Below are 222,463 nucleotides of genomic sequence, written 5' to 3'. Positions count from 1 at the left end.
ATCCACGCCCCCGGCGCAGAACCCGCCGCCCGTCGTGCCGCCCGTCGCCGCCGACGTCACGGCGCCGGTCCTGCGGTCCGCCCGCCTCGACCGCCGCCGGCGATTCCTGCGGGTCGACGTGTCCGAGCCGTCGCGCCTCACCGCGCGCCTCTTCCGCTCCGGTCGCCGCCGCGCGCTCGCCACGGTGACGAAGTCCGTCGCGGCCGGCCGCTCGCCCGTCGCGCTCGGCAAGAGGCTCACGCGGGCGCGCCTCCGGCCCGCCGCGTACCGGCTCGTCGTGCACGCGGCCGACGCCGCCGGGAACAAGTCCGCCGCCAGGACCCTGCGGTTCCGGATCGCCAAGCGGTGAGCGCGCGGCGCGCCGCCGCGATGACGGGGCTTCGGCCGGCCGGGAACTGGCGCATGTCCCGTGCGTCTGCGGCACAGTGCCGGTCGTGTTCCACCCCCGCACGCGGCTCTCGCTCGCCCTCTTCCTCGTTCTCCTCGCCTGCCTTCCCGCCGTCGCGGCCGCGGCGCCGCGCGACGTGCTGTACGTCGGCAACAACTGGGACGGCACCGCGGACGTCGTCGACGCGCGTTCGTTCCAGAAGCTCCTGCGGCTGAACATCGTCCCGGACCTCGAAGAGCGGCTTGCGGAGATCCGCATGGACCCCGAGCGGCAGGGCTACTTCCTCGCGATCCGCCAGCTCGTCGGGGAGGGGCACGACCAGTTCGTCGACGACATGTTCTCGTCGCACGACGGCCGGTTCCTCTACGTGTCGCGCCCGAGCCTCGCGGACGTCGTCGCGTTCGATCTCACGACGCGGAAGATCGTGTGGCGCACGAAGGTCGACGGCCAGCGCGCGGACCACATGGCGATCTCGCCCGACGGGACGCGGCTGCTCGTCTCCGCGTCGACCGCCGGCGTCGTCGACGTCATCGACACCGCCGACGGCAAGATCGTCGCGCGCATCGAGTCGGGCGACCAGCCGCACGAGAGCAACTACTCGGCCGACGGCAAGCTCATCTACCACGCGTCGATCGGCACGGTGTACACGCCGACCGACGATCCCTCGATGGACGCCACGAAGGGCGAGCGGGTCTTCGAGATCGTCGACGCGAAGACGTACGAGGTCCTGAAGGTGCTGAACATGGGGCAGAAGCTGGAGGAGGCCGGCTACCCCGACATGAGCTCGGCGGTGCGGCCGATGGCGCTCGCGCCCGACGAGAAGTTCGTCTACTTCCAGGTCTCGTTCTTCCACGGGTTCGTGGAGTACGACCTCGTCAACGACAAGGTCACGCGGATCGCCAACCTGCCCGTCAGCGAGGAGGCCGCGAAGAAGCGGCGCGACGAGTACCTGCTCGACTCCGCGCACCACGGGCTGTCGATGAGCCAGGACGGCACGAAGCTCTGCGTCGCCGGCACGATGTCCGACTACGCGGCGATCGTCGACCGCTCGGACTTCGCGGTCCACATGGCGGCGAACGGGATCAAGCCGTACTGGTCGACGAACAGCGGCGACGGCAAGTACTGCTTCGTGTCGTTCAGCGGCGACGACCGCGTCTCGGTGATCTCGTACGCGACCGCGAAGGAGGTCGCGAGCATCCCGGTCGGCGACCACCCGCAGCGGATGCGGATGGGCAAGCTCGCCGAGGGGATCGTCCCGGCCGGCGCCGCCCTCGGCACCGCCACCGCCCGCCCGCGCCTCCGCGTGGCCGTCAGCCCGCGCCGCGTCGTCACGGGCCGGATGACGAAGCTGCGCGTCCTCGTGCGCGCGGTTCGCGGCGGCCGCCTGGTTCGCGTCGCCGGCGCGCGCGTGTTCGTCGGCGGCAAGAAGGCCCGCACGAACCGGCGCGGCGTGGCCGTGATCCGCAAGCGCTTCGGCGCGAGGACGTACCGCGTCCGGGCGATGAAGCCCGGCTACCGCGCGGGCGGCGGCTTGCTCAGGGCGCGCGGCTAGTCCGAGATCGCGCGTCTTCGCGGCGTCGCCGCGGCGTCTACGCGGCGCGAGCGCGCAGCGACGCCATCGCCGGGCGCTCCTCGACGCGGGCCTCTGCCTCGACGAGGCCCCCTGCAGGCGCGGGGAGGAGAAGCGTGTCCTCACCGCGATCGGCGCGGCCCTCGCGGGCAAGGCGGTCCGTCACGGCGGCAAGCACTGCGGCGGCCATCGGCACGAGGTCGGCGAGCGGTTGGTGGCGGTTCTGGCGGACGTCGAGGTCGACCTGGGCCATCCGGTCGACGCCGACGCGGTCGCAGACGTCGATGAGCAGTGCGATGTCGACGCCGTAGCCGAGCACGAAGGGGAGCCGCTCGAGCAGCTCCCGCCGGGCGGCGATCTCGCCGGCGAGCGGCTGCAGGAAGCCGGCCAGCTCGGGGCGGAAGCGGTTCAGGAGCGGCCGGGCGAGCAGCTCGGTGACGCGGCCGCCGCCCTCCGGCGCCTTGGTGCCGTCCGGCAGCTCGAGCGGCCGGCGGTAGAAGCCCTTGACGAAGTCGAGCTCGCGGCCCATCGCGAGCGGGCCTACGAGACCGACGGCGAAGTGCTCGGAGAAGTCGCGCGTGTCCGCGTCGAGGTAGCAGACGACGTCGCCGGTCAGGACCGAGAGCGCCCTCCACATCGCGTCGCCCTTGCCGCGCACCGGCCCGAACTGCGGCAGCAGCGCCGACTGGTCGTGGACCTCGGCGCCGCGCGCCCGCGCGATCTCGGCGGTCCCGTCCGTGGAGTCGTCCACCACGACCACCTGGTCGATCGCGCCGGCGTCGACCAGCGGCAGCAGCCGGTCCAGGATCGTCCCGATCGTCTCCGCCTCGTTGCGCGCCGGAAGGCACACCGACATCGTCGCTTCGCGCGCGGCCGCGAGCCGTCCGGCCGAGAAGGCGGCGTGGTGGAACGTGTTGCGGCGATGCCACTCGGCGGCGGGAGGCACGGCGCGCGCAGCGTAGCTGGACTCGGGGGACAGTCCCTTCACGTTGGGGGACAGACCCTTCATCTTCGGGGCGTGGCGGTCGAGCGCCAACGCGTCAGACTGACGGTTGGTCATCGGCGTGCCGTCGATCGCCCGCGCTACAGATTCAGGCGCATACGCCGAACGATGAAGGCAAATGCGCCTGATCTCGCTCGACGCGTTGGGTCCGGATGCGCGCCTCGGCCAGGACGTGCACATCCCGGGCAGCGATGGGCCGCCGCTGCTGCGGCGCGGCGTCGTGCTGTCCCCGAAGTACGTCGAGGCGCTGCGATCGAAGGGCGTGTACTCCGTCTGGATCGAGGACCGGCTCAGCGAGGGGATCATCCCCGAGCGGGCGCTGACCGCCGACACCGAGCGCCAGACGATGCAGGCGGTCGGCTCCGCGCTGAGCGAGGCGACCGAGGCGTTGACGACCGGCCGCGGGCTGTCCAGCCAGACGGTCGACGACCTCAGCCGCGTCGCGCTGCTCATCGCCGACGAGGTCCACAACGCGCCCGACGTCGCGCTGCACCTGCAGGACATGATGGGCGCCGACAAGTACCTGCTCCAGCACATCGTCGACGTCACCGCGCTCGGCACGGTGCTGGCGGCGCGCGTGTTCCGCGAGAACGGCTGGACGGACTACACCGGCCGCGTCCGCCGCGACGACATCGATCCGCGCCTCGCGAAGATCGCGCTCGGCCTGCTGCTGCACGACATCGGCAAGCTCGCCGTGCCCAACGAGATCCTGCAGAAGGCCGGCCCGCTCACGGACGCCGAGTGGGTGGAGATGCGCAAGCACCCGGTGACCGGCGTCGAGATGCTCGGCGACAACGTCTCGTTCCTCATCAAGGTCGTCGTCAAGCAGCACCACGAGCGCTTCGACGGCAGCGGCTACCCCGACGGCATCGCGGGCGAGCGGATCCACGAGTTCGCGCGCGTCGCCGCCGTCGCCGACGTCTACGACGCGGTCACGTCAGAGCGCGTCTACCGCCGCGCGCTGGCGCCCGTCGAGGGCGTGCGGATCATCCGCGAGGGCAGCGGCACCGCGTTCGACCCGGACGTCGTCAAGGTGTTCAACAAGGTCGTCTTCCCGTACCCGGTCGGCATCGAGGTGCCGCTGGCCGACGGCCGCCTCGGCGTCGTCTCCGAGGTGGACCCGGAAGCGCCCGACCGCCCGACCGTCCGGGTCATGAGCCCGACCGGCGTGATCGACGAGATCCGCGGCGCCGAGATCGGCGACCCGATCCCGCTCGCGGCCTAGCGCTCAGCCCTGCCGCAGGGCGGCGATCCCGGTGAACGTGCCGAGGTACGCCGAGCCGTCCGGCCCGATCGCGAGCCCGGCGTAGTTGTTGTTGAAGAGCGGCCCGGTCCCGACCGCCTGCTTGAACGCGGTCTTCCCGGTCTCGGCGTCGATGCCGACGAACGACCACGTGCTGCCCAGCAGCGGGTCGACGTCGCGGCTGTACGCGTAGATGAGCCCGGTCGCGGCCGACAGCTTCGGCACGACGGTGGGAACGCGCTGCTCGTAGGTCTCCCAGCGCTTCGTGCAGCCGGTGCCCTTCGCGTTGACGTCGACGCGCGCGAAGCCGGGCTCGCTCGCCGTCTCGGACTCCGCGCCGAACGGGTCGCGGTAGCCGTAGTTGTTCTCGACCCACAACGAGCGGCCGGTGCCCATCAGCGAGTTCTCCGTCGCGCTGAGCCCCGGCTTGAAGACCGGCACCTCGCAGACGACCCGCTTGCGCTTGCGCTTCGGCTTGATCGCCGTGCGCATGACGACGACCTGCATCGGGTCGGCGTTGTCGGTGATCGCGACGAAGCCGCCGACCATGATCGTCGGCGTCGTCCCGGACCCGGCGTCGGCCTGGCCCGGCTTGACGATCCCCGAGTTGTCGTAGCGCTGCTTCCACTGCACGAACGGCCGCCCGTCCGCCTTCGCCCAGAAGCGGTAGAGGCGCTTCTCGGAGACGACGTAGACGCCGGTGCGGTCGACCGCGAACGAGTTCTGGATCTTCTCGCGCGTGTTGTAGATCCGCGCCTTCCGCGTCGCCGTGTTCAGCACGCCGACGCGCCCGCGGCGGTTCGAGACGAACCAGATGCGGCCCTTGAAGTCCGGCAGCGCCGACGAGATCCGCTCGTCGCTGTCGAGGTAGCCGCTGAGGTCGAAGTCGCCCGTCTGCGTGATCTGCGTGCCGTCCGCGGATACCTCCAGCACGAAGAGGTGGTTCGTCTTCGTCGAGACCCACACGCGGTCGCGATCGTCGAGGAAGAAGTAGCCCCCGCCCGCGAAGTTCTGGTACGTCTTCGTGCCCGGCGGGTCCTGCGCCTGCGGCAGCTGCTTGCTGGCCAGCACCTGCAGCGACACCGGATCGATGACGCGCATCGTCGGCGCGCTCACGTTCGAGGGGCAGACGCTGACGATGCGGCCGTGCGAGTCGAAGGTGAGGCTGCCGCACAGCGACGGCGGATGCGGCCCGAACTGCGTGGAGAGCGCGGGGCCGACCGGGCCCCTGCGCGCGTACACGTCGGTCATCCACGGGTCGTTGTGGATGTTCGAGTTCGGGGTCGGCGCCATGAACTTGTTGACCGGCGCCTTCGGGGCGGGGATCGCCGCCCCGGCGGCCGCGGGGCCGAGGGCGAGGAACGCGATGGCGCAGGCAGAGGCGCGCGAGAGGCGGAGCACGCCGGCGAGCCTACGCCACCGGGCCGATCTTCTGTTCGTCGTTGCGCCGGTCGCGGGTGTCGAGCCGCTCGAGGTACGGCGCGAGGTACGGAGCGGCCACCTTCGAGGGCGGCCACCACAGCGCCTCGGCCGTCGCCGCCGAGTGCGTGCCGCTGCCGCCGGCGATGTGCTCGCGCAGGTACACGGGCCCGGCGGCGCCGAGCAGCTTCGCGTTCAGCACGGGGCGGAACGGCAGCGGACGGACGTCGAGGCCCGCGTCGGCCGCGATGGAGCGCGCCGCGGTCCCGGCCTGCTGCGCGGCCAGCCCGCCCTGCTTGATCGGCACCGTCGTGCAGTCGCCCGCGCCGAACACGCCCTCGACGCCGGGCACGCGGCCGTACGGGTCGACGGGCAGGAAGCCTTCCGGATCGAACGGCAGCCCGTCGACCGCCGGGCCGGCGAGCCGCGGCAGCGCGACGACGCGGTCGGCGCGCACCTCGACGCGGGTCGGGCCGGTCAGCACGGCGCGGTCCGCGACGCCCGCGCAGTGGCAGCTCGTGCGGACCATGACGCCCGCCTCGTCGAGCAGGTGCTCGATCCGGTCGCTCGCCGCCGTGCCGAACACGGCAAGCGGCGCGTCCTCCGGCGTGACGATCGTCAGCTGGACGTGCAGGCCGGCGTGGTGGGCGCGGCCCGCGGTGAGCAGTGCGAGCTCGTAGAGCGGCAGCGTCCACGTCGCGCGCGGCGGCACGACGAAGGCGATCCGGGAGACGAGGCCGGACTCGACCTCGCGCACGAGCCGGCGCATCGCGGCCGCGTCGCGCGGCCCGCCGAAGGTGAGCGCCTCCGCGTAGACGGGGTGCGCCTCGGCGCCCGCCGCGATGAGCAGCGAGTCGTACGAGAGCTGCGCGCCGTGGTCGGTCACCACGATGCGGTGCGCGGGGTCGACCGCCTGCAGGCCGGCGTGGACGAACGCCGCGCCCTGCTCGGCGGCGATGGCCGCGACGTCGTAGCTGCGCGCCTCGGGACGGCCGAACGGCGTCCGGACGCTGAGCGCGCGGAGGGAGAAGACGCTCGACGGGGAGAGCAGCGTGATGGCGAGCCGGTCGCCGGCGTGCTCGCGCAGCGCCAGCAGCGCCTCGAGCCCCGCGATCCCGCCGCCCGCGATCACGACCCGGTGCGTCCTGGTGTGGGGGTGAGGGTTCGCCATGGTTCGACGTTACGCCCGGCGCCATGGGTTGCCATCAGCCCGGGTTGCTGACCTGCGTCGCGGACAAGTACGGATCCGGGTAACGGTTCGCCATGCGCTGGAACCGCAGGGCGAGCTCGAGCCCGGACGTCATCGATCAACGCGGCCGCCGCGGCGGCGTGGGCGGCCTGCCGATCGGCAGGGCCGGCGGCGGGCTCGGCCTCATCGGCGTGCTGGTCTACCTCGCGATCCAGGTGCTGGGAGGCGGCGGTGGCGGCGCGGGCGGCGGCTTCGCGATCGACCAGCCGTTCGGCGGCCCCGCGCCGGCGACGGGCGCGGACCCGATCCCCGCCTCGCAGGACCCCGACCGCGACCTCAAGGACTTCAGCGCGTACGTCTTCACCGATGCGCAGCAGCGCTGGCAGGGCGTCTTCAACGAGGAGGGCAAGCCGTACGAACGCGCGAAGCTCGTCCTCTTCCGCGATGCCGTCAGCACCGGCGGGTGCGGGAACGCGTCGTCGGCGGTGGGGCCGTTCTACTGCCCGGCAGATCAGCGCGTGTACCTCGATCTGTCGTTCTACCGCGAGATGGAGCAGCGGCTCGGTGCGTCGGGCGACTTCGCGTGGGCCTACGTCATCGCGCACGAGATGGGCCACCACGTGCAGCGTCAGCTCGGCACGTCGGCGGCCGTCGACCGCGCGATGCGCGAGGACCCCGGCAGCCGCAACGAGCTGTCGGTCCGCCAGGAGCTGCAGGCGGACTGCTACGCCGGCGTGTGGGCGCACGGCGTCTACGCGGCGGGGCAGCTCGACGACGGCGACATCGACGAGGCGTTCACCGCGGCCGAGGCGGTCGGCGACGACCGGCTGCAGCGCAGCGCCGGGCAGTCCGTCAACGAGGAGTCGTTCACGCACGGGTCGAGCGCGCAGCGGCGCGCCTGGTTCGACCGCGGCCGCCGCGACGGCGACGCGGCCGCGTGCGACACCTTCTCGGCCGGCGACGTCTGAACGCCGGCTACGCCGGGCGTCGAGGGACGTAGAACAAGCGTCCGCATTCGGCCAACTTGGCGGGCGGCCGACGGTCATCTCGTTGCCTGGCAACCGATGATCTGAAGGCGATGCGCCTCGGGACCCGTCCACTGCTGCACGAGGGACAGGCCGTGATCCTCGACCTCGGGATCACGCGGCCGCTGCATGCGACCGTCGTCGCGTTCGCCGGCCCGATGATCGTGCTGCTGCTCGAAGGCGACGACGACGCCGCCTTCCGCTTCTCGCTCGACGCGGCGCCGCTGACGGGCTACGTGATGATCGAGGGCGCCGACCCGCCGCGCGCGCTGCGGGTCATCGCCGACACCCCGGCCGCCAGCGGCGACGAGCTGACGCTGCGCCTCATCGACGACTTCCGCCTCGGCCAGCAGCGCTTCTACGCCCGCGCGCCGCTCGAGGCCCCGGTCGTCCTCGAGCCGCTCGACACGCGCGACTTCTCCTACGTCGACACGTGGTCGATCGACCTCAGCTGCGGCGGCGTGCGCATCGTCCGCCCCGGCCACGACGTCTCGTCGCTCGAGTACCGCGTCACGCTCGACCTCGGCCAGGACGGCCGCGTCATCGTCAGCCGCGCCGAGCTGCACCGCCAGGACGAAGACGAGCTCGTGCTCGTGTTCGACCAGATCGGCCTGGCCGAGCGCTGCGCGATCATGCGCGCGGTCATCCGCTGGCACCGCGCTCGGGCGATCCTGCACGACCGCTGAGCGCCGTCGTGCCGACATGCGAGGCTGCGTGTCAGACGATGGCCGCACCGCCCGACTCCCCGCCCGTGGGGCGATACGACGAGGAGCATCTGCGGAGGTTCGTCGAGGCGCGCAGGCGAGGCGATGACGCCGCGATGCGGCGCTGGTGGCGCGAGCTGGTGGTGGACTTCCACGACCGCATGGACGGCTTCGTCGGGGCGAGCCACCGCGGCCGCCTCGATCGCGACGAGCACGACGAGGCCGTCCAGCACGCGATGATCCGCTTCGCGGCGAACTTGATGACGACGTTCCGGGGGCATTCGATCGGCGAGCTCGTGCGGGCGTCGCAGACGCTCGCGTCCTTCGCGTGCCACGACGTGCAGCGCGCGTCGATCGCACGCCGCCACCGGGTGATGGTGCCGCTCGACGCGGGCGGCCGCGGCGACGACGAGGGCCGGCTCGACGCGCTCGAGGCCGAGGAGGCCGAGCGCCGCTTCCGCGCCGACGAGAGCGAGCGCGACGTCCGCGCGTTCCTCGCCTGGGCCCTGCCGCAGATCACCGGGACGCGCCGCGACGTGCTGGCGATGACGTTCGCCGGGGCGGAGGTCCCCGAGATCTGCGCCGAGCTCGGCATCACCCGCGACAACGCCTTCCAGCGCCGCCATCGCGGCCTCAAGGACCTCCGGAAGCTCAAGGAGCAGTACGAGTCATGAGCACGATCGACCGGGTCCTCAGCGACTTCATCGACGCGTGGAACGCCGGGCGGCGCCCGCGCGTCCACGAGTACCTCGACCGCGTCGGCGACGCCGAGCGCGACGAGCTGGCCGACCAGCTGACCGTGTGGCTCGAGACCGCGCCGCCGCCGCGCTACAGCGAGGCGGCGCGCACGGAGATCCGCTCATCGCCGGTCGTGCAGCGTGCGCTCGCGGCCGTCGGCGAGGACGAGACCGCATGGCCGGCGGCACTGATGCGGTGGCGCGCAGCGGCGGGCCTGGACGTGCGCGACCTGGCCGAGCGGCTGGTCGAGCGGCTCGGGCTGCGCGTCGGCGGCGGAGCCGACCGGACGGCCGCGTACCTCGCGCGCATGGAGGACGGATCGCTCGGCCCCGACCGCGTCTCGCGCCGCGTGCTCGACGCGCTGCGCGGCGTGCTGGGCGCGCCCGCCGATGCGTTCGCGGCGCCGGCCGCCGCGACGCTGTTCCGCGCCGATCGCGACGCCGGCGCGGCCGCGCTACCGGACATCGAGGCGCTGTCGCGCGCCGCGATGACCCCGGCGCCGGAGCGGATGGACGAGCTCGACCGGCTCTTCCTCGGCGGCCCCGACGCCTAGCGCGCCGAGGCGCCGATGGCGGCGATGGCCGGGCCGAGCGGCCCGGCCGGCACGTCGCCGCGCAGCACCGCCGCGAGGAGCGAGCCGTCCAGCGACGGCGAGAGGTAGGGGAGGCCCTCGATCGCGGCGAGGCGATCGCCGACCTCCTGCGGCGCCAGGCGTCGCAGCGCAGCTAGGTGCTCGCCCTCCTCGATCTCCGCGCGCAGCCGGCGGCCGCGTGCCTCGGAGACGAGGTCCGCGCCCTCGAGCCGGATGAGCGCGGCGAAGGCGGAGACCCCGTACGCGGCGGCGAGCAGCACGACCTCGTCGAGGTTGGGCTCCCGCCCGTCGAAGAGCTCCAGCGCGGCCGCTCTCGGGATCAGGAACTCGCCGGCGAACGCGTTGGCCTGGATCTCGAGGGGGTTCGTCGTCCTTCCGGAGATGGTCCGGATCGACTCGACCTCCGACGCGCCGTCGTGCTCGCACCAGACGTGGCCGACCTCGTGCGCGAGCGTGAACCGCTGGCGGGTGCGCGGATGCTCCCCGTTGACCCACAGGATCGCCGACCCCGCGTCGCGGTAGCACGCGCCCGCGAGGTCGTCGGCGAGCCGCGCGACCACGACCGGCAGCCGCAACCGCTCCTCCACGACGGTCAGCAGGCACGGGAGCGGCTCGACCGGATGCAGCCCGAGCTCCCTGCGCGCCTCCCGCGCCCGCTTCGCGCCGCGGTTCGTGTCGATGCTCGCCACGACCCCATCATCGGCGTTCCCGGGAGTCGTCGCCATGAGAGCGACGCGTAACGGCGGGGACGAGCCGCGGACAGGATCGACATGACCGTCCCGACCACCACTGCGGCGGACCATCTGCACCGGCTCGACGACCTCGCGGCCGAGCGTGCCGCAGCGGCGCTGGAGGGGCTCGCGGGCAACTCGGCGTACATGGCCGATCTCGAGGGGGAGATCGCCGCCGAACACGAGGCGTACGTCGGCATGGCCGTCACCGAGATCGCGACGCTGCGCGCGCAGCTCGGCGATCCCCTGCGCGGTTGACCAGCGTCACACACTAGATACCCCAGGGGGGTTTAGCGTGCGCGACCATGACCTCCCGAACGAAGCTCAGGACCTTCCTCCGCCACTACGCCGAGATGGTCGCGGCGATGATCGCCGGCATGGTCGTGCTCGGCGTTCCGCTCGACGCGATGGCGCCCGAGGGCAACACCATGATGCTCGTCAACATGGGCGTCTCGATGACCGTTCCGATGGTCGCGTGGATGCGGTACCGCGGGCACGGGTGGCGGGCGTCGAACGAGATGGCCGCCTCGATGCTCGTGCCGACCGCCGCCGCGATCGCCGTCTACGAGGCGGGGGCCGGTCCGGCCTTCGGCACGATCATGGCCGCCGAGCACGTCGTCATGCTCGTCGCGATGGCCGCCGTGATGCTGCTGCGGCCGTCGGAGTACCTGCACCACCACCGGCACGAGGCCGCCATCGCCTAGAGCACTGCGCGGCGCTCGCGCCCGGATCTCGACGCAGTCGAGGCCGTGCTCACCCGACGTCGAGCGCGTTCGGCTGGCCGGCCTTGTAGCGCTCGGCGTCCGCGGCTTTCACGGCGGCGAGCTCGGGCGGCTCGAAGAGCGTGTACATGCGCGGCGGCTCGGCGGTCGAGCCCGAGGCGTGCAGAAGCGCGGCGGTCGCGGCGCGGCCGGACTCGTTCGCGCCCTCCATCGTCGCCAGGTCGACGTCGGTCTGCACGTAGTCGCCGGCGAGGAAGAGGTTCGGGATCTTCGTGTGGGCCTTCGGCCGCTTGTCCCACGTCCCGACCGTGTTGACGAGCAGCGGCGTGTCGTTGCGGTTCTCGCCGCGCCGGCGGTCGAACTTGATGCCGGGGTCGAGGAACCACGAGTGCACGATGTCGTCCGGCAGCTGGTCGGCGGCGGTGTGGTGCTGCTTGATCTGCGCCCACACCTCCTTCGACACCTCCTCGGCGGTGCACTGCTTCGCCGGCTTGCCGAAGAGGATCCCCGGTGTGTCCCAGTCGGAGATGTCGACCGACAGGCAGTCGACGACCGACCCGTCGCCGTAGCTGCGCGCGAAGTCCTTCTCGGTCCAGAACTGCGCCTGCGTCAGCGCGGTCAGCGCCCACGGGCTGTCGAGGAACGTCAGGTGGCCGTGCGTGATGCCGGGCCGGCGGCGCAGGTAGAACTGGATGCCGGCCATCCAGTCGACGAAGAGCTCGTCGATCAGCTCCAGGGACGGGTCGAGCCGGCGCACGCGCGGGCCGATCACCTTCTGCGCCCGCTCGACCGGCATCGCGAGCACGTACCAGTCGGCCTCGACCAGGCCGCGCCGCCGCCCGTGCCGCACCAGCGCGGCCGAGATCCGCCCGCGCCGCGTGTCGAGCCCCTCCACGACGCGGCCCGTCCTGAACGACACGCCGAGCTTACGAAGGTGCACGATCCAGGGGTCTATCCAGGCCTCGTTCGTCGGCAGGTCGAGCACGCGATCGGGCGCGCCGTCGTTGCCGCGGCCCATGATGTTCCACACGAACGCCTCGCCCATGTGGCCGATCGTGCGCGTGCTGGCGACCGTCTCCTTCGCCGCGACGACGTTGCGGGTCAGGCCCGCGGCGATCTCCTTCTTGTACTGGTCGGACTTGCCCTCGGCCTTGATGAAGTCCCACCAGCTGACGTGCTCCCACTGCCCGAAGCGCCGCTCGTTCGAGCTCGTCAGGAACACCATCAGGCGCTCGACGAAGTAGGCGAGCTCGTGCGGCGGCACGCCGCGCTGCCCGATGATCTCGAAGAGGTTGCGGCGCAGCCCGTCGACGGTCAGCGCCTGCTGCGCGTCGGCGCCGATCCCGAACGGCCCGCCGTCCGGCCGGTCGCCCGAGCGCAGCCACTTGCCGCCGCTCGCCGCGACGAGGTTGTCCCACACGCCGTTCGCGTTCCCCGCGAACGGGATGCGCCGCATCGTGTCCGGGACGTGGTGGTAGAAGCCGGGGAAGAACCGGAAGCCGTGCTCGCCGGGGAGGTCGCGCCGCCCGCCCGCGGCGGTTCCGGCGACGGGGATCGATCGTGCCTTGCCGCCCAGTGCGTTGCGCTCGTACACGGTGACGCGGAAGCCGCGCTCGGCGAGCTCATGCGCCGCCGCGAGGCCCGCCATGCCGCCGCCCAGGACCGCGACCGTCTGCCCCCGCCGCTTGCGGGCGGCCCACGCCGTCGGCGCGCTGCCGATCGCCACGGCAACGCCCGCTGCCGCGCCCTGCTTCACCAACGTCCGCCGAGTGACCCTGGCCCCTTCGCCCACGCCGCTCTCCCCGGGTCCGATAAGCCGAGAAGCGGAGTGTTGCACTTCACCGACGTTTCACGCGGCAGGCTCGTTGCGCGGACAGCATCCGGCGCCATGGCAACGACCATCTCCCGCCGCGACCTCCTCGCGCGCAGTGCGCAGGGCGGCCTCGGGCTCGCGCTCACCGGCTCCCTCGGCCTGCTGTTCAACGGCAACGCCGCCGCCGCCTCCAAGGGCGTGGGCTACGGCCCGCTCATCCCCGACCCGAAGGGCATCCTCGCGCTGCCCGAGGGCTTCAGCTACAAGCTGATCGCCAAGAGCGGGGCGACGACGCTCGAGTCCGGCCAGCCGACGCCGGCCGACCCGGACGGGATGGCGGCGTTCCCGCGCCGCGGCGGCAAGGGCTCGGTCCTCGTGGTCAACCACGAGATCTCGGGCAGCGACACCCCGCGCGTCCCCGCACTGCCGGGCTTCACGTTCAACCCCGCCGCGGGCGGCGGCACGACGACCATCGAGGTCGACGGCGCCGGCAACCGCGTCACCGAGTACGTGTCGCTCGCGGGCACGCTGAACAACTGCGCGGGCGGCCGCTCGCCGTGGGGCACGTGGCTGACCTGCGAGGAGTCGGAGAGCACGATCTCCGGCGTCCGGCACGGCTGGGTCTTCGAGGTCGACCCGCACGACCGCGAGGCGAACCTCGACCCGAAGCCGATCAGGGCGCTCGGGCGCTTCGCGCACGAGTCGGTCGCCGTCGACCCGGAGACGGGGATCATCTACGAGACCGAGGACGCGGGCAGCCCGAACGGCCTCTTCTACCGCTGGACGCCGCCGGCCGGCGTCACGCTCGGCAAGGGCGTGCTGCGGACGCTCGCCGACGACGCCGGGACGCTCGATGCGCTGCGCGCCACGCGGCAGTCCGACGGCTCGTTCGTCGCCGACCTCTCGCCGGCGCGCGAGATCGGGCTCACGTACGACGTCGCGTGGGTGCCGGTGCCCGACCGCTTCGCCGCCACGACGTCGACCCGCAAGCAGGCCTACGCGCAGCCGGTCACGCGGTCGCGCAAGCTCGAGGGCATGTGGTGGGGCGACGGCGGCGCGTACTTCGTCTGCTCGTTCGCGCGCACCTCGGACGGCAGCCTCGACCAGCACGACGGGCAGGTGTGGTTCTTCGATCCCGAGGCCCAGACGATCGAGCTGAAGATCCACTTCGAGTACACGCCCGCCGACCAGGACACCGACCCGGACGGGCCGGACAACATCACGGTCTCGCCCTACGGCGGCGTGATCGTCGCCGAGGACGGCGACGGCGCGAGCCACCTCGTCGGCTCGACGACGAGCGGGGAGACGTTCTTCCTCGCCCGCAACCAGCTGGCGGGCGACTCGGAGTTCACCGGGCCGACGTTCTCGGCCGACAAGAAGACGCTGTTCGCGTGCATCCAGTCGCCGGGGCACGTCTTCGCCATCACCGGCCCCTGGGTCAAGCAGACGTAGGCCGCTCGTCCTCCTCGGACACGCCCCGCAGGAACGGGATCGACAACAGGCACGCCGCCGCGCAGACGAACCACATTGCGGCGTAGCCGTCGGTCCCGGCCCAGAGCCCGCCGCCGAGCGAGATGGCCACGCCGCCGAGCAGCGGGCCGAGCATGACGCCGAGGCCGCGGCTGACGCTGTAGAAGCCGGTCAGCAGCCCGTGCCGGCCGGACGGCATGAGGGGAACGAGCAGGGCGTAGGGGACGTTGCCATGCCCGCGGTCGCTTACCCGACCGGCCGTTCCCGCGGTCCCGTCCTGGCGCGCAGCCGTGCTGTCTACCGGGGCGCGGCGGCGACGTCGCCGACCGGGACGCGCAGGGCGACGACCGTTCCGTCGTCCTCCGACGCGACCGACAGCGCCGCGCCGATCGCGCGGGCGCGGCCCTGCATCGACCGCAGGCCGTTCGAGCCGGGCCGCGCGATGTCGCCGAGGCCGGAGCCGTCGTCGCGGACCTCGACGATCGCGTCGCCGCCGTCCGTGCTTAGCACGGCCTCGATGTGGCTCGCCTCCGCGTGGCGGACCGCGTTCGTCAGCGCCTCGGCGGCGATGCGGAAGACGTGGGTGGCGACGAGGGGACTGAGCGGCGGCAACGCGCCGCGGACCTCGATCGACGCGGTCGTGACGGGCCGCAGCTGGCTCGCGCGCTCGCGCAGCAGCTCGTCGACGGGGCGGCCGTCGAGCGGCTCGTGCAGCTCCGAGACGCTGTTCTGCATCTCGCTGGCGGCGGCGCTCAGCTCCGACAGCGCCTGGTCGACGAGGCCGGTCGCCCGGCCCTCGGGCAGCGGCGGCAGCGCGGTGAGCACGAGGTGCGCCGCGTGGATGCGCTGCTTGGCCGAGTCGTGCAGCTCCCACGCGATGCGCCGCCGCTCGGCCTCGACGGCGAGCCGCTCGCCGCGGGCGCGCTCGTCGGCGAGCTGGCGCAGGACCCGGCTCGCGTACGCCAGCGACAGCGTGATCACGAACGGCACCATGAGGTGCGTCGCGATCGTCTCCAGCCGGATCGTGCTGCGCAGCGTCGCCTCGGGCAGCCGCTCGGTGAGCAGCGCCACGACGAGGTAGGCGGCGGTGAACGCCGCCGCCCAGAAGAACGCCGCGCGGAAGCGAAGCGTCGTGGCCGGGAGGATCAGCGTGGTCAGCGCGAAGACGTAGAACGGGCTGCGCCAGTCGTCGGTGAGCCGGATGAGCACGAGCGCGCCGAGCGCGTCGATCGCCCACGCCGTCTTGGACCGCGCGACCGCCGGGCTGCGGGTGAAGGCACCGAGGGTGACCGCCGTCCAGCCGACGGTGACGAACCCGAGCGTCGCGTCGAAGTCGGTGACGCGGTGGGCGGCCAGCAGCAGGATCGCCGCCGCCGCCGCGAGCACGCGCGTCGCGGCGAGCAGCGTGATCCAGCGCGCGGGGCCGGCCACCGCGGCCGTCACGGTGCGGCGGCGGCGGCGGTGGGGACGTCGAGGCGCAGCGCTTCGAGGATGCGGTCGATCGACGCGCCCACCTCTTCGGCCGACCAGCGCAGCGCCTCGGCGATCTCACCGGGGGCGACGCCGTCGAGGCGCATCGTCAGCACCGGCATGTCCCGCGTGTCCAGCCGGTTCATCGCCTCGTCGACCAGGCCGCGCGAGATCGGCGGCATGACCTGCTCGCCGCGCGCGACCGCGCGCACCGCGTCGTAGATCTCGGGAGCGGGCGCGCCCTTGTGCAGCACGCCGTCGGCGCCGGCGACCACCGCGGGGACGAGCAGCGCGCTGCTCGCGTACGCGCTGTAGATGAGCACCGCGGGCGCGGGCACGATCCGCTTGATCCGCCGCGCCAGCGAGAGCCCGTCCTCGCCGGGCAGGTGGTAGTCGACGAGGACGACCTGCGGCTTGGCGCGCGACAGGACGGGCCACAGCTCCTCCGCGGAGGACACGGCGTCGAGCGGCACGAGACCCGGCTCCGCGCGGAGCACGCCCATCAGGCCCGCCCGCAGGGCGGGATGGTCGTCGACGAGCACGAGCTGGATCACGGCGGCCTCCGGGGGGAACGAGGTGGTCCATCTCAGAGGTAGCGGCTCCGGCTTAAGGCACGCTCAGCGGCGACGTCGCGCGTGCCGCTCGACCGCGTCGCCGATCAGCCAGAACATCGGCGGCCAGAGGCCCACGAAGAGCGCCCGCCGTTCCGCGTTGCCGCGCTCGTCCTGGTCGACGGTCTTCGCGCGGATCCACAAGCCCAGGCAGAGCCCGATCGTGCCGAGCGACGTGGAGTGCAGGTGCCAGCCGCGGAGGCCGACGCGCGAGAGCAGATGCGCGAGCACGGTGGGCTCCTACCCGGGCGCCGGGCCGGGTAGGCCTCCCGCCATGCCGCGCTCTCCGTCACCCGCGCATCTCCTCGCGGGCGCCGCCCGCTGGCCGTTCGGTCTGTTCGTGACGAGCTTCGCGTACGTCTGGCGGACCACGCCGATCCACCGGCGCGAGCTCGAGGGCAGCTGGGAGGAGGACCGGCCGCCGGAGCTGCCTCCCGGCGCCGACCAGCGCGAGGTGCAGCCCGTGCCCGAGGGCAGCGGCGCCTACCTGCGCCGGCGCTACCGCATCGCCGTCCGCGATCCGCAGGCGGACGCCGTGGCGGTGATGGCCGAGATCAAGGAGAACCCGAACGTCGTGGTGCCCAAGGCGCTCGCGCACTTCGCGAAGACGAAGGGCCCGGACGGGCGCATGGAGGCCGGCGACGAGCACACCGTCCGGATGCCGGGGCCGTGGGACGGGCCGGTCCGCGTCGTCGAGGTGACGCGCGCGTCGTTCCGCTTCATCACGCTCGAGGGCCACATCGAGGCGGGGCAGATCGAGTGGCGCGCTCGCGACGAGGACGGGCGGCTCGTCTTCGAGATCGAGTCGTGGTCGCGCCCCGGCGATCTCGCATCCGACGTCATGCACCATCGCCTGCGGATGGCCAAGGAGGTCCAGCTGCACATGTGGACGTCGGTTCTGGAGAAGGTCGTGAAGAAGTTCGGCGGGCGGCGCGACGGGCCGCTCGACATCGAGACGCGCGTCGTCGCGGCGGAGGCGGTCCGATGAGCAAGGTGGTGGTGGTGACCGGTGCGTCGGCCGGTGTCGGCCGCGCGACGGCGATCGCGTTCGCAGGGCGCGGCGATGCGGTCGCGCTGCTCGCCCGCGGACGCGCCGGCCTCGAGGCGGCGGCGCGCGACGTGGAGGCGGCGGGCGGGCGCGCGCTCGTCGTGCCGGTCGACGTCTCGGACGCCGAGGCGGTCGAGGCGGCCGCGGACCGCGTCGAACGCGAGCTCGGCCCGATCGACGTCTGGGTCAACAACGCGATGACGGCGATCCTCGCGCCGGTGTCGGAGACGACGCCGGAGGAGTACCGCCGCGTCGTCGAGGTCACCTACCTCGGGAGCGTGTGGGGCGCGATGGCGGCGCTCAAGCGGATGCGGGCCCGCGACCGCGGCCACGTCGTGCAGGTCGGTTCCGCCCTCGCACGCCGCGGGATCCCCCTGCAGGCGTCGTACTGCGGCGCGAAGCACGGCATCCAGGGGTTCGCCGAGTCGCTGCGGTCCGAGCTGCTGCACGACGGCTCGGCCGTGAAGTTCTCGATGGTCCAGCTGCCGGGGCTCAACACGACGCAGTTCGGCTGGGTCCGCGTGCGCGGCCTGCGCAATCATCCGCAGCCGGTGCCGCCGGTCTACCAGCCGGAGGTCGCCGCCAACGCGATCGTGTGGATCTCCGACCACCCGCGGCGCGAGCTGTGGGTGGGCCGGGCGACCATCAAGACGATCCTCGGCAACTGGTTCGCGCCGGGGTACGAGGACCGCTACCTCGCGCGCAACGCCTACGACGGGCAGCAGATGCCCGGCAAGCCGCTCGACCCGAACCGCCGCGACTACCTGTTCGACGTGCTCGACGACGACGCCGACCGCGGCTCGCACGGCCTCTTCGACGATCAGGCGACGACGTTCGCGCCCGAGGTGTGGGCGGCGATGCACAAGTGGCGCCTGCTCGGCGCGGCGGCGGCCGGCGGTGGCGCGCTGGCGCTTCGTGCGCTGCTGCGGCGCTGACTGCGCGGTCAGACCGCGGGCTCGAGCGCCGCTTCCCGGTCGTCCGACGTGCCCGAGGGCGGGAGGCCGCGCAGCAGCCACGTCCCGTCCGGGCGGCGGGCGATCTCGCCCTTCTCGCACAGGCGGCTCAGCGACGTCGACGCCGTGGGGCGGCGGACGCAGGTGAGCTGGGCGAGCAGCTCCTGCGTCAGGCGCAGCGGCAGGTGGACGCCCTCCGGCGTGACGCGGCCCCAGCGGTCCGCGAGATGCCACAGGCACGCGGTGAGGCGGTCCTCGGCGCGACGCATGTGGACGATGGCGAGCGTCAGGGCCAGCGATCGCGCGCGCTCGCTCGTGCGGCGGAGCAGGACGTCGAAGATCGAGGGGAAGCGTCCGGCGACCGCGGCGAACGAACCGTCGAGCACGGCGACGCTCGTCCGCTCGAGAGCGACGAACCCGCGCTCGTGCTCGATCGAGCTGGCCGGCTCGTCCCACGGCCGCAGCAGGTCGCCGGGGCCGAGCAGCTCCGGGCACGGGCGCCCGCGCAGCACGACGGTGCGCAGGAGCAGCCCGTCCAGCACGATCAGCCCGACGAAGCCTTCGCGGCATGCGGCCGGCGGCTCCCATGGGCCGGGGTCGACGTGCAGGCGGGGGGCGACGACCCGCCGGCGCAGCACCGACGCGTGCGGCTCGTCCACCCCGGCCAGCAGGTCCGAGTCCGCTTCGAACACACGCACGGCGTCCGCACGGCCCATGGGCACCTCCTACCCCGTGCGCGCCGAACCTTGCGGAGATCCGCGGTGCGCTTGTGGGTAGGGCTGCCGCCATGCCACGTCGCGCCGTCGTCTTGCACGAGCTCACCGAAGGCCTCGGGCGCATCGGCGCCCTGGATCCCGCCGCGAAGGCCGTCGCCAAGCAGGTCCGGAACCTCTTCGGGCCGGGTCCCGCGCGTGACGCGCTCGCCGGCGCGCCGCTCGGCCACAGCCTCCATCCGCTGCTCACCGACGTCGTCATCGGGACGTGGACCAGCGCGCTCCTCCTCGATCTCCTCGGCGGGGACCGCGACGGCGAGGCGACGCAGCGCCTGATCGGCACTGGGCTGGCCGCCTACCTGCCGACCGCGGCGAGCGGCGCGCTCGACTGGGCCGACACCGAGCCGGTCTCCGACGGCACGCGGCGGATCGGCGTCATCCACGCGCTGAGCAACCTCGTCGCCGCCGGGTTGCAGACCGCGTCGCTCGCCGCGCGCCGGCGCGGCGACCGCGGGCGGGGCGTCGCGCTGTCGCTGGCCAGCGCCGGCGCGCTCGGGGCCGGCGGCTACCTCGGCGCGCACCTCTCGTTCGCGCGCGGCGTGGGCGTCGACAACACGATCTTCGACCGCGGCCCCCTCGACTGGACGCCCGTCGAGGGCGCCGGCATCGTCGGCGAGAACGCGCCGGCGACCGGCGACGCGGCGGGCACGCCGGTGCTGCTCGTCCGCAGCGGCGGCCGGGTGCGTGCGATCCACGACCGCTGCTCGCACCGCGGGTGCTCGCTGGCGAAGGGCAAGCTCGACGGCGAGGTCATCGAGTGCGGCTGCCACGGCAGCCGGTTCCGCCTCGAGGACGGCGGGATCGAGCGCGGGCCGGCGAGCAGCCCGCAGCCCGCCTTCGACGTGCGCGAGCAGGGGGGCCGCATCGAGGTGCGCCGCCGGCAGGACTTCGTGAACTGACGCTGGCGGGTAGGGCCGGACGATGCGCATCGGCTACTTCCTCTCGTGCGAGGAGTTCGCTCCCGCCGAGCTCCTGCGGCAGGCCCGGCTCGCGGAACGGGCGGGCTTCGACGGCCTGTGGATCTCCGACCACTACCACCCGTGGACCGAGTCGCAGGGCGAGAGCGCGTTCGTGTGGTCGGTCATCGGCGCGCTCGCGCAGGCGACGGAGCGGATGACGGTGACGACGGCCGTGACGTGCCCGACCGTGCGGATCCATCCCGCGGTCATCGCGCAGGCGGCGGCGACGTCGCAGGTGATGCTCGAGGGGCGCTTCCGGTTCGGCGTCGGAACGGGCGAGGCGCTGAACGAGCACATCTTCGGCGACGCGTGGCCGTCGGCGAACGTGCGGCTCGAGATGCTGGAGGAGGCGATCGACGTCATCCGCAAGCTGTGGAGCGGCAAGCAGATCGAGCACACGGGGCCCCACTACCGCGTCGAGAACGCGCGGCTCTACACGCTGCCCGGCGAGCCGCCGCCGATCCTCGTCTCCGGCTTCGGGCCGAAGGCGATCGACCTCGCCGCGCGCGTCGGCGACGGCTTCGTCACCACGACGCCGGAGGCGGAGCACATCAAGCGCTTCCGCGACGGGGGCGGCGGCGACAAGACGGTCGAGGCGGGCACGAAGGTCTGCTTCGGCCCCGACCGCGACGAGGCCGTGAAGACCGTGCGGCGGATCTGGCCGACCGAGGGGATCCCGGGGGAGCTGGCGCAGGTGCTGCCGAACCCCGCCCACTTCGAGCAGGCCGCGGAGCTCGTGACCGACGAGATCATCGCGGAGTCGCTGCCGTGCGGCCCCGATCTCGAGGAGCACGTCGCGGCGATCCAGGAGTTCGCCGACGCGGGCGTCGACCACCTCTTCATCTCGCAGATCGGCAGCGGTCATGAGGCGTTCTTCGAGGCCTACGAGAAGGACGTCCTGCCTCGCTTCCACTGACGTAAGGAACGGGCGCGGGCGGACGCCAACGGGTCACCAGCAGAGATCTCGACTCGGAGGCCCACATGTCCACTCACGCCGCTGCACCCACCGCCGGATCCCGCGCCACGACGCGCGCGGGCATCCTCGACCGCGATGCGGGCGAGCAGGCGTACCTGCTCCTGCGCATCGCGTTCACCGTCGCGCCGATCGCGTTCGGGCTCGACAAGTTCTTCGACGTCCTCGTCGACTGGCCGCAGTACCTCGCGCCGTGGGCGAACGACATCATCCCCGGCGACGGGCACGACGCGATGCACATCGTCGGCGTCATCGAGATCCTCGCCGGACTCATCGTGGCGGTGCGCCCGCGCTTCGGCGCGCCGCTCGTCGCCGCGTGGCTCGGCGGGATCATCTTCAACCTGCTGACGCTGTCCGGCTACTACGACGTCGCGCTGCGCGACTTCGGGCTCATGCTCGCCGCCCTGACCCTCACCCGCCTCGCATGGGCGTACGATCGCCGGTCGTGATCGCGCCGCTCGCATCCCGTGAGTCGCTGCCCGAGCGCCTGCAGGGCGATGGCCCGGACCGCGAGCGGGCGGAGCGGGAGCTGCACGCGCTGCTGCTGCGCGCCGCGCGGTTCGAGATCGCGCGGCGGCCCGGCGCGCTCGCGCACGTGCGCGGCGAGACCGCCGACGACCTGGCCGAGCAGGCCGCCGCGGACGCGTTCGTCGCCGTCATGGCCAAGCTCGATGAGTTCGGCGGGCGCAGCCGCTTCACGACCTGGGCGTACAAGTTCGCGCTCTACGAGACGTCGGTGCGGCTGCGGCGGCGCGCGTGGCAGCACCGCGAGGTCGTCATCGACGCGGACGGCTGGCTGGCGATGACCGCCGGCGGCAGCTCGCCGGGAGAGCAGGTCGAGCGCGCCGAGCTGCTGGCGGCGATCAAGCGGCTCGTCGCCACGAAGCTCACGCCGCACCAGCGCGACGTGCTCGTGGCGCTCGCCGTCCGCGGCGTGCCGATCGACGTGCTGGCCGAGCGGCTCGGCAGCACCCGCGGCGCGCTCTACAAGTCGCTCCACGACGCCCGGCGCAAGCTACGCGCCGAGCTGGAACGCGAAGGACACGATCTCGGAGGAGGAGCGGCATGCTGACTGACCGGCTGCTCGGCCCGGCCGAGCCGGAGGTGTCGTGCGAGGAGTGCTTCGCGCGGCTCGACGAGTACGTCGACCGCGAGGTGCTGCACGGCGACGCCGCCGAGCGGATGCCCGCGTTCGCGGCTCATCTACGCGGCTGCCCGGCGTGCGCCGAGGACCACGCCTCCCTGCGCGACCTCGTCGCGCGGGGGGACGACCGGTAGGGAACCGCGTCCGCGGGGCAACTGCTGCCCATGGACGAGCACGACAAGCAGAGCGACGAGCCCCTCGGGCCGGCCACCCCCGACGACGAGACGCCGCTGGGCGACACGCCCGAGGCGCACGACGAGATCAACCCCCACGACCTGCCGAAGGACCACCCCGGCCGCCACGCCGCCGAGCGCGAGGCCGGCGGCGAGGAGGGGACGACGCAGGGCGACAAGACCTGACGCGCCGCCCGCGCTAGCTGCCGGTCGCGGCGCCCGGCTCCGGCCAGGCGCCGTGGTCGCGCACCCAGTCGAGCCGCTCCTCGAACGGCTGGGCGACGTAGTCGCGCATGAGGTCGATCGCCTCCTCGGTGACGATCGTCTTCAGCCACTCCTCCGCCTCGACGCGGACGCCCTCCTGCAGCGGGAGGTTCGCGCCGAGGACGACCGACCGCTTGGCGGCGGCGAGCGCGACGGCGGACCCCTTCGCGAGCCGCTCGGCGATCTCGATCGCGCGCGCCTTGGCGTCGTCGGCGAGCTCGTTGACGATGCCGAGCTCGAGCGCGCCCTCGGGCGAGACGTAGCGGCTGCGCAGGAGGAAGTCGAGCGCACGGCTGCGGCCGATCGCTCTTGCGAGCAGCTGCGACCCGGTGCCGGTCAGGATCCCGAGCGACGCCTCGGGGAAGCCGAGCATGTAGTCGCCGCGCTGCATGACGCGGATGTCGCAGTTGAGCGACAGCTCGAGGCCGCCGCCGCCCGTCGTCCCGGTCATCGCGGCGATGATCGGCTTGTCGAGGAACCGCAGCTGCTGCAGCAGGGTGTGCCAGCCGTAGATGAGGTCGTTCGACCGGCGGATGAGGTCCTCGCGGTCCTCGGCGAGGTCGACCAGCTCCTCGACGCTGTAGTGCGTGATGTACCGGTCGGGGACGGCGCCGGTGAGGATCACGACGCGCACGTCCGGCTCGCGCCAGCGCGGCAGCATCTCCGCGAGGCCCGCCGCGGACTCGCCGATGAAGTAGTTGTACGGCGGGTTGTTGTGGGCGGCGATGAGGATGCCGTCGCCGCGCTCTTCGACTTCCCAGACGCTCATGGCGGTCGATCCTCCGGGGCGCTGTGGCCGATGCCAACCGCCTGGCGCGCGGCGCCCGGAGGTTCCTCCAAGACGGACTAGGCTCGCGCCCATGGCTGCGACGACGAGCGCCCGCCCGCATGCGACGCCGCTCGGGCTCGGTGAGCTCGACCTGGCGCTGAGCCCGCGCGGGGAGGAGGTGCGCGACCGCGTCGCCGCCTTCCTCGACGAGCGGGTGATGCCGGTCGAGCGGGAGCTGTCCGCATCGATGGACGCCCTCGACGGCCCCGAGCCGTTCTCGCCGCTGATGGCCGAACTGCGCGCCGCCGCACGCGCCGATGGGCTGTGGAACCTCTTCCTCGCCGACGACGAGCGCGGCGCCGGGCTGTCGATCGTCGACTACGGGCACGTCTGCGAGCTGCTCGGCCGCTCGTCGTGGGCGCCGATGGTCTTCAACTGCAACTTCCCGGACACCGGGAACATGGAGATCCTGCTCGAGCACGCGAGCGCGGAGCAGCGCGCGTGGTGGACGGAGCCGCTCGTCGCCGGCGACATCCGCACGTGCTTCGCGATGACCGAGCCCGACGTGGCCAGCAGCGACCCCACCGCGCTGGCGACGACCGCCGAGCTGCGCGACGGCTCGTGGGTCATCAACGGCCGCAAGTGGTTCATCAGCTACGCGATCGGCTCGGCGGTCTGCCTGACCGTCGCGAAGACCGACCCGGACGCCGAGCCGCACCGGCGCTTCAGCCTCATCGGCGTCCCGATCGGCACGCCGGGACTCGAGATCGTCCGCCGCGTCCCGATCTTCGGCCACGCCGCGGGGCCGGGGCACTGCGAGCTCGTCTTCGAGGACTGCCGGGTGCCGGAGGATCACCTGGTGGCGGAGCGGGGGATGGGGTTCGCGCTCGCGCAGGCGCGGCTCGGGCCCGGTCGCATCCATCACTGCATGCGTGCGCTGGGGATGGCGGAGCGGGCGATCGAGCTGGCGGCCGAGCGCGCGTTGATCCGGCCGCTGAAGGACGGCGTGCTCGCCGACGCGCAGCTCGTGCGCGACTTCCTCGCCGAGTCGCGGATCGAGCTGGACGCGGCGCGGCTGCTCGTGCTGCGCGCGGCACGGACGATGGACCTCCACGGCAAGGACCGCGCGTATCGCGACATCTCGATCGCGAAGGTCTTCACCGCCCAGCGCGCGCAGGCGATCATCGACCGCGCGATGCAGGTGCACGGCGCGCTCGGCGTCTCGGACGACACGGTCCTGCCCGAGCTGTTCGTCAACGTTCGCGGGCTGCTGCGCATCGGCGACGGGCCGGACGAGGTCCACAAGCTCACCGTCGCGAAGCAGGAGCTGCGCCGCTGGGATCCGACCGTCCGCTGATGGGCGCGGTCGACCCGGCCGCCGCCGGCGCGGTGCTGGCCGAGGCGGGGGAGCGGGTGCGCCCGGAGGACGTCCTCGTCGAGCCGCTGCCCGGCGGCGCGTTGCGCGAGACCTTCGTCCTGCGCTGCGGCGAGCGCCGCTGGGTCCTCAAGCGCGACCCCCTCGACGACCTCGAGCCGTGGTCGTCCCGCGAGCGGGAGTTCCGCGCCGGCCGCGCGGCGTTCGAGGCCGGCGTCCCGGTCGCCCACCCCGTCGCCTTCGAGCCCGCGGGAGGACGTTGCGAGACCGCCGCGCTCATCACCGACTGGGTCGAAGGGACCTCCAGCCCCCGGCGAGTCCTCGCCCGCGCGGGCGAAGACGACGCGGGCGTCCTCCTCCGCGACATCGGCCGCGCGGTCGGGAGGCTCGCGAAAGTCGACGTGGACGCCGCCTTCGGCGACGCGCACAGCGACGTCTCCGCCGAGCCCGGCGACGCCTTCGCCGCCATCATCCGCGGCTTCTCCGCCGAGCTCGACGAGCTCGCGCCGGCGCGGCCGGTTCTCGCGCTGGCGTTGCGGTGGCTCGAGCTCCACCCGCCGCCTCCTCGGCCGGCGGTCCTCGCGCACGGCGATCTTCGCGTCGGCAATGTGATGGTCGGTGACGACGGCCGCCTCGTCGCGCTCATCGACTGGGAGTTCGCGCGGGTGGGAGACCCGGCGACCGACCTCGGCTTCTTCTGCCTGCGGCCGTGGCGCTACGGCAACGACGACCGTCGGGCGGGTGGGTTGGGCGGCGTGGCGCCGCTGCTGGAGGGCTACGCCGAGACGGCGCCGGAGCCGCTCGACGAGGCGCGGCTTCACGCCGGCGAGGTCGCCGCCCAGCTGTGGTGGGGGCTCTACTGCCTGCGCCACTCGCGGGCGTACCTCGACGGGCGCCACCGCTCCCTCGAGCGGCTCGTGCTCGGCCGCCGGATCGCCGAGGTCGAGTGGGACCTGCTGGAGCTGATCGGATGACGGGCGACCACCCGGACGCGCACGAGCTGGCCTCCGCGCTCGAGGCCGAGCTGCGCGCGCTCGCCGCCGAGGCGCCGCGGGAGCTGCGCATGAGGCTGCTCGTCGCCGCTCACGCCGCCGGTCTCCTGGCGCGCGAAGAGGCGTCGGAAGGCGCGTCCGACGGGGTCGGCGTGACGACTTCGGAGGACGCGGCTCTCGCCGCCGCGATCCGCGCCGGCGACCAAGACGACGACATCTCCGCCGTCGCGGCGCGCCTTCGCGACGAGGTCGCTGCGCGGCTCGCGATCGATTCGCCCGGCTACGGCCGCTAGCGCACGCCGAGCACGGCGAGCTGCGCGGCGACCAGCTCGTCCTCGAGCGCGGGCAGCTCGGCGCCGCGCCCCGCCGCGATCCGCGCGCTGCAGACCTCGTGGACGAGACCGGTGGCTGCCTCGAAGGCGAGAGGGGACGGCTCGGGCCAGTCGTCCTCGCGGTTCAGCGAGTGCCACCGCTCGACCGTGCGCGCGAACGCCTCCCGGCACGTCCGGTGCCGGGAGACGGCGGCCGGCCCGGCGGCGAGCATCTCGAGGCAGAACGTCCGGGCGTAGGGCTCCTCGAACGCGAGGAAGTCGAGGTGAGCGCCGGTGCCCGCGCGCAGCTGCTCGACGGCATCGTCTCCGCGGGCGCCGGCCGCGGCCGAGGCGCGCACGACGTGCTCGAGGTTCGCGGTGCTCCCGACGTCGTAGGCCGCCACGAAGCACGCCTCCTTGTCGGCGAACAGCTCGTAGAACGTCTTCTTCGACACGCCCGCGCGATCGGTGATCCGGGCGACGGTGGCGGCCGCGTAGCCGTGCTCGGCGAGCCAGCATCACGCCGTGGATCAGCCGCTGGCGCTGCGACGCCTCGACGAGCTCCCGCGGAAGCCCGGTGTAGCCGCTCGGCAGCGCCGGGATCTCCGCCGCGAAGACGGAGGTCCGATCAGTCGTGCGCGCCACGGGCCGTGCAGGGGTGGATGACCGAGCGCCGCGTGAACGTGCGGCCGCCGACGTGCGCCCTGATGCGGACGACGACGGCGCGCTTCGACTGCCCGCGGAACGAGACCGTCAGCCGGCGACCGCGCACCTTCGCCGCGCGCCGCTTCCCGTCGACGCGCAGCCGGACGTGGCGCGCGCCGCGCGGCAGCGTGTAGGTGACCGCCCGGCGGCTCGCGCACGCCGTGCCCTTCGCGGCCGACGGCGTCGCATCCAGCTCGAACGCCCCGATGTCGCACCCCGCACCCTGCGGACGAGCCGTCCCGCGCTGGTCGGCCTTCGGGCAGCCCTCGCTGGCGCCCCCGTCGATCGCCGGGCTGCCGGGCAGCAGCGCCAGCGTCCGCGTCGGGCCGCCGTTGCCGGCCAGCGAGCCGAGCCGCGGGTCGGTCTTCGGCCGGTCGCCCGCCGCGCCGAGGAAGCAGCTGCCATCCGTGTCGAGGTTGTGGCCGCGCGAGACGAACTCCACCTGGTTCGTCCGGCAGTTCGCGGCACCGGCGTCGCTCGTGTTCCCGGCGATGATCGTGTTGAGCAGCAGCTCCTTGCCGACCGGCAGCTCCTCCGACAGCGGCGCGTAGCCCTGCCCGGCGCCGATCCCGCCGCCGCCCTTCACCGCGTGGTTGCGGGAGATCGTGGAGTTGATGATCGTGAGGTCGGCCCCGCCGCGGTGGTCGATGCCGCCGCCGTACCCGGAGATCTCGTCGACCGCCGGGATGACGACACCGACGGGCTTGCGCTGGATCCCATCCGAGGCCTGCGTCAGCAACGTGTTGCCGGTGATCGTCGTGTTGACGATCGTGCCGCCGTGGTCGATGCGCAGGCCGCCGCCCTCGTAGGCGCGGTTGTTCGCGATCAGGCTGTCGCGGATCACCGGCATCGTGCCGGGGATGCTGAACATCCCGCCGCCGCCGTCGGCAGTGTTGCCGACGAGCTCGACGCGGTCGAGCGTGATGGCGCCCTTGTTGAGGATCCCGCCGCCGAGATCGATCTCCTGGCTGTTCCCGGCCGTCGAGTCGCCGCCGGTGATCGTCAAGTCCGAGACCCCGGTCGCGGCGGTGCCGTCCGTCTCGAAGAAGCGGTCGATCCCGCCGCCGTCGAGGATCGTGACCCCGACGCCGGCGCCCCGCACCGTGATGTTCGCGTTGAGGTCGATGTCGCCGTTCCCCGCGTCCATGTCCGCTGCGCTGCCGGCCTGAGGGACGGGCGGGATGGTGAGGCGGTAGCGGCCCGCGGGCACGGTGATCCTGCTGTTCCCGCCCGCCGCGTTCGCCTCCTGAACCGCGGCCCGCAGCGTGCAGGCGCCGCTCGCGGCTTCGCTCGCGCATGTGCCGTCGCCGATGGCGGCGTCGACGCCGTCAGCCGGCGAGCTGACGGTGAAGTCCGCGCCCTGCGCGGCGGCCGGAGCGAGCAGCACGGCACCGACGACGACCAGCACGACCTTGCGATGACCCATGGACGCTCCCGTGAACGCTCCAGTTTCCGGTGGGAACCGTACCGTTCATCTGCGCATGGTGCGCTGCCACGTGTCGAGGTACGCCTCGGCCGACCCGAACAGCGCGTCGAGCGCCGCCCGGCCGCGCGGCTGGCGCGCCGTCAGAGCGAGCAGGTCCGGCAGCAGCCCGTAGTGCGCCATGCCGTCCTCGTTGAGATCGAAGGTGCGCTCGCCCGTGCGCTGGCGGCCGAAGCGGATCCGGCCGTCGAACGAGCGGAACGGGTACGCGAGCGGGTGCTGCGGGTCGGCGGCGGGCAGCGACGCGAAGCCGCCGGTGTCGGTCGACAGCCCGGGGTGGGTGAACCCGGTCGCGGCGTAGCCGAGCACCTTGTCCGGCAGCGCCGTCGCTGCGTCGAGCGTCGCCGAGGCGAACCCGCCGACCGCGCGCAGCTGGCGCAGCTCGGGCTCCACCCAGGCGCCGCCCGTTCCCGTGTGGCTCGAGACGAGCGGGTACCCACGCTGCTGCGCGAGGTCGAGCACGCGGTCGCGCGCGAGCTCGCTCAGGTGGTCGACCTCGATGAGCATGTGCTGGTCCATCAGCCGGCCGACCGCGTACTCGCCGAGCTCGGTCAGCCCGCGCTGGTTGCACTGCTTGCCCGCCACGCCGCCGCTGCCCGCCGGCTCCTCGCCCTGACCGGGGTGCGGGCAGGCGCCGGTGGTGAACGGCTGGCCCGTGTGCGACGTCTGCATCGCCGCGATGAACGTGCCCTTGTCGCCGCCCTCGAGCGCCGCGCCCGCGAGCGCGTTGTCGACCCAGTGCGCGACGAAGAGGCTCCGGATGCCGAGCCCCTTGAGGTGCGCGATGCCGCGGTCGATCTTCGCCCGGTCGCACTGCGCGACGCCGGCCTTCAGGTCGCAGCCGAACGGGTTCGAGGACTCGAAGCCGAGGACGGCCGCGAGCTTGCCCGCCCGGATGACGCGCCGCGCGGCCGCGGGCGTCGTGACGATCCGGAACCAGCCGCGCCCCGGCCCGCCGGCCTGCGCGTCGACGTAGTCCTGCAGGCCGCGCAGGCGCTCCACCTGCAGCTCGGCCGTCTCGGTCTCGTCGCACGAGTGCGACTTGCGCGGCTCGATGTCGCACAGCGGCGTGTCCTCGACGACCATCGCGCCGACGAGCCGCAACCCGCCGAGCCAGGCGCGCTGCAGCCAGCGGTAGTAGGCCTGGTGGTGCGTGTAGGTGTCGGTCGTCGGCCAGCCCTTGAACGTCGGCCAGCCGTGCGTGTCGTGGGTGCCGACGGGATTGCCGGTGCGTAGGAGGTTGCCGGTGATGTCGTCCGCGCCGTTCTCGCCGTGGACGTCCTCGTCGTTGCCGAGCGCCTCGGTGATCCCGAAGCGGTCGTAGGTCGAGCCTGAGATGACGAGCCCGCCCGCGCGCAGCTCGGCGGCCAGGTGCACGTGCGGGTCCGCGATGCCGACCACGTCGCCCGTCTGCGGGCCGGTGAACGCGTCGCCGGTGGCGTTCAGCTCCGCCTCCGGGTAGGCGCGGCAGCCGGTCGATCGCTTGACGCGCAGCAGCGTGCGGTCGCGGGTGGTGGAGAGGGGGCCGAGCTTCAGCCAGCGCTTCGTGGCGACGGAGCGGATGCCCATGCCCTTGCGCCCGAAGCTCCGCAGCGCCCATTCGACCGAGGCATCCGGGTCGCTCGCGCGCGTGACCGCGCCCGCGGGCGTGACGGCGAGCAGCTTCGCGTCGCGGCCGTGGAGCATCACGCGCCCGAGGCCCGTCGGCTTGACGAACAGCTTCAGCGATCCGACGGCGATGCAGCGGTTCGCCGCCTTCGCGGGGGTGAGCGGGCGGGCGTCGGCGGAGGCCGGGGCGGCGGTCGCGACGATCGCGATCAGGGCGGCGAGGAGCGGGCGGAAGCGCATGGCGCGCGGACGGTACCGAGACCCGCGGCCAGCTGGAACACGGACCGGTCTTCATGCTCGCGCGGGGTGGGCAGGCCTCCCGGCATGGCCACAGAGCAGCAGCAGCAGGACGTGATCGCGATCCTCGAGCAGGACCACCGCGAGGTCGAGGAGATGTTCCGCGAGCTCGAGTCCCTGCGCGGGGCGTCGACCGAGGCGGATCAGAAGCGGCGCAAGGAGCTGACCGAGCAGGTGACGATCGAGCTCGTCCGCCACTCGGTCGCCGAGGAGGTGCTCGTCTACCCGCGCGTCGAGGCGAAGGTCAGCAAGGAGGAGGCGAAGCACGCCCGCGAGGAGCACGCCGAGGCGGAGGAGACGCTCGCGCGCCTGGAGAAGCTCGATGCCGACGATCCCGCCTTCGACGACCAGCTCGCCGAGCTGATGAAGGAGATCCGGCACCACATCGAGGACGAGGAAGGGCAGATGTTCGTCCACATGCGGCAGGTGATCGAGGAGGACGAGCTGCGCCGCCTCGGCACGGCGGTCGAGGGGTTCAAGAAGGTCGCCCCGACCCGCCCGCATCCGAACGTCCCGAACGAGACGCTGCCGCGCCTCGCCGCCGGCCCGGCCGCGTCGCTGTTCGACCGGCTGCGCGACCTCGCGAGCGGCCGCGGGACCGACAGCTGAGCTACGCCACCGCGACCGGCTCGGCCACGAGCCGGTCGTAGGTGTCGAGCGCGTCCAGCACGCAGTCGGGCAGCTGCTGGACGCGTCCGCCGCGGACGAACGCGAGCAGGTCGGCGTCGTCCGACGGCGGCTTCGTGAACCGCCGCGTCCGGGCGACGAGGAGCACGGGGCACGAGGCGCACCGCGGGTTCGACCTGCAGCACTTCGCCTTCACGCGCCGGTGCCCCCGGTAGGGTCGGTCTCCAAGAGCGACGCGAGGAGCGGACCTGCATGCTGTCGGAGCGTTTCGTCGAGGCCCTGAACGCCCAGATCGGGCGCGAGTTCGCGGCCGCCCACCAGTACGTCGCGATCGGCGCTTACTACGCGGCCGAGACGTTCCCGCAGGCGTCGGCGTTCTTCTACGGGCAGGCCGAGGAAGAGCGCGAGCACGCGATGAAGATGGTCAACTACCTCCTCGACCGCGACGCCAAGGTCGACTTCGGCGCCGTCGAGGGGCCGCGCAACCAGTTCGGCGACCACGTCGAGCCGATCTCGCTGGCGCTCGAGCAGGAGAAGCGCGTCACGGTCCAGATCAACGAGCTCTTCTCGATCGCCCGCGAGACCCGCGACTTCCAGAGCGAGCAGTTCCTCCAGTGGTTCCTGGAGGAGCAGGTCGAGGAGGAGGCGAGCATGAACGACCTGCTCACCGTCGCGGAACGGACGCGGCAGATCCCGATGCTGCTCGAGGACTACCTCGCTCGGGACACGCCGGGAGACCGTCCGGCCGACTGAGAGAGCGATCGCGGGCACGGGCCTCAGTTCAGTCGCGCCCGCAGGGTCAGCGTTTCGTCGCGCGCCGCCGCGCTCAGCCGCTCGTCGAGCGGCAGCGCGAGACGCAGCTCGGATGCGGTCAGCGCGCTGGCGAGGTCGCCCGTGCGCACCGCGGCATCGAGCAGCTCGCGCAGCAGCGTGAACGCGGTCTGGTGGCCGCAGCGCCACGGGAGCGACCTGTCGTCGGCCGTCCGCACCCGCGCCTTCGCGACGTCGACGACCAGCGGCCCCGGAGTTGCGCGATGGGCCGGGAGCAGGTCGAGCCCATCGCCGACGAGGTGCACGGGGAGGCCGGCGCGCTGCGCGGCCTCGCACAGGACGACGCCGATGGCGGCGGGGTGCCCGCGCCGTCGCCTCAGCACGCTGTCGACGAGGAGATCGTCGACGGTGGCCGACAGCTTCGATCGCTCGAAGGTGCCGGCGAGCTGCGCGACGGCTTGCAGCTGATCCGCCGACCGGTCGGCGGCGTGAGGAGCGAGCTGGTCTCGTAGCTCGTCGAGGGCCGCCTCCGCCGTCGGCTCGTCGACCGGCCGCAGCTCGGCGGCGAGCGCCAGTGCGAGCGAGCACGGCTGGGGGCAGCCGACCGAGACCTGCAGCGAGAAGGGGAGGAGCGTCACGCTTAGGGCACCCTAACAACTCCGTCCCGGCAAGTCGGGATTGATGGTACTGTCCGGCGCCGCCCAACGAGTTAGGGCACCCTAATACGACCTCGGGAGACCGCATGACCCAGCTGCTCAGAGCGGCCAGCTTCGCCCTGCTCGCCCTCGCCTGCACCGCCTTCGCGGCGTGCGGGAGCGACGACTCGACCACCTCCGCGACCGCGAGCTCCGGCGCTTCGTCCGGCGCGTTCCCGGTGACCGTGGAGCACAAGTTCGGCGCCACCGAGGTGCCGGCCGAGCCGAAGCGCGTCGTCACCGTCGGCTACACGGACCAGGACGCGGTGCTTGCGCTCGGCGTCGTGCCGGTCGGCGTCGGCGACTTCCTCGGCGGCTACGACTGGCGTAAGCGGCCGTGGGCGCAGGATGCGCTCGACGGCGCGCAGCCGAAGGTCGTCGGCGGGCAGCAGATCGACTTCGAGGCGGTCGCCGCGCAGCGGCCGGACCTGATCTTCGCCATCAACGCCGGTCTGAAGAAGGGCGACTACGAGCGGCTCTCGCGGATCGCCCCGACCGTCGCGCAGTCCGGCGACTACATCGACTTCGGGATGCCGTGGGACGAGCAGACGCTGCTCGCCGGCCGTGCGCTCGGTCGCGAGGAGCGGGCGCGCGAGGTCGTCCGCGACGTCGAGGAGAAGTTCCGCCGCGCCCGCGAGGAGCACCCCGAGCTGGCCGGCAAGTCGGCGGTGCTCGCCTACGGCGGCCCGGACGGCTACGGCGCGTACGCGACGCAGGACACGCGCAGCCGCTTCCTAACGGACCTCGGGCTGGAGGTCTCCGACGAGTTCGACCGGCTCGCGAAGGGCAGCTTCTACGTGCAGCTCAGCCAGGAGCGCCTCGACTTGATCGACCGGGACGTCGTGCTGATGTACGGGCCGGAGAAGACGATCAAGCGCAACCCGGTCGCGGGCCGCCTCAGCGCCGTCCGCGAGGACCGTGTCGTCTACCTCGACCTGACCGACCAGTTCGCGGGGGCGCTCGGGTTCTCGAGCGCGCTGAGCCTGCCGTGGCTGCTCGACCAGGCGGTGCCGCAGCTCGCAGCGGCCGCCGACGGCGACCGCGCGACGCGCGTCAGCCAGCCGCAGTGATCGCGCCGCGGCGCAGCCGGGTGCACGAGACGCTCGACCGGGTCGGCGCCGAGGCGCCGGCCGGGGCGCTCTCGGTCGCCGTCGAGGCGCTGCCGTGCCGCGGCGACGGCTGGCACCGCCTCGACCGGCTCGCCGCGGATCCGGATCGGGTGGAGGAGCTCGCACGCGGCGTCGCCGCGCGGTGGCGCACCGAGCGGCTCGACATCGGCGGTGCCGCCCTGCTGAGCGAGCTCGCGTTCGTGGTCCTGTTGAGGGTGGCGACGGCGGCGGTCGCCGGCGGCTGCGCTCCGCGTCTGCGCGGCGACCTCGTCGCGGTGCGCGTCGGTGACGAGGGCTGGATCGACCGCGTCGCCTTCGGCGCGACCATCAGCGCCACGCCCGGCCGCGACGATCTGCTGGCCTCCGTGCTGCACGAGTTCGAGTCGCTGCACGCGCCGCTCGTGGACCACGTGCACGCGCGCTGCCGGCGGCCGCGGCGCGCGCTGTGGCGCCACGCGGGCGACGCCGTGGCCGAGGCGTTCCTCTACGCGGGCGAGGTGCTTGGCGACCGGCGGGCCGCGTGGGACTGGGGGGAGCGGGCGGTCGCGCTCGCGCCCGAGCGCCTCCGCGCACGCACGGGCTACCGCGTGTTCACGGGGCAGGGGATCGAGCAGGCCGGGCGCGTGCGCGGCCAGTGCTGCCTGCACTACCGCACCGGCGGGGCGACCTACTGCTTCGGCTGCCCGCTCAAGGGCGACGACCACCGCGACGCGATGCTCGCCGAGCTGGCGGCGCTGCGGGAGGTCGCGTGACCGCCACGCTGCGCGCCGGCGGCCTGCTCGCGCTCGCCGTCGCGATCGTCGCCGCGTGCGGCGCGTCGCTTGCGATCGGCTCGCGCTCGATCCCGCTGCGCGAGGTCCTCGACGCGCTGTTCGCGCCCGACGGCTCGGAGGCGCACGTGATCGTCAGCGACCTGCGCGTGCCGCGGACGGTCATGGCAGTGGTCGTCGGGCTCGCGCTCGGTACGTCGGGTGCGCTGCTGCAGGGCCTGACGCGCAACCCGCTCGCCGATCCGGGCCTGCTCGGCGTCAACGCGGGCGCTTCGCTGGCCGTGGTGCTGGCGATCTTCGCCTTCGGCATCACCAGCGCGGGCGCGTACGTGTGGTGGGCGCTCTTCGGCGGCCTCGGCGCTGCGGCGCTCGTCTACGCGCTCGGCTCGGGCGGCCGCGAGGGCGCGACCCCGATCCGCCTCGCCCTCGCCGGAGCGGTCGTCGCGTCGCTGCTGTTCGCCCTGACCTCGGCGGTCCTGCTGGTCGACGCGCGCACGCTCGACCAGTTCCGCTTCTGGGTCGCCGGATCGCTCGACGGCCGCGACCTCTCCGTGCTCGCCGGGGCGGTGCCCCTGCTGGTCGCCGGCGGCGCGGCCGCGCTGGTGGGCGCGCGGTGGCTGAACGCGCTGGCGCTCGGCGACGACCTCGCGCGGGCGCTCGGGCAGCGCGTGGGCGTCGTGCGGGCGGTCGTGGCGTTCGGCGGCGTCGCGCTGGCCGCCGCTTCGGTGGCGGTCGCCGGGCCCATCGCGTTCGTCGGGCTCGTCGCTCCGCATCTCGCCCGCGGCGTCACCGGAGCCGACCACCGCTGGCTGATCCCGTACGCCGCGGCCGTAGGTGCGCTGCTGCTGCTCGTCGCCGACACCATCGGCCGCGTCGTCGCGCGGCCGGGGGAGGTCGAGGTCGGCGTGCTCTGCGCCGTGATCGGCGCGCCGGTCTTCATCGCGCTCGTCCGCCGCCGGAGGCTCGCGCTGTGAGCGCCGCCCGGATCACCCTCCGCGGGCCCGGTCTCGCGGTCCGCGTGGCGCCGCGCGCGCTCGTCGTCGGCGCCGTCCTGCTCGTCGCCGTGCTCGCCACGCTCGTCGCCGGCGTCGCGGCCGGCGAGTTCACGATCCCGGTCGGCGAGATGGTCGCGACGCTGCTAGGCGGCGGCGACCGCGCGACGCAGTTCGTCGTCCTCGACCTCCGCCTCCCGCGTGCGCTCGCCGGGATCCTGGTCGGCCTCGCGCTCGGGATGTCCGGCGCCATCTTCCAGGACCTCTCGCGCAACGCGCTGGTCGCGCCCGACGTCATCGGCATCACGGCCGGCGCCGGGTTCGCCGGCGTGGCGATGCTCGTCTTCGGCGGCGCCTCGTCGGGCCTCGTCCCGTTCGCCGCGCTCGCGGGCGGCCTGGCCACGGCGGCGCTCGTCTACGCGCTCGCGTGGCGCGGCGGCCTGCAGGGGTTCCGGCTCGTCCTCGTCGGCGTCGGCGTGACGGCGGTGCTGAACGCCGGCACGAGCTACCTGCTGACGAAGGGCGAGATCTTCGAGGTCCAGCGGGCGACGGTGTGGCTCGTCGGGTCGGTCCACGGACGCGGGTGGGAGCACGTCGTCCCGCTCGCGGTCGCGCTGACCGTGCTGGCGCCCGCCGCGCTCCTGCTCAGCCGGTCGCTCGAGGCGCTGCAGCTGGGCGACGAGCTGGCGACGACGCTCGGTGTCCGGGTCGAGCGCTCGCGCGCGATGCTCGTGCTCGTCGCAGTCGGCCTCGCCGCGTTCGCGGTGGCGGCCGCCGGGCCGGTCGCCTTCGTCGCGTTCATCGCGCCCCATCTCGCGCGCCGTCTCGTGCCGGGCATCGGCCCGGCGGCGCTGCTGCCGCTGGCGGGGCTCGCCGGCGCGCTCATGGTGGTGGGCGCCGACACCGCCACGCGGCTGGTGCTTGCTCCGACCGAGCTGCCGGTCGGGATCGTCACGACCGTCCTCGCCGCACCGTTCTTCCTGCTTCTCCTGCACCGCGCCAACCGACTCGGAGCCACCGGATGACCGCTCTCCTCGAGGCCGAGCGCCTCCACCTCGCCTACGACGACCGCACCGTCGTGCACGACCTCGACCTGCACGTGCCCGCGGGCCGGGTGACGGCGATCGTCGGCGCGAACGCGTGCGGCAAGTCGACGCTGCTGCGTGCGCTCGGCCGGCTGCTGAAGCCGCGCGGCGGCACGGTGCTGCTCGACGGGCAGGAGCTCGCTCGCCTGCCCACCAAGCAGGTCGCGCGGCGGCTCGGCCTGCTGCCGCAGTCGCCGACGGCACCGGATGGGCTGACCGTCGAGGACCTCGTCGCGCGCGGCCGGCATCCGCACCAGCGGCTGCTCAAGCGCTGGACGACGGAGGACCAGCGGCTCGTGGACGAGGCGCTCGCCGCGACGGGGACCGCCGAGCTGCGCGACCGCCCGATCGACGAGCTCTCCGGCGGCCAGCGCCAGCGGGCGTGGATCGCCATGGCGCTCGCCCAGGACACCGAGCTGCTCCTCCTCGACGAGCCGACGACGTACCTCGACCTCGCGCACCAGCTCGAGGTGCTCGACCTGCTCGCCGAGCTCAACGAGACGCGCGGCCGCACGATCGTGATGGTGCTCCACGACCTGAGCCAGGCGTGCCGCTACGCGGACCACCTCGTCGCCCTGCGCGACGGCCGCATCCACGCCGCGGGCCCGCCGGCCGAGGTGGTCGACGCGGCGCTCGTCGAAGCGGTCTTCGGCGTCCGCTGCCACGTCTGCCCGTGCCCGGTGAGCGGCACGCCGCTGTGCCTGCCGCTCGCGCGGCGCGCGCGCGTGCCCGCAGGGAGTTGACGAGGCTTGGTGCGCCCTTTGCCAACGCTTTCCGGAGCGACGGCCACACTGGTCGCCATGAAGAAGACGCTCACCACCGTCACCGCACTTGCCGCCTTCGCCGTTCCCGCCGCGGTCGCGCCGGCCGCTCAGGCCCGGGAGTTCGAGGGCACCGTCGTCGCCGTCAACCGCGACGCCCGCACGTTCAGCCTTCGCGACGAGGGGGTCACCGTGCGCATCAAGGTCACGAGCGCGACCCGGTACAAGAGGCTCTCCGGCTTCTCGGCGATCAAGGTCGGCCGCAAGGACCTCGAGGCGATCGCGACGCGCAAGAACGGGCGCTGGGTCGCCTCGCTCGTCGAGCGGTCGGGCCGCAGCGGCGGCGACGACGACCGGGGCGGCGACGACGACTGACCCGGCTCAGCGGCGGCAGCGCCGGTAGGTCCGCGCCGAGCGGAGCTTCCGGCCGTCGCCCGTCGTCACCGCGATCACGACGCGCATCCGGGTGCCGCGCATCCGCAGTCGGATCGGGTCGTCGGCCTTAGTGCCCCGTCGCAGCAGCACACGGCGTCCGTTCACGCGCACTTCGGTGCGGGTGAACGTGACGCCCGCCGGCTTGTGCGGCCGGAACGTGATGCGGTGGCCGCGGCGCCGGCAGCGCGTCGCCGACGGCGTGCGGAACGGGGCGAACGCGGTGGCCCCGGTGGGCGTGCCCGTCGTCCCCGGCGTGCCAGTGGTCCCGGTGGTGCCGGGCGTCCCGGTCGTCGTTGGCGCGGCGGCGTCGTTCGCTCCGATCGTCACCGTCGACGTGTCCGGTGCGGCGATCGCCGCGTCGCCGGCGGCCTCGCTGAGGGCGACGGTGAAGCTCTCGGCGCCCTCGGTCGCGGCGTCGTCGGTGACCGGGATCTCGACGGTCCTCGTCGTCTCGCCGGGCGCGAAGGAGACGACGCTGTCGACGCCGGCGAAGTCCTGCCCCGCCGCTGCCGTGCCGTCGGCGGTCCGCACGCGGACGCTCGCGGGCCCGCCGGGCGCGGCCGTCGACCGGGTGATCGTGAGCGCCGCCGTCGCGCCCTCGGCGGCATCGAGCGCCGCGGCGCTCCAGCTCACGCCGAGCTTGGCGCGCGTCGTGATCGCGAGCTGGTACGGCAGCGTCGTGTAGCCGCCCTCGCCGTTGGCGTCGTCGTGCATCCACAGCTTCCAGTCGCCCTGCGGGTCGGTGCCGTCGAAGACCGAGAGGGACGACCCGTACGGCGCCGCCGGCGCGGGAGCGGGCAGCGAGTCGCCGGGCTCGTGGTCGGTCGGCCGGAAGGTCTGCACGATGCTGCCGCATGTCGGGCCGCTCGTCCCGATCGAGCCCGCCGCCGCCTCGTCGTCGTAGAACCACTGGTAGCCCGTCACCTCGAGGGCGGTGCACGCGTCGGACATGAGCATGACCGTCTGCCCCTGCGGGCCCTGGAGCATGAGATCGAGGTCGCCAACCCGCGCGTGCGAGATCCCGCGCACGTTCACGTTGACGTCGCTGATGACCTGCCCGGCGACGCCGGCCTGCGAGACGACGTGCGGATAGGGCGACGCGGGGCCGCTCGTGCCCGCGGCCGGCAGCGCCACGAGGTGCGGGCCCGTCGTGAGGACGAGGCTCCATCCGCCGGTCATCGCGCCGGTCGCCCCGGCGGCGTCGTCGCGGATGAAGAGCCCCCAGTCGGTGAGCGGGTTGCGCCCGTCGAAGGTCGACAGGGTCGTGGGCGGGTCGTTCGGCACCGGCGAGCCGAAGACGTCGCCCGTCCCGGCGTTGCTCGGCTGGTAGCGCGTCTCGTTGCACGTGCCCGCGTCGGACATCGGCGCGGCGTCCTCGTCGTCGAACGTCCACGTGTAGTCGGCGACGTCGGTGATGCCGCAGACGTCGGACATGACGAGCACGTAGTTGCCGCCGATCAGGCCGGGGTGCCGCGCGACGACGACGTCGAGGTCGTCGGGGTTCGTGTGCGTCACGCCGTTGAGGCGCACGTCCACGTCGGTGATCGGTCCCCAGATGTTCGCCGGCGCGACGAGCATGGGGAACGGGAACACGTTGCCCATCGTGTCGTCCGCGTTCGACGGGATCGTCACCGCCTCCCCATCGGTGAACGTCGTCGGACCGGCGCCCTCGGCGGTGGCCGGCGCCAGCGCCGTGAGGACGAGCACGAGGACCGCGAGCCACCGAGACATGGAGCGACACTACGCCCGTCCCGGGGCGGTATGCAAAGCACGCGCCCGCGGGCGCGCCGTCCTGTCCTACGAGCGGCGGCGCCGGATGAGCACGAGCAGCAGGACGACCCCGGCGGCGATCGCCGCCGCCTGCTTCGGGTTCCGCTTCGCCTTCTCCGGCGTCTGGCGGATGGTCGCCTGCGCCTCCTCGACCCGTTCGCGCGCGTGCTCCTTCGTCTCGTCGACCTTGTCGCGCACCTGCGCCTTGACGTCGGCCTTCGCGGCCAGCGCTTCGACCGTGTCTCCGAGCTGCTCGCGCGTCTGCTCGATCTCCTCGCGCAACCGTTCCTTCTCGTCGGGAACGTGCGCGCCGCCTTCGGTCTTGGGGATGTCAGCGCTCATCCGTGCTTCGCCCGCGCCTTCACCGTCTCGACGGCCTGCTTCGTCGTCTGGATCGTCTCCTCGGGCGCGGCAGGACCGACCTGCTCGACCTTCTTCTTCCCGCTGAGCGCGAGGACGCCGGCGATCAGGAAGAGCGCCGCCGTCACGACGAGGGCCGCGATCCACGCGTCCATGACGAACTCCGCGAGCACCAGCACGATCGTCACGATCAGCGCCGCCCCGCCGTAGAACGCCATCACCCCGGCGCCGCCGAACAGGCCCGCGCCGACACCGGCGCGCTTGCCCTTCTCGGTCATCTCCAGCCGCGCGAGCTCGAGCTCCTTCCGCACGAGCGTGCTCGTCTGCTGCGAGAGCTCCTGCACCAGCTCGCTCACGGGCCGATTGCCGTTGGTCGGTGTGTCAGCCATGAGGACCGTGTTCCCGGTGCTGTGCGGGGGAAACGGGGAATGGCGCAGCAGGTCGGTTGCCGAACAGGCGGGCGCCCGGGTAGTGCGGCGCCATGGCGAGCGGGCAGCAGAGCCTCTTCGGGGACCCGGAGCCGGACGAGCCGGCCGGAGCGTCGGCGCCGGAGGGGCTTCGGTACGTGCCCGACTTCATCACCCTCGACGAGGAGGGCCAGCTGATCGACGCGCTCGAGCGGATCGAGTACCGCACGGTCGAGATGCGCGGCCAGGTCGCCAAGCGGACCGTCCGGCACTTCGGGCTCGACTACGGCTACCAGTCCGGCGATCTCGTCGAGACGAACCCGCTGCCGGAGCCGCTGGCCTGGCTGCGCGACCGCTCCGCCGCGCTCATCGACCGCGATCCGGGCGAACTCCGGCAGATCCTCGTCTCGAGGTATCCCGCGGGCGCGGGCATCGGCTGGCACCGGGACGCACCGATGTTCGGGACACGGATCGCCGGTGTGTCGGTCCGTTCGCCCTGCCGGATGCGCTTCCAGCGGACGCTCAAGGGCCGGCCGCGCGAGACCTACGCGCTCGAGCTCGCGCCGCGCTCGGCGTACGTGCTCGACGGCCCCGCCCGCTGGTCGTGGCAGCACTCGATCCCGGCGACGAAGGACCTGCGGTACTCGATCACCTTCCGGACGCTCCGACGCGACGGCGCCTAGCCGCCGGGACGATCGCCCAGCCAGTACCGGGGGCCCGGGCCGCGCTGCGCGGCGCGGTCGCCGGGATTGGCGAGCTTGCAGCGCTCGAGCGACAGGCAGCCGCACCCGATGCACTCGGTCAGGCCGGCCCGGAGGCGCTCGAGCTCGGCGATGCGGTCGTCGATCCGCGCGCTCCAGCCGCGGGAGAGGCGGGACCAGTCGCGCTTGGTGGGGGCGCGGTCGGCGGGGAGCTTGGCGAGCTCGCCGGCGATCTCGTCGAGCGTCAGGCCGACGCGCTGGGCGAAGACGATGAACGCGATCCGCCGCAGGACCGAACGCGGGTAGCGGCGGTGGCCCGAGCCGGCGCGCTCGGATGCGATGAGCCCGCGGTCCTCGTAGAAGCGCAGCGCGGACGACGCGACGCCGCTGCGCCGGGAGACGTCGGTGATCGTGAGGAGCTCGGCCACGTCGCTTGACTTCAAGCTTAGTTGAACTTCTAGGTTGCGCCTCATGAGCGTGACGAGCGAGAAGGCCGCAAGCGTGCGGATCACCGAGGAGGTCACCTCGTGGCCGGGCGTGACGGCGGGCCATGGCGAGCGGGGCGAGTGGGCGTTCCGGCTCGGCAGGCGCGAGCTCGGCCACCTGCACGGCGACCGCGTCTTCCACGCCGGGTTCCCGAAGCCGGTGTGGCACGAGCTGCACGAGCAGGGCCGCATCGACTTCCACCCGGTGTTCCCGGGGCGCCCGGGCTTCGGGGCGCGGCGGATCGAGTCAGACGACGACGTGCGCGACGTCATCGCGATGCTGCGCATGAACTACGACCGCGCGGTCGAGCGCCACGGGCTGCCGATCGCGGCGCCCGGCCTGCACGCGCTCCCCGCGACGACGCTGCCCTTCGCGCCCGGCCTGGAGGTCCGCTCGTTCCTCCTGGAGCGCGAGCAGGGCAACGTGCTGATCTACGGCGCGCCGTCCACCACCGCGGACGAGGTCGCCGCGCTCGGCGGCGCGACGCGCCAGTACCTCGGCCACTGGCACGAGGTCTCGCTCGGCGGCGGCGAGCCGGTGCCTGACGTGCCGCTCTTCGTCCACGCGGCCGACCTCCAGCCGACCGAGCGCCATCGCCATGTCCGCGGCGCCTTCAGCCGCCGGCACGTGCTCGACGACGACCTCGAGGTCATCCCGATCCCCGGCCACACGCCCGGCTCGGCCGCCTACCTGTGGACGACCAACGGCACCCGCGTGCTCTTCACCGCCGACACGCTCTACCTCGGCGACGGCGGCGAGTGGGTCGTCGCCGTGCTGGACTCGAGCGATCGCGAGGCGTACCTCGAGAGCCTCGATCTCCTCCGCGGCCTCGAGTTCGACGTGCTCGCGCCCTGGGCCGCGCCGCGCGGCGCCGAGCCGTTCGAGGCGGTCGGCCGCGACGAGGCTCAGCGGCGGATCGGCGCGATCATGACGCGCGTGTGGGAGGGCGCGACGCGCTGAGCTCGGCGGCGTCCGGCTCCTGCTTGCCGCCGATCGCGTCCTTGAACTCGCGCAGCCCGTTGCCGAGCGACCGGCCCGCTCCCGGCAGCCGCTTGGGCCCGAGGACCACGAGCGCGATCACCAGCACGATCATCATCTCCGGCAGGCCGATTCCCATGGGCATGGTCGTTCTCCTCGTTCGCTGAGTCGGTCGGGAAGCAGTTCCGCAGCGCAGCCTCGATCGGATCACTGATCCGCGCGGTTGTGGGCGACTTCCGTCGTCGCGGGACGTTCCATCATCGATGGTGGAGTCATGACCGGAACGAGGATCCGTCGCGCGATCGTCGCCACCGCGGTGGCATCGCTCGCAGCGGTGGCGCCCGCGCAGGCCGGCACGCTGTCGGTGCCGCGGAACGCGGCGCTGACGCTGACCGGCAGCGGGCCGGGGGATGCGACCGGCACGTCGGTCGCGCCCGCGGGTGACGTGAACGGCGATGGGCGTAACGACGTGATCGTCGGCGCCCCGCTGGCGGATCCCGCCGGGCGGGTCGATGGGGGTTCCGCGTACGTCGTGCTCGGCGGTGGCGCCCGTGGCCGTCTGGACCTCGGCGGGCTCGGGGCGCGGGGGTTCCGGACCGACGGCGCGGTGCCGCTGCCGTCCGGGATGCGGCACGTCGGCAACGGGCCGCTGACGAGCGGAGCGGGCGCGGTCGTGTCCGGGCTCGGCGACGTCAACGGCGACGGGCTCGGCGACGTCGCCGTGTCCGGGCGGGAGGCCGGTCCGCTGTCGGGATCGTCACGAACGGTCGTCTTCGTCGTGTTCGGCAAGCGCGACACGCAGCCGGTCGACCTGGCGTCGCTCGGCGATCGCGGGTTCGTGATCCGGCCGGGCGCCGACGGCACGGAGGTCGTGGCCGGCTACGCCGCGGGCCGGTTCAACGGCGACGGCCTGGCCGACATCGCCGTGCGGACGTTCGTCGACGGCGACGAGGACGCCGGGCGCGTCGACGTCGTCCCCGGAACCCGCACGCCGGGCCCTGTCCAAGTGGGGGAGGGCACCATCACGTTCATGGGCGGCTTCGCCGGGATGCAGCTCGGCGCGGGGATCGCGCCCGCGGGCGACGTCAACGGCGACGGCATCGGCGACCTGCTGCTCGGCGCCCCCGGCGCGTCGCGGCACGGCGAGAACCGGGGCGCGGTGTTCACGGTGTTCGGACGCGCACAGCCGCCTGGCGCGGTCCTCCGCACGGGCCGGCGCTTCGGCGGGTTCGAGACCGACGGCGTGCGGGCGGGCGCCGCGTTCGGGTTCTCCGTCGCCCGCTTCGGCCGCGGCTTCGTCGCCGGCGCGCCGGGCTCGCCGCTGACCGGAGCGGGCGAGTCGTGGATCGTCCCGCGACGCAACGGCAAGCCGACCCGGCTCCCCGGCACCAGGACCGGCGGCCCCGCGGGCGTCGCGGTCGCCGCGCCGGGGGACGTGACGGGTGACGGACGCGCCGACGTGCTCGTCGTCTCGCGCGGACGCCGCGACCGCGCCGCGCCGGTGACGCTGTTCTCGGGCCGGACCCTGACGCAGATCCACTACACCGGCCTGCGCAACGCCACCGAGGCGCGCGTCTCGGCGAGCGGCGCCGGCAACGTCCTCGGCGACGCTCGGCCCGAGCTCGTCTTCGGCTCGCCCGGCGCGAACGCCGTCTACGTCGTCACCGGTCGATAGGGCTACCGTGCGGAGCGCGCATGGCTCGCGTGCTCATCACCGGCTCGGCCGATGGCCTCGGGCGTCTCGCCGCGCGGACGCTCCAGGACGCCGGGCACGACGTCGTCGTCCACACGCGCGACGAGGAACGGCTCGCGGCCGTCGGCGATCTGCGGGACCGCGGCGCCGAGGCCGTGGTCGGCGATCTCGCCGACCTGGACCAGACGCGCGACGTCGCCGAGCAGGCGAACGCGCTCGGGCGGATGGACGCCGTCATCCACAACGCCGGCGTCATGCGCGGGCCCGCGGTCCTCCCGGTGAACGTCGTCGCGCCGTACGTGCTCACCGCGCTCATCGCGCGCCCCGCGCGGCTCATCTACCTCAGCAGCAGCATGCACCGCGGCGGACGGCCGGAGCTGGAGGGCATGGACTGGAGCGGCAGCCGCGCGACGGGCAGCTACTCGGACAGCAAGCTCTTCGTCACGGCGATCGGCGCCGCCATCGCGCGGCGGTGGCCGGACACGTGCAGCAACGCCGTCGATCCCGGCTGGGTGCCTACCCGGATGGGCGGCCGCGGCGCGCCCGACGACCTGCGGCTCGGGCACCTGACGCAGGAGTGGCTCGCCACCAGCGACGACGCCGGCGCCCGGACCAGCGGCGGCTACTGGCACCACCAGCAGCTGCACGATCCGCACCCGGCGGTGAACGACGTCCGCTTCCAGGACGCGCTGATCGAGGCGCTCGCCACGTTCACCGGGGTGGAGCTGCCGGCGGGTGCGGCCTACCGTGATGGAGCATGACCGAGATCGCGAACCTCGAGGCATCGCCCTCGACGACGACCGCACGCGCCTACGGCGCGCCGGCCGCGTCCGCGCCGCTTGAGCCGCTGCAGATCGAGCGCCGGGCGCTCGGGCCGAAGGACGTCCGCATCGACATCAAGTTCTGCGGCATCTGCCATTCGGACATCCACTTCACCCGCGGGGAGTGGGGGGAGGTGCCGTATCCCGCGATCCCCGGCCACGAGATCGCCGGCGTCGTCGCCGAGGTCGGCTCCGGCGTGACGCGGTACGCGTCCGGCGACCGGGTCGGCGTCGGCTGCATGGTCAACTCGTGCCGCGAGTGCGAGAACTGCGGGCGCGGCGACGAGCAGTACTGCCTGCGCGGCAACACGCAGACGTACGGGTCGATCGACCGCGACGGCACCATGACGTACGGCGGCTACACCGACCACGTCGTCGTCGACGAGGACTTCGTGCTGCGGATCCCGGACGGCCTGGAGCTCGACGTCGCCGCGCCGCTGCTGTGCGCCGGCATCACGACCTACTCGCCGCTGCGCCACTGGAACGCCGGCCCCGGCAAGCAGGTCGCCGTGGTCGGGCTCGGCGGCCTCGGCCACATGGCGGTCAAGATCGCCAAGGCGATGGGCGCCGAGGTCACCGTGCTGTCGCAGACGCTGAGCAAGCGCGACGACGGACTGCGGATGGGCGCCGGCGCCTACTACGCGACGAGCGACAAGGCGACGTTCAAGGAGCTGCGCGGCCGCTTCGATCTGATCATCAACACGGTCAGCGCGAAGCTCGACATCGGGCGGTTCCTCGGCCTCGTGAAGACCGACGGCGCGCTCATCAACGTGGGCGCGCCGCCCGAGCCGCTCCCCGTCCCCGTGTTCGGGCTGCTCATGCAGCGCCGCACGTTCGCGGGCTCGATGATCGGCTCGATCCGCGAGACGCAGGAGATGCTCGACTTCTGCGCCGAGCACGGCATCGCCCCCGAGATCGAGACGATCCCCGCCGATCAGATCAACGACGCGTGGGAGCGGGTCCTCAAGTCGGACGTCCGCTACCGCTTCGTGATCGACAGCTCGACGCTGCAGGGTTAGAAGGGTCCGCGCAGGGCCGGCGACCGAACGGCCGCCGGCCCTGCGCCATCCCGCTACCGCAGGAGGTAGCCGGCGATCCGGCCCATCACCGCCTTGCGCTCCTCCGCGGTGGCGATCGCCTCGAACCCGTAGCCGAGCAGAAGCGACTTCGGCGTCGTGATCGTCGCTCCGACCGGGAAGCCACCGGCGTCGGTGACCTGCCAGTTGTTGGCGTTCGCGCCGCTGCCCTCGGGCGGACCGGTGATCTGCCACCCACCGGTGTCACCGTTCTCGAACGAGGTCGAGCCGCCCGGCCACTCGATATCATCGAGGAACACGCCGAGGTTCTGCGTGCCCCAGTCGCTGATGTAGGCGATCGAGATCTCGACCGTCTTGCCGGCCCACTGCTGGAGGTCGATCGACCACTGCTGCCAGCCGTTCGAGGCGCCGGACGCGGCGTTCCAGGCTCCGGTGGTGCCGGTCGCCTTGCACGTCGTGCCGGTGTCCTGCGTCTGGTAGTGGTCGAGCTGCGGATGCAGCGTCCGCCAGCCTCCGCTGCTCGACGCGGGGCAGCTCTCGCCCGTGTCCTGGGTCGTGTGCCCGTTGGCGTCCGGCAGCGTCGTCCAGTCGCTGCTGCCCGCGGTCCGGGCCTCGACCGTCAGGAAGTCCCAGTGGGGCTCCGTGTCGTACGAGGTCCAGAACTTCAGGCTGCCGCCCTCGGCGGGCACCGCGATCTCCCGCGTGAGCCGCTTGTACGTCACATCCCCGATCTGCGAGAAGACGTACTTGTCGCCCGTGTGCGGGTCGAACGGCCCGCCCGGCTTCGCCCAGCGCGCCGAGGCGTTGCTGGTGAACTGCGGGTACTCGTCGGGCGGCAGGATGCCGCTCGTCGTCACGAACGACGACGTGCCGGGCGTCGGCGGGCCCGGCTGCGGGTCCGCGAGGCTCCACTGCGACAGCCCGGTGAACGGCTCGGCGATCGGGTTGAGCGCGAACGGCGTCGTCCCGGTCTGGCCGTCACCCGCGATCTGGACCATGCCGCCGAACCAGTACTGCAGCACGTCGTTGATCAAGTCGCCGCCGCGCGTCGACCCGCGCAGGACCATGCACCGCCGCTCGTCCCACGACGGGTCCCGGTTGGCCGGGTTGCACATGCCCTCGTTCTTCGGGTCGAAGTACTGCGTGCCCACGGCGGCGCCGGTGAACTGCATGCCGGCCCGCTTGCCCGTGTAGGCGACGCGGCCGCCCTCGTCCATGAAGGCCCGCATCTCGAGCATCTCGTCGAGCGCGAGGCGATCGGCGTTGCCGCCCGCCCAGCCGGCCTTGCGGGTGACGATGTCGTCGCCGGTGTACCAGATGACGCCCTTGTAGTGGCTGAGCACGCCGAGCGCGTCCGGCGCCGTCCGGCCCCGGGCGTCGACGTCGTAGAGGTCGGCCGCGATGCCGTTGGCGGCCAGCGCGTCGAGGTAGGCCTGCGCGTAGTGCGGGCCCTCCGTCTGCACCGGCGACGCACCGGTGTAGTCCTCCGCTGCGACCACGAGCATCTGCCTGTCCGAGTCGGACACCATCTCGTAGGTGAACGAGTCGCTCTTGCGACCGCCGCCCTCGAACCAGACCTCGACGCTGTCACCGGGCTTCGTGCCGGTCACCATGCCGCGCATGACGTGGTAGTAGACGGCCGCCGGCTTGTACTTCTCGCCGCCCTCCCATTCCGTGGTCGGCGCGGTCTGCGTCTCGCCGTCGTTGATCTTGTACTTGACCGACACGGCGCCCAGCGAGCGCTTGGCCAGCACCTGCACCGGCTGCGGGTTGCCGTAGGAGTGCTTGAACGTGAAGTTCGCCCCCGGCAGGCCCTCCTTGTACGGGTCCTCGCTCTTGAGGTAGAACGGCTTGGTGTCGAGCCCGACGGACGACTTCGGGTCGTCCGGGTCGACGGCGGACCGCGCGACGGAGTCGGCGAACGGCAGGTTGCGCTCGAACTCCTCCTGGACGAGCTCGGGGTCGTCGGGGAAGACGAAGCCGCACGACGGGCAGCCGGGGCTGAGCTCCGGCGTCCACGCGAGCGTCCCCTCGCGCTTGTGCAGGTAGTCGTTCGCCTCGCCGTTCGTCACGTAGAGGACGTCGGAGCTGAGACCCGGGTGGAAGCCGGGGATCGCCGGCGTGTCGAGGTTGCCCGACAGCGCGTAGTAGATCGGGTCGTCCGCGGTGGGCGAGCTCGTCTGCCAGCCCTCCGGGTAGAGGATCCAGCCGCCGTTCGAGTGGTAGTTGATGTTGAACTTGAACCCGATCCGGTGCGCGAGGTCCACGATCGCCTGCGTCTCGCGCTCGGACGCCGGGCCGGGGCCGCGGTAGGTCTGGCTCGAGAGGATCTTCGAGGAGCCTTCCTCGTCGTACTTGAAGTGCTCCGGGTAGTTGCGGTTGGGATCGACGCCGTCGACGATCGTGATCTTGCCGTCGCCGTCGTTGTCACGCAGGTTCTTGCGCCACAGCCGCTCGACGTCGAACGTGTACTGGTAGCCGTCGGGGTTCATGACCGGGACGAACCACAGCTCCGTCGACTGCAGGAGCTTCTTGATGCTCCGGTCGTTGTCCTTCCAGCCCTCGATGTAGTGGTACATGAGGCGGCGATCGATCTCGGTGGCGATCCACTCGCGTGCGTGCTGGGTGGCGCTGAAGAGCACCGCCGGCCGCTCGCCGTCGGCGATGCCGCGGGCGCCCTGCGTGACCTTGAGCGCGAGGATCTCCCGACCGTTCAGCGTCGTCCCGATGTTCACGAGCTTCGTGACGCCGGGGTACTTGCGCGCCAGCGCGTACATCTGGTCGCGGTAGCCGCCGGGCTCGTCGTAGGACCGCCAGACCTGGTAGCCGCCGGCCGCCTGCGCGGCGGCGAACTGCTTGACGGTCTTGCCGCCCTTGACGCGCGTGAGCTCCGCGCTCGCGCCTGCCGCCCGCACGCGGTCGGCCTGCGAGCGCGTGAGCACCATGTCGACCTTGACCTTCCCGCCGCTCGCGGACGCGCGCGACTCGGCCATGTCGAGGCCCTTGGCGTCGAACTCGGCGATCTGCTCGCCCGACGCGACGACCGTGTACACGTCGAGCCGATCGGCCGCGCGCTGCTGCGCGACGGCCGACGGCGCGAACGCGCACGAGACTGCAACCGCCATCGCGGCCACGAGGCACCTACGATCCATTCAGCACTCCCCCTCCCAAGGAAGATGACCCAGCCGGCGCGGACCTTGTCAGAAGGCCCGGGGCCCCGCAACCTGACTGTCAGGCGGAGACGACGCTCGTGGCGCCTACGCGGTGACCGGCAGCCCGATCTTCGGCGCCACCTCCTCCGCCAGCAGCCGCATCGACTCGTACCACGCCTCCGGCTGGTCTGAGTAGTCCATGCCGAGCACGAGCAGCGTGCCGAAGCCGCCGAGCGCTTCCTGCAGCTCCTCGAGCTTGCGCGTCACCGTCTCGACCGATCCGACGAGCCAGCGGTCGCAGAGGTAGTCGAGCGTGACGTCCGAGTCCGGCGTGGACAGGTCGTCCTTGTGCAGGTCGAGGAAGTTCCAGTCGGTGAACAGCGGCAGGTTGAACTCGCGGAAGTACTGGCCGTAGCAGCCCTCGAGCGCGTAGCGCCGCGCCTGCTCGTCGGTCTCGGCGATGAACACCTCCTTGACCACGCGCCAGTCGCGCCGGTCGGCGGTGCGGCCGGCCTCGGCGGCGCCCGCTTCGACGACGCCCCAGTGCTGGGAGATGATCCGCGGCGTCAGGTTCAGCGACAGCGGGATCCAGCCGCGCCGGCCGGCCACGCGCAGCGACTGCGAGTTCGGCGTGATGCCCGCCAGCGCGACCGGCGGGTGCGGCTTCTGCAGCGGGTCGATGTGGTGCGCGAGGACGCCGTTCTCCGGCGGGTTCGGCCCGACGTGCTCGCAGTTCCAGTACTCGCCCTCGTACTGCCACGGCCCCGGCTCGGTCCAGTACTTCAGGACGATCTCGATGCCCTCCTGGAGCATCTTGCGCGCGTCCTCCTCGCTCGCCTTCGGCAGGAACGAGCGCCGGTCGGTGATCGACGTGCCCTGCGTGAACGCGACGTTCAGCCGGCCGCCCGACGCGTGGTCGAGGTACGCGAGCCGCATCGCCAGGACGCCCGGGTGGTGGAACGGCATGATGTGCGCGCCCGGTCCCAGGCGGATCCGCTCGGTCGAGCGCAGCGCCTGCGCCAGCAGCAGATCCGGCGCCGGGATCGGCTCCCACGGCACGGTGAAGTGCTCACCGAGCCACGCCTCCGTGTAGCCCATCGCATCCGCCTGCTCGAGCACGTCCACGTTCCAGCGGTTGGAACGCTCGAGCGGCTGCCCGGGTGGGTGGCAGGGCATGAGGAACAGACCGACGTCCATCGCGTCTCCTTCGGTGGCCGACGGCCGGAAGCACACCGCACGCGCACGCGGACCGGGCGCGTGGTGCGCCGCGGGGTTGGGGGAATTCACGAGAGCCGGGAAGGATCGCCGCTCGGAGGCGTCTGCATGTCCGATGGCGACGATCGTGCCGGCGGAGGACGTGCTCGAAGGTGCTCGGGCGTTCTGGCTGCGCGCGCCCGGCCACGGCGAGATCCGGCCGGTGACGCCGGCCGTCGCCGATGGCGCCGACGTGGTGGTGCGCACGCTGTGCACGGGGATCAGCCGCGGCACCGAGACGCTGGTGTTCCGGGGTGGCGTGCCGCCGAGCCAGCACGCGGCCATGCGGGCGCCCTTCCAGGAGGGCGAGTTCCCGGGGCCGGTCAAGTACGGCTACCTGAACGTCGGCGCCGTCGAACACGGGCCTCCTGAGCTGCGGGGCCGCACCGTCTTCTGTCTGTACCCGCATCAGACCGCCTACGTCGTGCCCGCGGCCGCGGTGACCGTCGTGCCCGACGGCGTGCCGCCACGACGCGCCGTGCTCGCCGGCACCGTCGAGACCGCGGTCAACGCGCTGTGGGACGCGGCGCCGCTGATCGGCGACCGCGTCGCCGTCGTCGGGGCCGGGATGGTGGGCTGCTGCGTGGCGCGCCTGCTCGCGCGCATCCCGGGTGTCGAGGTGACGCTCGTCGACGTCGACGACGAGCGCGCCGGTACGGCGGCCGCGCTCGGCGCCCGCTTCGCCGCGCCGCAGGACGCCGAGGGAGCCTGCGATCTGGTCGTGCATGCGAGCGCGACCTCCGCCGGGCTGCAGCGCTCGCTCGAGCTGCTCGCGCCCGAGGGAACGGTGCTCGACCTCAGCTGGTACGGCGACGCGGAGGTGCGGCTCGCCCTGGGCGGTGCGTTCCACGTGCGCCGCCTGGCGGTGCGGGCCAGCCAGGTCGGCACGGTCTCGCCCGCGCGCAGCGCGCGGCGCACGCACGCGGACCGGCTCGCGCTCGCGCTCGAGCTCCTGCGCGATCCCGCCTTCGACGCGCTGCTCACCGGCGAGTCGCGCTTCGACGAGCTGCCGGAGGTCATGGCGAACCTGGCCGACGGGAGCCTCCCGGCGCTCTGCCACACCATCGTCTACGACGGGAGCACCGCATGTTCAGCGTGACGGTCCGCGATCGCATGCTGATCGCCCACAGCCTGCGCGGCGAGGTGTTCGGACCTGCGCAGAGGCTGCATGGAGCGACGTACGTGGTCGACGCCACCTTCCGCCGGGCGACCCTCGACGCCGACGGGATCGTGATCGACATCGGCCGCGCTGCGGCCGCGCTGCGATCCGTGCTGGCCGCGTTCGAGTACCGCAACCTCGACGACGACCCCGAGCTCGCGGGCGTGAACACCACGACGGAGGTCCTGGCCCAAGTCGTCGCCAACCGCCTGCTCGCGGGTGCGCTCGGCGATGACGCGCGCGACCTCGATGGCCTGACGATCACCCTGCGCGAATCGGACGTCGCGTGGGCGGCCTACGAGCGGACGCTGTGAGCGACGTCCACGTGCTGGTGCCCGAGGGCATCGACGATCCCGCGCACCCGAGCGGCGGCAACACCTACGACCGCCGGATCTGCCTCGAATTGCAAGAGCTCGGCTGGGCCGTGCGGGAGCACCCCGTCCCGGGCGCGTGGCCGCGGCCGGCCGATGCGGACCGTGCGGCGTTCGCACGGACCATCGGATCGATCCCGGACGGCGCCCTTGTCGTGCTCGACGGGCTGATCGCGTCGGCCGCTCCCGCAGCGCTGGTGCCGCACGCGCGCCGTCTGCGGCAGGTCGTGCTCGTCCACATGCCGCTCGGGCACCGGCCGCCGAACGGCGACGCCGAGGCGGTGCGGGCGCGAGAGCGCGCGACCCTGCGGGCCGCCGCCACCGTCATCACGACCAGCGCCTGGACGCGACGCCGGCTGAACGAGCTGTACGAGCTGCCGATCTCGCGCATGCACATCGCCGAACCCGGCGTGGACGTCGGAAGGCTCGCTCCCGGAACCGATGCCGGCGACGCGCTGCTGTGCGTCGCCGCCGTGACGCCGGACAAGGGCCACGACGTCCTGCTCGACGCCCTCGCGACAGTGACCGACCTGCCGTGGCGGTGCGCATGCGTCGGCAGCCTGGGCCGGGACCCCGCGTTCGCAGATGCGGTCCGCCGACGGGCGCAGGAGCACGGGTTGGGCGACCGGGTGCACTTCGCCGGGCCGCGCGCCGGCGCCGAGCTCGATCGCGCCTATGCCGGTGCAGACCTTCTCGTGCTCGCCTCGTACGCGGAGACGTACGGCATGGTCGTCGCGGAGGCACTGGCCCGCGGTGTGCCAGTGCTCGCCGCCGAGGTCGGCGGCGTGCTCGAGGCACTCGGAGACGCCAACGGCTGCCGTCCCGGCCTGCTGGTCCCGCCGGGCGATCCCGCGGCGGTCGGCGCCGCGCTGCGGGCCTGGCTCGGCGACCCCGAGCTGCGGGAACGCTTGCGTCGCGCGGCGCGGCAGCGCCGCGCGACGTTGCGCCCGTGGTCGGCCACCGCGTCGGTCGTCGCGGACGTCCTCGCGGGAGCGGCGCGATGAGCGCGCTCCCCGTGCAAGTCAGCCCGGAGTGGCTCGACCTGCGCGAACGTGCCGACGCGGCGGCGCGCTCGATCGAGCTCGTCGATCGGCTCGTCCCGCATCTCCGTCCGGCGGATCGCCTCGTGGTCCATGACCTCGGCGGCGGGACCGGCGCGATGGGCCGCTGGCTCGCCCCGCTGCTCCCCGGTCCGCAGCACTGGGTGGTGCATGACCGTGACGCCGGCCTGCTGGAGCTCGCGGTCGTCGCGGCCGCCGGCGTCACCGTCGAGCGGAGGCGGTCGGACGTCACCCGGCTCGCACTGGAAGAGCTCAAGGGCGCGGACCTCATCGTCGCCTCGGCGCTGCTCGACATCCTGACCGCCGCCGAGCTGCTCCGGATGCTTGCAGTGTGCAGCGCGGCGAGGTGTCCCTTGCTGTTCGCGCTCACCGTCGTCGGCCGTGTGGTCCTGGTGCCCGCAGACCCGGTGGACTCCCGGATCGCCGCGGCGTTCAACGCTCACCAGCGGCGTGCGACGGTGAGGGGCCGGCTCCTCGGCCCGGACGCCGCGGCGATCGCCCTCGAGGCGCTCCATGGGATGGGCCGGGAAGTCGTCGTCCGCGCGACGCCCTGGCGGCTCGATGCCGCCGACGCCGATCTGATCGCCGAGTGGCTCGACGGGTGGATCGCCGCCGCCTGCGAGCAGGAGCCCGAGCTCGCCGCACAGGTCGGCGCGTACCGGCACCGGCGGCTGGAACAGGCAGCCGCCGGCGAGCTCGAGGTCGTCGTCGAACACGCCGACCTGCTGGTGCTGCCGTGACGACGTTCGTCCCCGCCGCGAACCGTCGCATCCTCGGGGCCCGGGCGCGCCTTCTCCTGCCCGCCGCGACCCTCGCCGTGGTGGTCTGGCAGGTCGGGACCGGAGCGCTGCTCGACGGTCTGCGCGCCGTCGACGGCGGAGCGCTGGCCGCCGCTTGCGGAGTCGCCGTCATCACCACCACGTGCTGCGCATGGCGCTGGCGGACCGTCGCCGGCGGCCTCGGCGTCGACCTGCCGCTCGGCACGGCAGTGGCCGCGTACTACCGCTCGATCTTCCTGAACGTCGCGCTGCCCGGCGGGGTGGTGGGGGACGTGCACCGTGGAGTGAGCCACGGCCGCGCGACCAGCGACATCGGGCGCGGCCTGCGCGCCGTCGCATGGGAGCGCACGGCCGGGCAGCTCGTGCAGCTCGCCCTGACCGCTGTCGCGCTGCTCATCCTCCCGTCGCCCGTCCGGGCCGCCGTGCCATTCGCCCTGCTGGCGCTCGGCGCGGTGGCGGCCGCAGCGCTGCTGGCGCTGCACGGGCGGGCCGTCGCGGGGCGGTCCCGCTGGGTGCGCATACGACGAGCGGTCGCGCGCGACCTGCACGAGGGGCTCTTCGTACGCCGCGCCTGGCCGGTCATCGTGCTCGCGTCCGCGCTCGTGGTCGCGGGGCACACGCTCACGTTCCTCATCGCCGCGCGGACGGCCGGGGTGACCGCGCCGTGGTCCGAGCTGCTGCCGCTCGCCCTGCTGGCGCTGACCGCGGCCGCGCTGCCCAACGTCGGCGGCTGGGGCCCGCGCGAGGGCATGACCGCCTGGGCGTTCGCCGCGGCCGGCCTCGGCGCCGCGCAGGGCGTCGCGACCGCCGTCGTGTACGGCGTCATGGTGTTCGCGGGCAGCCTCCCCGGCGCTGTGGTGCTCCTGAAAGCCGGGCCGAGGGTGCACCGCCGGGGTCAGACCCCGGTGGAGCGCGGAGGCCGGCGAGATGGCTGAGCGCCCGTACACCGTGCTCAGCTGCAGCGTGTCGCTCGACGGCTACCTCGGCGACCAGACGCCGCGCCTCGCGCTGTCCAACGACGCCGACTTCGACCGCGTCGACGCGGTGCGCGCGTCGTGCGACGCGATCATGGTCGGCGCGGCCACGGTGCGCATCGACAACCCGCGGCTGCTCATCCGCTCCGAGGTGCGCCGCGACGAACGCGCCGCCCGCGGGCTCGCGCCGTCGCCGATGAAGATCACCGTGACCGAGCGCGCGGATCTCGACGCGCACTCGAACTTCTTCACCACCGGCGACGTCGAGAAGCTCGTCTACACGTCGCGGGCGCGGGTGGCCGATGCGCGTGAGCGGCTCGGGCCGGTCGCGACGGTCGTCGACGGCGGCCGGCGCGTGCTGATGCGGCGCCTGAGCGAGGACCTCGCCGAGCGAGGGGTCGACCGGCTCATGGTCGAGGGCGGCGGCGTCGTGCACACCCAGTTCCTGGCCGACGACCTCGTCGACGAGCTGCACCTCGTCATCGCGCCGTTCTTCATCGGCGACTCGAACGCGCCGCGCTTCGTGCGCGACGGGCGGTTCCCGTGGAACCCGCGGCGGCGGGCGAAGCTCGTCGACACACGCCAGCTGGGAGACGTCGTGCTGCTGCGCTACGCGCTGTCGGCACGGTTCGACGGCGCATGACCGTGGCCTCCCGCGTGACGCTCGTGCGGGCCGTGCTCGCCGTGTGCGTCGCTGCGCTGGTCGTGAGCTCGTTCGCCCGCGATCCGCCGGTCGCGATCCTCGTGACGCTGGCCGCGGTCGCGCTCGCCCTGGACCTGGTCGACGGAGCGATCGCGCGACGGACGGGAACGGTGACCGCGTTCGGCGCGCGCTTCGACGGCGAGGTGGACGCGTTCCTGATCCTGGCGCTGAGCGTCTACGTCGCGCCCGCGCTCGGCGCGTGGGTGCTCCTGATCGGCGCGGCGCGCTACGTGTTCCTGGCGGGCGAGTGGCTGCTGCCGTGGATGCGGGCGCCGCTGCCGCCGAAGCGCTGGCGCAAGGTGGTCGCCGCGATGCAGGGGATCCTCCTGACCGTCGCGGCCGCCGACGTCATGGACCGGACCGCGATGCAGGCGCTGCTGCTCGCCGCGCTCATCCTGCTCGCGGTCTCGATGGGGGAGTGCGCCCTGTGGCTGTGGCGCCGCCGCGCCGAGGCCGATCCACGACGGGCGCCCATCTCCGTGGTGCTGACGGTCCTCGCTCTGCTCATCGCGTGGGCCGCGGTGGCGGCGCCGCACGAACCCCGGAACTTCGACCTCGCGGCCTTCCTGCGGCTGCCGCTCGAGCTGCTCGTGGTGGTCGCGCTCGGCGCCGTGCTCCCGGTCCGCTGGCGCCGTGCTCTCGCCGTCCTCGCGGGAGTGGTCGTGGGGCTGCTCATGGTCGTGAAGGTCCTCGACATCGGGTTCTTCACGGCCTTCGACCGGCCGTTCGATCCGGTCTCCGACTCGACCTACGTCGGCATCGGGATCGAGACGCTGGGCGACGCGATCGGCCACTCGAGCGCGATCCTCGCGGCCGCCGCCATCACGGTGCTGCTGCTCGCCGTGCTCTCGCTGCCGGTGCTCGCGCTGCTGCGGCTGACGCGCGTCGCGACGGGCCACCGCGAGCAGGTGCTGCGGGCCGTTGCCGTGCTCGGCATCGTCTGGGCGGTCCTGCGGATCGCCGGCGCGCCGGCCGCCTCCACCAGCGCTGCCGCGCTCGTCGTCAAGGAGGTCGAGCTCGTCCGCAGCGGCCTGCGCGCGCACGAGATCCTCGCCCGCGAGATCCCGCGCGACCGCTTCCGCGCCACGCCCGCGGACCGGCTGCTGACCGGTCTGCGCGGCAAGGACGTCCTGCTCGTGTTCGTGGAGAGCTACGGGAGGGTCGCGGTCCAGGACTCGGACGTCGCGCCCCGGGTCCGCGCCGTGCTCGACCGGGGCACCGCCGAGCTGGCCGCAGGCGGGTTCTCGGCGCGCAGCGGGTTCCTCACGTCGTCGACCTTCGGTGGACTCAGCTGGCTGGCGCACGCCACGCTCCAGTCGGGGATCCGCATCGGCACGCAGCGGGGGTACGACCAGCTCGTCAAGAGCGACCGCCTCACGCTGACCGGGGCGTTCAAGCGGGCGGGATGGCGCGCCGTCGGCGTCATGCCAGCGAACAAGCGCGATTGGCCCGAGGGCACGGACTTCTACCACTACGACCGCATCTACGACCGGCGCAACCTCGGGTACCGCGGGCCCGGCTTCGGCGTGCCGTCGATGCCCGACCAGTACACGCTGCTGGCCCTGCAGCGGCTCGAGCTCGCCCGCGCCGCGCGAGCGCCCGTGTTCGCCGAGGTCGACCTGCTCTCGAGCCACGCGCCGTGGACGCGGATCCCCCGGCTGATCCCTTGGGAGGACGTCGGCGACGGATCGATCTTCGAGCGGATCCCGGCCGAGGAGTCGAGCAGCGCGACCCTCTTCGGCGACGGCGGCCGGGCCCGGACCGCGTACGGGCACTCGATCGAGTACTCGCTGCGCACGCTCATCTCGTTCGTGCGGCGCTACGGCGACGACGACCTCGTGGTGGTGGCGCTCGGCGACCACCAGCCGGCGACCACCGTGACCGGACAGGGCGCGAGCCACGACGTCCCGATCTCGGTGATCGCGCACGACCCCGAGGTGCTGAGGCGCATCGAGGGCTGGGGCTGGCAGGACGGCCTTCGCCCGAGCCCCGACGCGCCGGTCCGGCCGATGAGCACGTTCCGCGACCGCTTCCTCGGCGCGTTCAGCCCTCGGGCTGCGGAGCCGCGGTGAGGCAGGACGACCGCGCGCCGTTCGACCGGGCGCTGCGCCGCGCCCGCGAGGCGGCGTACGTGCCCGGCGAGTTCGTGGGGCAGGAGAGCTTCATGACCGCCGGCGAGATCCGCGCGCTGGCGATGCGGGCGGGCGTCGACGCCGAGGCCGCCGTCCTGGATCTCTGCTGCGGGGTCGCCGGGCCGGGGCGCCTGATCACGCGCGACGCCGGGTGCGCGTACCTCGGCGTCGACGCGAGCGCGAGCGCGATCGAAACCGCACGCCGGCGCGCCGGCGACTTGCCGTGCCGCTTCGAGGCGGCGTCGGTCCCGCCGCTGCCCGGCGGCTCGTTCGACGTCGTGCTCCTGCTCGAGACGATGCTCGCGTTCCGGGACAAGGCCGCGCTCGTCCGCGCGATCGCCGCGGTGCTCCGTCCCGGCGGGCGCTTCGCCTTCACGCTCGAGGAGGGAGCGCCGCTCACGCCGGCCGAGCAGGAGGCGATGCCCGACAGCGACACCGTCTGGCTCACCCCGCTCGACGAGATGACTGCCTGCCTCGAGCAAGCGGGCCTCGTCGTGACGGCCCGGGACGACCTCACGTCCGCACATCGCACGATGGCCGAAGCGCTGGGGAACGCGTTCGCCGCGGACGCCGACGCGATCGCCGCGGAGATCGGCGAGCGCGCGCACGCGGAGCTCGTCGCCGCGCACCGGCTCTGGACGGCATGGCTCGGCGAACGGCGAGTGCGCAAGCTCGCGATCGTCGCCGAGCGGGTTGGAGAAGTCCACGCGTCGTCCGGGCCGGGCCTTTGACGCTCGGGGCGTCGCTGGCTGTACTCGGCGACCGTGCGTCAGCTCGATGCCACGACGCTCGCGGTGATGTCGAACCGGATGGACAGCATCACCCGCGAGATGACCAACACCGTCATCCGCGCGGCGCGGTCGACGACGATGGCGGCACGCGACTTCAGCTGCTGCATCGTCAGCTCGGACCACGAGCTCCTGTCGTGTCCGGAGGGCATGCCCGTCCACGTGTTCGGCATGGGCCCGAGCGCCGCCGCGATGGCCGACGTCCATCCGGACTTCGCCGAGGGCGATGCGTTCCTGCACAACGACCCGTACATGGGCAACTCCCACGCGGCGGACCACCAGATCCTCGTGCCGGTCTTCGTGGAGGGACGGCACCTGTTCACCGCCTGCGTGAAGGCGCACCAGGTGGACGTCGGCAACGCGCTGCCGACGACGTACATGCCGCTGGCGCGCGACGTGTACGAGGAGGGTGCGCTGATCTTCCCCTGCGTCCGCGTGCAGCGCGACTACGAGGACGTCGACGACATCATCCGCATGTGCGAGCGGCGAATCCGCTCCTACGAGGTCTGGTACGGCGACTACCTCGCGCAGCTCGGCGCAGCGCGGCTGGCCGAGCGGCGGCTGACGGAGCTCTGCGCGAAGTTCGGCGTCGAGACCGTCGAGCGCTTCGTGTCTGAGTGGCTCGATTACTCGGAGCGCGTGGCGGCGGACGCGATCGCGGGTCTCGAGGCCGGCCGGGTGACGGCCCATACGACGCTCGACCCGTTCCCCGGTGTCGAGGACGGGCTGCCGCTGAAGGTCACCATCGACGTCAAGCCCGAGGCCGGCGAGATCGTGGTCGACCTGCGCGACAACCCCGACTGCGTGCCGAACGGGCTCAACCTGACCGAGACGACCGCGCGCAACGGCGGGATCTCGGGCGTGCTCTGCGTGCTGAACAGCAAGCGCGACGCCGACCTCGTCACGGTCCCCAACAACGCCGGCAGCTTCCGCCGGATCCACGTGCTGCTGCGCGAGAACTGCGTCGTCGGGATCCCGCGGCATCCGGTGTCGTGCTCGGTCGCGACGAACACCGTCGCCGACCGCGTCAACGGCATGGTGATGCTCGCGTTCACCAAGCTCGCCGAGAACATCGGGCTGGCCGAGCCGTGCTACGGCTCGCCGCCGTACATGGCGGTGGTCTCCGGCCACGATCCGCGCCGCGACCACTTCTACATCATGCAGATCGTCACGGGCACGGCCGGCGGGCCGGCGAGCGCGGAGTCCGACGGCTGGCTCATGCTGCTCGTCGCGGGCGCCGCGGGTGTCGCGTACATGGACTCGGCGGAGATCTCCGAGCAGAAGTACCCGCTGGTCATCTGGGAGAAGACGGTCCGCACCGACTCCGAGGGCGCCGGCGCGACCCGGGGAGCGCCGGGCAACGTGGCGATCTACGGGCCACGGCTCACCGAGATGGAGGCGCACTACTTCCTCGACGGCGTCGTGAACCGCCCGCAGGGCGCGCACGGCGGCGGGAGCCCATCGGTGCCGGAGGTCTGGCGGGTCGAGGACGACGGCCGCTGGACCCAGCTCGAGGAGACGATCAGCGGCGCCAAGCTCCAGCCGTCGCAGGCCCTCGTGTCGCTCTCCGCCGGGGGCGGCGGATACGGCGACCCGCTGGACCGCGATCCCGCGCTCGTCCTCGAGGACGTGCTCGAGGGCTGGATCTCCGCCGAGCGCGCGCTCGACCCGTACGGCGTCGTGCTCTCCGGCGCCCCCGGGCGCTGGGAGACGCTGGCCGTCGACGCCGAGGCGACGGCGGCGGAGCGCGCCCGGCGGCGCGCCGAGCCGGACCGGGCGGAGGGTCACCGGCGGTCGCAGGAACAGCTGCGGTGGTGGACCGGCGCGCAGCTCGGCGCCCCGGTCCGGGCCTGACCATGAGCTACACGATCGCCGTCGACACGGGCGGGACGTTCACCGACCTCGTGCTCTCCGACGGCGAGCGCCTGGTCGGGCTCTACAAGGCGCCGACGACGCCGGACGACCTGTTCGGCGGCGTGTCGGAGGCGCTGGAGACGGCGGCGGCGGATCTCGGCCTCACGGTGCCCCGGCTGCTCGGCGCGACGTCGGTCTTCATCTACGCGACGACGCACGCGACCAACGCGGTCGTGCAGTCGAAGGTCGCGCGTACCGCGTTCATCACCACGCGCGGCCACGCGGACGTCCTCCTCTACAAGGAGGGCGGCAAGGACCAGATGCACAACTGGGCGATCCCGTTCCCGAAGCCCTACATCCCGCGCCGGCTCACGTTCGAGCTGACCGAGCGGATCCTGGCGGACGGGACGGTGGCGGTGCCGCTCGACGAGGACGAGGTCCGGCGGGTCGCCCGGCGCCTCGCGGAGCTGGAGGTCGAAGCGGTCGGCGTCTGCCTGCTGTGGGCAGCCGTCGAGCCCGAGCACGAGCGGCGGGTCGGGGCGCTGCTCGGCGAGCTGCTGCCGGACGCCGAGATCTCGCTCAGCCACGACGTCAACCGCATCGTCCGCGAGTACCGGCGCGCGTCGGCGACCGTCATCGACGCCTCGCTCAAGCCGCTCATGCGCCGCCACCTGCAGGACATGCACGCGCGCCTGCGCGACCTGAACTTCCAGGGCGAGCCGCTGATGGTGACCCACGTCTCCGGGGGCGTCCGCCACCTCGACCAGATGGTGGAACGGCCGCTCCAGACGATCGACTCCGGGCCGGCGCTCGCGCCGATCGCCGGGCTCTTCTACGGCGAGGCCGAGCCGGCGGCGGACCAGGACGACATCCTCGTCGTCGACACCGGCGGCACGACGTTCGACGCGAGCCTGATCCGCGGCGGCCGCGTCGCCCACACCCGCGAGAAGTGGATCGGCAAGCGGTGGTACGGGATGATGACCGGCCTGCCCGCCGTCGACACGCGCTCGGTCGGCGCGGGCGGCGGCTCGATCGCCTTCGTGGACAGCGGCGGACTGCTGCACGTCGGCCCGGAGAGCGCCGGCGCCGACCCGGGGCCCGTGGCCTACGGCAAGGGCGGCACCCGGCCGACCGTGACCGACGCGGCGCTCGTGCTCGGCTACCTGGACCCGGACAACTTCCTCGGCGGCCGGATGCCGCTCGACGCCGGCGCGGCGCGCGCCGCGGTGGAGGATCGGATCGCCGGGCCCCTGGGCGTCACCCCGGAGCAGGCGGCGGACTCCATCCTCGTCCTCGCCGCCGAGGAGATGCGCGGGCTGCTGACCGACATGACCGTGGCGCAGGGTCGCGACGCGCGCGACTGCCTGATGGTCGCCGGCGGCGGCGCCGCGGGGCTGAACATCGTGCAGATCGCGCGCGAGCTGGGGATCCGCCACGTGCTGATCCCGAAGCTCGCGGCCGGGCTCAGCGCCGTGGGCGGGCAGTACTCGGACATCACGGCGAACTTCTCGCGCGGCCATCACACGGTCTCGTCGGACTTCGACTTCCACGGGGTCAACGGGGCGCTGGGCGAGATCGACGCGGAGATCGACGCGTTCTTCGCCGAGGTCCAGCACCCCGGGGAGCGGTCGCGCCGCTTCCGCTGCGAGGCGCGCTACGACCAGCAGATGTGGGAGATCGACGTCGACATGGGTGAGAGGTCCGCGTTCGGCGACGCGGGCGACGTCGCGTGGCTCCAGGACCTCTTCGATGCCGAGCACCTCAACCTGTTCGCCGTCAACCAGCCGCGGTCGCCGATCGAGGTCATCACCTGGGTGGGGGAGGCCCGGGTGGCCCGGCGCAAGCCGGTGCTCTCCGCGGGCGGCAACGGGTCCGCCGCCGCAGCGCCCCTGACCCAGAGCCGCCTCCGGCCGGCGTTCTTCGACGGCGCCTTCGCCGACACGCCGGTCTTCGGGGAGGACGCGCTCCTGACGGAAGGGACGATCGAAGGCCCCGCGATCCTCGAGGAGCCGACGACGACGATCGTCGTGCCGCCGGGATCGTCCGTGATGGTGCGCGACTCGCACTTCCTGGTCGACGTCGGCTGACCGGAGTCCGACGTAAGGAAGCGTCGCCCGGTGACGCCAATGAGGGGTGACCCAGACCCTCACCCATCTCTGCCCGCCCACCGAGCGCGGGGCCGGCGTCATCGACGTCGAGGCCGCCCAAGGTGCTGCTGCGTCGCTGCTCGCCGCTCTCGGTGTCGACCTCGAGGACGAGAGCCTGCGCGAGACGCCGCGCCGGATGGCCCGCATGTACGCGGAGCTGCTGACGCCGGCCGCGTTCACGCCGACGACGTTCCCGAACGACGGCGGCTACGACGAGCTCGTCGTGGCCACCGGCATCCCGTTCCACTCGCTGTGCGAGCACCACATGCTCCCGTTCGTCGGCGTCGCGCACGTCGGCTACCTGCCGGGCGAGCGCATCATCGGGCTGTCGAAGCTCGCGCGCGTGGTGGAGCGCTTCGCGCGGTCGCTGCAGGTGCAGGAGCGCCTCACCACGCAGGTCGCTCGGTGGCTGGAGGAGCACTTGGAGCCGAAGGGGGTCGGCGTGGTGCTCCAAGCCGAGCACATGTGCATGTCGCTGCGCGGCGTCCAGAAGCCGGGCGCGCGGACCATCACGTCGGCGCTGCACGGGCTCGTGCGCGACGACCCTCGAACCCGACAGGAGTTCCTGTCCCTCACCGGGAGCGGTCATGTCTGAGACGTTCGTCATCGCCGGCGCGGGCCTCGCGGGCGCGAAGGCGGCGGAGACCTTGCGCGACGAGGGCTTCGACGGCCGCGTCGTCCTCATCGGCGCCGAGCCGGAGCTGCCGTACGAGCGCCCGCCGCTGTCCAAGTCGTTCCTCATGGGCGCCAGCGCTCGCGAGGACGCGCAGGTCCATCCCGCCGGCTTCTACGAGGAGCGCCGCATCGAGCTCATCACCGGCGTGCGGGCGACCGCGCTCGACACCGCGGCGCACGAGCTGACGCTCTCCGACGGGCGGAGCGTCACCTACGACCGCGCGCTCATCGCGACCGGCTCGGTCCCGCGACGGCCGCCGATCCCCGGCATCGACCGTGCGGGCGTGCACCTCCTCCGCACGGTGTCCGATGCGGAGACCCTGCGATCGCGTCTCGCTCCCGGCAGCCGCGTCGCGGTGGTCGGCGCCGGCTGGATCGGCTGCGAGGTCGCCGCCGCGGCCCGCGAGCGCGGCGCCGACGTCGTGCTCATCGAGGCGGCCGCCACGCCGCTCGAAGCGGTGCTCGGCCCCGAGCTCGGCGGCTTCTTCGCCCGCGTGCACCGCGCGCACGGCGTCGAGGTGATCACCGAGGCCCGCGTCGAGGAGCTGGCGGGCGGCGACCGGGTCGAGCACGTCCGTCTCGCCGACGGCAGGACGATCCCGTGCGAGACCGTCGTCGTCGGCGTGGGCGTCGCGCCCGACACGGCGCTTGCGGACAGCGGCGGCCTCGACGTGGACAACGGCATCCTGGTCGACGAGCGGCTGCGCACGAGCGCGCCGGACGTCTTCGCCGCCGGCGACGTGGCCCACGCGTTCCATCCGCGCTACGGCCGCCACGTCCGCGTCGAGCACTGGGCGAACGCGCTCAACCAGGGCCCCGCCGCGGCGCGATCGATGCTCGACGGCGGCGAGCCCTACGACCGCCTGCCGTACTTCTTCTCCGACCAGTACGACATCGGGATGGAGTACGCGGGCCTGCACGAGCGGTCCGACCGGCTCGTCCTGCGCGGCACCCTCCACGGCGACACGCTGCGTGCCTTCTGGGTCGGCCCCCACGGCCGTGTCACCGCCGGCATGCACGTCAACGACTGGGACGCGATCGAGCCGATCAAGCAGCTGATCGCAAGCGACGCGGTCGCCGACGTGGCCGAGCTCGCCGACCAGCCGCATGGCCTAGCGTCTTGACGCCGGGCGCCCGCACTGGCCAGCATCACCGGCATGGAGGCCGGTCGCGTGATCGCGGACAACCCCGAACGGCACCGCTTCGAGCTCCGTGACGGCGGCGAGGCCCTCGGCTTCGTGGAGTACCGGCGCCGGCCGGGGCTGATCGCGCTCGTCCACACCGAGATGGACCCCGCGCACGAGGGCGAAGGCCTCGCCGGCGACCTCGTGCGGGCCGTGCTCGATGGAGCCCGCGGCGAGGAGCTCGCGGTGCTGCCGTTCTGCCCGTTCGTCAACGGCTGGATCGCCCGCCACCGCGAGTACGTCGATCTCGTGCCGGAGAGGTACCGCGATCAGTTCGACCTGGAGTGAGCCGCAGCCTCCGGGCGCCGGACGAGGACGGGCGTCGCGGCGAGGATCCCCATGCCGACCGCCATGCCGAAGACGAGCAGGGTCACGCGTGGGCTGAGGAGCTCGAGCGCAACGCCCAAGGCGAGGACCGGGAGCGAGATCCCCGCGTACCCGGCGACGAAGAACGTCGTCAGGGCGCCCGCTCGCTCCTCGGGCTGCGACGTCTCGATGACGACGCTGAGGCTGCCGCGGAAGATCGCGCCGCCGCCCGCGCCCGCGATGACGCCACCGACGAGGAAGAGCACGAGGCTCGGCGGCGACGTCCAAGCCGACACGACCAGCACCGCGAGCCCGATGATCGCCGGCGCGACGCCGGCCGCGATGAGGCGCTGGGCGGGCACGCCGATGGTCGTGACCTGGACGGCGATGCCCGACGCGAACGTCAGGAAGATCGCCAGGCCGCACAGGGCGGGCGAGGGATGCTCGAGCGGACCGGCCAGGAACATCCCGGCGAGCCCGGCGAAGAGCCCGAAGACGGCGAAGCACAGGAACGTGCCGGCCAGAGCGGCGATGAACCGCTCGCGCGCGTGCGCTGGAACGACGAGCCGCTGCGGCCGGTACCGAGGACGAGGCCGGATCCCGGGATGGCCCTCCGGCGCGACGAGCAGCAGCAACGCCGCGACCGCGAGCGCCGCGAGGAACACGTCGAACGGCAGGGTGAGCGGATGCGGGGCGTACCGCGCCAGCAGTCCCGCGATCAAGGGACCGAAGGCCAGTCCGCCGATGTTCGCGACGGTCCCGACCACGGCCGCACGACGGGTCGGGCCGCCGCCGAGGTCCGTGACGTAGGCCGTCGCCGTGGCGACGGCGGCGCCGATCGCGACGCCCGTGACGACGCGGGCGACCAGCAGCCCCGCCAGCGACTGCCAGGCGACGAGGAGCGCCGCCGCGACGATGGCCAGTCCCACGGCCGGCAGGAGGACCGCCCGGCGTCCGTAGGCGTCGGAGAGGTGACCTGCGAGCAGCAGGCTCGCGACCAGGCCGACCGCGTAGACCGCGTAGACGACGGTGACCGTCAGCGCCGAGAGGTCGTCCTGCTGCGCGAACAGCCCGTAGAGGCTGCTCGGCGCGGTGGAGAACGCCGTGATGACGAAGAAGACGCAGGCGACCGTCCAGAACCCGGCCTCGCGGGAGAGGCGGGGCATCGATGGTGCCCACGCGATGCGCGCCGGCGTGGCGTGGTCGGTCATGGACGAGCTACCCGAAGGTGAACGCGTAGGTCTCCGCGCCGCGTTCTCCGAACGCGATCTCGATCGTCCGCTCCTGGACGCGCTCATGCTGGCGCACGAGCTGGTAGAGCCGGCCGTCCTCCAGCAGGCCGTTGCCGTCGGCGTCGACGTCGACGCCATGGGACGCTCCCGGCGGGCCGCCGTCGATCCGCACGCGGAAGGGAACCGGGCTGCCGCTGCCGGAGCGGGCGACGAGATGGACGTCGCGGGCGTGGAAGCGGAACGCGATCACGCCGTCCTGCTCGGCGACGGCCGCCTCGCGCCCGATCGTCCAGCCGCCCTGCAGGGCCCACTCGTTGAGCCGCAGCCGCTGGGGGAGCTCGTAGGCACGGCCCTCGTCGAACGCCGCACCGTGCGGCGAGGCGAACCCGGACCCGCGCTCGTAGCCGAGGTAGGTCTCCGGCGTGCGCAAGTGCTCCCAGTCGGCGGGCGCCTCGACGCCGGACGCAGCGACCGCGACGAGCTCGCGGTCGACCCCGAGCAGCTCCTGGATGCGCTGCTCGCACTCCTCGTAGCGGCCCTCGCCGAAGTGCTCGTCGCGGATGACCCCGTTGCGGTCGACGAAGTACAGCGCGGGCCAGAAGTGGTTCGCGAACGCCCCCCAGACGCCGTAGTCGTCGTCGATCGCGACGGGGTAGTCGATCGCCCGCGCCTGCACCGCACGACGCACGAGGTCGTGGTCGTGCTCGAACGAGAACTCCGGGGTGTGGACGCCCAGGACGACGAGGCCGTCGTCGCGGTAGTCCCGTGCCCACGCGCGGACGTACGGCTCCTGGCGCAGCCAGTTGATGCACGTCAGCGTCCAGAAGTTCACGAGCACGACGCGCCCGCGGAGCGCGGGCGGCGTGAGCGGCTCCGAGCCGAGCCACTCGGTCGCCCCGCTGAGGGACGGCATGTGGACGGGGGTAACCGCGTCACCGAGCGACGACACCGTGCACGTCCTTCATGTGGGCATCGGCGGCCGCGGCGGAGCGCTCGGGGGTGCTGCCCTCGAGGCGCGCGGCGAGGTAGGGCGCGTACCAGTGCCACCAGTCGTGCGGCGGAGCCGCCCGCTCGTAGTGGTCGTGGTGCTCCGCGGTCTCCCGCAGGAGCGCGGCAAGTTGCTCGATGTCCTGCATCGGTCCTCCTACAGACGCACGACGGCGTGTGGCTCTTGAAGACGCCATCAGGCTGCTCGCCTCGTCGGTCCGTCGCGCCCGGGGGGACCCTGGCCCGTCCCCCGGTCAACCCGGCATGCCGGGATCCACCGTTCGCGGAGCGCGCTCGCGGCAAGCTCCGACTCCGAACTGGCCGGGACCTGAGTCGATCAGGCCGGCAGCAGCTCGGGGCCGGCGACCGGCAGGACGTTCGCGAGATCGTGCCGCGAGCGCACGTCGAGCTTGGCGAACACCTTGTGCAAGTGCCACTCGACGGTCCGGGGACTCAAGAACAGCCGCGCTCCGATCTCCGGGTTCGAGAGCCCCGAACGCGCGAGCTTCGCGATCTGCAGCTCCTGCGGGGTGAGCTCGTCGCGGGTGTCGTCCCCGCGCTTCCGTGCCGTCTCTCCCGTCGCGCACAGCTCGCGGCGTGCCCGTGCGGCGAATCCCTCGATCCCCATCGCGTTCAACTGCCGCTCGGCGCACCGCAGCTCCTCACGGGCGTCGACACGCCGCCCCTCGCGGCGAAGCCACTCGCCGTAGAGCAGGTGCGCGCGGGCGAGGTCCACGTGACTGCCGGCGGCCGACAACCGGGTCACCGCCTGCCCGTACAGCCGCTCCGCATCGACTCCGTGGGTCACCAGCGCTCGAGATCGTGCCTCGAGGCCGAGCGCCCAGTCCGTCCCGCAGACGCCGGCGCGCGCCGAGAGCCGTTCAAGCGCAGCGGCGGCGTCCTCCCTCGATCCGATGCGCACGGCTGCCTCGACCAGCTCCGGCAGCACCCAGCCGGGGCTCATCACCGGCTCCGGATCGACCAGCGCACCCTGCGCCTCGGCGAAGGCGTCCTCGTGCCGGCTCAGGCCGTTGTAGAGCAGCGCGCCGGCGAAGTGCGCGAGCGCTGCGCCCATGCCTCCCGGCCGCTGGCCCGGGCGTCGCCTTGCGGCTTCGATGAGGGGCCGGGCGTCCGTCGCGCGGCCCCGGTAGGCCGCCAGCAGCATCTTCGCGTGCGCGTGCGGCTCGCCGTTCGCCGTGCCCGCGACGAGATCGGCTTCACCCGTCAACGCCGCCGCCTCGGCGAGCCGGCCCTGGCGGAGATGGATCCCGGCGAGCTGCGTGAGCGCGAGGGGAAGCGCTGCGACCGCGCCCGTGGCGCGAGCCAGTCGCACGTTCCGCGTCGCCAGCGAGAGGTGAGCGCGATCGTCCCAGATCGCTGCAGCGGCGTACGAGGCCAGCCAGCCCCATTCGTAGACGGCGGCGGGCGGCACGTCGTCACGGTCGAACGCGGCCAGCGCGCGCCGCAACGCCGGGAGCGCCGCCGGTCCCTCGAGGACGTGCCGGCTGAGCGCCTCGAGCAGCAGATCCACCGGCCCGGCATCCTCCGGTGCGCCCAGCCTGAGCGCAGCCACGGCGATCTCCGCCGGTTGCGCGCCGGCGTGCTCGCCCTGCGCGACGATGGCCGCCAGAGCATCGAGGTGAGCCTCACGGGCTCGGCCGGCGTCCAGCGGCTCGAGCCGGCGCGCCGCGGTGAGAAGCGACGCGGCGGCCGCCGCGCCGGCGGCACCCGTCGCGAGACGCGCGCGGAGAAGATGGGTCCGCGCTCGACCGATGGGATCCATCGGCGACGCCTCCGCGGTGGCGAGCACGCGCGACGCGGCGTCGGGATCGCCGGCGAGCCTCGTCGCTTCGGCCGCCGCCAGGGCTCGCCGTCCGCGAGCCTCGGGCCCCGGCGTGAGCGTCGCCGACTGACGGAGGAACGCCGCGCGCGCGGCGATGCCGCCGGAGGCACCCGCACCGGCGGACGATCGCTCGAGATCTGCGGCGATGCGCTCGTCCGGTGCCGCGACCTCCCGGGCACGATGCCACGCGTGGAGCGCGGGGTCGCTGTCCGCGCCGGTGGCGGCCGCGAGCGCGCCGTGAGCGAGGCGCCGCTCCTCCGACAGGGCCGAGCGGTACACGGCGCCGCGAACGAGCGGGTGGCGGAACCTCACCTGTGCCCCGATGGACATGAAGCCGGTTGCGCACGCGTCATCCGCCGCGGTGGCCGGCATGCCGAGCAGGCCCGCTGCGGTCCAGAGGAGCAAGGGATCGCCGGTGGGCTCGGCTGCCGCCAGCACCAGCATCATGCGCGCGTCCTCGGAGAGCTCGTCGATCGGCTCGACCAGGCGGTCCTCGTCCCGGGCCGCCGACGTGGCGGCGAGATCGCCGAATCCGCCGGCGAACTGGGCCGTCGCCGCGCGCGCCACCGCGAGCAGCGCGGCGGGACTCCCGCTCGCTTCGGCGATGATCCGCTCCCGAACCCGTGGGTCCACCGGGCGGCGCAGTGCCCGGGCGAGCAGCTCGTGGGCGTCGCAGTCGCACAGACCGCGGAGGGCGAGCTCGGGCAGCCCGGCGAGAGCGCTGTGCGCCGTCCGCGTGGCGAAGACGAGCGCGACCGCCTGATCCCCGAGCCGTCGCGCGGCGAAGGCGAGGACGGCGCCCGATGCGTCGTCGACCCAGTGCGCGTCGTCGATGAGGCAGATCAGCGGGCGTTCGGCGGAGGCCTCGACCAGGAGGCCCAGGACCGCGGCGCCGAGCAGCAGCCGGTCGGTCGAGGCCGACGGCGTCACCCCGAACGCCGCGTCCAGCGCGGCGCGGTGCGGCGCCGGCAGGGCGCCGGCGTGGGTCGTCAGCGGGCGGCAGAGCTGATCGAGGACGGCGTAGGGAAGGTCCATCTCGACGCGCGCCGCGGCGACGTGCACGACGTGGCACTCCGGGGCCCGGTCCCGCAGGCAGTCGAGCAGCGCGGTCTTGCCCATGCCGGCCTCGCCTCGCAGCACGAGCGCGCTGCTGCGGCCCTCGTGAACGGCCGCGCGGACCGCCTCGAGTGCGGCGAGCTCGGGCTCGCGCCCGACGAGGTCCGTCGCGAAGCCGCCGACCGGAGGAACCATGACCCGATGGTGCAGCCGGCCCGGCACGCCGTCCAAGACAAGGCGACGGCAGCGGTATAAGCGGCTGCGATCGCTCGCAGACGGCCGGCCGTCAGGTCACGACCGGAACCGGCGTGCCGGTACGCGGAGCGGCCCGTCCGAGAGCGTGAGGGTCCCCTCTTGAAGTTGATGCACGAGCGGCTCGCCGAGCATCGCGTCAGTCAGGGGGCCGCGGCCCCCGTCACGAACCAGAGCGCGGCACCGGTCGCGCACCTCGGTCGCGATCCGCACGAAGTTGTGCACGAGGCGCCCGGCCTCCCCGGCCCGGTAGGCGACGACGATCTGCGAGGGCGGGACGTCGACGATGGGCAGGAAGACGATCCCCGTGGGTCGCACGAAGCTCGTCGGCGTCGCACCGCACGTCACGGACGCACCCTGCCCGGCCGCCACGAGCTGCAGCTCGGCCTCGTACGTCTGGGCCTGGCCCGAGATGCGGGCGGGGCGGCCGTCGCGGAAGTCGTCGAGGCCCCAGAACCGCTCCCACGTCTTGTCGGTTCCGTTGATGGCGATGATCGGCTCCTCGAGGATCTCCTCGACGAGCACCTCGGCGCGGTCCGCCAGCGGATGCCGAGCCGCGATGGCGAAGAACCGCGGCCGCTCGATGAGGACCTCGTACCAAAGCCCGCGCGTCTCGATCGGCGGTCGGATGAAGGCGACATCGGCCTCACCGCTGCCGAGTCCGCCGGAGGGGTCCATGAAGCTCGTCTCGCGCAGGTGCACGTCCACCTTCGGATAGGTCTCGTGGAAGGCCCTCAGGATCAGCGGCGTGAGCCACTGCGCGGCGCCGGCGATGAACCCGAGCCTGAGCTGACCGGTCTCTCCGCGCGCCCGTCTGCCCGCGCGTTCGACCGCCTCGTCGAAGGCCATGACCGCCGCTCGGGCATCATCGACGAACGCGGCGCCGGCCGACGTGACCGACGCCCCGCGCGGATGGCGATCGAAGAGGTCGAAGCCGAGCTCCCGTTCGACCTTGAGGATCTGCTGCGACAAGGCGGGCTGCGCGACGCGCAGACGCTCCGCGGCGCGAGAGAAGTTCCCTCGGTCGGCGACTTCCACCACGTACCGCATCTGGCGGATGTCGAGTCCCACGACGAAAGGCTACCGGTCACGGCTGCGCTCCGGGGACCGCGCGGTGCACGTCGTCAGCGGGCACGGACCGTCAGTCAGCTGCCTCCGTTGCGCCACGGCAGACGGCGCAGCTCCTCGGCGAGGGCGACGGTCCCGGCGGGTCCGAAGTGGCGCGCCCAGCGATCGACCGCAGCGTCGTCGTCGATGAAGAACTTCCAGTCGCCGACCACCGTGTGCCGCACGAAGAGGAACGGGACCGGCGATTGGAACGGCCGGAAGCCCGGGTTGTAGAGGGCGGTCCCCTCGTTGCCGTCGTAGAACGGGCCGAAGATGACGCCGTCCTCCTCGTAGGAGGCGGCGGCGAGCTGGTCGAGGACGTCGGCGAAGAGCGCTCCGGCACGGTCGGCGGGGAGATCGGTGAAGACGACGACGATCGTCTTGTAGATCGCGTCCTCGGCGTCGATGGGTGCCTTCTCGAGGAAGAGCCGCTTGTAGCGGGCCATGAGGTCGACCACGCCCGCGACGGGCAGGTCGGCGACGTGCTCGGGCGCGAACCAGAGCGTCCGCCGCTCAAGCGAGCCGGGGACGAAGGGGCACACCGTTCCGTCGCGGCCCAGGTCACGGTGCGGGCAGGCGATGAACTCGCTGATCCATCGCGAGACGGAGCGCACCGCCTGCCGGTCGTCTGCGCTGAGGTGGCCCGTCGGCTCGGTGCCGTCGAGGTCCTCCGGGAGGAGGAGCTGCGTCGTCTGGGATGTCATGGATCCTCGTGTCCTGTGGTCGATGCTCGTCGTCACGGCAGCGGACCCTGGACGAAGCCCCACAGCTGCGTGGTGGGCAGTTGCTTCTCCGGGCCGAGGAACTTCAGCCGCCGGACCTGGATCCGCAGCGTCCGCCGTTCGTTGACGATCTGGTCACGCCGGAGGTCCATCGCGAAGGGGCGCTCGAAGTCCCTCGTCGAGGCGTTGACGATCGGGAAGTACTCGGGGGTCGGAGCGTTCGGGAAGTCCAGGATCCACACCGAGCGCTCGGAGTCGCACGTCTGCAGCGTCAGCCCCTGGTTCTGGTGGGCGGTCCTGTCCAGGCCGACGCACATGTGGCTCGGTACTCCGAAGGGCGCGAACTCCTGCTGCACGGCCGGCAGCGGGCCGTAGTGGGCGGCCACCTCGGCCGAGACGAGGCCGTCGGCGTGGGCCTGCGCCGCCGAGCTGACGTGGGGGATGATGTCCTGCGACGGATCGCTGTTGCTCGGCGTCTTCAGGATCACGGGCTGCCCGATCTCCGCCGTTCCGTCCATGACCGTCTCGACGGGCCCCGTGGCCCCGTGCACGCCGAGGTGACGGCTGAAGATCGAGCCGCAGTTGAGGCCGCACTGCGGCGTGGCCGCGCCTGCGGGAGCAGCATCGAGCCCGACGGCGCACATGAGCGCCGCCGCAGTCAGCAAGGGCCTCTTGATCGACATGGGTGCTCCTCTCTCCTCGGTCGGCGGGTGCCTGGTCGTCACGGTCGCCCACCGGAAGGGGAAGTCGCGCCCGTCGCCTCACTGGTCACTCCCCGGCATGCAGCCCGGTCCGTGTCTTGGGGTGCTGGTCGGACCGTGGTGAGAAGTCCCGGCGGCGATCGGCGACCATGCCTGTCATGGACATGGGCACGTTCGGCATCTGGACCAGCTACGAGCCGTTCGGCGCGCAGCGTGCCGGCGAAGCAGCCAAGCTCGCCGAGCAGCTCGGGTACGGCGCGTTCTGGGTGGGCGGCTCGCCTCGCGTTCCCGACGTCCGCCCGCTCTTGGAGGCCACGTCGACGCTCGTCGCGGCGACCGGCATCCTCAACGTCTGGAGCAACGACCCGAGCGAGACGGCCGAGGCGGACGCCGCCCTGCGCGCGGACTTCCCCCGGCGGTTCATGCTCGGCATCGGCATCGGCCATCCCGAGGCGACCAGCGACTACCGCCGGCCGCTGGCGACGATGCGCGCGTTCCTCGACGGCCTCGACGCCTCGCCGTCCACGCCTCCGGCCGAGGAGCGCTGCCTGGCCGCCCTGGGCCCGAAGATGCTCGACCTCGCCGGCGAGCGCACGGCGGGCACCCATCCGTACTTCGTGTCGGTCGAGCACACGCGGTTCGCCCGTGAGCGGCTCGGCCCCGGCAAGCTCGTGGCGCCGGAGGTGGCGTGCGTCGTCGAGACCGACCCGGTCCGCGCCAAGGCCGTCGCGCGCGACTACGCGCAGGTGTACCTCGGCCTGCGGAACTACACGAAGAACCTGCTCGACTTCGGCTTCACCGAACGCGACCTCGAGGACGGCGGCTCGGACCGCCTCATCGACGCCGTCATCCCTCAGGGCAGCGCCGAGCAGATCGCCGAGGCCATCCGCGCGCACCTCGACGCGGGCGCCGATCACGTCTGCGTCAACCCGCAGGGGGAGGGGGGCATCCCGCGCGAGTCGTGGACGGCGCTGGCCGGGGCCCTGATCGACTAGCCCCGGATGTGCAGCTCCCCGAGGGCGTAGGCTCGCCGGCATGGCCTTCGAGGGCCACGCAGACTGGGAGATGTGGTTCTGGGCCGTCTTCGCGGCGTCGCGCAACCCCATGGCGATCGTCGACGGAGAGCGGCGGATCATGTCGGCCAACGAGTCGATGCAGAAGCTGCTCGGTCATGCAGAGGAGCAGCTGGCCGGCCGGCCGTTCGACGAGCTCTGGCGCGCGACCGGCACGATGTCGCCGGACGAGCGCTGGCGGTCGATGCTCGCCCGCGGTGGCGGGCACACGTCGGTCATGGTCGGCGACGGCAGGCGGCCGGTCGCGGCGGCGGAGCACGTCGCGCACGTCGGCGGCCGGCTCGCGGTCCTCATCGTCCTGACACCCGAGGACGGCGCCGAGGGCGAGCCGGCCGAGGAGGCCGCGACTGCGGGTCCGCTCACGCCGCGCGAGCTCGAGATCGTCGGCCTTCTCGCGATGGGAGCGACGAGCAAGGAGATCGCCGCGGACCTCCACGTCACGCACGAGACGGTCCGTACGCACGTGCGCAACGCGATGGCGAAGACCGGGACGCGAACGCGTGCGCACCTGGTCGCGGCATCCCTCTGCCGTGGCTTCCTACCCGCGATCTCCTCCACTTGAGGGATGGTTCGCACGCTGTGCCTTTGGCACAGTGCCGCGCGATGTGACTCGCTTCCGTCAGATCGAGCGCGCGCTCGAGATCCGTCACGCGGTGACGAACGCCCTTTCCGACTGGGACGCCCTCGGGTTCGACGCGCTCCTCGGCTCGCTTGGCGAGGCCCTCGGCGCGCAGTCCGTCACGGCGTGGGCGGCAAGGCAGTCGCGTCTGTCCCCGGTCGCGACGTGGCTGGCCGCGGACGCCGAGCCCTCGCCCCTCGCGCGCGTTGCGAGCGACGTCGTCGTGCGCGCGCGGAGCACCGGCGTGCCGGTGTCGGGCCCGGCGGCGCGACCTGACGGCGCACCCGGCCCGCGTGGTGTTCGTCAGCAGGTCGCGTTCCCCGTGTTGACCGTGACGGGTGTCCTGGCCGTCATCGACGTGCAGTCGCGGATCGGATTCGAGGTGAGCGAGACGCTCGCCCACCTGCTCGGAGGGGTCGGTCGCGAGCTCGGCGCGTTCTTCTCGTGCCGCGCTGCCTCTCTCGACCTGTCAGCGCGTGAGCGAGAGGTGCTCGAGCTGATCGCCGAAGGCCTGTCGGCGTCCGAGATCGCGATGCAGCTCGTCGTGAGTCCTGCGACGGTACGCCGCCACATCGAGAACGCGTACGGGAAGCTCGGCGTCAACGACCGGGTCTCGGCTGTCGTCAAGGCGATGCGAGCCGGGCTCATCGAGTGAGCTGCCCGGGGTTCGGACCAGTGAGACTACCTCGAGTACGAGGGCCGTCCGAGCGCTCAGCGAAGACCGTCGCGGGCGGCTTCCTCGACAGGCACGCGCGCGACTGAGCGCTCATCGAGCGGGCTGCGCGGCTCCGCATCGCCGGCGTCGGTGATGAGCCGCGCGCCACGTCCGCGCGTGGTGAAGCTGATGGTCCAGCGGATGAGGACGATCAGGCGGTTCTGGAAGCCGACGAGGTAGAAGAGGTGGACGAGGAGCCAGGTGAGCCAGGCCGGCAGGCCGTTGAGGCGGATCCAGTGGAGGTCGGCGACGGCGGCGGCGCGCCCGATCGTGGCGAGGTTGCCCTTGTCGCGGTAGTGGAACGGCTTCACCTCGTGGCCGCGGAGCCTCGCGCTGATGGCGCGCGCCGCGTAGCGGCCCTGCTGGATGGCCACCGGCGCGACGCCGGGCAGCGTCGTCGCCCGCCCGTCGGCTCCTCGAACACGCACCATGTCGCCGATCGCGAAGACCTCCGGATGGCCGGGAAGGGTCAGGTCCCGCTCGACGAGCACCCGCCCCGCCCGGTCGAGCTCGGCGCCGGTGAGCTGGCCGAGCCGGCGGGCGAGGATCGAGGCCGTGACGCCGGCCGCCCAGACGACCGTGCGCGACTCGACCGGCTGCTCGCCGTCGAGCGTCACGCCGCGGGCGTGGACGTCGGTGACGGCGGTGCTCGTCAGCACGGTCACGCCCAGCCGCTCGAGCGCACGCCGGGCCTTCTTCGACAGCGACGGCGGGAACGTCCCGAGCACGCGGTCTGACGCCTCGACGAGGAGGATGCGCGCCATGCGCGGATCCATCGCCCGGAAGTCGCGGCGCAGGGTGTCCCTCGCGAGCTCGGCGATCTGCCCGGCCATCTCGACGCCGGTCGGACCGGCGCCGACGACGACGAAGGTCAGCCACGCGTCGCGCGCCGCGGCATCCGGCTCGGCCTCCGCCGCTTCGAAGGCGCGGAGCAGCCTGCTGCGGACGGCGAGCGCGCTCTCCAGCGACTTGACCTCGGAGGCGTTCGCGCTCCACTCGTCGTGACCGAAGTACGAGTACTGCGATCCGCCACCGATGATGAGCGTGTCGTAGCCGAGCGTCTTCGGCGCGGGGACCTCTCCCACCGCGCGCAGGCCGATCTCGCGGTGCTCGAGGTCGAAGGCGGCGACCTCCGCGAGGACGACGCGGACGTTGGGACTGCGCTTGAAGATCCCGCGCAGCGGCTGCGCGATCTCGCCGGGCGCCAGCGCGCCGGTCGCGACCTGGTACGTCAGCGGCTGGAACAGGTGGTAGTTGCGCCGGTCGACGAGCGTGACCTCGACCGGCGCGTGGCGCAACTCGCGCGCCGCGTGCAGGCCGCCGAAGCCGCCGCCGACGACGACCACGCGGTGCGGACGCACATCGTGGCTCACGGTGCGGGCCGTCCGATCACGGGCATGGTGATGAGGGCCTGGATCTCGTCGATCCTCTCACCGGGCGACGGTGTGGGTGTCATGCCGGCAGCGTCCCGCCGCATCCGCGCGATCGCGCCCGCGTCCTCGCGGGCGCGGGCACGGGTCCACGCGCCGGCCGGGGATCCGCCAGGGGCCGCACGGGCGCGACCGGCGCTGGGGTCGGGAGACAGTGGCCATCCGCCTTGCGATCACGTCGAACGGAGATGCCATGGTGACCGCGCTCGACCGCGCCGATCACGTCACGGGCCCCGGGGAGGCCCGCGTCGTGCTGCAGTACGGCGACTTCCGGTGTCCGCGCTCCCGCGCGGCGTACCGCGCGCTGCGCTCGCGCGGCGACGACGTGCAGTTCGCGTTCCGGCACTTCCCGATGGTCGCACGCCGTCCGCACACGCTGGCGGCATCGCGGGCGCCCGAGGCCGCCGCGGTGCAGGAGCGCTTCTGGGAGATGGCCGATCGCTGGTCTCGCGCGGCCACGACGCGCGCCGCATCCACCTCGAGCGCTTCGGGGGCTGACGCCAGTGAACGGGCCGGGGTCGGCGCGGGCGCGACGGCGCGGACCTCGAGGGATGCTCGAGGGCATGTCCACCGCCGTTCCACCCACCCGCGCCGGATGCTGAGCCATGAGCGCGTCCGAGCTCCTGTCCCGCCTTGACGACGAGATGCCGGCCCCGCCGCTCGTCGAGCCCACCGTCTTCCTCGAGGACGACGTCCTGCCGAACGCCCTCGCGCGCGTGGAGCCCTTCGCGTTCGCACTCGCCTGCGCGCAGGCGATGTGGGGTCCTCAAGGGCCGCGCAACTGACCTCCGCTCGGAGCTTCAGGCGGCAGGCGGTGTGCCGGCCGGCTGCTGAGCGCGTCTCCGCAGCTCGGCGGCGTAGACCGCCTGCTCGTCGAGGTCGTACCCGGGCTGGACGTCTCGATGGTCCTCGCCACACGGACGTTCCTCGGGAAGCGCCCCCAGCTCGTGATCCGGCCGGGTGCTCTCGTTGTTCATCGACATCGGTGCTCCTTCGCCTGGCGGGTTGCCGGGGTCACCATGCCTCGATCATCCCACCGCACGGTGGGCCTGCTCAGTGAAGCTCGACTTCGACGGCGAAGTCGCCGACGTCCAGCGCGAGGACGTTGCGGTGCGGCTCGTTCCAACGGGCCGAGACGAACTCCGCCTCGCCGAGGTAGAAGCCGGCCCGGCGGCCGTCCACCCCGACCTGGAAGAAGAGCGTGTCGGGCTCGGGCGGCTCCTCGGCGTGGTCGTCGGGAACGGGCGTCCCCTCGCGCAGCTGCCCCGAGAAGAACGCGAGCATCGGGGGAGAGACCTGGTCGTGACGGCCGCCGATGACCACCGTCACGTCACGGCCGGCGAGCGCGCGCAACGCGCGCAGCGCGTCTGCATAGCCCAACATGGAATCTTCGGCAACGAGCATTGGGCCGCGAGTATGGGTGCGTAACCCCCCGAAGCGGGTCCGCCGATCGGCTGAGTTGCGGGATGGTCGGAGACTGGGCTGGTTGGCGCTAGCGCAGCGACCGGAAGGCGGTGCGCAGCTCGGACACGAGGAGATGCGGCTCCTCCCAGGCGGCGAAGTGCCCGCCCCGGTCGACCGCGTTGTAGTGCAGGAGATCGGGATACGCCCGCTCCGTCCACGTCCTCGGCGCCTCGTACTGCTCGCCCGGGAAGACAGTCACGGCGACCGGGATCGTGACGCCCTTGGCGTTGAAGAACCCGCCCTTGTACTCCCAGTACAGACGGGACGCCGACACGCCGGTGCCGGTCACCCAGTACAGCGTGATGTTGTCGAGGATCTCGTCGCGCGTGAGCTCGCCGTTCGCGCTGCTCGTCCGGTCGAGCGCGGAGGCGACAGCGGCCGCGGGCTGCCCGTTCGCGTCGTTGTGGTCGAGCAGCCACGCGGCGAGCCCAACGGGGGAGTCGGCGATGCCGTAGAGCGTCTGCGGGCGCGCCGCCATGTAGCGCGCGTACTCGACCTGCTTGAAGGTCCGCTCGAGCTGCTCGTAGGCGCGTCGCTCCTCGGCGGACAGCCCGGCGGGGGCGGGCTCGCCGGCGAGCAGCAAGGCGTCGACGTCGGCCGGGACGGTGGCCGGCATGTTGGTGTGGATCGCCAGCAGCCCGGCGGGCCGCTGCAGGCCCATCTGGTCGACGACGAACGCGCCCCAGTCACCGCCCTGCGCGACGTAGCGGTCGTAGCCGAGCCGGCTCATCAGCTCGGCCCAGGCACCGGCCATGCGCTCGGGCCCCCAGCCGGGAGTGGCCGGCTTGCCGGAGAACCCGTAGCCCGGCATCGACGGGATCACGACGTGGAAGGCGTCCGACGCGGGCGCCCCGAACGCGGTCGGATCGGTGAGCGGGGCGATGATCTTCAGCTGCTCGACGACCGAGCCGGGCCAGCCGTGGTTGACGATGAGCGGCAGCGCGTCCTCGTGCCGAGACCGGACGTGGATGAAGTGGATGTCGAGCCCGTCGATCTCCGTGATGAACTGCGGCAGCTCGTTCAGCTTCGCCTCGCAGCGGCGCCAGTCGTAGTCCGTCGCCCAATGGCGGGCGAGCGCCTGGAGCGGCGCCAGCTGCACGCCCTGCGAGGTGTCGTCGACCGTCTCGCGCTCGGGCCAGTTCGTGGCCGCGATGCGACGCCGGAGATCGTCGAGGACGTCGTCGGGGACGTCGACGCGGAACGGGCGGAGCGCGGTGCTGCCCGGTGACCGTCCGGTTGCGGTGGCCATGATCGGTCCTTCCGTTCGGGTTCGATCCTGCTGCTCGGACTCCGCGCGGAGCTTGCTTGCGTGCGGGCTCGATCGCGCCCGGGTGGTCACGGGCGGGGAACCCGGGTTGCTCTACTCCGCGACGGTCTCGCCGGAGCCGCCCAGCTCTTCGGGGAAGTCCTTGAGCTTCGGGAGGCCGTCCTTCATCGGGAGGACGGTCGATGCGTAGTTGACGTGCACCCCGGGCGTGAACGGGAACTCGGGGATCGTCGCCGCGAAGACATCGACCAGACCCCACTGCGGGTGGCGCGCGAGCAGATGGCCGCCGCAGGCCTTGCACCACTGGCGATAGGTCTGCTCGTTCTCGTGGTACTCGCCGATCTGGTCCTCTCCGCGGGTCACCTTGACCGCATCGGCGTGCCAGAGCGTGAACGCGTTGACCGGGGCGGCCGACCAGCTCCTGCAGGTGGTGCAGTGGCAGTAGCCGGCGCCCACCGGCTCTCCGGTGACGGCGATCGCGACCGCACCGCAGAGGCACTGCCCCGTGAAGGTCGCTTCGGCTTGGCTCATGTGCTTCCCCTTCCTGTGAGTCGGAGGTAGGTGGCGCCCGCCTCGCCGCGCGTCTTGACGTCGAGCTTGCGCAGGATGGCCGAGACGTGATGGGCCACGGTTCTCTGCGACAGGAACAGGCGCTCCGCGATGTCGCCGTTGCGCCTGCCCTCGGCGACGAGCACGAGGATCTCCATCTCGCGCGGCGTCAGGTTGGCCGGGTTGGCGCGCGTGCGCGCCCGCGGTCCGCGCGGCAGCCCGCGCGCACCTCGGCTGCGCAGGCGGCGCGCCACCATCGCGGCGGCCGGCGCGGCTCCGAGCCGCTGCAGCTCGTCGAGCGCGTGGCGCAGCGCATCGTCGTCGTCGCCGTCGGCCAGGGCGAGGGCGGCGTCGTACGGGGCGCCGACCTCCGTCCACGCCGCCGCCGCGGATCGCCAGTCGCCGGCGAGCAGCGTCGCCCACGGCTCTCCCGCGCCGGCGGGCGCGGGCTCGACGATGCCGGCCCGTCGCCGCCAGACGGCGAGCTCTCCCAGGTCGCGCGCCGGGTAGCGCCGCGCCAGCGCGAACGGGCCCTCGGTCTCGTGGATGCAGTCCTCGAAGCGCGCTTCGAGCCAGGCGGCCTCCGCGCGTGCCGCGCCGACTCGGCCAACCCTGCCCACCTCGCCCGACGGCGCGGCCAACCGCAGGGCATCGTCGAGCGCCTCCCAGACCGCCGGGTCGCCGCGCCGCGCGCGCACACGTCCGAGCGCCGCGAAGGCCAACGCCGTGGCGATCCCGGCCCCGCGACCGGCGAGCACCGCACCCGCCGAGTCAGCCGCGGCGGACCACTCGCCGCGGGCGAGCTCGACCACGCTTCGCACGGCGATCAGGTACGGCCGGAACGCGACGAGGTCGTGCTCGGAGCAGTAGGCGATCCCAGCGTCGACGTACCGAGCGGCGAGCGCATAGTCGGGTACGTAGACCGCGCCGGTCGCGAGGTAGCAGTAGGCGTAACCCGCGGCGTACTCGAGACCTTCGCGCCGCGCCGCGTGCAACGTACGCTCGAGCTCCTCGCGCGCGCCGGGGCGCTGCCGCTGGCATTCGGCACCCGCCATCTGCACGCGCGCCTCGGTGGCGCGCGCATGGTCGTTCAGCGCCTCGGCGACCTCCAAGCCGCGCCTGCTCCATTCGATCGCGGTGTCGAAGTCCTCGGCTCCGTGCGCCACGATCGACAGCCGCAGGTAGGCGTCGATCAGCTCCGGCCCCGGGGTCGCTTGCAGTGCCGCGACTGCGCGGTGCGCGATGGCCTCCGCATCATGCGTAGCTCCCAGGACCCAATGCGGCCAGACGAGCGCAGTCAGCGCCCGTCCCTCCTCACGGCGGTCCCCGAGCGCCGACCGGCACTCGAGCGCCTCACGGCCGCTGACGATGGCCGCGCGGAACTCGCCGATCAGCGTGAGCTCGGCGGTCTTGCGGTCGAGCAGCTCCGCTCGCACTTCGAGGGGGGCGGCGTCCGCGAAGCGCAGCGCGCGCTCGTACTGCGCAGCCGCCTCGCGATGGGCACCGACCGCCGCGGCGGCCCGTGCTGCCGCGGGCGCGAAACGGAGAACCGCGTCCGCATGGTGCGCCTCCTCGGCGTGATGGGCCAGGCGCGCCGCCTCGGTGTGGCGCCCGGGCCGATCCGCCAAGACCGCAAGCGCCTTGCTGTGGAGCGCGACGCGCACGTCCGGCGAGAGCGACCGCTCGAGCGCCAGACGCGACAGCTCGTGACGGAACGCCACTCCGCGGTCACTGCCGACGAGCATGCCGGCTGCGAGGCACTCCTCGAGCTCACCGTCGGCATGCGGCCGCAGCGCGGACAACGTCGCGACCTCGACCGGTGGCACCAGGACCGCCGTGGCATCGAGCAGGCTCCTGGCCCCGGCGCCGAGGCGCGCGGTTCTGGCCAGAACGGCGTCGCGCACGGTGGCCGGGATCTGCTCCTGCGCGGCCGCCAGCACCTCGGTGACGAAGAACGGGTTCCCGTCGGTCGCTTCGTAGAGCGAGTCGGCGTCAACCCTGTGTGGTGCGGCGAGCGTCGCGACCGCCTGCCGTGACAGCGGCGCGAGCGGCATGCGCACGACGTCCGGCGCGGTTGCGAGCTCGCCCAGCAGGACCCGCAGCGGTCCGAGACGATCGAGCGCGTCGTCCCGGTAGCTCGCGACGACGAGCACCGGCTTGCCGCCGATCCGGCGCGCGAGCAGCCCGAGGACGTCGAGCGTCGCCCCGTCGGCCCAGTGCAGGTCCTCGATCACGAGGAGCGTCGGCGCGGGTTGAGCCAGGTCGCGCAGGAGCGCGGCGGCGATCGGGTGCGGCTTCGCGCCTGCCGTGACGAGCGCTGCGGTCTCGTCGCCCGCCGCCTCGGCTACGTCCAGCAACGGGGCGAGCGGCTGTGGGGTGGCCATCGGGTCGCATCCGCCCAAGAGGACGCGCGTCCCACGACCGCAGCCGGCGCGTAGCGCGCGGAGCAGCGCCGTCTTGCCGATGCCGGCCTCGCCCGCCAGGAAGACGAAGCGGCCGTGGGAGATCTCCTTCGCCTCGTCGAGGAACGCGCCGAGAGCCGAGAGCTCATGGGAGCGCTCGAGCAGTCCGCCGGTTGCCGCACGGGGGACGGGGGTTCGTGAGGACATCGCGACTCTTCGCCGGAGCCATCCTCCACCCGCCGCGGCGAAAGGTCCAGCGTTCAGGCCCGTGCGTCCACGGGCGCCAGGCGGTCGGGCCCGGGGCGATCCTCGGCCCATGGCAGACACGACCGGCATTCACGCGACCGCGGGCGTTCCGACCTACCTGGGCAGAGGCGATTCCGCCGCGAGGTTCGCGGACTACTCCCCGGTTTGGGTCAACACGATGGCCGAGGACATCACCCTCGAGGGATCGATGCTCGACGGCGCAGTGCAGGGCGCCGATGCCGTCCGCGCAGTCATCGTCGCGGTGCGCCGGCTCTACGACCGCCAGGACTTCACCTTCGTCGGACCGTGGGGCGAGAACGGGTTCATCGAGGACTACACCGCCGAGGTCGGCGGCAAGCCGCTCGGCTGCCTGCACCTGATCACCTTCAACGCCGACGGGGAGGCGCAGCGCATCGCGGCCCACTACCGGCCGCTCAGCTCGCTGACCTTCTTCTCGCGCCTGCTCCGCGAACAGCTCGGACGGGCCCCGTACGCCGAGCACTTCCTGGCGGGGGAGGCATGAGCCGCGATGACCGCGACGACACCTTCCACCCGCGCGTACTCGACGGCCCCCAACGCCGTCGTCAGCGCCGCCAACGGGATCGAGTACGCCTACCGCGAGGTCGGCGCGGGCTCACCGACGCTCGTGCTGCTCAACCACTTCCGCGGGAACCTCGACAACTGGGATCCCACGCTGGTCGACGGCTTGGCGCGCAACCGGCGAGTCGTGGCGTTCGACAACACCGGCGTCGGCGGATCGACGGGCACGACCCCGAGCACGGTCGCGCAGATGGCGCGCGACGCGCTCGCGTTCCTCGACGCCCTCGAGCTCGGCCCCGTCGACCTCCTCGGCTTCTCGCTCGGGGGCTTCGTCGCCCAGGAGATCGCGCTGGTGAGGCCGGCAGCCGTCCGTCGGCTGATCCTCGCGTCGTCGGCTCCGCGTGGGGCCGCCGGGATGCACGGCTGGGCGCCCGAGGTGATCGGGGCAGTGGGCGGGCTGCAGCGCAGCCCGGACGGGTACCTCGGTGTGTTCTTCACGCGTTCGGCGGCGAGCCGGCAAGCCGGGCAGGAGTCCCTCGGACGGCAGTTCGCCCGCAGCGACGACCGGGACGAGCAGACGAGCTGGCAGACCCGCCAGGCGCAGTACGACGCGGTGTGCGAGTGGGGCATCCCGGACCACGGCGAGCTCCAGCGGGTCAGCGCGATCGGCATCCCCGTCCTCGTGGCCAACGGCGACGGCGACCCGATGATCCTGCCGCACTTCTCCCACCTGCTGGCCGGCCTGATCCCGCAGGCGGGACTGAAGCTCTACCCGGACTCGGCGCACGGGTTCCTGTTCCAGCACCACGCCGAGTTCGTACGCGACGTCGACGCGTTCCTCACGGTCGAACCACGGGCCGACCAGTGGTGGGACCAGGCGCGTCCCGGGCGCGGCGGGGACGCGCAAGGGGAACGCTGAGCTCGTCATGACGCCCCGACTTGAGAAGGAGATCGCCATGAGCTCGTTCACGCGTGAGAGGGCAGACGGCGCGACCGGACTTCGCGACGGCAGCGCCCGGGTCGGCGACGTGACGCTGCACTACGTCGAGGCCGGCACCGGGCCGCTGGTCGTCCTGCTGCACGGCTTCCCGGAGTTCTGGTTCAGCTGGCGGCTGCAGATCGAGCGGCTCGCGGCGGCCGGCTTCCGCGTCGTCGCGCCGGACCTGCGCGGCTACAACACGTCGTCGCGGCCGGACGGCGTCGCCGCCTACAGCGCCGACAAGCTCGCCGCCGACGTCCGCCGCCTGATCGAAGAGCGCGGCGCCCGATCGGCCCTCGTGGTCGGGCATGACTGGGGCGGAACGGTCGCTTGGACGCTGGCGATGAATCACCCCGGAGTCGTCGACCGGCTGGTCATCCTCAACGCCGCTCATCCGCGGAAGCTCAACGAAGGACTGCGCCACCCGAACCAGCTGCGGAAGCTCTGGTACTTCTTCTTCTTCCAGCTCCCCAAGCTGCCCGAGCGGATCGTGCGCGCCCGCAACTGGCGGTTCTTCCGGCGCTATCAGCGCGACGCGCGCCCGCCGTACACGCCGGAGGAGACCGAGCGCTACGTCGAGTCGTGGTCGCAGCCGCAAGCAGCGGCGGCGATCATCAACTACTACCGCGCCGCGGTCCGGGACTCCAAGCAGGCACAAGCGCAGCTTCGCCCGATCGCCGCGCCCACCCTGGTGATCTGGGGGGAGCGCGACCGCTACCTCGGGCGCAAGCTGGCCGAGCCCCATGCCGAGGACGTGCCCGGACTCGACCGGGTCGAGCGCCTGCCCGACGCGTCGCACTGGGTCCACCACGACGAGGCCGACCGCGTCAATCAGCTGCTCATCGACTTCTTCGCACCCGCGCACGCGGCGTCGACCGCCTGAGAGGAGCACGACATGTCTGCAACGGAGGCCACCGCACAGAGCGCGACCGCGGTCCGCGCGTTCGAGATCGGCTTCGACGAGTCGGCGCTCACCGACTTGCGCCGGCGCATCGCCGCCACGAGGTGGCCCGAGCGCGAGACCGTCGACGACGACTCCCAGGGCATGCCGCTCGCGACGATGCAGGAGCTCGCGCGCTACTGGGCGACGGACTACGACTGGCGCAGCTGCGAGGCGCGTCTGAACGAGCTGCCGAACTTCGTGACCGAGATCGACGGGCTGGACATCCACTTCATCCACGTCCGCTCGCGGCATGAAGATGCGCTTCCCCTGATCGTCACGCACGGCTGGCCCGGCTCGATCGTCGAGCAGCTGAAGATCATCGGGCCGCTCACCGATCCGACCGCGCACGGCGGCAGCGAGGCCGACGCGTTCCACGTCGTGATCCCGTCGCTCCCCGGCCACGGGTTCTCCGCGAAGCCGACGACCACCGGCTGGGATCCGGCGCGCATCGCCCGTGCCTGGGCGGAGCTGATGGGCCGCCTCGGCTACACCGAGTTCGTCGCGCAGGGCGGCGACTGGGGCGCGGCGGTAACGCAGCAGATGGGCATCCAGGCGCCGGCGGGGCTGCTCGGGATCCACTCCAACATGCCGGGCACCGCGCCGGCGGAGCTCGTCAAGGGCTTCGAGACGGGAGAGCCCGCGCCGTCCGGTCTCTCGGGCGACGAGCTGCGCGCGTACGAGCAGCTGAGGTCGTTCTACGCACAGCACGTTGCGTACGCGCTGATCATGTCGACGCGTCCGCAGACGCTGTACGGATTCGCCGACTCACCCGTGGACCTCGCGGCGTTCGCGCTGGATCACGGCGACGGGACGGGACAGCCCGGGCTGGTCAAGCAGGTCCTCGAGGGTCGCCTCGACAGCGCCCTCACGAAGGATGACCTGCTCGACAACATCACGCTCTACTGGCTGACCAACACCGGCGTCTCCGCAGCGCGTCTGTACTGGGAGAACAAGGCGGACTTCTTCGACGCCAAGGACATCTCGATCCCGTTCGCGATCAGCGTCTTCCCGGACGAGCTCTACCAGGCCCCGCGCAGCTGGGCCGAGCGCGCGTACCCGGACAACCTCATCCACTTCAACGAGGTCGACCGAGGCGGCCACTTCGCCGCGTGGGAGCAGCCGCAGCTCTTCACCGAGGAGCTCCGTGCCGCCTTCCGGTCGCTGCGCACATGAGCTCGGCGTCACTGGCCACGCCGGTCAGGCAGATCGCGGCCGGCCTGCTCGACGTCGGGTACGCCGACGTCGGGCCGGCCGGCGGTCCTACAGCCGTCCTGCTGCACGGCTGGCCCTACGACATCCACACCTACGACGACGTCGCGCCGCTCCTGGCCGCGGCGGGCTACCGGGTGATCGTCCCGTACCTGCGCGGCCATGGCACGACGCGCTTCCTCTCCGATGCGACGTTCCGCAACGGCCAGCAGTCGGTCGTCGCGGTGGACACCGTCGCGTTGATGGACGCGCTCGGGATCGAGAAGGCGATCGTCGCCGGCGCCGACTGGGGAGCGCGGACGGCCGGCATCGTCGCGGCGCTGTGGCCGGAGCGCTGCGCCGGGCTCGTCTCGGTGAGCGGGTACCTGATCGGCAGCCAGGCGGCGGGCGCGGTTCCCTTGCCGCCCGAGGCCGAGCGGCAGTGGTGGTACCAGTACTACTTCGCCACCGAGCGCGGCCGGGCCGGCTACGAACGCCACCGGCGCGAGTTCGCGAGGCTGATCTGGCGCACCGCCTCACCGGAGTGGGACTTCGACGACGCCACCTTCGAGCGCAGCGCCGTCGCGCTCGACAACCCGGATCACGTCGCGGTCGTGATCCACAACTACCGCTGGCGTCTGGGCCTCGGCGAGGGCGAGCCCCAGTACGCCGACCTCGAGCGGCGCCTCGCGGAGGCGCCCGTGATCACCGTGCCGGCGATCACCCTCGAAGGCGACGCGAACGGCGCGCCGCACCCGGATCCGAGCGCGTACGCGAACAAGTTCGCCGGCCCCTACTCGCATCAGACCCTCACCGGCGGCATCGGACACAACCTGCCTCAGGAGGCGCCGGAGGCCTTCGCGCAGGCCGTCCTCGACGTCGACACCCCCTAAGGAGCTCTCATGTCGGACACCACCTCCAACGCCCCGCTCACCGTCGTCCTCGTCCACGGCGCCTTCGCCGACTCCTCGAGCTGGAGCGGCGTCATCGAGTGCCTTCAGGCGAACCGCATGCGCGTGACGGCGGCGCCGAACCCGCTGCGCGGGATCGCGCACGACTCGGCGTACGTCGCCGGCTTCATCCGGCAGGTGCCGGGACCGGTGCTCGCCGTCGGCCACTCCTACGGCGGGGCCGTCATCTCCAACGCCGCGACCGGGCTCGACAACGTCGTCGGCCTCGTCTTCGTCGCCGCGTTCGCCCCCGACGAGGGGGAGCGCCTGGCCGACGTGACGGCCGGCTCGAAGGACAGCGTCCTCGGCTCGGCGCTGGTCCCGCTCGAGTATCCGGCGTCGAACGGCACGGGGACCGCCACGGAGTTCGCGATCGATCCCGCGCAGCTTCACGATGTGTTCGCCGCCGACCTGTCCGAGCAGCAGGCCGCCGTGCTGGCCGCGACCCAGCGGCCTGTCGCGGAGCTGGCGTTCTCCGAGCCGTCCGGCCCGCCCGCCTGGCGGTCGCTGCCGTCGTGGACCGTGCTTGCGACGCCCGACAAGGCGGCGGGTTCCGACGTGGTCCGTTCCATGGCGGAGCGTGCCGGCGCGACGATCACCGAGGCCGACGGCTCGCACGTGATCATGGTCTCGCGGCCCGAGCTCGTCGCCGAAGTGATCCGGACTGCGGCGGTCGCGGTCGGGGAGCGGGTCGGCGCTTCGGTGGCCTGAAGGGAGCCGCTCATGGCCAGCTTCGACTACGACGTCGTGATCGTCGGGTCCGGCTTCGGGGGGAGCGTCGCCGCGCTGCGCGCGGCGGAGAAGGGCTACCGCGTCGGCGTCATGGAGTCCGGCCGACGCTGGGCCGACGAGGACGTCCCGAAGACGCAATGGGACCTGCCGCACTTCCTGTGGATGCCGGCGGCCGAGCTCTACGGGATCCAGCGGATCGAGTACCTCGACGACGTGCTGATCCTCTGCGGTGCGGGCGTGGGCGGCGGCTCGCACGTGTACGCCAACACCATGTACGTCCCGCCCAAGCAGTTCTTCGAGGCGCCCGAGTGGGCCGGGATCAGCGACTGGGCCGACGAGCTCGCGCCGTTCTACGACCAGGCCCGCCGGATGCTCGGCGTGACGCGCTACCCCTACATGCCGACCGACGTCGACCGGGCCGTCCAGCAGGTCGCCGTCGACATCGGTCGCGCCGGAACCTTCAACAAAGCACCGGTCGGCGTCTACTTCGGCACGCCCGGCGAGGAGGCCGAGGACCCGTACTTCGGCGGCGTCGGGCCGCGGCGGACCGGGTGCATCTCGTGCGGCAACTGCAACAACGGATGCGGCTACAACGCCAAGAACAAGCTGACGACCAACTACCTGTACCTGGCGGAGAAGCTCGGCGCGCAGGTCCACGACCTCCAGGAGGTCTACGATCTCGCGCCGCTCGAGGGGGGCGGCTTCGAGATCCACGCCCGCCATCCCGGATGGGTCCAGCGTGCGGCGCACCGCCGCCGTCACACCTACACCGCCGAGCAGGTGATCGTCACCGCGCACGCCTACGGCTCGGCCAAGTTGTTGCATCACATGCAGCACAAGGGGCGGCTGCGCGAGCTGTCCGACCAACTCGGCCAGAGGGCGCGCACCAACTCCGAGCAGCTCCTGTACGTCACCCGCACCCACGAGGAGTGGGCAAGCGACCCTGACAGGATCCGCATCACGCCCGGGTCGGTCACGATCACCTCCGGCGTCTGGCCGGACGAGGTCACGAGCATCGAGCCGACCTACTGGGGGCTGGGCAGCAACGTCTTCGCGTTGCTGGGGACCTACCACCAGCACGGCGAGCAGCAGCACTCCTTCGAGACCTGGGCCAAGGAGATCCTCCGACACCCGATGGAGGAGCTCGGGCCCGCCGACCCGCGCCACTGGTCCGAGCGCTCGTTCGTCGCGCTGTGCTCGCAGACGACCGACACCTCGATCGAGCTGTACTGGCACGACGGTCTGCTGCGCAGCCGTCCCTCCGGGACGCCGCCCTCGGTGCACGTTCCGGCGATCGAGGCGTTCGTCGACCGCCTCGCCGAGAAGCTCGGCGGTCACGAGGCCGCCCTCGCCACCGAGGTCATCAACCGCAACGCGTCCGCGCACTTCGTCGGCGGGATCCCGATCGGCGAGGACAGGGAGACCGGCGCCGTCGACCCGTTCCTGCGGATGTTCGGTCAGCCCGGGCTGCACGTGATGGACGGCAGCGTCATGCCGGCCAACCCCGGTGTGAACCCGTCGCTGTCGATCACGGCCCTGGCCGAGCGCGCCATGGCGTTCTGGCCCAACAAGGGCGACGTTGACACCCGACCCCCGCTGGGGTCCGGCTACGACCGCATCGCCCCGGTCATGCCGCACCGGCCCTTCGTGCCGGCGGGCGCGGCGGGAGAGCTACGGCTCGACGCCACCAAGGACGACGTCATCCCCGCGTACCCCTACTGAGGAGGACCACGATGACGGACCTCGCCATCACCTCGTTCCGCACGGTCGGGCCGGCCGACGCGGTCCCGGACGGCCTCGTCGTTCCGTACTACCTGCAGGACATCAAGCGCCGGATCTCCGTCGCGCGCGTTGGCGGCTCGCTGCATGCCTTCGACGACCTCTGCACATGCGACGAACGAGCGTGCCCGCTCTCGGGCGGCCTCCTGACCGGGACGACGATCATGTGCCAGTGCCACGGCTCACGGTTCGACGTCACGACCGGCGCCGTGCTCTCCGGGCCGGCCACCGAGGCGCTGGAGGTCTACGACGTGCGGGAGGCGGACGGCCGCATCCAGATCCGGGCGTGACGTCGCGTGCCCGGCACCGCACCGACGCCGAAGGCCGTCGCGCTCGTCCTGCTGCCCGCGCTGGTGCTGCTGCTCGCGTTTGCGTTCTCCTACGTCGGCGCGTTCCATGAGCCGACGCCGCACCGCGTGCCGATCGCCGTCGTGGGACCGGCGCAGGCCGTCGCGCAGCTCGACCGTCTGCCGGGCGATCCGCTCGACGCCCGGCAGGTGTCCTCGCGCGCGGCGGCGCTGGAGCAGATCGACGATCGCGAGACGTACGGCGCCTTCGAGGTGTCCGCCAACCGCCTCTACGTCGCGTCGGCCGCCAACCGGGCGACCGCCGTCGCGCTGGAACGGACGTTCAACCGCGTCGCCGCGGCACAGCGCCGTCCGGCGGTGCGGGTCACCGACGTCAAGCCGCTCGCGCCCAGCGACCCGAACGGCACGGCTGCCTTCTACGCCATCATCGCGTGGGTCTTCGGCGGCTACTTCGGCGCGACGCTCATCGGGCTGGTCGGAACGCCACGCAGCCGCAGCAGGCGGCGGGCGGCCGCCCGGATCGGGGCGCTTGCGGGCTTCGGGATCGTCGCCGGGATCCTCAGCGTCGTGCTCCTGCGCGTGTGCTTCGACGTCTTCTCCGGTCACGTCGTCGCGCTGTCGGCTGTCGCGGCGCTGACCATCTTCGCCAGCGGCGCCGCGACGGCGGGCATCCAGGCCGCGGCCGGGCCGGCCGGGACGGCGCTCGTCATCCTCGTCTTCGTGATCCTCGGCAACGCGGCCTCCGGCGGGCCGTTCGCCCGCCCGCTGCTGCCGGGCTTGTGGAGGACGATCGGCGGCGTGCTGCCGCCCGGCGCGGGCGTTGACCTCGCGCGCTCGGCGCTGTTCTTCGACGGGTCCCGGGTGGCAGGCCCGATCCTCGTGCTCGCCGGGTGGGCGGCACTCGGCGCCGCGCTCGTGATCGCGCTGGGCGGCCGTGTCGTGACCATGGTCGAGGCGGAGACCGAGGCCGCGGCGGGAGCCGCCGTATGAGCGCACCGTCGCCGCGCGCGGGCGACCAGTGCGAGACCAGTGGTGACCCGGGCGCGACCCCCGGGGGCCGGAGGCATCGTCATGGCGCATGAGCACCGCTGGAGCACGCCCGGAGGCCGGCCCGCGGGTCGCGGCCGAGCCTCTCCACTACGACGTCTTCGTGAACGAGCCGCCGCCGCAGGACAACGGCGTGCTGCCGAACGGCGAGCCGAAGCGGTTCTCGCCGCAGGCGAGCACGCTCATCTACGGGCGCACCGACGCAGTGCTCACCGACCCGCCGATGACCTCGGCGCAGGCGCAGGCGCTCGGCGACTGGGTCGCGGCCAAGGACCGGAACGTCACCGACATCTTCATCACCCACGGTCACGGCGACCACTGGTTCGCCGCCGGCCCGCTGGCCGAGCGGTTCGGCGCGCGCGTGGTCGCGTCGGCGGGCACGATCGCCCAGATGCACGCCAACGTGGCGATGCGGCCGCTGCTCTGGGACGTGCTCTACGAGGGGATCCCGCCGACGCCGGTGACCGCGGTGACCGTGCCGGGGAACCGCTTCTCGCTCGAGGGGCACGACCTCGTCATCGTCGACGTCGGCCACAGCGACAGCGACGACACCAGCGTGCTGCACGTGCCGGATCTCGAGCTCGTCGTCGCAGGCGACGTCATCTACAACGGCGTGCACATGTACATCGGACAGAGCAGCGGTCCGGATCGCTTCGGTCCGTGGCGGGAGGCGATCACGCGGGTCGAGGCACTCGAGCCGCGCCACATCGTGTGCGGGCACCAGAACAAGGCGCTCGACGACGACGCGCGGCGGACGATCGCACTGACGCGGCAGTACCTCGACGACGCCGAGGCGCGGCTGCGCAGCGAGCAGACGGCCGTCGCCTTCTTCAACGCCATGCTCGAGCGGTACCCGGACCACCTCGGGCAGATGATCCTGTGGGTGGGGGCGAGGGCGATCTACGGGATGCGCGAGCATCCGGAGGAGAACCCCCGTCAGATCGTCCTCACCGCGTGGCTCTGACTCAGGGCACCATCCAGTCCAGTGCGGTGGTCGACTGGAGGTAGACGACCACGCACATGAACGCGACGAGGGCGACGCTCCACTTGAGCACCGAACGCATCAGGTCGCCCTCGCGGCCGGTCATGCCGACCGCCACTGCGGCGATCGCGAGGTGCTGGGCGGAGAGCATCTTGGCGAGCGCACCGCCCGAGCTGTTCGCGGCTGCGAGCAGCGTCGGCGGCAGCCCCGCGTCGTACGCGGCGGCCACCTGGAGGTCGCCGAACAGCGAGTTCGAGGAGGTGATCGAGCCCGTCGCCGCCGTGCCCATCCATCCGATCAGGGGGGAGATCAGCGCGAACACGCCTCCGGCGCCCGCTGCCCACAGCCCGATCGTGATCGTCTCGCCGGAGAGGTTCATCACGTAGGCGAGCGCGAGCACCGACGCGATCGTCACGATCGCGGGTCCCAGCCGGCGCAGCGTGTCCGCGTAGGCGCGCAGCGCCACTCGCGGGTCGATGTGCAGCACGAGCATCGCCAGCAGCCCCGACAGCAGGACGAGCGTTCCCGGCGACGCCAGCCAGTCGAACCGGAACGCGAGCACGCCGAGTGGCTCGCCGGCCGCGTTCTCCACGTGCAGACCCGGCCATTGGAACGACGCCGTCGGCGCGTCGAGGGCGCGGTCGACCGGGCCGAGCTGCGCGAGTCCGAGCACCACGATCAGGATCACGTAGGGCGTGAGCGCCGCCGACATCTCGCGATCGAAGCGCGGGCGTCGCACATCGGGACTCCGCCGCAGCCACAGCCACGTGAGCGTGGCGCCGAGCGACGCGAGCGCTGCGACGACGTCGGTCAGCTCGACCGAGACGTAGTTGGACGTGACGAACTGCGCGAGCGCGAACGTCACGCCGGCGACCGCGGCGATCGGCCAGGCCTCGCGCAGCCCGCGCCGGCCGTCGACGATCGCGACGACGACGAACGGCACGACGACGGCCAGGAACGGCAGCTGGCGCCCGACCATCGCGCCGAGGTCGTCCTCGGGCAGTCCAGTGACGCCGGACAGCGTGACGATCGGCGTTGCGATGGCACCGAACGCCGCCGGCGCGGTGTTGCCGATGAGCGCGGCGGCGGCCGCTTTGAGCGGCTCGAAGCCGAGCGCGATCAGCATCCCGCCGGTGATCGCCACCGGTGCACCGAAGCCGGCGAGCGCCTCGAGGAGCGCACCGAACGAGAACGCCACGATCAGGCCCTGGACGCGCCGGTCGGTCGAGGCGGTGCCGACCGCTCGGCGCAGCGCGTGGAAGTGGCCTGTCATGACGGTCATCCGGTAGATCCAGACGGCGTTGACGACGATCCAGGCGATCGGGAACAGCCCGAACGCCACGCCCTCCGCCGCGCTGTCGAGCGCCTGCCCCAGCGGCATGCCGTAGGGGACGACGGCGATCGCCAGCGCGACCGCGAGCGCGATCAGCACCGCGCGGTGCGCCGGCAGTCGCAGCCCCGCCAGCAACACGAAGAGGGCCACGAGCGGAAGGACGGCGACGAGCGTGCTCAGCCCAAGGGAGCCGCCGACGGGGTCGGTGACCTGCTGGTACATCCGGTCGTCACGCGGCGGGCACCGGCGAGCCCGCCTCGAAGTGCGCCGCGCGCAGCTCGATGCGAGATCCGATGCCGAGCTTGGTGAACACCTTGCGGAGGTGCCATTCGACCGTGCGCGGGCTGATGTAGAGCTGGGCGGCGATCTCGGCGTTCGTTCCGCCCTCGGCGGCGAGTCGGGCGATCTGCGCTTCCTGCGCGGTGAGCATGTCGCGCGTCTCCGGGGTGCGCTTGCGCACGTTCTCGCCGGTGGCCACCCGCTCGCGCCGCGCCCGCTCGGCGAACGCATGCATGCCCATGTCCGAGTACATCGTGTGCGCAAGGCGGAGCTGCTCGCGTGCGTCGGTGCGCCGGCGGACGCGGCGCAGCCACTCGCCGTAGAGCAGATGGGCGCGAGCGAGCGCCGGCCGCACCCGCGTGCGGCGCAGATGGGTGATCGCCTCGCGGTAGAGCGCCTCGGCGGCATCGCCCTCGGTCACCAGCGCGCGCGAGCGGGCCTCGACGCCGCGCACCCACTCGGTGCCGGCCGCGTCGCTGATCTCCGTGAGGCGCTCGAGAGGTCCCGCTGCACGCTCGGGGTGGCCGCTGCGCACGGCGGCCTCGATCAGCTCGGTCGGCACCCATGTCGACACGCCGAGCTCGTGGGGATGCGCGACCGCCTGCTCCGCGGCGGCAAGCGCCTCCTCATAGCGTCCGAGGCCGTTGAACAGCAGGGCGCTCGCCCACTCGGTCGCCACGAGCCAGAGGCCCTCGCCGCGGTGCACCACCTCCTGCCGCTGTGCTTCGATCAGCGCCAGCGTCTGCGCCTCGTCGCCTCGCCACGCAGCGAGGGCGAGCGCACCCTGAGGGGCCAGGTGGCTGCCGGTCGCCTCGGTGACCGCCTCGGTTTCGGCGACCAGCGCGGCCGCCGCCACGAGATCACCCAGGAACAGCTCGACGCTGAACCGCTCGGCGAGCGCGGCCGGCAGGAACGACAATGCGCCGGCGTCCCGCGCGAGACGCACCTGGTGCGCGCTGAGCTCGTCCCAGCTGGCGTCGTCACCGAGCGCGCGGGCCGTGCGGCAGGCCAGCCACAGCCAGCGCAGCGCGTCCTCGTCCGACAGCGCTTCCTCGCGGAACGCCTGGAGCGCGAGCTTCAGCGCCGGCGCTCCGGTTCGGTAGCCCTCGACGGTGAGCAGGGCGATGCCCCCGAGCAGCAGGTCGCAGCCGAGCGGCGGGCCGCGCAACGCCTGATCCCAGTCGGCGGCGAGCACGGCCTCGGCGATCTCCCGCACGCCCGCCCCGCGGGCCAGCTCGTCGGCGAAGAAGGCCGCAGCGAACGCGTCCAGGTAGGTGTCGCGGGCGAGCGCCGGATCCAGCGGCTCGAGGCGCTTGGCCGCCCGGAGCAGCATCCGCGGCGCGTCGGCACCGCGCGTCACCGCGAACGTGACCTCTGCGCGCAGCAGCTCCGCCCGCGCGCGGTCGAGCTCGTCGAGCGGGCCGGCCTCGGACACCGCGACGAGGCGCAACGCCGCGTCCGGTGCACCGGCGCGTTGCTTGCTCTGCGCCGCGGCGAGCGCCCGCTCCGCGCGGCGGGCGGGATCGGGCGTCAGCTCGGCCGCCCGCTCGAGGAAGGCAGCGGCCGCGGCCAACCCGCCCCGTGCCCGCGCCCGGCCGGCCGACCGCTCGAGCTCCGCGGCGACGTCCTCGTCGACGCCGGCCGTCGCGTGCGCGCGGTGCCAGGCGCGGCGGTCCGAGTCGCTGTCGGCGTCGGTCGCATCGGCGAGGGCGTGATGGGCGTGCTGACGCTCCTCTGGTGACGCCGCGCGGTAGACGGCGGACCGCACGAGCGGGTGCCGGAAGCGGACGTGCGCGCCGAACTCGACGAGGTCGCCCGCCGCGTTGCGAGCCGTCGGATCGACCCCGAGCGCGGCCGCCGCGCGCCAGACCGGAACCGGGTCGCCCGCGGGCTCGGCGGAGGCGACGAGCAGCAAGGTGCGCGTCGCGGCCGGCAGCGGCTCGAGCCTGCGGCGGAAGCTCTCCTCGATCCTGCCGCTCAGCGACGACCCGGTCGGAAGGCCGAACCCGCCCGCCACCTCGGCCGGCGTCAGAGCACGCGGCAGCTCGAGCAGCGCGAGGGGGTTGCCGCGGGTCTCGGCGACGATGCGGTCGCGGACTCCTTCGTCGAGCGGGCCCGTCAGCGCGGTCGCGAGCAGTGCGCGCGCGTCGCGCTCGCGCAGGCCGGGGACGACGAGGTCGTCGAGCCCCTCGAAGGCGTGCCGGCCGGTCGGGTCGCGGGCCGCGACGACGACGGCGACGGGCTCGGGCCCCAGGCGGCGGGCGACGAAGGCGAGCGACTGCGATGACGCCTCGTCGAGCCACTGAGCGTCGTCGACGATCCAGAGGAGCGGGCTCTGGTCGGCCGCCTCGGAGAGGAGGCCGAGCACGGCGAGCCCGACGAGGAACCGGTTCGGCGGGTCGCCGTTGCGCAGGCCGAACGCGGTGCTGAGCGCGTCGCGCTGCGGCGGCGGCAGACCGAGGATCCGGTCGGCGAACGGCGCGCAGAGCTGGTGCAGGCCCGCGTACGCGAGCTCCATCTCCGACTCCACGCCGGCCGTCCGGGCGAGCCGGAAGCCACTCGCGCTGCCGACGGCATGGTCGAGCAGCGCCGTCTTCCCGATCCCGGCCTCGCCGCGAAGGACGAGCACCCGGCTGCGCCCGCCGCGAACGTCGTCGAGCAGCCCGTCGAGGACAGCGCACTCCTGACGGCGTCCCCGCAACTTCGGCTGTTGCTCTTCTCGGGGCGTCGCGACCCATGCTCGCCTCTGTACCCATGGCCGTCAACCGCGGGGAAGCCGGCAGGTCCTGAGGCGCCTCAAGCGGCGGTGAAGGCGACTCCCGCTCGGCGCACCACGGCACGGGCGACGTCGGGCACGTTGGTGATGAGGCCGTCGACGCCGATCGCGGCGAGCCGCTCGAGCTCGGCGGGGGCGTCCACCGTCCAGGCCCGGACGACGAGCCCGCGCGCGTGGGCGGCCGCGACGAACGCCGCGTCGATGGTGCTGAACCAGGCGCTGATGCCGAGAGCGAAGGAAGCGACGGCGTCGAGGTCCGGCGCGAGGTCGAGCTCAGGCGCGTGGAGCGCGGCGAGCGCGAGGCCCGGCTCGGATCGGCTCAGCCGCTGCAGTGCCGGGAGATCGAAGGACTGCACGACCGCGAGATCGCTGACGCGATGGCGCTCCAGCGCCCGGGCGACGTCGCGCTCCCAGGTGGAGTCCGGTTGCTTCAGGTCGACCAGGTAGCGCGTCCGGCGCCCGTAGCGCGCGAGGAACGCGTCGAGCGTCAGCGGGCGCGCCGCCGGATCGAGGTCGAGGAGGTCACGTCGGGTCAACTCGCCGATGCGGTGCGCGAGTCCGGTCGTCCGCAGCAGCGTCTCATCGTGGACGACGACGAGCTCGCCGTCGGCCGTCGCGCGGACGTCGATCTCCAGCACGTCGGCGCCCTGCGTGAGCGCGAGGTCATGCGCGGCGAAGGTGTGCTCGGCGACGTACGCCGACGCACCGCGGTGGGCGATCACGTCCACCGGGGTCTCCAGGTGATGCACGCAGACGATGTGACCAGCGCGACCCGCCGCCGGTGTTGTCCGCGCGTGACCGGCTCGTGATCTTGCTGTGATGGACCGCCGCTTCCATTCGTTCCGCGGCGGCCGTACTGTCAGCTCGTGCAGCCGGCCGACCGGGGTTCTGCGACGTGGGACGGAGGCGGCTGGTCGGAGCTGTTCGGAGAGGCGTTCAAGCGGTCCGGGAACCCGATGGCGCTCACAGACGAGCACCGGCGGCACCTGGAGGTCAACGGCGCGTACCTCGCGCTGCTCGGGCGCCCGCGTGACGCGATCATCGGGCAGCCGCTCTGGCGCTTCGTCGCGGGCGGCCCTCGGTTGGACGTCGCCGCGTGGGAAGCGATGCTGGCGGACGGGCGAGCAACCGGCGACGCCGATCTGGTCCGTGCGGACGGCACCGAGGTGGGAGTGCAGTGGGCCGCGGCCGTCGAGACGATCACGGCAAGGCAGCTCGTCCTCGTCGTGGCGATGAGCACCTCGCGCTGGGGCGCTCGCTTCCGGCGCGACGTCGCTGCAGGCATCACCGGGGCGCCTGTCACCGCGCGGGAACGAGACGTCATCGGGCTCGTCGCGCACGGTCTGACGGGCCCGGAGATCGCCGCCCAGCTGCACATCTCGCACGACACCGTACGCACGCACGTGCGCAACGCCATGACGAAGGTGGGCGCGAGGTCGCGCGCGCACCTGGTCGCCAAGTCCCTTGCCGAGGGGATCATCGAGCTCTAGCCGCGCGGCGAGATCACGCAACCGCGGTATCGAAGGAACGGTCGACTCGGGGCACCCTGTCCCGCCGTGCAGCGCGTCCTGCTCATCGACGACCACGCCGGCATCCGCCAGGCTCTCCGCGGTCTGCTGCAAGCGCGCGGCTTCGAGGTCGTCGCCGAGGCGGGATGTGCGGCGACCGCCCTTGCCGCTGCGGCTCGCTTCGAGCCGGACGCCGCGCTGCTCGACGTGAACCTCGGCGCCGACGACGGCTACAGGGTCTGTCGCGCCCTCGCGCTCGCCATGCCGCGGATCGCTGTCGTCCTGACGTCTGCGAAGCCGACACCGCACGCCCCTCGCCTGGCGCGGCTGGTCGGAGCCCGCGGCTTCGTCGACAAGGCTCGTCTGCACAGCGCCGACCTGCACGCGCTGTTCAAGGACCCGATCGGCGGCTGACGACGGCACATATCGAGGGCGGCGCCGAAGACGCGCCGGACCGACAAGACGTGGCTCATGGGATCTCGATGTCCCTGATCTCGACCGCAGTGGTTCGACGAGCGACGAAGGGGGGAAGCAAGGCGAGCGCGGCGGCGGTGTCCACCGCGTCGACGCGGAACCACAGCGCATGTCCCCCGGCCAGGCACGTCGAGGCGGCGGAGCGATGACGGAGCGGGCTTGCGAAGCCGTTCCAGGCAGCGAACGCGGCGGTGCACTCGCGGGGTTCGTGGTGGTGATGCAGCAGGTACTGGGGCATGGGGCAGAGGCTCGCCGAGCGCGCCTCGGGGGACATCGGGGACGGTCCCTGAACCGGAACGAGCGGCGCCCGCCGAAGGGCGGGCGCCGGATGACCCCTTGTGGTACGCCGTTGGGTGCTAGCTCCGAGCGGCCACCACCTCCGGCTCCGGGGCCAGGCGCGGAAGCCATCCGAGACGCTTGGGCAGCCACCAGTTGCGCTCGCCGAGCAGCTTCATGCTCGCCGGCAGGAGCACGCCGCGGATGAGCGTGGCGTCGAGCAGGACGGCGAAGGCGAGGCCGACGCCCATCTGCTTGAACAGCATCCACGACAGCGTCCCGAACACCGAGAACACGCCCACCATCACCAGTGCTGCGCTCGTGACGACGCCCGCGGTGCTCTTGATCCCCGCCGCGACCGCGTCCTCGGTGCGCGCACCGCGGTCCACCAGCTCGCGGACCCGGCTGAGGATGAACACGTGGTAGTCCATCGACAGGCCGAAGAGCACGACGAACATGAACAGCGGGATCCACGACTCGATCGGGCCGGTGTCGGACACGCCCAGGAGCGAGTTGAACCAGCCCTTCTGGAAGACGAGGACCATCACGCCGTAGGACGCGCCGATCGACAGCAGGTTGAGCGCGATCGCCTTCAGCGGGACGACGATCGACCGGAACGTGACGAGCAGCAGCACGAACGCGGCGAGGATCACGAAGCCGAACACCAACGGCAGGTGGGCCATCATCGAGTCCCGGAAGTCGCGGTCCGTCGCGCTGCCACCAGTCGCGTACGCCTGCACGCCGTCGACCTCGCCGAGCGTCGCCGGGATGAGGTCGTCGCGCAGCCGATCGAGCGCCCGCCCGGCCCGGTCCTCGTCCTTGGGCACCTCGATGCCGAGGAGGTCGACCGTCCCGTCGCGGCTGACGTCGTGCTCGACCTTCCCGCCCGGGAACAGCGCCTCGTCGCTCGCGAGCGAGCGCTCGAGCTTCGCGATCGCACCGGTCGTCGCCGCGTCCGTGACGTCGGCGGCCTTGACGACCACCTCGAGCGCGTCCGTCTCGCTCGGGAACGCCGCCTGCAGGTGGTTGAACTTCTGCACGACGGCGAGGTCCTGCGGGAGCGTGTCCGTGCTCGGCGTGCCGGTTTCCATCTGCAGAGCCGGAACGGCGAGCGCCACCAGAAGCGCCGTCGCGGCGACCGCCGACACCAGCGGGCGCTTCAGCACGCGGTCGACGACGCGCGACCACAGGCCGAACGACGCGGCGCGACGCTTGAGGCGGGCGAGCCCCGGGACGCGACCCTTGTCGACCCGGTCGCCGGCCAGCGACAGCAACGCCGGCAGGACGGTGAGCGACCCGAGCATCGCCACGGCGACGACCGCGACGGTGCCCGTGGCGAACGAGCGGAAGGTCGCCGCGCCGCCGAAGTACATCCCGGCCATGGCGATCATGACGGTCACACCGGAGACGAGCACGGCTCGCCCGGACGTGGCCGCGGCCGCTTCGATCGCCGCCGCGTTGCTGCGTCCGGCGGCACGCTCCTCCCGCACCCTGCGCAGGTAGAAGAGCGCGTAGTCGACGCCGACGGCGAGGCCGATCAGCAGGATCACGTGGTTGACCGTGTCCTCGACTGCGGTCAGCTGGCTGAGCGGTCCGACGAGCCCGAACGTCCCGAGCACGGCGGTGATCGCGAGCAGCAGGGGGATCCCCGCCGCCACGAGCGCGCCGAAGGCGACGAGGAGCACGAGCAGCGTGATCGGCAGCGACGTCGTCGCCGCCTTCTGGAGGTCCTGGTTGAAGACCTCCATGAACTCGTCCTCCGAGCTCGCGCTGCCCGACTGCTCGATCCGCAGGCCGGGGTGAGCCTTGGCCGCGGCGTGGACCGCGGCGACGGTCGCGTCGACCTTCTCCTGGACCGCCGGCGTCTCGGTCGGGTCGCCGGGGATCTCGAACGTGATGAGCCGCGCGTGACCGCCCGGCGACACCTGCGACGGGTCGATCTTCCGCACGCCGTCGACGTGGTCGAGCCGTTGCGTTACGTCACGTACGGCCGCGCGGAACGTTGGATCCCCTGTAGTGGCGGAGTCGCTCTGGACGAGCACGAGCTCCTGGACGCGGTCGGGGTACGCGTCCGCCACGATCCGGTCGGCGCGGCCGGAGTCGCCGACGCCGGCCTCTTCCGGGGTCAGCGTGTTGGTGCCGACCGCTCCGCCCACCATGTAGGCGAGCACGACGAAGGCGAGCCATCCGACGATCGCCTTCTTGCGGTTCCGGGCGCTCCAGCGACCGGCCCGCGCTGCGAGGTTGTTGCTTGGCATGTGCATGCTTCGCAGCCTCCGCGCGTCGGCCCCGACGCGCATCGGGGGCGGTCCCTGTACCGGCGCCCCTGAGCGAGGTAGGGTCGGCCGCGAGGTGACCATCGACTTCAGCGCCCGGCCTGTCGTCGGGCGCCAGCGCGAGCTCGTCGAGCTCGACGCGGCCCTCTCGTCGCTCTCCACCGGCACCGGGTCGCGGTGCCTCGCGGTGCTCGGTGACCCCGGCATCGGCAAGACGAGGCTCCTTGCCGAGCTCCGTGCCCGCGCCGACGCGCTCGGCCACGTCTGCCTGACGGGCACGTCGTCGGAGTTCGAGCGCGACCTGCCGTTCGGTGTGTGGGAAGACGCCCTCGATGCGCATCTGGCGGCGCGCGGCGCGGACGGGCTCGACGGGCGCATCGTGCGTGAACTTGCTGGTGTCCTGCCGTCGCTGCGGCCCCACGCCGGCGGCGAGGCGGCGTTGCCGGACGAGCGGTACCGCGTCCACCGGGCGATGCGCGCGCTGCTCGGCGCGCTCGGCGAGGAGCAGCCGCTCGTCGTCGTGCTCGACGACCTCCATTGGAGCGACGCGGCGTCGATCGAGCTCATCGGATCGATCGTCAGCCGCGGCGTCGAGGGCCCGGTGCTGCTCGCGCTCGGCGTCCGCTCGGGCCAGATCCCGGAGGGGCTCACCGCCGCCCTCGTCCATCCGGCCGTGCAACGGATCGACCTCGAGCCGCTCGACGAGGCCGAGTCCGCTGCGGTGGCGGGCGACGGCATCGGCGCGGAGCGCCAGCGCGAGATCTTCGCCGAGAGCGGCGGGAACCCGTTCTACATCGAGCAGCTGGCGTGGACAGCGGGGGCCGATGCTGGGGCCGAGCCGGCGGCGGGCGTGCCGGTCGTGGTGGCGGCTGCCCTCGGGCACGAGCTGGCGGCGCTTGCGCCGGCAACCAGACGGTTCCTCAACGGCGCCGCTGTCGCAGGCGACCCGTTCGACCCCGCGACGGCGGGAGCGATCGCTGAGCTCGCGCTCGACGACGCGCTCACAGCCCTCGACGACCTCGTCGCCGCACGGCTGGTGCACGCGACCGAGGTCCCCCGCCGTTTCGCCTTCCGCCATCCGCTCGTGCGGCGGGCCGTCTACGAGTCAGCGCCTCCGGGGTGGCGGCTCGCGGCACACGCGCGAGCCGCCGCGACGCTCTCCGAGCAGGGCGTCGCCGCGACCGCACGTGCGCACCACATCGAGCAGTCCGCGGTGCCCGGCGACGCCGCGGCGATCGCGTTGCTGCTGTCAGCAGCCGGCGAGGCGGCGGCGCACGCCCCGGCCACCGCTGCGCGGCGCTACGAGGCAGCGCTGCGGCTGCTCCCCCACGACGACGACGAGACCCGCATCCGGACGCTCGTCGGCCTGGCGGCGTCGCTGCGGCATGCGGGTGACCTGAACGGGTCGCGCCGGCGGCTGCTCGAGGCCATCGAGCTGCTGCCGCCCGACGCGCTCGCCATGCGAGTTGCGCTCACCACGGGCTGCGCGGTGACCGAGACGTTCATGGGGCGACACTCGTCCGCGCAGGCCCGGCTGACCAAGGCTCTGGCGGACCTGCCGGACGAGCGCTCGCCCGAGGCGGTGACGGTGCGCCTGAGCATCGCAGGTGAGCAGTTCTTCACGACGCAGATCGAACGCATGTGGGACATGTCCAACGAGGCGCTGACGCTCGCGCGGTCGTTGGGCGACGCGGCGCTCGTAGGGGCGGCAACGGCCGTCGTCGCGCACGCCGGCGCGATGCATGGCGAGCTCGAGGCGGCCGAGCGCGCCCGGCGCGAGGCAGCCGAACGGCTCGACACGCTGAACGACGACGAGCTCGCGCTGCGGCTCGAGGACCTCAACCGGCTGGCCTGGGCCGAGTTCTACATGGGCCACTACGAGCAGTCGAGCACCCGGTTGGACCGGGGGATCGCCGTGGCGCGCACGAGCGGGCACGGGGAGTTCGTCGCGCTCATGCACCAGGCCAAAGGGCTCGACGCGATGATGCTCGGTGACCTCGACGAGGCGGCCGAAGTGCACGACCGTTCGATCGAGCAGGCCCGACTGGCCGCGAACCCGTACATGACCGCGGCGGCGCTCGTGACCTCCGCGCAGATCGCGATGCTGCGCGGTGACCTCGACGGCGCGATCGCCGCGGCGCGCGAGGCGGTCGAGCTGACCGAGGGTTCCGAGCCGGGCGTGATCCCCGCACTGTGCGCGACGGTGCTCGCGCTGCTGCTGTTCGCCCGCGGAACGCCCGAGGGCGTCGACGCGCTCGTCGAGATCGCGGGCGGCTGGGAGCTCCCGCTGCTGCCCGCGTTGTGGCAGGCCCGCTACCAGACGCTCAAGGCGACCGTTGACGTCAGCCGTGGCCGGCTGGACGACGCCGAGGTCGCCGCGGCGCGCGCCGAGGCGGCAGCCGCCCGCTGCGCCTTGCCGATCATCGAGGCCTACGCGCTGCGCGCGCGAGCGACCGTGCTGCTCGGGCAGGGGTCGGTGATCGAGGCGGCGGACGTCGCGCTGCGCTCGGCCGGTCGCGCCGATGCGGCCGCAGCCCGCATCGAGGCGGCGACCTCGCGGCTGCTGGCCGGCCAGGCGCTGGCGCGCGCGGACCGCCGCGCGGACGCGGTGCGCGAGCTGCGCAGCGCCGAGCGTGTGCTCGCTGCCAGCGGCGCCCTGCGGCTGCGCGACACGGCGCGGCGCGAGCTGCGCCGGCTCGGCGCCCGCGCCGAGCCGCCCGGCCCGCGTGCGCCCGGCGACACCGGCGTCTCTTCCCTGTCGAATCGCGAGCGCGAGGTCGCCGACCTCGTCTGCGACCGTCACACGAACCGAGAGATCGCCGCGGCGCTGTTCCTCAGCGAGAAGACCGTGGAGACGCACCTGCGCAACATCTTCTTCAAGCTCGGCGTCTCGAGCCGCGTCGACGTCGCCCGCGCGATCGAGGGCGCCCGGGCAAGCGCGTAGCCAAACCCGATGCCGGAGGAGGGACTCGAACCCCCGGCACGCGGATCATGATCGGCGAAGGATCCTGGAAGCGCCGTGCGCGCGGCGTCTACCGAGCCACGCCGGCGCGGGCGAACCTTGCTTCGGCGCGCACGTCGCGGCCGTATCAGCCCAGGTAGCCCTCGACGGTTCCCTGGTCGCGCATCTCGGCCTTGTCCGGATCGTCGCCGGCGCGCTCGCGTGCCCGACGCTGGCGCCGGAGATCCCAGAGCTGGTCGAGCTCGACCTTGATCGCAGCCAGGCGCTCGGCATCGGCGGCGATCCTCGCTCCGTCGTCGTGATCGGAAGCGGCACGGTGCGCTGCGTGCTGCGCCTCGTCTGCGCGCAGGCGACGCTCCTCGGCCTCGAGCTCCTCGATACGTGCCTGGATCTGCTCGTCGTCCATGGCCGGAGATGTTCCCTCCGTCGTCTGCGCCGGTCAATCACGGTGCGAGACCCCTTGAGCGCGAGACCGTGAATCAGCCCGGTCGGCCCACCGACCGGCTAAGAAGGATCAGGACGCGGCGATGCATCGCTGACTGCGACACAAGGCCGGGCCGCTGGCACGACGCGCCGTGACGACGCGGCAGTCGTTGAATCGCCTCCTGAACGACGAAAGCCCCGCCGCCGCGGGGCTTCTGGAAGTGCCGGAGGAGGGACTCGAACCCCCGACACGCGGATTATGATTCCGCTGCTCTAACCGACTGAGCTACTCCGGCGGGGACGAGGAGGATAGCCGTCGCGTGGCGCGCACGTGTGGTGGCGACCACCCCTGGGAGGGCTGTTCGGGTGCGCCGGCCGGCGGAAGAGTCCGGGGTGTCAGGCAACACCTTCTCCGGAGCTCTCCAACCATGTTCTCCACCACCGCCCCCCGCAGCACCTTCATCCGGATCGTCGCGACGATCGCCGTCCTGCCGGTGCTCCTCTCAGTCGCTCTCGCCGGACCCGCCGCCGCATCGGAGCGGGCGCCACGGCCCGCCGCCCGGGACGGGGCGGCGCACCTGTCCGTCAAGTCGGTGCTCCGCTGTGCGCCCACGAAGGCCGCGGCTCGGCGGCGAGGCGCGCACTGCCGGCCCCCGAAGGGCCGGCCGGCCGTGCAGCCCCGGATCAACATCACGACCTGGACGTGGACGCCGCAGTACCACCAGTGCACCTACGTGCAGCAGGCGAGCTGGGGCCAGTGGTTCGCGTGCAGCTTCTTCCAGCTCCAGAGCGGCGTGGGGAGCGGCGACGGCGCCGTCACGGGCATCACCTGGTTCTACATCGACGCCTACGGCCGCTCGGTGCCTTACTACCAGGTCTTCCCGGGCTACATCGGGCCCGCCGTGAACGCCTGACTTCGCTCGTCAACCGAAGCCCCGCTCAGGCGGGGCTTCGTCGTGTTCCAAGGCGTCAACGAGGTGTGGCGACCTGCGGCTCGCGCCGATCCGTTCGCTAGCCTCCCGGCCTTCGTTGAGCGGCGAGTCGCTGGGGATGTGCGTGACTCGCCGTGGCTCGCTCGTTGCGTCCAGCCGGCGTGCCTGCGTTCGAACCGCTCCCATGCGGGGCAGTTCGCGCGGGTCCGGACGGAGGGGGGTGACGTCGTGCGTCGAATCCGTCTCGACACGAGGAAGGAACGCCATGCCGTTCAACATGACGATCCGCCCTGTCGCCGTGGCCTTGCTCGCCGCCGCGTCGCTTGCCCTGCTCTTCTCGCTGGCCAGGGCCGATGCCGCGCAAGCCGCGTGCTCGGGGGCGAACAGCACGAACCGCGCGGTTGCCGCCGGCGCGATGTTCTGCCTCATCAACCAGGCGCGCGCGCAGCGCGGCCTGCCCGCGCTCGGCTCCGACGCGCGCCTGCACCGGGTCGCCAGCCGCCACGCGAACCAGATGGTCCGGATGCGCTTCTTCGGCCACGACTCGCCCCGCTCGGGCAGCCTGGTCAAGCGCGTCAAGCGCTCGGGCTTCCCGCCGCGCAACCGCCAGTGGTGGTGCGGTGAGAACCTCGGCTTCGGCACGGGCCGCGCCCGCACTGCGCGCAAGGTCTTCGTCGGCTGGATGCACAGCTCGATCCACCGCAAGGCGATCCTCTACGGCAACTTCAAGCGCATGGGGGTCGGCGTCTTCGGCGGCACCCCGATGAGCGGTGCGCGCAGGCGCGCGCTGACGTACGTCGTCACCTTCGGCGGCTGAGCCCCCGCACTCCACCGGGGGCGTAGTCTCCCGGTGACCACATGGCCCTGTTGAGCTCCCTCACGGGCGTCGGCGTCCGCGACGTCGCGATCGACCTCGGCACCGCGAACACGCTCGTCTACGTGCGGGGCCGTGGCATCGTCGTGTCCGAGCCGAGCGTCGTCGCGATCGACAACAAGACCGGCGAGGTGCACGCGGTCGGCTCGGAGGCCAAGCAGATGATCGGCCGCACGCCCGCGTCGATCTCCGCGGTGCGGCCGCTGCGCCACGGGGTCATCACGGACTTCGAGGTCACCGAGGCGATGCTGCGCTACTTCATGCGCCGCGCCGAGCAGCGCCGCCGCGCGCGTCCGCGCCTCGTCATGTGCGTGCCGTCGGGCGTCACCGAGGTCGAGAAGCGCGCCGTCATCGACGCCTCGCTCGCGGCCGGAGCGCGCGAGGTGCAGCTGATCGAGGAGCCGCTCGCGGCCGCGATCGGCGCCGGCCTGCCGATCGCCGAGCCGCGCGGCCACATGGTCGTCGACATCGGCGGCGGCACGACCGAGGTCGCGGTGATCTCGCTCGGCGGGATCGTCGTCTCCGAGTCCGTGCGCGTCGGCGGGTACGAGCTCGACGACGCCGTCACGGCGTGGATGCGCACGCAGCACGGGCTCGCGATCGGCCAGCAGACGGCGGAGGACCTGAAGGTGGAGCTGGGCAGCGCGATGCCGCTCGCCGAGGAGCTCGAGGTCGAGATCCGCGGACGCCACATGGCGTCGGGCCTCCCGCGCTCGGTCCAGGTGTCGAGCACCGAGATCCGCGAGGCGCTCGCCGACAACGTGCAGACGATCGTCGAGGCGGTGAAGGAGACGCTCGAGCGCACCCCGCCCGAGCTGTCGGCCGACATCACCCAGTCCGGCATCCTGCTCGCCGGCGGCGGCGTGCTCCTGCAGGGCTTCGGGGAGCGGCTGGCGGAGGAGACGGGCATGCCGACGACGCTTGCCGACTCGCCGCTCACGTGCGTGGTGCTGGGCTCCGGCATGGCGCTCGAGGAGTTCGGGGCGATGGTCCGCTCGGACCAGCTCGCGCAGCGCAATCGCCTGCGACGCACCGCGGAGCTCCCGCGCTGAACCTGCGCAGCTCTCGATCGTGCGGCCCGTCGCGGCGGCGTTGACACGGCCGGGTAGGCTCGGCGGCCATGCCTGAGTCCATGTGCGCGGTCGGCGACGTCGAGCTCTGCTACGAGACGTTCGGCGACCCCTCGAACCCGCCGCTCCTGCTCGTGATGGGCCTCGCCACGCAGATGATCGCGTGGCACGAGGACTTCTGCGAAGAGCTGGCCGGCCGCGGCTTCTTCGTCATCCGCTACGACAACCGCGACGTCGGGCGGTCGTCCAGCGGGACGGGCCGCCCGCCGACGATCCGGCAGATCCTGACGCGCAAGGTCAAGCCGAGCTACCTCCTCGACGATCTCGCCGCCGACGGGATCGGCCTGCTCGACCACCTCGGGATCGAGCGGGCGCACGTCGTCGGCGTCTCGATGGGCGGGATGATCGCCCAGACGATGGCGGCCCGCCGGCCCGACCGCGTGCTCAGCCTCGTCTCGATCATGTCGACCACCGGCTCGCGCCGGGCCGGGCAGCCGAAGCTGTCGGCGTACCCCGTGCTCCTGCGCCGCGCGCCCGACGACCGCGAGGGCTTCATCGCGCACCTCGCGACGACGTACGAGCTCATCCGCTCGCCCGGCTTCGAGCACGACGTCGAGCACCTGCGGGACCTCGCGGGCCGCACGTACGACCGCGGCCTCAACCCGGCCGGCAGCGGGCGCCAGCTCGCGGCGATCATCGCGTCGGGCGACCGCACCGAGAAGCTCAAGTGGATCACCGCGCCGACGCTGGTCATCCACGGCAAGGCCGACAAGCTCATCTCGCCGTCGGGCGGGCGCGCGACCGCGAAGGCGATCCCGGGGGCGGAGCTGCTCGAGATCGAGGGCATGGGCCATGACCTGCCGCGCGGGGTGTGGCCGCAGGTGATCGACGGGATCGTGCGCACGGCGGCGCGGGCCCGGTCGGCGGCGACCGAGACGATCCAGAACGCAGCCTGATGCGGCGCACGCTCGTTCTCGCGACGCTCGGCGCCGCGCTGCTGCTCGCTCCGGCCGCCGAGGCGCGCCAGTACGAGCTAATGAAGTCCGTGCCGGGCGCGGTCCGCACCGCGGCGCGCAAGGCGAAGATCCCCGTGCGCGTCCCGGCGTCGCTGCCGCTCGACTACGACAAGGGCGTCTACGGGCAGGGCGGGGGTGGCCGCAAGACGTTCTTCGTCGGCATCAACGCCACGAAGGTCTGCGGGGCGAACGCGTGCTTCCTCGCGTCGATCTCGGGCGAGAAGGGCGGCAAGCCGGCCTTCAAGCGGACGGTCTCGCTCGCGCGCGGGATCACGGGCTACTTCAAGCCGCTGTCGTGCGGCGGGTCGTGCGCTCCGCCGCAGATCCAGTGGATCCAGGGCGGCGTCCTCTACGACATCCAGGCCAAGGTCGAGGGCAACGGCCGTCGCGTGCTGATCAAGGCCGCGAACGAGGCCATCCGCTCGACGGCGCTGTAACGGCGAACGGCGCCGCCCCGGTGCGGGGCGGCGCCGTCCGGCCGGATCAGCAGATGACCTGGAGGTGGAACGGGACCGCGGGCGCGCCGTCGGTCTCGTCCACGGTGACGCTCTTCGTGTCGGCCGCGACGGGCTGGACCGCGAAGTCCACGGCGGAGGCGGCGGCGCCGGTCTCGGTCGCGGTGAACGAGCACTTGCTGACGTCCTTGTTGAACGTCACGGTGAACGTGTTCGTCGTGCCCGCGCCGCTGACCGACGCGCCCGTGACGCCACGACCGGTGGCCGCGCCGGCGGCGGTGACGGCGGCGAAGAGGAGGTCGCCGGCGCCGGCGAACTCGGTCGAGTCCTTGCCGTCGAGCTTGTCGCTGTCGGCGGCCTTGCCGTCCTTCGCGACGAAGTCGTCGGCGCTCTTGCCGTCGACCTCGTCGGCGTTCAGGCCGGTGGCCACGCCGGTGGCGTTGGTGGTGAACGGCTTGACGGCGTCGCCACCCTTGCCGCCCATGATCGTGCCGATCACCGGACCGGCGCTCGACGCGAACTCGAAGGCGAGGCCGTTGACGAGGTTGTTGGCGCGCATGCACGGCTTGTTGCCGTTCGGCGTGCCGCCCTCACCGGAGCGGCAGCCGTAGATCGCGCCGCCGCCGCGGGCGGACTTGTTCGACTGGCGGGTGCCGTACGTGTTGTTGCTCGCGATGATCTGGGTCTCGCGGACGAGGTTGCCGGCACTGGGATTGCGCTCACCGGCCTTGACGGTGCGGCCCTCTCCGGCGGCACCGGCGATCGACGTGGCGATGGAGGCGGCAAGAAGCGCGAGGAGGCCGAAGGCCAGGACGACGCTGCGCTTCGTGAGGCGACTCGTATATCTGTCCATGCCCACCTGCGACACACCGCTTCCACGAGGGTTGCGGTCTGCACGTACTCTCCCGGGCGTGTCAGAGCTCGCCACCGCCGCACGGACCGTCGTCGGCCGCTGCCTCGCCGTCAAGCCGGGTGAGGACGTCCTCGTCGTCTGCGATCCGGACCGCCTGCGCATCGGCCAAGCGCTGCAGGACGCCGCGATCGAGGCCGGCGGCGACGCCGTGCTGATCGTGCTGCCGCAGCGGCCGGAGCGCGGGACCGAGCCGCCCCGACTGGTCGCCGAGGCGTTCGCCGCCTGCGACGTCTTCCTCGCGCCCTCGGCTCCCTCGCTGTCGCACACGACCGCGCGCAAGGGGGCGACGGAGCACGGCGCGCGCGGGGCGACGCTGCCGTACGTCGAGGAGGAGATGCTCGCGCGACTGATGAGCGGCGCGTTCGACCTGATGGCCGAGCGCAGCGCTCGCGTCGCCGCGCTGTTGACCGAGGCCGACGAGGCGCGCTTCACGTGCCCGCTCGGGTCCGACATGCGCTTCGACCTGCGCGGGCGGACCGCGATCGCCGACGACGGCGACCTCACCGCGCGCGCCGCCTTCGGCAACCTGCCGTGCGGTGAGGGCTTCATCTCGCCGGCGTCCGGCTCGGGCGTCTTCCACGGCAAGACGATCGGGCACTTCGGCATCTCGGACGAGCCCGTCGAGCTGCGCGTCGAGGACGGCCGGCTCGTGTCCGCGACCGGCGGGCTGGGGCCGCGCTTCACCGACCACCTCGACGCGTTCGGCCCCGACGGCCGCCACCTCGCCGAGCTCGGCGTCGGCACGAACGAGCAGGCGCGCCTCACCGGCAACCTCCTCGAGGACGAGAAGATCGTCGGCACGGTCCACGTGGCCTTCGGCGCGAGCGCCGCGATCGGCGGCACCGTCACCGTCCCGGTCCACGAGGACGTCGTCGTCCTCGACCCGACGCTGACGATCGGCGAGACGACCGTCGTGGACGCCGGCCGCTTCGTCCTCGATTGAGACGAAGGTCACGCGGGCGGTCTCCTGAGCCCGGGATGATGAGGGCGTGACCGCCGTCTCCGCGCCGTCGCTGCCGCCCGGTCCGACGCTGTCGCCGGTTGCGCAGACGATGCTGTTCCTGCGCTCGCCGGCGTCGTTCATCGCGGAGTCGCGGGAGAAGTACGGCGACGTCTTCACGCTGCGGATCGCCGGGGCGCCGCCGTTCGTCGTGCTCGCCGACCCGGCGGCGATCCGCGAGGTCTTCACCGGGCCGACGGACGTGCTGATGGCCGGCGTGGCGAACCAGCCGCTCGGTGCCGTGCTCGGGCCGCGGAGCACGCTGCTGCTCGACGGTCCGGAGCACCTGGCCGCGCGCCGGCGCCTGCTGCCGCCGTTCCACGGGCCGCGCCTGCAGACCTACGAGCTGATCATGGAGCGCGCCGCGCGGCGGGAGATCGAGGGGTGGCCAGTCGGGCGCCCGTTCGCGCTGCTGCCGAGCATGCAGGACATCACGCTCGAGGTGATCATGCGGGCGGTCTTCGGCGTGTCGGCCGGCGAGCGGTACGACGAGCTCGCGCGGCGGATCCGGATCATGCTCGCCCCGGCCAGCCGCGCCCGCCGTCTCATGCAGGTCGTCTCGCGCAGCGACGAGATGCCGAGGCGCTTCGCGGGGCAGATCGCCGACGTCGACGAGCTCATCCACGCCGAGCTCGACGACCGCCGCGCCGCGACCGATCTGGACGAGCGCGACGACGTGCTCTCGATGCTCGTCCAGGCGGGGTCGACCGACGACGAGCTGCGCGACGAGACGATGACGCTGCTCGTCGCCGGGCACGAGACGACGGCGACGGCGCTGTCGTGGGCGTTCGAGCGGATCCTCCGCCACCCCGAGGTCCTCGAGCGCCTGCCCGAGGACCAGGCCTACCTCGACGCGGTCTGCAAGGAGACGCTGCGCGCGCGGCCGGTCGTCAACTCGGTCGGCCGGTGGCTCTCACGGCCGTACACCGTCGCGGGCTACGAGCTGCCGGCGGGCACCATCGTCATGCCGAGCATCGCGCTGTCGCACCGGCGCGAGGAGGCGTTCACCGACGCCGAGGCCTTCCGGCCCGAGCGGTTCCTCGGCGAGGAGACGCCCTCGACGTACGAGTGGCTGCCGTTCGGCGGCGGGCCGCGCCGCTGCCTCGGCGCCGCGTTCGCGCTGTTCGAGATGCGCGTCGTGCTGCGGACGATCCTGCGCGAGGTCACCCTGCGCGCCGACGGCAACGGCGACGAGCCGGTCGTGCGCCAGGGGATCATCAGCGCGCCCGGCCGCGGCGGCCGTGTCGTGCGCGTGCGGTGACAGCTCCTCCGGGTCCGCGGGAGCCACGCGCGCTCCAGACCATGGAGTGGATCGTTCGCCCGACCGCGTTCCTGCGTCGCTGCGCGGCGCGGTACGGCGAGCCGTTCACGCTGCGCACCCACTGGTCGAGCGCGCCGATGGTGCTCGTCTCGCACCCCGACGACGTGCGCCGTGTCTTCACCGCGCCGCCGGCGGTCCTGCGGGGGCCGGGGGAGGGCTCGATCCTCGAGCCGTTCGCAGGCCCGACGTCGATCATGGTCCTCGACGGCGACGAGCACCTCCGCGCGCGACGGCTGCTGCTGCCGCCGTTCCACGGGGAGCGGATGCGCGCGGTCCGCCCGCTCGTCGCGGAGCTCGCCCGGCGCGAGCTCGCGTCGTGGCCGCGCGGGCAGGTCGTCAAGACGCACGAGCGGATGCAGGCGCTGACGCTCGAGGTGATGCTGCACGTGGTCTTCGGCCGCCCCGACGAGCGCCTGCGCTCCGCGATCCGCGACGCGCTCGCGCTGACCCGGTCGGCGCCGCGGCTCGTCGCGATGGCGCTCGGAGGGTCCCGCGCCTTCACCCGCGCGGTCGCGCGCGTCGACGACCTCCTCTACGAACGCATCGACGGAGACGCCGACCCGGACTCCGTCCTCGGCTCGCTACGCGAAGCCCGCCACGAAGACGGCTCGCCGCTCTCGCGCCAAGAGCTCCGCGACCACCTCGTCACGCTCCTCGCGGCCGGCCACGAGACCACCGCGACCGCCCTCGCGTGGGCGTTCGAGAGACTCGGGAGGACCCCGGCCGTCGTCGCGCGCCTGAGCGAGGAGGGGGCGGCCTCCGAAGAGCCTCAGGGCGGCGCCGCCCCCGCGCGATTCGCCGAGGCCGTTGCGCAGGAGGTCCTCCGGGTGCGCCCGGTCCTCAGCGTCGCTCCGCGGACGGTGGTGGAGCCCCTCGAGATCGCCGGAACGGAGTTGCCTCCGGGCGTGCTGGTCGCGCCGTGCATCTACCTGACGCATCGCCGGGCGGACGTGTGGGGCGACCCGCATGCGTTCCGGCCCGAGCGGTTCCTCGAAGGGAAGCCTCCGCCGTACGCGTGGATCCCGTTCGGCGGCGGGACGCGGCGGTGCGCGGGCGCGCCCTTCGCGCTCATGGAGATGGAGGTCGTGCTGACGGAGGCCGCGCGGGCCGGGCGGCTCGACGCGCCCGGCAGCCCCGAGCGGGTGCGGCGGCGCGCGGTGACGTTGAGCCCTGCGCGGGGTGGCAGAGTGCGCGTCTCGTGACGACGCTGCTGACGATCCCGAACGTCTCCGAGGGCCGTGACCCCGCCGCGATCCAGGCGATCGGCGCGGCGTTCGCGTCGACGGGCGCGCGGCTCCTCGACGTCCACGGCGACGCCGACCACCACCGCAGCGTCTTCACGCTCGCGGGCGGCCCGGGAGAGCTGGCGCCCGCGCTGGTCGCCGGCGCGCGCGAGGCGATCGCGCGGATCGACCTCACGACGCCGCGCGGCCAGCACCCGCACGTCGGCGCGGTCGACGTCGCGCCCGTCGTCTTCCTCGACGACGCCCGCCGCGGCGCGGCCTGCGCGGAGGCGCTGCTGGCGGCCGACATGCTCGGCGAGCTCGGCCTGCCCGTCTACCTCTACGGGCTGCTCGCCGACGGCCGGACCCGGGCGGCGCTGCGCCGCGGCGGCATCCCGGCGCTGCGCGAGATCGAGCCCGACTTCGGCCCGAACCGGATCGACGACCGCTCCGGCGCGGTCCTCGTCGCTGCCCGCCCGCCGCTGATCGCGTTCAACCTCTTCATCCGCGGCACGCCCGACGAGGCGAAGCGCGTCGCCGCGCTCGTGCGCGAGACGGGATCCGAGGGCCTGCCCGGCGTCCGCGCCCTCGGCATGGAGGTCGAGGGCCGCGCGCAGGTCTCGACCAACGTCGAGGACCACCACGGCGTCGCCCTCGTCGACCTCCTCGCCGTCGTCCGGCGGCACGCCGTGGTGGAGGAGGCGGAGCTCGTCGGGCTGGCGCCGGAGAAGGCGTTCCGCGGCTGGCCCGACGACGTCCCGGTCCGCAACCAACGCACCGTGGAAGAAGCGCTCGCAACGAAGGGGTCAGGCACCGTGCGTGCACCGCGCACGCACGGTGCCTGACCCCGTTGTTGCGGTTCGGGCCTCATAGACTCCGGAGGAGCCATGGCCCAGTCGAGGAAGCGCCGTCAGACCAAGCACCGCGGGAACGCCGCCGGGAAGGTGGAGACGCGCGGGCGCACCGGCCGCAAGCCCACCGCCGACGAGCGCAAGATCGACGCCAAGGAGGAGGCGCGGCTCCGCCGGCTCGAGCGGATGAACCAGCCGCCGACTTGGCGCGGGGCGCTCAACCGCGCGGCCATCGCCGCCGGCCTCTTCGTCGTCGCCGTCATCGTCCTCGGCCAGAACCCGGCCGCGGCGGTGTCGCTCGGCGCGCTGATGCTGCTGCTCTACGTGCCGCTCAGCTACTACACGGACCTCACGATGTACCGCCGCCGGCAGCGCAAGAAGGCGGCCGCGGGGCGGGCGAGCTGATGGACGTCCGCGGCTTCACCGTCGGCCCGGTCCAGGAGAACTGCTTCATCGCGCGCCGCGACAAGGAGTCCGATCGCGCGATCGTCGTCGACCCGGGCGAGGAGGCGCCGACGCTGCTCGGCGCGATCGAGGAGATGGGCGTCACCGTCGACGCGATCCTCCTCACGCACTGCCACTTCGACCACATCGGCGCCGTCGCGCCGGTCGCGAAGGCCACGGGCGCGCCGGTCTACTGCCCGAAGGTCGAGGTCCCGATGCTGCAGGACGTCATGGCGTTCGTGCCGTGGCCCGGCTTCGGCCCGTACGAGAACCACGACCCCGAGGAGACCGTCGAGGGCGGCGAGCGGCTGCAGCTCGCGGGCTTCGACATCGAGGTGCTCTTCACGCCGGGCCACAGCCCCGGCCACGTGACGTACTCGATCGCCGACGAGCAGGTGCTCTTCTCCGGCGACGTGCTCTTCCAGGGCTCGGTCGGGCGCACCGACCTGCCCGGCGGGGATTGGAACGTCCTCGCGCAGTCGATCGCGATGCTGCTCGACCGCTTCCCCGACGAGACCACGGTCCTGCCGGGGCACATGGGCGTCACGACGCTCGGGCGGGAGCGCGCGACCAACCCGTTCCTCTCCGAGCTCGTCTCTTGAAGGCCCCCAAGGGCACGTTCGACGTCCTGCCCGAGCAGCAGGCGGCGAGGGAACGCGTCGCCGACGCGGCGCAGCGGATCCTCGAGGGCGCCGGCTACCGCCGCATCGAGACGCCGACGTTCGAACCCACGGAGCTGTTCGCCCGCGGCGTCGGCGAGTCGACTGACATCGTCCAGAAGGAGATGTACACGTTCGACGACGGCGGCGGGAGGTCGATCACGCTGCGGCCCGAGGGCACCGCGCCGGTCGCCCGCGCCTACCTCGAGCACGGCATGCACAAGCTGCCGCAGCCGGTGAAGCTCTGGTACCTGTCGAGCTTCTTCCGCAAGGAGCGCCCGCAGGCCGGTCGCTTCCGGCAGTTCTGGCAGATCGGCGCCGAGGCGATCGGCTCCGACGATCCCGCCGTCGACGCGGAGTCGATCGCGCTGCTCGCGACGCTGCTCGACGAGCTCGGCGTCGAGGGCGTGCGGCTGCGCCTCGGCACGCTCGGCAGCGCCGAGTCGCGCGCGAGGTACCGCGAGATCCTCACCGGCTTCCTCCGTGCGCACGCCGGCGACCTCTCGGAGGACGTCCGCGGGCGCATCGACCTCAACCCGCTGCGCGCGTTCGATGCCAAGGACCCGCGCACGCAGGCGGTCATGACCGACGCGCCGCGCCTCATCGACCACCTGTCGCCCGAGGACGAGGACCACTTCCGCGCCGTGCGCGAGATGCTCGACGCCGCGGAGGTCCCGTACGAGGTCGACTCGACGCTGGTGCGCGGGCTCGACTACTACACGCACACGGTCTTCGAGTTCACGTCCGACGCGCTCGGCGCGCAGTCCGGCGTCGGCGGCGGCGGCCGCTACGACGGGCTGATCGAGCAGCTCGGCGGCCCGCGGACGCCCGGCACCGGCTGGGCGGCCGGGGTGGAGCGGATCCTGCTGGCCGCGTCCGACGAGCGCGCGGCCGAGCCGCCCGTCGACCTCTTCGTCGGCTACACCGGCGAAGCCGACCGCAAGCTCGCGTTCGAGCTGAGCATGGATGCGCGGCGAGCGGGCATGAAGGCGCAGATGGAGCTCGCCGGGCGATCGCTGAAGGGCCAGCGCAAGCAGGCCGACCGCGTCGGCGCGCGCTGGCTCGCCGTCCTGCACGAGGGCGCCGCGACGCTGCGCGACATGGAGTCCGGCGAGGAGGCGAACGTCCCGGCGGACCGCGTCGTCGCGCAGGCCATGCGAGGGTTCACGCCGTGAAGCAGCAGCCGCGCAGCAACGTCTACCGGGACACCTGGTCGGGCGACCTGAGGGCCGCCGACGCCGGGTCCACGGTCCGCCTGTCCGGCTGGGTGCACCGGCGCCGCGATCACGGGGGCCTGATCTTCATCGACCTCCGCGACCGGTCGGGCATCGTGCAGCTCGTCTTCCACCCCGACACGTCGGGCGCGTCGTTCGCGACCGCCGAGGCGCTGCGGCCCGAGCACGTGATCAGCGCCGTCGGCGAGGTCGTCCAGCGCGAGTCCGGGAACGTCAACCCGAACATCCCCACGGGCGAGATCGAGGTGCGGGTGACCGAGGCCGAGCGCCTCGCGGTCTCCGAGACGCCGCCGTTCCCGCTCGACGAGGACACCGACGTCGACGAGCTGCTGCGCCTGCAGCACCGGATGCTCGACCTGCGCCGCCACACGATGCAGCGCGCGCTGTCGATCCGCAGCGAGGCGATCAGCCTCATGCGCCAGGGCCTGGAGGCCGCCGACTTCCTCGAGATCGAGACGCCGATCCTCACGAAGTCCACGCCCGAGGGCGCGCGCGACTTCCTCGTGCCGAACCGCCGCGAGCCGGGCACGTGGTACGCGCTGCCGCAGTCGCCGCAGCTCTTCAAGCAGCTGCTGATGATGAGCGGCTACGAGCGCTACTTCCAGATCGCGCGCTGCTTCCGCGACGAGGACCTGCGCGCCGACCGCCAGCCGGAGTTCACGCAGCTCGACGTCGAGATGGCGTTCGTCACCGAGGACGACGTCATGGGCACCATCGAGGACGTCATGGCGCCGGTGCTGGCGCTCGGCGACCTCGGCCTGCCGGCGCCGCCGTGGGAGCACGTCACCTACGCCGACGCGATGGCCAAGTACGGCACCGATCGCCCCGACCGGCGCTTCGGGCTCGAGCTGCACGACGTGTCCGAGCAGGTCCACGGCTCGCAGTTCAAGGTCTTCCAGTCGGTCATCGACTCCGGCGGCGCGGTGCTCGCGATCAACGCCGGCAAGCGGGAGCTGTCGCGCTCGGAGCTCGACGGGCTCAACGACGTCGTCAAGCAGCACGGCGGCAAGGCGGTCGCCTGGGCGTTCGTGGAGGAGAGCGGCTGGCGCTCGCCGATCGCGAAGTTCTTCACCGAGGACCAGATCTCGCACACGACGCACGCGTTGGGCGCGGCCGAGGGCGACCTCCTGCTGTTCGCCGCCGACAAGCGCGACGTCGCGCAGACGGCGCTCGGCGGGCTGCGCCTCGAGCTCGGCCGCCGGTGGGAGCTCGTGCCCGAGGGCGTCCACGACGTCTTCTGGGTCGTCGACTTCCCGATGTTCGAGTGGGACGAGGACGAGCGGCGCTGGTCGGCGGTGCACCACCCGTTCACGGCGCCGAAGGGCGACCTCGCGGGCGACCCGGGGGAGTGGCTCTCGCGCGGCTACGACCTCATCGTCGACGGGCAGGAGCTCGGCGGCGGCTCGATCCGCATCCACTCGCCCGAGGTCCAGTCGCGCGTCTTCGAGGTGCTCGGCATGGACGCCGAGGAGGCGCAGGCGCGCTTCGGGTTCCTGCTCGACGCGCTGCGCTACGGCGCGCCGCCGCACGGCGGCATCGCGTTCGGCATCGACCGCGTCGCCGCGCTGCTGGCGCGGCGCGACTCGATCCGCGACGTCATCGCGTTCCCGAAGACCGCGAGCGGTGCGGATCCGATGACCGGCGCGCCGTCACCGATCGACGGGCGTCAGCTGCGCGAGCTCGGCATCCGCCAGGGCTAGCGCCCCGGGGGCCTAGTTGCCCTTGAGGGCGCGCGCGATCGTCTGATCGATCTCGCGGCGGATCGTCAGGCCGGCGATGACGCGGGCGCGACGCTGCTTGTCGATCACGACGATCGACGGGCTGGTGACGACCGGGACGCCGCGGGTGATCGGGGCGTAGTCGCCGAGGTCGTCGATCGACGCGACGTGGGTCTCGACCTTGCCGCCGTGGCGGTCGGCGCGGAGGAGGGCGGAGCGCACGGCGCGGTCGTCCGAGCCCTTGCTCTCCCAGAAGAGGATGGCCACGACCTTGCCGCCGTCGAGCTCGGCGAGGATCTCGCGGACGGCCGCGCTCTGGCCGGCGACCTCGGGCTTGGCGGCCGCGGTGGCGGGCGTCTGCGCGGTGGTCGCGGGCTGCGCGGTGGCGGTCGCGGGCGTGGTCGCCTTCGCCGTGGCCGGCTTGGCGGCGTCGGCCTTGGCGGCCTTGGCCGGCTTCACCGCCGGGGTGGCGGTCGCGTCGTCGCCGGTGGCCTTCGCGGTGGCCTCGGTCTTCGCCGCGGCGGCGTTGCCGGTCGCGGCGGCTCCCTTGGCCTTGTCGGCGGCGTTCAGGACGCCGTTCCCCTTGTCGGCCTTCGCCGTCTTGGCGGGCTTGGCGACCTGCGTGGTCGCGGTGACCGGAGCCGTGTCCGCCGGGCCGGCGACCGGCTTCGGGCGGAGGGCGACGAGCCAGACCCCCGCGAACGCGAGGACGGCCAGCAGGGCGATGCGCATGGGGAGCGAGACCTGGTCCACGATCGTCTTGGTCGGCCACTGGACGTACGTCTTGAGAACCGGCCACTTCGAACGGACGATGTGTCACCCTTCCGCGCCGAGATAGGGGGTTCGTGCAGTTGTTCATGAGGTTCTTCCGGTTCGCCGGCATCGTCCCGGCGGGCGCCGTGCTGGCGCTCGCCGTCCATGCAGCACCCGCTTCGGCGGCCTTCCAGTGCGAGGCGAGCGCCTTGCGCGGCACCGTGCTCACGGCGCCCGCGATCGAGCCGGTGACCGCGAACAAGGGCGCGTCCGCGTGCAAGACCGCCTCGGGCGGCGGCGCCAACGTGCTGCCCGCCCCGCTGAGCGCGTCGGTCGTCGCGGCGTCGACGACCGCCGGGACGCGCACCGCGGACGCCTCGGGCGGCGTCGTCAGCCTGGGCGTCGGCCTGCCCGATCCGCTGCTGCAGACGCTCGCGCAGATCCGCCAGCAGCTCGTGCAGCAGGCGCTCTCGCAGGTGCCGCCGCTGACCGTGCCGGGCGTCGGGACGGTCGACCTCACCGCCGCCGCGACCACGCTGCTGACGCCGATCAACGGCGAGCTGCTGCGCGTCACCGGACTGAACTCGCTCGCGCACGCCGAGTGCTCGAGCAGCGGCAGCCCCGTGCTGACGGGCTCCTCGCAGGTGGCGGGCGTCCGTGTGCTCGGGGTGGACCTGCCGGTCAACGCCGCCGTGGAGCAGGCGATCAAGGTCGTCGGCGGACAGGGGATCGACCTCAGCCAGCTCGACGTGACGCAGCTGACCGTCGCCGGCGTCGACCTGACGCCGCTGCAGCAGACGATCGTCAAGCCGCTGCTGGCGGCGCTGCCGACGATCCAGATCCCCGACACGCTCGGGACCGTGAAGATCACGCCGGCCGAGCAGGAGAAGACGGCGACCCGGCTGACGCAGCGCGCGCTGCGCGTCCAGCTCGGGCTGGCGTCGCAGAGCATCCTCGACCTGACGATCGGGGAGGCGACCGTCGGCGCCGAGGAGGCCGACTGCGCGACGTCGACCGGTGCGGTGGCGCAGCAGGCGCTGCAGTGCACCTCGCGCCGCCTCGTGCTCATCGACGTGCTGCAGCAGGGCAACCGCGTCCGGCTCTACGGCGCCGCCGACAAGCGCTACGTCGGCCAGCGCGTGCGCCTGTTCTTCCTGGCCACCGGTCGCCGCGTCGCGATGCCGAAGGTCGCGAAGGACGGCACGTTCCGTGCGTACGTGCCGGTGCCCCGTGGGAGCCTGCGGGCCTCGAACCGCGCGCGCTACGAGGCGCGGATCGGCCGGTACAACAAGTCGCTGCCGCTCAAGCTGACGCGGCGCATGGTCGTCACCGGCACGCGCGTGTCGGGCGGACGGGTGCGGATCAGCGGGTTCATCCGCAAGCCGCTTGCCGAGCCGCGCCGCGCGATCGTGCTCAAGCAGCGGCTGTCGTGCACCAAGACGGTGACCGTCGGGAAGATCAAGCCGACCGAGTCCGGCCGCTTCAGCATCACGGTCAAGGCGCCCAAGAAGCTGCAGGCGGGCACGTACCGGCTGAGCACCTGGGTGCGCCGGACGACGCGCGACGGCAAGCAGAAGCTCTACCCGACCTTCACGCTGCCGCGGTACGTGGACCTCGGACGCTCGTAACCTCAGTCGGGCGCCATGCCCGACGAGCGCTTCGCCGATCACCTCGAGTTCCCGCGCCGCCGCGGTGAGCTCGTGGTGGGCGGCGCCGACGGCTCGGCCGGCGGCGCCGCCTGCGGCGACCTCGTCCGGATCTCGCTGCGCGTCGAGGGCGACCGCGTCGCCGACGCCTCGTTCGAAGCGAGCGGCTGCGGCGCGGCGCTCGCGGCCGCCAGCGCCGCGGTCGAGCTCGCCCACGGCCGGCCGATCCTCGACGTCGCGCGCGTCGGCCCGCGGGAGATCGCCGAGGAGCTTGGCGGGCTGAGCCCCGGCAAGCTCCACGCGGCGGACCTCGCGGCCGATGCACTGCATGTGGCGCTCGGGAAGACCACGGCGACTTCTTCCCACATCACTGGGGCGAATCGGGTCCTGGTGGCGATGTCGGGCGGCGTCGACTCGGCGGTCGCCGCGCTCCTCGAGTCTCGCGGCGGCGCGGAGGTCGTGGCGGTCACGCTGGAGCTGTGGCGCGACGCGGAGAACGACGCGGAGGCGAGCTGCTGCTCGGCGAGCGCGGTACGCCAGGCGCGGGCGGTCGCGCACCGGCTCGGGCTGCCGCACTTCACGCTCGATCTGCGTGACGAGTTCCGCGCCGGCGTCGTCGAGCCGTGGCTGGCCGACCACGCGGAGGGCCTCACGCCGAACCCGTGCATCCGCTGCAACGGCCACGTCCGGCTCGACGCGATGCTCGACCTCGCCGACCGGCTCGGGGCGCGGGCGCTGGCGACCGGGCACTACGCGCAGGTGGGGAAGGACGGGCTCCTGCGGCCCGCCGCCGACGCCGCGAAGGACCAGACGTACATGCTCGCCGCGCTCAAGCCGGCGTCGGTCGCGCGGCTTCGCTTCCCGCTCGGCCACCTCACGAAGCCGGAGGTCCGCGCGCTCGCCGAGGAGGCGGGGCTGCCGGTCGCCAGGAAGGCCGACTCGCAGGACCTGTGCTTCCTCGCCGGCACCGGCCGCGCCGCGTTCCTCGCCCGTCACGGCGGCATCGCCGAGGAGCCGGGGGACATCGTCGACCGCGAGGGCCGCGTGCTCGGCCGCCACCGCGGCCACCACGGCTTCACCGTCGGCCAGCGCAAGGGCCTGGAGATCGGCGGCGCCGGCGATCCGCTCTACGTCCTGCGCACGGACCCGCGCGCGAACACCGTCACGGTCGGGCCGCGCGAGGCGCTGCGCACCACGCGCGTGCCGGTCCGCGCCGTCCGGCTGCACCGCGACGAGGACGCCGTCGCGCGGGTGAAGCTGCGGTACCGCTCACATGCCGTGGCCTGCCGCCTGCACGACGGCGCGGTCGAGCTGCTCGAGCCGGTCGACGGCGGGGCGGCGCCCGGTCAGACCGCGGTGTTCATCGGCAGCGACGGCGCCGTGGTCGGCTGCGCGACGATCGTCGCCTGATCGCCGGGCGCCGGGCGCCGGGCGCGCTCCATCACGAGCGCGAACAGGAACAGCGCGGAGCCCGCCATCTCCAGCGTCTCCTCCGGGACGATCGTCCACGCGTGGACGAGCACGTCGCCGTCCCACTGGATCTTCTCGATCACCTGCGCGATGCCCCACGCGGCGGCGCCGAGCCCCCACAGGCGCAGGACCCGGCGATTGCCGAACGCCCGCGCGAGCCGCAGCCACAGGACGCCCGCACCCGCTGCGATCGGGAGGTAGACGACCTGCCAGTCGACGCCGAGCGCCTTCTCGATGTGCTCGTGCACCGCGAGCAGCTCGTCGGCGGCCATCAGCGCGAACACCGCAGCGAGCCCGAGCGCCGCGCGCGCCGGCAGGCGGCCGGGATCGCGGGCATCGGCGAACGCCGCGGCGGCCGTCGCGAGCAGCAGCAGCGCGCTGAACGCGGCCGGCACGGTGTGCTCCGCGTCGAGGTCGAACCGGTAGAGGCCGTGGCCGGCGACGGTCACGCCGGAGAGGAACAGCGCGCCGAGCACTCCGAACGCCGCGATCACGCTGCCGACGGCGATGGCGGCGCCTCGCACGCTGACGCGCGATCGCGGAATGGTCAAGAGCGGCGGCATGATCATGCGCATGATGCCCCTGATCGGACGTCAGTACGCAGGCCGGCAGCGGACTGGACGGCCGGTGGACGCCGCCCCGACCTAGACTCCGCAGCGTGACCTCCGACGAGATCCGTCGTCTCTTCCTGGACTTCTTCATCCAGCGCGACCACAAGCGCCTCGCGTCCGGCTCGCTCGTGCCGGCCGACTTCGACCCGTCGGTCCTGCTCACGACGGCGGGCATGCACCCGCTCAAGCCGTACTTCCTCGGCCTCGAGAAGGCGCCGCACCACCGGCTGACCACCTGCCAGAAGTGCTTCCGCACGCCCGACATCGAGGAGGTCGGGACGACGACCCGGCACCTCACGTTCTTCGAGATGCTCGGCAACTTCTCGGTCGGCGACTACTTCAAGCAGGGCGCGGTCGAGTTCGCGTGGGAGCTGTCGCTGGAGGGCTTCGGGTTCGAGCCCGAGAAGGTCTGGATCACCGTCTTCGAGGGCGACGACGAGCTCGGCCTCGGGCCCGACGAGGAGGCCATCGAGGCGTGGCTGTCGGTCGGCGTCCCGCGCGAGCGCATCGTCCTGTGCCCGCGCTCGGAGAACTTCTGGCAGGCCGGCCCGACCGGCCCGTGCGGCCCGTGCTCGGAGCTCTACTTCGATCGCGGCCTGGACTTCGGCAAGGAGGACGACCTCCCCGGCGGCGACAACGAGCGCTTCCTCGAGTACTGGAACCTCGTGTTCATGCAGTTCAACCAGAACCCCGAGGGCGTTCTGACGCCATTGCCGGCGCAGAACATCGACACGGGACTGGGCCTGAACCGCATGGCGGCGCTGCAGCAGGGCGTCGAGTCGGTGTTCGACACGGACCAGTTCGTGCCGCTCATCCGGCTGGGGGAGGAGCTGTCGGGCGCGAAGTACGGCTCGACGCACGAGGTCGACCGCTCGCTGCGCATCCTCGCCGACCACTGCCGCGGCATGAACTTCCTCGTCGCCGACGGGGTCGTGCCCTCCAACGAGGACCGCGGCTACGTCCTGCGGCGCATCATGCGGCGCGCGATCCAGCACGGGCGGCGGCTCGGCATGGATCCGGGCTTCCTCGTCCGGTACGCGGACGTCGTGCAGGAGACGATGGGCGCCGAGTACGCGGAGCTCGGGCGCGAGCGCGACGCGATCCCGCGCTGGCTGCGCTCCGAGGAGGAGGCGTTCGGCCGCACGCTCGAGCAGGGCACGCGCCAGCTCGACGACCTCATCGCGCGGGCGCGCGAGCGCGGCGACGAGGGCATCGCGGCCGAGGACGCGTTCCGGCTGCACGACACGTTCGGGTTCCCGATCGACCTCACCCTGGAGCTCGTCACCGAGCACGGCCTCGGCGTCGACCAGGAAGGCTTCGAGGTGCTCATGGACCGCCAGCGCGAGAAGTCGCGCGGCGGGATCGCCAGCGCGGGACCGGGCGCCTCGGGGCCCACGCCGCGCGACACGGCCATCACCCTGGCGCGCGACACGGGCGTCGAGACGGAGTTCGTCGGCTACGAGAAGCTCGAGCAGCAGACGACGGTCGGCGGCGTCGCGCAGCTGAACGGCAAGCTCGTCGCGAAGCTCGCCGAGTCGCCGTTCTACGCGACGGGCGGCGGGCAGATCGCGGACGAGGGCGTCATCGAGTGCGAGGACGCGGGCTGCCTCGGCCGGGTCGTCGACGTCATCCGGCTCGGCGAGGACCAAGCCGTCGTGATCGAGCCCGAGCGCGGCGAGCTGACGCCGGGCACCCGCGTCGTCGCGCGCGTGTTCGCCGACCGCCGCCACGCGACGCAGTGCAACCACACCGCGACGCACCTGCTGCACGCGGCGCTGCGCGAGCGGCTCGGCACGCACGTCCGCCAGGCCGGCTCGTACGTCGGGCCGGACAAGCTGCGCTTCGACTTCACGCACGGCTCCGCGCTGTCCGAGGAGGACGTGCGCTGGGTCGAGCAGCGGGTGACCGACCAGATCCTCGCCAACCAGCCGGTGCGCGCGCTGACGATGCCGCTGGAGGAGGCGCGGCGGCTCGGGGCGATGGCGCTGTTCGGCGAGAAGTACGGCGACGTCGTGCGGATGGTGCAGATCGGCGATGGGTCGTTCTCGCGCGAGCTGTGCGGCGGCACGCACGTGCGCTCGACCGCCGAGATCGGCGTGTTCCGGATCACGGCGGAGACGTCGTCGGCGGCCAACGTCCGGCGCATCGAGGCGCTGACCGGGCCCGAGGGCGTCGCGCTGCTGCGCGCCCACGACGAGCAGCTGCGCCAGGCCGCGACGCTCGTGCGCAAGCGCCCCGAGGAGGTCGTCGCGTCGGTCGAGGACCTGCAGCGCAAGCTCAAGGACGCGGCGAAGGCGGCGTCGTCCGGGCCGGCGGTCGACGTCGACGCGCTGCTGTCCACCGCGGTCGCCGTCGATGGCGTGCCGGTGCTCATCGCCGAGGTGCCGTCGCTCGACGCGAAGGCGCTGCCGGATCTGGCGGACAGGCTGAAGGGCAAGCTGGGCGACGGCGTCATCGTGCTCGCGAGCGCGCCGGAAGGCCGCGTCGCGCTCGTCGCCGCGGTGGCTCCGCCGGTCGTCGACCGCGGCGTGCGGGCGGGGGACATCGTCAAGGCGGCCGCGCAGGTCGTCGGCGGTGGCGGCGGCGGGCGCCCGACGATGGCGCAGGCCGGCGGCAAGGACCCGTCGAAGCTCGGCGACGCGCTCGCGAAGGCGCGGTCCGTCGTCGAGGCGGCGCTCGCCGGGTGAGCCGGCGGCGCGTCCTCGCCCTCGACTACGGCAGCGCGCGCTGCGGCGTCGCGGTGAGCGATCCCACCGGGACGCTCGCCTCGCCGCTGCCCGTCGTGGAGCGGCCGGGGACGAAGAAGGGCCTCGGCCGCGTCGTCGGGCTGGTGCGCGAGCTCGGCGCCTCGCGGGTCGTCGTCGGACTGCCGCTCGGGCTGTCGGGCGAGGACACCGACCAGACGCGTGAGACGCGCGCCTGGGCGGCCGAGCTGGAGGCGCGCCTCGGCGGGCGCGTTCCCGTCGAGCTGTACGACGAGCGGTTCACGACGCGGATGGCCGAGCGCTTCGGCGGCGAGGGCGACGAGGACTCGCGTGCCGCGGCGCACCTCCTCGAAGGCTGGCTCGCGCGCGACCGCTCATCGGGGTGACCCCGAGTCGGCTCGCCGCTGACCCCCAGTCGGTTCTCCGCCGCCGCACACTGAAGTTCGCCGCATTGGAGCGTGCCCCGGGTCACGTGAGGGTTCCGCGGCATGAACGGCGTCCTCTGCGGTACGGCCGCGGGCATCGACAAGGTCGTGATCACCGACGTCTCGGGCGGCGACAGCTCGGTCTACGTCGACCTGGAGCGGCCGCTCGGCCCCGGCAAGACCCCGGAGGTCGGCGGTCCCTTGGAGATCGAGGTCGTCTACGCCGGTGGTGACGGCAAGGTCAGCCTCGTGCTGCTCGGGACCGAGGGCGTGGACTCCTGGATGGCCGGCCAGACCGATTCCGGCTGGGGCCTCAACGGGACGCCGGCGCGATCTTCAACGACATCGACATCACGACCACCGATGTCGGCGCCCGGTCCGCCGTACTGCGACGTCGAGAGAAGGTCGCGGCGTCGGCGACGGCCCGGACCCCGGCGTCGACGGCGAAGACGGTCACCTTCGGCTGACGGTGATCGAGGGCGCGGGCCGGCCGGCCGGTCGACCCGCGTCACGCCGGGGCGTACGCTGAAGGCATGGGTGTTCATCGCCGGGACAAGACCGAGCGCATCGCCGCCGGCGCGCCGCCGCGGATCACCGTGTCGCGTGGGGCAGACGGGGCGCTGCAGCTGCGACCCGAGGACATGGAAGAGCGCGACGGCACGCATCCCGAGACGGTCGCCGAGGAGCGCCCGCCGCAGGCCGACGATCCGCGGCCGGCGATGTGGCGAGACGTCGGCGGTCCGTACGCGGGCGGCTGAGGCTCGGAGCGTCCGACCAGGGCGCTCGTTAGCCTGCAGGGCGCGCAAAGGCACAGAGCCGTACCTCGCCGTGCGCCCGTTCCGATGAGCATCTTCGGTCGTCGACAGCAGCAGACCACCTCCTCGCGTACCCCCGAGGAGCGCGAGCGCGCGCGCCTCGAGCGCGAGGCCAGGCGCCGCGGCGAGCCGCCGCCCGCCTTCGAGCCCGCCGACGACAGCACGTTCTTCGGCGAGTCGATCGAGGTGACGCCGCATGCCGAGCGCGAAGAGGCCGCGCCCGTCGACGAGCCCGCGCCCGTCGAGGAGGTCGAAGAGGTTCCGGTCGCGGAGGAGCCTCCGGTCGTCGAGGAGCCGCCGGTCGTTGAAGAGGTCCCGGTCGTCGAAGAGGTCCCGGTCGCGGAGGAGCCGCCGGTTGTCGAAGAGCCGCCGGTCGTCGACGAGCCGCCGGTTGTCGAAGAGTCGCCGGTTGTCGAAGACCCTTCGCCCGCCGCGCCGTCGCCGACGGCCTTCGCCGACAGCGCGACCGTCGAGTGGGACTCGCTCGCGGATCGCCCGAAGGAGGTCCGCGCGGAGACGCCACCGGCGCCGCGCCCCGAGACGACTCGCGCGGAGGCACCGCGCGCGGAGGCCCCTCGCGCGGAGGCGCCACCGGTGTCGCGCGCCGAGACGCCGCCTCCGGCGCCGCGCGTGGAGGCGCCGGTTCCCCCGGAGGCCTCATCGGCCGACGGCGACGACGGGGGCGCCTTCAGCGATTGGGATCTCGATGATGCGGAGCCGACGGTCCGGCGGTTGCAGCCGGCGGGCGTCGCCGCGGGGGTCGGAGCACGCGGGCCGGATGCTCGGTTCGGAGATGAGGAGGAGCGGCCGGTGCCTGTTCGTCGGGTCAACCGCGCGCGGACGCTGCCGCCTCCGCCGCCCGCGCCGGGGGATCGCCGGCCGCGCCGGCACCGCAGCTGGCGGGGCCGGATCGCTGGCCTGGTCGCGCTGGCGTTCATCGCGTTCATCGTCTGGCTCGTCCTCGCGCTCTTCCAGCCGTTCGCGGGGGAGGGGAGCGGCAAGGTCGTCGTGAAGATCCCGCAGGGCAGCGCCTCGTCGGACATCGGCGACCTGCTGGCCGAGCAGGGCGTCGTCGACTCGAGCTTCTTCTTCACGCTGCGCAGCCGTATCGACGGCGGCGACCTCAAGGCGGGCACCTACACGCTGAAGGAGGACATGTCGTACGCCGACGCGCTCGACGCCCTGAAGGCGGGCCCGGCGGCCGCGAAGGTCCTGACCGTCACGATCCCCGAGGGCCGCGCGCGCCGCGAGATCAAGCCGCTCGTCGATCAGGCGGGCCTGTCCGGCAGCTACCTCGCCGCCAGCGAGAAGGCGAAGGGCTTCAGCGCGCGCAAGTACGGCGCGCCGCGCAACGCGCCGAGCCTCGAGGGCTTCCTCTTCCCGGCGACGTACGAGCTGAAGACCGGCGCCAGCGCGCGCGACCTGGTCGGCAAGCAGCTCGACGCGTTCAAGCAGAAGATCGGCGAGGTCCCGATGAAGCGCGCGCGCAAGCGCAACCTCACGACCTACGACGTGCTCATCATCGCCTCGATGGTCGAGCGCGAGGCGCAGGTCGCCAAGGAGCGCCCCCTCATCGCCGCCGTCATCCACAACCGCCTGCGCGAGGGGATGCCGCTCGGCATCGACGCGACGATCCGGTACGCGACGCGCAACTGGACGTCGCCGCTCAAGCAGTCCGAGCTCGACATCGACTCGCCCTACAACACGCGCAAGCGCACGGGCCTGCCGCCCGGCCCGATCGGCAACCCCGGCCTGGACTCGATCAAGGCCGCGGCGAACCCCGCCAACGTCGACTACCTCTTCTACGTCGTCAAGCCCGGCACGTGCGGCGAGCACAGCTTCTCCGCGACCGACGCCGAGTTCCAGCAGGACGTCGACGCCTACAACCGCGAGCGCGAGAAGCGCGGCGGCAAGTCCCCGACGACCTGCTGATGCACACCCGCCGGTACGGCGTGCTGGGGTGGCCCGTCGCCCACAGCCGCTCGCCGGCGATGCACATGGCCGCATACGAAGCGCTCGGCCTGGACGGCTGGCGCTACCAGCGCCTGCCGGTGCCGCCCGAAGCGTTCGCCGAGACGGTGCGAGCGCTCGGCGGCGCCGGCTTCAGCGGCGCCAACGTGACGATCCCGCACAAGGAGGCGGCGCTCGCGCTCGCCGACGAGACGACCGCGGCCGCCGCGGAGATCGGCGCCGCCAACACGCTCACGTTCCGCGAGGACGGCACGATCCACGCCGGCAACACGGACGCGCCGGGCCTGCTGGCCGCGCTGCCGACCACGCCGAGGACGGCGATGGTGCTCGGCGCGGGCGGCTCGGCCCGCGCGGTCGTCTGGGCACTCAGGAGCCTGGGCGCCGACGTGGCGATCACCGCTCGCACGCCGTCCCGCGCGGAGGGCACCGGCGCCCGCGTCGTCGACGCGCCCGAGCCCGCGGACGTGCTCGTCAACTGCACGCCGCTGGGATTGCACGACCCGGACGAGACCCCGGTGGCCGAGCCGGTGCACTGGGAGGTGGTGATGGACATGGTCTACAGGCAACGTGGAACGCGCCTGGTTCGAGACGCCGCCGCCCACGGCGCCACGACCGTCGACGGGCTCGAGATCCTCGTCCGGCAGGGCGCTCTGAGCCTCGAGCACTGGACCGGGCGGCCCGCACCACTCGATGTCATGCGCCGAGCGGCACAAGCTCCCGGCTAAGGATCGCTGGACGCGTGCCGATGAGGGGGCAGAGCCGTCCATGCAGCTGTCTCCCCTCCCCAACTCCTCCGGCCCCGACCCCCAGTGGGACGGCATCACGCCGCCGTCGCGCCGCGGTGGGCCCAGCCGCTCCATCACCGACGTCCTCGTCGAGCTCGGCTTCGTCGATGCCAGCCGGATGGGACTCGCCGTCGACCACGCCCGCATGACGGGCGGCCAGGCCGAGAAGCTGCTCCTCGATCAGGGAGCGATCTCGCAGGACCAGCTCGCCCGCGCCACCGCGGAGCGCCACGGTCTCGACCACCTGGACCTCACCAACTTCCAGGTCGACATGGCGGCCACGAACCTGCTCGGGCCGGCCGCCGCGAAGCGCTACGAGGCCGTCCCGGTCGCCTACGTCGACGAGCGCACGCTGCTCGTGGCGATGGCCGACCCGGCGAACGTCCTCGCCATGGACGACATCGCGATCATGACGGGCCTCGAGGTCCGCGCCGCCGTCGCCAGCCGCGAGGACCTCGCGAGCCTCATCGGCCGCATCACGCGCCTCGACGACGTCGTCCAGAACACGAGCTACGGCGAGGACGACCTCGGCGACGAGCTCAACGGCCCCGCCGAGGTCGTCGACCTGCGCGAGTCGGCCGACGACGCGCCGGTCATCAAGCTCGTCAACCAGGTCGTCGCCCAGGCGGTCGAGCAGGGCGCCTCGGACATCCACTTCGAGCCCGAGGACAAGGAGCTCCGCGTCCGGTTCCGCATCGACGGCGTCCTCATCGAGACGACCTCGATCCCGCGCCGGATGGTCAGCGGCGTCGTCAGCCGCATCAAGATCATGGCCGACCTCGACATCGCCGAGCGCCGCGTGCCGCAGGACGGCCGCGTCAGCCTGACGATCGACGGCCACCAGATCGACCTCCGCGTCGTGACGCTGCCGAGCGTCCACGGCGAGTCGGTCGTCATGCGCATCCTCGACAAGTCGTCGGTCGTCATGGACCTCGACAAGCTCGGGATGGGCGAGGAGGACCACCAGCGCTTCCACAAGGCGTTCAAGCAGTCGTACGGCGCGGTGCTCGTCACCGGCCCGACGGGCTCCGGCAAGTCGACGACGCTGTACGCCGCGCTCGGCGTGATCAACACGCCCGAGAAGAACATCATCACGATCGAGGACCCGGTCGAGTACCAGGTCGGCGGCATCACGCAGGTCCAGGTCAACCCGAAGGCCGGCCTGACGTTCGCCAGCGGCCTGCGCGCGATGATGCGCGCCGACCCGGACGTGATCATGGTCGGCGAGATCCGGGATCGCGAGACCGCGCAGATCGCGGTCGAGGCCGCGCTCACCGGCCACCTCGTGCTCTCCACGCTGCACACGAACGACGCGCCGGGCGCCATCACGCGCCTCATCGAGATGGGCATCGAGCCGTTCCTCGTCTCAAGCGCCATCGACTGCGTCGTCGCCCAGCGCCTCGCCCGCACGCTCTGCGAGAACTGCAAGCGCCCGGCGACGCTGACCGCCGCCGTGCTGCGCGAGAACGGCTTCCCCGCCAGCGAGGACATCGAGGCCTACGAGCCCGCCGGCTGCGCCCGGTGCGGCGGCAGCGGCTACAAGGGCCGGCTCGGCCTCTACGAGGTCATGGCCGTCACCGACGAGATCCGCGCGCTCGCCGTCGAGCGGGCCTCGGCGGACAAGATCGCCGAGGTCGCGGTCCGCAACGGCATGCGCCGCCTGCGCGACGACGGCTTCGAGAAGGTCAAGCAGGGCCGCACGACGATGGCGGAGATCGCCCGCGTCACCGGCACCGCGTAGCCGCCCCGACGCGCCATCTACCGGCGCGCCGGGGTGCGCGGCTTGCTTGCATCCGCGGCATGTCCCGACGCTGCCTCGCTGCGCTGCTGCCGGTCCTCGCGGCGCTCACGACCGCTACCCCCGCGCTCGCCTTCGACGCCCACGGCAGTGCCGAGCAGGTCTACGCCACCGGTCTGACGGCGGGCACGTCCGTCACGCTCGCCGATGCCCGCGGCGCCACGGTGGCGACCCGCAAGGCCAACGAGCTGGGCGCAGTGCTGTTCCGCGGCGTCAAGCCGGGCAAGGGCTACGTCGTGCGCGCGGACGGCGCCTCGTCGGACCCGCTCACCGTCCTGACCACCGACCCGACGCCGGCCGACCGCTCCTACCAGGACCAGACGATCGCGCCCGACGGCTACGGCTACCTGACCACGCGCGACGGGACGAAGCTCGCCTACACCGTCCATCCGCCGTCGGACGTCACGCAGGCCGCGGGCGTCGATCTTCCCTCGCTGCCCGCCGGTGCGCCCGTGCCGACGCTCATCGAGTACTCGGGCTACGCGTACGCCGACCCGTCGGGGCCGGCGAGCGGGATCGCCGCCATCGCGAACATCATGGGCTTCGCGGTCGTCGACGTCTCGATGCGCGGCACCGGTTGCTCGGGCGGCGCGTTCGACTTCTTCGAGCCGCTGCAGAGCCTCGACGGCTACGACGTGATCGAGACCGTCGCGCGTCAGCCCTGGGTCAAGGGCCACCGGGTCGGGATGTTCGGCATCTCCTACGGCGGCATCTCGCAGCTCTTCACCGCCGCGATGCGGCCGCCGAGCCTGGCGGCGATCGCGCCGCTGTCGGTCATCGACCAGACGCAGACGACGCTCTACCCCGGCGGCGTGCTGAACACCGGCTTCGCCGTCGACTGGGCGAAGGAGCGCCAGGCCCAGGCGCAGACGGCGGACAAGAAGGGCGCCCAGCCGTACGCCGCCAAGCAGATCGCCGCCGGCGACACGACGTGCCGCGACAACCAGGCGCTGCATCCCGAGGCCGTCGACCTGCTGGCGAAGATCCGCGCGAACGACCACTACGTCAAGCGCGTGGCCGACCCGCTGAGCCCGCTGACCTTCGTGAAGAAGATCGAGGTGCCGACGTTCATGGCGTGCCAGTGGACCGACGAGCAGACGGGCGGGCACTGCCCGACGCTCGCCGGGGCGTTCACCGGCACCGATCGCAAGTGGTTCACGTTCACGAACGGCACCCACGTCGACTCCCTCGCGCCCGAGACGTACAACCGCATGTACGACTTCCTCTCGCTGTACGTGGCGCAGCAGGCGCCCGCGTTGAACGCCGCGGCGGTCCGGGCGAGCTCGCCGGTCGTCTACCAGGCGGCGATGGGCATCGATGGGCAGATGCTGCCGCCGGACCCGATCCAGCAGGAGCCGACGTACGAGTCCGCGCTCGCAGCGTTCGAGAAGCTGCCGTCCGTCCGCGTGCTCTTCGACAACGGCGCGGGCGGCGAGCCGGGCCATCCCGTGCCGGCGTTCGAGCGCTCGTTCCCGTCCTGGCCGATCCCGGGCACGCGGGCGCAGCGGTGGTACCTCGACGCCGCCGGCGGCCTGCGCGCCAGGCGCCCCGCCAAGCTGCGCGCCGCCGCGTTCCGGTGGGACGCCAAGGCGCGACCGCTGACCGACCTCGCCGGCCCGACGGACGCCGGCGCCGGTGGCGTCTGGACCGCGTCGCCGGACTACAAGTGGACGCAGGACCCGACGGGGACCGCCGCCTCCTTCCTCACCGCTCCGCTCGCCGAGCCGGTCACCGTGGTCGGCTCGGGCTCGCTCACGGCGTGGGTGCGCTCCTCCGCGCGCGACGTCGACCTCCAGGCGACGCTCAGCGAGGTGCGTCCCGACGGCAAGGAGACGTTCGTGCAGGGCGGTTGGCTGCGGGCCAGCGTCCGCAAGCTCGACCGGGCCAAGAGCACGGCGCTCGCGCCCGTCCTGAGCCTGCGCGCGAAGGACGCTCGCCCCATGCCGCGCGGCCGGTTCGCGCGGCTGACGATCCCCTTCTACTACCAGGGCCACGCGTACCGGAAGGGGTCGCGGCTGCGGCTGCGCATCACCGCCCCGAACGGTGACCAGCCGATCTGGTCGTTCGGCGAGGCGGTGCCCCGGGAGACGGCGAGCGTCGCGATCGGAGCGGGCGGCCGCATGCCCTCGCGCCTCGTCCTGCCGGTCGTCCCGGGGATCGAGCCGACGCCGGATCTGCCGCCGTGCCCGGGCCTGCGGGGGGAGCCGTGCCGGGAGTTCCAGCCTTACGCCAACCGGGTGGTGAGCGTCCGGCGACGCTGAGGCTCAGACGTCGGCGCGCGGGGCGACGTCGGCGGTCGCCTGGACGCCGTCGAGCTCGGGCGTGCCGCCGGCCTCCGCGGCCGGCGGCTTGCGATCGAAGCCGGCCGCGCGGTACGCGTCGCCCTCGTCGAGCGTCTCGTGCTCGAGCAGCGCACGCGTGAGCGACTCGAGCCGCTCGCGGTTCTCGCGCAGCTTCTCGATCGCCGCCTGGTAGCACTCGTCGACGATCTTGCGGACCTCGCGGTCGACCAGCTCGCGCGTCGCCTCCGACGGGCCGCCGTTCTGGCCGGGGAAGAACATCGGGTCGTCCATCGGCCCGGGGAGGACGGAGACGAGGCCGATCGCGTCGCTCATGCCCCAGCGGCCGACCATCTGGCGGGCGATCCGCGTGACCTGCTCGAGGTCGGACTCGGCGCCGGTCGTCACGTTGCCGTAGATGATCTCCTCGGCTGCGCGGCCGCCGAGCGCGCCGATGATGCGCCCGCGCAGGTAGCGCTGGTCGTAGCCGTAGCGGTCGTCCTCGGGCGACTGGAACGTCACGCCCAGCGCGCGGCCGCGGGGAACGATCGAGACCTTGCGGACGGGGTCGGCGCCGGGCTCGAGCATCCCGAGCACCGCGTGGCCGGACTCGTGATAGGCGGTGCGCTCGCGCTCGTCGGGCGAGATGGTGATCCGGCGCTCGGCGCCGAGGATGATCCGCTCGAGCGAGTTCGTGATGTCGGACTGGTGGATCTCCTGGTCGCCGCGGCGCGCGGCCGAGAGCGCCGCCTCGTTGACGAGGTTCCGGAGATCCGCGCCGACCATGCCGGGCGTCGACGACGCGATCCCGCCGAGGTCGACGTCGTTGGCGAGCGGCTTGCCGCGCGCGTGGACCTCGAGGATCTTCTTGCGGCCGTCCTTGTCGGGCGGCGCGACGGTCACGCGGCGATCGAAGCGGCCGGGGCGCAGCAGCGCCTGGTCGAGGATCTCGGGGCGGTTCGTGGCGGCGAGGACGATGACGCCCTCCGAGCCGGTGAAGCCGTCCATCTCGGTGAGGATCTGGTTGAGCGTCTGCTCGCGCTCGTCGTGGCCGCCCAGCCCGCCGCCGGGGCCACCGCGCGAGCGGCCGATCGCGTCGAGCTCGTCGATGAAGATGATCGCGGGGGCGGCCTTCTTGGCCTGCTCGAACAGGTCGCGGACGCGGCTGGCGCCGACGCCGACGACCATCTCGATGAACTCCGACGCCGACAGCGAGAAGAACGGCACGTCGGCCTCGCCGGCGACCGCGCGGGCGAGCAGCGTCTTGCCGGTGCCGGGCGGGCCGCTCAGCAGCACGCCCTTGGGGATCGCGGCGCCCAGGCGGCGGTACTTGTCGGGCTGCTTGAGGAAGTCGACGATCTCGACGAGCTCCTCCTCGGCCTCCTCGATGCCCGCGACGTCGTCGAACGTCGTGCGCTGCGTCGACGCCTCGTAGCGCCGCGCGCGCGAGCGCCCGAGGCCGGTCAGCCCGCTGGCCCCGCCGCCGCGGCGCATGAGCAGCACGAACAGGCCGATGAGCAGCAGCGTCGGGCCGAAGAAGAGCAGGATGTCGGCGACGAAGGACCGCCCCTGGTCGATCGGCTCGGCGTTGACCTCGACGCCCTCGTTGAAGAGCGACTTCAGGACCTCGTCGTCGGCCGCGAAGGCGGGGCTCGTCGTCTCGAACTTCTTCTCCGGGTCCTGCCCGTCGGGGTGGTCCGCCGGCTGCGTCGGCTTCTTGAACTCGCCCTGGATGATGTCGCCCTGGGCGTTGACCTTGGCGACGTTGCCGTCCTCGATCTGGTCGCGGAAGAACGAGTACGGCACGGTGATGCGGCCGCTCTTGTCCGGGACCTGCGAGGCGAAGATGAAGTTCAGGATCAGCAGGCCGAGCGACAGCCACAGCAGCCAGCGGGGGAACCGGAAGCGCTGGCGCGGCCCCTCGGAGCCGCCGCCGGCGCCGTCGCTGCCACCGCGGCCTCCTTCGACGCGCCACGGCTGCGGCCCGCCCTGATCGGGCTTGCGCGTCCCGGATGGTGCGCTCCGGGGGCTCGGGAGGTCCGGCATCCGCGATCCAGTGTGACATGCAGGCTCTCGGACATCCGGCCAGACGCCTTCGAACTCGCGTCCACTCGCGCGCGTGGTGGCCGATCAACGGGCAGCCATGCACTTCGACTTCGCCGATCTGCTTCTCGAGGTCCTCGAGAACCGCGCCTCCGATCTGCACATCACGGCCGGCTCCAGGCCGGCGGTGCGCGTCCGCGGCCGTCTGACCCCGCTCGAGAACTACCCGGTCCTCACGCCGACGGATACGCGCGAGGTCATCTACTCGATCCTCAACAACGATCAGCGCCAGCGTCTCGAGACCGACTGGCAGATCGACTTCGCGTACGCGATCCCCAACGTCGCGCGCTTCCGCGTCAACGCCTACTTCCAGCGCTCGGCCATCGGCGCGGCGTTCCGCCTGATCCCGTTCGAGATCAAGGGCGCCGAGGAGCTCGGCCTGCCGCCGATCGTCCACGAGCTCGCGCACAAGACGAAGGGCCTCGTGCTGGTCACGGGCCCGACCGGCTCGGGCAAGTCGACGTCGCTCGCGGCGATGATCGACGAGATCAACCGCACGCGCGAGGATCACATCCTCACCATCGAGGACCCGATCGAGTTCCTGCACCAGCACAAGAAGTGCGTGGTGAACCAGCGCGAGATCGGCTCCGACGCCCACGACTTCGCCGCGGGCATCAAGGCCGCCCTGCGCCAGGACCCGGACGTGATCCTCGTCGGCGAGATGCGCGACCTCGAGACGATCGCGACCGCGCTGACCGCCGCGGAGACCGGCCACCTCGTCTTCGCGACGCTCCACACGCAGAGCGCGCCGCAGACCGTCGACCGCATCATCGACGTGTTCCCGCCGGAGCAGCAGGGCCAGGTGCGCGTGCAGCTGTCCGTCGCGCTGCAGGGCGTCGTCACCCAGCAGCTGCTGCCGACCGCCGACGGCGCCGGCCGCGTCGCCGGGTGCGAGGTCATGATCCCCACGCCGGCGGTCCGCAACCTCATCCGCGAGGGCAAGACGCACCAGATCCCGTCCGCGATGCAGACCGGCGCGTCGGCCGGCATGCAGACGATGGATGCCGCGCTGGCGACGCTCGTGCGGCAGGGCAAGATCACCCAGAAGCTCGCCGAGGCCCGTTCCCAGCAGCCCGACGAGCTCCGCCGCCTGCTGAACAGCGGCGGGCTGATGGCCGCCTGACGATCCGGAGATCCCCATGAGCACGTACGCGTTCAAGGCCATCGACCTCACCGGGCGGGCCGCCAAGGGTGAGGTGGAGGCCGACAGCAAGCAGGCCGTCGCCGACCAGCTGAAGTCGCGCGGGCTCATCGTCGTCGACATCACCGACAAGGCGACGTCGAAGGAGATCCGGCTCCCCGGCTCCAACAAGGTCAAGTCGGCCGACCTCACGATCATGACCCGGCAGCTGGCCACGATGGTCAGCTCCGGCATGACGATCCTCAAGGCGCTCTACGTGCTGGAGAGCCAGACGGAGAGCAAGCCGCTGGCCGAGACGCTCGTCAAGGTGCGCAAGGACGTCGAGGCCGGCCTCCCGCTGTCCGACGCGTTCGAGCGGCACCCCAAGGTGTTCAACCCGCTGTTCGTCGCGATGACGCGCGCGGGCGAGACCGGCGGCGTGCTCGAGAGCTCGCTGCTGCGCACCGCCGAGCAGCTCGAGGCCGACGAGTCGCTGCGCCGCCAGGTCAAGAGCGCCATGGTCTACCCGGGCGTGATCCTGTCGTTCGCGGGGATCGTCCTGACCGCGCTGGTCGTGTTCCTCGTGCCGGTGTTCGAGGGGATCTTCAAGCAGTTCGGCGGCGACCTGCCGCCGATCACCAAGCTCACCGTCGCGGCGTCGCACTTCATGACGCACCGCTGGTACGTCGTCATCGGGCTCATCGTCGGCGTCGTCGTCGCCTTCCGCAAGTGGAAGGCGAGCGAGACCGGCCGCGCTCAGTGGGACACGTTCCGGCTGAAGATCCCGTTCAAGATCGGAGCGATCGTCCAGAAGGTCGCCCTCGCGCGCTGGTCGCGGACGCTCGCCGCCCTGACCACCGCCGGCGTGCCGCTCCTCCAGGCGCTGGACATCACCGGCAAGACCGCCGGCAACCACGTGGTCGAGAAGGCGATGGCCGACGTCATCGACTCGGTCAAGTCCGGCGGCACGATCGCCGCGCCGCTCAAGGAGTCGCCCGTCTTCCCGTCGATGGTCACCCACATGATCGGCGTGGGCGAGGAGACCGGCTCGCTCGACACCATGCTCAACAAGGTGGCCGACTTCTACGAGGACCAGGTCGAGGCGGCCGTCAAGGCGCTCACCTCGATCCTCGAGCCGGTCATGATCGTCGTCGTCGGCGGCATCGTGGGCTTCATCGTCATCGCGATGTACATGCCGCTCTTCAAGGTCTACGACAACATCCGCTAGCCGCCGCGCCCGGCCGGGTGCAACGGCGTCAGAGGTCGGCCTCCGCCAGCTCCTCCTCGTCGAGCGTGGGGAACTGCGGGTCGAGCGCGTCGAGCGTGGCGGCGATGACCTCCGCCACCGCGACGCGCGTGGACTGCTTGTCGTCGGCCGGGATGACGTACCACGGCGCGGACTCGGTGCTGGTCGCGTTCACGGCGTCCTCGTAGGCGCGGTCGTACGCGTCCCAGTACTGGCGCTCGTTGACGTCGGCCGCGGAGAAGTCGGCGTGCTTCTCCCGCCGCTCGAGGCGCTCCTTGACGCGCTCGGCCTGCTCGTCCTTCGAGATGTGCAGGAAGAACTTGAGGATGACCGTGCCCTCGCGGACCAGCAGGTGCTCGAAGTCGTTGATCGACTCGTAGCGCGCGTGGCACTGCTCCTCGTCGATGTCGTCGTGCACGCGCGCGGCGATGACCTCCTCGTAGTAGGAGCGGTCGAACACGTGGACCATCCCGCGCGCGGGCGTCTGCTGGTGGAAGCGCCAGAGGAAGTCGTGCGCGGCCTCCTCTCCGGCGGCCTTCTTGAAGGCGTAGACGCGGCAGCCCGAGGGGTCGAAGGCGCTGATCACATGCGTGATGACCGTGTCCTTGCCGGAGCCGTCGAAGCCCTGCAGGACGATCAGCAGCGCGCGCGACTCCTCTGCGAGGAAGCGGGCCTGCAGCTCCCCGATCTGCTCCCGCAGGCGAGCGAGCTGCTCATCGGGGTCCCGCCCGTCGGCGCCGGCGCGGGTCCCGCTCGTGTCGTGGTCCGCGATCGAGAACGGCTGGCCGGGGGGGACGCGGTGCCGGCCGCAGCGGACGTGAAGGTCGTCGGGCAAGGTGATCGACCGCCGTACCCCCTCGTCCGCGGCGGGCAAACGGCCGCGCGCGGATGCTGTCAGCGCCGACTGGCAGTCGCCCGGCGCCACCACAGCGCCGTCGTGGCGGTGGCGGCGACGATCGCCACTGCGATGAGCGGCTTGGAGAGCGGGGCGATCGTGTCCCCGACCTGCTCCCAGGACGCGCCGAGGACGTAGCCCGCGCCGACGAGCGCGGTGTTCCAGAGGAGCGAGCCGGCGATCGTGCACAGCAGGTAGGTGCGGCGGGGCATCCTGAGCATCCCGGCCGGGAGCGAGACGAGGCTGCGGACGCCGGGGACGCAGCGGCCGAGGGCGACGAAGAGGGGTCCTCGCTTGGCGAAGGCGCGTTCGGCGTCGTCGAGGCGGCGGGGCGACAGGCGGGCGCGGTGGAGGAACTTCTCCGCGAACGGGCGGCCCCCGCGGCGCGAGGCCTCGTAGAGCAGCACGGCGCCGAGGGTGGAGCCGGCCGTGCTGGTGAGGATGACGAGCAGGAGGTTCAGCTCGCCGCGCTCGGCGAAGTAGCCCGCCAGCGGCAGGACCGCCTCCGAGGGGATCGGCGGGAAGACGGTCTCGAGGACCATGAGGGCGACGAGGCCCACGTACCCGAGGTCGCGGATGACCTCGGCGATGTCGATGACGGCGAGCACGTGTCCGACCAAGGTAGGGAAGGGCGTACCGTTCCCCGCCGATGGCGGACGCGCAGACGACTCGGTACGTGCCGGCGGCCGGGCGGGCGGCGTTCACGCGGCTCTACGACCCCGTGATGGCGTTGACCATGCGCGAGGGGGCGTGGCGGCCCGCTCTCCTGAACGCGGTGACGGACGGCCTGCCGGAGGGTGGGAGGGTCGTGGACGTCGGGGCGGGAAGCGGGACGTTCGCGATCGCGCTCGCCGGGGCGCGGCCGGATGCGACGGTCGTCGCGGTGGATGGCGACGAGGAGACGCTGGCGATCGCGCGGGAGAAGCCGGGCGCGGAGCGCGTGCGATTCGTCAAGGGGCTCGCCGATCAGCTGCCGGCGTCGTTCGAGCGCGTCGACGCGGTGGTGCTGTCGCTGCTGCTTCACCACCTCGCTCCGCCGGTGAAGGAGCGGGCGCTGGCGGAGGCGGCGCGGGTCCTGCGGCCGGGCGGGCGGCTGCACGTCGCGGACTGGGGACGGCCCGCGGACCCGGTGATGCGCGGCGCCTTCTTCACGCTGCAGATCCTCGACGGCTTCGCCAACACGCGCGACCACGCGGCCGGGCGGCTGCCGGCGCTCATCGCGGACGCCGGGTTCTCCGGCGTGACGACGACGCGGCGCCTGCGCACGACGTGGGGGACGCTCGAGCTGCTTGCCGCGACCCGCTAGCGCGGGATCCAGCGGAAGAGCACCTCGCGCCGCACGAGCACGACGAGCAGCGCGAGGGCGACCAGCTGGACGAGCACGTTGCCCGCGCGGCCGAGCGCGTCGCCGGTGGCGAGGACCGGCACGCTCGCTACCGCCACGCACAGGAAGACGTGGACGATGAAGACGTAGAACGAGCAGCGGCCGAGGGGCAGGAGCACCGGGCCGGCGATCCGCGCGACCGGCCGCTCGAAGCGACGCAGGACGAGGTAGGCGAAGGCGGCGAACGCGACCATCGAGCCGAGCCGCGCCGCGTCGAGGAACGCCTTCGAGAAGTGGTGCACGTCCCACTCCCGCCACCACTCGGGAGACCGGCCGAACGGGGAGAGCCCCAGCTCGCGGAGACGGACGTAGGCGGCGAGGCCCGCGCAGGCGACGACGAGGCCGACGAGAACGCGGGCGGGGGAGACGACGACGCGGGTTCGGACGGCGACTGCGCCGGCGACCGGATCGCGAAGGGGTCGTCGGAGCCAGCGCTCGATCGCGTCCCGGTGCCAGCCGAGGACGGCGCCGTGGACGAAGAGGAGCTGCCAGACGAGGAGGGGGAAGTGGTCCTCGGACTGCGCCGGGAGGACGTGGAGGGCGGTGCCGCGGCCGACGGTGTAGAGCGCCCAGCTCACCGCGAGGAGCAGCGGCCAGGCGCCGCGATCGAGCGCCCAGAGGACGAGCGGGGTGAGAGCGAGGATCGCGATGAAGAACCCGAGGATCTCGAAGGGCCACGGGCCGACCGCCAGCGTGAGGACGTCGAGCACGCCGGCGCCGGCGTAGAGGTCCGGGCCCCCCGCGGGGCGGACGGTGACGGCGGACGTCCCGAGGCCCGGCACCAGGGTCAGCAGCCACACCACCGCGACGACGACCACCGACGCCCGCCACAGGACGAACGCGCGGTGCAGCAGCGCGCGGGTCGTCCGCCGCGCGCCCCAGTCCGACCACCGCCGCCCGAACACCATCCCGGACACGACGCCGGAGACCAGCACGAGCGTCTCGGCGGCGGAGAGGAACGGCTCGGTCGCCCAGTTGACCGCGGAGGTGACGGGGAGGTGGTTGACGACGAGGACGACCATCGCGAGCCCGCGCAGGAGGTCGAGCGCCACGTCGCGGCCGGTCAGCGTGCGCGGGCGCGGCGCGGCGAGGACGGTCGTCACTTAGGGAACCCTAACAAGACCTACCGCAACGGTCGGTGATCGCGCTTCCCGTCCGGCGGCACCTGGCAATAGAGTCGCGCCCATGGACCTGCATCCGGGCGAGACCGTCATCTTCGAGGGGCACCCGTCGTGGCGGGCGACGCTCGGCTTCTACCTCAAGGGGCTGGTGCTCGCGCTCATCGTCGCCGCGATCATCGCGGCGGTCACGCGCATCGCCGACGACGAGGTGAACTGGGGGCTCGTCGTGGGCGCGTTCCTCGTCGTCGAGGCGCTCGCCGTGCTCGCCGGGTTCGTCAAGCGGATGACGACGACGTACACGATCACGAGCCAGCGTCTGCGGATCCGCCGCGGCCTCATCGCGCGCCACGTCCAGCAGACGCAGATCGAGCGCGTCCAGAACGTCAACACGCGCCAGTCGGTGCTCGACCGGATGCTGCGCGTCGGCACCGTCGACTTCGACACGGCGGGCACCGACGACTCCGACTTCACGTTCCGGGGCGTCAGCGGCCCGAACGACGTGGTGGCCGCCGTCGACCGCGCCCAGCGGACGCACGAGCGGCAGGCCGAGGCCCCCGCGGGCGGGCTCTAGTCCTCGACGGACAGCCCGTGCTCTGCGGCGAGGCGCCGAAGCCGCTCGAGCTCGGTGACGTCCTCGATGACGCTGACGGCGAGCAGCTCGGCGCTCTCGTCGTCCAGCCGCGTTGCGCGCGTGAGCAGCCAGCGCGCCCGGCCCGTCGCCTTGTGCACGCTGCGCGAGAGCAGCGTCGGACGCTCCTCCCCGGCGAACAGCCGCGCGGCCGGCAGCTCCTCGAACGACACCGGCCGGCCCTCGCCGTCGGTGATGTCGAACCGGTCCGACAGCTCCCCCGGCGAAGCGGCGAGCACCTCCTCCACCGACGCGGCGCCGAGCAGCTGCAACGCCGCGTCGTTGGCGTAGAGGATCCGGCCCGAGCGGTCCGCGACGGTGACGGCCTCCGACAGCGCGGCGAAGACCCGCTCCAGCCGCGTGCGCGTTCGCCGCAGCTCCTCCACGAGCTGCGCGCCGGCGAGGCCGCGCGCCGCCCGCTCGCCGAGCGCCGCCAGGAACGCGTGCTCCTCCGCCGGTTCGCTTCGCACCGGGCGCAGGCCGAGGCCGAGCACGCCAAGCAGCGTCTCGCCGTCGCGCAGCGGGACGCTCACCCACCAGCGCAGCCCGAGCGCCTCCATGTGCGGAAGGTCGTCGTCGCCCGCGGCGTAGCGGGCGTTGGTGGAGGGGTCGAGCGGCAGGATCGCGATCTGGCCGCGGCTCAGCTCGGGCACGACGCTGCGGACCGCGGCGGCCACCGGCCGGCGCCCGCGCAGCCACGCGACCGTGGCCGCAGGGACGTCCCCGGCGCCCGCGGCCACGCGCTGCGGCTCGCCGTCCTGGAGGACGTCGACCGTGCAGGCATCCGCGATCCGGGGGACGAGCAGGTCGACGAGCCGCTCGACGCCGTCGCCCGGCCACGCCGAGCCGGTGACCCGTGCGACGTCGGCGAGCACCTCGAGGCGCCAGTCCTCCGCGACCATGGGCGCGCGCACGCCGGGCGCGTCGAAGAGCATCCGGACCTCGGTGCCGGCGCCGCCGGGCCCGTCGCCGATGTCGAACCGCGCGGTGAGCTGGCCGATCGTGGGCAGCCCGAGCCCGATCCCGGGGCTGTCCGAGCGCGGGATCATCCCGCGCCCGTCGTCGCGCACGACGACCTCGACGACGTCCTCGCGCAGCTCGACGACCACGCGCAGGATGCCCGGCTCGCGATCGACGAACGCGTGCAGCACGGCGTTGGTCGCGGCCTCCGAGACCGCGAGCGAGACGTCGATCGCCACCAGCTCCTCCGCGCCGGCCCGCCGGACGAAGTCGGTCACCCCGCGGCGCAGCGCGCCGACGCTCTCCGGCTGCGCCGGCAGCGACTGGTCGAAGCGGTCTTCGATGGCGGTGGTCACGACGCCTGCTCAGCCCCGGCCCTGGATGGTGCCGGTTCCGTGTGCACGATGACGTCAGCCAGCTCCGGCCGGGCGTCGCGCACGTCGCCCTCGATGAGCCCGGCGCGGCGGTGGGCGACGCGCAGCGGCTGCTCGCCGGGCAGCACGACGGTCACGAACGCGATGCGGCCGCGCTCGGAATCGCGGAAGCGCACCTCGACCGGCGGGGCGCCCGTGTAGCGCGCGACGACGTCCTCGATGACCTGCCGCTCCTGCTCGACTTGGTCGCCGGACGGCTTCGTCGTCCAGTCGGTGCGCGCGAGCGGCTCGATGTGGGTGTAGATGCGCCGCAGGTCCGGCACAGCTTCGCGGATCGACCGCTCGAGCCGTTCGACGATCCCGTGCGCCTCGTCGAGCGTCTGGTTCGACGGGAGCTTGGCGTGGAGGCTGAGCTCGTAGCCATCGCCCACGTGCATGACGCGGACGTTGTGGACCTCGCGCACGTCGCTGACGCCGAGCGCCGCGGCCGTCGCGCGCTCGCGCATGTCGCCCTCGGCGTCGAGCGGCTCGACGTGCACGAGCACGTCGGTGTCGGGCAGCGAGCGGCGCACCGTCGCCTCGATCTCGTCCGCCGTGGCGTGGGCCTGGGTGATCCCGGCGTCCGGCGAGACGCCGACGACGAGGTCGACGAACGTGCGCCCCGCGGCATGCCGCGTGCGGACCCGGCGGATCTGCGTCCCGTCGCCGAGCTGCGACAGCGCCTCGTCGAGCGCCGCCCGCGCGTAGGCGGGCGCGCGGTCCATGAGCACGTCGACCGAGTCGCGCGCGAGCCGGACCGCGGCCACGACGACGATCGTCGCCACGATGAGCGCCGCCACCGAGTCGGCCTCGGTGACGCCCGCGCTCACGAGGACGAGGCCGGTGAGGACGGCGAGCGAGCCGGCGAGGTCCGACGCGAAGTGCAGCGCGTTGGCCGCCAGCGCGGGGGAGCTGAAGCGGCGCGACGCGCGCAGGCTCACGAGCGCGCGCGACGCGTCGACGCCGATCACGACCAGCAGGACGACGATCGCCCACCACGTCGCCTCGACCTCGTGGCCGCCGCCGTTGGCGAGGCGGTCGACGGCCTGCCACGCGATGAAGAGCGACACGAGCCCGAGGAACGCGCTCTCGGCCAGCGCCGCGAGGTGCTCGGCCTTGCCGTGGCCGTACTGGTGCTCCTCGTCGGCGGGCCGGATCGCGACGCGCAGGGCGAAGAGCGTCAGCAGCGCGGCGACGAGGTCGGTGCCCGAGTGGGCGGCCTCGGCGAGGAGGCCGAGCGATCCGGTGACGAGGCCGGTGACGAGCTTGACCGCGACGAGGAAGCACGCCGCCAGCACGCTCAGCCGCGCGGTGCGGACGGCGGTCATGGAGCCTCCGGCCGGCGGATCGCCACCAGCGCCACGTCGTCGCGGCCGGTCCGGCCGCCCAGCATCCGCTCGAGCAGGTGGTCCAGGAGCCCCTCGAGCCCCGCTGGCGCGCTGGCGACCGCATCGACGAGCTGCGCGAAGCGGGCGTCGAGCGACCGGTCGCGGCGCTCCACGAGGCCGTCGGTGTAGAGCAGCAGCGTCTCGCCGGGCGCGAGTTCGACCCGATGGGCCGTGCGGCCCGTGGCGTCGAGCGCGAGCGGCGGGCCGGGGCGCAGCGCCAGCAGGCGCGCCGTGCCGTCGGCGGCGCGCACGACCGGCAGCGGGTGGCCGGCGACCGAGATGCGGCCCGCGCCGTCCGCGGGTGCGATGGACAGCATCGCCAGCGTCGCGAACGGCACCTGCTGCAGCGTCAGCGCGAGCCGGTCGAGCTGCATGAGCGCGTCGGCGGGGTCGCTGTGCTCGATGGCGTACGCGCGCAGCGAGGCGCGCAGCTGGCCCATCGTCGCCGCCGCGGCGACGCCGCGCCCGACGACGTCCCCGACCACGACCGCCCAGCACTCCTCGCCGAGCGGGAAGACGTCGTACCAGTCCCCGCCGACCTCGGTTCCCTCCTGGCCGGGGACGTACCGCACCGCCAGCTCGAGGTCCGCGATGCGCGGCAGCGCCGCCGGCAGCAGGCTGCGCTGCAGCGTGACGGCGACGCTCGACGCCTGCTCGTACAGCCGCGCGTGGGCGATCGCGCGCGCGGCGCGGTCGGCGACGAGCTCGAGCAGCTCGACCTCGCTCTCGGTGAACCGGCGCGGCGTCCGCGTGCTGACGTGCATGACGCCGATGACGTGGTCGCCGTCGAACAGCGGCACACCGGCAAGCGAGGCGGCGTGCTCCTGCAGGTGGCGGGAGACCGGCTTGGCCTGCGGGACGTCCTCGACGATGAGCGGCCGGCGCGTGGCCGCGATCCGCCCGGCGATGCCCTCGCCGAACGGGATCCGCGCGCTGGTCGTGATCGCCGGGTCGAGCCCGAGCGTCGCCCGCGTGCGCAGCACGCGCTCCTCCTCGTCGAGCAGCAGCACGACGCCGATGTCCGCGTTCGTGAGCTCGACGACGCGGTGCAGCAGCTCGCGCAGCAGGTCGTCGACGTCGAGGTGGGCGAGACCGAGGTCGGTGACCGCCTGCAGCTCGCGCAGGCGCGCGTTGGCGCGGCGCTCGGCGGCGTGCAGGCGCGCGTTGTCGACCGCGAGGCCGGCGCGGCGGCCGAGCTCCTCGGCCAGCTCGAGCAGCTCGGTCGTGTACTCGCGGCGCGACTCGGCGAAGACGAACGTCAGCGCGCCGATGGTGCGGCCGCGCGCGATGAGCGGGACGACCATGGCGGAGTGCAACTGCAGCTCGCGGACGAGGCGCAGGTGCTCCTCGTCGACGGTCTGCGCCTCGATGAGCTCGGCCGGGATCTCGGGGTACAGCTCCGCGCGCCCGCTGCGCACCACCTGCGGCACGCCGGTCGGCGCGCTGCGATCGGGCGGGTAGCGCTGCTGCAGCTCCTGCGCGAAGCGCACCTTGTCCGGGTCGCCGTGGGCGACGGCGACCTGCTCGATCTCGTTGCGCTCGTCGACGAGGTGCACGGCGCACCAGTCCGCGAGCTCGGGCACCGCGAGCTCGGCGATGCGCCGCAGCGTCGCCGCGGGCTCGAGCGACTCGGCCAGGACGAGGCTGGCGTCGGCGAGCAGCCGCAGGCCGTGCTCGCGCGTGCGGCGGGCGGTGACGTCCGTCGCCAGCCCGACGAGCGTCGGCGGATCGCCGCCCGGCCCCGCGAAGACGTGGACGCGGCTCGAGATCCAGCGCACCTCGCCGGTGGGCAGGATCACGCGGTAGTCGTGCTCGTAGCCGGCGCTCTCGCGCACCGCGCGCCCGACGAGGTCGCGCAGCCCGGGGCGGTCGTCGGGGTGCACGAGCGCGACGAACTCGTCGTAGCTGCCCGGGGACCAGTCGCGGCCGCGGCCGAACAGCGTGCCCATGCTCGGAGACCACCGCACGTCGCCGGTGTCGGCGTTCCACTCGAACGTCCCGGTGCGGGTGCCCTCCAGCGCCACCTGCAGGCGCTGCTCGGAGTGGCGCAGCGCCTCCTCGGCCCGGCGGGCATCGGTGATCTCGATCACGACGGTCAGCACGGCGACGACCTCGTCGCCCGAGCGGACCGGCAGCGCGCTGATCCGGAACTCGCGGTCGTCGAGCTCGGGCACCAGCACCTGGAGGTCGTCGACGGGCTCGCCCGCGAGCACGCCTTCCAGCAGCGCTTCCAGCGCCGGGACGGCGGGCGCGGGGAGGACGTCGCGCAGCGAGCGGCCGAGGTGCGCGGGCGCGTCGAGCCCGTTCATCTCGGCGATGCGCTCGTTGACCGCGACGTAGCGCAGCGTGCGGTCGACGAGCGCCAGGCCGGCGGTCCGCTGGCCGAAGAGCTCCTCGACGAGCGCGAGGGCCATGCCCGGGTCGAGGGTCATGCGGGAGAAGCGGGGCGCGGCCACCGCCGCGGCACTTTACGCGGCGATCCGCTGAGCGACGACTCGGGGCTCTAAGCGACGGCCCGCTCGGCGGCGAGCTCGGACCGCAGCCGCTGCACCGTCGAGGTCAGCGACGCGATGCCCTGCTCGAGGCCCGCGCACCGTGCGCGCTCGCGCGCGAGCGCGTCCTCGAGCTCACGAACACGCGCGGCGAGGACGGCTGCATCGAGCTCGGGCAGGCCCGTCGCGGGAGCTGGAAGGGTCGTCACACCAACTTCCGTACCCATGAGGGGGTGTTGAGCAACCTCGAGCGCTGGCGCGCCAAGACGGAGCTTGTAACGAAGCGCGCGATCTGATTTAACTCGCACTCGGATCGGGTCCCCCTGCCCGGTCCAGTGAGCTGGAGGACCCATGGAACGAAGAGCCGATCGGCGCTTGCCCCAGAGCAAACCGTTGCGTCACGACGCCATGCGCTGCGAGGACTGCGGCACGACGTGGTTCGAGCGGTTCGCCGAGCTCGCGGTCCGTGCCGGACGCCGGTGCCGTCGCTGCGGCGGCGCGCTGCACACCGAGCGCCGGCACCAGATCACGAGCAAGGTCGCCTGAGTCTCAGACGGGACGCAGCCTCGCGGGGGTGAGCCTCGCGAGGCGGCGGACCCGCGCGCCCCGGCGGTCATCAGCGTGCAGGGCGGCCGCGCGGACGGCGAGCATCGCGCGCGCCTCGCCGGTCGGGGTGAACGGGTCGGCGACGACGCGGCCGTCGGCGAGCGAACGGGCCGCGACCGCCACGCCGTCGGCTTCGGCGACGAGCGCGTCGCCATGGAGCGGGTCGGCGCTGTCAAGCGCGGCCAGGCGCGCGAGCGCCGCGGCATCGTCCGTCACGGCGGGGCGGACGAGGAGGGAGGTGAGGTGGGTGGTGGTGCTCATGGGTCAAGGATCGACCCGCCGACCCGTCACGTCCAGCGACCGTTCGTGACGGTCGAGCGTAAGCTCAGCTGAACGATGCTCGACCTGCGCAAGCTCGTCCTGCTGCGCGAGCTGCACGCCCGCGGCACGATCGCCGCCGTCGCCGAGGCGCTCGCGTTCACGCCCAGCGCGGTCTCCCAGCAGCTCTCCCAGCTGCAGCGCGAGGCGGGCGTCCCGCTGACCGAGCGGGTCGGGCGGCGGCTGCGGCTGACCGACGCCGGCGTGCGGCTCGTCGAGCACGCCGACGTGCTGCTCGCGCGGCTGGAGGCGGCGGAGGCCGAGCTGCAGGACGCCTCCGGCGCCGTCCGGGGGCGCCTGCGCGTCGCGGCGCTCCAGACGCCGCTGCTGTCGCTGGTCCCGCCGGCGCTCGACCTCCTCGCCGAGCGCCACCCGGACGTCGAGGTCCACCTCGTTGAGATGGAGCCCGAGCAGTCGCTGCCGGCGCTCGTGCTCGGCGAGTTCGACGTCGTGGTGGGGGAGGAGTACGACGACGCGCCGCGGCCGGTGCACGACGGCGTCGTGCGCGAGCGGCTGTGCAGCGACGGCATCGTCGTCGCGATGCCGGCCGGCCACCCCGCGGCGGCGCCCGGGACGCCGGTGCCGCTCGAGGCGCTGCGCGACGAGGCGTGGCTCACCGCGCACCCGGACACGAACTTCGCGGCGATGATGCTGCGCGCCTGCCGCGTCGGCGGCGGCTTCGAGCCGCGCATCCGCCACCGCGCGAACGACATCGCGATCCTCATCGCGCTCGTCGCGGCGGGGCAGGGCGTGACGCTGCTGCCGGGGCTCGCACGCGCCGAGCGCGACGAGCGGATCGCGGTGCGGGCGCTCGCGGGCCCGGCGCCGCCGTCGCGGACGATCCACGCGTTCACACGCGAGGGCGCGGTGCGGCGGCCGGCGGTGCGGGCGGTCGTCGAGGCGCTGCGCGAGAGCGGCGCCGCCTTGCGGCTCTAGTCGGCGATCTCGATCGCGAGCCGCCGCTCGTCGTCCAGGCGCAGCGTGCGGCGCCCACGCAGCAGCTCGAGCAGCTCCGCGCCGACCAGCTCGCGCCGCCAGCCGTGGAGGGTGCGCACCTGCGGCTCGTCCGCGCCGACGCGGACCGCCTTGACGATCCGCTCGAGGTCGGCGCGGGAGGCGACGAGCTCGTAGGCGAGCCCGGCGTCGAGCGTCCGCGACCGCACGACCGCCTCGCAGAGCGCGATCGCCGGCGCGTCGAGCGGGTCGGGGCCGATCGGCTTGTCGCCGTCGCGCGGGATCGGCTCGCGCTCGCGGCCCCGCTCGACCGCGGCGAGGATGTCGCGCCCGCGGCGGCGCAGCGTCTGCTCGTGCAGGCCGCGGATCTGCTGCAGGCGCCCGAGCTCCTTCGGCCGGCGCCGCGCGATCTCCACGAGCGGCGCGTCCGGCAGCACCGACGAGATCGGGCGGTCCTGCACGCGCGCGGTCTCCTCGCGCCACTCGACGAGCTCACGCGCGACCGCACGGATCGACGGCTCGAGGCCGCCGACGCGGGGAAGGCGGTTGAAGACGACGTCGAGGTCGCGCTCGTCGGTCGCGGCCTCGAGCGCGCGGCACTCCTCGAGCGCCCACTCGAGGCGCCCGAGCCCGACGAGCTCCTCCTCGAGCGCGGTCGCCAGCTGCAGGAGATGCAGCACGTCCTCGCGCGCGTACTGGAGCTGCTCACCGGTGAGCGGCCGCGCGTCCCAGCGCGTGAAGCTCGCGCTCTTGCGCAGCCGCACGCCGAGCAGGCCCTGCAGCAGCGGGTCGTAGCCCATCTGCGCGCCGCGGCCCGTGAACGCGGCGGCGATCTGCGTGTCGAAGATCGACGTGACGCGGGTGCTCCACGTGCGCCGCAGCAGCGCGACGTCCTGGCGCGCGGCGTGGAGGACGACCTGGATGTCGGGCTCGGCCAGGACCTCGGCGATCGGCGTCGGGTCGAGCGCCGGGTCGAGCGCGTCGAGCACCTCGACCCACACGTCGCCGTCCTGGCGCTCGACGACGATCTGCACGACGCACAGGAGCGCGCGATAGCGGCCCTCGCCCATGAACTCGGTGTCGATGCCGAACCGGCCGGTCTCCCGGACGCGATCGGCGAAGGCGCTCAGATCCGCCACGCCAATGGAGCATGACGGACCGCGGTCAGCGACGACGCGTGCCCGGCGGCGGCTGCTCGTCGGGCCAGTAGCCGTGCTCGTCGAAGAACTCGCGCGCGCGGTCCTCCTCGGCACGCTCCTCGTCGCCGGCGACGCCGACGCGGAACAGCCAGTTGAGCATCCACACGGACAGCCCGGCGCTGACGATGAGGATCGACGCCTCGATGCGGTCGGGATCGACGATCGTCAGGACGATGCCGCCGATCACGATGAGCAGCGGGAGCCCGTGGCGGACGAAGCTCATGCGTGCTCCAGGACGGTCGGCTCGGCCGGCAGCCGGTCCGCGTCGAAGCGCGCGAGCAGGTCGTCCATGGCGGGCTCCTCGCCCGGTTCCGCCAGGCCGACGGTCGCCATGAGCTCCCCGCGCACGCGCGCCGGCGTCTCGCCCAGCGCGAGCCGGTCGGCGAGCGTGACGGCGCCGTGGCGCTTGGCCAGCCGGCTGCCGTCGGGGCCGAGCACGAGCGGGACGTGCGCGTACTGGAGGGCCGGGAGCCCGAGCAGCCGCCCGAGCAGGATCTGGCGCGGCGTGCCCTCGGCGAGGTCGGCGCCGCGGACGACCTCCTCGACGCCCTGCGCCGCGTCGTCGACGACGACCGCGAGGTTGTACGCGGGCGCTCCGTCGTTGCGGCGGATGACGACGTCGTCGACCACGCCGCGGACGTACCCCACGACCCGGTCGTGGAAGCCGATGTCGGCGTTGCCCGCGCGCAGGCGCAGCGCCGGCGGGCGGCCCTCGCGCTCGCGCTCGGCGCGCTGCGCGGCGGTCAGCTCGCGGCACGTGCCGGGGTACGCGCCCTCGGGCAGCGGCCCGTGCGGCGCCGACGCGGCCTCGCGGATCTCGCGCCGCGTGCAGAAGCAGGGGTAGAGCAGGCCGCCGGCGTCGAGCCGCGCGATCGCGTCCGCGTAGGCGTCGAGCCGGTCGGACTGGCGCACCACGGGCGGATCCCAGTCGACGCCGATCGCGGCGAGATCGGCGAGCTGCGCCTCCTCGAGGCCGGGGCGGACCCGGCCCGCGTCGAGGTCCTCGACGCGCATCAGGAACTGCGAGCCGGCGGAGCGCGCGAACAGCCACGCCAGCAGCGCCGTGCGGAGGTTGCCGAGGTGCAGCGTGCCGGTGGGGGACGGGGCGTAGCGGCCGATCACCGCGACGCGCCGCCTCGCGGACACGCTCGGCGGGGTCTCACTTCGCCCACTGCCCGCGCCAGGTCGGGTACGCGGGCACCCAGCCCAGCGCTTCCTTGGCCCGGGCGTTCGACGCGCCGCGCTGCCGCGTGCTCATCGCGACCGCGAAGTCGCCGGCGGCGAGCTTGGCGACGAACTTCGGCGCGCGGAGCGGCCGCTTCCCGCCGAGCGCCGCGGCGAGGTCGGGCAGCCACTCGCGCAGCGGCGCCGGCTCGTCGTCGACGACGTTCAGCACGCCGGTGGCCGACGAGGCGACGGCCAGGACGGTCGCGTCGGCTGCGTCCTCGACGTGGATGAACGACGAGACGCCGTGCCCGCCGCCGACGATCGGGTAGCGCCGGCGGGCGACCTCGCCGGCGATCCCGCCGCCGGGCGCGAACGCCGTGCCGGGACCGGTGAACCAGCCGTAGCGCAGCACGAGCGGCTCCAGGCCGGAGTCGAGCGTCGTCCGCTCGCCGGTCACCGTCGCGCGGACCGTGTCCCCGAACGGCTCGGGCGCGTCCGTCCAGATGCGGTCGTCCTCGGAGGCGAGGCCCGGCGCCGGCGCGTACATGAACGAGATCGACTGGGCGACCAGGCGGCGCGCGCCCGCGGCCGACGCGGCGGCGGTGAGGTTCGCGTAGCCGTCCGTGCGGATGCGCTTCAGGCCGCCCATCTGCTGCTCGTAGCGCCGCGGATCCAGCCGCGGCGGGATGTCGGTCAGCTGGTTGACGACGACCTCCGGCCGGGCGCCGGCGACCGCCGCGCGCACGCCCTCGACGTCGAAGGCGTCGCAGACGACGGGCTCGGCGCCCGCCGCGCGCAGCAGCTGCGCCCGCTCCTCGGACCGGGTCATCCCGACCACCTCGTGCCCGGCCGCGATCAGCCGGGGCACCAGCACGCGTCCGATCGCGCCAGTGCCGCCCGCGACGAAGACCCTCATCGCGCAGACGGTACCCTCGCGACCCTCGTGACCGCCGATGCCTCACCCGAACCGCAGCCCTGCGCGCCCTGCCGCGGCACGGGCAAGGTGATCTCGAACCTCGGCGGGTCCCCGTCGACCATCGACTGCCCCTGGTGCGACGGCACCGGCACGTTCATCCCGGGCCATGACGCGCAGGCCGCGCGCCGCGATGCGCCCGAGAACGCCTCCTGACGAACCGGACATCCGTCCAGTCGGGGCATGGACCGGCTGAACCCGTACGGGCTCGGGTCGATGTACGGGACACGCCAGGGACATCCCCAACGACTCCGGGGGGTCTGGCAAGAGCCAATCACGCCATACCCCCGTTGCAAGGAGGGGACATGTTCACCAAGCTGCGCGAGCGCGCCGCTGAGGAGCAGGGCTTCACGCTCATCGAGCTCCTCGTTGTCATCCTGATCGTCGGCATCCTCGCCGCGATCGCGCTGCCCGTCTTCCTGGGCCAGCAGAAGAAGGGCCAGGACGCGTCGGCCAAGTCCGATGCCCGCAACCTCGTCTCGCACGTCGAGTCCTGCGCGACCGACAGCGCCGGCGACTACACCGGCTGCACCACCGCTGCTCTGACGACGGCCGGCACCGGCCTCTCGATGGGCACCGGCACGGGCCAGGTCGAGGTCAGCGCCGTCAACGGCACGACCGGCTACACGATCGTCGCCCACTCGAAGTCGGGCAACAACTTCACGATCACGAAGTCCGGCTCGACGATGAGCCGCACCTGCACCACCGCCGGCCAGGGCGCCTGCCCGACGGGCGGCAACTGGTAGTCCACCCGGACGCCAACCGCATCTGTCCTCGAGAGGGCGGGCCGCACGGCCCGCCCTTTCGACCTTAAAAGCGCTCCATCGGCCGTCCATCTCTGGACGCCTTCGCTCACGACTCGGAAGCGTCCAGCCGAAGCCGCGGATGTGATCAACCATCTCCGCGGTCGGATTGCCGACGACCGTGGCTTCACGATCATCGAGACCCTCGTCGCCTCGGTCCTCCTCCTCGGCGGCGTCATCGGGAGCCTCACCATGCTGTCGGTCGCCAACGACCGGACCGTGGTCAACCAGGGGCGCGAGGCAGGAACGAACCTCGCCCGTGACGTCGTGGAGGCAGCGAACGCGCTGCCCTACGAGAAGCTGACCGACGCGACGATCACCGACGCGCTGAAGGCCACGCCCGGCCTGGGCAGCGCCGGCTCCACCTGGACGGTGCTGCGCCGCGGCCTGCGCTACACGGTGACGAGCACCGCCTGCACGATCGACGACCGCGTCGACGGCTACGGCGCCTCGTGGATCAAGAACGCGGGCGGCTGGTGCGCCGACTCGGCCGGCACCGACAACAACCTGATGACCCAGGACCGCGCGCCCGACGACATGCGCCGCGTCTCGGTCACGGTCACGTGGACCCAGAAGGGCCAGACCCGCACCGTCACGCAGGCCGCGGTCGTCCCGAACCCCGGCAACGCCGGCGGCCCGCAGGTCACGAACCTCACGTACTCGCCGGGCGTCATCGGCCCGAACACCGTCGTCACGTTCACGGCGACGGTGCCGTCGGCAACGGCGGCGATCGTCCGCTTCTTCGTCGACGGCGCCCAGGCGGGCGCGGGCACGAAGTCGGGCACGCAGTGGACGTGGAACTGGGACACGACCGGCCTGCCGGACGCGACCTCCACGATCACCGCCCAGGCCTACGACGCCGAGGGCCGCTCGCGCGGCGCCTTCCCGGCGATCGTGAAGATCGACCGCAATCCGGCCCTCGCGCCGTCCGGCTTCGCGGGCGGGCGGAACCTCAGGTTGATGGCGTCGGGGTCGAACTCCGTGGTGGACATGGAGTGGAACCAGAGCGACGACCCGGACGTCTTCGGCTACCGCGTCTACCGCGGCAACTCCTCGAGCCGCGTGCTCGTCTGCGAGAAGCTGCGCGAGCAGGACGCCGACCCGACGCAGTGCACGGACACGAACCCGCCCGCGAGCTCGCCGGTGGCCTACGCGGTCGTCTCGCTCGACCGCGACCCGGTCAGCGGCGCGACGCGCGAGACCGTCGACCCGGAGTACGTCCCGTTCGCGACCGACAACGACGTGCCCGGCGCGCCGGGCGGCCTGACCGCCACGAAGACGTCCGAGGGCAGCGTCGTGCTCGACTGGAGCGCCGCGAACCCGGGCAGCGGCGAGCCGCTGCGCTTCTACCGGATCTACCGCGACGGCGTGCTGCTCGCGAGCCGCTACAGCCGCACGCAGGGCACCGGCACGACGTGGACGGACCCGGTGCCGTCCGCCGCCACGCACACCTACTACGTGACCGCGGTCGACTCGCTCTTCGGCGAGTCGGCTCCGACCCCCGGGGTGACGAAGTGAAGCTCCTGAGCCGCCTGCGCAGTGACGCCGGCTACACGCTGGCCGAGCTGCTGATCGCGACGACCCTGACGCTCGGCGTGATCGGCGCGACGCTGACGGTCTTCGAGGGCAGCGACAGGACGTCGCGCCGCGCGCAGCAGCAGTCCGAGCAGCAGGACGCCGCCCGTCACGCGATCGACCGCATCGCCCGCGAGCTGCGCAACCAGGCGACGCCGACCGCCTCGCTGCCGGTCGCGGTGCTGAAGGCGACGTCGACGGACATCGCGTTCGTCGCGGTCGGGACGAAGAGGCCCCCCGGCAGCCAGAACAGCCGCAACCTGCACCGCGTCCGCTATTGCCTGAACCCCGAGACCCGGATCCTCTGGTGGCAGGAGCGCACGTGGACTAGCGCGCTGCCGCCCGCCGACGTCCCGGACACGAGCTCGTGCCCGTCGACGTCGGGCTGGACGACGACGTCGCCGCTCGTCGACCGCGTCTCGAACGTGACCGGCGCGATGAGCCGCCCGGTGTGGACCTTCGGCCCCGCCGGCGCCACCTCCCCCGACCAGATCCGCACGGTCACGACGCAGGTCTTCGTCGACGCCGACCCGAATGCGTCGCCGCTCGAGTCCGAGCTGAGCACGACGGTCTTCCTGCGCAACCAGAACCGCGCGCCGGTGGCGAGCATGCAGGCCCGCGCCATCGGCGACGGCCACGTCCTGCTCGTCGGCAGCCAGTCCTCCGATCCGGAGGGGCAGACGTTGAACTACACGTGGAGGGACAACGGGCAGGTCATCGAGACCTGCGACACGCCGGTCTGCGACTACAAGCCGCCGGCCCGCGGGACCCGCTCGTTCTCGCTCGAGGTCTCGGACCCGTCCGACCTCTCGGCCAGCGGCGGCACCGTCGCAGTGGAGGTGCCGTGATGCGCGCCCGGATGCGACTCGCCGACGAGGGCGGCTGGGCGGTCGTCACCGCCCTGCTGCTCATGACGATCATGCTCGGCGTCGGCATGGCGACGCTGGCGTCGGTCGACACCCAGCAGCAGCAGGCCGGAGTCGAGCGCGTGAAGGAGCGCGCGTTCAACCTCACCGAGGCGGTCCTCGACGCCCAGGCCTTCCAGCTCGCGCGGCGCTGGCCGCTGCCGAGCGCCAGTGGCGGCGCGCCCGCCGCGCCGTACCCGGCCAGCTGCACGGGCAGCATCTCCTCGCCGGCGCCGCCCGCGGACGTGCGCTGCCCCGACCCCACCCGCTTCGCGTCGGCGTTCGCCGGCCCGGACCTGGGGGCGGGGGCGTCGTTCACGACCGAGGTGCGCGACAACGGCGCCAGCGCGGTCGACTTCTACGACCCGGTGGTCGTCCCGGCGCAGCCGACCTACGACGCCAACAACGACGGCCGCATGTGGGTCAAGGCGACGTCGGCGGCGAAGGGCCGCACCCGCTCGATCGTCGCGCTCGTGCGCGCCGACGTGCAGGTGGTGCAGTTCCCGCGCAAGACGATCATCGCGGGCAGCCTCTCGACGTCGAACAACGGCAACAAGATCATCGTCGACACCGACGGCCTGCTCGGGAACGTCGCGGCCGAGCCGGCGGGCGTCTCGCTGCGCTGCGCAGCCGGCAACGGCTGCCTCGACGTGCCGAACACCAAGGAGCAGGTCTCCCCGCCGGTCATCGACTACGACTACCCGAACCCGCAGGCGCTCGACGACTCGACGCTCGCGCTGCTGCGCGAGCAGGCCGCCTCGAACGGCACGCTCTACCCGACGTGCCCGCCGTCGCTGACCGGCTCGATCGTCTACATCGACTCGGGCGACTGCTCGTACGGCGCCAACGACGTGGGGAACCCGCCGCCGGGCGATCCGGGCGTCGTGATCATGCGGTCGGGCACGCTGTACCTCGGCGGCAACTACACGTTCAACGGCATCGTCTACCTGCTCAACCAGCAGGGCTCGGGCGGCGACTGCGTGCAGATCCACGGCACGGCGTCCGTCAACGGAGCGGTGTTCGTCGACGGCAGCTGCGGCGTCATCGCCGGGTCGAGCAAGGAGAACGTCGCCTACGACCAGCGGTCCTTCGGGAACCTCAGGATCGCGAGCGACGGGGCGATCGTGCGCAATACCTGGCGCGAGCTGCCGAGTACATAGGCATGCTCGAATCCGTCGCCGCCGCCGGCGGCCTGATCATCGGCTCGTTCCTCAACGTGGTCGCGTACCGCCTGCCCGCCGGGCAGTCGCTCGTGACACCCGCCTCGCGCTGCCCCGGCTGCGAGACGCCGATCCGGCCGTACGACAACGTCCCCGTGCTGTCGTGGCTGCTCCTGCGCGGGCAGTGCCGCAAGTGCGGCGAGCGGATCTCGGCGCGCTACCCGCTCGTGGAAGCGCTGACGGCGGCGCTCTTCGCTGCGGTCGTCCTCGCGCACGGCTGGAGCGCCGAGACCGCGCTCGGCCTCCTGCTCGTGGGGCTGCTCGTCCCGATCGCGCTCATCGACCTCGAGGCGCAGCGCATCCCGAACAAGCTCACGTACCCCGGCGCCGTGGCGGCCGTCGCCCTCGGCTTCGCGCTCGACCCGTCGGGCGAGCCCGAACGCCTGCTCGCCGGCCTCATCGGCGGCGGCGCGCTCTTCACGATCTGCATGATCCACCCGCGCGGCATGGGCATGGGCGACGCGAAGCTCGTCGGCATGCTCGGGCTCTTCCTCGGCACGGCGGTCGTCGCCGCGTTCGCGGTCGCGCTCGTCGCCGGGACCGTCGTCGGCGTGGCGGTCCTCGCCCGCACCGGCATGACCGCGGGGCGCAAGACGCGCATCCCGTTCGGGCCGTTCCTGGCCATCGGCGGCGTGGTCGCCCTGCTGGCCGGCGACCCGATCGTCAGCTGGTACGCCGGCCTCCTCGGCTGAGGCGCGCCGGCGCTCGGAACCGTCCACCGGAGCTGGACGAAATGCCACTCAAGCCGAAGCTGACTGAAGTTCTGGGCGGAGCGGTCGACGTACGGGGCACCGTGTCACGCTCTCCGAAGCAGAAGCGCCCCGTCGTGGGCCTCGACATCGAGCCCGGGTCGGTCGCCGCCGCCCAGGTGCAGGTGAACGGCACCCTGTCGGTCGTGCAGGCGGCGTCGGCGCCCCTCGCGCCGAACGTGGTCCGCGACGGCGAGGTCGCCGACGTCGAGGCGCTCGCGGAGACGCTCAAGACCCTCTTCCGCGATCACAACCTCGATCGCCGCGTGCGGGTCGGTGTCGCCAACCAGCGCATCGTCGTCCGCATGCTCGACCTCCCGCCCGTCGAGGATCCGAAGGAGCTCGACGCGGTTGTGCGCTTCCAGGCGCAGGAGGAGCTGCCGATGCCCCTCGACGAGGCGGTCCTCGACTTCCACGTCCTCGGCATCATCGAGACGCCGGACGGGCCGCGCCAGCGCGCGATCCTCGTCGCGGCGCGCCGCCAGATGATCGAGTCGGTCGTCGCCGCCGTCCGCGCCGCCGGCCTGCGCCCGGAGGGGATCGACCTCTCCGCTTTCGCCATGGTCCGGGCGCTCGACGACGGCCAGCCGGCTCCGACGCTCTTCCTCAACGTCGGCGGCCTGACGAACCTCGCGATCGCCGAGAGCGGCACCGTTCTCTTCACCCGCGTCTCGGGCAGCGGCCTCGAGGGCATGGCCGGGGTGCTCGCCGAGCGCCGCGGGCTGCCGATCGAGGAGGCCCGCTCCGCGATCCTGCGCGTCGGCCTCACCGGGCCGATCGAGCCGGGCGACGAGGAGGAGGCGGGCATGGCCCGCTCCGTCCTCTCCGACGGCGTCCGCCGCATCGCCGGCGAGGCGCGCGCGTCCCTGGACTTCCACCACGCCGCCGCGGGCGGCGGCACGCCCGTCGAGCGTGCCGTGGTCACCGGCCCGGTGGTCGGCATCGCCGGCTTCATCGAGGCCCTCACCGACGAGCTCGGCCTGCCCGTCGTGGCCGGCACGGTCGCCGGTGGCGACGACGCCAGCTTCGGCGCCCGCTACGCGGTCGCGGCCGGCCTGGCCATCGAGGAGGGGCTGTCGTGAAGGCCGTCAACCTGATCCCGAAGGACCTGCGGGGCGCGAGCGCGCCCGGCCGCACCGGCATCGGCGTCTACCTCGTGCTCGGGGCCCTCGCGGCCGCCGTGGTCCTCGTCACCGCGTGGGGCCTGGCCACGCGCTCGGTGACCAACAAGCAGAACGAGGTCACCCGCGTGACCAACGAGGCCGCCCTGGCCGAGCAGCAGGCCGGCGAGCTGGAGCCGTACAAGCGGTTCGCCGAGCTGCGCGCCAAGCGCTCGGAGACGGTCTCGGCCCTCGCCCGCAACCGCTTCAACTGGCCGTACGCGCTCCGCGAGGTCTCGCGGGTGCTGCCGGACGGCACGTGGCTGAACTCGCTCGTCGGCACCGTCGCGCCTGGCGTGACGATCGACGACGCGAACAGCGGCGACACCTCGACGCTGCGCAGCCAGCTGCAGGTGCCGGCGCTCGAGCTGACCGGCTGCTCGATGAGCCAGTCGCAGGTCGCCAAGTACCTCGCCTCGCTGCGCCTGATCGACGGCGTCACCCGCGTCTCGCTCTCCGCCTCGGAGAAGATGGACACGTCGGGCGGCGGCGGCGGTGGCGTCGGCGCGTCGGACTCCGACTGCCGCCAGGGCAACTCCGACATCCCCAAGTTCGGCGTGGTCGTGTTCTTCGAGCGCTCGACCGCCACGGCGAGCACCTCGACGCCGGGCTCCGCGGCCGCCACCACCGCCGCGGCGACGGGCGCGACCGGCACGGCCAACGGCTCGACCAGCAAGCCCCCGGTTCAGCAGGAGGCGGGCAAGTGACCCAGCGTGATCGCACCGTTCTGATCGTCGTGGGCTTCGCCGCCCTGCTCGCCGGCTTCTGGTTCGGCGTGCTCGCGCCGAAGCGCAAGGAGGTCAAGGCTCTCGACCAGCAGGTCGCCGAGCAGACCACCCGCCGCGACCAGGCGCTCGCCGCCGTCGCGACCGGCAAGCAGGCCCGCGAGAACTTCGACGAGGACTACGCCGAGATCGCCAAGCTCGGCAAGGCGGTCCCGGTGACCGACCAGGTCCCGTCGCTCGTCTACCAGGTCCAGAGCGCCGCCGACAAGACCGGCGTCGACTTCCGCGTGCTCAAGCTGCGCGCCGGTGCGGGCGGTGCCCCGTCGGCGGCGGCGGGCGTGGCCGCGACCCAGTCGGCCGCCGCGGTCGCGCCTCCGGGCTCGAGCGTCGGCCCCGCCGGCTTCCCGACCCTGCCGTTCACCTTCAAGTTCGAGGGCGAGTTCTTCCGCATGGAGCGCATGCTCTCCGCGGTCGAGCAGTTCACCTCGACGCTGGGCAAGACCGGCGGCGTCACGGCCGACGGCCGCCTGCTGACGGTCGACGGCTTCAGCATCGGGCCGAGCAAGCTCCGCCACTTCCCGTACATCAGCGCGTCGGTCACCGCGACCGCGTACGTGCTGCCGCCCGGCGAGGGCGCCTTCGCGGGCGCGACGCCGGCGGGCCCGGCAACCGCCGGCGCCACGACCGGCGCCGCTCCGGCGACCGGGACGACGGGCACGGGCACCACCGGCACCGGCACGCCCGGCACCGGCGGCACCACGACCACCCCGCCGGCCACGACGCCGGCTCCCCGTTCCACGACCGCCTCCGTGACTGGAGTGACCCCGTGAGCTTCGCCCGCAACCTCATCGCCGACCTCGTCGCCAAGCGGCTGTGGCCGGTGGCGGCCGCGCTCGTCGTCGCGCTCGTCGCGGTGCCCTTCGCCCTGAAGGGCAGCCCCGAGGAGCCCACCGCGCCCGCGCCGGTCGCAAGCGGCGGCGCCTCGGCCGCGGACACCGCGGCGGTCGTCTCGCTGGCCGACGACGGCCCGCGTGGTGGCAAGAGCACCACGGGCCGCAACCCCTTCGAGCAGAAGGACGTCGCGCCGGAGGCCGACCAGTCGGTCACCGCCGCCGAGGAGACGACGACCGCGGCTGCGGGCGTCGACGACGTCATCGCCGCGGCGAAGGCCGCCGTCGGCAGCGACTCGGGCTCCTCGTCCGTGCCGGCTTCCTCGCTGCCCGGCCTGGGCGACGTCACGCCGGTCGGCGGCTCGACCGGTGGCTCGACGCCGAAGGCCGCGCCCAAGACGAGCTCGAACGAGAGCTACAGCGTCGACATCCGCTTCGGTCAGGACGGCGTCCTGAAGAAGCAGAACGACGTCGCGCGCCTCTCGCCGCTGCCGTCCGCGAGCAACCCGTTCTTCGTCTTCCTCGGCGTCCTCGCCGACGGCAAGACCGCGATGTTCCTCGTCTCCTCGGACGCCGAGGTCACGGGCGACGGCAAGTGCCTGCCCAAGGCCGACGCGTGCGAGCGCGTCGAGATGAAGGCCGGCGACACCGAGTTCTTCGACGTCACGACGCCGGATGGCCAGTCGATCCAGTACCAGCTCGACCTCGTCCGCGTCGCGCGTGAGACGAAGGCCAACGCGGCGGTCGCCGCGGCCGCCCGCGTCCGCGAGTCGGCCGACGGCCGCCGCATCCTGCGCCACGCCGTCGACAGCGGCCAGGTGTCGATCGCGGATCTCGCCTACTCGCCGCAGATGGGGCTCGTCGTCCCGTCGGGCAAGGACCAGGACCTGCCGGGCAGCCTGTTCGCGGGCTACCGCGTGGACCTGCAGTTCGGCGAGCCGGGCGAGCTGGTCAAGCGCTACAACCTCGCGCGCCTGACGCCGCTGCCCTCCGTCGACTCGCCGTCCCTGCTGTTCATGGGCGTGCTGAGCGACGGCGAGACCGCGCTCTTCCTCAACCCGACGCGTGCCGCGGCCAGCGGCGACGCCGTCTGCAACCCGACGCCGGAGCAGTGCGACCGCGTCGAGCTCAAGGCCGGCCAGACCGCGATGTTCGACGTCGCGACGATGGACGGGCAGACGACGCGCTACCAGCTGGACATCGACGCGGTGAGCCCGGTGCGCATGGCGACGAAGTCCGCCGCCTTCGCCTACCGGATGCGCGAGTCGAAGGCCGGCCGCGTCGTCCTGCGGCGCCTCATCGACGAGGTGGGCGAGCTGGTCGCCGACCTGAGCTTCTCGCCGCGCAGCGGCTCGGTCGTCCCGGTGGACGGCCCGCAGGCCCCCAAGCCCGAGGCCGGCACCCCGCCGACGCCGGGCGAGGAGGCGCAGGTCGCCGCCGCCGACGGCTCCGACGAGGAGTGAGCACGCCGCGCCACTAGGCTCTTCGGCCTGATGGCGCTCAGGATGACCACCGCCGGGGAGTCGCATGGCCCCGGTCTGACATGCATCGTCGAGGGTCTCCCGGCCGGGCTCGTGCTCGACCGGGAGTCGATCGACCTCGACATGGCCCGCCGCCAGCTCGGTCACGGGCGCGGCGGGCGCATGAAGATCGAGCGCGACCACGCCGACGTGACGTCCGGCGTCCGCCACGGCCGCACGCTCGGCGGCCCTATCGCCCTCCGCGTTCCCAACCGCGACTACGCGAACTGGGAGGAGCGGATGAACCCGTGGCCCGTCGACGCCGACGTCGACGAGGTCCATCTCCCGCGTCCGGGCCACGCCGATCTCGTCGGCACCTGGAAGTACCGCCTCAGCGACGTCCGCGACATCCTCGAGCGCGCCAGCGCCCGGGAGACCGCGGCGCGCGTCGCCGGCGGGGCGCTGGCGAAGGCGTTCCTGCGCGCGCTCGGCGTCGAGGTCGTCTCGCACGTCGTGCAGATCGGCTCGGTCACGGCGTCGCCGCCCGATCCGCTCGAGCTTGAGCACTTCACCGGCGTCGACGACGACCCGGTTCGCTGCCTCGATCCCGACGCGTCGGCCGCGATGGTCGAGCACATCAACGTCCAGCGGAAGGCGAACGAGTCGATCGGCGGCGTCTTCGAGGTCCGCGCGTACGGCGTGATCCCCGGCCTCGGGTCGCACGTCTCGTGGGAGGAGCGCCTCGACGGCCGCCTCGCCATGGCGCTCGCGTCGATCCAGTCGTGCAAGGGCGTCGGGCTCGGCGACGGCTTCGACCTCGCCGCGACGCCGGGCTCGCAGGCCCACGACGAGATCTTCTTCGACGACGAGCGCGGCTTCCACCGGGTCACGAACCACTCGGGCGGCCTCGAGGGCGGCATGACGACGGGCGAGCCGCTCGTCGCGCGCGCCGTGCTCAAGCCGCTGCCGACGCTGACGCAGCCGCTGCGCTCCGTCGACCTCGAGACGCACGAGCCGGCCAAGGCGCTGAAGGAGCGCACCGACTCCTGCGTCGTGCCCGCCGGCGGCGTCGTCGGCGAGGCGATGATCGCCTTCGTGCTCGCCAAGGCCTACCGCGAGAAGTTCGGCGGCGACCACATCGACGACGTGCGCGAAGCCGTCGACCGGTACGCCGAGCGGATCGGGTGGAACCGCTCACGCGTGGCGTGAGCCCCTCCGGGACCGTGTTGGTCTTCACCGGCTTCATGGGAGCCGGGAAGACGACGGCGGCGAAGACGGCGGCGCGGGTGCTCGACGTCGACCAGGCCGACGCCGACCACGTCTTCGAGGAGCGCCACGGGCCGATCGAGCGGTTCTTCGCCGACCACGGCGAGGCCGCGTTCCGCGAGCGTGAGGAGGCGATCGTCCTCGAGCTGCTCGGCCGCGGCGAAGGCGTCCTGGCGCTCGGCGGCGGGGCGGTCGAGTCTCCGCGGATCCGCGAGGCGCTGCAGGATCACCGCGTCGTGTGGCTCGACGTCGCGCTCGAGACCGCGTGGTCGCGCGCCTCGCGCGGGGCCAGCACGGTCCGGCCGCTCGCCCGCGACCGCGACGCGTTCGCCGCGCGCTTCACCGCGCGCCGGCCGCTCTACGAGTCGGTCGCCGACGCGGTGCTGCCCGGCGGCTTCGCCGTCGAGCGCGCCCTGCCGTGGATCGAGGCCCTGCCGCGCGGCAGCCGGCTCGTGTGGGCGCCGACCGATGGCGGCCAGTACCCGGTCATCGTCGGGCCCGGCGTCCGCGCGCTCGAGGCCGAGCTGCCCGGCCGCCGGTTCCTCATCACCGACGACCGCGTCTCGCCGCTGTGGGCGGCCGAGGTCCCGCACGACCACCGGCTCGTCGTGTGGGCGGGGGAGGAGCACAAGACGCTGGCGGCCGCCGAGCACCTGTGGCGCGAGCTCGCCCGCCTCGGCGCGACGCGCGGCGATCACGTCTGCGCGCTGGGCGGCGGCGTCGTCGGCGACCTCGCGGGGTTCGTGGCCGCGACCTACCAGCGCGGCGTCCCGGTCGTGCAGGTGCCGACGACGGTGGTCGGCCAGGTCGACTCGGCGATCGGCGGCAAGACCGGCGTCGACCTGCCGGAGGCGAAGAACTACGTCGGCGCCTACCACCAGCCGCGTGCCGTGCTGGCCGACACCGAGACGCTCGCGACGCTGCCGCCCGAGGAGCGCGCGGCGGGCTACGCGGAGGTCGTCAAGACGGCGATCATCGCCGGCGGCGCGCTGTGGGACCGCGTCGCGAGCGGCGCGCCGATCGATCCGGAGATCGTCTTCGGCTGCGCGCTCACGAAGACGCGGATCGTCGCCGCGGACGAGCGCGACGGCGGTCTCCGTCAGGTCCTCAACCTGGGGCACACCGTCGGGCACGCGCTGGAGACGGTCACCGGCTACGGCCGCTTCCGCCACGGCGAGGCGGTCGGCCTGGGGCTGCTCGCCGCGTTGCGCCTCTCGGGCCAGAGCGAGCTGCGGGCGCGCGTCCGCGAGCTGCTCGCCGCGGCCGGGCTGCCGACGTCGTTCCCCGACATCGACGCCGCCGCGGTCGTCGCGGCGACGAAGCGCGACAAGAAGCGCGTGGCGGGCGACGGGTCGGTCCCGTTCGTGCTCGTGGAGGCGCCCGGCGAGGTGGTCCACGGGGCGGCCGTGGACGACGACGCCGTGCTGTCCGCCGTGGAAGAGTTGCGCCGGTGAGGAACCGCGTTGAGGTCATGCACGGCGTCAACCTCGATCAGCTGGGGCGCCGCGATCCCGGCCACTACGGCGGCCTGACGTTCGACGAGCTGGAGCGCCGGATCGGCGACCAGGCGCGCGAGCTCGGGCTCGAGGCGCGGTTCTTCCAGACCAATCACGAGGGCGAGTTCGTCGAGCACCTGCACCGCCTCGACGGCCTGACCGACGGCGTCGTGCTCAACCCGGGCGCGTGGACGCACTACGCGTGGGCGATCCACGACGCGCTCGAGCTGACCGGCCTGCCCGCCGTCGAGGTCCACCTGTCCGACGTGATGGCCCGCGAGGAGTGGCGCCACGTGTCGGTCATCCGCGACGTCTGCATCGCGACCGTCACCGGCAAGGGGCCCGACGGCTACGCCGACGCGCTCGCCGCGCTCAAGGAGGCCTTCGCCGCATGACCGATCCGTCGCGGATCGAGCGCATCGTCGCCGCGCTGGAGGAGCGCGAAGTCGACGCGCTGCTGAGCACCGACCTCGTCAACGTGCGCTGGGCGTGCGGCTTCACCGGCACGAACGCGGCGATCGTCGTGGGCCCGGACGTGCGGCGGTTCCTCACCGACTTCCGCTACCTCACGCAGGCGGCCGACCAGGTCGGCGACGCGCTCGAGCGCGAGATCGCCACCGACCTGCTCGAGCAGGCGATCACGCGGCTGCCGGACGGGATCCGGCTCGGCTTCGAGGACGACCACGTGACGGTCAAGGCGCATACGCGGCTGGCGGAGCTCGCCGGCGACCGGCTCGAGCTCGTGCCGTGCGGCGGCGTCATCGAGGAGCTGCGGCTCGTCAAGGACGCGGACGAGATCGCGACGATCCGCCGCGCCGCCGAGCTGGCCGATGCCGCGCTGGAGGAGGTGCTCGCCGAGGGCGTCGTCGGCAAGACCGAGCGCGACGTCGCCGTGGCGATCGAGTTCGCGATGCGCCGGCGCGGCGCGTCGGGTGCCTCGTTCCCGACGATCGTCGCCGCGGCCGACAACGGCGCGCGCCCGCACGCGGTGCCGCGCGACGTCGCGATCCCGGCGGGCGTGCTGCTGACGATCGACTGGGGCGCGATGCTCGACGGCTACGCGTCGGACTGCACCCGGACGTTCGCGACCGGTGAGCTCGACCCGCGCGACCGCGAGGTGTTCGACCTCGTGCTGCGCGCCCAGGAGGAGTCGCTCGCCGCGGTCCGGCCGGGACCGCTCGGCAAGGAGGTCGACGCGGTGGCGCGCGAGATCATCGACGCCGCCGGGCACGCCGAGCACTTCGGCCACGGCCTCGGGCACGGCGTCGGGCTCGACGTCCACGAGGGCCCGACGCTGTCCAAGCGCGGCGACGTCGCGCTCGCCGCCGGGCACGTCGTCACGGTCGAGCCGGGCGTCTACATCCCGGGTCACGCCGGCGTGCGCATCGAGGACCTCGTCGTCGTGACCGAGGACGGCCACGACGTCCTCAGCACGCTGCCGAAGGGCTTGCGGACGCTCACATGAGGTTCGCGGCGCGCTTCGCGGGGCCGCCGGGGACCGCGAACGGCGGCGTGATCGCCGGGACGCTCGCCGGGGAAGGTCCCGCCGAGGTGACCATCCGCCGCCCCGTCCCGATCGAGACGGACCTCGACTTCGATGGCACCGAGCTCCGCGATGGGGACGGAGAGGTGCTGGCCCGGCTCTCCCCGGCCGAGACCCCGCAACTCGAGGAGATCGCCGCGCGGGCGCCGCGCGTCGACTACGAGGACGCGGTGGCGGCGGCGCGGGCGACGCCGCTCGCCGAGGGGCATCCGTTCCCCGGCTGCTTCGGGTGCGGGCCGGATCACCCTCACGGGCTTCACTGCCTCGCCGGGCCGGTCGCTGGCCGCGATGGCCTCTGGGCGGTCGGGTGGGTGCCGGAGGAGACCGCGGCGCCGGTCGTCTGGGCGGCGCTGGACTGCCCCAGCAGCACGCCGGTCGTGCCGGTCGACGGGAACCCACCGCACGTCCTCGGCCGGATCGCCGGGCGGCTGCTCGCGCCGGTCGCGGTCGGCGAGCCGCACGTCGTCGTGGCGTGGGCGCTCGGGGCGGAGGGTCGGCGCAAGCACGCGGCGTCCGCGGTGCTCGGCCCCGACGGCGGCGTCCGGGCGATCGCGCGGGCGACGTGGGTCGCGCTCACGCCCCGCTAGCGGTGAAGACGCCGCTGCGGTGGCGCGCCGCCGGCGTCTTTCGGCGCGGCGGCTTGCCCCCAGCTTGTCCCGGTGCGGCGGGGCGCCCCCGGCCTCTCTCGGCGCGGCGGCGCGCCCCACGGCCTCTCCCGGCGCGGCGGCGCGCCCCACGGCCTCTCCCGGCGCGCCGGATCGTTGGCTTCTCTTTCGTCGTTCGCGGTCGCGGGGGCCGGCGAGGAAGGGGGTTCTGCGGTTCGTGGTCTTTCGGTCCGACTTCGTCGCGCCAGTGGGGTTAGCAACGTGCCACACCGCCCACCCGCACCCGCGCTCGGTCGTTTCGTGTCGCGCCCAGCGCGCTCGGTCGCCCCGGCCGTCCCGGGCCCCGGCGAGTGCTTCCGGGGGATGGTTTCGCGACGGGGCACGAGTCACCGCCGAAGGGAACGTGCACCGCCGGCACCCCCGGCGGTCGCGGTGCACGAAACCTTCGCTATGCGAACGAAACGTGCACCGCACCCGCCCCGGACGCAAGGCGGTGCACGAACCTTTCGCTATGCGATAGGAACGTGCACCGCACCCGTGAAATCGGACGGCGGTGCACGAACCTTTCGCTATGCGGAACGAACGTGCACCGGAATCGCCGGGAACGACGACGGTGCACGAATGTCACGGCGCGAAACCATCCCCGGGAGCACTCGCCCGGGCCCGGGACGGCCGAGGAAACCGCGCGTAAGAGGCGCGACCCGAACGACCCGTGCGCGGACGCGGGGGACGCGGTGTGGCACGTTGCTAACCCCACTGGCGCGACGAAGACGGACCGAACGACCACCTCACTGGAACCCCTCCCTCGCTGCCCCCGCGACCGCGAGCGCCGAAGGTCAAGAGGCAAGCCGGCGCGGCGGGGAAGCACCTACCGCAACAGCGCCGAACGCTCGGCCACCACCGTCGCCCGCGCGGCGACGCGGGCCGGCTTGGTCCACCGGTGCCACGTCTCGACGACCTCGAAGCCGAGCGGCGCAAGCAGGCCCGGGGTGGGGGCAAGGGCGAACGCCCCTGTCGCCCCCTCGAGCGCGTAATGCGCGAGGACCGCGTGAACGAGGCGCCCGGCGTGGCCGGACCCGTGCGCGGTGAGCGGGCCCCAGACGCCGAGGAGGTCCTCGTCGACGGTGACGGCGAGCAGCGCGGCCGCGCGGCCGTCCTCGTCGCGGGCGAGCCAGACGTCGGCGTCGGTGAACGCCGGGACAGCTTCGACGTCGAGATCGAGGGCGTCCGCGACGACCGCCGAGGCCTCGGGCTCGACGGCGCGCTCGACGCCCCGCGACGGCGCGTCGGCGGCGAGCTCCGGCGTCAGCGTCGCGGCGACGAGCGAGACCTCGCCGCCGTGATCGATCCCGCACGCCGCCGCAGCGGCGGCACAGCGGCCGGCGTCGGCCGGGGCGGCCAGCAGCGAGGCGGGCAGGTCGCCGAGCCCCGCCACGACGCGGCGCAGGTCGACGTCGGCGGACACGCCGGAGAGGAAGGCGCCGTTGAGCAGCGGATGCGCGACCCCGGTCGCCACCAGGCACGACCCGCGCCCGAGCTGCCCGACGCCGAGGTCGGTCAGCGGAACGGGTCGGTGGGCGTGGTCGCAGACACGTGCACGCAGGACGCGCGGATCCAGAGCCGTCGGCATGGAGGGACCGTACGGAAGCCGCCCGCCGTTCTGTGTGAGCTACGTCGCGGTCTCCATGCCGTGGACGCGGCCGCGGTAGGCGTTCAGCTCCTTCGAGCTCTCGCCCGCGGCGAGCCGCACGACGCCGGGAGCGACGTCGCAGAGCGCGCACGCCTCGGCGAGCACCGTCGCGCCCGCGGCGACGGCCGCCCACTGGTTCGGCGCCCACACGGGGAAGGTCAGCTCCATCCAGCCGTCGTCGCGGCTCGCGATCTGCGACGGATACGGCTCGGTGTCCTCGCTCGCGTAGGCCGCGAGCGCGTCGAACATGCGGTCGCACCGGGCGTCCGGGCTCGGCGCCGGGTTGCGGATCTCCAGCTCGGCCTCGACGACCCAGAGGTGATGGAAACGCGGCATGGCGGGGATCCTACGCCCGGCGCGTGGCACCCTGTAGGCGTGCCGTCGCGAGCTTTCCTCACCGGTGTGCTGGCCGTCACCGTCCCGGCCGGCGCGGTCGCCCTCGCACTGGCGGTCGGCGACGGCGACGGCACGCCCGCGCGCCTGCCGGTCAACACCGTCCAGGGCGCGCCCGCGACGCTCGGCCCGTCGCTCGTCAACGGCAAGATCCCGACGCGCCCGCTCGCGCCGACCGCGCCCGCGGCGCCCTCCGCCGCCGCGCCCGACTACGCGATGGCCACGAAGACCGGCAACCGGATGGTGGCGGCGCTCATCCGCCGCCTGCGCGGCGAGCTGCGCGCGAAGCGGCTCACCACCGCGGCGGGCGTCAGCACCGCGATCGGCGCCGGCCTCGCGCGCATCGCCGCGCGCGGCTTCGACGAGGTCTACGACGCCGACGTGCGGCGAGCGATCGGCGACGCGCTCGACCGCGACCTCGTCGCGGCCGGGATCGACCCCGCCGCGATCGTCATCGGGTGACCGAGGCCGCCCACTGGCTCAAGACGCTGGGGCGCGCCGGGTGGTCGCTGCCCGACGACTGGCTCGCCGGCGACGGGCTCACCCGGCTCGAGCGCACGTGGTTCCCCCGCCGCCCGCGGATGGACCCCGGCGACCGCGTCGTCCTCTACGCCGCCGGCTGGCGGCGCGTCTTCGCCCTCGCCGAGGTGACCGAGGAGCCGACGGACCGGCACGCGAACAGCTTCAACCCCGCGCGGTGGCCGTGGTCGGTCGCGCTGGAGCCGCTGGTCGTCGTCCCGCGGCTCGAGAACGCGCCGCCCGTCGAGGCGATCGGCGTCGCCGCGCGCTCGATGAGCCAGCAGTCGCACATCCGCCTGCGCCCGGAGCACTGGGCCCGGGCGGTCGAGGCGATCGCGTCAGTCGCCCTCTAGCGCGGGGTGAACGTGCACGGCATCGACCCGACCGCGTTGATGAAGGAGCCGTCGAAGTAGCTCGGCTCGCCGGCCTCGATGTCGGGCAGCCGCGTCAGCAGCTCGGTGAAGATCGCGCGCAGCTGCGTCCGCGCCAGCGAGGCGCCGAGGCAGTAGTGCGGCCCGCCGCCGCCGAACCCGACGTGGTGGTTCGGGTCGCGCGAGACGTCGAACCGGTACGGGTCCTCGAACGCGCTCTCGTCCCGGTTGGCCGACGTGTAGAAGAGGATGACCTTGTCGCCCTCCTTGATGGTCTCGCCGTGCAGCTCGACGTCGCGCGTGGCGGTCCGGCGGAAGTCCATGACCGGGGTCGCCCAGCGGACGAGCTCCTCCACCGCGGCGGGCATCCGCCCCTCGAGGTCCTCGACGAGGTAGGAGCGCTGGTCCGGGTGGACCGTCAGCGCGCGCATGCCCAGGGACGTCGTGTGGCGCGTCGTGTCGTTGCCGGCGACCGACAGCAGGATGAAGAACGCGCCGATCTCCGCGTGGGTGAGCTTCTCGCCGTCGACCTCGGCCTGGACGAGCGCGGTCATGAGGTCGTCGCCGGGATGCTGCTCGCGGAACGACGCGAGCTCGGTCGCGAACTGCGTCAGCTCCCAGATCGCCTCGCCCATGACCAGCAGCGGCTCACGGCCCTTCGTCACCTCAGGATCGAGCACGGTGACGAGCACGTCGGCCGCGTGCACGACGCGCTCGCGGTCGGCCTCCGGCACGCCGATCATGTGGCTGATCGTCATGAGCGGCAGCCGTTTGGCGATGAGCTCGACGAAGTCGCCGCCGCCCGTCCCCGCCGCCTCCTCGACGACGATCCGGGCGTTCGCGCGGATCCCGTCCTCGATCCGCTTGACCTGCCTCGGCGTGAACGCCGACGACACGAGGCCGCGCAGCTTCGTGTGGCGCGGGGCGTCCATCGCGAGGAACGACTGCGTCGCCTCGAGCATCTCGGGCGGCGACTCGCCGAACATGACGCCCTGCCCCGAGCAGAACGTCTTCGGGTCGCGGCTCATGCGCCGCACGTCGTCGTAGCGGACGACGGCCCAGTAGCCGTCGTCCGGGTCGACGCCGAGGTTGAAGATGTCGTCGGGCGTCCGGTGCCAGGTGAGCGGGCGGTTCCGTCGCAGCTCCTCGAAGACGGGCTCGCGAGGCTCGGGGCCCTGCCGCCAGAAGTCGAGGCTCGAGAGATCGGTGAGGAGGTCGCCGTCAGCCATGGCCGGCACTCTACGCCCCGGACTGGCTGCGCAGCCAGTTCACCGCTTGACGCGCTTCACCGTCCAGTTCGTGGCTCCGGTGCAGCCCTCGAGGTACATCCTGCTGCCGCTCATGTTCATCCGCACCTTGTACGCGGATGCGTAGCCCTTCCCGGTGCCCTTCAGCGAGAGCTTGCCGCGGTAGGTGTTCTCCTGGCTGACGGCGCGGCCGTTGACCATCTCGAACGAGCCGTCGTGCTTGACGATCGCCGGCGCGCCGTTCGAGGTGAACACGTTCATCGACAGCTGCGAGCTGCTGTCCGGGCAGTAGCCGAGCACGCTCGCGGTGACCGTGCGGATGGTGCCGCGCTCGACGACCAGGGTGAACTGGCCCGGCCCGCGCCACGTGCCGTCGTAGCGCGCGTCGCCGCCCTTGACGACCGTCAGCGGCTGCGCGATCGCGTCGGTCGCGCCGTTGGCGAGCTTCGCGGTGCCCTCGAGCGTGAGCTTGACGCTGCCGCGCTTCTGCAGCGTGCGCAGTTGCGTGCGGGCGAGCTTGACGCCGACGACGACGTGGCTGTCGGCCTCCAGGTCCTTGACCGAGCCGCTGCCGACCTTCTTCCCGCCGGCCTTCACGACGAAGGTCGCGTCGAACGCCTTCGCGCTGTCGTTGACGACGTACACGTCGACGAGCCCGCGCCGGCCCTCGGCGCCCGCGCGCAGCAGCGCCCGTGTGTCGACGAGGAGCGCGTGGCGTGCGGCGGGTGACGCGGGCGTGCCCGGGTCGGATGCGGGCGGGGTGGAGGGAGCGGCTGGAGTCGACGGCGTCGACGGGGTGGTGGGGGAGCAGGCGACGCAGTCGTCCTCGGTCTCGTCGCCCTTGCCGTCGCGGTCGAAGTCGCCCTCGGTCGTCACGCTGAGCCGCAGCTCCTCGCCGGTGCGCGTCCCCGCGCGGGTCTCGGCGTCGCCGAGCGCCGGCTCGAAGTGCCGGACGCCGTAGCTGTCGTCGTTCACCGCCCGGATGCCGCCGGACTGCAGGTCGACCGCGATCCGCGCGTCGCGGGCCGGGACGGCGAGGTGCGTCTTGAACGTCTGCACGCCGCCGGCGGCCGAGCCCGTGACCGCCTCGGTGGCGCCGAGCGCCGTGGACGTGCCGTCGCCGTCGTGACGCACGAGGCGCAGGCGCGCGGTGGTGCCGGGCGCCAGGTCCGCCGTCCACGACGTGACGATCTCCCCCTCGGGCAGTTGGACGTCGAACCAGCCGTCGGCGCCCCAGGCCAGCGTGCACGCGGCGGTACAGGAGAGGGTCGTGGTCGCGGCGCGCGAGAGGTCGCTGCCGGTCGTCCGGGCGTCCGCGGCCGCCGGAAGCGCCGCGAGCGCGAGGGCCGCGCCGAGCGCGGCCGCGAGCGAGGTCGTCTTCATGGCCGCCACCTTGGCCGGGCGCGCTCGCGGGTACATCGGGGATCCCCCCGGACCTGCGGGCGCGGCTCCGACCCCGGTGGCGGGGCCGGGCCTACTTCGGCGGGTCGACCTCGCGCAGCGTGCCGTCCTCGGGGTCGAAGACGAAGCCGCGGATGTTCCCGCGGTGGGGGAGCTCGGGGCTGCGGCGCAGGCGCTCGAGGCTGTCGCGCAGCGTCGCCTCGATGTCGTCGAAGGCGCCCAGCCGCCAGGTGGGGAGGACCCCGTCGGCGCGCAGCATTCGCGCGTAGTCGTCCTCCGAGGCGCCGTGGAGACCGCAGCCCTCGTGCATGACGACGACGATCTCCTCGGTGCCCAGCAGACGCTGGGACGCGCTCAGCGACCGGATCGCGTCGTCGGTCACGAGACCACCCGCGTTGCGGATGATGTGGGCGTCCCCACGCTCGATCCCGAGCATGGGGAAGAGGTCGATCCGGGTGTCCATGCAGGACAGCACGGCGACCTGGCGGCGGGGGCGCGGGCTGAGGCCCGGGGCTTTCAGCTCGTCGGCGCGGGTGGCGGCCGCTTCGAGCATCTCATCGGCGTTCGGCATCGGCGGCGCGATCATAGGCCGCGGGTCCCTAGGCTGTGCGCCCCGATGAGCTACGTCACCTCCGAGGCCCGGCAGGAGCTGCTGGACACCGTCGCCAAGGCGATCGACGAGATCGCCGTCTCGCTCGCCGCTCTCGGCGATGCCTTCGAGGAGCTCGACGAGCGCGCCGCCGATCAGCTCGAGGCGCAGCTCTTCCGACCGGTGCAGGCCGCCTACGGGCGCGCCAAGCGGACGCACACGGAGTTCGCACAGCGCCATCGCATGCGGATCCGGCGCTTCGATCCGCGCGCGCCACGGGTCGCCACGGCGCGCGAGTCGCTCGAGCGCGCGGCCGACGCGGCCAGCGAGGCCGACACGATCCTCGCGGACCTGCAGGACTCGATGCTCCCGGTCGAGGTGGGCGACGCGGAGCTGCGCGCCGGCCTGGCCGACGTGCGCCGCCAGCTCAGCGAGGCGTCGCTGCGCGCGGCTCAGCTGCTGCGCGTGCTCGGGCGCTGACGACGCGGTCGCGCCCGGCGGTCTTCGCTGCGTGGAGCGCGGCGTCGGCCTCGGCGATCAGCGCGGCGACGTCGCCGATGCCGTGGGCGACGCCGATCGACACGGTCGCCAGGCCGTCGATCCCGTGCGGGTGCTCAATCGCGGCGGCGCGGACGACGCCGCGGATGCGCTCGGCCACCTCGGCGCCCGTGCGCACGGACGCCCGGTCGAGCAGGATCAGCAGCTGCTCGGCGCCGTAGCGGTACGCGCGGTCCTCGGCGCGCAGCGCGCCGCGGACGGCGAGCGCGATCCGGCGCAGGGCGTCGTCGCCGGCCTGATGGCCGAGCGCGTCGTCGTGGTCCTTGAAGTGGTCGACGCCGCACAGCAGGACGGTCGCCCGGACGCCCGGCGGCCGCGCGTCGAGGTCCTCGGCCAGCGCCCGGCGGTTGAGCAGCCCGGTCAGCGGGTCGTGGCGGACGGAGTCCGAGAGCCGTTCGTTGAGCTCCTCCGACCGGTCGCGGTCGGTGATGCAGCGCCGCGCGGCCGCGAGGGAGACGACGAGGAGCAGCAGCGCGAGCGGCACCGCCGCGCCGACGGCGATCTCGATCACGGCGGTCACCCCCCTGATGTCGGCTCCGCGGGGTCGGCCGATGATGGGCTGATCGGCCCTTTGACCGGATGACCCTGCGCTCGACTAGGGTCGCGTCCATGCGCTTCCTCGTGCCGGCCGTCGTCGCCGCGGCCGTCCTGGCCCTCTGCCCGCCCGCGCTCGCCGGCGGCTCGCTCAAGGCCCCCGACTGCGACGGGCAGTACGTCCCGAACCCGCTCGCGAAGCCGACGGACGTCCGGGCCGCGGCGCTCTGCGTCATCAACGCGGCCCGCAAGGCGCAGGGCCTGCCCGCGTTCGCCCGCTCGTCGCAGCTCGAGAAGGCCGCGCAGGGCCACGCGTCCGACGAGGCGCGCAAGGGCTACGCGAACCACAACGGCAGGAACGGGAGCACGATGGCCTCCCGCATCCGCGGCGCCGGGTACCGCTTCTCGGCCTACAACGAGGCGCTCGGCATCGAGGACGAGGCGGCCACGGCGTACGACCTCGTGCGCGGGCTCGTCGCCGGCAAGGGCCACCCGTGCTCGGCGGTCTTCGATCCGCGCTTCCGCGACGTGGGGATCGGCTTCAAGGTCGGCAAGGCCCCCGGCGCGCCGTTCCTCAAGACGACCTACCTCGTCGTCGACTTCGGCCTGAAGGCGGGCCGGAAGCCCGCGTCGTCGAAGACGCGCCCGGCCGCGTCGTGCCCGCACAAGCTGCCCGCGCCACCCTTCACCGGCTCGCCCGTCCAGCCCGGTGGCGCGCCGAGGAGCGGGACGGACACCGTCACGCAGACGCTGCGCTGCGTGGCGCGTGTGACCTGCCGGTTCACCGCGACGCTGCGGCTGATCAGCACGGGCGGCGCGTCGACCCCCGTCGAGGTCACCATCCCCGCGCGCGGGTCGAAGGACGTCGTCTTCCCGTTCACCAAGGAGGCGCTCGACGCGGAGCTCGCGTCGCAGCAGCCGCGGGCCAAGCTCGTGCTCGACCTGGCCGAGCCCGCGGCGTTCAAGGACGAGTTCACCGGTCCGCTCGCGCCCCGGTCGTCGCGATAGCCCGCAGCCTCGTCAACCTGAAGTCCGTCGCCAAGGGCTACGGCGCGCGGTCCGTCCTCGCCGAGGTCACGCTCGGCGTCGCCGACGGCGAGCGGATCGGCGTCGTCGGCCGCAACGGCGACGGCAAGTCGACGCTCCTGCGGCTGCTCGCCGGCGCGGAGGAACCAGACGCCGGCGCGGTCACCCGCACGGGCGGCGTCGTCGTGGCGGCGCTGTCCCAGGGCGACGAGCTCGCGGGCGCGACGGTTCGCGAGGCGCTCGGCGGCGACGTCGCCGACCACGAGTGGGGCGCCGATCCGCGGGTCCGCGCGGTCGCCGCGGGCCTGCTGGCGGGCGTGGCGCTCGACGCCCCGGTCGCGCCGCTGTCGGGCGGGGAGCGGCGCCGCGTGGCGCTCGCCGCGGCGCTGCTCGGCGATCCCGACCTGCTCCTGCTCGACGAGCCCACGAACCACCTCGACGTCGAGGGCGTCGACTGGCTCGCCCGCCACCTCGCGGCGCGGCGCGGAGCGCTCGTCGTCGTCACGCACGACCGCTGGTTCCTCGACGCCGTGTGCACGGCGACGTGGGAGGTCGCCGACGGCTCCGTCCATCAGTACGAGGGCGGCTACGCGGCGTACGTGCTCGCGCGGGCCGAGCGCGAGCGCCAGGCGGCCGCCCGCGAGGAGCGCCGCCGCCAGCTGCTGCGCAAGGAGCTCGCCTGGCTGCGGCGCGGGCCGCCCGCCCGCACGTCGAAGCCGAAGTTCCGCATCGAGGCGGCCAACGCGCTCATCGCCGGGGAGCCGGAGCCGCGCGACCGTGCCGAGCTGCTGCGGTTCGCGACCGCGCGGCTCGGGTCGAAGGTGCTCGAGGCCGAGGACGTCGCGGTCTCCTACGGCGACCGGCCGGTGCTGCGCGGCGTGACGTGGCGGCTCGCGCCCGGCGACCGCGTCGCGCTGGTCGGCGTCAACGGGTCGGGCAAGTCGACCTTGGTGCGCGTGCTGGCCGGCGAGGCCACGCCGTCGTCGGGCGGCGTGGACCGCGGCGCGACGGTGCGGGTCGCCCACCTCTCGCAGGCGGCGACCGAGCTGCCCGGCGGCCTGCGCGTGCTCGAGGCCGTCGAGGAGGTTCGCGGGCGCGTGCGGCTCGGCGACGGGACCGAGCTGACGGCCGGCCAGCTCGCCGAGCGCTTCGGGTTCCGTGGCGAACGCGGCCGGACGCTCGTGCGCGACCTCTCGGGCGGCGAGCGGCGGCGGCTGCAGCTCATGCGGCTGCTCATGGGCGAGCCGAACGTGCTGCTGCTCGACGAGCCGACGAACGACCTCGACATCGACACGCTGACCGCGCTCGAGGACCTGCTCGACGCATGGCCGGGCACGCTGGTCGTCGTCAGCCACGACCGGTACTTCGTCGAACGCGTCTGCGACGACGTCTACGCGCTCGACGCCGGCGGCCGCATCCGGCACCTGCCCGGCGGCATCGACCAGTACCTCGCCGAGCGCCACGCGGCCGAGGAGCCGCCCCCGCCGCCGAAGACCGGCCTCGCCGCCGGATCCCCGCCGCCCGGCGCGGTCCTGCGCGCCGCCCGCAAGGAGCTCCAGCGCGTCGAGCGACGGCTGGAGCGCATCGCCATCCGCGAGGGAGAGCTCCACGAGGAGATGGCCGCCGCCGCGACCGACCACGCCCGCCTCCGCGCCCTCGACGAGGAGCTCCGCGCGCTCCACGCCGAGAGGGACGACCTCGAGGCCGCCTGGCTCGAGGCCAGCGAGACCCTCGAGGGCTGAACCCCCTTCCGCGACCCTCTCGGCGCCAAGAGGGCGCGCGATCTCAGCGGGGCGCCGCGAGGACGGTCGGCTCGGCGCGGCCGCGGAGGGTGATCTCGTCGCCGGTCGTCCAGCGCTCGGCCTCGTCGCCGGTCGCCGCCTCGAGGGTCGCCGCGCTCGCGAGCACGGGGACGTCGCGGTCCTTGGCGAGGTCGGAGAGGCGGGCGGCCTCGTTGACCGGGTCGCCGATGACCGTGTACTCGTAGCGCCGCTCCGTTCCGACGTTGCCGGCGACGGCCTCGCCGGTCGCGACGCCGATCCCCGCGGCGATCTCGGGCACCTCCTCGCGCAGCCGCTCGGCCAGCCGGCGCGCGGCGGTCAGCGCGCACGACGCGGCGCCGTCGACCGGCACGGGCGCGCCGAAGATCGCCAGCGCGGCGTCGCCCTCGAACTTGTTGATCCACCCGCCACACGACTCGACGACGTCGACGACCACGTCGAAGAAGCGGTTGAGCAGGGTCACGACGTCCTCCGGGTCGCGCTCGGCGGCGAGCGTGGTCGACCCGACGATGTCGACGAAGAGCACGCTCACCTCGCGGACCTCGCCGCCCATCTCGATCTCGTCCGACAGCGCCCGCTGCGCCACGTCCTCGCCGACCTGGCGGCCGAAGAGGTCGCGGATGCGCTCGCGGTCGCGCAGGCCGCGCACCATCTCGTTGAAGCCCTCCTGCAGCAGCCCGATCTGCGTCGTGTCCCACACGCTGACCGCCGCGTCGAGGTCGCCGCCGCGGACGCGATCCAGTCCCTGCCGGATCGACGCGATGGGGTGCACGGTCGCGTAGACGGCGAGCACCGACACGCCCGCGCCGAACACCAACGCGATCGCGCACAGGGCGATGATCGTGATGCCGAGCGTCGTCTCGGAGATGTCGACCGACGTCAGCGCGACGACGCCGACGAGCAGCAGCCCGACGACGGGGACGCCGGTCCCCAGCGCCCAGGCGAGCAGCCACCGCGTCGCGACGCCGCGCGTCCGCGGGCGCCGGCCGTCCGCGTCGGCCAGCGCACGCGAGGCCACCGGGCGCAGCGCCAGCTCGCAGAGCAGGTACGCGGCGGCGCTCGTCGTGATCCCGCCGAGCGCGACGGTGCACGCGACGCCGAGCGCCAGCAGCGGATCCCACTGCAGGTTCAGCAGCGTGAAGAGCACGACCGCGCCGCCCCACAGCACGAGCTCCACGGTCATGATCCGCATCGGCGCGCGCAGGGCGAAGCGCCGCTCGCGGTCGGTCGGCGCGCGCTCCCCGACGACCCACGGGCGGATCCCGTGACGGCCGCGCTCGAGCTTGCGCGTGCCCCACACGACGCCGATCAGCAGCGCGAGGACCGTGTAGGCGCCGGCGAGGACGAGGTTCAGGACGAGCGTCGAGGTCTCGTCGTCGAGCGGCGGCTTCGGCAGCACGAGCAGCGCGAACGCGATCACCACGAGCGCGCCGATCGCGTTCGCCACGGCGATGGCGACGAGCGTCAGCCAGCGCACGCGCCGGGCCACGGCGCGGCCGGGCTCGTCGGGGTCGCCGACGAGCCAGCGGTGGTCGATCAGCCCGTCGAGCCGGGAGCGCAGCGCCACGCCCGGCAGCTTGTCATCGCGGGGCGCCGCCGCGCGTCAGCCCGACGTGTCGAGCAGGCTCCAGTCGTCGTTGCGGCCGAACGCGTAGGGAAGGAAGTCGGCGGCGGGGATGCTCCCGACGACGCGCAGCGTCGCGCTCGCGTCGCCCTCGACGTACGTCCCGCGCAGCACCTCGACGACGGGCACCTCATCGAGCGGATCGAGCTCCGTGCCGGTCAGGGTCAGCGTCGCCGGTCCGTCGCGGTGCAGCTGACGGTCGTCCTCGTTCTCCGCGCACGTGACGATCGCGTCCTCCTCGAGCCCGTCGCGGCCCGCGGCCGGCCGCGCCTTCACGTTGAACGCGTTGCGCAGGACCTTCGAGGGCGGGTGCTCGTTGCGCAGCTCGACCGCGAGGTCGACGAGCCGGACGCCGCCGCGCTCGATGAACGCGGTCACGCGGTCGCCGTCGCGCTCGACGCCGGCGTCGGCGATCTTCTTCGGCTCGCCGTAGAGGTCCCGGCCGAACAGCGTCGCGTGGTCGGTGTCCATCCACATCTGCAGCGCGTAGGTCCCCTCGACGTCGCCGAAGCGCGAATGGAGGTAGACGGAGCCGCCGGCGAAGTCGCCCACGCAGTTGCTCGCGTAGTGGCCGACCATGACGGTGACGAGCGGCTGGTCGACCGGCTCGAAGCCGGGCGGCAGCAGGCGCTCGATCGTCGCCGGCTCCGTGAGGAAGTCGACGGTGACCTTCCTCGCGCGGACGAAGCGCGGGTTGCGCAGCGCGGCCTGGATCCGCGCGATCTCCTCGGGGGTCTTGACGTAGCCCATGTTCTCCCTCAGTCGAATCGCTGCCCGCCGTCGACGTTCAGCGTCTGTCCCGTCACCCAGTCCGCGGCGCCGGAGGCGAGGAACAGGACCGCCCGGCCGATGTCCTCGGGCCGGCCCTGGCGCTTGAGCGGCAGGCCCGAGATCCGGGTCGCCTTCGCGGTGCCGGGCGGCGCTCCGGCGGCGGCGTCGCGGCGGGCGAACGTGCCGTCCATCATGTCCGTGTCGGTCGATCCCGGGCAGATGCAGTTGACCCGGATCGCCGGTGCGTACTCCAGCGCCAGCTGCTGGGTGAGGCCGATGAGCGCGAACTTCGTCGCGACGTACGCGCCCATCCGCGGCTGGCCGGCGCGGCCGGCGACGGACGAGATGTTCACGATCGAGCCGCGCCCCGCCGCGACCATCCCCGGCAGGAAGGCCTTCGTGACGAGGTAGACCGCGTTGAGGTTGATGTCGACCGTCCGGTACCAGAGGTCGTCGTCGAGGTCGTGCAGGACGTCCTGGCCCGCGCCGCCGGCGACGCCCGCGTTGTTGACGAGCACGTCGACGGTCCCGAGCGCCGCCTCGATCTCGTCGCGCATCCGCGCGACGGTGGAGCGGTCGGTGAGGTCGCCTTCGACGACGGCGACGCGGCGGCCGAGCGCGGCGAGGTCGGCGTGCGGCCAGGGCTCGCGGTCGTCCCACACGCGAGCGTGGACGGCGACGTCCGCTCCGGCGCGGGCGAGCTCGTTGACGATGCCGCGGCCGATGCCGCGCTGCCGGCCGGCGCCGGTCACGAGCGCGACGCGCCCGGCGAGGCTGGCGTCGTCCATCACGGCGCGAACCCCACCGAACGACGACGCGCCCGGCAAGCGGGCGCGTCGGGGCGGTTGGGGAAGCCCCAACCGGGGGGATGCGAGAGGTGCCTAGGCGGCGCGCAGGAGCGAGCCGGCGGGGTGCAGCTCGGTCACGGACACGTCGGCGCCGGCGGGCGCCTCGCCGGCCATCAGGCCGCGGAGGATGCCGACCATCTCGCTCTGGTTGGCGTGGATGGTGCGGGTCTCCTCACCGGGGAGGGTCAGGGTCAGGTTCCAGGTGCGGTCGGTCATTTGTTCGGGGCTCCGAGGGTTCAAATCGCTTGTTACTTCTATGCACATTCGAAGATACCCCCGAACACATGTTCTTCAGTGACCCTGGTCACTCGGGCGGGCCGAGGTTCACCCGTTGATCACAAGCAGGTCCACCTGCGTGCCGGCCGGGATGGCAGCGCCCGACTCGTTCCAGATGAGCCAGCGGTCGGCGGTGCACCCGGCGACGCCGCCCGAGGCGTTGTAGACGAGCGCGAGGTCCGGCGCCGCGGTCAGCGATGCGGGCGACGTGTCGACGTGCGTCAGCAGGGGCAGCGCGGCGGCGTCGCCGTTGAGGAACGGATGGTCGATGGCGAAGAACGCGTTGCCCGGTCCGCAGAGCACGACGGGCGTGAACCTGACCGCGGCCTTGTTGACTCCGGCGACCGTGAGCTTCCCGTTGTCCAGCTGCAGGGCCTCGCCGTCCCCCGCGCCGCTGTACTTCGCCTCGACGGCGGTGCCGGCCGTGCTGAACGTCTCCCCGCGCACGCCGACGCTCGAGGCGGCGTTGTTCGTCGTCAGGCCGTAGACGCCGAAGCCCGAGGGCGTCTCGCCGTACACGCCCCAGCCCGAGCCGGCCTGGTAGCCGATGACGCCGATGCCCGTGCCGCTCGTGCCGTTGTTGATGCCGCGCACGCCCGCCGAGTAGCCGCCGGGGGTCGTCGGCGTGACGACGCCTCGCACGCCGGTCGCCCCTCCCGTGGCCCCGACGCCGTGGGAGGTCGAGTTCGTCTCACCCACAAGGCCGGGGACCGATCCCGTCGTCGCGGTGTTCGTCGCCGTGAGCGGCGGCTGGCCGGCCGAGGACTCGAGCGTGATCGGCGGCGACAGCGAGAAGACGCCTCCCGCGAGCCCGAGCCCGCTGCCCGCGCTGTACGCCGGCAGCGCCTCGCACGTGAGGTCGCCGGCCGCCGTCACGCCGGTCACGACGCTGCCGGGCGTGCACGAGCTCGCCTTCGCGGTGCCGGTCGCGCCCTGCACGCCGGCGTCGCCCTTCGGACCCGGATCGCCCTTGGCTCCCTGCGCGCCCGCCGCGCCGGCCGGACCCGCCGGGCCGCGCGTCGACGAGGTGACGAGCTTGTACTTCCGCTCGCCCTTCTTGCACTTCTTGGCGAGCCGCAACGTGCCGCTCTTGGACGCGCACGCGGAGACCGTCTTGCCGGCACCGAGCGCATCGGCGGGCAACGCGGGAAGGGAGAGGGCCGCGACGACGCAGGCGGCCGGGAGAAGACGACGGGAGAGCGACATGGAGCGACACTACGCCTTGTGCGTATCGCACAAGGCGCGCGCCGGCGAGCTCATGTGATTCGGGGAGCATCGCCATACCTCGCGCTCGGACCGCTCCGTAGCGTCGCCGTGCAAGTCGAGCGACGGGGAGGTCGTGATGGCGACGATGGTTTCAAGCAGCGACGCAGCGGCGATCGAGGCGCTGCGCACATCGGTCGAGGTGCAGCGCAAGGCGTTCCTGCGCGACCCGTACCCGTCCGCCGCGGACCGGCGCGAACGGGTGCTCGCGGTGGCGGACATGATCCTGGCGAACCGCCTGCGCGTGCGCGACGCCGTGCGCGAGGACTTCGGGTCGCACCCGGCCCTGTTCGCCGACATGGTGGAGACGCTCGGCGTCGCCGGCCGCGCCGCCTACGCGGCCGAGCACCTCGAGGGCTGGATGGCGCCGGAGCCGCGCGAGGCGGACCCCGCGATGTTCGGGACCGGCCGCGCCGAGATGCGCTTCGAGCCCAAGGGCGTCATCGGCAACATCGTCCCCTGGAACTTCCCGTTCGACCTCAGCCTCGGCCCGCTGGTCGACATGCTCGCGGCGGGCAACCGGGTCATCCTCAAGCCGTCGGACTTCACGCCCGCATGCGGCGAGCTGCTGCGCGACATGATCGGCGCGACGTTCGACGCCGACCTCGTCGACGTCGCGGTCGGCGGCCTCGACCTCGCGCGCGAGTTCGCCCGCATTCCGTGGGACCACCTGCTCTACACCGGCAGCCCGCGCGTCGGCCGCGAGGTGGCGAAGGCCGCGGCCGAGCACCTCGTCCCGCTCACGCTCGAGCTCGGCGGCAAGTGCCCGGCGATCCTGCTCGAGGACGGCGTCGAGCCCGAGGGCGTCGGCCACATCGTCGGGATCAAGATGATCAAGAACGGCCAGATGTGCAACACGGTCGACCACGTGCTCGTGCCGCGGGACGAGGTCGACGCGTTCGTCGCGCTGGCCAAGGAGCACGTCGACCGCTCGGTGCCGGACTACTCGCGCACCGACGCGTGCACCGGGATCATCAGCGAGCGCCACCTCGAGCGCCTGGTCGGGCTCGTCGACGAGGCGCGCGAGGCCGGCTGCACGGTCGTCCAGCTCGACAGCGAGGGCGCGATCGATCCGAAGACGCGGCGCATGCCGCTCTCGCTCGTCATCGATCCGCCGGACGACCTCGGGATCGTGCAGGAGGAGGTCTTCGGGCCGATCCTCCCGGTGATCCCGTACGACTCCGTCGACGACGCCATCGCGCGCGTCAACACCGGCGAGCGCCCGCTCGGCCTCTACGTCTTCACGCAGGAGGAGTCCGCGGCCGAGGACGTCCTGCGCCGCACGTCGTCCGGCGGAGCGTGCGTGAACGCGTGCGCCATCCAGGGCGCACTGCCGTCGCTCGGCTTCGGCGGCGTCGGCAACAGCGGGACCGGGCGCCATCACGGCGTCGACGGGTTCCGCGAGTTCTCGAACCCGCGCGGCGTCTTCGTCCGCGGCACGGACGACCAGTGCGCGCTGTTCGTCCCGCCCTACGACGAGCGGCAGCAGGCGCTCGTCGACGGCGCCCTCGGCGCCTGACCCCACAACCAGGAGGAAACCATGGCCCTCGACACCGCACAGGCGACCCGGCAGGGGCGCATGACGCTCGACCGGATGGCGGGGACGATGCCCGTCCACGCGCCCATCTACCCCGAGCCGCCGTTCTACTACAGGAACCTCGAGCTGCTCTCGTGGACGTACGAGACCGACGAGGAGGCGGCGCTCGACCTGCTGCCCGACTGCCTCGAGCTGCGGCTGCCGGCGACGGCGACGCTCGCGGTCCTCGACGCCCCGATGTGCACGCTCGGCTCCTACCAGGAGGCGTTCCTGAGCATCTCGGCGACGTTCCAGGGCGAGCCCGTGGAGTACGTCGTCAACAACCTCCTGACCTCGGACGCGGCGATCGCCGTCGGCCGCGAGATCTGGGGCGTGCCGAAGAAGCTCGGGCACATCGAGCTGCAGAAGACCGACCAGGGGATGCTCGGCATCGTCGAGCGCCCGAAGGGCACGCGCCTGGCGACCGGGCTGTTCCGGCCCGAGCGCGTCATCCCGCGCGAGGACGCCGAGCCGTTCAAGACCCCGCTGCTCACGCTGCGCGTCGTCCCGCACCCGGAAGGCCTGCCGCCGAAGGTCGAGCTGATCGAGCACTTCAGCCCGAAGACGAACAACTACCGCGTGACCGACGAGTGGTACGCGAACCAGTTCACCGGGCCGGGAAGCGTCACGTTCGACACGCACTCCGCGCTCGACCCCTGGTACCTGCTGCCCGTGCGCAAGATGCTCTTCGCCGGCTACTCCGGCGGCCCGTGGAGCTTCGAGCTGCCCTGGGGCCGGATCCTGCACACCTACTGAGTCGCTTCGACCCGTCACCGGCGGCGCCGGCCGCCGGTGACGCGAGGCCCGGCCGCGCCGCGGCTAGCCTTCTCGAACGTGATCTCGACGAACCAGTTCAAGAACGGCAACCACATCGAGGTCGACGGCGTCGTCTTCAAGGTCGTCGAGTTCCAGCACGTCAAGCCCGGCAAGGGCGGGGCGTTCGTGCGGACGAAGCTGCGGCGAACCAGCGATGGCAACGTCATCGACCGGACGTTCCGCGCGGGGGAGAAGTTCCGTGCCGTGCGCACCGAGGCGCGCAAGATGCAGTTCCTCTACACCGACGGCGAGGACGCGCACTTCATGGACACGGAGTCCTACGAGCAGCTCGCGATCCCCGAGGCCTCGCTCGCCGACAAGCTGCGCTGGACGCGGCCGAACGAGGAGGTCGACGTCCTCTTCATCGACGAGAAGCCGGCCGACCTCCAGCTGCCGGCGTCGGTCGAGCTCGAGGTGACGGAGACCGAGCCGGGGCTGCGCGGCGACACCGCGAGCGGCGGCGGCAACAAGCCGGCGACGGTCGAGACCGGCGCGACGGTGCAGGTGCCGCTGTTCGTGAACATCGGCGACCGGATCAAGATCCAGACGGAGACCGGCGCCTACATGTCGCGCGCGTAGCGCCCACGTGGCCCGCAGGTCCGATCAGCGCCGGGCGGCCGCCTTCGCCCTGTACCAGCACGAGCTCACCGGCCGCGCGCTCGACGACGTCCTCGGGCGCGACGCGTCGATGTTCACGCGTGCGCTCGCGCACGCGGCCGACGACTACAGCGAGGACCTCGACGGGCTGATCGAGCGCCACGCGCACGGCTGGACGATCGACCGCATCGCGCCGCTCGAGAAGGCGATCATGCGCGTCGCGCTGACCGAGATGCTCCATCCCGACGCCGTGCCGGCCGACCAGCCGATCCCGGCCGAGGGCGCCATCTCCGAAGCCGTCGACACCGCGAAGTCGTACTGCGGGGCCGACGCGCCGAAGTTCGTCAACGGCGTGCTGAACGCCGTTCTGCAAGAGTCGCGGGCGAACCATGGATGAGCTGGACACCCTCATCGAGCGCCTCGAGCGCGCCGCCGAGCAGCTCCGCTCCGGCGATCTGAGCCAGGACGCGGCCGCCGGTCTCGTCGAGGACTGCGCCGCGATGGCGTCGCAGGCCAGCGCCGAACTCGAGCGCCGCGCGCGCCAGGCCGCGGTCGAGCCGCTGCCGGGCCAGGACTCGCTGCTCTAGGCGGGCGTCGGAACGCGGTCGGGCTCGGGCGCCGCCGCCGGCGTCCGGTCGGGCAGCGTGAACGTGAACACGCTGCCGCCCTCGGGCGTGGCGTCGACCCAGATGCGCCCGCCGTGGCGCTCGACGATGCGCTTGACGAGCGCCAGCCCGATCCCGGTGCCGGGATAGGCGTCGTCGGGGTGCAGCCGGCCGAACATCTTGAAGATCGACTCCTTCTGCTCGCCGACGCCGATCCCGTTGTCGGTCACCGAGATGCGCCAGGAGCCGTCGTGGTCGTGCGCGGCGCCGACGTGCACCCGCGGCTCGACGTCGGGCGCGGTGAACTTCAGCGCGTTCCCCACGAGGTTCTGCAGGACCTGGGCGAGCTGGCCGCGCTCGCCGCGGACGACGGGCAGCTCGTCGCGGGTCACGACCGCGCGGCGCTCGTCGACGACGCCGTGCAGCGACGCCAGGACGTCGTCGAGCACGCCTTCGAGCTCTACGCGGTCGGCGGCGATCGGCCCGCGGCCGACGCGCGAGTAGACGAGCAGGTCGTCGATGAGCTGCTGCATCCGGCCGACGCCGGTCCGCAGGTGCGTCAGGTAGAGCCGGGCCTTGTCGTCGAGGTCGCCCGAGCTGCGGCGTTCGAGCAGCTGGGCGAACCCGTCGACGGTCTGCAGCGGCGCGGACAGGTCGTGCGAGGCCGCGTAGGCGAACTGCTCGAGGTCGGCGTTCGAGCGCGCCAGCTCGGCGTTCGCGACGTGCAGCCGCTCGCTCTGACGCGCGAGACGCAGCAGCAGGAGGGCGATCGCGGCGAGCGCGATCGCGCCGAACGCGAGCAGCACCCACGGCACCCAGCGCGACGACCCGGACACCGAGGAGTAGAGCGAGGACTCCGGCGTCGCGAGCGCGATGCGCCAGCGCGACGCCGCGAGCGGCGCGTCCGAGAAGAACACCCGCTCGCCGTCGACGCCGACCCACCCCTGCTTGGCGCCGATCACCGCCTTGACCAGGTCGTTCGGCGGCGTGGGCTCCGCTCCCTTCGGCGCCGCCGTGCCGAGCAGGTTGCCGCTGCCGTCGGTGATGAAGGCGCGGCGCCGCTCGAGCGACGCGAGCGGCGTGAGGCTGCCGTCGAGGAAGTCGCGGAACGCCTTGGCCGGCGTGCCGCTCAGCAGGATCCGCGTGGAGCCGTCGCGCAGCCGGAACGGGACGGCGTTCGCGACGTAGTCCTGCTCGCCGGTCATCCCGACCGATGACAGCGCGTAGCCCACGTCGGACTCGAGCGCCGCGCGGCGCAGCGCATCGTCGTTCAGCACCTCGTCGGGCGTGCCGGTCGAGCGGCCGAGCACCTCGCCGTCCTCGCCGACGACGGCACGGAACACGTTGCCGCTGTCCTGCGCCGAGCGGTCGAGCTCGCTGCGGGAGACGCGGTCGCCCGTGTAGTCCTCGGCGGCCTGACGCGCCTGGCCGGCGTACGCCACCCGGAAGAGCGAGTCGATGAGCGAGCCGGCGACGCCGACGCGCGAGGTGTGGCGGTCGCGCAGGTCCTCGCGCTGGCCGGACTGCGACTCGGCGAGCAGGATCGCGCCGATGAGCAGGGCCGCGAAGGCCACGACGCTGAAGCCGATGGCGATCCGGGACGCCGTCCTCCGTGACAGGGAGCGTTCCACGTCCGGATCGTATCCTCGCCGCGCGTGTCAGCGGCCACCTACCCCGAGCACCTTCGCGACAGGATCGAGGCGTACCTCGCCCGGATGCGGTTCTCGGACGACGCGGTGACCGCCGGCCTCGAGGAGGCGATGCGCTACTCGCTGCTTGCCGGCGGCAAGCGGATTCGCCCGGTGCTCGCGCTCGCGACCGCGCGCGCGATCGGGCGCGACGCCGACACGGTGCTGCCGCTCGCGGCCGGGATCGAGCTCATCCACACCTACTCGCTCATCCACGACGACCTGCCGGCGATGGACGACGACGACCTCCGCCGCGGCCGCCCGACCAACCACAAGGTCCACGGCGAGGACGTCGCGATCCTCGCGGGAGACGCGCTCTACGCCGAGGCGTTCCGCCACATCCTCGAGCACCAGACCGGCGAGCCCGCGCACCTGCTCGCCGCGGTCGCCGAGCTGGCGGCCGCCACGGGCGTCAACGGCATGGTCGGCGGGCAGTGGATCGACGTCACCGACGAGCCGGCCGCCGACCTCCCGACGCTGCACGCGCTCAAGACCGGCCGGCTGATCGGCGCCTCGGTGGAGTGCGTACTCCTGATGCACGGCATGCCGAGCGCCGCCTACCGCACCTTCGCCGACGAGCTCGGCGTGCTCTTCCAGATCGTCGACGACATCCTCGACGTGACCGGCACCGACGACGCCCTCGGCAAGCCGCAGGGCTCCGACGAACGGCACGGCAAACGGACCTACGTGTCGGAGTTCGGGCTCGACCGGGCGCGTACACTGGCCCGGCAGTCGCATGACCGGGCGCGCACCGCGCTCGCCGAGGCGGCCGCGGCGCACGACGGCGACGCGACCGAGCTCGAGCAGATCACGGACTTCATCCACACCCGGACCTCATGACACGGATCCTCGACCGCATCGACCGTCCTCAGGACCTGCACGGGCTCTCGGACGACGAGCTGGACACGGTCGCCCAGGAGGTCCGCGAGCACATCATCGACACCGTCGGCGAGATCGGCGGGCACTTCGGGGCGAACCTCGGGACGTGCGAGCTGGCCGTCGCGCTGCACTCGCTCCTGGACTCCCCGAAGGACAAGATCCTGTGGGACGTCGGCCATCAGGCCTATCCCCACAAGATCCTCACAGGCCGGCGCGACCAGCTCGGGACGATCCGCCAGTACGAGGGTCTGGCGCCCTTCTGCGCGATCCACGAGTCCGAGCACGACATCATGGGCGCCGGCCACGCCTCGACCTCGATCGGCTACGCCGTCGGGCTCAAGGAGGGCATGCGCCTGCGCGGCGAGATCGACGCCGGCAAGGTCGTCGCCGTCATCGGCGACGGCGCCATGACCGGCGGCGTCGCCTTCGAGGCGATCCACCAGGCGGGCGGGCTGGGCACGCCGATGGTCGTCGTCCTCAACGACAACGGGATGTCGATCGCGCCGAACGTCGGCGCGCTGTCGCGGTACTTCAACCGCGTCCGCCTGAGCCCGAAGCTGTGGCACGCGCGCGAGGGCGTCGAGGCGAAGCTGACCGAGCTGCCCGGCGGCATCGGCGCCGCGTTCGAGCGGCTCGGCCCGCAGCTGAAGGAGTCGATCAAGTCGTTCTGGGCCCCGGGGCTCCTCTGGGAGGAGCTCGACTGGGCCTACATGGGCGTCATCGACGGCCACGACGTGCGCTCGCTGCGCGCGGCGCTGTCTAAGGCGCTGGACGCGCAGCGTCCGGTCGTCGTGCACATCGCGACGGTCAAGGGCAAGGGCTTCGCGCCCGCCGAGGAGGGCGGCCTGGAGGGCATGGAGAAGTGGCATGCCGCCAAGCCGAAGTCGATCGCCAACCGGGCGCCCGCGAAGGCGGTCCCCGCGGGCAAGGACGCCAACCCGGCGCCGGCGCAGTGGACGAAGGTGTTCGGCCAGGCGCTCGTCGCCGAGGCCGAACGCGACGACCGGGTCGTCGGCATCACCGCGGCGATGAACACCGGCACGGGCCTGGACCACCTCCAGAAGGCGCTGCCGGACCGCTACTTCGACGTCGGCATCGCCGAGCAGCAGGCCATCCTCTTCGCCGCGGGCCTCGCCCTGGAGGGCGCCAAGCCGGTCGCGGCGATCTACTCGACGTTCCTGCAGCGCGCGTTCGACCAGATCGTCCACGACGTCTGCCTGCAGAACCTCAACGTCACGTTCGTCATGGACCGCGCCGGCCTCGTCGGCGATGACGGCCCGACCCACCACGGCGTCTTCGACATCTCGTACCTGCGCTGCCTGCCGAACATCGTCCTGATGGCGCCGCGCGACGAGGCGCTGCTGCAGCACATGCTCCGCACCGCGCTCGTCTACGACGACGGCCCGATCGCGCTGCGCTACCCGCGCGGCGAGGCGATCGGCGTCGCGCTCCCGGACGAGCCGTCAGTGCTGCCGATCGGCCGCGGGCAGCTGCTGCGGGAGGGCTCGCACGTCGCGCTGCTCGGCTACGGCACGGGCGTGCAGAAGTCGCTCGAGGCGGCGGACCTGCTCGCCGAGCGCGGGCTCGAGGTGACCGTCGCCGACGCGATGTTCGCCAAGCCGCTCGACACGGGGCTGCTCGCGCAGCTCGCGGGGGAGCACGACATGCTCGTCACGGTCGAGGAGGGCGTGCTCGCCGGCGGGTTCGGATCCGCCGTGCTCGAGCAGCTGCACGACACCGGCAGCGCGCTGCCGCGCGTGCTGCGCGTCGGGCTGCCGGACCGGTACGTCACGCACGGCAAGCCGGCGCTGCTGCATCACGAGGTCGGCTACACGGGCGAGGCGATCGCCGAGCGGATCCTCGCCGCGGTCGGCACGGGCCGCTTTGCGCGCGCCTAGCAAGCTCGACCCCCAGATCCGGGCGGTCCTCGAGGCTGGGGAGGACCTGCCGGCGCCGGCGTCGGTGGAGGAGGCGCGGGCCGACTACGACCGCACCGCGCTGGTGCACGTGGGGGAGCCGGAGGACGTCGCGTCCGTGTGCGACGTGGAGCACGGGCGGCTCTACGTGCCCGAGAACGCGGCCGGCGCGCTGCTGTGGATGCACGGCGGCGGCTGGATGATGGGCACGATCGCGGCGAACGACGCGCTGTGCCGCGCGCTCGCCAACCGGTCGGGCGCCGCGGTGCTGTCCGTCGACTACTCGCTGGCGCCCGAGGTGCGGTTCCCGGGCCAGCTGGCGGAGTGCATGGACGCCCTGGAGTGGCTGGCCCGCGAGTTCGCCGGCGAGCCGCTGGCCGTCGGCGGCGACAGCGCGGGCGGGAACCTGGCTGCGGTCGTCGCGCGGCGGGCGCGCGATGCGGGAGCGCCGCCGCTTGCGTTCCAGCTGCTCGTCTACCCGGTGTGCGACGCCGCCTGCGCGACGGCGTCGATGCAGCAGTACGGCGGCGGGGGCTACCGCCTGACGCGGGACGGGATGAAGGCGATGTGGGAGCTCTACGCGCCCGGTGCGTCGGGCCACTCGCCCGACGCCTCGCCGCTGCGGGCCGCCGACCTGTCCGGGCTGCCGCCGGCGCTGGTGCTGCTGGCCGAGTGCGATCCGCTGACCGATGAGGGATCCGACTACGCCGACCGGCTACGGGCGGCTGGCGTCGAGACACGGCTGAGCGTCTATCCGGGGACGGTCCACGGGTTCTTCCGCTGGCTCGGCTCCGTCGACGTGGCGCGGGACGCCGTGGAGGAGGCGGGTTCCGCCATCCGGGCCGCTTTCTGTGTGCGGCCTCACAGTTGACTGGCCAGTCAACCACCATCATCCGGAGCAGTCCCTCCGTGGGGACGCCCACTTCCCTCAGAGATCACAAAGCAGACCCACAGCAGTATCTCTCCTCCCCGAAGCGGCCCGGCCTCCCAGCCGGGCCGTTTCTCTTCTCGCGGCGGTTCCGAGCCGCGTCGTGCACACTTCCCCCGCTGATGGGGAAGGTGCGCCTCGACACGCTGCTCGCCGAGCGCGGGCTCTTCGCCTCCCGGACCCGTGCCGCGGCGTCCGTGATGGCCGGCGAGGTGCTCGTCGGGCCGGAGCGGCGGCGGGCCGCGAAGCCGGGGGAGCTCGTCGCCGACGACGTGACGGTCGACGTGGCCTCCGGCCCCGCGTACGTCTCGCGCGGCGGGATGAAGCTGGCGAACGCGCTGGACGCGCTGGGCCTCGAGGTCGCGGGACGTCGCGCCCTGGACGTGGGCGCGTCGACCGGCGGGTTCACCGACGTGCTGCTGCAGCGGGGCGCCGCCGAGGTGGCGGCGGTCGACGTGGCGTACGGCGAGCTGGCGTGGTCGCTGCGGGAGGACCCGCGGGTGACCGTGCTGGAGCGCACGAACGCGCGGCGGCTGGCTCCCTCCGACCTCCCGTGGGCGCCCGACCTGCTCGTCGCCGACGTGTCGTTCATCTCCCTGACGAAGGTCCTGCCGGCGGTCGTGGCGTGCCTCGGGCCGTCGTTCGACGCGCTCGTGATGGTCAAGCCGCAGTTCGAGGTCGGGCGCGAGCGGGTCGGCAAGGGCGGCGTCGTGCGGTCGGCCGATGACCGCAGGGACGCCGTCGCGTCGGTGGCGTCGTGCGTCTCGTCGCTCGGCTGCTCGGTGCTGGGGTTCGCTCCCTCCGGGCTGCCGGGGCCGAAGGGGAACGTCGAGACGTTCCTGTGGTTCGGGCCGGCGGGCCGTCCGGGAGCCGTCGATGACGTCGAGGCCGCGCTGGCGGAGGTGGCGGTGTGAGCTCGCGGAACGCGCTGGTGATGACGCACCGCTCGGTCGAGGAGACGAACTGCGCCCTGGACCCGCTGCTGGCGGCCGCGCTGCGCCACGGCTTCGAGCTGCACTTCGACGCCGCCGAGACGCGCAAGCACGACCTGGGGCCGCGCGAGGGGCTCGTGCTCGACTCGGCCGCCGAGGACTTCGAGGTGTGCATCGTGCTCGGCGGCGACGGGACGATCCTCTCGGCGCTGCGCCGCTTCGCGCTGACGAAGGTGCCGGTGTTCGCGGTGAACTTCGGCGAGGTCGGGTTCCTCGCGACGATCGAGCCGGGGGAGATGGAGCAGGAGTTCGACCGCGCCTTCGCCGGCGAGTTCGAGGTGCTGCCGCTGCCCGCGGTCGTGCTGGAGGGACCCGACGGGTCGCATGCGGCGATCAACGACGTCTCGATCCATCGCAAGGTCGGCGAGCGGGTCGCCCAGCTCGGGTACTCGATCCAGGGCGAGGAGGTCGGGTCGGTGCGCTGCGACGGCGTGGTCGTCGCCACCCCCGCCGGGTCCACGGGCTACAACCTCGCCAACGGCGGGCCCGTGCTGGCCTGGGGCGTGGAGGGGTTCGTCGTCTCGTTCATCGCCCCGCACTCGCTGACGGCGCGGGCGCTCGTGGTCGCGCCGAACGACGTCCTGACGCTGCAGAACCGGTCGCGCGACGTCGTCGACGTGACCGTCGACGGCCGCCTGATCGGCGAGCTCGGGCCGGGGCTGTCGGTCGACGCGCGCTTCCGCCACGACGTCGGCTCGCTCGCCCAGGTCCCCGGCTCGACGTTCTACCGCCGGTTGCGCGACAAGTTCGGCCGGCTCTCGTCCTGAGCTGCGCGCGCTCTTGGCGCCCGCGGCCGGCCGTCTTCGCGCCGCAACGCCCCCTCTTCGCGCCGTCTCTGCACCAGAACATGCGTTCGACGCGGTTCCGTCGGGACCGGGTGCCATCGTGCGCCGCGTGCTGACGGAGCTGCGAGTCGAGAACCTCCTCCTGATCGAGCGGGCCGAGCTGTGCCTCGGGCCCGGCCTGAACGTCATCACCGGCGAGACCGGCGCCGGCAAGACGATGCTCGCGCACGCGCTGGACCTCCTTCTCGGCGGCAAACCGCGCGGCGGGATCGTCCGTCCCGGCGCGCGCGAGGCGTACGTCGAGGGCGTCTTCGAGCTGCCCGGCGCACTGCGCGACGCGCTCGGCGACCGGCTGCCCGAGGACGCGGAGGAGCTGGTGCTGGCCCGCCGCGTCTCCGCCGAGGGACGCACCCGAGCGCTGCTCTGCGGCCGCACCGTCCCGGCCGGCGACCTGCGCGACGTCGCGGCGACGCTCGTCGCGTTCTACGGCCAGCACGAGAGCCGCAAGCTCACCGTCGCCTCCGCCCAGCTCGAGCTGCTCGACGCGTTCTGCGGCGACGATCACCTCGAGGCCCGCCGCGCCTTCGCCGGCGTCCACGCGCGCGTCCGCGACCTCGAGGCCTCGCTCGACGAGCTGCGCGAGCGGGCCGGAGCCCGCGACCGCGAGCTCGACCTCCTCGAGTTCGAGCTCGCCGAGATCGAGGACGCCGACCCCTCCGAGACCGAGAAGGACTCCCTCCTCGCCGAACGCGAGCGCCTCCGCCACGTCGAAGCCCTCCGCGGCGCCGCGCTCGCGGCCGCCGCCGCGCTCGACGGCGAGGACGCCGGCGGAGCCTTCGGCCCCTCCGGGGGCTTCGGCGGCGACGACGCCTTCGGCGGAGGCGCCGGCTCCTCGGTCTCTCTTCCCGAGACGCTCGGCGCGGCGCAGCACGGGCTCGACGGGGTCGCCGGCGTGGACGCCGAGCTCGATCCTCTGGCGGACCGCTTCCGGGCACTGCTCGTCGAGGCGGACGACCTCGCCGGCGAGCTGCGGCGCTACGGCGGCGGGCTCGAGGGCGACGGGCCGGGGCGGCTCGAGGTCGTCGAGGAGCGCCTGGGCGCGCTCGATCGGCTGGAGCGCAAGCACGGCGGGTCGATCGCGGCGGTGCTCGCGCACGCCGAGCGCTGCCGGCAGCGCCGGGACGAGCTCGTCAACGCCGAGGTCGCGCTCGAGCAGGCGACGGCGGAGCTGGGCGAGGCCCGCGAGGACCTGCGGCGTCGCGCCGCCGCGTTGCGCAAGACGCGCAAGAAGGCGGCGCCGCGGCTGGCCGAGGGGGTCCGCGCGCGCCTTGCCGACCTCGCGATGGAGGGCGCGGCGTTCGACGTGACGATCGGCGACCGCGAGCCCGGCCCGTCCGGCGCCGACGTCGTCGAGTTCCTCATCGCCCCGAACCCCGGCGTCCCGGCCGCGCCGCTGCGCGAGATCGCCTCGGGCGGCGAGCTGTCGCGCGTGATGCTCGCGATCCTCGGCACGGCGAACGACGGCAGTGACGCGACGCTCGTGTTCGACGAGGTCGACGCGGGCATCGGCGGCCAGACGGCCCGCGCGGTCGGCGAGCAGCTGCGCGCGCTCGGCGAGGGCCGCCAGGTCCTCTGCATCACGCACCTCCCGCAGATCGCGTCCCTCGGCGACCGCCACTTCTCGATCGCGAAGGACACCACCGTCGAGCCCGCCCGGACGACGGTCGCCGAGCTCAAGGGCAAGGCCGTCGTCGGCGAGCTCGTCCGGATGCTCGGCGCCGACGCGACCGACCTCGCCGCCCGCCGCCACGCGCAGGAGCTCCGCAAGGTCGCCTAGGGGCCCGCAAGCGCGGGCTTCGCCACCTTCTCCGGCGCCCGCGCTGACGCGCGCCGCGCTCTCACGCCGAAGTCCGGTGTTTGCGGGTTCGTCCCGCGGCGGCGTCCGGGGGACGGTCTACGGTGGAACGCGTCCGGGACCACCTACACTCGGAGAGCGAACGCCCTCATGACCGACCGCCACACCCGCTACATCTTCGTCACCGGTGGCGTCGTCTCGTCGCTCGGGAAGGGGATCGCCGCCTCTTCCATCGGACGTCTGCTGGTGTCGCGCGGGCTCAGCGTCGGCATCCAGAAGTTCGACCCGTACATCAACGTCGACCCCGGCACGATGTCGCCGTACCAGCACGGCGAGGTCTTCGTGACCGAGGACGGCGCCGAGACCGATCTCGACCTCGGCCACTACGAGCGGTTCACGAGCGCGAACACCACCCGCGCCTCGAACGTGACCGCCGGCGGCGTCTACAACTCGGTCATCCGCCGCGAGCGCCGCGGCGACTACCTCGGCGCCACCGTTCAGGTCGTCCCGCACATCACGGACGAGATCAAGCACCGCATCCGCCTCATGGCGGACTCGAGCGGCGTGGACGTCGTGATCACCGAGATCGGCGGCACGGTGGGCGACATCGAGTCGCTGCCGTTCCTCGAAGCGATCCGGCAGTTCCCGGTCGACGTCGGCCGCCGCCGGTGCATGTACATCCACCTGACGCTCGTGCCGTACATCGGCCACGCGGGTGAGCTGAAGACCAAGCCGACCCAGCACTCGGTGAACGAGCTGCGCCGCATCGGCATCCAGCCGGACATGCTCATGTGCCGTTCGGAGGCCGCGCTCGGCACCGACATCCGCAAGAAGATCGCGCTCTTCGCGTCGCTGCCGCCCGAGGCCGTCGTCTCCGCGTACGACGTCGACAACATCTACAAGGTCCCGCTCGCGTACAAGGAGCAGCGGGTCGACGACCTCATCCTCGAGGAGCTGGGGCTCGAGGCCCCGCCCGCCGAGATGGACGGCTGGCGCGAGCTGATCCATCGCGCCGAGACCGCCGACGAGACCGTCCGCATCGCACTCGTCGGCAAGTACGTCAAGCTCGAGGACGCGTACCTGTCCGTCTCCGAGTCGCTCCGCCACGCGGGCTTCGCTCACGGCGCGAAGATCGAGATCGACTGGATCGACTCCGAGGACCTCGAGCGCACCGACGCCGAGCAGCGCCTCGCCGAGGCCGACGGCATCCTCGTTCCCGGCGGCTTCGGCGGCCGCGGCATCGAGGGCAAGATCGCCGCCGCGAAGGTCGCCCGCGAGAGCGGCACGCCGTACCTCGGCATCTGCCTCGGCATGCAGATCGCCGTCGCGGAGTTCGCCCGTCACGTCGCCGGCATGGAGGGCGCGAACTCGACCGAGTTCGATCCCGAGACGCCGTTCCCCGTCATCGACCTCCTGCCCGAGCAGAAGGAGGTCGCGGACCTCGGCGGCACGATGCGGCTCGGCGCCGACCCGGTGAAGCTGCACGGCGACACCCGCGCCCGCGAGCTGTACGGCGAGGCCGTCATCTACGAGCGCCACCGCCACCGCTACGAGGTCAACAACCTCCTGCGCAAGCGGCTCGAGGCGGCGGGCCTCGTCATCTCGGGCACCTCGCCGGACGAGCGCCTCGTCGAGATCGTCGAGCTGCGCGACCACCCGTTCTTCGTCGCCTCGCAGTACCACCCCGAGTTCAAGTCGCGCCCCGAGCGCCCGTCGCCGCTGTTCCGCGACTTCATCGAGGCGTCCCTGCGCAACGCGCGCGCCCGCCGTGGCGAGGAGCCCGAGGTGACGGACGCCGAGGCCGAGGGCGTCGGCCCGCGCTTCGGCCGCGGGTGATCAGCGGGGGCGACCCCGTTCGCCGGCCTTGGCCGGCGCATGCCGGAGCGGTCCGGTGAGGGCCACGTCGGAGGAGCGAGCCGCCCTCAACGGTCTCTTCGCCGAGCTCTGCGCGATCGCCAGTCCCTCTCGACGGGAGCGCGCCTGCGCGGACCGCGTCATCGCGGAGCTTCGCGGCATGGGCCTCGAGGTCACCGAAGACGACGCCGGCAAGGCGATCGGCGGCGACGCGGGGAACCTGGTCGCCCGCATCCCCGGTCCTCCGGGCACGCCAACCGTGCTGCTGTGCTCGCACCTCGACACGGTCCCGCACGGCGACACGCCGATCGAGCCGGTCCTGGTGGAGGACGTCTGGGAGAACGCGAACGACGCGATCCTCGGCGCCGACAACAAGGCGGCGGTCGCGGTCATGCTCGCCGCGGCCCGCCGTGCGACGCGGGAACCGCCGCCGGTGGGGATCGAGCTGCTCTTCACCGTCGCCGAGGAGGACGCGCTCGCGGGGGCGAAGGAGGTCCGGCGCGACCAGCTCGTCTCGGACTTCGGGTTCGTCTACGACCACGCGACGCCGATCGGCGAGGTCGTGATCGCCACGCCGACCTACTACCGGCTCGAGGCCGAGTTCCACGGCAAGGCCGCGCACGCCGGCATCCGTCCCGAGGACGGCCGCAGCGCGATCCTCGCCGCCGCCAAGGCCATCGCGCGGATGCGCCTCGGCCGCCTCGACGACGAGACCACCGCGAACGTCGCGAACATCGAGGGCGGGCGGGCCGGCACGAACATCGTCCCCGACCGCTGTCGCTTCCTCGGCGAGACGCGATCGCTCGACGCGCGCAAGGTCGAGCAGACCGTGCGGGAGATGGTCGACCACATCCAGGACGCCGCCAACGACCCGCTCTGCGACGTCGACGTGGACGTCGACGTGTCCCGGCTCTTCCAGGGCTACCGCCACCAGCCCGACGCGCCGCAGCTGCTCGCCGCCGAACGAGCGCTGCAGCGCTGCGGCTACACGCCCACGCGGATCACCACGGGCGGAGCCTCCGACGCCAACGCGCTCGAGGTCATCGGCCTGCCGACCACGAACCTCGCCAACGGCACCGTCGACAACCACGAACCGACCGAACGCGTGTCGGTGGCCGCGCTCGAGGGCATGCTCGACGTCACGTTCGCCCTGCTCGAGGAGCTCGCCCGACCATGACGCTCGATCCCACCAACGAGGAGACCCTCCACGACGGCCCGCGCTTCACCGTCAGGCGCGCCGACTTCGGGGACCGCACCCGCGAGTGGGTCGACGCTCCCGACTCGGTCGCCGTGGTCGCCTACGACGAGACGCAGCTCTACCTCGTCAAGCAGCCGCGCGAGGCGATCGGCCGCGACGACGTGCTCGAGCTCCCTGCCGGGCTCATGGACGTCGAGGGGGAGAGCGCGCTCAAGACCGCCAAGCGTGAGCTCGTCGAGGAGATCGGCATGGAGGCCGGCAGCTGGGTCCACGCCACGACGTACTGGTCGAGCGTCGGCTTCACCGACGAGCAGGTCCACATCTTCCTCGCGACGGGCCTGACGAAGGTGGGGGAGCCGGACGCCGACGGCGAGGAGGGGATCACGCTCGTGACCTGGCCGCTCGACGAGCTCGACGCGCTCATCGACGTCAACACCGACGCCAAGACGCTCACCGGGCTGCTGTGGCTGCGCCGCGCGCAGCTGCTCGACGGAGCGGCCTGAACGGCGCGTTGCACGGCGAGGAGGCGGCCGGCGCGCGGCGAAGCGCACCGGCATGGCCACCGCTGCCGATCCCGCGAGCCCACGCCAGGAGATGGGCGGGCTCATCCTCGACTTCCTCGGCTACCTCGAGTTCGAGCGCGGGCTGTCGCGCAACACGCTCGAGGCCTACCGATCCGACCTGCTGCAGTTCGGCGCCTACCTCGACCGGGTGGGCGTCAGCGCGCTGGATGCCGAGCACGCGCACCTGACCGGCTTCCTGGACGAGCTCGCCGCCGGCGGCGACGACCGCCCGGCGGTCGCGCCCGCGACGCTGCAGCGCAAGACGGCCTGCCTGCGCTCCTTCTACCGCCACCTCCGCCGGGAGGGCATGCTCGATCGCGACCCGACCGCGGACCTGCGCGCGCCGCGCAAGAGCCAGCGCCTGCCGCACGTGCTCGGCCGCGGCGAGGTCCAGCAGCTGCTGAGCGCGCCAAGCGGCACGGACCCCGCCGCGCTGCGCGACCGCGCGCTGCTGGAGGTCATGTACGCGTGCGGACTGCGCGCGTCTGAGGCGATCGGCCTCGCCGTCTCGGACGTCGACCTCGACGTCGGCATCCTGCGCGCGCACGGCAAGGGCTCGAAGGAGCGGCTGGTGCCGGTGGGCCGCCAGGCCGTCGAGGCGGTGCGCCACTACCTCGAGCGCGGGCGGCCCCGCCTCGTCGGCCTGCGCGACGAGCCGCACCTCTTCGTCAACCACCGCGGCAGCGGCCTGACCCGCCAGGGGCTCTACAAGATCGTCCAGCGCCACGCGCGCGCGGTCGGCCTCGACGGCAAGATGAGCCCGCACACGCTGCGCCACACCTTCGCGACGCACCTGCTGGCCGGCGGCTGCGACCTGCGGTCGGTGCAGGAGATGCTCGGCCATGCCGACGTCGCCACGACGCAGATCTACACGCACGTCTCGACGCAGAAGCTCAAGGACGTCTACTTCGCCGCGCACCCGCGCGCGGTGGAGCACGACGATCCGGTCGTCGTGGAGGACCGCCGGTGAGCGGCCGCCGCGTGAAGCGGCGCTGATGGCACCATGGGGCGGGTGCGCCGCGGCCCGGTCACCCTGCTCGCCCTCGCGCTCGTGACCGCCGGCTGCGGCCGCGAGCGCCTCACCGCTCCCGATCCCGAAGCGCCCTTCACGGCGGGCGTCAAGACGACCGTGGCGTACCCGAAGGCGGGCCTCGAGTTCGAGGCGCCCGCGGACTGGCACTTCGGCGACGGCAGCGCGCCGCTCGTCGGGCAGACGAGCTCCGGCTCGGCCACGATCGCGATCTGGCGCTACCCGCGCACCGAGCCGCTGCCGCGCGACCGCGCGGCGCTCGCCACCGCCCGGACGAACCTCGTGAACGCCGCGAAGGGCCGTGACGGCTCGTTCAAGACGATCGCGACGCACCTCACGAAGGTCGACGGCCGCCCGGCGGTCCAGGTCGTCGGCGACGAGACCGTGGCGGGGCGCCCGCGGCGCGTGCGCTCGACGCACGTGTACGCGCACGGCGCCGAGCTGGTCATCGACGCGTTCTCGGACCCCGCCGTCTTCGCCCCCGTCGACCGCACCGTCTTCCGGCCGCTGCTGCGGTCCGTCGAGCTCGACCGGCCGCGCGCTTGAGGGCCTTCGTCGTCGTCCTGGATGCCTGCGGCGTGGGCGCGCTGCCCGACGCCGCCGACTACGGCGACGCCGGGACGAACACGCTCGGCCATCTCGCCGAGGCGGTCGGCGGGCTGCACCTGCCGGCCCTCGAGAAGCTCGGCCTCGGGAATCTCATCCCGATCGAGGGCGTCGCGCCCGCGGGCGATCCCGCGCTCCACGGCCGGCTCCACGCGCTCGGACCGGGCAAGGACTCGACGACCGGCCACTGGGAGCTCATGGGCGTCGTCGCCGGCCACGCCCCGCCGACGTACCCGGACGGCTTCCCGGTCGAGGTCGTCGCGCAGCTCGAAGCGCTCGCCGGCACGCCGTTCCTCTGCAACCGGCCCTACAACGGCATCACCGCGATCGAGGACTTCGGCGCCGAGCACCTGCGCACCGGCCGGCCGATCCTCTACACGTCGCAGGACTCCGTGCTGCAGGTCGCCGCGCACGTCGACGTGCTCCCCGAGGCCGGGCTGCACGACCTGTGCGCCCGGATCCGCGAGACGCTGGCGCCGCCGCACGAGGTCGGGCGCGTGATCGCGCGGCCGTTCGCGGGCGAGCCGGGCGCCTTCCGCCGTACGCCCGGGCGGCGCGACTACGCGCTCGAGCCGCCGGCGCGCAGCCACCTCGACGTGCTGCGCGAGCGCGGCGTCCCCGTGCACGGCGTCGGCAAGGTGGCCGACCTCTTCACCGGCCGCGGCTTCGACGAGCGCCACCCCGGCGCCACGAACGCCGAGGCGATCGAGCGGACGAGCGCGCTCATGGACGAGCTCGACCGCGGCCTCGTCTTCGCGAACCTCATCGAGACCGACCAGGTTCACGGCCACCGCAAGGACCGCGCGGGGTTCGTCGCCGCGCTCGAGGTCATCGACGCCGCCACCGCCGGCTGGATCGAGCGGCTGCGCGACGGCGACCTGCTGGTCCTCACGTCCGACCACGGCGTCGACATGGACGCGCCGCACACCGACCACACGCGCGAGCACGCGCTGCTGCTCGCCACGGGGCCGGGCGTCCCCGGCGGCCGCCACGACGGCCCGCTCGCCGACGTCGGAGCGACCGTCGTCCGCCGACTCACGGGCGAGCCGTCAGACGGCCCGCCCGGCACGCCCTTCCTCTGACTACGCTCGAAGGGCGATGCCCGAGCTGCCCGAGGTCGAGACCATCCGCCGGCAGCTCGCGCCGATCGTCGAGGGCCGCACGGTCGAGGAGCTGCGCATCGACGACGCGCGCTGGTGCGCGCCCGTCGACCCGGAGGAGCTGCGCGCCGCGATCGAGGGCTGCCGCGTCGAGCGGCTCGAGCGCCGCGGCAAGTACCTCATCTGGCGCTTCGCCGACGAGGTGTTCCTGCTCGTCCACCTGCGCATGACCGGGACGCTGCTCGTCGACCCCCCGGCGGACACGCTCTACGCGCGCGTCCGGTTCGCGTTCGACGACGGCCGCCAGCTGCTGTTCTGCGACCCGCGGCGGTTCGGGACGGGGGAGCTGGCGCTCGGCGAGGACGGCCTCGAGGCGTTCTTCGCGCCGCGCCTCGGCGTAGAGCCGCTGAGCGACGCGTTCACCGCCGACCACCTGCGGGCGCTCGCGAAGGGCCGCAAGGCGCCGGTCAAGGCGTTCCTGCTCGACCAGACGAAGGTCGCGGGCGTGGGGAACATCTACGCCGACGAGGCGCTCTTCCGCGCGCGGATCCACCCGCTGCGGCCGGCCGGATCGCTGAAGCGCGAGCAGCTCGCCGCGCTGCGCGACGCGGTCGTCGCGTCGCTCGAGGCCGGGCTCGGCGCGGGCGGCGCCACGATCGACGACTTCCGCCACGTCGACGGCGTCTACGGCGGCTTCCAGAACGAGTTCCTCGTCCACCGCCGCCGCGGCGAGGGCTGCCCGGAGTGCGGCGGCGAGATCGTGAAGTTCGTCGCCGCCGGTCGCGGGACCTACGCCTGCGAGACGTGCCAGCCGCCGCCGCGCCGGCGGCGTCGATGACGAAGCTGCTCGTCGCGCTGGCCGCGGTGCTCGCCTCGACGGGCGGCGGCGAGATCACCGTCCCGGACATCGAGCGCCACCTCACCGCGCTGCAGCGCATCGCCGACGCGAGCGGCGGCAACCGCGCCGCGGGCAGCGACGGCGACCGGCGGACCGCCGACTACGTCGCGGGCGAGCTGCGCCGGCTCGGCTGGAACGTGCGCCTGGAGACGCTGCGCGTTCCGTTCCACGCCGTTCACGGCCGCCCGCGCGTGGGATCGCTGCGCGAGGGCGACGACTTCGCGGTCCAGCAGTTCTCGCCCGCGTTCCGCGGCACGTTGCGGCCGCGGCCGTTCGACACGCTCGGCTGCGAGGCGGCGGAGCTCGGCTCGCTGACGCGCGACGACCTCGCGATGGTCAAGCGCGGGACGTGCCGCTTCCGGCAGAAGCTGCTCGCCGCGCAGGAGGCGGGCGCGGGCGGCATCGCGGTCGTCGACGAGGACGCCGAGGAGCCGACGCGGGCGACGCTCATCACGCCGCGCGGCCTGCGGATCCCGGCGATCTCGCTGACCGGTCCGGCCGCGGCACGGCTCGCACGGGCCGGTGCGCCGGTCCGGGTCGACATCGACACGACGTCCGAGGTCCGCACGACGCGGAACGTCATCGCCGACGGCGGCGGCGACGGCCCGGTCGTCATGGCGGGCGCGCACCTCGACTCGGTGGCGGCCGGGCCGGGGATCAACGACGACGGGAGCGGCGTCGCGGGGTTGCTGGCGATCGCCGAGCGAGCGCGGGGGACGAGCCTGCGGCTCGGGTTCTGGGCGGCGGAGGAGATCGGGCTCGACGGCTCGCGGCGGTACGTCGACTCGCTGTCGGCGACCGAGCGCAAGGCGATCCGCGCGTACGTGAACCTCGACATGATCGGCTCTCCGAACGCGGTGATCGAGGTCTACGACACCGGCAACCGGGTCGAGCGGGCGCTGCGCGACGCGCTCCCCGGGGACGTCGAGGAGTCGCGCGTCGGCGCGGTGTCCGACCACTGGCCGTTCGAGGAGGCCGGCATCCCGGTCGGCGGCATCTACACCGGCGGCGACGAGCGAGGTCCGGGCGGTCGCGCTCGCGACCGCTGCTACCACCGGGCCTGCGACACGCGCGCGCACGTCGACGCGCGGCTGACGACCCGCATGGCGCGGGCCGCCGACGAGGCCCTGAGGGCGCTTGCCGGCTAGGCGGCGAGCAGCTCGCGCAGCTTGCCGCTCTGGTCGGCGGCGAGCGTCTCCTGGAAGCCGCCGAGGACCTCGCCGTCGATGACGACCTGGGGGAAGCTCATCATCCCGGTCTTCTGCACGAGCTCGGCCCTTCCGGCCGGGTCACGTGCCATGTTGACCTCGGTGTACTCGATCTTCCGCGCGTTCAGGAGCTGCTTCACCCGTGCGCAGAACGAGCACGGGTCGGTTGTGTACACAACGACATCGGCCACGAGCCCAGGGTAGCGCGGGCCGTGGCGGGTTCAGTCAAGACGGAGGCGATCGTCCTGCGCACGCTGCGCTACGGCGAGGCCGACCGGATCCTGCACCTCTACACGCCCCATCGCGGGCGGATCGGCGCGATCGCGAAGGGCGTCCGGCGCGCCAAGAGCCGCTTCGGCGGGCGGCTCGAGCCGTTCTTCCGGCTCGAGCTGGTCCTGTACGAGGGCCGCAGCGACCTCTTCACCGTCACGGGCGCCGAGACGGTCGCGCCGCACGCGCGGCTGCGGGTCGACATGCGCGCGCTCGACTTCGCCAGCCGCGCGGCCGATGCGGTCGGGCGGCTGTTCGACAGCGACGACCCGAACCCGCCGGTGTTCCACCTGCTCGCCAACGAGCTCGGGCTGCTCGACGCCGACCCGGCGAGGCACGCCACGCTCGCCAACCAGCTCGCGTTCCGGCTCAAGCTCCTGCTCGCCGCCGGTCTCGCCCCGCACCTGGCCGGCTGCGCGGTGTGCGGCGACCGCGAGCACATCAGCGGCTTCTCGGGCGCGGCGGGCGGCGTGGTGTGCGGGTCGTGCGAGGGCTCGGCGTTCCCGCTCTCCGAGGAGGCCCACGCCTTCATGACCGGCGCGCTCGGCCGTCCGCTCGCGGATGCGCCGGGCGCCGACGACCGCGCCCTGCGCCAGGCGGAGCGCGCGATCCTCGACACCGTCGAGCACCACGCGCACCTGCGGCTGCGCCCGGCGCTGACGCGGTAGAACTCCGCTTCGCATGGAGAACACGAAGTGGGTCCTGGACTTCACCGAGGGATCGCGCGAGCTGCGCGACCTGCTCGGCGGCAAGGGCGCGAACGTCGCCGAGATGACACGGATCCTGGGCGCCGACCGCGTGCCCGCCGGGTTCACCATCACCACCGAGGCGTGCGTCGCCTACATGCAGTCGGGACAGGAGATGCCCGACGGCCTGGAGGAGCAGGTCGACGCGGCGCTCGCCCGGCTGGAGGAGCACGCCGGCAAGCGCCTGGGCGACGACGAGGACCCGCTGCTCGTCTCCGTGCGCAGCGGCGCGCGCGAGTCGATGCCGGGCATGCTCGACACGGTCCTCAACCTCGGGCTGAACGACCGCTCCGTCGCCGGGCTCGCCGCGAAGACCGACAACGAGCGCTTCGCGTGGGACTCCTACCGACGCTTCGTCCAGATGTTCGGCAACGTCGTGCGCGGCATCGAGGGCGAGCGCTTCGAGAACGAGATCAAGCGCGTGAAGGGCGAGCGCGGGGTGAAGCTCGACACCGACCTCGACGTCGACGCGCTGCGCGGCCTGACCGAGGCGTTCAAGGGCTTCTACGACTTCCCCGACGACCCGCGCGAGCAGCTGCGCCAGGCGATCAAGGCCGTCTTCGACTCGTGGAACGGCGCGCGCGCCGTCGAGTACCGCCGCATCAACCGCATCCCCGACGAGTGGGGGACGGCGGTCAACGTCCAGCAGATGGTGTTCGGCAACAAGGGCGAGACGAGCGGGTCGGGCGTGGCGTTCAGCCGCGACGAGGTGACCGGCGAGCCCGAACCGTCCGGCGACTTCCTGCAGAACGCGCAGGGCGAGGACGTCGTGTCGGGCGTCCGCACGCCGCGCGACATCCGCGAGCTGAAGGAGTGGATGCCCGAGGCGCACGCGGAGCTGATGGACATCCTCCGCACGCTCGAGCGCCACTACGGCGACATGCAGGACACCGAGTTCACCATCGAGGAGGCGCGTCTGTACATGCTGCAGACGCGCAACGCCAAGCGCCCGGCCCAGGCCGCGGTGCGCTTCGCGTGCGACGCGGTGGACGAGGGGCTGCTGTCGAAGGACCAGGCGCTGCTCACGATCGACACCGAGACGCTCGACGCGCTGCTGCACCCGACGTTCGATCCCGAGGGCGGCCACTCGTGCATCACGTACGGTGTGGCGGCGTCGCCGGGCGCGGCGCGCGGGGAGATCATCTTCACCGCGCACGAGGCGGTCAGCGCCGCGCACGACGGGCGCGAGGTCATCCTCGTGCGGCCGTTCACCGAGGCCGACGACGTCGCCGGGTTCCATGCCGCGAAGGGGATCCTGACCAGCGAGGGCGGCAAGGCGTCGCACGCGGCGCTGGTGGCGCGCGGCATGGGCGTGCCGGCGGTCACGGGCGCCTCGGAGGTCGACATCGACCTGCAGTCGCGGAGGGTGAAGATCAAGGACCTCGAGCTGGGCGAGGGCGACTACATCGGCATCGACGGCTCGACGGGCTGCATCACCGTCGACGACGTTCCGCTGGTCGACGCCGAGGTGTCCGAGCACTTCGAGCGCGTCCTGGGCTGGGCGGACGAGCTGCGCCGCCTCGGCGTGCGCACGAACGCCGATACGCCGGAGGACGCGGCGCGGGCGCGGGACTTCGGCGCCGAGGGCATCGGGCTGTGCCGCACGGAGCACATGTTCTTCGGCGAGGAACGCCAGGAGAAGATGGTCGACGCGATCCTGGCCGACACGAAGGAGGATCGGAAGGCGGCGCTGGGCGAGCTCGCGCCGCTGCAGCAGGGCGACTTCGAAGGGCTCTTCGAGGCGATGGAGGGGCACCCGGTGACGATCCGGCTGCTCGACCCGCCGCTGCACGAGTTCCTCCCGCACCGCGCGCAGGTCGAGCAGGACGTCGAGGTCGCGCGGATCGAGCAGTCAGACGACCTCGAGCGGCTAGAGCACCTGCTGGATCGCGTGCGCTTCTACGAGGAGGCGAACCCGATGCTCGGCACGCGCGGCATCCGGCTCGGCCTGCTGCAGCCCGACCTGTACGAGATGCAGGCCGAGGCGATCTTCGGCGCCGCCGTCGCGGTGCGGGAGCGGACGGGGAAGCTCCCACCGGTCGAGATCATGATCCCGCTGGTGGCCTACGAGCGCGAGCTGCAGCTCATGCGCGACCTCATCATCCGGACCGGGACGCGGCACGGGCTCGAGCGTGGCGAGCACTACCTCGTCGGCACGATGCTCGAGCTGCCGCGCGCCTGCATGCGCGCCGACGAGATCGCGGCCTCGGCGGACTTCTTCTCGTTCGGCACGAACGACCTGACGCAGACCGCGATCGGCTTCTCGCGCGACGACATCGAGGGCCGCATCCTCGCCCGGTACATCGACCTGAAGGTGTTCGACCGGTCGCCGTTCGAGACGCTCGACACGCCCGGCGTCGGCCAGCTCGTCCGCATGGGCGCGTGGCTAGGGAAGAGCGCGAAGGCCGACCTCAAGCTCGGGATCTGCGGCGAGCATGGCGGCGACCCCGACTCGATCGCGTTCTTCCACGACAACGGGCTCGACTACGTGTCGTGCTCGCCGTACCGCGTGCCCGTCGCCCGCGTCGCCGCGGCGCAGGCGGCGATCCGGTCGGGCGACTGAGGCCGCCCTACTCCACGGTCAAGACCGCCTTGCCGCCGACGCGGCGGTCCAGGAGCGCCTGCACGGCCTCGCCGGCGCGATCCCACGGCAGCGTGAGGTCGATCTGGCAGTCGACGTCGCCGCGCTCGACGATGCCGAGCATCCGCTCGAAGGCGCGGCGAGCGCCGTGCTCGGCCTCGAGCGCCGGGAAGATGAGCAAGCCCTCGACGCGGATGCCCTTGCCGTAGAGGACGCGGGTCACGAACTCGGCGGGCTCGCCGGTCGTCGCGGCGAAGGTCACGACGACGCCCCACTGCGCGACGCGCTCGAGCGCCTGCGCGAAGACGGGTCCGCCGACGGCGTCGATGACGACGTCGAACGTCTCGCCGGTGCTCTGGAGATCGCTGACGACCTCGTGGGCGCCCAGGCCGGTCAGGCCCTCGCCGCGGCGGGCGAGCCCGACGACGCGCGTGGCGCCGCCGAGCCGCGCGAGCTGCAGCGCGAACCGCCCGACGCCGCCGCTCGCTCCCGTGACCAGCACGGACTTGCCGAGCACGCTGCCCGCGATGTCGAACGCCTTCAGCGCGGTCAGGCCGGCGACGGGGAGGGTGGAGGCCTGCTCGAACGAGACGGCGTCCGGGACGACGGCTAGGTCGCGGCCGGCGATGGCGACGCGCTCGGCCCACGCGCGCGGCGGCGCGTTCGTGATGCCGACGACCCGCGCGCCCGCGGGTGGGCTGCTGCCGTCCTGCGCCGCGCGCTCGACGACGCCGGCGAGGTCCCAGCCCTGCGGCGTCCCCGGCTGGTCGGCGCTCGTCATCCGGCGCACCTCGCCCCGGTTGATGCTGACCGCGCGGACCGCGACGAGCGCCTGGTTGGGCAGCGGCTCGGGATCGGGGACCTCGGCGATCTCGGCGTTCGGGGCGATGAGGGCGCGCATGAGGGGCACCTTCGCAGGCGGAACGTCACGGAAGACGCACGGTTCGTGCCGGAACTGCCACGAAATCGTCCGCGAAGTGCGGGACCCGGCCGGGGGAGGCCGGGTGCGACGGCATCGCCTGAGAGAATCGAGGCGTGCACATGACCGCGGGCAACGTCGCGTCGGACTTCGCCGCACGCCGGAGGGCGTGGGAGGACGCCGCGCTCTCGCCGCTGGCCGCCCGCTCGTACCCGGCCGAGCGCGTGCACCCCGAGGAGGACTGCTCGCTCCGCACGCCGTTCCAGCGCGATCGCGACCGGGTCGTCCACTGCAAGTCGTTCCGCCGGCTCAAGCACAAGACGCAGGTCTTCGTGGCGCCCGAAGGCGACCACTACCGGACGCGGCTGACGCACACGCTCGAGGTCACGGCGATCTCGCGGACCGTCGCGCGGGCGCTGTCGCTCAACGAGGACCTCACGGAGGCGATCGGGCTGGGGCACGATCTCGGCCATCCGCCCTTCGGGCACATCGGCGAGGCGGCGCTCGACGAGTGCCTGCAGCAGCGGTTCGGGCGCTCGTTCCGCCACTTCGAGCACTCGCTGCGGGTGGTCGAGCGGCTGGAGCGCGACGGCGCCGGCCTCAACCTCGACGCGCGCGTGCGCGACGGGATCCTCTGCCACTCGGGCCGCGCGCCGATGCCGAGCACGCTCGAGGGGCGGATCGTGCGGCTCGTCGACCGGGTGGCGTACATCAACCACGACATCGACGACGCGGTGCGGGCGGGCGTGCTGTCGCTCGACGCGCTGCCGGCCGACGCGATCGAGGTGCTCGGTCCGGACGGCTCGACGCGCATCGACCGGCTCGTCCACGACCTCGTCGAGCACTCGGCCGAGGCGGGCGACATCGTTCAGGGGCGCGAGGTCGGCGAGGCGATGGCCGCGCTGCGCCAGTTCATGTTCGACGAGGTCTACCTCGGGCCGGTCGCGCGGCACGAGGTCGAGAAGGTCGAGCGGATGATTCGCGCGCTCTTCGAGGAGTACGTCGCGCATCCGGAGCGGATCCCCGACGGCGGCGGTGCCGAGGACGCCGACCTGGCGCAGCGGGTCACGGACTACATCGCCGGCATGACCGACCGGTTCGCGACGCGGACGTTCTCGGAGCTGACCGTCCCGGCCGCGGGGGTCTAGGTGGCCCGGTACACGCTGGAGTCGGTCGAGCGGGTGAAGGACCGGCTCGACATGGAGGACCTCGTCGGCTCGCGGACCGAGCTGCGGCGGACCGGCGCGTCGAGCTTCATGGCGCTCTGCCCGTTCCACGACGAGCGCTCCCCGTCCTTCAGCGTCGACCCAGTCAAGAAGGTCTTCTACTGCTTCGGCTGCGGCGAGAACGGCAGCGGCGTGGACTTCGTCATGAAGACGGAGGGGGTTGACTTCAAGACGGCGATCGAGCTGCTCGCGGACCGGTACGGGATCGAGCTCGAGATGGAGGAGGAGGACCCGCGCGAGGCCGAGCGCCGGAAGTGGCAGGCGCGGCTGTACGAGGTCCTCGAGCGGACGGCGGCCTACTACGAGCGGGTGCTGTGGGAGTCCCCTGAGGCCGCCCCGGCGCGGGAGTACCTGGCCGGCCGCGGCCTGTCGGAGGAGGCGCTGCGGGAGTTCCGCGTCGGGTACTCCCCGGCGGCGTGGGACCGCGTGGTCGTCGCGTCGCAGAAGGCGGGCTACAGCGACGGCGTGCTGAACGCGGCGGGCCTGCTCGGCAAGAACCGGACGGACCGCTTCCGCGAGCGGATCATGTTCCCGCTGTGCGACACGCGCGGGCGCGTGATCGGCTTCGGCGCGCGGGCGATGGCCGGCGGCCGGCCGCCGAAGTACCTCAACACGTCGGAGAGCGAGCTCTTCCACAAGGGCCGGCAGGTCTACGGCGCGCACCTCGCGCGAGCGGCCGCGGCGAAGGCGGGCACGCTGATCGTCACCGAGGGCTACACCGACGTGATCGCGCTGCGGCAGGCGGGGTTCCAGAACGTCGTCTGCGTGATGGGCACCGCGATCACGGAAGATCAGATCCGGGCGCTGCGGCGGCTCGCGCCGGTCGCGCACCTGGCGCTGGACGCCGACAACGCGGGGCAGGAGGCGATGCTGCGCGCGGCGCGGGTCGCCGGCTCCGAGAACCTCGAGCTCCGCGTGCTGCCGGTGCCCGAGGGTCTGGACCCGGCCGAGCTCGTCCAGCGCGACGGCGCCGACGGCGTCCGCGCCCTGGTCGAGAAGTCGATGCCGTTCGTGCGCTTCCGCGTCCTGCGCGCGCTCGCGAAGGGCGACCTCCTGTCCGCCGAGGGCAAGGACCGCGTCCTCGACGAGATCCGTCCCGTCTTCGCCCAGCTGCCCGCGAGCGTCCTGCGCCAGGAGCTCCTGCGCACCGTCAGCGACCGCCTCGACGTCCCCGCCGACCTCGTCGAGGACCTCCTCCGCCGCCCGGCCTCCCGGCCGCCCGCCCCACCGCGGCAATCGCCCCGCCCGGCTCCCTCGCCATCTCGCCCCGCAGCCGATCCCTACGCCCGCGACCCCGGCCGCGACGAGTCGGCACCGCCGCCGGACATGTCGTGGATCGAGGAGGACGAAGACCCCGGCCGCTTCGGCCCGCCGCCCGCCGCGTCTCGCGACTTCTCCGGCTCCCACCGAGACACGCGCGGCAGCGGCGATCGCCGCGACTTCTCACGCGGCGGGCAGCGCGGCGGCCGCGGCGACTTCCGCGGCGGCCCGCGTCGCGACTTCTCCGCGCCCGACCCGCGGCGCGCCGAGCCGAGCGTCGCCTCGATCCTCGCCCGCACCGAGGAGGCCGAGCGGCGCTTCCTGCAGTTCTGCATCGCGATGCCGGGGCACGGCAACGAGGCGCTCAAGGCGCTCGACGTCGACGAGTCGTTCACCTCCGCACTCACCCGCCGCGCGGCGCTCCACCTCCGCGAGCACCTCCACGCACCGCTCGACGGCATCGCCGACGACGACGAGGAGCTCACGACGCTCCTCCGCGAGCTCCTCGCCCGCAACGCGATGGAGCCCCCGACCCCGGCAACCTTCGACACCCAGCGCCTCCAACTCGAGATCCGCCGGGTCCGCCGCCGCATGCAACGCGTCCGCGAAGCGGGGGAGGAGGGAGCGACGGCCCTCGCCGCCCAGCTCCAAACGCTCCAGGAGGAGTTCGACAAGGCGATGGAACGAGCGGTCGAAACCGGCTGACCGCAGCGACGCTTCCGTCCGCAACCCGAACTAGTGTTCGCCCCGTGGACAGGGAGGTCTTGGAGGCGATGCTGCGGGAGGGTCTCTCGCAATCGGAGATCGGACGCCGCGTCGGGCTGCATCAGTCGACGGTGAGCTACTGGTGCCACCGTCACGGTCTGCAGCCGTCCTCACAACCGCGCAACCGGGCGCGGGGCGCACTCGACCGCGACACGCTCGAGGTGCTCGTCGCCGAGAACCTGACGATGCGCGCAATCGCCGAGCGGGTGGATCGCAGCCTCGCGACCGTCCGTTACTGGATGGCGCGCTACGAACTCCGCACGACCGATGCGGCGCGGGCCGCCCGCGGGCGCCACGCGGTGCCGCTGATCGAGACCTGCGACGTCCACGGGCGCTCGCGGCACAGCCGGCGCGCGGACGGATCGGTCTTCTGCCGGCGCTGCCGCGCCGACGCCGTCACCGCATGGCGCAGACGAGCCAAGGCGCAGCTCGTGAGCGAGGCGGGCGGCGCCTGCCTGCTCTGCGGCTACGCGCGGACGGTCGCGGCGCTGCAGTTCCACCACGTCGACCCTGCGACGAAGCGCTTCGCCCTGGGCGGCCGCGGCCTGGCGCGGTCCATCGACGCGCTCCGGCAGGAAGCGGGGAAGTGCGTCCTGCTCTGCGCCAATTGCCATGCAGAGGTCGAGACGGGCGCCGCTACCCTCCCCTAAGATTGTCCGGCCAGGTGCCGATGACTCTCGGTAGCACGGTCCGGGGTAGCTCAACCGGCAGAGCGAACGGCTGTTAACCGTTAGGTTGTGGGTTCGAGTCCCACCCCCGGAGCTTCAGAAGCGCCCGCCCCGTCGGGCGCTTCGCCGTTTCAGGTACCAAATCGGGTACCAATTGCGCTCGACGGGCAACTCAGCCGGTCGGCACGGGGTCCTCGTCGTCCCGCACGGTCGCCGAAGCGGAGAACCCGGCCACGCCGTTCATCTTCGAGGTGTTCGGCTGATGGCGCTACGCGCCTGCCGCATCTGCGGCATCCCGTCACCCGGCGGCCGCTGCAGCGCTCACGCCGCGACGCGCCGCCCGCGAGGCCGGTCGTGGCGGATCGTCCGCGCGGACATCCTCACGCGCGACGGATACCGCTGCCGCATCTGCGGCAACCCGGCGACCGAGGTTGATCACATCGTCCCGCTGGCGGCCGGCGGCCACGCGCACGCCCCAAGCAACCTGCAGGCGCTCTGCGGTCGATGCAACCGCGCCAAGGGTGGCGGCTGATGCCTTGCCGCCACAGCCTGCCAACGTGGGCGCGTCGGCTCGAAGCCCCGGAGACGTACTCCGAGCCGTCGCTTGTCCCAACGTCCGGCACGTGATTGGGGGACCCCGTGCCGACTGTCGCCAAGGACGCTACGGCCGCGCCGCAGGACGCCCCATGGAGCTTTCCTCCCACAGCATCAGGACTTCTTGCCGAAGCGCGGACGGCCGCCTGCCGTCATGGAGAGGATCTCCTCGGCGGCCTCCTTCAAGTAGCCGGCCGCGGTATGGGCGTCGGCCTCGCTGCGGTGAAGAAGCGCGGCGTGCAGCCGTTCGGTTGCGAGATCGACCTGGATCTCGAGGACGTCCTTGATGTCCGGCCACGGCGTCTGTTGCGTCCGTCGCGGCTGATCGGCCTTCCGTGCCTGCTGGCCCTGCCTTGTGGGACTCACGCCGCGCACGTTGCCGCACGATCAGGTCGGAACCACGATGCAGGATCAGGGGTCGGTCGGCGGTTCGATGCGGTACCGGTAGCGCGGCGACAGGTTGTCGGTGCGCCACTCAACCGCTTCGAAGGCTTCTGCTTCGGTGAACAGGTAGCCGGTCGACGACGGATGAAACAGGTTGGGCAGCCGCTGCTCCGCCCCGGTGCAGGTGTCGATCTGGATGACGCTGTGGCGCCGCCGGCGTGGCGCAGGCGTCATGCGACCAATCCGACCCGGACGAACGCAAGAGAAGCCACGCGACAACCCTCTTCGTACCAAGCGCCCGCTCACATCGAAAATCCGTCCACCAGCGTCACGTTGGCACGCGTGCTCCACCATGCCCGCGTCTGATTACGCCGCGCTGACGCCGGACCTACCGGTGTTCGAGGTGGTGCAGCAACTCGTCGGCCGCGCTCCGCAGGTACAGCGCCGCGGTGCGCAAATCGCCGGCATGGCGGTTCTCGAAGGCAGCGCTCACCGCGCCGGCGGCGTCGTGCGCGTGGGGGACGACTTCGGCGATCTCCTGCCAGTGAGCTTCGCCGGCGCCGCCTTCGATCTTGCGCAGCTCGGTCAGTCGAACCACTTCTTGCTAGCTGCCGCGAGCTGTCCATGAGATCGCCAAAATGACCGATGCTGACGCTCACCGCGCGTGCCCAACCCATGATCAGCGGGATGTCGTGCGGCAGCTCGTCCGACTTCATCATCCACGCGAGCGAACGTCGCGCGAACTGCATCACGGACTGACTCGAGCCCTCGGTCAATTGGTCCGCGGCGATCGCGGCGAGATCTTCGACGGCTGGTGATTCGGCGTCGGTCAAGAAGGAAGCGGCGCGCGCCTCACCGATTCTCGGCCGGTAGTCCGATGGCCAGTTAAATCCGGCGATCTTCGCGGTGATCACCCAGCAACGCTGTTCGAGCATCCCGCGAGGGTCATTCTCGGCCCGCCTTGCGAGCGGGCTGAGCTCGTCGGCGTGCGAGGCAAGAGCCAAGGTCTCCAGGGTGAGCTCTGTCGGCGGCTGAACGCCAGCGCGATACCAATCGTGGTACCAACTTGCCGTCACCCCAGCGAACCTGACATGACCTGAGGCCAGCGTTCATGCGGGACCTGACCTGACGGGACCCGCGCCTGTTCAGTTCGAGTCCCACCCCCGGAGCTTGAAGGAGGCCGCCCGTCGAGGCGGCCTTCGTCGTTAACCCGGCGTCACAGCTCGCTGACGTTCAGTCGCCCGTACGCGCCAAGCCCGGTCGTGGGGCAACCGCGCCGGTGTACCGGCGAGATACGGGGGGTAGCGCGGCTCTTGTAGGACGGAGCGTTCGGCGCGGGCCAGAGCCTTGGCGCACATCCCGCCGGCACCCGTCCCACCGGAGACCAAGGGATGGGAGAACCCGGGCACCGCCGCGAACAGCGGTTCGAGTCGGTGCGCGGTCCCCTGCCCGCAACCCCCAGCAGGAGGACGAGGCACACATGGCCACACAGGGAGCGCGCAGCGTCAGCGCTCGTGACACCGGGACCCGAACGGGCGCGCGTGATCACGACAAGACGCCCGCCCAGTGGTACTGCCTGCTCGCGGGTGCGGCCCTGCTGCTCGCTGGCATCGTCGGCTTCATCGCCGACTCCGGCTTCTCGACCGGGTCCGACATCAACGGCGACAAGCTGCTCGGCATCTTCGAGGTCAACGGCTGGCACAACCTGGTGCACATCGCATCGGGTCTGCTCCTGCTGGCGGCCTCGTCGCGGCGAGCGCCCGCGAAGACCGTCGCGCTCGTGTTCGGTCTGACCTACGGCGTCGTCGCCCTCTACGGGCTGATCGACGGCTCCGACGTGATCGGGCTCATCCCGATCAACGGCGCCGACAACGTGCTGCACATCGCGCTTGCCGCCGCCGGCGTGCTCGCCGCACTTGCGTCGCCGCGCGATGACCGGCACGACCTGCGGACCTCCACCGCGAACCCCGCCGACGAGACCCGCTCCGGCCGCATCCGGCGCGACGAAGGCGACGGGACGTACGACCCGCTCAGCGGGCGTCCGTTCGGCGACAAGACCCGAAGCTGACCACCACAAGAGGGAGAGGCATGGCAGACATGACCACCACGCCCCACCTGACCGGCGACTCGAGCGAGAGTCAGGGCGGCGCCCGTGACAAGGCGCAAGAGGCCGCCGGCCAGGCCCAAGAGAAGGCCTCCGAGCTCGCCGGACAGGCGAAGGAGCAGGCCCAGCAGGCCGCGGGCCAGGCGAAGAGCCAGCTCCGCACGCAGGTCGACCAGCGCTCGTCCGACGCGGGCCGCCAGGTCACGCAGACCGCGAGCGACATCCGCACCGTGTCCGAGACCCTGCGCGAGCAGGGCAAGGACGGGCCGGCGAAGCTCGCCGACCAGGCAGCGGACAGGGCGGAGCGGATCGGCTCGTACCTCGAGCGCTCCGACGCCGACAGGATCATGGGCGACGTCGAGGACTTCGCGCGCCGCCAGCCGTGGGTCGTGATCGCGGGCGGGCTCGCCGCCGGCTTCATGGCCTCCCGGTTCCTCAAGGCGAGCCAGAGCGACCGCTACCAGCAGCGCTACTCCAGCCGGCCGTCCTACCAGCTTCCGAACACGACGCAGCGGCCGGTGGGCACGACGACACCGCCCATGGGCACCACCGGCAACGAGCTGTCGGGCGGCGTCGGCGCCGGCGTCGGCGATGTCGGCACGCCGCGGCGCACCGGCACGCCGGTCGGGACGGTCACCGAGACGGAGCGGGGCCGCTTCGGGAGACAGGAGCCGCTCTGATGTCCGACCAGGCCGAACGCGGCCGGATCGTGACCGAGAGGACGGGCACGACGGAGGACCTGCGCGACCGCTCCATCGGCGACCTGCTCAAGCAGCTCAGCCAGGAGACGACGACGCTGGTCCGCCAGGAGCTCGACCTCGCGAAGGCCGAGATGGCCGAGAAGGGCAAGCACGCGGGCAAGGGGGCCGGCTTCCTCGGAGGCGGCGCGGTCCTCGGCCTTGGTGCGTTCGGAGCGTTCACCACGTTCCTGATCGCCCTTCTCCAGACCGCGGTGGACCACACGTGGCTCGCCGCCGTGATCGTCGCCCTCGTCTATGGAGCGATCGCCGCCGTCCTCGCCCTCCGCGGCAAGGACAAGATCCAGGAGGCTGCGCCTCCTACCCCTGAGCAGACCGTCGAGACAGTGAAGGAGGACGTCGAATGGGCCAAGACCCGGACGCGATCCGCCGCGAGATAGAGGAGACCCGCGAGCGCATGGGCGAGACCGTCGACGCGCTCGGCTACAAGGCCGATGTGCCCTCGCGCACGAAGGAGAAGGTGTCCGGCACCGTCTCCGGCGTGAAGGACCGCATCGTCGGCGCGGCCGAGTCGGTGAACGAGAGCACGCCGAGCACGGGCGACGTCAAGCACGCCGCCAAGCGCGGCGCCAGCGTCGCGCAGGAGAACCCGCTCGGCCTGGCGATCGGCTCGGTGGCCATCGGGTTCCTCGCGGGCATGCTCATCCCCGGCACGCGCATGGAGAACGAGCGGCTGGGTCCGGTCGCCGATCAGGTCAAGGACCAGGTCCAGTCGACCGCTCAGGAGGCGCTCGAGCACGGCAAGGAGGTGGCCCGCGAGGTCGCCGACACCGCGCAGACCGCCGTGAAGGACGCTGCGCAGGAGGTCAAGGAGACCGCGCAGAGCTCCGCGCAGGAGCACGGCCAGCAGGCTGCGGAGTCCGCGCAGGAGAACGCGCAGCAGGTTCGCCAGCAGGTCAGCACGCAGACCTGAACATCAGTCGGCCCGGGCGGAACGCTCCGCCCGGGCCGCTACCTTGCGCCGCGGATGCTGCGGCGCGTCACCCTCCTCGCCCTGACGCTGCTCGGTGCGCTGGCGCCGGCCGCCGCCGCTGACGTCATCGTCTCGAGCCCGACGGTGAGCGAGGGCGGGACGGCGACGTTCACGGTCACCCGGACCATGGGCGACCTCAACCCCTACTCCGCGCAGACCGCCGACCAGACGGCGACGGCGCCCGCGGACTACACGGCGCGCAGCTCCCAGGGGCTGAGCTTCGACATCAACGGCGAGGCGACGGTCCAGGTCCCGACCGTGCAGGACGCGGCGCCGGAGCTGGACGAGACGTTCAAGCTCGTCGTCACGACGACGCTCGGGGGAGCGACGGCCGCCGAAGGCGTCGCGAAGATCAGCGACAACGACCCGGCCTCGGCGACCCCGGCCGATGCCTCGGCGACGGAAGGGCAGCCCGCGCGCGTGACGATCGCCCTCACGCCGATCGACCGCCCCGCGACGATCGCGTTCGAGACCATCGACGGCTCCGCGGCCGCCGGCTCCGACTACACGGCGCAGCGGGGGGCGGTCGACGTGCCGGCGAAGGCGACGCAGGCGTTCGTCGACGTCCCGATCGCCGACGACGACGCCGACGAGGACTCCGAGGCGTTCCAGCTCAAGACGACCGGACCGGACGGCGTCGCACGCACCGCGACGGTGACCATCGCCGCCAGCGATCCGCGCTTCATCAGCGTCGGCGACGTCTCGGTGCTGGAGTCCGACGACCAGTCGGTGATCGCGCGGGTGCCGATCGGGCTCGACCGCCCGACGACGCGCACCGTCACCGCGCGCTGGGGGACGATCGACGGCGCGGCCGTCGCGCCGCGCGACTACCTCGCCCGCCTCGACACGCTCACGATCCCGCCCGGCCAGACGCAGGCGGTCGTCGACGTCCCGATCGTCGGCGACGACCTGCGCGAGGAGGCCGAGGCGTTCGGCGTCGTGCTCGGCGAGGTGAAGGGTGCGGCCGTCTTCCGCCAGGGCGGCATCGTCGCCATCACCGACGACGACGGCCTCGGCACCCCGGTAGCGTCGAGCGACGACACGCCGCCGAACATGACGCTCGAGCGCGCGCGGCTCGCGAGCGCCCGATCGATCCGCGTGATGGTCGCCTGCCCGAAGACCGAGCAGCGCTGCAGGGGGCGCCTGACGCTCTACGCGAAGGCGAACCGGCGCGGCCGGGCGACCTACCTGCGCAAGGAGCGGCGGATCGGCGTCAAGGCGTTCAGCCTGCCCGGCGACGCGAGCGAGACGCTGCGGTTCGTGCTGCCGTCGCGGATCGCGTCGGGGCTGCGGCGCAACCGCAAGCTGACGGTGCAGGCGTTCCTCGTCGCGCAGGACGCCGCCGCGAACGTCGTCACGAAGACGAAGACGACGACGCTGCGCTCGCGGGCGCCGCGCCGCTGACCGCGCCGAAGCGCTCGACGAGAGCCGCCGCGGTGGCCGCGCCGTCGTGCGTCTTGGTCCACGCCGCCACCGAGGCCACGCGCTCGGCGACGCGCGGCGACGACAGCGCGGATCGCACCGCCAGCCGCACGCCGCGCGGCGACACGAGCCGCCGCGGCAGCCGCGTCCCGAGCCCGGCCCAGTCGACCCGCGCCGCGTTCTCGCCCATGTCGCCCGCGGCCGGGCAGCAAACGACCGCGCAGCCCGATGCCAGCGCACGCGCGACGGTCCCGTGGCCGGCATGGCAGATGACCGCGTCGCACGCCGGCATCGTCTTCGCGTAGGACAGCCAGTCCACGACGACCGCGTTCGCCGGCACGTCGAGCGGCGGGTCGGGCTCGCGGCGGTTCCAGGTGGCGATGACGCGGACCGGCTCGTCCGCGAGGCCCTCGAGCGCGGCGCGCAGCATCCGGTGCGACGGGTCCTGCGAGGTCGACGGCGCGACGAGCACGACCGGCTCATCGCCGGGCGGCGGCGCGACGGCGGGCTCGCCGGGGATCTCCCACAGCAGCGGCCCGACGACGTGGGTGTTCGGCTCGGGCACCCAGCGCGGGTACTCGAGCTGGGGGAGCGTCGCGACGAGGCACAGCTCGCGGCTGATCCCGCCGTGGACGTGATCCAGCGGCGGCAGCCCGAGCCTCCGGCGCGTCTCGTTCAGCTCGAGCCGCCCGCGCTCCAGCCCGCCGGCGACGATCCGGTCGGTCTTCGCCCAGAGCCGCCGGCCCAGCGCGGTCCGCGGCAGCCGCGCGCCCACCGAGTACGGCGGGAAGCCGGGCGACGGACGCGGGTCGACGTGGGGGATGACGGTGCCGACGGGCAGCCCGGCCATCTCGCCCGCCACCGCGGGCGCCAGCGTGAGGATGTCGGCCACGACGCACTCGGGCCGGAGCTCCTCGATCAGTGGCAGCGTCTCGCGCGCCGCCCTGACGACCGCCTCGTACGGCTTGAGCGGCCGGTCGCGCGTGGGGAAGACGTGGTACTCCGGCGCGGCGGCGAACGTCATGCCCTCGCGCTCGACGTGCTCGCGCCACTTCACCCACGTCTGCAGCGTGACGTCGTGACCGCGGCGGGCGAGCTCGGCGCCCAATGCGATCACGGGGAACGCGTGGCCCGGGTCGCCGAACGCCCCGAGCAGGATGCGGCGGCGAGGCGTCACTCGGCGGCCAGCTCCGCGGCGATGCGCAGCTGCTCGACCCGGCCGGCCTTGTCGAACGCGAGCGGCGTGAGGCCCAGCGTGTCGACGCCCGCCTCGCGGAAGACGCGCATCTTGTCGCGCACCCGCTCGCGCCGCCCGACGAGCGAGACGGTGTCGATCAGCTCGTCCGACAGCCGCGCCGCCGCCTCGTCCTTGCGTCCCTCGAGGTAGAGGTCCTGGACCTCCTGCGCTTCGGCCTCGAAGCCGTAGCGCCGGACGAGCTGGTTGTAGAAGTTCTTCTCCCGCGATCCCATTCCGCCGACGTAGAGCGCGAGGAAGTGCCGCACCGCGTTGCGCGCGGCTTCCTCGTCGTCGGTGACGAGGAAGTTCACCGACGGCGCGATGCGGAACCCGTCGAGCGACCGGCCCGACCGCGCGGCGCCCTCCTCGAGCAGCGGCTTGAACTCCTGCAGGTGCTCGGGCGAGAAGAGGATCGGCAGCCACCCGTCGGCGACCTCGCCGGCGAGCCTCGTGTTGTTCGGCCCGATCGCCGCGAGGAAGATCGGGATCTCCTCCTGCACCGTGCCGATCGTCAGCTTCAGCGCCTTGCCCGGCCCGTCGGGCAGCGGCAGGTCGAGCGTCTCGCCGTGGTACTCGAGCCGCTCGCGCCGCAGCGCCATCCGCATGACCTCGATGTACTCGCGCGTGCGTGCGATCTGCTTGCCGAAGCGCTGCCCGTGCCAGCCCTCGGCGACCTGCGGCCCGCTCGATCCGATGCCGAGCAGCATCCGCCCGTCGGACAGGTTGTCGATCGTCGCGGCCGTCATGGCGGTCATCGCGGGGGAGCGGCCGGGCATCTGGAACACCGCCGCGCCGAGCTTGATCGTCGACGTCTGACCGGCGAGCCAGCCGAGGATCGTGGCGGCGTCCGAGCCGTACGCCTCGGCCGTCCAGACGGAGTCGAAGCCAAGGCGCTCGGCCTCCTGGACGATCTCCTTCTGATCCTGCGAGGAGAGGCCCAGGCCCCAGTAGCCGATGTGCACGCCCAGCTTCATTCGCAACTTCCGTTTCGTGGAGAAGGGTTCCTGCGGGTAAGCTCGTGCAACCTATGCGATCGAAGCGCGAGCGCCGGATCCAGGACCTCCGCCGGGCGATCGACTGCCTGCCGGAGCGAACGAAGGTCGCCATGCTCGAGGGCGTCACCCAGAGCACGATCATCGTCGGGGCCTACACCGATCGACGCGGCGGGGTGTGCCCGATGCTCGCCGCCCATCGCCGGGGCGGCCGGACCGACTTCCTCCAGTTCGCCAAGGCGTGGGACCGCTTCTGCGAAGCCAAGCGCCCGCGGCGCGCGACCGAGCGTGAGCTCGTCGTGCTGCGCTCGCATCTCGAGGCGTCGCTGCTCGACTCCGATTACACGGATCTGCGAGCGACGATCCAGGACCACCAGGCGACCGCGCGCGAGCGGCGTGCCCGCGAGGCGAGCGCGCTCGGGCTCGGCTGGACCGCGGAGCGGCCGGCCGGCGACGCGCAGCCCCGCGAGACCGAGCTCGTCTAGAGGCCCTCGGGCAGCGCGCTGCCCGCCGGCTGCTCGAAGATCAGCTCCGGGATGACGCAGCCGGGCGAGAGCCCGAGCAGCATCTTCACCGCGTTCGCGACGTCGCTCGTCTGGATCATCGTGTCCGCCGGGACGTGGCCCTTGATGAAGTCCGTCATCGGCGTGTCGACGAAGCCGGGGCACAGCGCGCAGCTCTTGACGCCGTCGCCGTTGAGCTCCTTGTTCATCGCCTGCGTGAAGCCGACGACCGCGTGCTTCGTGGCGGAGTAGACGCTCAGCCAGGCCTCACCGCGCTTGCCCGACAGCGAGGACGTGTTGACGATGAGCGCGTTGCGGTGCTCGGCGCCGGCCTCCTTCAGCAGCTCGATGCTCTCGCGGTAGAAGAGGAAGATCGAGCGGATGTTGATGTTCAGCTGGATGTCGACCTTCTTCGTCTCCAGGTCGCCGATCGGCTGGCCGATCCCGACCCCGGCGTTGTTGACGAGGACGTCGAGCCGGCCGTACGTGTCGCGGTGCTGCGCGACGACCTGCTTGATCAGGTCCTCGTCGCCGAGGTTCCCCGACAGGCCCTGGACCTCGTAGCCGGCGGAGCGGAGCTCCTCGACGGCGGCGTCGAGCTTGTCGGAGCGGCGGGAGGCGACGGTGAGCGCGTGGCCCTCCGCGCCGAGCATGTGGGCGAGCGCGAGTCCGATCCCGCTGGACGCGCCGGTGACGATGGCTGCACGTTCTGGCATGGCGGAAGGGCGCGGACACTACCCTGCCTCGGCGTGCGTCGACTGCTGCCCGTCCTCCTGCTCGTCCTGTCCTTCGGTGTCGCTGCGTGCGGGGGTGACGACTCGTCCTCGAGCAGCTCCGACGCGGGCGGGACGACCACGCAGGAGGCCGGTCCGAAGGTCGAGTTCCCGCGCGGGGACGACAAGACGATCCGCGCGCTGCGCAGCGGTCTGCCGGAGGGCGCGATCTTCGCTCCGTCGGTCTCCACGATGCGCGTCGGCGAGAACCGCATCGGCTTCGCGCTGTTCGACACGGCGCGCAAGCAGGTGGACCCGGACGCCGTGGCGCTCTACGTCGCCCAGCCCGACGGCCGCCGGCTGCGCGGCCCGTTCCCGGCGACGAAGCGCTCGCTCGAGACCAAGCCGCAGTTCCAGAGCCGCCAGGCCCAGGCCGACCTCAAGAGCGTCAACTCCTTCTGGACCGCGAACGTCCCGTTCAAGCGCAAGGGCCGCTACGTCGTGACGGCGCTCATCTCGCTGAAGGGCGAGTTGGCGTCGACCTCGCAGTTCGAGCTGAACGTCGGCGGCGAGGGTCCGCCGGACATCGGCGACAAGGCGATCTCCGTGCACACCGACACGCCGGCCGACGTCGGCGGCGACCTGGCGAAGATCGACACGCGGATCCCGCCGCTCGCGGAGATGCACGAGAACGACTTCGCGGACGTGCTCGGCAAGAAGCCGGTCGTCCTGGTGTTCGCAACGCCGCAGCTGTGCCAGACGCGCGTCTGCGGCCCGGTCGTCGACGTCGCCGCGCAGGTGCGCAACGAGGTGCCCGACCCGGCCTACATCCACCAGGAGATCTACGTCGACAACGACATCAACAAGGGCTTCCGGCCGCAGGTGGGCGCGTGGCGCCTGCCGACGGAGCCGTGGGTCTTCCTCGTCGGCGCCGACGGCAAGGTCAAGGACCGCTTCGAGGGCGCGCTGAGCGTCGAGGAGCTCGAAGCGGCCGTCAAGACCAAGTTGAAATAGGCTCCGCGGCGCGGATGGAGGACGACCGCAACGAGACCCCCGACGAACGCGCCGACCGCAACATGGCGGAGCTCCTGCAGGAGCTGCGCGTCGCGCTTCCGGGGGTTCAGGTGCTGTTCGCCTTCCTGCTCACCGTGCCGTTCGCCCAGGGGTTCGCGGACGTCACGGACTTCCAGCGGACCGTCTACCTGGTCACGCTGCTGGCCTCGACGGCGGCGACGGCGTTCTTCATCTCGCCGACCTCGTACCACCGGCTGAACTTCCGCCGGCGCGACAAGCAGCACATCGTCGAGGTGTCGAGCCGGATGACCGTGCTGGGGATCGTGTCGCTCGGCGTGGCGATGACGGGGGCGATCCTGCTCGTCACGGACTACCTCTTCCAGGGGCGGACCGCGGTCACGGCGACCGTCGGCTCGGCCTTGCTGTTCGTGGTCCTGTGGATCCTCATGCCGGTGCTGCGGCGGCGCAAGACGGTCCGCACCGAACAGGCCGGCCGCACGCGCTAGGGTCTCGCGCCTTGTCCGAACTCGTTCCCCCGGACGGCGCTCCGTTGCGCCTGCGCGATGAGCTCGCGCTCATCGCCTCGTCGCTCGATCGCCGCCCGTCGGAGCCCCTCGCGGGCGAGCCGGAGCCCCTCGTCGTACCGTGGCCCCATGAGCCGCGGCCGTCCTCCGAGCGCTAGCGCCCCGCTGTCGCTGCGGCGCGTGCCGCTGGCGTCGTCGCTGACGCCGTGGCAGGCGCTTCTGACGCTGCGCGCGGATCGCCGCCCCTTCGCCCTGACCGGCGCGTGGGCCGGAGGCGGAGCGATCCTCGGCTCCGAACCGACCCTCGTCGCGCCCGCCGGCGCCGACCCGTTCGTCTCGCTCGGGTCGCTCCCGGCCGTGCAGAACGACCTCGATGGGGCCGTCGGCGGCGGCTGGTTCGGTCGTCTTGGGTATCCAGCGTCGTTCTGGGCCGACCGCGTCCCGCCGCAGCCTCCGCGCCCGATCGTCGCCCGCGACGCCTCGCTGGCGTGGTACGACCACGAGCTGCGGCTCGACGCCG

Annotated in this window: 224 protein-coding genes, 2 tRNA genes and 1 pseudogene (2 of these 227 only partly in view); 147 read left to right on the top strand and 80 right to left on the bottom strand. The window is 73.0% G+C overall.

What is annotated here, in order from left to right; all coding sequences use genetic code 11:
- On the top strand, positions 1-349 hold the end of the coding sequence (locus AC1UE4_RS07665; protein ID WP_482916632.1) for a COG1470 family protein. The gene continues 1,010 nt to the left of window position 1, outside the view; the window shows 349 of its 1,359 coding nt (coding positions 1,011-1,359); its start codon lies off the left edge, out of view; the stop codon is at positions 347-349.
- 85 nt (positions 350-434) lie between these two features.
- Positions 435-1,940, top strand: a complete 1,506-nt coding sequence (locus tag AC1UE4_RS07660) for a serine/threonine protein kinase (RefSeq protein WP_482916631.1) — start codon at positions 435-437, stop codon at positions 1,938-1,940.
- 37 nt (positions 1,941-1,977) lie between these two features.
- Here AC1UE4_RS07660 and AC1UE4_RS07655 read toward each other — a convergent pair whose 3' ends face one another.
- Positions 1,978-2,904, bottom strand: coding sequence for a glucosyl-3-phosphoglycerate synthase (locus AC1UE4_RS07655; protein WP_482916630.1), 927 nt, complete (start codon positions 2,902-2,904; stop codon positions 1,978-1,980).
- A 175-nt stretch (positions 2,905-3,079) separates the two neighbouring features.
- Here AC1UE4_RS07655 and AC1UE4_RS07650 point away from each other — a divergent pair, with 175 nt between their 5' ends.
- Entirely contained in the window at positions 3,080-4,186 is a 1,107-nt protein-coding gene (locus AC1UE4_RS07650) for an HD-GYP domain-containing protein (RefSeq protein ID WP_482916629.1), read from the top strand.
- Positions 4,187-4,189: 3 nt separating this feature from the next.
- Here the strand turns inward: AC1UE4_RS07650 and AC1UE4_RS07645 are convergent, their stop codons facing one another.
- Positions 4,190-5,605 (bottom strand): hypothetical protein, encoded by a 1,416-nt coding sequence (locus tag AC1UE4_RS07645; protein ID WP_482916628.1) that lies wholly within the window; start codon positions 5,603-5,605, stop codon positions 4,190-4,192.
- A gap of 10 nt (positions 5,606-5,615) precedes the next feature.
- Positions 5,616-6,794, bottom strand: a complete 1,179-nt coding sequence (locus AC1UE4_RS07640) for an NAD(P)/FAD-dependent oxidoreductase (protein WP_482916627.1) — start codon at positions 6,792-6,794, stop codon at positions 5,616-5,618.
- Between the two features lie 92 nt (positions 6,795-6,886).
- Here AC1UE4_RS07640 and ypfJ point away from each other — a divergent pair, with 92 nt between their 5' ends.
- The 4 genes from ypfJ (at position 6,887) to AC1UE4_RS07620 (ending at position 9,832) form a co-directional block, all read left to right on the top strand.
- On the top strand, positions 6,887-7,780 hold the full coding sequence (gene ypfJ, locus AC1UE4_RS07635; protein WP_482916626.1) for a KPN_02809 family neutral zinc metallopeptidase: 894 nt from the start codon (positions 6,887-6,889) through the stop codon (positions 7,778-7,780).
- A 110-nt stretch (positions 7,781-7,890) separates the two neighbouring features.
- Positions 7,891-8,523, top strand: coding sequence for a PilZ domain-containing protein (locus AC1UE4_RS07630; protein ID WP_482916625.1), 633 nt, complete (start codon positions 7,891-7,893; stop codon positions 8,521-8,523).
- 65 nt (positions 8,524-8,588) lie between these two features.
- A complete protein-coding gene (locus AC1UE4_RS07625; protein ID WP_482916624.1) occupies positions 8,589-9,215 on the top strand; it encodes an RNA polymerase sigma factor in 627 nt (208 codons plus the stop codon).
- On the top strand, positions 9,212-9,832 hold the full coding sequence (locus AC1UE4_RS07620) for a hypothetical protein (RefSeq protein ID WP_482916623.1): 621 nt from the start codon (positions 9,212-9,214) through the stop codon (positions 9,830-9,832). Before AC1UE4_RS07625 ends, AC1UE4_RS07620 begins: the two co-directional genes overlap by 4 nt.
- Here AC1UE4_RS07620 and AC1UE4_RS07615 read toward each other — a convergent pair.
- Complete coding sequence (locus AC1UE4_RS07615; protein ID WP_482916622.1) at positions 9,829-10,560, bottom strand: ImmA/IrrE family metallo-endopeptidase; 732 nt, start codon at positions 10,558-10,560, stop codon at positions 9,829-9,831. The genes AC1UE4_RS07620 and AC1UE4_RS07615 overlap by 4 nt on opposite strands.
- Positions 10,561-10,641: 81 nt before the next feature.
- Between AC1UE4_RS07615 and AC1UE4_RS07610 the strand changes: the two genes are divergently transcribed.
- Both AC1UE4_RS07610 and AC1UE4_RS07605 read left to right on the top strand, forming a co-directional pair.
- Entirely contained in the window at positions 10,642-10,860 is a 219-nt protein-coding gene (locus tag AC1UE4_RS07610) for a hypothetical protein (protein WP_482916621.1), read from the top strand.
- A gap of 47 nt (positions 10,861-10,907) precedes the next feature.
- Positions 10,908-11,306, top strand: a complete 399-nt coding sequence (locus tag AC1UE4_RS07605; RefSeq protein ID WP_482916620.1) for a hypothetical protein — start codon at positions 10,908-10,910, stop codon at positions 11,304-11,306.
- Positions 11,307-11,355: 49 nt separating this feature from the next.
- On the opposite strand, the gene AC1UE4_RS07600 is transcribed toward AC1UE4_RS07605, so the two are convergent.
- Positions 11,356-13,050: a hydroxysqualene dehydroxylase gene (locus AC1UE4_RS07600; RefSeq protein ID WP_482916619.1), complete on the bottom strand. Its 1,695-nt coding sequence runs from the start codon at positions 13,048-13,050 to the stop codon at positions 11,356-11,358.
- A 162-nt stretch (positions 13,051-13,212) separates the two neighbouring features.
- On the opposite strand from AC1UE4_RS07600, the gene AC1UE4_RS07595 reads away from it, so the two are divergent.
- Complete coding sequence (locus AC1UE4_RS07595; protein ID WP_482916618.1) at positions 13,213-14,589, top strand: alkaline phosphatase PhoX; 1,377 nt, start codon at positions 13,213-13,215, stop codon at positions 14,587-14,589.
- Here AC1UE4_RS07595 and AC1UE4_RS07590 read toward each other — a convergent pair.
- The 4 genes from AC1UE4_RS07590 to AC1UE4_RS07575 all read right to left on the bottom strand — a co-directional run bounded on the left by AC1UE4_RS07590 (position 14,576) and on the right by AC1UE4_RS07575 (position 16,919).
- A complete protein-coding gene (locus AC1UE4_RS07590; protein ID WP_482916617.1) occupies positions 14,576-14,806 on the bottom strand; it encodes a hypothetical protein in 231 nt (76 codons plus the stop codon). The two genes, AC1UE4_RS07595 and AC1UE4_RS07590, sit on opposite strands and share 14 nt — an antisense overlap.
- 98 nt (positions 14,807-14,904) lie before the next feature.
- A complete protein-coding gene (locus AC1UE4_RS07585) occupies positions 14,905-16,050 on the bottom strand; it encodes a sensor histidine kinase (protein WP_482916616.1) in 1,146 nt (381 codons plus the stop codon).
- Positions 16,047-16,631 (bottom strand): response regulator, encoded by a 585-nt coding sequence (locus AC1UE4_RS07580; RefSeq protein ID WP_482916615.1) that lies wholly within the window; start codon positions 16,629-16,631, stop codon positions 16,047-16,049. The genes AC1UE4_RS07585 and AC1UE4_RS07580 overlap by 4 nt, the downstream gene beginning before the upstream one ends.
- A 63-nt stretch (positions 16,632-16,694) precedes the next feature.
- Positions 16,695-16,919 (bottom strand): hypothetical protein, encoded by a 225-nt coding sequence (locus AC1UE4_RS07575; RefSeq protein WP_482916614.1) that lies wholly within the window; start codon positions 16,917-16,919, stop codon positions 16,695-16,697.
- Positions 16,920-16,962: 43 nt separating this feature from the next.
- On the opposite strand from AC1UE4_RS07575, the gene AC1UE4_RS07570 reads away from it, so the two are divergent.
- Both AC1UE4_RS07570 and AC1UE4_RS07565 read left to right on the top strand, forming a co-directional pair.
- A complete protein-coding gene (locus tag AC1UE4_RS07570) occupies positions 16,963-17,676 on the top strand; it encodes a DUF1990 family protein (protein ID WP_482916613.1) in 714 nt (237 codons plus the stop codon).
- Positions 17,673-18,671 (top strand): SDR family oxidoreductase, encoded by a 999-nt coding sequence (locus tag AC1UE4_RS07565; protein ID WP_482916612.1) that lies wholly within the window; start codon positions 17,673-17,675, stop codon positions 18,669-18,671. Before AC1UE4_RS07570 ends, AC1UE4_RS07565 begins: the two co-directional genes overlap by 4 nt.
- A gap of 8 nt (positions 18,672-18,679) precedes the next feature.
- Here the strand turns inward: AC1UE4_RS07565 and AC1UE4_RS07560 are convergent, their stop codons facing one another.
- The gene (locus AC1UE4_RS07560; protein WP_482916611.1) at positions 18,680-19,405 is read right to left on the bottom strand and encodes a Crp/Fnr family transcriptional regulator; all 726 of its coding nucleotides are present in this window, start codon (positions 19,403-19,405) and stop codon (positions 18,680-18,682) included.
- A gap of 71 nt (positions 19,406-19,476) precedes the next feature.
- Here AC1UE4_RS07560 and AC1UE4_RS07555 point away from each other — a divergent pair, with 71 nt between their 5' ends.
- The 6 genes from AC1UE4_RS07555 to AC1UE4_RS07530 all read left to right on the top strand — a co-directional run bounded on the left by AC1UE4_RS07555 (position 19,477) and on the right by AC1UE4_RS07530 (position 22,897).
- Positions 19,477-20,361, top strand: a complete 885-nt coding sequence (locus AC1UE4_RS07555) for a Rieske (2Fe-2S) protein (RefSeq protein WP_482916610.1) — start codon at positions 19,477-19,479, stop codon at positions 20,359-20,361.
- Between the two features lie 22 nt (positions 20,362-20,383).
- Positions 20,384-21,337, top strand: coding sequence for a TIGR03557 family F420-dependent LLM class oxidoreductase (locus tag AC1UE4_RS07550; RefSeq protein ID WP_482916609.1), 954 nt, complete (start codon positions 20,384-20,386; stop codon positions 21,335-21,337).
- Between the two features lie 65 nt (positions 21,338-21,402).
- Positions 21,403-21,843: a hypothetical protein gene (locus AC1UE4_RS07545; protein WP_482916608.1), complete on the top strand. Its 441-nt coding sequence runs from the start codon at positions 21,403-21,405 to the stop codon at positions 21,841-21,843.
- A complete protein-coding gene (locus tag AC1UE4_RS07540) occupies positions 21,840-22,466 on the top strand; it encodes an RNA polymerase sigma factor (RefSeq protein ID WP_482916607.1) in 627 nt (208 codons plus the stop codon). Before AC1UE4_RS07545 ends, AC1UE4_RS07540 begins: the two co-directional genes overlap by 4 nt.
- Positions 22,460-22,672 carry an anti-sigma factor gene (locus tag AC1UE4_RS07535; RefSeq protein ID WP_482916606.1) on the top strand — a complete coding sequence of 71 codons (213 nt, stop codon included), beginning with the start codon at positions 22,460-22,462 and terminating at the stop codon, positions 22,670-22,672. Before AC1UE4_RS07540 ends, AC1UE4_RS07535 begins: the two co-directional genes overlap by 7 nt.
- A 30-nt stretch (positions 22,673-22,702) precedes the next feature.
- Complete coding sequence (locus AC1UE4_RS07530) at positions 22,703-22,897, top strand: hypothetical protein (protein WP_482916605.1); 195 nt, start codon at positions 22,703-22,705, stop codon at positions 22,895-22,897.
- 13 nt (positions 22,898-22,910) lie between these two features.
- On the opposite strand, the gene AC1UE4_RS07525 is transcribed toward AC1UE4_RS07530, so the two are convergent.
- On the bottom strand, positions 22,911-23,744 hold the full coding sequence (locus AC1UE4_RS07525; RefSeq protein WP_482916604.1) for an enoyl-CoA hydratase/isomerase family protein: 834 nt from the start codon (positions 23,742-23,744) through the stop codon (positions 22,911-22,913).
- A gap of 91 nt (positions 23,745-23,835) precedes the next feature.
- Here AC1UE4_RS07525 and AC1UE4_RS07520 point away from each other — a divergent pair, with 91 nt between their 5' ends.
- The 3 genes from AC1UE4_RS07520 to AC1UE4_RS07510 are packed head-to-tail and all read left to right on the top strand — an operon-like array spanning position 23,836 to position 26,404.
- The gene (locus AC1UE4_RS07520) at positions 23,836-25,101 is read left to right on the top strand and encodes an acyl-CoA dehydrogenase family protein (RefSeq protein WP_482916603.1); all 1,266 of its coding nucleotides are present in this window, start codon (positions 23,836-23,838) and stop codon (positions 25,099-25,101) included.
- On the top strand, positions 25,101-26,093 hold the full coding sequence (locus tag AC1UE4_RS07515; RefSeq protein ID WP_482916602.1) for a phosphotransferase family protein: 993 nt from the start codon (positions 25,101-25,103) through the stop codon (positions 26,091-26,093). The genes AC1UE4_RS07520 and AC1UE4_RS07515 overlap by 1 nt, the downstream gene beginning before the upstream one ends.
- Complete coding sequence (locus tag AC1UE4_RS07510) at positions 26,090-26,404, top strand: DUF6285 domain-containing protein (RefSeq protein WP_482916601.1); 315 nt, start codon at positions 26,090-26,092, stop codon at positions 26,402-26,404. Before AC1UE4_RS07515 ends, AC1UE4_RS07510 begins: the two co-directional genes overlap by 4 nt.
- On the opposite strand, the pseudogene AC1UE4_RS07505 reads toward AC1UE4_RS07510, so the two are convergent.
- The 3 genes and pseudogenes from AC1UE4_RS07505 to AC1UE4_RS07495 form a co-directional block, all read right to left on the bottom strand.
- Positions 26,401-26,922: pseudogene (locus tag AC1UE4_RS07505) on the bottom strand (TetR/AcrR family transcriptional regulator); the annotation flags it as partial. The gene AC1UE4_RS07510 and the pseudogene AC1UE4_RS07505 sit on opposite strands and share 4 nt — an antisense overlap.
- A gap of 128 nt (positions 26,923-27,050) precedes the next feature.
- The gene (locus AC1UE4_RS07500; protein WP_482916600.1) at positions 27,051-28,553 is read right to left on the bottom strand and encodes a choice-of-anchor Q domain-containing protein; all 1,503 of its coding nucleotides are present in this window, start codon (positions 28,551-28,553) and stop codon (positions 27,051-27,053) included.
- A 45-nt stretch (positions 28,554-28,598) separates the two neighbouring features.
- Positions 28,599-30,458, bottom strand: coding sequence for a Coagulation factor 5/8 type domain-containing protein (locus AC1UE4_RS07495; RefSeq protein ID WP_482916599.1), 1,860 nt, complete (start codon positions 30,456-30,458; stop codon positions 28,599-28,601).
- A gap of 84 nt (positions 30,459-30,542) precedes the next feature.
- Between AC1UE4_RS07495 and AC1UE4_RS07490 the strand changes: the two genes are divergently transcribed.
- Entirely contained in the window at positions 30,543-31,124 is a 582-nt protein-coding gene (locus AC1UE4_RS07490) for a hemerythrin domain-containing protein (protein WP_482916598.1), read from the top strand.
- 1 nt (position 31,125) lies between these two features.
- Here the strand turns inward: AC1UE4_RS07490 and AC1UE4_RS07485 are convergent, their stop codons facing one another.
- Positions 31,126-31,290 carry a hypothetical protein gene (locus AC1UE4_RS07485; RefSeq protein ID WP_482916597.1) on the bottom strand — a complete coding sequence of 55 codons (165 nt, stop codon included), beginning with the start codon at positions 31,288-31,290 and terminating at the stop codon, positions 31,126-31,128.
- A 104-nt stretch (positions 31,291-31,394) separates the two neighbouring features.
- Between AC1UE4_RS07485 and AC1UE4_RS07480 the strand changes: the two genes are divergently transcribed.
- The gene (locus AC1UE4_RS07480) at positions 31,395-31,895 is read left to right on the top strand and encodes a ferritin (protein WP_482916596.1); all 501 of its coding nucleotides are present in this window, start codon (positions 31,395-31,397) and stop codon (positions 31,893-31,895) included.
- A gap of 23 nt (positions 31,896-31,918) precedes the next feature.
- Here AC1UE4_RS07480 and AC1UE4_RS07475 read toward each other — a convergent pair whose 3' ends face one another.
- A complete protein-coding gene (locus AC1UE4_RS07475) occupies positions 31,919-32,551 on the bottom strand; it encodes a transglutaminase family protein (protein WP_482916595.1) in 633 nt (210 codons plus the stop codon).
- A 104-nt stretch (positions 32,552-32,655) separates the two neighbouring features.
- Between AC1UE4_RS07475 and AC1UE4_RS07470 the strand changes: the two genes are divergently transcribed.
- From AC1UE4_RS07470 to AC1UE4_RS07445, 6 genes are read left to right on the top strand one after another with little or no spacing between them, the layout of a single operon-like run.
- Positions 32,656-33,678 carry an iron-siderophore ABC transporter substrate-binding protein gene (locus AC1UE4_RS07470; protein ID WP_482916594.1) on the top strand — a complete coding sequence of 341 codons (1,023 nt, stop codon included), beginning with the start codon at positions 32,656-32,658 and terminating at the stop codon, positions 33,676-33,678.
- Positions 33,675-34,469 (top strand): hypothetical protein, encoded by a 795-nt coding sequence (locus AC1UE4_RS07465; protein ID WP_482916593.1) that lies wholly within the window; start codon positions 33,675-33,677, stop codon positions 34,467-34,469. Before AC1UE4_RS07470 ends, AC1UE4_RS07465 begins: the two co-directional genes overlap by 4 nt.
- Positions 34,466-35,461, top strand: coding sequence for a FecCD family ABC transporter permease (locus AC1UE4_RS07460; protein WP_482916592.1), 996 nt, complete (start codon positions 34,466-34,468; stop codon positions 35,459-35,461). The genes AC1UE4_RS07465 and AC1UE4_RS07460 overlap by 4 nt, the downstream gene beginning before the upstream one ends.
- Entirely contained in the window at positions 35,458-36,504 is a 1,047-nt protein-coding gene (locus AC1UE4_RS07455; protein WP_482916591.1) for a FecCD family ABC transporter permease, read from the top strand. Before AC1UE4_RS07460 ends, AC1UE4_RS07455 begins: the two co-directional genes overlap by 4 nt.
- Positions 36,501-37,307 (top strand): ABC transporter ATP-binding protein, encoded by an 807-nt coding sequence (locus tag AC1UE4_RS07450; RefSeq protein ID WP_482916590.1) that lies wholly within the window; start codon positions 36,501-36,503, stop codon positions 37,305-37,307. The genes AC1UE4_RS07455 and AC1UE4_RS07450 overlap by 4 nt, the downstream gene beginning before the upstream one ends.
- Positions 37,308-37,364: 57 nt before the next feature.
- The gene (locus AC1UE4_RS07445) at positions 37,365-37,700 is read left to right on the top strand and encodes a hypothetical protein (RefSeq protein WP_482916589.1); all 336 of its coding nucleotides are present in this window, start codon (positions 37,365-37,367) and stop codon (positions 37,698-37,700) included.
- Positions 37,701-37,706: 6 nt separating this feature from the next.
- Here the strand turns inward: AC1UE4_RS07445 and AC1UE4_RS07440 are convergent, their stop codons facing one another.
- From AC1UE4_RS07440 to AC1UE4_RS07430, 3 genes are all read right to left on the bottom strand, one after another.
- Positions 37,707-39,491, bottom strand: coding sequence for a Calx-beta domain-containing protein (locus tag AC1UE4_RS07440; RefSeq protein ID WP_482916588.1), 1,785 nt, complete (start codon positions 39,489-39,491; stop codon positions 37,707-37,709).
- A 66-nt stretch (positions 39,492-39,557) separates the two neighbouring features.
- Positions 39,558-39,872: a DUF3618 domain-containing protein gene (locus AC1UE4_RS07435; RefSeq protein ID WP_482916587.1), complete on the bottom strand. Its 315-nt coding sequence runs from the start codon at positions 39,870-39,872 to the stop codon at positions 39,558-39,560.
- Positions 39,869-40,279, bottom strand: a complete 411-nt coding sequence (locus tag AC1UE4_RS07430) for a phage holin family protein (protein ID WP_482916586.1) — start codon at positions 40,277-40,279, stop codon at positions 39,869-39,871. The genes AC1UE4_RS07435 and AC1UE4_RS07430 overlap by 4 nt, the downstream gene beginning before the upstream one ends.
- Before the next feature lie 92 nt (positions 40,280-40,371).
- On the opposite strand from AC1UE4_RS07430, the gene AC1UE4_RS07425 reads away from it, so the two are divergent.
- Positions 40,372-40,980, top strand: a complete 609-nt coding sequence (locus AC1UE4_RS07425) for an alpha-ketoglutarate-dependent dioxygenase AlkB (RefSeq protein ID WP_482916585.1) — start codon at positions 40,372-40,374, stop codon at positions 40,978-40,980.
- Here AC1UE4_RS07425 and soxR read toward each other — a convergent pair.
- Positions 40,977-41,426, bottom strand: a complete 450-nt coding sequence (gene soxR, locus AC1UE4_RS07420) for a redox-sensitive transcriptional activator SoxR (RefSeq protein WP_482916584.1) — start codon at positions 41,424-41,426, stop codon at positions 40,977-40,979. The genes AC1UE4_RS07425 and soxR overlap by 4 nt on opposite strands.
- A gap of 43 nt (positions 41,427-41,469) precedes the next feature.
- Here soxR and AC1UE4_RS07415 point away from each other — a divergent pair, with 43 nt between their 5' ends.
- Positions 41,470-42,444: a luciferase domain-containing protein gene (locus AC1UE4_RS07415; RefSeq protein WP_482916583.1), complete on the top strand. Its 975-nt coding sequence runs from the start codon at positions 41,470-41,472 to the stop codon at positions 42,442-42,444.
- Here AC1UE4_RS07415 and AC1UE4_RS07410 read toward each other — a convergent pair.
- Positions 42,410-42,607: a twin-arginine translocase TatA/TatE family subunit gene (locus AC1UE4_RS07410; protein ID WP_482916582.1), complete on the bottom strand. Its 198-nt coding sequence runs from the start codon at positions 42,605-42,607 to the stop codon at positions 42,410-42,412. The two genes, AC1UE4_RS07415 and AC1UE4_RS07410, sit on opposite strands and share 35 nt — an antisense overlap.
- Before the next feature lie 129 nt (positions 42,608-42,736).
- On the opposite strand from AC1UE4_RS07410, the gene AC1UE4_RS07405 reads away from it, so the two are divergent.
- From AC1UE4_RS07405 to AC1UE4_RS07395, 3 genes are read left to right on the top strand one after another with little or no spacing between them, the layout of a single operon-like run.
- Positions 42,737-44,137, top strand: a complete 1,401-nt coding sequence (locus tag AC1UE4_RS07405; RefSeq protein ID WP_482916581.1) for an integrin alpha — start codon at positions 42,737-42,739, stop codon at positions 44,135-44,137.
- Positions 44,138-44,157: 20 nt separating this feature from the next.
- Positions 44,158-44,916 (top strand): SDR family NAD(P)-dependent oxidoreductase, encoded by a 759-nt coding sequence (locus tag AC1UE4_RS07400; protein WP_482916580.1) that lies wholly within the window; start codon positions 44,158-44,160, stop codon positions 44,914-44,916.
- Positions 44,913-45,995 (top strand): NAD(P)-dependent alcohol dehydrogenase, encoded by a 1,083-nt coding sequence (locus tag AC1UE4_RS07395; protein ID WP_482916579.1) that lies wholly within the window; start codon positions 44,913-44,915, stop codon positions 45,993-45,995. Before AC1UE4_RS07400 ends, AC1UE4_RS07395 begins: the two co-directional genes overlap by 4 nt.
- A 53-nt stretch (positions 45,996-46,048) precedes the next feature.
- Here AC1UE4_RS07395 and AC1UE4_RS07390 read toward each other — a convergent pair whose 3' ends face one another.
- Both AC1UE4_RS07390 and AC1UE4_RS07385 read right to left on the bottom strand, forming a co-directional pair.
- Complete coding sequence (locus tag AC1UE4_RS07390) at positions 46,049-49,165, bottom strand: M14 family metallopeptidase (protein ID WP_482916578.1); 3,117 nt, start codon at positions 49,163-49,165, stop codon at positions 46,049-46,051.
- 105 nt (positions 49,166-49,270) lie between these two features.
- On the bottom strand, positions 49,271-50,362 hold the full coding sequence (locus AC1UE4_RS07385; protein WP_482916577.1) for an LLM class flavin-dependent oxidoreductase: 1,092 nt from the start codon (positions 50,360-50,362) through the stop codon (positions 49,271-49,273).
- Positions 50,363-50,495: 133 nt separating this feature from the next.
- Between AC1UE4_RS07385 and AC1UE4_RS07380 the strand changes: the two genes are divergently transcribed.
- From AC1UE4_RS07380 to AC1UE4_RS07320, 13 genes are read left to right on the top strand one after another with little or no spacing between them, the layout of a single operon-like run.
- Positions 50,496-51,518: a zinc-dependent alcohol dehydrogenase gene (locus tag AC1UE4_RS07380; protein WP_482916576.1), complete on the top strand. Its 1,023-nt coding sequence runs from the start codon at positions 50,496-50,498 to the stop codon at positions 51,516-51,518.
- Positions 51,506-51,892 (top strand): 6-pyruvoyl trahydropterin synthase family protein, encoded by a 387-nt coding sequence (locus AC1UE4_RS07375; RefSeq protein WP_482916575.1) that lies wholly within the window; start codon positions 51,506-51,508, stop codon positions 51,890-51,892. The genes AC1UE4_RS07380 and AC1UE4_RS07375 overlap by 13 nt, the downstream gene beginning before the upstream one ends.
- Entirely contained in the window at positions 51,889-52,953 is a 1,065-nt protein-coding gene (locus AC1UE4_RS07370; RefSeq protein ID WP_482916574.1) for a glycosyltransferase family 4 protein, read from the top strand. The genes AC1UE4_RS07375 and AC1UE4_RS07370 overlap by 4 nt, the downstream gene beginning before the upstream one ends.
- Positions 52,950-53,750: an SAM-dependent methyltransferase gene (locus AC1UE4_RS07365; protein WP_482916573.1), complete on the top strand. Its 801-nt coding sequence runs from the start codon at positions 52,950-52,952 to the stop codon at positions 53,748-53,750. Before AC1UE4_RS07370 ends, AC1UE4_RS07365 begins: the two co-directional genes overlap by 4 nt.
- Complete coding sequence (locus tag AC1UE4_RS07360; protein WP_482916572.1) at positions 53,747-54,724, top strand: lysylphosphatidylglycerol synthase transmembrane domain-containing protein; 978 nt, start codon at positions 53,747-53,749, stop codon at positions 54,722-54,724. Before AC1UE4_RS07365 ends, AC1UE4_RS07360 begins: the two co-directional genes overlap by 4 nt.
- Positions 54,717-55,406: a RibD family protein gene (locus AC1UE4_RS07355; RefSeq protein ID WP_482916571.1), complete on the top strand. Its 690-nt coding sequence runs from the start codon at positions 54,717-54,719 to the stop codon at positions 55,404-55,406. Before AC1UE4_RS07360 ends, AC1UE4_RS07355 begins: the two co-directional genes overlap by 8 nt.
- The gene (locus AC1UE4_RS07350; RefSeq protein ID WP_482916570.1) at positions 55,403-57,538 is read left to right on the top strand and encodes a CDP-alcohol phosphatidyltransferase family protein; all 2,136 of its coding nucleotides are present in this window, start codon (positions 55,403-55,405) and stop codon (positions 57,536-57,538) included. The genes AC1UE4_RS07355 and AC1UE4_RS07350 overlap by 4 nt, the downstream gene beginning before the upstream one ends.
- Positions 57,535-58,329 (top strand): class I SAM-dependent methyltransferase, encoded by a 795-nt coding sequence (locus AC1UE4_RS07345; protein WP_482916569.1) that lies wholly within the window; start codon positions 57,535-57,537, stop codon positions 58,327-58,329. The genes AC1UE4_RS07350 and AC1UE4_RS07345 overlap by 4 nt, the downstream gene beginning before the upstream one ends.
- 33 nt (positions 58,330-58,362) lie before the next feature.
- Positions 58,363-60,240, top strand: a complete 1,878-nt coding sequence (locus tag AC1UE4_RS07340) for a hydantoinase B/oxoprolinase family protein (RefSeq protein WP_482916568.1) — start codon at positions 58,363-58,365, stop codon at positions 60,238-60,240.
- A 2-nt stretch (positions 60,241-60,242) separates the two neighbouring features.
- Complete coding sequence (locus AC1UE4_RS07335; RefSeq protein WP_482916567.1) at positions 60,243-62,327, top strand: hydantoinase/oxoprolinase family protein; 2,085 nt, start codon at positions 60,243-60,245, stop codon at positions 62,325-62,327.
- Positions 62,328-62,373: 46 nt separating this feature from the next.
- Positions 62,374-62,982, top strand: a complete 609-nt coding sequence (gene folE / locus AC1UE4_RS07330; RefSeq protein WP_482916566.1) for a GTP cyclohydrolase I FolE — start codon at positions 62,374-62,376, stop codon at positions 62,980-62,982.
- Complete coding sequence (locus tag AC1UE4_RS07325) at positions 62,975-64,186, top strand: NAD(P)/FAD-dependent oxidoreductase (protein WP_482916565.1); 1,212 nt, start codon at positions 62,975-62,977, stop codon at positions 64,184-64,186. Before folE ends, AC1UE4_RS07325 begins: the two co-directional genes overlap by 8 nt.
- A gap of 33 nt (positions 64,187-64,219) precedes the next feature.
- Positions 64,220-64,534, top strand: coding sequence for a GNAT family N-acetyltransferase (locus tag AC1UE4_RS07320; protein ID WP_482916564.1), 315 nt, complete (start codon positions 64,220-64,222; stop codon positions 64,532-64,534).
- Here the strand turns inward: AC1UE4_RS07320 and AC1UE4_RS07315 are convergent.
- The 7 genes from AC1UE4_RS07315 to AC1UE4_RS07285 form a co-directional block, all read right to left on the bottom strand.
- On the bottom strand, positions 64,516-65,763 hold the full coding sequence (locus AC1UE4_RS07315; protein WP_482916563.1) for an MFS transporter: 1,248 nt from the start codon (positions 65,761-65,763) through the stop codon (positions 64,516-64,518). The two genes, AC1UE4_RS07320 and AC1UE4_RS07315, sit on opposite strands and share 19 nt — an antisense overlap.
- A 7-nt stretch (positions 65,764-65,770) precedes the next feature.
- Complete coding sequence (locus AC1UE4_RS07310; protein WP_482916562.1) at positions 65,771-66,697, bottom strand: redoxin domain-containing protein; 927 nt, start codon at positions 66,695-66,697, stop codon at positions 65,771-65,773.
- 19 nt (positions 66,698-66,716) lie between these two features.
- Positions 66,717-66,920: a bleomycin resistance protein gene (locus tag AC1UE4_RS07305; protein ID WP_482916561.1), complete on the bottom strand. Its 204-nt coding sequence runs from the start codon at positions 66,918-66,920 to the stop codon at positions 66,717-66,719.
- A 188-nt stretch (positions 66,921-67,108) separates the two neighbouring features.
- Positions 67,109-69,865, bottom strand: a complete 2,757-nt coding sequence (locus AC1UE4_RS07300) for a helix-turn-helix transcriptional regulator (RefSeq protein ID WP_482916560.1) — start codon at positions 69,863-69,865, stop codon at positions 67,109-67,111.
- A 96-nt stretch (positions 69,866-69,961) separates the two neighbouring features.
- The gene (locus tag AC1UE4_RS07295) at positions 69,962-70,993 is read right to left on the bottom strand and encodes a LysR family transcriptional regulator (protein WP_482916559.1); all 1,032 of its coding nucleotides are present in this window, start codon (positions 70,991-70,993) and stop codon (positions 69,962-69,964) included.
- 74 nt (positions 70,994-71,067) lie between these two features.
- The gene (locus tag AC1UE4_RS07290) at positions 71,068-71,733 is read right to left on the bottom strand and encodes a DUF6875 domain-containing protein (RefSeq protein ID WP_482916558.1); all 666 of its coding nucleotides are present in this window, start codon (positions 71,731-71,733) and stop codon (positions 71,068-71,070) included.
- Between the two features lie 32 nt (positions 71,734-71,765).
- Positions 71,766-72,434: a hypothetical protein gene (locus AC1UE4_RS07285; RefSeq protein ID WP_482916557.1), complete on the bottom strand. Its 669-nt coding sequence runs from the start codon at positions 72,432-72,434 to the stop codon at positions 71,766-71,768.
- A gap of 167 nt (positions 72,435-72,601) precedes the next feature.
- Between AC1UE4_RS07285 and AC1UE4_RS07280 the strand changes: the two genes are divergently transcribed.
- The 3 genes from AC1UE4_RS07280 to AC1UE4_RS07270 are packed head-to-tail and all read left to right on the top strand — an operon-like array spanning position 72,602 to position 74,799.
- Positions 72,602-73,447, top strand: coding sequence for an LLM class F420-dependent oxidoreductase (locus AC1UE4_RS07280; protein WP_482916556.1), 846 nt, complete (start codon positions 72,602-72,604; stop codon positions 73,445-73,447).
- A 40-nt stretch (positions 73,448-73,487) separates the two neighbouring features.
- The gene (locus AC1UE4_RS07275; RefSeq protein WP_482916555.1) at positions 73,488-74,087 is read left to right on the top strand and encodes a helix-turn-helix transcriptional regulator; all 600 of its coding nucleotides are present in this window, start codon (positions 73,488-73,490) and stop codon (positions 74,085-74,087) included.
- Positions 74,026-74,799: a helix-turn-helix transcriptional regulator gene (locus AC1UE4_RS07270; protein WP_482916554.1), complete on the top strand. Its 774-nt coding sequence runs from the start codon at positions 74,026-74,028 to the stop codon at positions 74,797-74,799. Before AC1UE4_RS07275 ends, AC1UE4_RS07270 begins: the two co-directional genes overlap by 62 nt.
- Before the next feature lie 56 nt (positions 74,800-74,855).
- On the opposite strand, the gene AC1UE4_RS07265 is transcribed toward AC1UE4_RS07270, so the two are convergent.
- Positions 74,856-76,232: an NAD(P)/FAD-dependent oxidoreductase gene (locus AC1UE4_RS07265; protein ID WP_482916553.1), complete on the bottom strand. Its 1,377-nt coding sequence runs from the start codon at positions 76,230-76,232 to the stop codon at positions 74,856-74,858.
- A gap of 662 nt (positions 76,233-76,894) precedes the next feature.
- Here AC1UE4_RS07265 and AC1UE4_RS07260 point away from each other — a divergent pair.
- Complete coding sequence (locus AC1UE4_RS07260) at positions 76,895-77,074, top strand: hypothetical protein (RefSeq protein WP_482916552.1); 180 nt, start codon at positions 76,895-76,897, stop codon at positions 77,072-77,074.
- 15 nt (positions 77,075-77,089) lie between these two features.
- Here the strand turns inward: AC1UE4_RS07260 and AC1UE4_RS07255 are convergent, their stop codons facing one another.
- The 5 genes from AC1UE4_RS07255 to AC1UE4_RS07235 all read right to left on the bottom strand — a co-directional run bounded on the left by AC1UE4_RS07255 (position 77,090) and on the right by AC1UE4_RS07235 (position 82,178).
- Entirely contained in the window at positions 77,090-77,272 is a 183-nt protein-coding gene (locus AC1UE4_RS07255) for a hypothetical protein (RefSeq protein ID WP_482916551.1), read from the bottom strand.
- Between the two features lie 70 nt (positions 77,273-77,342).
- A complete protein-coding gene (locus AC1UE4_RS07250; protein ID WP_482916550.1) occupies positions 77,343-77,672 on the bottom strand; it encodes a hypothetical protein in 330 nt (109 codons plus the stop codon).
- Positions 77,673-77,781: 109 nt separating this feature from the next.
- Entirely contained in the window at positions 77,782-79,092 is a 1,311-nt protein-coding gene (locus AC1UE4_RS07245; RefSeq protein WP_482916549.1) for an epoxide hydrolase family protein, read from the bottom strand.
- A 21-nt stretch (positions 79,093-79,113) separates the two neighbouring features.
- Complete coding sequence (locus AC1UE4_RS07240) at positions 79,114-79,551, bottom strand: GFA family protein (protein WP_482916548.1); 438 nt, start codon at positions 79,549-79,551, stop codon at positions 79,114-79,116.
- Positions 79,548-82,178: an ATP-binding protein gene (locus AC1UE4_RS07235; protein WP_482916547.1), complete on the bottom strand. Its 2,631-nt coding sequence runs from the start codon at positions 82,176-82,178 to the stop codon at positions 79,548-79,550. The genes AC1UE4_RS07240 and AC1UE4_RS07235 overlap by 4 nt, the downstream gene beginning before the upstream one ends.
- 217 nt (positions 82,179-82,395) lie before the next feature.
- Here AC1UE4_RS07235 and AC1UE4_RS07230 point away from each other — a divergent pair, with 217 nt between their 5' ends.
- From AC1UE4_RS07230 to AC1UE4_RS07185, 10 genes are all read left to right on the top strand, one after another.
- On the top strand, positions 82,396-82,740 hold the full coding sequence (locus tag AC1UE4_RS07230) for a hypothetical protein (RefSeq protein ID WP_482916546.1): 345 nt from the start codon (positions 82,396-82,398) through the stop codon (positions 82,738-82,740).
- A gap of 6 nt (positions 82,741-82,746) precedes the next feature.
- Entirely contained in the window at positions 82,747-83,676 is a 930-nt protein-coding gene (locus AC1UE4_RS07225) for an alpha/beta fold hydrolase (protein ID WP_482916545.1), read from the top strand.
- Positions 83,677-83,713: 37 nt separating this feature from the next.
- Complete coding sequence (locus tag AC1UE4_RS07220; protein ID WP_482916544.1) at positions 83,714-84,619, top strand: alpha/beta fold hydrolase; 906 nt, start codon at positions 83,714-83,716, stop codon at positions 84,617-84,619.
- 12 nt (positions 84,620-84,631) lie between these two features.
- Positions 84,632-85,852 (top strand): epoxide hydrolase family protein, encoded by a 1,221-nt coding sequence (locus tag AC1UE4_RS07215; protein WP_482916543.1) that lies wholly within the window; start codon positions 84,632-84,634, stop codon positions 85,850-85,852.
- The gene (locus AC1UE4_RS07210; RefSeq protein ID WP_482916542.1) at positions 85,849-86,760 is read left to right on the top strand and encodes an alpha/beta fold hydrolase; all 912 of its coding nucleotides are present in this window, start codon (positions 85,849-85,851) and stop codon (positions 86,758-86,760) included. The genes AC1UE4_RS07215 and AC1UE4_RS07210 overlap by 4 nt, the downstream gene beginning before the upstream one ends.
- A gap of 9 nt (positions 86,761-86,769) precedes the next feature.
- A complete protein-coding gene (locus AC1UE4_RS07205; protein WP_482916541.1) occupies positions 86,770-87,528 on the top strand; it encodes an alpha/beta fold hydrolase in 759 nt (252 codons plus the stop codon).
- A 12-nt stretch (positions 87,529-87,540) separates the two neighbouring features.
- On the top strand, positions 87,541-89,271 hold the full coding sequence (locus AC1UE4_RS07200; RefSeq protein WP_482916540.1) for a GMC oxidoreductase: 1,731 nt from the start codon (positions 87,541-87,543) through the stop codon (positions 89,269-89,271).
- Between the two features lie 11 nt (positions 89,272-89,282).
- Positions 89,283-89,618 carry a Rieske (2Fe-2S) protein gene (locus AC1UE4_RS07195; RefSeq protein WP_482916539.1) on the top strand — a complete coding sequence of 112 codons (336 nt, stop codon included), beginning with the start codon at positions 89,283-89,285 and terminating at the stop codon, positions 89,616-89,618.
- A 6-nt stretch (positions 89,619-89,624) separates the two neighbouring features.
- A complete protein-coding gene (locus tag AC1UE4_RS07190) occupies positions 89,625-90,626 on the top strand; it encodes an ABC transporter permease (RefSeq protein ID WP_482916538.1) in 1,002 nt (333 codons plus the stop codon).
- 88 nt (positions 90,627-90,714) lie between these two features.
- Positions 90,715-91,647, top strand: coding sequence for an MBL fold metallo-hydrolase (locus tag AC1UE4_RS07185; protein ID WP_482916537.1), 933 nt, complete (start codon positions 90,715-90,717; stop codon positions 91,645-91,647).
- A gap of 1 nt (position 91,648) precedes the next feature.
- On the opposite strand, the gene AC1UE4_RS07180 is transcribed toward AC1UE4_RS07185, so the two are convergent.
- The 3 genes from AC1UE4_RS07180 to AC1UE4_RS07170 form a co-directional block, all read right to left on the bottom strand.
- Positions 91,649-93,220, bottom strand: coding sequence for an L-lactate permease (locus AC1UE4_RS07180; RefSeq protein ID WP_482916536.1), 1,572 nt, complete (start codon positions 93,218-93,220; stop codon positions 91,649-91,651).
- A gap of 7 nt (positions 93,221-93,227) precedes the next feature.
- Entirely contained in the window at positions 93,228-95,978 is a 2,751-nt protein-coding gene (locus tag AC1UE4_RS07175; RefSeq protein ID WP_482916535.1) for a helix-turn-helix transcriptional regulator, read from the bottom strand.
- A 95-nt stretch (positions 95,979-96,073) separates the two neighbouring features.
- Positions 96,074-96,802 (bottom strand): glycerophosphodiester phosphodiesterase, encoded by a 729-nt coding sequence (locus AC1UE4_RS07170; RefSeq protein ID WP_482916534.1) that lies wholly within the window; start codon positions 96,800-96,802, stop codon positions 96,074-96,076.
- A gap of 117 nt (positions 96,803-96,919) precedes the next feature.
- Between AC1UE4_RS07170 and AC1UE4_RS07165 the strand changes: the two genes are divergently transcribed.
- Positions 96,920-97,543, top strand: coding sequence for a helix-turn-helix transcriptional regulator (locus tag AC1UE4_RS07165; protein WP_482916533.1), 624 nt, complete (start codon positions 96,920-96,922; stop codon positions 97,541-97,543).
- Between the two features lie 66 nt (positions 97,544-97,609).
- On the top strand, positions 97,610-97,975 hold the full coding sequence (locus AC1UE4_RS07160; RefSeq protein WP_482916532.1) for a response regulator: 366 nt from the start codon (positions 97,610-97,612) through the stop codon (positions 97,973-97,975).
- Positions 97,976-98,030: 55 nt separating this feature from the next.
- On the opposite strand, the gene AC1UE4_RS07155 is transcribed toward AC1UE4_RS07160, so the two are convergent.
- Together AC1UE4_RS07155 and AC1UE4_RS07150 are read right to left on the bottom strand one after the other, a co-directional pair.
- Positions 98,031-98,273: a hypothetical protein gene (locus AC1UE4_RS07155; RefSeq protein WP_482916531.1), complete on the bottom strand. Its 243-nt coding sequence runs from the start codon at positions 98,271-98,273 to the stop codon at positions 98,031-98,033.
- A gap of 118 nt (positions 98,274-98,391) precedes the next feature.
- The gene (locus AC1UE4_RS07150; RefSeq protein ID WP_482916530.1) at positions 98,392-100,575 is read right to left on the bottom strand and encodes an MMPL family transporter; all 2,184 of its coding nucleotides are present in this window, start codon (positions 100,573-100,575) and stop codon (positions 98,392-98,394) included.
- Positions 100,576-100,663: 88 nt separating this feature from the next.
- Between AC1UE4_RS07150 and AC1UE4_RS07145 the strand changes: the two genes are divergently transcribed.
- Complete coding sequence (locus AC1UE4_RS07145) at positions 100,664-103,531, top strand: ATP-binding protein (protein WP_482916529.1); 2,868 nt, start codon at positions 100,664-100,666, stop codon at positions 103,529-103,531.
- Positions 103,532-103,676: 145 nt separating this feature from the next.
- Here the strand turns inward: AC1UE4_RS07145 and AC1UE4_RS07140 are convergent, their stop codons facing one another.
- Together AC1UE4_RS07140 and AC1UE4_RS07135 are read right to left on the bottom strand one after the other, a co-directional pair.
- Entirely contained in the window at positions 103,677-103,955 is a 279-nt protein-coding gene (locus tag AC1UE4_RS07140; RefSeq protein WP_482916528.1) for a DUF2630 family protein, read from the bottom strand.
- 239 nt (positions 103,956-104,194) lie between these two features.
- A tRNA-Met gene (locus tag AC1UE4_RS07135) sits at positions 104,195-104,268 on the bottom strand.
- Positions 104,269-104,400: 132 nt separating this feature from the next.
- Here AC1UE4_RS07135 and AC1UE4_RS07130 point away from each other — a divergent pair.
- The 5 genes from AC1UE4_RS07130 (at position 104,401) to AC1UE4_RS07110 (ending at position 108,301) form a co-directional block, all read left to right on the top strand.
- Positions 104,401-104,886 (top strand): hypothetical protein, encoded by a 486-nt coding sequence (locus AC1UE4_RS07130; protein ID WP_482916527.1) that lies wholly within the window; start codon positions 104,401-104,403, stop codon positions 104,884-104,886.
- 283 nt (positions 104,887-105,169) lie between these two features.
- Positions 105,170-105,721, top strand: coding sequence for a CAP domain-containing protein (locus AC1UE4_RS07125; protein WP_482916526.1), 552 nt, complete (start codon positions 105,170-105,172; stop codon positions 105,719-105,721).
- A 41-nt stretch (positions 105,722-105,762) separates the two neighbouring features.
- On the top strand, positions 105,763-106,830 hold the full coding sequence (locus tag AC1UE4_RS07120; protein WP_482916525.1) for a rod shape-determining protein: 1,068 nt from the start codon (positions 105,763-105,765) through the stop codon (positions 106,828-106,830).
- A gap of 68 nt (positions 106,831-106,898) precedes the next feature.
- Positions 106,899-107,804, top strand: a complete 906-nt coding sequence (locus tag AC1UE4_RS07115) for an alpha/beta fold hydrolase (protein ID WP_482916524.1) — start codon at positions 106,899-106,901, stop codon at positions 107,802-107,804.
- Positions 107,804-108,301, top strand: coding sequence for a hypothetical protein (locus AC1UE4_RS07110; RefSeq protein ID WP_482916523.1), 498 nt, complete (start codon positions 107,804-107,806; stop codon positions 108,299-108,301). The genes AC1UE4_RS07115 and AC1UE4_RS07110 overlap by 1 nt, the downstream gene beginning before the upstream one ends.
- A gap of 46 nt (positions 108,302-108,347) precedes the next feature.
- Here the strand turns inward: AC1UE4_RS07110 and AC1UE4_RS07105 are convergent, their stop codons facing one another.
- Positions 108,348-109,172 carry a hypothetical protein gene (locus AC1UE4_RS07105; RefSeq protein ID WP_482916522.1) on the bottom strand — a complete coding sequence of 275 codons (825 nt, stop codon included), beginning with the start codon at positions 109,170-109,172 and terminating at the stop codon, positions 108,348-108,350.
- Positions 109,173-109,230: 58 nt separating this feature from the next.
- Between AC1UE4_RS07105 and AC1UE4_RS07100 the strand changes: the two genes are divergently transcribed.
- From AC1UE4_RS07100 to aspS, 8 genes are read left to right on the top strand one after another with little or no spacing between them, the layout of a single operon-like run.
- The gene (locus AC1UE4_RS07100; protein ID WP_482916521.1) at positions 109,231-110,175 is read left to right on the top strand and encodes an aminopeptidase; all 945 of its coding nucleotides are present in this window, start codon (positions 109,231-109,233) and stop codon (positions 110,173-110,175) included.
- A 46-nt stretch (positions 110,176-110,221) separates the two neighbouring features.
- Complete coding sequence (locus tag AC1UE4_RS07095; protein WP_482916520.1) at positions 110,222-111,493, top strand: cytochrome P450; 1,272 nt, start codon at positions 110,222-110,224, stop codon at positions 111,491-111,493.
- A 41-nt stretch (positions 111,494-111,534) separates the two neighbouring features.
- Positions 111,535-112,755 carry a cytochrome P450 gene (locus AC1UE4_RS07090; protein WP_482916519.1) on the top strand — a complete coding sequence of 407 codons (1,221 nt, stop codon included), beginning with the start codon at positions 111,535-111,537 and terminating at the stop codon, positions 112,753-112,755.
- A complete protein-coding gene (locus AC1UE4_RS07085) occupies positions 112,752-113,621 on the top strand; it encodes a glutamate formimidoyltransferase (protein ID WP_482916518.1) in 870 nt (289 codons plus the stop codon). Before AC1UE4_RS07090 ends, AC1UE4_RS07085 begins: the two co-directional genes overlap by 4 nt.
- A gap of 42 nt (positions 113,622-113,663) precedes the next feature.
- Entirely contained in the window at positions 113,664-114,032 is a 369-nt protein-coding gene (locus AC1UE4_RS07080) for a hypothetical protein (protein ID WP_482916517.1), read from the top strand.
- Positions 114,032-114,673, top strand: a complete 642-nt coding sequence (locus AC1UE4_RS07075) for an MBL fold metallo-hydrolase (RefSeq protein WP_482916516.1) — start codon at positions 114,032-114,034, stop codon at positions 114,671-114,673. The genes AC1UE4_RS07080 and AC1UE4_RS07075 overlap by 1 nt, the downstream gene beginning before the upstream one ends.
- A complete protein-coding gene (hisS, locus tag AC1UE4_RS07070; protein WP_482916515.1) occupies positions 114,670-115,905 on the top strand; it encodes a histidine--tRNA ligase in 1,236 nt (411 codons plus the stop codon). The genes AC1UE4_RS07075 and hisS overlap by 4 nt, the downstream gene beginning before the upstream one ends.
- Positions 115,902-117,665 carry an aspartate--tRNA ligase gene (aspS, locus tag AC1UE4_RS07065; protein ID WP_482916514.1) on the top strand — a complete coding sequence of 588 codons (1,764 nt, stop codon included), beginning with the start codon at positions 115,902-115,904 and terminating at the stop codon, positions 117,663-117,665. Before hisS ends, aspS begins: the two co-directional genes overlap by 4 nt.
- Positions 117,666-117,677: 12 nt before the next feature.
- On the opposite strand, the gene AC1UE4_RS07060 is transcribed toward aspS, so the two are convergent.
- Positions 117,678-118,436 carry a hypothetical protein gene (locus AC1UE4_RS07060; protein ID WP_482916513.1) on the bottom strand — a complete coding sequence of 253 codons (759 nt, stop codon included), beginning with the start codon at positions 118,434-118,436 and terminating at the stop codon, positions 117,678-117,680.
- A 104-nt stretch (positions 118,437-118,540) separates the two neighbouring features.
- Between AC1UE4_RS07060 and AC1UE4_RS07055 the strand changes: the two genes are divergently transcribed.
- Both AC1UE4_RS07055 and mnmA read left to right on the top strand, forming a co-directional pair.
- A complete protein-coding gene (locus AC1UE4_RS07055) occupies positions 118,541-120,064 on the top strand; it encodes a hypothetical protein (RefSeq protein WP_482916512.1) in 1,524 nt (507 codons plus the stop codon).
- 15 nt (positions 120,065-120,079) lie between these two features.
- Complete coding sequence (gene mnmA, locus AC1UE4_RS07050; RefSeq protein WP_482916511.1) at positions 120,080-121,492, top strand: tRNA 2-thiouridine(34) synthase MnmA; 1,413 nt, start codon at positions 120,080-120,082, stop codon at positions 121,490-121,492.
- On the opposite strand, the gene AC1UE4_RS07045 is transcribed toward mnmA, so the two are convergent.
- Positions 121,429-122,076, bottom strand: coding sequence for a DUF8692 domain-containing protein (locus AC1UE4_RS07045; protein ID WP_482916510.1), 648 nt, complete (start codon positions 122,074-122,076; stop codon positions 121,429-121,431). The two genes, mnmA and AC1UE4_RS07045, sit on opposite strands and share 64 nt — an antisense overlap.
- Before the next feature lie 134 nt (positions 122,077-122,210).
- Here AC1UE4_RS07045 and alaS point away from each other — a divergent pair, with 134 nt between their 5' ends.
- Entirely contained in the window at positions 122,211-124,850 is a 2,640-nt protein-coding gene (gene alaS, locus AC1UE4_RS07040; RefSeq protein ID WP_482916509.1) for an alanine--tRNA ligase, read from the top strand.
- Entirely contained in the window at positions 124,847-125,254 is a 408-nt protein-coding gene (gene ruvX / locus AC1UE4_RS07035; RefSeq protein WP_482916508.1) for a Holliday junction resolvase RuvX, read from the top strand. Before alaS ends, ruvX begins: the two co-directional genes overlap by 4 nt.
- Before the next feature lie 352 nt (positions 125,255-125,606).
- Here ruvX and AC1UE4_RS07030 read toward each other — a convergent pair whose 3' ends face one another.
- Positions 125,607-125,750, bottom strand: a complete 144-nt coding sequence (locus AC1UE4_RS07030; RefSeq protein WP_482916507.1) for a hypothetical protein — start codon at positions 125,748-125,750, stop codon at positions 125,607-125,609.
- 76 nt (positions 125,751-125,826) lie between these two features.
- Here AC1UE4_RS07030 and AC1UE4_RS07025 point away from each other — a divergent pair, with 76 nt between their 5' ends.
- The 5 genes from AC1UE4_RS07025 (at position 125,827) to AC1UE4_RS07005 (ending at position 132,923) form a co-directional block, all read left to right on the top strand.
- The gene (locus tag AC1UE4_RS07025; RefSeq protein ID WP_482916506.1) at positions 125,827-126,051 is read left to right on the top strand and encodes a hypothetical protein; all 225 of its coding nucleotides are present in this window, start codon (positions 125,827-125,829) and stop codon (positions 126,049-126,051) included.
- Positions 126,052-126,135: 84 nt separating this feature from the next.
- Positions 126,136-128,040, top strand: a complete 1,905-nt coding sequence (gene mltG, locus AC1UE4_RS07020) for an endolytic transglycosylase MltG (protein WP_482916505.1) — start codon at positions 126,136-126,138, stop codon at positions 128,038-128,040.
- Positions 128,040-128,804, top strand: a complete 765-nt coding sequence (locus AC1UE4_RS07015) for a shikimate dehydrogenase family protein (RefSeq protein ID WP_482916504.1) — start codon at positions 128,040-128,042, stop codon at positions 128,802-128,804. The genes mltG and AC1UE4_RS07015 overlap by 1 nt, the downstream gene beginning before the upstream one ends.
- Positions 128,805-128,844: 40 nt before the next feature.
- Positions 128,845-130,605 carry a GspE/PulE family protein gene (locus AC1UE4_RS07010; protein ID WP_482916503.1) on the top strand — a complete coding sequence of 587 codons (1,761 nt, stop codon included), beginning with the start codon at positions 128,845-128,847 and terminating at the stop codon, positions 130,603-130,605.
- Between the two features lie 59 nt (positions 130,606-130,664).
- Positions 130,665-132,923: a CocE/NonD family hydrolase gene (locus tag AC1UE4_RS07005; RefSeq protein WP_482916502.1), complete on the top strand. Its 2,259-nt coding sequence runs from the start codon at positions 130,665-130,667 to the stop codon at positions 132,921-132,923.
- Positions 132,924-132,926: 3 nt separating this feature from the next.
- Here the strand turns inward: AC1UE4_RS07005 and ftsH are convergent, their stop codons facing one another.
- Positions 132,927-134,987: an ATP-dependent zinc metalloprotease FtsH gene (gene ftsH / locus AC1UE4_RS07000; protein WP_482916501.1), complete on the bottom strand. Its 2,061-nt coding sequence runs from the start codon at positions 134,985-134,987 to the stop codon at positions 132,927-132,929.
- Positions 134,988-135,084: 97 nt separating this feature from the next.
- On the opposite strand from ftsH, the gene AC1UE4_RS06995 reads away from it, so the two are divergent.
- Together AC1UE4_RS06995 and AC1UE4_RS06990 are read left to right on the top strand one after the other, a co-directional pair.
- Complete coding sequence (locus AC1UE4_RS06995; protein ID WP_482916500.1) at positions 135,085-136,167, top strand: type IV pilus twitching motility protein PilT; 1,083 nt, start codon at positions 135,085-135,087, stop codon at positions 136,165-136,167.
- Positions 136,168-136,183: 16 nt separating this feature from the next.
- A complete protein-coding gene (locus AC1UE4_RS06990) occupies positions 136,184-137,392 on the top strand; it encodes a type II secretion system F family protein (RefSeq protein ID WP_482916499.1) in 1,209 nt (402 codons plus the stop codon).
- Positions 137,393-137,420: 28 nt separating this feature from the next.
- Here AC1UE4_RS06990 and AC1UE4_RS06985 read toward each other — a convergent pair whose 3' ends face one another.
- The gene (locus AC1UE4_RS06985) at positions 137,421-138,245 is read right to left on the bottom strand and encodes a PPK2 family polyphosphate kinase (protein WP_482916498.1); all 825 of its coding nucleotides are present in this window, start codon (positions 138,243-138,245) and stop codon (positions 137,421-137,423) included.
- A 59-nt stretch (positions 138,246-138,304) separates the two neighbouring features.
- A complete protein-coding gene (locus AC1UE4_RS06980; protein WP_482916497.1) occupies positions 138,305-138,913 on the bottom strand; it encodes a DedA family protein in 609 nt (202 codons plus the stop codon).
- 41 nt (positions 138,914-138,954) lie between these two features.
- On the opposite strand from AC1UE4_RS06980, the gene AC1UE4_RS06975 reads away from it, so the two are divergent.
- Positions 138,955-139,611: a class I SAM-dependent methyltransferase gene (locus AC1UE4_RS06975; protein ID WP_482916496.1), complete on the top strand. Its 657-nt coding sequence runs from the start codon at positions 138,955-138,957 to the stop codon at positions 139,609-139,611.
- Here the strand turns inward: AC1UE4_RS06975 and opgC are convergent.
- Positions 139,608-140,792, bottom strand: a complete 1,185-nt coding sequence (opgC, locus tag AC1UE4_RS06970) for an OpgC domain-containing protein (protein WP_482916495.1) — start codon at positions 140,790-140,792, stop codon at positions 139,608-139,610. The genes AC1UE4_RS06975 and opgC overlap by 4 nt on opposite strands.
- A gap of 82 nt (positions 140,793-140,874) precedes the next feature.
- On the opposite strand from opgC, the gene AC1UE4_RS06965 reads away from it, so the two are divergent.
- Complete coding sequence (locus AC1UE4_RS06965; protein WP_482916494.1) at positions 140,875-141,381, top strand: PH domain-containing protein; 507 nt, start codon at positions 140,875-140,877, stop codon at positions 141,379-141,381.
- On the opposite strand, the gene AC1UE4_RS06960 is transcribed toward AC1UE4_RS06965, so the two are convergent.
- The 4 genes from AC1UE4_RS06960 to AC1UE4_RS06945 are packed head-to-tail and all read right to left on the bottom strand — an operon-like array spanning position 141,378 to position 146,900.
- Complete coding sequence (locus tag AC1UE4_RS06960) at positions 141,378-142,754, bottom strand: ATP-binding protein (protein WP_482916493.1); 1,377 nt, start codon at positions 142,752-142,754, stop codon at positions 141,378-141,380. The two genes, AC1UE4_RS06965 and AC1UE4_RS06960, sit on opposite strands and share 4 nt — an antisense overlap.
- Positions 142,751-144,139 (bottom strand): cation diffusion facilitator family transporter, encoded by a 1,389-nt coding sequence (locus AC1UE4_RS06955; protein ID WP_482916492.1) that lies wholly within the window; start codon positions 144,137-144,139, stop codon positions 142,751-142,753. The genes AC1UE4_RS06960 and AC1UE4_RS06955 overlap by 4 nt, the downstream gene beginning before the upstream one ends.
- Positions 144,136-146,655: a SpoIIE family protein phosphatase gene (locus AC1UE4_RS06950; RefSeq protein ID WP_482916491.1), complete on the bottom strand. Its 2,520-nt coding sequence runs from the start codon at positions 146,653-146,655 to the stop codon at positions 144,136-144,138. The genes AC1UE4_RS06955 and AC1UE4_RS06950 overlap by 4 nt, the downstream gene beginning before the upstream one ends.
- 47 nt (positions 146,656-146,702) lie before the next feature.
- Positions 146,703-146,900, bottom strand: coding sequence for a hypothetical protein (locus tag AC1UE4_RS06945; RefSeq protein ID WP_482916490.1), 198 nt, complete (start codon positions 146,898-146,900; stop codon positions 146,703-146,705).
- 166 nt (positions 146,901-147,066) lie between these two features.
- Here AC1UE4_RS06945 and AC1UE4_RS06940 point away from each other — a divergent pair, with 166 nt between their 5' ends.
- On the top strand, positions 147,067-147,237 hold the full coding sequence (locus AC1UE4_RS06940) for a hypothetical protein (protein WP_482916489.1): 171 nt from the start codon (positions 147,067-147,069) through the stop codon (positions 147,235-147,237).
- 3 nt (positions 147,238-147,240) lie between these two features.
- Here the strand turns inward: AC1UE4_RS06940 and AC1UE4_RS06935 are convergent, their stop codons facing one another.
- Complete coding sequence (locus AC1UE4_RS06935; RefSeq protein WP_482916488.1) at positions 147,241-147,558, bottom strand: hypothetical protein; 318 nt, start codon at positions 147,556-147,558, stop codon at positions 147,241-147,243.
- A 75-nt stretch (positions 147,559-147,633) separates the two neighbouring features.
- Between AC1UE4_RS06935 and AC1UE4_RS06930 the strand changes: the two genes are divergently transcribed.
- Entirely contained in the window at positions 147,634-148,551 is a 918-nt protein-coding gene (locus tag AC1UE4_RS06930) for a LysR family transcriptional regulator (RefSeq protein WP_482916487.1), read from the top strand.
- Here AC1UE4_RS06930 and AC1UE4_RS06925 read toward each other — a convergent pair.
- From AC1UE4_RS06925 to AC1UE4_RS06910, 4 genes are read right to left on the bottom strand one after another with little or no spacing between them, the layout of a single operon-like run.
- Positions 148,548-149,708: a ribonuclease D gene (locus tag AC1UE4_RS06925; protein WP_482916486.1), complete on the bottom strand. Its 1,161-nt coding sequence runs from the start codon at positions 149,706-149,708 to the stop codon at positions 148,548-148,550. The two genes, AC1UE4_RS06930 and AC1UE4_RS06925, sit on opposite strands and share 4 nt — an antisense overlap.
- Positions 149,709-149,733: 25 nt before the next feature.
- Positions 149,734-149,991 carry a hypothetical protein gene (locus AC1UE4_RS06920; protein WP_482916485.1) on the bottom strand — a complete coding sequence of 86 codons (258 nt, stop codon included), beginning with the start codon at positions 149,989-149,991 and terminating at the stop codon, positions 149,734-149,736.
- The gene (gene gluQRS, locus AC1UE4_RS06915) at positions 149,988-150,914 is read right to left on the bottom strand and encodes a tRNA glutamyl-Q(34) synthetase GluQRS (protein WP_482916484.1); all 927 of its coding nucleotides are present in this window, start codon (positions 150,912-150,914) and stop codon (positions 149,988-149,990) included. The genes AC1UE4_RS06920 and gluQRS overlap by 4 nt, the downstream gene beginning before the upstream one ends.
- Before the next feature lie 13 nt (positions 150,915-150,927).
- On the bottom strand, positions 150,928-151,851 hold the full coding sequence (locus AC1UE4_RS06910; RefSeq protein WP_482916483.1) for an NAD-dependent epimerase/dehydratase family protein: 924 nt from the start codon (positions 151,849-151,851) through the stop codon (positions 150,928-150,930).
- 27 nt (positions 151,852-151,878) lie between these two features.
- Between AC1UE4_RS06910 and AC1UE4_RS06905 the strand changes: the two genes are divergently transcribed.
- The 15 genes from AC1UE4_RS06905 to AC1UE4_RS06835 all read left to right on the top strand — a co-directional run bounded on the left by AC1UE4_RS06905 (position 151,879) and on the right by AC1UE4_RS06835 (position 166,287).
- The gene (locus AC1UE4_RS06905; protein ID WP_482916482.1) at positions 151,879-152,064 is read left to right on the top strand and encodes a hypothetical protein; all 186 of its coding nucleotides are present in this window, start codon (positions 151,879-151,881) and stop codon (positions 152,062-152,064) included.
- 149 nt (positions 152,065-152,213) lie between these two features.
- A complete protein-coding gene (locus AC1UE4_RS06900) occupies positions 152,214-152,654 on the top strand; it encodes a type IV pilin protein (RefSeq protein WP_482916481.1) in 441 nt (146 codons plus the stop codon).
- A 141-nt stretch (positions 152,655-152,795) separates the two neighbouring features.
- Complete coding sequence (locus tag AC1UE4_RS06895) at positions 152,796-154,229, top strand: Ig-like domain-containing protein (RefSeq protein WP_482916480.1); 1,434 nt, start codon at positions 152,796-152,798, stop codon at positions 154,227-154,229.
- Positions 154,226-155,134, top strand: a complete 909-nt coding sequence (locus AC1UE4_RS06890; RefSeq protein WP_482916479.1) for a PulJ/GspJ family protein — start codon at positions 154,226-154,228, stop codon at positions 155,132-155,134. Before AC1UE4_RS06895 ends, AC1UE4_RS06890 begins: the two co-directional genes overlap by 4 nt.
- Positions 155,134-156,351 carry a hypothetical protein gene (locus AC1UE4_RS06885; RefSeq protein ID WP_482916478.1) on the top strand — a complete coding sequence of 406 codons (1,218 nt, stop codon included), beginning with the start codon at positions 155,134-155,136 and terminating at the stop codon, positions 156,349-156,351. Before AC1UE4_RS06890 ends, AC1UE4_RS06885 begins: the two co-directional genes overlap by 1 nt.
- Positions 156,352-156,353: 2 nt before the next feature.
- A complete protein-coding gene (locus tag AC1UE4_RS06880; RefSeq protein ID WP_482916477.1) occupies positions 156,354-157,103 on the top strand; it encodes a prepilin peptidase in 750 nt (249 codons plus the stop codon).
- A 101-nt stretch (positions 157,104-157,204) separates the two neighbouring features.
- Complete coding sequence (gene pilM, locus AC1UE4_RS06875) at positions 157,205-158,242, top strand: pilus assembly protein PilM (RefSeq protein ID WP_482916476.1); 1,038 nt, start codon at positions 157,205-157,207, stop codon at positions 158,240-158,242.
- Positions 158,239-159,027, top strand: a complete 789-nt coding sequence (locus AC1UE4_RS06870; RefSeq protein WP_482916475.1) for a PilN domain-containing protein — start codon at positions 158,239-158,241, stop codon at positions 159,025-159,027. The genes pilM and AC1UE4_RS06870 overlap by 4 nt, the downstream gene beginning before the upstream one ends.
- On the top strand, positions 159,024-159,875 hold the full coding sequence (locus tag AC1UE4_RS06865; RefSeq protein WP_482916474.1) for a hypothetical protein: 852 nt from the start codon (positions 159,024-159,026) through the stop codon (positions 159,873-159,875). The genes AC1UE4_RS06870 and AC1UE4_RS06865 overlap by 4 nt, the downstream gene beginning before the upstream one ends.
- Positions 159,872-161,398, top strand: a complete 1,527-nt coding sequence (locus tag AC1UE4_RS06860; protein ID WP_482916473.1) for a hypothetical protein — start codon at positions 159,872-159,874, stop codon at positions 161,396-161,398. Before AC1UE4_RS06865 ends, AC1UE4_RS06860 begins: the two co-directional genes overlap by 4 nt.
- Before the next feature lie 30 nt (positions 161,399-161,428).
- On the top strand, positions 161,429-162,604 hold the full coding sequence (aroC, locus tag AC1UE4_RS06855; RefSeq protein ID WP_482916472.1) for a chorismate synthase: 1,176 nt from the start codon (positions 161,429-161,431) through the stop codon (positions 162,602-162,604).
- Between the two features lie 14 nt (positions 162,605-162,618).
- Positions 162,619-164,115 carry a bifunctional shikimate kinase/3-dehydroquinate synthase gene (locus AC1UE4_RS06850; RefSeq protein WP_482916471.1) on the top strand — a complete coding sequence of 499 codons (1,497 nt, stop codon included), beginning with the start codon at positions 162,619-162,621 and terminating at the stop codon, positions 164,113-164,115.
- Positions 164,112-164,552: a type II 3-dehydroquinate dehydratase gene (locus tag AC1UE4_RS06845; protein WP_482916470.1), complete on the top strand. Its 441-nt coding sequence runs from the start codon at positions 164,112-164,114 to the stop codon at positions 164,550-164,552. The genes AC1UE4_RS06850 and AC1UE4_RS06845 overlap by 4 nt, the downstream gene beginning before the upstream one ends.
- Entirely contained in the window at positions 164,549-165,622 is a 1,074-nt protein-coding gene (locus tag AC1UE4_RS06840; protein WP_482916469.1) for a M24 family metallopeptidase, read from the top strand. Before AC1UE4_RS06845 ends, AC1UE4_RS06840 begins: the two co-directional genes overlap by 4 nt.
- Complete coding sequence (locus AC1UE4_RS06835; protein ID WP_482916468.1) at positions 165,619-166,287, top strand: hypothetical protein; 669 nt, start codon at positions 165,619-165,621, stop codon at positions 166,285-166,287. The genes AC1UE4_RS06840 and AC1UE4_RS06835 overlap by 4 nt, the downstream gene beginning before the upstream one ends.
- An 886-nt stretch (positions 166,288-167,173) precedes the next feature.
- Here the strand turns inward: AC1UE4_RS06835 and AC1UE4_RS06830 are convergent.
- Positions 167,174-167,935 (bottom strand): hypothetical protein, encoded by a 762-nt coding sequence (locus AC1UE4_RS06830; protein WP_482916467.1) that lies wholly within the window; start codon positions 167,933-167,935, stop codon positions 167,174-167,176.
- A 39-nt stretch (positions 167,936-167,974) separates the two neighbouring features.
- A complete protein-coding gene (locus tag AC1UE4_RS06825; protein ID WP_482916466.1) occupies positions 167,975-168,331 on the bottom strand; it encodes a hypothetical protein in 357 nt (118 codons plus the stop codon).
- Between the two features lie 39 nt (positions 168,332-168,370).
- On the opposite strand from AC1UE4_RS06825, the gene AC1UE4_RS06820 reads away from it, so the two are divergent.
- On the top strand, positions 168,371-168,850 hold the full coding sequence (locus tag AC1UE4_RS06820; protein ID WP_482916465.1) for a hypothetical protein: 480 nt from the start codon (positions 168,371-168,373) through the stop codon (positions 168,848-168,850).
- A complete protein-coding gene (locus AC1UE4_RS06815) occupies positions 168,847-169,260 on the top strand; it encodes a hypothetical protein (protein WP_482916464.1) in 414 nt (137 codons plus the stop codon). Before AC1UE4_RS06820 ends, AC1UE4_RS06815 begins: the two co-directional genes overlap by 4 nt.
- On the opposite strand, the gene AC1UE4_RS06810 is transcribed toward AC1UE4_RS06815, so the two are convergent.
- The 3 genes from AC1UE4_RS06810 to AC1UE4_RS06800 form a co-directional block, all read right to left on the bottom strand.
- The gene (locus AC1UE4_RS06810; RefSeq protein ID WP_482916463.1) at positions 169,257-170,507 is read right to left on the bottom strand and encodes a cytochrome P450; all 1,251 of its coding nucleotides are present in this window, start codon (positions 170,505-170,507) and stop codon (positions 169,257-169,259) included. The genes AC1UE4_RS06815 and AC1UE4_RS06810 overlap by 4 nt on opposite strands.
- A 39-nt stretch (positions 170,508-170,546) precedes the next feature.
- Positions 170,547-171,908, bottom strand: coding sequence for a hypothetical protein (locus AC1UE4_RS06805; RefSeq protein ID WP_482916462.1), 1,362 nt, complete (start codon positions 171,906-171,908; stop codon positions 170,547-170,549).
- 91 nt (positions 171,909-171,999) lie between these two features.
- The gene (locus AC1UE4_RS06800) at positions 172,000-172,497 is read right to left on the bottom strand and encodes a beta-class carbonic anhydrase (RefSeq protein WP_482916461.1); all 498 of its coding nucleotides are present in this window, start codon (positions 172,495-172,497) and stop codon (positions 172,000-172,002) included.
- A gap of 45 nt (positions 172,498-172,542) precedes the next feature.
- Between AC1UE4_RS06800 and AC1UE4_RS06795 the strand changes: the two genes are divergently transcribed.
- Complete coding sequence (locus tag AC1UE4_RS06795; protein ID WP_482916460.1) at positions 172,543-172,995, top strand: hypothetical protein; 453 nt, start codon at positions 172,543-172,545, stop codon at positions 172,993-172,995.
- Here the strand turns inward: AC1UE4_RS06795 and AC1UE4_RS06790 are convergent.
- Positions 172,943-173,593, bottom strand: coding sequence for a GGDEF domain-containing protein (locus AC1UE4_RS06790; RefSeq protein ID WP_482916459.1), 651 nt, complete (start codon positions 173,591-173,593; stop codon positions 172,943-172,945). The genes AC1UE4_RS06795 and AC1UE4_RS06790 overlap by 53 nt on opposite strands.
- Before the next feature lie 89 nt (positions 173,594-173,682).
- On the opposite strand from AC1UE4_RS06790, the gene AC1UE4_RS06785 reads away from it, so the two are divergent.
- On the top strand, positions 173,683-174,615 hold the full coding sequence (locus tag AC1UE4_RS06785) for a CAP domain-containing protein (RefSeq protein ID WP_482916458.1): 933 nt from the start codon (positions 173,683-173,685) through the stop codon (positions 174,613-174,615).
- Complete coding sequence (locus AC1UE4_RS06780) at positions 174,612-176,375, top strand: ABC-F family ATP-binding cassette domain-containing protein (RefSeq protein WP_482918215.1); 1,764 nt, start codon at positions 174,612-174,614, stop codon at positions 176,373-176,375. Before AC1UE4_RS06785 ends, AC1UE4_RS06780 begins: the two co-directional genes overlap by 4 nt.
- 43 nt (positions 176,376-176,418) lie before the next feature.
- On the opposite strand, the gene AC1UE4_RS06775 is transcribed toward AC1UE4_RS06780, so the two are convergent.
- The 5 genes from AC1UE4_RS06775 to AC1UE4_RS06755 form a co-directional block, all read right to left on the bottom strand.
- The gene (locus AC1UE4_RS06775) at positions 176,419-177,981 is read right to left on the bottom strand and encodes an adenylate/guanylate cyclase domain-containing protein (RefSeq protein WP_482916457.1); all 1,563 of its coding nucleotides are present in this window, start codon (positions 177,979-177,981) and stop codon (positions 176,419-176,421) included.
- A gap of 36 nt (positions 177,982-178,017) precedes the next feature.
- The gene (locus AC1UE4_RS06770) at positions 178,018-178,788 is read right to left on the bottom strand and encodes an acetoacetate decarboxylase family protein (protein ID WP_482916456.1); all 771 of its coding nucleotides are present in this window, start codon (positions 178,786-178,788) and stop codon (positions 178,018-178,020) included.
- Between the two features lie 8 nt (positions 178,789-178,796).
- The gene (locus tag AC1UE4_RS06765) at positions 178,797-179,597 is read right to left on the bottom strand and encodes an SDR family NAD(P)-dependent oxidoreductase (RefSeq protein ID WP_482916455.1); all 801 of its coding nucleotides are present in this window, start codon (positions 179,595-179,597) and stop codon (positions 178,797-178,799) included.
- A 93-nt stretch (positions 179,598-179,690) separates the two neighbouring features.
- Positions 179,691-179,873 carry a hypothetical protein gene (locus tag AC1UE4_RS06760; protein WP_482916454.1) on the bottom strand — a complete coding sequence of 61 codons (183 nt, stop codon included), beginning with the start codon at positions 179,871-179,873 and terminating at the stop codon, positions 179,691-179,693.
- 108 nt (positions 179,874-179,981) lie between these two features.
- On the bottom strand, positions 179,982-181,139 hold the full coding sequence (locus AC1UE4_RS06755) for a hypothetical protein (RefSeq protein ID WP_482916453.1): 1,158 nt from the start codon (positions 181,137-181,139) through the stop codon (positions 179,982-179,984).
- Between the two features lie 145 nt (positions 181,140-181,284).
- On the opposite strand from AC1UE4_RS06755, the gene AC1UE4_RS06750 reads away from it, so the two are divergent.
- From AC1UE4_RS06750 to AC1UE4_RS06730, 5 genes are all read left to right on the top strand, one after another.
- Entirely contained in the window at positions 181,285-182,715 is a 1,431-nt protein-coding gene (locus AC1UE4_RS06750; protein WP_482916452.1) for an aldehyde dehydrogenase family protein, read from the top strand.
- A 21-nt stretch (positions 182,716-182,736) separates the two neighbouring features.
- Complete coding sequence (locus AC1UE4_RS06745) at positions 182,737-183,528, top strand: acetoacetate decarboxylase family protein (protein WP_482916451.1); 792 nt, start codon at positions 182,737-182,739, stop codon at positions 183,526-183,528.
- Positions 183,529-183,606: 78 nt separating this feature from the next.
- On the top strand, positions 183,607-184,167 hold the full coding sequence (gene efp / locus AC1UE4_RS06740) for an elongation factor P (RefSeq protein WP_482916450.1): 561 nt from the start codon (positions 183,607-183,609) through the stop codon (positions 184,165-184,167).
- Positions 184,168-184,174: 7 nt separating this feature from the next.
- Positions 184,175-184,582, top strand: a complete 408-nt coding sequence (locus AC1UE4_RS06735; RefSeq protein WP_482916449.1) for a transcription antitermination protein NusB — start codon at positions 184,175-184,177, stop codon at positions 184,580-184,582.
- Complete coding sequence (locus tag AC1UE4_RS06730; RefSeq protein WP_482916448.1) at positions 184,575-184,772, top strand: hypothetical protein; 198 nt, start codon at positions 184,575-184,577, stop codon at positions 184,770-184,772. The genes AC1UE4_RS06735 and AC1UE4_RS06730 overlap by 8 nt, the downstream gene beginning before the upstream one ends.
- Here AC1UE4_RS06730 and AC1UE4_RS06725 read toward each other — a convergent pair.
- Positions 184,769-186,421: a sensor histidine kinase gene (locus tag AC1UE4_RS06725; RefSeq protein ID WP_482916447.1), complete on the bottom strand. Its 1,653-nt coding sequence runs from the start codon at positions 186,419-186,421 to the stop codon at positions 184,769-184,771. The genes AC1UE4_RS06730 and AC1UE4_RS06725 overlap by 4 nt on opposite strands.
- Positions 186,422-186,445: 24 nt before the next feature.
- On the opposite strand from AC1UE4_RS06725, the gene AC1UE4_RS06720 reads away from it, so the two are divergent.
- From AC1UE4_RS06720 to AC1UE4_RS06655, 14 genes are all read left to right on the top strand, one after another.
- Positions 186,446-187,318 (top strand): polyprenyl synthetase family protein, encoded by an 873-nt coding sequence (locus AC1UE4_RS06720; RefSeq protein ID WP_482916446.1) that lies wholly within the window; start codon positions 186,446-186,448, stop codon positions 187,316-187,318.
- Complete coding sequence (gene dxs, locus AC1UE4_RS06715) at positions 187,315-189,255, top strand: 1-deoxy-D-xylulose-5-phosphate synthase (RefSeq protein ID WP_482916445.1); 1,941 nt, start codon at positions 187,315-187,317, stop codon at positions 189,253-189,255. The genes AC1UE4_RS06720 and dxs overlap by 4 nt, the downstream gene beginning before the upstream one ends.
- Positions 189,242-190,144, top strand: a complete 903-nt coding sequence (locus tag AC1UE4_RS06710; RefSeq protein WP_482916444.1) for an alpha/beta hydrolase — start codon at positions 189,242-189,244, stop codon at positions 190,142-190,144. Before dxs ends, AC1UE4_RS06710 begins: the two co-directional genes overlap by 14 nt.
- A gap of 179 nt (positions 190,145-190,323) precedes the next feature.
- Positions 190,324-191,115 (top strand): TlyA family RNA methyltransferase, encoded by a 792-nt coding sequence (locus AC1UE4_RS06705; protein WP_482916443.1) that lies wholly within the window; start codon positions 190,324-190,326, stop codon positions 191,113-191,115.
- Positions 191,112-191,960, top strand: coding sequence for an NAD(+)/NADH kinase (locus tag AC1UE4_RS06700; RefSeq protein ID WP_482916442.1), 849 nt, complete (start codon positions 191,112-191,114; stop codon positions 191,958-191,960). The genes AC1UE4_RS06705 and AC1UE4_RS06700 overlap by 4 nt, the downstream gene beginning before the upstream one ends.
- 127 nt (positions 191,961-192,087) lie before the next feature.
- The gene (locus tag AC1UE4_RS06695; RefSeq protein ID WP_482916441.1) at positions 192,088-193,815 is read left to right on the top strand and encodes a DNA repair protein RecN; all 1,728 of its coding nucleotides are present in this window, start codon (positions 192,088-192,090) and stop codon (positions 193,813-193,815) included.
- A gap of 168 nt (positions 193,816-193,983) precedes the next feature.
- Complete coding sequence (gene pyrG / locus AC1UE4_RS06690) at positions 193,984-195,669, top strand: CTP synthase (RefSeq protein WP_482916440.1); 1,686 nt, start codon at positions 193,984-193,986, stop codon at positions 195,667-195,669.
- A 55-nt stretch (positions 195,670-195,724) separates the two neighbouring features.
- Entirely contained in the window at positions 195,725-196,864 is a 1,140-nt protein-coding gene (locus tag AC1UE4_RS06685; protein ID WP_482916439.1) for a M20/M25/M40 family metallo-hydrolase, read from the top strand.
- Complete coding sequence (locus AC1UE4_RS06680; protein WP_482916438.1) at positions 196,861-197,388, top strand: NUDIX hydrolase; 528 nt, start codon at positions 196,861-196,863, stop codon at positions 197,386-197,388. The genes AC1UE4_RS06685 and AC1UE4_RS06680 overlap by 4 nt, the downstream gene beginning before the upstream one ends.
- Before the next feature lie 52 nt (positions 197,389-197,440).
- Positions 197,441-198,418: a site-specific tyrosine recombinase XerD gene (xerD, locus tag AC1UE4_RS06675; RefSeq protein WP_482916437.1), complete on the top strand. Its 978-nt coding sequence runs from the start codon at positions 197,441-197,443 to the stop codon at positions 198,416-198,418.
- A 33-nt stretch (positions 198,419-198,451) separates the two neighbouring features.
- Positions 198,452-199,024, top strand: a complete 573-nt coding sequence (locus AC1UE4_RS06670) for a hypothetical protein (RefSeq protein WP_482916436.1) — start codon at positions 198,452-198,454, stop codon at positions 199,022-199,024.
- On the top strand, positions 199,021-200,166 hold the full coding sequence (locus AC1UE4_RS06665) for a phosphopentomutase (protein WP_482916435.1): 1,146 nt from the start codon (positions 199,021-199,023) through the stop codon (positions 200,164-200,166). The genes AC1UE4_RS06670 and AC1UE4_RS06665 overlap by 4 nt, the downstream gene beginning before the upstream one ends.
- Before the next feature lie 16 nt (positions 200,167-200,182).
- The gene (gene mutM / locus AC1UE4_RS06660; RefSeq protein ID WP_482916434.1) at positions 200,183-201,022 is read left to right on the top strand and encodes a bifunctional DNA-formamidopyrimidine glycosylase/DNA-(apurinic or apyrimidinic site) lyase; all 840 of its coding nucleotides are present in this window, start codon (positions 200,183-200,185) and stop codon (positions 201,020-201,022) included.
- Positions 200,989-202,230, top strand: a complete 1,242-nt coding sequence (locus AC1UE4_RS06655; protein ID WP_482916433.1) for a M28 family peptidase — start codon at positions 200,989-200,991, stop codon at positions 202,228-202,230. The genes mutM and AC1UE4_RS06655 overlap by 34 nt, the downstream gene beginning before the upstream one ends.
- On the opposite strand, the gene AC1UE4_RS06650 is transcribed toward AC1UE4_RS06655, so the two are convergent.
- The gene (locus AC1UE4_RS06650) at positions 202,227-202,481 is read right to left on the bottom strand and encodes a glutaredoxin family protein (RefSeq protein WP_482916432.1); all 255 of its coding nucleotides are present in this window, start codon (positions 202,479-202,481) and stop codon (positions 202,227-202,229) included. The genes AC1UE4_RS06655 and AC1UE4_RS06650 overlap by 4 nt on opposite strands.
- Positions 202,482-202,502: 21 nt before the next feature.
- Between AC1UE4_RS06650 and recO the strand changes: the two genes are divergently transcribed.
- A complete protein-coding gene (gene recO, locus AC1UE4_RS06645) occupies positions 202,503-203,228 on the top strand; it encodes a DNA repair protein RecO (RefSeq protein ID WP_482916431.1) in 726 nt (241 codons plus the stop codon).
- 13 nt (positions 203,229-203,241) lie between these two features.
- Positions 203,242-205,869: a pyruvate, phosphate dikinase gene (gene ppdK / locus AC1UE4_RS06640; RefSeq protein ID WP_482916430.1), complete on the top strand. Its 2,628-nt coding sequence runs from the start codon at positions 203,242-203,244 to the stop codon at positions 205,867-205,869.
- A 7-nt stretch (positions 205,870-205,876) separates the two neighbouring features.
- On the opposite strand, the gene AC1UE4_RS06635 is transcribed toward ppdK, so the two are convergent.
- Positions 205,877-206,788, bottom strand: a complete 912-nt coding sequence (locus AC1UE4_RS06635; protein WP_482916429.1) for a zinc-binding dehydrogenase — start codon at positions 206,786-206,788, stop codon at positions 205,877-205,879.
- 140 nt (positions 206,789-206,928) lie between these two features.
- On the opposite strand from AC1UE4_RS06635, the gene AC1UE4_RS06630 reads away from it, so the two are divergent.
- The 5 genes from AC1UE4_RS06630 (at position 206,929) to AC1UE4_RS06610 (ending at position 211,257) form a co-directional block, all read left to right on the top strand.
- Positions 206,929-207,954 (top strand): deoxyguanosinetriphosphate triphosphohydrolase, encoded by a 1,026-nt coding sequence (locus AC1UE4_RS06630; protein ID WP_482918214.1) that lies wholly within the window; start codon positions 206,929-206,931, stop codon positions 207,952-207,954.
- Positions 207,955-209,997: a DNA primase gene (gene dnaG / locus AC1UE4_RS06625; protein WP_482916428.1), complete on the top strand. Its 2,043-nt coding sequence runs from the start codon at positions 207,955-207,957 to the stop codon at positions 209,995-209,997. It begins immediately after the preceding gene.
- Between the two features lie 44 nt (positions 209,998-210,041).
- On the top strand, positions 210,042-210,707 hold the full coding sequence (locus AC1UE4_RS06620) for a helix-turn-helix domain-containing protein (protein ID WP_482916427.1): 666 nt from the start codon (positions 210,042-210,044) through the stop codon (positions 210,705-210,707).
- A gap of 39 nt (positions 210,708-210,746) precedes the next feature.
- Positions 210,747-210,819: transfer RNA gene (locus AC1UE4_RS06615), tRNA-Asn, on the top strand.
- Between the two features lie 168 nt (positions 210,820-210,987).
- Positions 210,988-211,257 carry an HNH endonuclease gene (locus AC1UE4_RS06610; protein ID WP_482916426.1) on the top strand — a complete coding sequence of 90 codons (270 nt, stop codon included), beginning with the start codon at positions 210,988-210,990 and terminating at the stop codon, positions 211,255-211,257.
- 176 nt (positions 211,258-211,433) lie between these two features.
- Here the strand turns inward: AC1UE4_RS06610 and AC1UE4_RS06605 are convergent, their stop codons facing one another.
- The 3 genes from AC1UE4_RS06605 to AC1UE4_RS06595 form a co-directional block, all read right to left on the bottom strand.
- A complete protein-coding gene (locus tag AC1UE4_RS06605; protein WP_482916425.1) occupies positions 211,434-211,694 on the bottom strand; it encodes a hypothetical protein in 261 nt (86 codons plus the stop codon).
- Positions 211,695-211,730: 36 nt separating this feature from the next.
- The gene (locus AC1UE4_RS06600; protein ID WP_482916424.1) at positions 211,731-211,937 is read right to left on the bottom strand and encodes a hypothetical protein; all 207 of its coding nucleotides are present in this window, start codon (positions 211,935-211,937) and stop codon (positions 211,731-211,733) included.
- 154 nt (positions 211,938-212,091) lie between these two features.
- Positions 212,092-212,301, bottom strand: coding sequence for a hypothetical protein (locus AC1UE4_RS06595; protein ID WP_482916423.1), 210 nt, complete (start codon positions 212,299-212,301; stop codon positions 212,092-212,094).
- 882 nt (positions 212,302-213,183) lie between these two features.
- On the opposite strand from AC1UE4_RS06595, the gene AC1UE4_RS06590 reads away from it, so the two are divergent.
- Genes AC1UE4_RS06590 through AC1UE4_RS06570 form a run of 5 tightly spaced genes read left to right on the top strand, consistent with a single transcriptional unit; the run spans position 213,184 to position 216,942 of the window.
- Positions 213,184-213,771: a DUF4383 domain-containing protein gene (locus tag AC1UE4_RS06590; RefSeq protein ID WP_482916422.1), complete on the top strand. Its 588-nt coding sequence runs from the start codon at positions 213,184-213,186 to the stop codon at positions 213,769-213,771.
- A 29-nt stretch (positions 213,772-213,800) separates the two neighbouring features.
- A complete protein-coding gene (locus AC1UE4_RS06585; protein WP_482916421.1) occupies positions 213,801-214,487 on the top strand; it encodes a hypothetical protein in 687 nt (228 codons plus the stop codon).
- On the top strand, positions 214,487-214,945 hold the full coding sequence (locus AC1UE4_RS06580) for a phage holin family protein (RefSeq protein WP_482916420.1): 459 nt from the start codon (positions 214,487-214,489) through the stop codon (positions 214,943-214,945). The genes AC1UE4_RS06585 and AC1UE4_RS06580 overlap by 1 nt, the downstream gene beginning before the upstream one ends.
- The gene (locus AC1UE4_RS06575; RefSeq protein WP_482916419.1) at positions 214,909-215,478 is read left to right on the top strand and encodes a DUF3618 domain-containing protein; all 570 of its coding nucleotides are present in this window, start codon (positions 214,909-214,911) and stop codon (positions 215,476-215,478) included. The genes AC1UE4_RS06580 and AC1UE4_RS06575 overlap by 37 nt, the downstream gene beginning before the upstream one ends.
- A 54-nt stretch (positions 215,479-215,532) precedes the next feature.
- Positions 215,533-216,942, top strand: a complete 1,410-nt coding sequence (locus tag AC1UE4_RS06570; protein WP_482916418.1) for a Calx-beta domain-containing protein — start codon at positions 215,533-215,535, stop codon at positions 216,940-216,942.
- Here AC1UE4_RS06570 and AC1UE4_RS06565 read toward each other — a convergent pair.
- Together AC1UE4_RS06565 and AC1UE4_RS06560 are read right to left on the bottom strand one after the other, a co-directional pair.
- The gene (locus AC1UE4_RS06565; RefSeq protein ID WP_482916417.1) at positions 216,893-218,137 is read right to left on the bottom strand and encodes a glycosyltransferase; all 1,245 of its coding nucleotides are present in this window, start codon (positions 218,135-218,137) and stop codon (positions 216,893-216,895) included. The genes AC1UE4_RS06570 and AC1UE4_RS06565 overlap by 50 nt on opposite strands.
- Entirely contained in the window at positions 218,134-219,171 is a 1,038-nt protein-coding gene (locus AC1UE4_RS06560) for an LLM class F420-dependent oxidoreductase (protein WP_482916416.1), read from the bottom strand. The genes AC1UE4_RS06565 and AC1UE4_RS06560 overlap by 4 nt, the downstream gene beginning before the upstream one ends.
- Positions 219,172-219,224: 53 nt before the next feature.
- Here AC1UE4_RS06560 and AC1UE4_RS06555 point away from each other — a divergent pair, with 53 nt between their 5' ends.
- Positions 219,225-219,674, top strand: coding sequence for a hypothetical protein (locus AC1UE4_RS06555; protein WP_482916415.1), 450 nt, complete (start codon positions 219,225-219,227; stop codon positions 219,672-219,674).
- On the opposite strand, the gene AC1UE4_RS06550 is transcribed toward AC1UE4_RS06555, so the two are convergent.
- Positions 219,671-220,408, bottom strand: coding sequence for an SDR family NAD(P)-dependent oxidoreductase (locus tag AC1UE4_RS06550; RefSeq protein ID WP_482916414.1), 738 nt, complete (start codon positions 220,406-220,408; stop codon positions 219,671-219,673). The two genes, AC1UE4_RS06555 and AC1UE4_RS06550, sit on opposite strands and share 4 nt — an antisense overlap.
- A gap of 33 nt (positions 220,409-220,441) precedes the next feature.
- On the opposite strand from AC1UE4_RS06550, the gene AC1UE4_RS06545 reads away from it, so the two are divergent.
- From AC1UE4_RS06545 to AC1UE4_RS06535, 3 genes are all read left to right on the top strand, one after another.
- On the top strand, positions 220,442-221,419 hold the full coding sequence (locus AC1UE4_RS06545; RefSeq protein ID WP_482916413.1) for a thioredoxin domain-containing protein: 978 nt from the start codon (positions 220,442-220,444) through the stop codon (positions 221,417-221,419).
- 14 nt (positions 221,420-221,433) lie between these two features.
- A complete protein-coding gene (locus tag AC1UE4_RS06540) occupies positions 221,434-221,925 on the top strand; it encodes a DUF6328 family protein (protein WP_482916412.1) in 492 nt (163 codons plus the stop codon).
- A gap of 147 nt (positions 221,926-222,072) precedes the next feature.
- Positions 222,073-222,463 carry the 5' end (the start) of an aminodeoxychorismate synthase component I gene (locus AC1UE4_RS06535; protein ID WP_482916411.1) on the top strand. The gene runs 1,661 nt beyond the window's last position, so 391 of the gene's 2,052 nt are visible here — the first part of the coding sequence; the start codon lies at positions 222,073-222,075; its stop codon lies off the right edge, out of view.

The organism is Parviterribacter kavangonensis, from assembly GCF_056863335.1.
The sequence above is the reverse complement of the archived record's forward strand: the minus strand, read 5'-3'. Positions and strand labels throughout refer to the sequence as shown.

Bases quoted from the DNA above. Each gene is read 5' to 3' on its own strand.
- AC1UE4_RS06825 (WP_482916466.1), bottom strand. From the start codon at position 168,331: ATGCCGCGTTTCCATCACCTCTGGGTCGTCGAGGCCGAGCTGGAGATC.
- AC1UE4_RS07115 (WP_482916524.1), top strand. From the start codon at position 106,899: ATGCCTGAGTCCATGTGCGCGGTCGGCGACGTCGAGCTCTGCTACGAG.
- AC1UE4_RS07130 (WP_482916527.1), top strand. From the start codon at position 104,401: ATGTTCTCCACCACCGCCCCCCGCAGCACCTTCATCCGGATCGTCGCG.
- AC1UE4_RS06955 (WP_482916492.1), bottom strand. From the start codon at position 144,139: ATGACCGCCGTCCGCACCGCGCGGCTGAGCGTGCTGGCGGCGTGCTTC.
- AC1UE4_RS07530 (WP_482916605.1), top strand. From the start codon at position 22,703: ATGGACGAGCACGACAAGCAGAGCGACGAGCCCCTCGGGCCGGCCACC.
- AC1UE4_RS06910 (WP_482916483.1), bottom strand. From the start codon at position 151,851: ATGAGGGTCTTCGTCGCGGGCGGCACTGGCGCGATCGGACGCGTGCTG.
- AC1UE4_RS07010 (WP_482916503.1), top strand. From the start codon at position 128,845: ATGCAGCTGTCTCCCCTCCCCAACTCCTCCGGCCCCGACCCCCAGTGG.
- AC1UE4_RS07355 (WP_482916571.1), top strand. From the start codon at position 54,717: ATGGCTGAGCGCCCGTACACCGTGCTCAGCTGCAGCGTGTCGCTCGAC.
- AC1UE4_RS07470 (WP_482916594.1), top strand. From the start codon at position 32,656: ATGACCCAGCTGCTCAGAGCGGCCAGCTTCGCCCTGCTCGCCCTCGCC.
- AC1UE4_RS07350 (WP_482916570.1), top strand. From the start codon at position 55,403: ATGACCGTGGCCTCCCGCGTGACGCTCGTGCGGGCCGTGCTCGCCGTG.
- AC1UE4_RS07525 (WP_482916604.1), bottom strand. From the start codon at position 23,744: ATGAGCGTCTGGGAAGTCGAAGAGCGCGGCGACGGCATCCTCATCGCC.
- AC1UE4_RS07545 (WP_482916608.1), top strand. From the start codon at position 21,403: ATGTCCACTCACGCCGCTGCACCCACCGCCGGATCCCGCGCCACGACG.
- AC1UE4_RS07445 (WP_482916589.1), top strand. From the start codon at position 37,365: ATGAAGAAGACGCTCACCACCGTCACCGCACTTGCCGCCTTCGCCGTT.
- AC1UE4_RS06880 (WP_482916477.1), top strand. From the start codon at position 156,354: ATGCTCGAATCCGTCGCCGCCGCCGGCGGCCTGATCATCGGCTCGTTC.
- AC1UE4_RS06540 (WP_482916412.1), top strand. From the start codon at position 221,434: ATGGAGGACGACCGCAACGAGACCCCCGACGAACGCGCCGACCGCAAC.
- AC1UE4_RS07620 (WP_482916623.1), top strand. From the start codon at position 9,212: ATGAGCACGATCGACCGGGTCCTCAGCGACTTCATCGACGCGTGGAAC.
- AC1UE4_RS07335 (WP_482916567.1), top strand. From the start codon at position 60,243: ATGAGCTACACGATCGCCGTCGACACGGGCGGGACGTTCACCGACCTC.
- AC1UE4_RS06930 (WP_482916487.1), top strand. From the start codon at position 147,634: ATGCTCGACCTGCGCAAGCTCGTCCTGCTGCGCGAGCTGCACGCCCGC.
- AC1UE4_RS06965 (WP_482916494.1), top strand. From the start codon at position 140,875: ATGGACCTGCATCCGGGCGAGACCGTCATCTTCGAGGGGCACCCGTCG.
- AC1UE4_RS07005 (WP_482916502.1), top strand. From the start codon at position 130,665: ATGTCCCGACGCTGCCTCGCTGCGCTGCTGCCGGTCCTCGCGGCGCTC.
- AC1UE4_RS07285 (WP_482916557.1), bottom strand. From the start codon at position 72,434: ATGTCGATCAAGAGGCCCTTGCTGACTGCGGCGGCGCTCATGTGCGCC.
- AC1UE4_RS07150 (WP_482916530.1), bottom strand. From the start codon at position 100,575: ATGCACATGCCAAGCAACAACCTCGCAGCGCGGGCCGGTCGCTGGAGC.
- AC1UE4_RS06555 (WP_482916415.1), top strand. From the start codon at position 219,225: ATGCGATCGAAGCGCGAGCGCCGGATCCAGGACCTCCGCCGGGCGATC.
- AC1UE4_RS06600 (WP_482916424.1), bottom strand. From the start codon at position 211,937: ATGACGCCTGCGCCACGCCGGCGGCGCCACAGCGTCATCCAGATCGAC.
- AC1UE4_RS07390 (WP_482916578.1), bottom strand. From the start codon at position 49,165: ATGGATCGTAGGTGCCTCGTGGCCGCGATGGCGGTTGCAGTCTCGTGC.
- AC1UE4_RS07565 (WP_482916612.1), top strand. From the start codon at position 17,673: ATGAGCAAGGTGGTGGTGGTGACCGGTGCGTCGGCCGGTGTCGGCCGC.
- AC1UE4_RS07405 (WP_482916581.1), top strand. From the start codon at position 42,737: ATGACCGGAACGAGGATCCGTCGCGCGATCGTCGCCACCGCGGTGGCA.
- AC1UE4_RS07140 (WP_482916528.1), bottom strand. From the start codon at position 103,955: ATGGACGACGAGCAGATCCAGGCACGTATCGAGGAGCTCGAGGCCGAG.
- AC1UE4_RS06580 (WP_482916420.1), top strand. From the start codon at position 214,487: ATGTCCGACCAGGCCGAACGCGGCCGGATCGTGACCGAGAGGACGGGC.
- AC1UE4_RS07560 (WP_482916611.1), bottom strand. From the start codon at position 19,405: ATGGGCCGTGCGGACGCCGTGCGTGTGTTCGAAGCGGACTCGGACCTG.
- AC1UE4_RS06840 (WP_482916469.1), top strand. From the start codon at position 164,549: ATGACCGATCCGTCGCGGATCGAGCGCATCGTCGCCGCGCTGGAGGAG.
- ppdK (WP_482916430.1), top strand. From the start codon at position 203,242: ATGGAGAACACGAAGTGGGTCCTGGACTTCACCGAGGGATCGCGCGAG.
- AC1UE4_RS07535 (WP_482916606.1), top strand. From the start codon at position 22,460: ATGCTGACTGACCGGCTGCTCGGCCCGGCCGAGCCGGAGGTGTCGTGC.
- aroC (WP_482916472.1), top strand. From the start codon at position 161,429: ATGGCGCTCAGGATGACCACCGCCGGGGAGTCGCATGGCCCCGGTCTG.
- AC1UE4_RS07105 (WP_482916522.1), bottom strand. From the start codon at position 109,172: ATGGACAGATATACGAGTCGCCTCACGAAGCGCAGCGTCGTCCTGGCC.
- AC1UE4_RS07185 (WP_482916537.1), top strand. From the start codon at position 90,715: ATGAGCACCGCTGGAGCACGCCCGGAGGCCGGCCCGCGGGTCGCGGCC.
- AC1UE4_RS06550 (WP_482916414.1), bottom strand. From the start codon at position 220,408: ATGCCAGAACGTGCAGCCATCGTCACCGGCGCGTCCAGCGGGATCGGA.
- AC1UE4_RS07590 (WP_482916617.1), bottom strand. From the start codon at position 14,806: ATGCCGTCCGGCCGGCACGGGCTGCTGACCGGCTTCTACAGCGTCAGC.
- AC1UE4_RS06900 (WP_482916481.1), top strand. From the start codon at position 152,214: ATGTTCACCAAGCTGCGCGAGCGCGCCGCTGAGGAGCAGGGCTTCACG.
- AC1UE4_RS07415 (WP_482916583.1), top strand. From the start codon at position 41,470: ATGAGCGTGACGAGCGAGAAGGCCGCAAGCGTGCGGATCACCGAGGAG.
- AC1UE4_RS07235 (WP_482916547.1), bottom strand. From the start codon at position 82,178: ATGTCCTCACGAACCCCCGTCCCCCGTGCGGCAACCGGCGGACTGCTC.
- AC1UE4_RS07225 (WP_482916545.1), top strand. From the start codon at position 82,747: ATGACCGCGACGACACCTTCCACCCGCGCGTACTCGACGGCCCCCAAC.
- AC1UE4_RS06805 (WP_482916462.1), bottom strand. From the start codon at position 171,908: ATGAAGACGACCTCGCTCGCGGCCGCGCTCGGCGCGGCCCTCGCGCTC.
- AC1UE4_RS06795 (WP_482916460.1), top strand. From the start codon at position 172,543: ATGAGCTACGTCACCTCCGAGGCCCGGCAGGAGCTGCTGGACACCGTC.
- AC1UE4_RS07410 (WP_482916582.1), bottom strand. From the start codon at position 42,607: ATGCCCATGGGAATCGGCCTGCCGGAGATGATGATCGTGCTGGTGATC.
- AC1UE4_RS06730 (WP_482916448.1), top strand. From the start codon at position 184,575: ATGGATGAGCTGGACACCCTCATCGAGCGCCTCGAGCGCGCCGCCGAG.
- AC1UE4_RS06585 (WP_482916421.1), top strand. From the start codon at position 213,801: ATGACCACCACGCCCCACCTGACCGGCGACTCGAGCGAGAGTCAGGGC.
- AC1UE4_RS06610 (WP_482916426.1), top strand. From the start codon at position 210,988: ATGGCGCTACGCGCCTGCCGCATCTGCGGCATCCCGTCACCCGGCGGC.
- mltG (WP_482916505.1), top strand. From the start codon at position 126,136: ATGAGCATCTTCGGTCGTCGACAGCAGCAGACCACCTCCTCGCGTACC.
- xerD (WP_482916437.1), top strand. From the start codon at position 197,441: ATGGCCACCGCTGCCGATCCCGCGAGCCCACGCCAGGAGATGGGCGGG.
- pyrG (WP_482916440.1), top strand. From the start codon at position 193,984: ATGACCGACCGCCACACCCGCTACATCTTCGTCACCGGTGGCGTCGTC.
- AC1UE4_RS06630 (WP_482918214.1), top strand. From the start codon at position 206,929: ATGACCGCGGGCAACGTCGCGTCGGACTTCGCCGCACGCCGGAGGGCG.
- AC1UE4_RS07630 (WP_482916625.1), top strand. From the start codon at position 7,891: ATGCGCCTCGGGACCCGTCCACTGCTGCACGAGGGACAGGCCGTGATC.
- AC1UE4_RS07200 (WP_482916540.1), top strand. From the start codon at position 87,541: ATGGCCAGCTTCGACTACGACGTCGTGATCGTCGGGTCCGGCTTCGGG.
- AC1UE4_RS07260 (WP_482916552.1), top strand. From the start codon at position 76,895: ATGAGCGCGTCCGAGCTCCTGTCCCGCCTTGACGACGAGATGCCGGCC.
- AC1UE4_RS07495 (WP_482916599.1), bottom strand. From the start codon at position 30,458: ATGCGCTTCCGCCCGCTCCTCGCCGCCCTGATCGCGATCGTCGCGACC.
- AC1UE4_RS07290 (WP_482916558.1), bottom strand. From the start codon at position 71,733: ATGACATCCCAGACGACGCAGCTCCTCCTCCCGGAGGACCTCGACGGC.
- AC1UE4_RS07490 (WP_482916598.1), top strand. From the start codon at position 30,543: ATGGCCACAGAGCAGCAGCAGCAGGACGTGATCGCGATCCTCGAGCAG.
- AC1UE4_RS06570 (WP_482916418.1), top strand. From the start codon at position 215,533: ATGCTGCGGCGCGTCACCCTCCTCGCCCTGACGCTGCTCGGTGCGCTG.
- AC1UE4_RS07275 (WP_482916555.1), top strand. From the start codon at position 73,488: ATGGCCTTCGAGGGCCACGCAGACTGGGAGATGTGGTTCTGGGCCGTC.
- AC1UE4_RS06885 (WP_482916478.1), top strand. From the start codon at position 155,134: ATGCGCGCCCGGATGCGACTCGCCGACGAGGGCGGCTGGGCGGTCGTC.
- AC1UE4_RS07480 (WP_482916596.1), top strand. From the start codon at position 31,395: ATGCTGTCGGAGCGTTTCGTCGAGGCCCTGAACGCCCAGATCGGGCGC.
- AC1UE4_RS07180 (WP_482916536.1), bottom strand. From the start codon at position 93,220: ATGTACCAGCAGGTCACCGACCCCGTCGGCGGCTCCCTTGGGCTGAGC.
- AC1UE4_RS07385 (WP_482916577.1), bottom strand. From the start codon at position 50,362: ATGGACGTCGGTCTGTTCCTCATGCCCTGCCACCCACCCGGGCAGCCG.
- AC1UE4_RS06575 (WP_482916419.1), top strand. From the start codon at position 214,909: ATGGGCCAAGACCCGGACGCGATCCGCCGCGAGATAGAGGAGACCCGC.
- AC1UE4_RS07230 (WP_482916546.1), top strand. From the start codon at position 82,396: ATGGCCGAGGACATCACCCTCGAGGGATCGATGCTCGACGGCGCAGTG.
- AC1UE4_RS06785 (WP_482916458.1), top strand. From the start codon at position 173,683: ATGCGCTTCCTCGTGCCGGCCGTCGTCGCCGCGGCCGTCCTGGCCCTC.
- AC1UE4_RS06830 (WP_482916467.1), bottom strand. From the start codon at position 167,935: ATGCCGACGGCTCTGGATCCGCGCGTCCTGCGTGCACGTGTCTGCGAC.
- ftsH (WP_482916501.1), bottom strand. From the start codon at position 134,987: ATGCCGGACCTCCCGAGCCCCCGGAGCGCACCATCCGGGACGCGCAAG.
- AC1UE4_RS06670 (WP_482916436.1), top strand. From the start codon at position 198,452: ATGGGGCGGGTGCGCCGCGGCCCGGTCACCCTGCTCGCCCTCGCGCTC.
- AC1UE4_RS07220 (WP_482916544.1), top strand. From the start codon at position 83,714: ATGAGCTCGTTCACGCGTGAGAGGGCAGACGGCGCGACCGGACTTCGC.
- AC1UE4_RS07320 (WP_482916564.1), top strand. From the start codon at position 64,220: ATGGAGGCCGGTCGCGTGATCGCGGACAACCCCGAACGGCACCGCTTC.
- AC1UE4_RS06835 (WP_482916468.1), top strand. From the start codon at position 165,619: ATGAGGTTCGCGGCGCGCTTCGCGGGGCCGCCGGGGACCGCGAACGGC.
- AC1UE4_RS07280 (WP_482916556.1), top strand. From the start codon at position 72,602: ATGCCTGTCATGGACATGGGCACGTTCGGCATCTGGACCAGCTACGAG.
- AC1UE4_RS07075 (WP_482916516.1), top strand. From the start codon at position 114,032: ATGGACGTCCGCGGCTTCACCGTCGGCCCGGTCCAGGAGAACTGCTTC.
- AC1UE4_RS07125 (WP_482916526.1), top strand. From the start codon at position 105,170: ATGCCGTTCAACATGACGATCCGCCCTGTCGCCGTGGCCTTGCTCGCC.
- AC1UE4_RS06765 (WP_482916455.1), bottom strand. From the start codon at position 179,597: ATGGACGACGCCAGCCTCGCCGGGCGCGTCGCGCTCGTGACCGGCGCC.
- AC1UE4_RS07640 (WP_482916627.1), bottom strand. From the start codon at position 6,794: ATGGCGAACCCTCACCCCCACACCAGGACGCACCGGGTCGTGATCGCG.
- AC1UE4_RS07240 (WP_482916548.1), bottom strand. From the start codon at position 79,551: ATGAGCCAAGCCGAAGCGACCTTCACGGGGCAGTGCCTCTGCGGTGCG.
- AC1UE4_RS07450 (WP_482916590.1), top strand. From the start codon at position 36,501: ATGACCGCTCTCCTCGAGGCCGAGCGCCTCCACCTCGCCTACGACGAC.
- AC1UE4_RS07395 (WP_482916579.1), top strand. From the start codon at position 44,913: ATGACCGAGATCGCGAACCTCGAGGCATCGCCCTCGACGACGACCGCA.
- AC1UE4_RS07595 (WP_482916618.1), top strand. From the start codon at position 13,213: ATGGCAACGACCATCTCCCGCCGCGACCTCCTCGCGCGCAGTGCGCAG.
- AC1UE4_RS06770 (WP_482916456.1), bottom strand. From the start codon at position 178,788: ATGGGCTACGTCAAGACCCCCGAGGAGATCGCGCGGATCCAGGCCGCG.
- AC1UE4_RS07500 (WP_482916600.1), bottom strand. From the start codon at position 28,553: ATGGGTCATCGCAAGGTCGTGCTGGTCGTCGTCGGTGCCGTGCTGCTC.
- AC1UE4_RS06760 (WP_482916454.1), bottom strand. From the start codon at position 179,873: ATGACCGACCGCACCTGGAACCTGACCCTGACCCTCCCCGGTGAGGAG.
- AC1UE4_RS07520 (WP_482916603.1), top strand. From the start codon at position 23,836: ATGGCTGCGACGACGAGCGCCCGCCCGCATGCGACGCCGCTCGGGCTC.
- AC1UE4_RS07425 (WP_482916585.1), top strand. From the start codon at position 40,372: ATGGCGAGCGGGCAGCAGAGCCTCTTCGGGGACCCGGAGCCGGACGAG.
- AC1UE4_RS07195 (WP_482916539.1), top strand. From the start codon at position 89,283: ATGACGGACCTCGCCATCACCTCGTTCCGCACGGTCGGGCCGGCCGAC.
- mnmA (WP_482916511.1), top strand. From the start codon at position 120,080: ATGCCCGACGAGCGCTTCGCCGATCACCTCGAGTTCCCGCGCCGCCGC.
- AC1UE4_RS07110 (WP_482916523.1), top strand. From the start codon at position 107,804: ATGCGGCGCACGCTCGTTCTCGCGACGCTCGGCGCCGCGCTGCTGCTC.
- AC1UE4_RS07310 (WP_482916562.1), bottom strand. From the start codon at position 66,697: ATGCCGTCCCTCAGCGGGGCGACCGAGTGGCTCGGCTCGGAGCCGCTC.
- AC1UE4_RS07215 (WP_482916543.1), top strand. From the start codon at position 84,632: ATGTCTGCAACGGAGGCCACCGCACAGAGCGCGACCGCGGTCCGCGCG.
- AC1UE4_RS07365 (WP_482916573.1), top strand. From the start codon at position 52,950: ATGAGCGCGCTCCCCGTGCAAGTCAGCCCGGAGTGGCTCGACCTGCGC.
- AC1UE4_RS06745 (WP_482916451.1), top strand. From the start codon at position 182,737: ATGGCCCTCGACACCGCACAGGCGACCCGGCAGGGGCGCATGACGCTC.
- AC1UE4_RS07555 (WP_482916610.1), top strand. From the start codon at position 19,477: ATGCCACGTCGCGCCGTCGTCTTGCACGAGCTCACCGAAGGCCTCGGG.
- AC1UE4_RS06560 (WP_482916416.1), bottom strand. From the start codon at position 219,171: ATGAAGCTGGGCGTGCACATCGGCTACTGGGGCCTGGGCCTCTCCTCG.
- AC1UE4_RS06920 (WP_482916485.1), bottom strand. From the start codon at position 149,991: ATGAGCTTCGTCCGCCACGGGCTCCCGCTGCTCATCGTGATCGGCGGC.
- AC1UE4_RS07250 (WP_482916550.1), bottom strand. From the start codon at position 77,672: ATGTTGGGCTATGCAGACGCGCTGCGCGCGTTGCGCGCGCTCGCCGGC.
- AC1UE4_RS07025 (WP_482916506.1), top strand. From the start codon at position 125,827: ATGGGTGTTCATCGCCGGGACAAGACCGAGCGCATCGCCGCCGGCGCG.
- AC1UE4_RS07380 (WP_482916576.1), top strand. From the start codon at position 50,496: ATGGCGACGATCGTGCCGGCGGAGGACGTGCTCGAAGGTGCTCGGGCG.
- ypfJ (WP_482916626.1), top strand. From the start codon at position 6,887: ATGCGCTGGAACCGCAGGGCGAGCTCGAGCCCGGACGTCATCGATCAA.
- AC1UE4_RS07515 (WP_482916602.1), top strand. From the start codon at position 25,101: ATGGGCGCGGTCGACCCGGCCGCCGCCGGCGCGGTGCTGGCCGAGGCG.
- AC1UE4_RS06750 (WP_482916452.1), top strand. From the start codon at position 181,285: ATGGTTTCAAGCAGCGACGCAGCGGCGATCGAGGCGCTGCGCACATCG.
- AC1UE4_RS06755 (WP_482916453.1), bottom strand. From the start codon at position 181,139: ATGTCGCTCTCCCGTCGTCTTCTCCCGGCCGCCTGCGTCGTCGCGGCC.
- AC1UE4_RS07610 (WP_482916621.1), top strand. From the start codon at position 10,642: ATGACCGTCCCGACCACCACTGCGGCGGACCATCTGCACCGGCTCGAC.
- AC1UE4_RS06635 (WP_482916429.1), bottom strand. From the start codon at position 206,788: ATGCGCGCCCTCATCGCCCCGAACGCCGAGATCGCCGAGGTCCCCGAT.
- AC1UE4_RS07510 (WP_482916601.1), top strand. From the start codon at position 26,090: ATGACGGGCGACCACCCGGACGCGCACGAGCTGGCCTCCGCGCTCGAG.
- AC1UE4_RS07430 (WP_482916586.1), bottom strand. From the start codon at position 40,279: ATGGCTGACACACCGACCAACGGCAATCGGCCCGTGAGCGAGCTGGTG.
- AC1UE4_RS07570 (WP_482916613.1), top strand. From the start codon at position 16,963: ATGCCGCGCTCTCCGTCACCCGCGCATCTCCTCGCGGGCGCCGCCCGC.
- AC1UE4_RS07305 (WP_482916561.1), bottom strand. From the start codon at position 66,920: ATGCAGGACATCGAGCAACTTGCCGCGCTCCTGCGGGAGACCGCGGAG.
- AC1UE4_RS06810 (WP_482916463.1), bottom strand. From the start codon at position 170,507: ATGGCTGACGGCGACCTCCTCACCGATCTCTCGAGCCTCGACTTCTGG.
- AC1UE4_RS07205 (WP_482916541.1), top strand. From the start codon at position 86,770: ATGTCGGACACCACCTCCAACGCCCCGCTCACCGTCGTCCTCGTCCAC.
- AC1UE4_RS06995 (WP_482916500.1), top strand. From the start codon at position 135,085: ATGCACTTCGACTTCGCCGATCTGCTTCTCGAGGTCCTCGAGAACCGC.
- AC1UE4_RS06705 (WP_482916443.1), top strand. From the start codon at position 190,324: ATGGGGAAGGTGCGCCTCGACACGCTGCTCGCCGAGCGCGGGCTCTTC.
- AC1UE4_RS07080 (WP_482916517.1), top strand. From the start codon at position 113,664: ATGGCCCAGTCGAGGAAGCGCCGTCAGACCAAGCACCGCGGGAACGCC.
- AC1UE4_RS07315 (WP_482916563.1), bottom strand. From the start codon at position 65,763: ATGACCGACCACGCCACGCCGGCGCGCATCGCGTGGGCACCATCGATG.
- AC1UE4_RS06800 (WP_482916461.1), bottom strand. From the start codon at position 172,497: ATGCCGAACGCCGATGAGATGCTCGAAGCGGCCGCCACCCGCGCCGAC.
- AC1UE4_RS07255 (WP_482916551.1), bottom strand. From the start codon at position 77,272: ATGTCGATGAACAACGAGAGCACCCGGCCGGATCACGAGCTGGGGGCG.
- AC1UE4_RS07155 (WP_482916531.1), bottom strand. From the start codon at position 98,273: ATGCCCCAGTACCTGCTGCATCACCACCACGAACCCCGCGAGTGCACC.
- AC1UE4_RS07090 (WP_482916519.1), top strand. From the start codon at position 111,535: ATGGAGTGGATCGTTCGCCCGACCGCGTTCCTGCGTCGCTGCGCGGCG.
- AC1UE4_RS06990 (WP_482916499.1), top strand. From the start codon at position 136,184: ATGAGCACGTACGCGTTCAAGGCCATCGACCTCACCGGGCGGGCCGCC.
- dxs (WP_482916445.1), top strand. From the start codon at position 187,315: ATGACACGGATCCTCGACCGCATCGACCGTCCTCAGGACCTGCACGGG.
- AC1UE4_RS07055 (WP_482916512.1), top strand. From the start codon at position 118,541: ATGAGGTTCTTCCGGTTCGCCGGCATCGTCCCGGCGGGCGCCGTGCTG.
- AC1UE4_RS07440 (WP_482916588.1), bottom strand. From the start codon at position 39,491: ATGTCTCGGTGGCTCGCGGTCCTCGTGCTCGTCCTCACGGCGCTGGCG.
- AC1UE4_RS07120 (WP_482916525.1), top strand. From the start codon at position 105,763: ATGGCCCTGTTGAGCTCCCTCACGGGCGTCGGCGTCCGCGACGTCGCG.
- AC1UE4_RS07325 (WP_482916565.1), top strand. From the start codon at position 62,975: ATGTCTGAGACGTTCGTCATCGCCGGCGCGGGCCTCGCGGGCGCGAAG.
- AC1UE4_RS07300 (WP_482916560.1), bottom strand. From the start codon at position 69,865: ATGGTTCCTCCGGTCGGCGGCTTCGCGACGGACCTCGTCGGGCGCGAG.
- AC1UE4_RS07435 (WP_482916587.1), bottom strand. From the start codon at position 39,872: ATGAGCGCTGACATCCCCAAGACCGAAGGCGGCGCGCACGTTCCCGAC.
- AC1UE4_RS07550 (WP_482916609.1), top strand. From the start codon at position 20,384: ATGCGCATCGGCTACTTCCTCTCGTGCGAGGAGTTCGCTCCCGCCGAG.
- AC1UE4_RS07605 (WP_482916620.1), top strand. From the start codon at position 10,908: ATGACCTCCCGAACGAAGCTCAGGACCTTCCTCCGCCACTACGCCGAG.
- AC1UE4_RS07650 (WP_482916629.1), top strand. From the start codon at position 3,080: ATGCGCCTGATCTCGCTCGACGCGTTGGGTCCGGATGCGCGCCTCGGC.
- AC1UE4_RS06935 (WP_482916488.1), bottom strand. From the start codon at position 147,558: ATGAGCACCACCACCCACCTCACCTCCCTCCTCGTCCGCCCCGCCGTG.
- AC1UE4_RS07375 (WP_482916575.1), top strand. From the start codon at position 51,506: ATGTTCAGCGTGACGGTCCGCGATCGCATGCTGATCGCCCACAGCCTG.
- AC1UE4_RS06680 (WP_482916438.1), top strand. From the start codon at position 196,861: ATGACGCTCGATCCCACCAACGAGGAGACCCTCCACGACGGCCCGCGC.
- AC1UE4_RS06590 (WP_482916422.1), top strand. From the start codon at position 213,184: ATGGCCACACAGGGAGCGCGCAGCGTCAGCGCTCGTGACACCGGGACC.
- AC1UE4_RS07210 (WP_482916542.1), top strand. From the start codon at position 85,849: ATGAGCTCGGCGTCACTGGCCACGCCGGTCAGGCAGATCGCGGCCGGC.
- mutM (WP_482916434.1), top strand. From the start codon at position 200,183: ATGCCCGAGCTGCCCGAGGTCGAGACCATCCGCCGGCAGCTCGCGCCG.
- AC1UE4_RS06975 (WP_482916496.1), top strand. From the start codon at position 138,955: ATGGCGGACGCGCAGACGACTCGGTACGTGCCGGCGGCCGGGCGGGCG.
- AC1UE4_RS07400 (WP_482916580.1), top strand. From the start codon at position 44,158: ATGGCTCGCGTGCTCATCACCGGCTCGGCCGATGGCCTCGGGCGTCTC.
- AC1UE4_RS07015 (WP_482916504.1), top strand. From the start codon at position 128,040: ATGCACACCCGCCGGTACGGCGTGCTGGGGTGGCCCGTCGCCCACAGC.